Genomic DNA, 230,686 nt, shown 5'->3' on the forward strand with positions numbered 1-230,686 from the left:
AAATGGCAGAATTCAAAAAGTACTTGGTGTGCACACAGATATCACCTACCTCTCTCCTACCATCGATCATAAAATCTCCTTTATTGCCGAAACTAAACCCTCTTTTTATTCTTTGGACCCTAATGTGCCCAAATTTGAAAAAATCACTAATTCAAATTTTTTCACTACCCGTGAGTTAGAAATTATTCAATTACTTTCAGAGGGAAAATCCACAAAAGAAATCGCTGATTTTCTTTCCGTTTCCATCCATACTATTTCCACTCATAAAAAGAATATCCTCAAGAAATCGAAAGCTGCCAACACTACTCAACTGATTGCAGATTGTATTAGAAATGGCATCATCTAAAGCAAATTCAAGTGATGTAAAGATTAATTCTCATTTCTTTTTGTTGATTTCTGGGAATTAATGGTTATTCTTAAGCCTGGGAAAAAGAGGGCTATCCATAGAAAAGCTTTCCTCCATAGAGGATCATAAAAAATTAACCAATTAATTGAAGTATCAATATTTTTTAAGAGAAGACAATTCCCCCAGGAATATTATTATTCCTATGGAAAGTGAGGAAATAAGCAGACAAAAGGAGCTGTATTTTTCTTATTCATATAATTATGAATGGCTGGGGAAGGAAAAAAATTCTTTAGGAAAATACTATTTGAACTATGGGGAATTTATGGAGCTAACCGAAAATGAAATAATCATCTTTAAAGATAAAAAAATGCACTTTTTCCCTTTAAAACAAGTAAAACCTATTGAAATAAATTTCAGGTATTTTATCATTCCCCTCATAACCGGTGGCATCGTCACCCCACTATCCCTGGTTGCCTTTTTCAACCAGTTTTTACCCAGATGGCCGGGAATCGCTTTTATTTTTGTGGGCGCTATGCTTATTTACTACGGTCTGAAAGGCACGTATCAGGTGGCCATTAAAACCTGGAATGATCAATATGCTTTTTTTGTAGATGAGAAAAATAGTGAACTGGAGGCCTTCATCAAAAAAATTAATCACCTGATTTACAGGAAGTAAGCTATTAATTGAAGAAAAATAAAAGAAATGTTTTGCAAAAATAAGACAATGACTTACTTTTGTGGCTCGATTTAGCACAAAGCTGCTAGACAGACCCATGGTGTAATTGGCAACACGTCTGATTTTGGTTCAGAAGAGTTCAGGTTCGACCCCTGATGGGTCTGCAAAGTTCAAGTCTTAAGCCTCATAATTTTAATAAATTATGAGGCTTTTTTAATTCCCATTGATTACATTTGTCAAAGAGATTATTACTATCATACACCCTACCTTATTCTTACCTTTTCGCTGTGTAATTTTTAACTATCATTTACCAAAATCCCTAAAAATTGGGAGAGAGTGATACCCCTATCCTTTATAACTTGTCGAAAAATTTGGCTGTGTATTTTTTCCCAATCAATTAATCTGTTGTTCATATTTTCAAAATATAGAACGCTTACTTTTTTGGCTGATAAACAAACTAAATACAACACTTAATTTAAAGGCAAACAAAATTCTATCAACTAAGTTAAATTTAACTGTTACTTCCTAATTGACCTAAAAATGAAAACTATTTTATTATTCTGCCTGGTACTTGCAGAATTTTCAACCTTTGCTTCAGCTCCTAAAGCGAGCCTTAGTGGAAAAATTGAACTACCCGAATCCGTCCTTCCTAACCAGGATATCCATGTAAATTTATATGTTGGAATAAACCCTGCCCTTCCCAGAGACAAATGGGGGGAACCCATGCAACAATTAACTGTGAAAGCAGGGAAATTTAGTATTAATGCCCCTGTGGGAAACTATTTCCTCACTATTTCTTCTTTCAATTGCAATCCATATGAATTACCTATTGTAATAGGCAAAGATTATGAGAGTTTTTCGGTAGAACTTGCTCCGCTTAACATCCCGCCCGACATCAATACGGTGGAATTATACCTGATGAACAAGGGTGAGAATCGTCCAAAAAAATACGAAATGGTTCTTAAAGGCAGCAGATGGTTGCCCAAAGACAGCCTGCAGCTGGAAAAGGGACAGCAATATTTTTTCATTTTGAACAACAACAATATTCCTGTTTACCGGCCTGATAAACTTGTGAATTTTTCTATTGAGAAAAGTTGTTTTCAAAACTTTTATAATAATGGAGAAATTGAATTTGAACCTCATACTATTCCACAACCCTATGTGGCTTCCAAAGGACAATGGAAAGGAAATTCTTTAAATCCGGAATATAGTAAGGTTGTATCAGAGCTTAATCAGTGGAAAAAAGATTATCAGAAAATATTTGCCGGTTTCCTAAAGGGGGAAATCACAGAAAAAGATCCAGCTTACCTTGCTTTTATAGACGATTTTGAGTCAATCCAGGAAAAATACAGCCATCAATTCCCGCAGTTATTTATTGAAAAGAAATTATTTTTAATGGATAGCGCCTCAAGCATAAAAAAAGCGCTGGATTCAAAAGATCTGACTGAAAAAACCAAAATGATTCAGTCTGAAGAATTCACGACTTACTTAATGGAATATATGGCTCTAGTTGATCGCCTAAGTCCTGATTCTCCATTTTTGGAAGGAGGTTTTATCAACTCTCTAATATCATTTGAGCAAATCATTATGAACAATAGCCTGACAGATGCTCAAAAAAACACATTGGGACTTTCCTCAGATAAAATTGAAAATTTATTCCAAAAGTTTTTACAATCGGAAAGCCCTTATGCATTGGCGAATATTAAATACATTTTGGGCACATACTATAGTGAGAAAGGTGAATTAGAAAAAGGAGAAATTCTTTTAAATGCAATTAAATCGGATTGCCCCTATCACTATACCATAACCAAAGGCATTCTGGATCAGGAAATACTGGGAATGAAATCCAACTAAATTTTAGATTTCCCGGAATGGGTTTGATTATATCTCCTTAAAGGAAATATGATTAGACCCTTTTTTATTGCACAAAGTATATTGGCAAAATTATTATTTTAGGTAAATTGAGCACAAAATCAGATTCAACTTCATCAACTACCTAAAACCATGAAAAAAGCTTTCCTGTTTATTAAAAAAGAGTTTATGGAAATGCTTCCACCCACTATCTTTTTCCTGATCATTTTTCACATTACAGCTTTTATCCGTGCCCTTATGGCTGAGCAATATGGGATAACAATTACCTCTACTGCATATGCCACTATTGGAGCATTAATCGTTGGGAAAGCCATATTAATTGCAGATAAATTTCCCATCCTTCGGATTTTTAAGGATAAACTGGCGATTTATAATGTATTGTGGAAAGTATTTATCTACTTCTTCATCGTATTGTTGTTCCAGTTTGCGGAGGAAATGATTCCATTAATTTCCGAGCATGGTTCATTTAATGAGGCCTTTCATCACCTGGCTTCAGAAATAAAATGGCCAAGATTTTGGGCAACACATATCTTCCTCATGCTTTTCCTTATCATTTATGTAGTTTCAGTTGAAGTAATCAAGATTATTGGAAGAGAAAATTTTATTAAAATATTCTTTGGTTTGAAAGACAATAAACCGGAAAACACACAGAATTGATATTTTCAGAAATCAATTAAAAGTTGATTTTATTAAAAACATCAATTTAATTTTCGGGTATTTTCTAAAGCCTGATGTGTATAGCTTTCCCAAAGTCTCTTTTCCTGTTCTGGCACCACAAACCAACCACTTAAAGATCCCTTATTTTTAAATGGATTGAAAACATGTATGCCTTTACTTTCGGAAGTATCCGGATCAAAATCCTTTCCCAAGCGAAAGACCATATCCCCATTTTTAGAGAAAAAGGCAAAGACTTTATCCTTCACTTTAATGGCCTGGGAACTCATCATTTTTCCAGGCTGCACATCGGGGTATTTTGTTGAATAATCAGTAGTTATCTTTTCAAATAGTGCTTTTCCTTCCATTTTTCATAGTTTTTCAGGTTAGACGAATGAGAATCCAAAATCAGACAGGGTTTGATCATTAATTCCAAAAACAAAAACTTTTTTAGCTGATTCAGCTTAAATTATTGCATATCCAAACAAATCCTAACTTGTTTTAACAATTGTTTTCCCTAAATTAAGATTGGAAATCATTTTGTATTTTTATACTCAACTGAAACCAGCATGTTGCCAGACTGATAATCTGATAACATCAATTAATAAACTAACAGGTTTTAGCCCGTAGAGACGGGTTGAAAAAACCAAAATAGAAGATAAAATGCTAAACTATTACTTAACCCTTATTTTGGGTTTGCTAATGGCTTCACCGCTGTTCGCTCAAAATGAGATCATTACGAATTATGACTTCAACCAAAAAATCCCGGTTGAGCAATTGCGAGAGGATTTCGTATTTTACACTTCCTTGTTGGAAAAACACCATCCAGCCCTCTTTAAATATCAGACTGAAAAAGAATGGGAAGATTTTCTTCTGGCCTCATCTGCACAAATAAATTGTGCAATGACCGAGCATGAATTTTTCAGCATTATCAGTAAAGTGAATGCAAAAATCAGATGTGGTCATTCATATATCAAACCTTCCGCAACCCACCATTACTATAGAGATACTCAACTGAAATTATTTCCCATTGACATCAAATTGATTGATGGGGAAATTGTTATTGAAGAAAATTTCAGCGAATTTCCTTTTGAAACAGGTTCGAAAATCCTGGCGATTAATGGGGTAAAAGCCGATAAACTTATCGAAGAATTAAAAAAACACATTCCTGCGGACGGCTTTTCCGAAACTGGCAAACACCATGAACTGGATAACTGGTTTTGGTTGTATTATAGCTTTCAGTATGGTTATCCTCAAATTTTCTCCATTACCTATTCCAAACCAGCATCTGCAGAAACAGTTAAAATTTTTGTGCCAGGAGTTGCCAGAGAAGACTTTTTTAAAGAAGAAAACCAACCTCCTGTTTCCTTTCAGTTACTTAATAGTCCTCACAATGAAAATATTGGCTACTTAAAAATTAATAGTTTTGTCAATAAAGATCAGATAAAATTCAAAAAAGCACTAGAAGGGATTTTTAAGGATTTAAATAAAAAGCAAACTACTCGGCTTATCATTGATCTAAGAGGAAATCCCGGGGGAAGGGATATCTATGGAGCAGAATTATTTTCCTATCTCACTCAAAAACCTTTTCACTATTATGATGAACTTTTACTTAAAAAGCCTTCAAAAAAATACCTGAAATGGTACCATAAATTAAAGTTTAATATTTCGCCAAAGGATGACGAACTTTATAATTACACCAGTCACCAAAACTTAAGACTGATACAACCCAAAACAGCCAATTACTCAGGAATGGTTTATTTCCTGATTGATGGAGGAACATTTTCAGCAGCTACAGAAGTTTCTTCCATCGCCTACGCACAGGAAAGAGGTGTTTTCATTGGAGAAGCTACAGGAGGCGGACTGGTTGGGAATTCATCAGGATTTTCTGTTTTGGAAACTTTACCTAATTCAAAAATTGGGGTGTCCATTCCAGCCATATGGCACCAAATGGCCATTAGCCAATTACCGGATGACAATGCCGGCTTACCCCCCCATTACCTGGTTCAAACTACCATCTCTGATTTAATTGAAAAAAGAGATGCAGTTTTGGAATTCACCATCCAGCTAATTGATCACAATATCAATACTGTAAGTAAAAATGCAGGAAAGTTATTGGTGGAGTAGAAGTTGATAATTGTATTTCGAGCATTTCAAATGCTCTCCCCCGATTTCGATTAACATGCAATTGCTGCCGAGCTTTTCCTGTTTACTGGCTCAGGAGCAATTGTATTGCAACTGTAACAAATATGGTATTTGTAATGCCAGGATAATTTTATTTAAAATGAAATTATCCTGGTTTAAGTATAAGCAAAACGACTACTTAAACCTAACCAATAATTGAAAGCTTGTAACTTTCATTATTCCATTCCCAAAAAACTTTCATTTTTTTCCTCTAATAATGTGACCTTTTTATTGCGCTTCGTAATGGTGTTGTTTATCCCACAATTCTCTTAGAAATGGATGAAAAATATTGCCAAAAAATTTTGAAATCATTCAATGATCTTGGCATAAAAGCGCAAAAACAATTAAATTATGGATATATTAACTACAAAAAAAATGGTGTGGGAATATGTAAGTTATTTGCCACTTAGAATCCGGGCACTTACAATTAATTTCCTATGTAAACCATTAGTAGTTCACTTTAAAAACTGGTTTGGCTAGCGCCTTATATTTTATTAGATAATTGAAACAGCTAAAAAACGAAATCGGAAATTTGCTGGATGGAGCCACTGGAAGTGGTGCGGCAATTTCCCTGGAATCGCTTGAACTAAGCAAAATAGTTAAAGACCTTTCCCAACCTACCATTGAAAGGATTAATTCCTTTGAAGATATCATTAACATTGAAGTAGGAGATACTTCCCTTACCCGGGCCAGAAATGTAGAAAGGGAAACCGGCCTGCGTCAAATCTTCCTGAAATTTGAGGGTGGAAACCCCACCGGCACACAAAAAGACAGAATTGCTTTTGCGCAGTGCCTTGATGCTTTGCGAAGGGGCTATGATACAGTCACGCTGGCAACCTGCGGAAACTATGGGGCTTCTATGGCATTAGCGGCTTGGCTTGCTGGTTTAAAATGTGTGGTTTGTATTCCTGAAGCTTACCATACCGAGCGGATAAAAGATATGGAAAAGTTTGGAGTGACCATTTCCAGAACTCCCGGGGCCTATGAAGATGCCGTGCTGTTTTCCCAAAGATTAGCGGAAAAAGAAGAGTTTTACGATGCCAACCCCGGTGGAATAAACACTGCACTTCAATTGCAGGCTTATGGTGAACTGGCTTTTGAAATTTATGATATATTGCGTGATGCACCAAAGGTTGTAGCGGCTCCAGTTTCCAATGGGACACTTCTGGCAGGCATCTATCGTGGGTTTGTCAGTTTATATAAAAGAGGAAAAACTTCCAGAATTCCCAAAATGATAGGTGCATCCTCCACCAATAAAAACCCTATTATTCTTTCTTTCAAAAAAGGTTTGGACCACTGCATTGACCTTTCTCCTGAATCCATCAAGGAGACTAAAATTAACGAGCCTCTGATCAACTGGCATTCTTATGATGGGGAAGAAGCTTTGCATGCCATTAACCATTCAAAAGGCTGGGCAACCTGGGCCAGTGATAACAAACTGTCGCACTACAGCAAATTGCTGAAGGAAAAAGAAGGACTAAATGTGCTTCCGGCCTCTACGGCTGGTTTGGTGGGCTTGTTGGAAATGCATAAAACAATGCCTTTTGAAGGAGATCGGTTTGTGGCGATTCTGACCGGAAGGAAGTAATCCTTTCAACAAAAAAAAAGTCTTTCATTCAACAAAAAATTTAAAAAAATAAAATGGATAGAATAATTGATGGAAATGCCATTGTTTATTGCCAGGGTGCTTTCAATACACCTAATGGAAAAACTGCTCATGGTCTGGTGAGATTTACGGAAAGATATAATGTAGTGGCTGTGGTAGATTCTAATTATGCGGGAAAAGATGCAGGAGAAGTGTTAGATGGCAAAAAAGCGGATATTCCCATATTTGGTCATTTAAAGAAGGCGGTAGATTTCGCCAGAAAAAAAGGCAATCCGGCAAAATATCTGGTCATTGGCATTGCTCCTGATGGCGGAAAGTTATCAAAACCTGCCCGGGAAGATGTACTTCAGGCCTTAACTTTTGGGCTAAATGTAGATTGTGGCCTGCACGATTTTCTTACCGAAGACAAAGAAATCAGGAAAACAGCAGAGAAATATAAATGTACTGTAAGAGATATCAGAAAGCCTCCAAAGCGATCTGACCTACATTTCTTTTCAGGAGAAATTGAAAAAGTGGACTGCCTGAAACTTGCTACGCTGGGCACAGATTCAGCTGTGGGAAAAAGAACTACAGCCTGGCTGGTAGTCCATGGCTTAAGAAAAGCAGGCTTTAAGGCAGAACTTATTGGTACTGGGCAAACGGCCTGGATGCAGGGCGCAAAATATTCCCTTGTACTGGATTCACTGATTAATGATTTTGTATCGGGAGAAATTGAGCATGCAGTAGTTGAAGCCTGGAAAAATGAAAAACCTGATGTGATCGTAATCGAAGGTCAGGGCAGTTTAATGAATCCTGCCTATCCGGGTGGGTTTGAAATTTTAGCAGCAGGCCGACCTGACTATGTCTTGTTACAACATGCCCCGGCCAGATTGGAATACGATGGTTTTCCCGGTTATCCCTTGCACCCACTACCTCACCAAATTCAGGCAATTGAAGTGATTTCAGGTAAAAAGGTGATGGCAGTAACCGTAAACCATGAAGAAATGAAAGCAGAAGAAGTGCCTGCAGCCTGTGAAAAAATCACACGGGAAACGGGATTACCAGCCACAGATGTCCTACTGGATGGCCCAGAAAAATTATTAGAAAGCATTATCCCATTAATCAAAAAATGACCGAATCTAAAAAAGTAGATAAAAATTCTTTAGTCGTATTTAAACACCTGAAAGTTGGCCCCCTTTTAATAGAAAAAAAGCGTGTGAAAGCACCTTATGAAGTGCTAAAAAAGGATGGAAGCATTGAAACCAACGAATTAATTTATGCTTACGAAGAGGATGTTTTTGATCCCAAAAAATCGGAAAGTGTAAACCTGGCTTCTGTGATAGCTGCCCAGGTGGCAATTAACTATGGTTTATTTTGTGAAGAAATCATTTTCGATGGGATTTATGATGATTCTGACAAACGGTTCATTTCCGATATGATGGAAAACACCAGTCGGGAGATTTTTGTGAATAAAATTTTAATGCCGAATGAATTCCTGAAGGATGATTTTAGGAATATACAACCGGAAAAAAAGAACAGGTATACTGCGGCTAATCTGCTTTTTTTAGACTCCGACTACAAACACCTGAATCTGGACTGGAGTTTTCGGGAAAAAGATGAAAATGGATTCGCCATCCTGAGTAGTGGAGGAAAGGACAGCCTGCTTTCCTATGGTTTAATGAAAGAAATGGGTAAAAACGTCCATCCTGTTTTTGTGAATGAATCCGGCCGGCATTGGTTCACCGCTATTAATGCCTATCGGCACATGAAGGAAACTGAGTCCAATACCAGCAGGGTTTGGTGCAACAGTGACAGGATTTTCAACTGGATGCTACGCCAAATGCCTTTTATTAAGGAAGATTTTAATAAAATGAGGGCGGATATGTATCCTATCCGGCTGTGGACAGTTGCAGTATTTTTATTTGGGGTATTGCCCGTTTCCAAAAAAAGAGGCGTAAGAAATATTTTGATCGGGGATGAATACGATACCACTGTAAAATCAAATTATCAGGGTATTACTCATTACAATTCATTGTACGATCAGAGTAAGTATTTTGACAATGCCCTTACCCGGTATTTCATGAAAAAGGGCTGGAATATGTATCAGTATTCCATTCTGAGAAGTTTATCAGAATTATTAATTCTAAAAATTCTGGTAAAAAGGTATCCGGAGCTGCAAAAGCATCAGACTTCCTGCCATGCCACCCATGAAAAGGATGGAAAAATTTATCCCTGTGGAAATTGCGAAAAATGCCGAAGAATTGTGGGTATGCTCAAGTCTCTTGATGAGGATCCACAAAGGTGTGGATATACCCCGGAGCAAATTGAAAAATGCCTGAAAAGTCTGGAGCACAACAAGGTAAAACAAATTGGTCCTGATGCTGCCCAACTGTATCATTTGCTTTTAGAAAAAGGACTAATTGCCCAAAACGAACACACCAAAAAACTGGCTAAACAACATGAAGAAATTTTAAATCTGAGATTCGATAATGAAAGGTCATTAATTTCAGATTTACCTTCTGGTATCCGAGAAGAAATGTTTAAAATTTACCTGGAATATGCGGATGGATCGGTGGTTTTGCAAAACAGGAAATGGAACAAAATTGACCTTTTAAATAGTCCAATAATTAAACAACCTTATCCATTTGAATTGAAATTGGAACCAAATACCAACAATGGTCAGGCCAAAAAAGACAATGGCCACCTATGGGAAAAACTCACCTGGGAAGAACTGGATGAAAAGCTTAAAGTATCTGATACAGCCATTTTACCCTGTGGTGCTATAGAACAGCACGGTCCACACTTGCCTGTGGATATCGATTACTATGATGCAAATTACCTGGCCAGGAAAGTAGCAGAAGCCTGCAGTGAACCAAAACCTCTGGTAATTCCTCCAATCCCCTTTGGCGTCTCCTATCATCATGAAGACTTTAAAGGTACGATTAGTGTGAGTAATGATGCGCTTTCAAAATTTGTATATGATATTGGGATGAGCCTTGCCCAAAACGGTATTAAAAAACTGATCATTATCAATGGACATGGGGACAATGCCCCTACCCTGAATTATGCTGCACAAATGATCAACCGGGATGCCCATATCTTTGTATGTGTAGATACCGGGGAAACAAGTGATGAGGATTTGTATCATTTAATTGATACACCTAATGATATTCATGCCGGGGAAATAGAAACCAGTACCACATTGGCTTTGCGACCGGAAATGGTGAAAATGGACAAAGCCGTAAACGAAACCCTGAAATTTGGCAGCACATACCTTGATTTTACGTCCGAAAGAAGTGTTTCCTGGTATGTAAGAACCAAGAAAATTTCCGAATCGGGCATTATGGGGGATCCTACCAAAGCCACTGCTGAAAAAGGCAAAAAGATGTGGGACATTATGATTGCCCATTTGGTGAAATTTGTGGAGGAAATCAAAAGCAGCAAACTGGAAGATCTTTATCAGAAAAGGTATTGAAAACCGGACGGAAAGTTCAGGCTAACGGGAAGCTTTAGAGTACAAAGGATGGAAAAAGCTTCAGTATTCGCTTTTGCTTATAATTAAGCCAGAAAAAAATTTGAATGTAATTAATTCTGGTGAAAATGGACTAACTGCATAAATATTTGTAATTTGAATGAGGAGATATTTCGTTCAGGAATTCTCCTCATTCAAAAAATGTTTTCACAGAACAGTCCATAATTTTTATAGTCTGTTCTGATTTCCTCTAACCCTAACCAATATCGCCATGCAAGACAATCCTTTTGTAAGATACCGAAGATTTAACACTCAGGAAGAAGTATTGGATATTATTGATTTATTACAAAAAGAAAACATCCCATTTGAAGTTTCTGATGAATCCCCAGTATTTGACCTGACCTTTTCCCCCAACAATGAATTGGTAAAAGAATATCATCTGAAGCTAAAGGGAGAAGATTTTAGCAAGGTAGATAAATTATTAAATGAAGAAGCCAAGGAAGATATACATAATGTAAAACCAGATTATTATCTTTTCGAATTTACTGAACCTGAGTTGGTGGAAATTCTGATGAAACCTGACGAATGGAGTCCTTTCGATTTTCAACTTGCACGTGATATTCTCGAACATAAAGGCCGTACTTTTACAGATGAGGAGCTTAATCTGCTCAGGAAACAAAGGATAAAAAAACTGGCTCAACCTGAAAAAAATATTACTCCATGGATTGTTGCAGGGTATATTTTCGCCCTTCTTGGTGGAGCACTTGGTGTGTTTATTGGCTGGTATGTGGTCTCATTCAAAAAAGTGCTTCCCAATGGAAAGAAAGTAAATGCCTTTAGCGAAAAAGACAGAACTCATGGAAAAATCATCCTTTTCACCGGACTGATATTTTTCTTTGTGAGTATCTGGTTCAACTTTTACGATACCATTTTTATGTGGTGGAATCAGACGGAATGGTAAAGCTTTAATACATCATTTTTCCTGAGCAAGGTTTCGTCTGGATAGCAATTCCTAATGTGATAAAAAAAGGATGTCCTGGCAGGGACTACATTTTCGCGCTACTGGTTGGACGCAGCATTTAATCCAGTCTTAGCGGGGTCTGTTGCAAACGACCCCGCGTGCCAGAACCCAGATAATGTACCATAACGCAGGGTTCTCTCACGAGAAACCCTGCTAGGACAGAAGGATTCCAGCTAAAACCTTGCTCAGGATTTTTTCACAAACTCAATATCTTTTACCGTGCCTTCAGAAGCCACCAACAGCTTAATGATTTCATTATTTTGATTCCGAACAAATTCATAATTTGTCCTGTATCCATTTCCAAATTCATCTTTAGGACCAGGTACTAATGGAATTCCTTCATTTTTTGGATAGGAAAGCTGTAACTGATTGTCTTCTAAAGAAACCTGATAAGTCACTTCCAGCTCTGCTGAATAAAAACTTCCGCAAAATTCCTTCAGATTAATCTGACCTGGGTCAACCAGTGTTATCCTTTCAAAATAAAATGGAGTAGCCCCAAAATAGACTACTAAATCACAGGACTGATCTTCCGGATTGAATATGTATTTCACACTTTCTGCATCCAGCCTGTGAAGGGTATTTTTATTTTTAGAAACCAGTGAAATATAGCTTCTGCCCAAACTACTTTTGGATTTTAAGGTATCCCCCTGAAGGGAAATATTCATTTTCAGGCTACTATTAATTTCCTGATAATCCCCTTCAAATTTGGCCAATTCCTTTAAGGAGTGTATATATGGTTTTTCTACCTTTTGTGATGCTGCAAAATTCTCCAGAAATAAGTCCAGCACCTGGTAGGATAATGAACCAGGATCAATGGATTGCGAATTAGTTAGTATCACAATTGAAAGTTCCAACTCTGGAACAGACATCAATTGAGATCTGTATCCGGCCGTATAACCTCCATGATGAACGGTTTCCACGTTTTTGTATTCATCCACCATTACTCCCCGGGAATAACTGGACAATTCCCCGGATAGCAACTGATCCTGATGAAGAAGAAATTCCATTAAGTCTTTAGTATCGGGAGTAGGATTAATGAAATAGCTGCTCCAAATCAATAAATCATCCACACTCGACCAAAGACTTCCTGCGCCAAAACAAGTTTCAATTCTATTAATTTGGATAAAGCCAGCCTCTCCCTCTTTTTTATAACCAGTGGCTCTGTTTTTTACAATGGCTGTATTTGTTATTCGGAAATGAGTATTTTTCATACCCAGAGGTTTGAAAAGATGACTTTTTGCATATTCACCAAAGCTTTGATTTGTGATCCTTTCGATGATAATCGTCAAAAGATTATAAGGAGTATTCCCATACAAAACTTTTTCTCCCGGGATATTATTAAGTCCTTTTTGCCTGCAGGTCAATTCAAAAACAGATTGATTACTAAATTTTTGTTGAGTATAATCCACCCCGGCCAGTTCCAGAATGGAGGCATAATTTCTTAACCCACTGGTGTGATTGAGCATATGCCTTATTTTTATGGTATCTCCGTAAAAAGGCAGTTCCGGAAGGTATTTTCTCACATCGTCATCAAGGGAAATTTTGCCACTGTCCAATAAAGTCCAGATGCAGGCAGCCGTAAATTGTTTGGCAATAGAACCCACATCGAGCAGGCTTGAAGTGGCATTTTTTATTCCATAATCCAGATTGGCAGCGCCATACCCTTTTTTAAATATTAAATCGGAACCCTTAATTACGCCAACACTTAATCCGGGCTGATCGATTTGATCAAAAGATTGGAATATTGTTTCTATTTTCCCGGAAGTAGAAGTCTGGGCAAAGAGCGCTTTTTGAGTAAAAAACAAGCAAATAAGCAAGCTGAAGATTTTCATGTGTTATTGTAGAAAGTTTTTTGTGAAGGGAAAATTAAAATGACGATCAGAAATTGATTATTTATCTGAGTGCTTTTGGTGATTGGGGATAATTCCAGAATGGATTAGCTTTCCTTTTGGTAAAGGCTATAGAAAAAATAAGGTACGGCAACTAATGCGCCTCCTATAAATCCTACAATTAAAAAATAGGCTCCACCGGGTAGGTGCTGAAGTTTAAAGAAAGCTCCAATTATAAGAGAGGAAGAAAATAAAGCAGCTAAAGCAAAAGCCAGCTTTTTCTTAATGTTCATTTTTTGCCTTTTATAATTATATACCAAAGAAATGAGGTAGAATCCTATAAAAAATGGCCAGAAAATATTGCCTAATTCGCTGGCACCAGGCCAGTGCATAACATGAAACAGGAAATTTATCAAAAATATGGAAGCAGATAATGCACCTAAGATATACATAGCTTTTCTCATGATAAATAATTTATAGTTGACAAGATGAATGGTTTCATTTTCAATCTCTTTAATATTACTGGTAGAAACTGTTTTGGAAAATTCCATGAAAGCTTCGGGAAAACTCATTCCCTCATCCATTAATTCCTCAATTTCGCAACAAACATGGTCCAGCATTTCACCTTTTAAAGGATCGTACTTTATTTCCTTTTTAATGAGGTGCTGGTTCAGGTATTCAATGTTTTCCAGCGTCAGATTCCCCATAAATTCAGATTCGTTTTGGTAGATGGATTTAAAATAAGCTTCATGGCTTCCACAAAATTGTTGAACTCTTTCAGTTTCTCTTTCACGGTTTCATTTCCTTTCTGAGTAAGCTGGTAATACTTTCTGGCCCGGTTTTCCACCAAAACAGTTTCCGTAACCAGTTCCCCTTCTGCCTCCAGTTTATGGAGAATCGGATAAAGTGCCCCGAATTTGATTTCCAATTGACCATTCGACAATTCCTTTACCTTTTGGGTAATTTCATAGCCGTACATTTTTCCATTTTCCGAGAGCAACTTCAACACAATGGTCTTCATAGTTCCCCTCAATAAATCTTTAGATGGCATATTTTAAATTTACTATATATAAGATTCTATAATATAAATACAACTATAATATAAATATTTAAGAATGTAAAGTCTTTGAGTAAAAAAATTTAGAAATGATGTTGGGTTTTCACACCAAAAAGTAAAAAACTTATTTTTGATTTTAGGACTGAACTTTCACTCAAAACTCCTTTACTACAATATAGGGAAAGCATAACGAATAAGCTTATGTCCCTTTTTCCAATCGATGAAAAAGAGACGAAAAAATCTCACCTTCAAAAAGGTTTTCCGAGAAAGATATGAAGTTACCTGCAACATTTCCTCACTAAGGACAAGCATTAAGGTTAGCTTTGTCTGATACATTATTACCACACTAATTTTGAAGGTATTATACTGTTTTTTTTACGATTTGATAAAATAAAACCTATAATTTTAAGCAAGAGGTTAATTATTTCATACCAAAACCAACTCCCCAAAAAAACTTGCATTTCCCCCAACAAGTCCTTACTTTCCTCCTACCAATTATTTTTCATAACTACACTACAAAATGAAACACAACAACAAATTTTGGGTAAACCTCCTGGCAGGTTTTACCTTCCTCCTTTTATTTTCAACTTGCACTTCTTCTGAAAAGGAAAAGTCTTCTGAAATCAAATTTTCAGTTTCCTTTAATGAAAGCCAAAGTGCTAAACCCCTGGATGGCAGGATTTTGCTTTTACTGGCGAAAAATGATAAAGAAGAACCCCGCTTTCAGATTAATGATGGCTCAAAATCCCAGCTCATTTTTGGAATTGATGTGGATGGACTAAAACCCGGAGAAAAGGCGATAGTCAATGCTGAAGTTTTTGGCTATCCGATAAACAGTATAAAGGATATTCCCGCTGGTGACTATTTAGTTCAGGCAGTTTTCAATAAATACGAAACTTTCAACTTAAGTACTGGTCATTCGGTAAAACTTCCTCCAGATAAGGGTGAAGGGCAAAAGTGGAATATCAAACCGGGAAATTTATACAGTACACCACAAAAAATCAATTTCGATCCGGGGAAAAACCAATCTTTCGAAATTGAGTTAACCAATGAAATTCCACCAATTGAGCCACCCAAAGACACCAAATACATCAAGCATATTCAAATGAAAAGTGAAATGCTTAGCAAGTTTTGGGGGCGGGATATGTACCTGGGTGCACATGTTTTATTACCAGAAGGTTTTGACGAACATCCCGATGCCAGATATCCTTTGGCGATTATGCACGGGCATTTCCCAAGTGACTTTGGAGGTTTCCGATCCACCCCTCCTGACCCTGACCTGAAACCAGAATACAGTGCCCGATTTGGTTTGGAAGGCTATAATAAAATCGTACAACAGGAAGAATATAACTTTTATAAACAGTGGACCGGACCGGATTTTCCAAGGGTAATTGCCATTGAAATCCAGCACCCTACTCCTTATTATGATGATTCTTATGCAGTAAATTCTGCCAGTATGGGTCCTTATGGTGATGCCATCACCTACGAACTTATTCCCTATATTGAAGAAAAATTCAGAGGTTTGGGAGAAGGCTGGGCCAGATTTGTGTATGGTGGCTCAACCGGAGGCTGGGAAGCTCTTGCCGTACAGGTATTTTATCCTGATGAATACAATGGCTGTATTGCCGCCTGCCCGGACCCGATTGATTTCCAGGCCTATACGGTGGTCAATATTTATGAGGACAAAAATGCCTATTACATTGAAAGTGATTTTAAAAAGACAAAAAGACCGGGACATAGAGATTCTCTGGGGCATATTAATAGTACCATTGAAGATGCCAACCATAGGGAACTGGCATTAGCCACAAAGGGAAGGTCGGGTGATCAATGGGATATCTGGCAAGCGGTTTATTCTCCAATGGGTGAAGATGGCTACCCCAAACCCATCTGGGATAAACTGACTGGGGAAATCGATCATGAAGTAGCTGCCTATTGGAAAGAAAACTATGACCTCACTTACATCATGCAGAGAGATTGGGAAACATTAGGTCCAAAACTGAGGGGGAAATTAAATATCTATTGTGGTGATATGGATAATTATTACCTCAATAATGCGGTCTATATCACAGAAAAGTTTTTGGAAAATACCACAAATCCCTACTATGAAGGCGAAGTAGATTATGGAGACCGGGCTGAACATTGCTGGAATGGGGATCATAAAAATCCAAATGCTATTTCCAGATTGCGGTATCATCAGATGTTTATACCTAAGTTTGTGGAAAGAATTAAGAAAACAGCTCCGACTGGTGCTGATTTAAGCAGTTGGAAGTATTGAGAAAAACAAATGATATTTAAAGATCAGTTAAACAGAGAGGTGATGCTAGAGGGTTTTCCCAAAAGAATCATCTCTCTTGTTCCTTCTACCACCGAGACTTTGTTCGATTTAGGACTGGAAAATGAAGTCATAGGCATTACAAAATTTTGCAAGTACCCCAAAGATAAATTGAAAGGTTGTTTGAAAGTTGGGGGGACGAAAACCTTTCATTTTGACAGGGTAGAAAAACTTCAACCAGATTTGATCATTGCCAATAAAGAAGAAAACAGGAAGGAAGACATTGAAGCGCTTGAAAAGCAATTCCCCGTCTGGGTAAGTGATATTTGTAATATTGTCGATAGCCAGGAAATGATTCGCAGCATTGGGGGAATCACGAACAGACAGGAAAGGGCAACTAAAATCATTACGGATATTGACAGTGGTTTTGAGCGTATTACCCAAAAACTACAGCCTAAAAAAGTACTTTATTTTATCTGGCGAAATCCGTATATGGTAGCAGGTAAAGGGACTTTTATTGATTCCATTTTAACCAAAATTGGATTTGAAAACATAGCTCCTGAAAGCCGATATCCAAAACTGGATCAGGAAACAATTGAACAACTCAATAAAAAGGTGGATTTGATTTTACTTTCTTCAGAGCCATTTCCTTTTAAGGAAAAGTATCTTGCTGAATTTCAGGAAATATTCCCAGGCAAGGAAATCAGGTTAGTAGATGGGGAAATGTTTTGCTGGCCAGGCAGCAGATTGAAATATGCGTCTAAATATCTTTTGGAGACTTTTTTCACTTAGGACACATGCTCTTCGGGATTTGAAATCCCGAAGCACTATCGCAGGATTTTTAATCCGGCTTTAGTAAACGGATTCCAAATCCTATGAAAATCATTCGACTTTACAAAAGTCGAATAGCCCCATCTTTATAAAACTAAAAAAGCCAACAGAAATAAATCCTGTTGGCTTTTGTTTATCTAAAATTTCACCTGAATTACTCCAAATTTTCAATTACCAGATTATGGTTGGTATAGATACAAATATCTGCGGCAATATTTAAGCCTTCCCTCACCATTTCCTCTGCTGAAAGCTGTGGAGCATGTTTCTTCAAAGCTGTGGCTGCTGCCTGGGCATACATACTTCCAGAACCAATTGCAGCGATCTGGTTGTCCGGCTCCAATACATCTCCTGTTCCGGAAATAATCAAAACTTCTTCCTTGGTGGCTGCAATCATCATGGCTTCCAGTTTCCTCAAAAACCGGTCGGTTCTCCAGTCCTTGGCTAGTTCTATGGCAGCCCTTTTCATATTTCCACCATAAGAATTCAGTTTATCCTCAAACCTTTCTATAAGGGTGAAAGCATCCGCAGTAGATCCGGCAAAACCAACGGCTATTTTTCCGTTTTGCAGCTTCCTCACCTTTCGCACATTACTTTTTGCTACGGTATTTCCCATAGTGGCCTGTCCATCTGCTCCGATAGCCACTTTGCCATCATGTACAATGGCCAATACTGTTGTTGATCTTATTTTAGTCATATATTTTAATTATTTACCTTCTATTAAATTTCAAGTTACATTAGTTACCAGCAGCAGCTTTATCAATCACCAGCCCTACTTCCATAACTCCACTCACAATTTCGGGTTCCATGGTATGAGAAATTTTAAACTTGTAAGTCCCCTGTTCATCGAATTTCATTCCTTCTTCTACCGGCACTTCAATATCCGTCACATCACCCATGGCCGAGCCTTTTACGTCCCCATTTTGATCTCTAAGGCTTATAATATATTCTTTATCAGTGGATTCACCCGATGGTGTAACCATATTCAGGTTTACAGAAATATCCCCATATTGGATACCGGTATAATGCCTTAATCCTATTTGAACAGTATAGGGTATATCCTCACCAGGGGAATCGAAGGTATAACTCAATGCATTATCTCTTTCCCAATTGAGCTCGGCAATTCCCTCATAATTGTTTACCACTCTGTTTTCATTACAGGAAACCAGAAATAATACTAAAATAGCGAAGGTTAATTTTTTCATAAAATTTTTTGTTTTGCCAATGATAATTTCAATGCTACTTTTATTAAGTTAAGAATAGATTTGATATTAATCTAAAATGGCTATTATTATTTGAAGAATTGTTTAAAAGGTTAAAGCGTGAAAATTTTGATAATATTTCAACTGAATCCATTAATTCCCTTACCATTGGTGTAAATTCTATTCAAGAATTATGTAAATTGTTCTATAATAGACAATATGTCAGTCAATTTTTTGAATGATATTCTCAATTTGATTTAAAAAACCTAAAAAATATAAGCTAATGAAACCTAAAAAACAGGACAAAAAAGTAAGAATTCACTTTGAAGGCATTCATCCCAATTCATGGGAGCACCCTGCCGATAAAGTTGCGCTAAACTCTCTGCAGAAAGTACCTGGTCTGGACATTGCCATCAAAACTTTTTTTGGCAGTACCACCGAAAAATCCCTTAAACTTATTGCCCTGGGCTCTGCAGTAAGGGTATCCAAAAAACAATTCCCCCGATTGCACAAACTGTTTACAGAAGCCTGCGAAACACTGGATATGGAAAGAAGACCTGAACTTTTTGTATCTCAAAATCCATTTTTCAATGCCGGAGCCGTAGGGATGGACGATCCTTTCGTCATATTGAACTCGGGACTGATTGATATTATGGATGATCAGGAGATTCTTGGCGTAATGGGACATGAGTTAGGACATATCAAAAGTGGGCATGTATTGTATAAAACTCTGTTGATTTTGATGATCAGGTTGTCCACTTTTACGCTCAACATTCCACTGAGTGGACTCGCCATTGCCGGAATAATCGCAGCCCTTAAAGAATGGGATAGAAAAAGCGAACTTTCTGCGGACAGAGCAGCTTTATTAACCACTCAGGACCCGGATGTATCTATTCACATGCTCATGAAAATGGCAGGAGGCAAACAACTGGAAGAAATGGATTTGGGGGAATTTATCGCTCAGGCAGAAGAATACAACAATTCCAACTCCATGATGGAATCCGTTTATAAATTCCTGAATACACTTGGATTATCTCATCCCATGCCGGTAATCAGGCTTCTGGAATTAATGAACTGGGTTCGTTCAGGAGCTTATGACAATCTGCTTAGAGGATTTTACAGCAAGGAAGAAGGAGATTTTACCGATGATTTTAAGGAGGCTGCCAATTCCTACAAAACAGATATTAAAAGTACAATTGATCCAATAATTGACAGCACCACCAAAAAAGCCAGAGAAATTTTTGATGGCCTTTTCACCAGTGAGAAGGAGAATTAAGGGATATTAATTTTCAGTTTGGTAAGAAGTAAGGCAGGTGAAAACCTGCCTTTTTTCATTCAGCCTTATCCCTTATTTAATGATTTAGACAACCAGATTTTTACCAAAGTGCCCTCTTTTTTCCCAGGTTTTAATTCTATTCTACCCTGATGTTGTTCTATAATACTGTAACTAATGGACAAGCCTAGTCCGGTTCCCTTGCCTATTTCTTTAGTGGTAAAAAATGGTTCAAATACTTTATCTCTTATTTTCCTGTCAATGCCTTTTCCAGTATCTTCAATACTAAGCATAATTTCTTCTGACAAATTATGCGTAGAAATGACAATTTCTCCTTCCCCATTAATAGAATCAATGGCATTACTAATGATATTCATAAACACCTGATTCAGTTTTCCGGCATAACATTCAATTTTGGGGATTCTGCCATATTGCTTCACCACTTTAATCCTATGTTTCATTTGGCTTGACAACAAGATTAATGTGGAATCAATGCCTTCATGCACATCAAACTTCTTTATTTCAGTCTCATCAATTCTGGAAAATGTCCTCAATTCCTTCACAATGTCTGCTGTTCTTTTTCCTCCAATTTCAATTGCTGAAAGCACCTTTTCAGTAAGTGCCAAGGTATCCTCCAGTTTATATTTTTCTTTTAGCTGACCTATAATTTTTCGTTTTTCTTCAAAATTTTCCTGATCAATAGACTCATATTCTCTCAATACCACATAAAGATGGTTTAAAGATTTTTTTAAGCCTGCAATCCCGGAATTAATATAGTTTACCGGATTATTTATTTCATGGGCAATACCGGCTGTCAACACACCCAAAGAGGCCATTTTTTCGGAGTTTATTAATTTAGTTTGAGTTGATTTCAAATTCTCGAGCGTAGCATAAAGCTCCTCCTTTTGTTTGGTGATTAACCTTGTTCTTTCTTCAATAATTCTTTTTAGCCGTATTTCTTCCTTCTTCATTCTGTAAGAATTTATCCGAATGGAGGCGAGTAATAACAAAAGAAAGGCGACTAAATAACCTATCCAGGCCGTCCAGGTATTATACCAGGCTTTCTGCACACTAAAAGAATACACCAGAGGGTCACTCCAGTACTGTCCACTATTTTGTCGTGCCCTTATTTCCAGTTTAAAGTCTCCACTTGGGAGCCCGGGAACAAGAATAGTATTTTCATTTTGAGGTGCTGACCATTCGGGCTGAACATTGTTCAATCTGTACTGATACTCTACCTTTTCCCCCGGGTAGGTAAGAGAAATAAATTCGGAAGCCAGGATAGCATTGTTCTCAAAAGCAGGGGAATTGAGCATTTTGGCGACTTCATTATTCACTCTCACAGAAAGCATCTTAGGAGTAAGTGTTTTGGGAAAATCCCCTGTTGCTTTTTCCTTATAAACCATTCCCCTTACCGTCCCAATCCACAACCGGTTTTTCCAGTCTATCACCATTGCCCTGGAATTAACTGTTTTTGAAGGAAGACCATTTTTATTTTTTAGAGGCACAAGATTACCCGACTTATAATTTAATAACCCTAATTCAGGATTTACAAACCAGAATTCGTCATCGGATACTACTCCAATCGTGTGGCCTTCCATATTTTCATATCCTTTAAAATTAATATTTGAAAGTGTTTTGGTCTTTTTCTCAAATTTGAAAAGGCCATGATTGGTGGCAAGAAGAATAGCGTTATTATCTTTTTCGGCAAAATCATTGATCCAAATTTCTTCCTCTTTAGGAAAAGGGAAATGAATATTAAGATCATCAAATGACTTCTTTTGTGGATTCCATTTTAAAAAAGAACCTTCATTTCCGATGCCACAAAGATAAACTTCTCCATTTTCAAGGCATTTTACGATATTGACTATACTGGAGATTCCCTCCTTTTCTCCATAATGATAAACACTGTCCTCCGGAGTGATTTTGTAAACACCCTGGTGATTATGTTGGGTTACCCAAACATTTTCCTGGTGATCTACAGCCATGCTCACAATCAATTGATTAGCAGACCCGATTTTGGAAACCTGTATCGTTTTGATTTCCCCCGATTGAAAATTGTAACTCATTACTGCCCCTTCTGAAGTAGCTGCGTAAACCTTTTCAGAGGTATTACATAACCTCACCAAATGTCCGTAATCTGCCCTGATTAAAGATTTTTCCATCCACCTTCCTTCCTCCTGCTTCAGGCTAACCACTTCCTGAGTATTACTGGCATAGATTTCCTCTCTTTCCTCATTCTGATCAATATTAACGATTCCTTTTATTTTGGGAGGAACAAACGGGGAAATAAACATATTTTCCTTTAGCAGGGCTACTCCTTCATTGGTTGCTATCCAAATATCATTTTCTTCATTGATGAAAATATTATTTATGGTAGAATAAGGTAACTCAGTTATTTTTTTCAGTTTAGAGGGATTAATATCATTTACCATATATAATCCATCATTCCAGGTGCCAATAAAAACATTCCCGTTTTTATCTCTTTTCCCCGAAGAAACGTAAGGAAGCGTGAACAGTTTTTTGATTGAGTTTACTTCCTTGTGGTCATTTAGGGAAATTTCCAGTACACCTTCTTCATACCCGGCCCAAAACACATTCTCCCTTTTTTTAAAAAAGAAGGTAATTTCATTTCCGGGCAGCTTTTTATTTAACTGGACAAAATCCTCCTTTTCCCGATCAAAATAGAATAGATAACCAGTGTAGGAAGTTACCCAAAGGGTTTGGTCATCATTTTCAGCAAAGCAAAAACTTCTAACAAAACTTGGTGACTTATAGATATCCGAATATGCATACCGCTTTATTCCTTCCGGCATCAGCCTTACAATATTCTGGTTTTCAGCCACCCAGATACTCCCTTGTGAATCCTCATACAAACCTTTGGGATAACGGACTGTAGAGTCACTCAATACCGGGGCACCAACTGCGATTTTTGGAAAACTAGTAGAATGATTAGAGTTGAAAACCTCTACTATTCCCAAATCATAGTAAGTCAATAGTTTTTCATTGCTCAACTTTAATAAACCTTTGAAATATGGATTTGGGAAGCTATCGGTAAAACTTACAAAAGATTTTCCATCAAATCTGATCAGACCTCCGGAGCTTGCAATCCAGATAAACCCTTCCTTGTCCTGGTTTATATCTTTGATCAGTTCGTAGTGTAAACCTTCCTCAAGACCATAGGTAAAAACACTATATTGTTGAGCAAAAAGAGATACATGGACAATAGACACTATCCCTGTGAAAGAGAATAGTAAAAACCTCAACCCAAAAAAATTCGATAAAAACTTAGTTTTTTTTATCATATCTCATCGCTATCCATTTTCCAGAGTTGGATCGTAATTTCAAATCAGAAAGGTAAAAAAATCTGACTGGAATTATTTGGTATTTTTGCCTTTTGAAAAGTCCAAGAATATAGAAAAAGCTATCTAAAATTCAAAATTAGAATGAAGGTAAAAGCACCACCAGATTCCATGTGGAAATTTTCAAAAAAGAATATTTCAGGTTTACTTAAAAGAAATCCACAATTAAAAAATTCCTTTTCTTTACCCTTATTTCCCCTTTCATCACTTTTTTTATTTTTCCCTTCCCAGCATTAACAATTTTTCTTTTTGTTGGTCGGTAAAAATCCCTATCTTCCCAATTTTTAATTCCCGGCAAAAGAAATTCAAATTTTGAACTATTGGAATTTTTTTGTCGGCAGAATCGATATAAAACTTAATTTTAACTTTCTACTAACTGCTATTGATGATTTAATCGTAATTTTGCAAAAAGGATAAATTTAAAGACCTTGAAAAAAATACAATCTGAAATTCGTCAGCTATTAGGAGAGCTTCCACCTGAGGCCTTGGAAAAAGTATTAACCTACTTAAAGGAACTAAAAAAGGAATATGATCAGCCGGATGATTCTTTTTCTGAAAACCTGAAATTAATTTTTGAAGAAGATAAGGAACTCTTAAAAATGCTGGCCAAATGATGGAACTAAATGATATCATAAAAATCCACCAGTATTTGGTAAAGGAATTTGGTGGGGATAATGGAATAAGGGATAAGGAATTACTTTCTTCCGCTATTTTACGTCCATTCATGACATTTGGTGGGATGGAACTTTATAAAACACCAGAAGAAAGGGCTTCGGCTTATCTGGAAAGTATACTGGTGAATCATCCATTTGTGGATGGGAATAAGAGAACCGGATATACGCTAATGCGCCTCATGTTGCTCAACAGTGGGAAAGATATAAAAGCCACTAAAAAAGAAAAATATGAGATGATTATGAAGGTAGCTTCCGGTGAGTATGATTATGACCATATTTTAAACTGGTTGTTTAGGCATACTAAAAAACGCAAGTGATTTTTTGATGAAATACAATCGGCTTCATCTATTCGAATTTGAGGATTTCTCCTGGTATCCCCATGTGATCCGGGAAGGCCAGACGGATTACCTCAGGTTCATGATGAATCTGTTCAATGTTTTCAGAGCAGTGATTCCGCTGCTTCAGGAAGGTGTTGAAAAATCTGGAAAAGCTAATATCATAGACTTATGCTCAGGGGGAGGAGGCTCGATGATGCTCGTTCGAAAGCACTTTAAATCACACTCGGTTTTGGGTTTTAAAGCCATGCTTACCGACCTCTATCCCAACAAAAAAGCATTCGAATTCATAAAAAAGGAGAGCCAGGGAGATATAGATTATTATCCCAGTTCGGTGGATGCCAGAAATATCCCTGAATCATTTGATGGTTTTCTGACCATGTTTAATGGCTTCCATCATTTCCAACCCGATGAAGCCAAAGGTATATTGGAAAATGTAATGGAAAGGAAATTACCCCTGGGTATTTTCGAACCAATTGATAAATCCATCTGGCAAATGATAGCTAACACCTTTGCACTCACCATCCTGCTTTTCCTGGCTACACCATTTATTCGACCTTTTAAATGGAGCCGCATTATTTTCACTTATTTCATTCCATTAATTCCCATTTGCACTTTATGGGATGGCTGGGCTTCTGTCATCAGGCTTTACAGTCCAAAAAATATGGAAAAGATGCTTTCTGAATTAGACACCAACGGCTATGAATGGAAAGCAGGAAAGGCTTCCCATCCTTTTGGCAAAGTGATTTATCTGGTGGGCTGGCCCACGCTTTAATTATCATTAAAATCCGTGTTCTACCCCATATTTTACCAATCCCAAAGTGTTTCTTACTCCGGTTTTATGGATTAAATTTTTCCGGTGAGTTTCTACTGTACTTTGTGCAATAAACAACTTATCGGCAATTTCTCTTGCAGTGTATTCCTTTAAAATAAGTGATAAAACTTCCTTTTCTCTGGAAGTTAAAATCACCTCTTCTTTTATTTTGGGAGTGGGAATTTCACCATTGCCATTGGTTAGTCCATCAATAACTTCATCACAATAATAAGCTCTTCCTGCACTCACTTCATGCACAGCCTTTATCAGGATTTCCTTTTTAATATTTTTGATTAAATATCCTTTAGCCCCTGCATCTGTCACTAAATCCAGATGTTTTTTATCATTGTGCATGGTGAGCATGATGATCTCTGTATGCGGATATTTTTCTTTTACAAGTTTTGTAGCTGCAATACCATCCATTCCCGGCATGCTTATATCCATTAATATAACATCAGGTTGGTCAAATGAAATTTTTGCTAATAGGCTTTTACCATCATTAGCAGCCCCTATTACCTTAAATGACTCCTCTGTTTCTAATAATTTAATTAAACTTTCTACAAAAATTTGATGATCGTCAGCTATAAAAATTTTGATCATAATTGATTAATGATTTTGGTGAACCATAACATGAGTGGCAGCTTTGGGAAGTAATTTAAAATATTTCATTGGTTATCCAAAATAGGGAAATCCCAATTTTTAAATTATTTCACCTGGCAAATTTGTTAGTAATTATGACCTGGTATGTAATGATATTTGATGAATTAGAATAAAAAATAAGTACATTTACTTATTCACAACAAGTTCCAACAAATAAAAATATAATCCAAATAAAAAGGTAAATTTCAATTTATCCTATACAGGCTGAGGCCGGAAGGTCAATAATTACCGTTGTTCCTCTTCCTTTTGCAGAATCGATGTCAAGTGTTCCATTGAGACTAGTTACCCTTCTCTGAATATTATGCAATCCTAATCCTCCTTTTTTCTGTGCCTTTTCCACATCAAAGCCTAATCCATTATCTTCTACCATAATATTAAGCGAACCGTCAGGATATTGATTAATCTGAATGGTAACTTTGGTGGCTTTGGCATATTTGAGGATATTATTTACCAATTCCTGAATGGTTTTATACAAACTGATTTCTATTTTGGTACTCAGCCTGTTATCAAAGCCATAGGTTAGGAAATCGAATTCTATTCCTCTGGCCTCCCGGATAGTATCACGTAAATCCTCCAGCGCAGATTTCAACCCATATTTAGTTAATGAACCGGAAACCAGATTGTGGGAAACTGCCCTTACCTCCTCATAAGCTTCATCCAGTAACCTGTTGGTTTTCACATACTGATTCCGATTTTCGACCTGGATGTCCAGTATCTTATCCTCTAGTGCCTGGAAGTTTAATTTCACAGTTGCCAGTAATCCTCCCAGCCGGTCATGCAAATCTTCTGCTATTCGCTGTCTTTCTACCTGCTGCCCTTCCATCATGGCATCTTTGGATTTTATTTCCTGATCCTGTAATAATACATTAACGGTTTGTAAACTTAATTCCATTCTCTGGTGGTAATATCGAAATCCGAAAAATGCTCCTACAATTACCACAATTAGAATAATGATCATGCTGTTTAATTTTAATGCTTGCAAACTTGCTTGAGCTCCTAATAACTGAAGCTGCTGGTCTTTTTTGTCGACTTCATACTGAATTTTAAGATTGGCTATAGTTCGGTTTTTATCTTCGTTGATAAGTTCATTTCTCAGGCTGGTAAAAGCCCTTTGGTAAAATAAAGCAGAGTCCAAAATACCCATTGCTTCATGGGTTTTTGCAAGATTTTCGAATAAATCTGCTTTCTTTTCTTTTAATGGATATTTTTCTGCAATTGCCTTTGCCCGATAAAAAAACAGAAAGGCTTGCTTGTATTCTCCTTTTAATCGGGAAACTTCACCCAAATTGTTCAGAGGGCTAAAACCCTCCTCTTCATTGTTCGGATAATTATAAGAAACAAGGCTTTTTTCCAGGGATATTTTTGCCTGGTCGAACTTTCCCTGTTCCAATAAAACAAGACCAATGTTATTCTGAACCATTCCCAACATTTCTTTGTGCTCCAATGTCGTGAAAAATTCCTTACTCTCATTAAAATAATAAAGGGCACTGTCATATTTTTCTAAACTTATAAAAGTAATCCCCATGTTGTTAAGGGCTTTTGCCATCCCCAAAGTATCTTTAACTTCTTCCTTTATTTTACAGGCCTCCCTATAATTTTCTATGGCAGAATTGTATTCTTCCAAGGCTGTATTTAAACCACCCAGATTATTCAAAACCTTTGACTTTGTACTTAATAAATTGTGTTCATCACACAAAGTCATGGCCTTGTAAAAAGAAGATAAAGACTTTTCATAATTATTGTAATTTTTATACAATACCCCAAGCCTATTTAAGGAAGAAGCCTGTTTATTCCAATTGTGAAGCTGTGCATACAGCTCTTCTTCTAATTCATAATTCCTGACGGCATTTTCAAAATCTTTTTTACTTTCAAAAAGGGCACCCAAAATTCCACAACCATTCGCCTGTCCGAACAAATCCCCTTTTTCTATAGCAAGGTGTTTTCCGGAAGTAGCCAGAGAAATTGCACTATCCGGAAAATCATTTCTTATACTCCAGGCTTTGGAGTATAAGTCACCAATTCCGGGTTCTTCAACTTTTCCTAATACCAGAGATGGCAGAAAAAGAAAAAACAGGAAACTCCGAATTTTCATATGGAAATTAAAGCCTTTCAATTTTCAATAATTACAGAAGTAAAATTTTATTTGGTGGACAATTTTAGTTTACCAAAATGTTTCACTTATTCTTGCCCACCAATTACCTTTTTATCAAGAACCTTCAAAAGGAGGATCAGTATCATCTGCTCCATCTGCAGTTCCTCCTTTAGTGATGTCTCCCTCAGCATAAGCCATTGTAGCTACTCCAAGTAAAACTTCTTCATTGGGGGAATTTGTAAATGAGGCAAAATCTTTTTCTTTTCCGTTGATTTCTACTCTTACTTTAAAATCACTGTCTTCTCCCAAAGCACCTGGAAGTTCAAGAAAAACCGCTCTTACCTTTAAGTTGGAATTCCGCTGGCCTGGTGCTTTAAATACGGGAATTCTATAGATATCCAATTCGCTATCCTCATCTCTGGTGCCGGTTGCTTCTCCCATATCAAAGCCATTGGGAATCTTTACAACTACATTCAGTTTGAATCTTGTATTCGACAATTTAGCTAAAAAAACGTGGGGTTTGAAATTCATTTTTGATTTTAATTTTTTGGTTAAAATTTATTTTGCACTACTTATTTTTCATTTCAATTTTTTCCGGAGCAGAGTCTACTCTTTCGCCACAATCTTCAGATACTTTTTTTCCATCGCCTTTTTTTCTGTCATGATTATTTTCCTCATCCTCAGGCTGGTTTTCCCAAAATTTCTTATAGGCTTCAATATCTTTTAAATGATCAATTTTCTGGCATTTTTCCCCACTTACCCCAGTATTTGGAAGCGGATTGGAAATCATGTAATTGCCTAATTGAATGTAATCCACTGATCCTCTTACCAAAATTCCCACTACCTGATTGGTAGTTTCGTCAAAAACAGGAGAGCCTGAATTACCGCCATAAGCATCCAGGTTAGCCCGGAAATAAGTAGACTCATCTTTCAAAACTTCTGCATTTGGAGCATATTTAATGGGTAAGCCAGTGGGATGACCCAGTATGTAGAGGTTATTTCCTTCATTAAAATCACCAAATCTAAGGGGATGAATATCTTTCACCGCTTTTTCCAGTTTCACAACTGCCCAGTCTTTTTTGCTGGTAAATTTTAAATCTTCAATGTCTTCGCCTTTAAACACCTGGTTTTCATGAATTAAAGTTGCAGCCAAGAACTCATCCTTCATTTTAAATCCAGCTACAAAAAAATAATCTTCCAGATCCACTCTGGGCTCCCACATTTTGGGTTTTAAGACATGGCCGGCTGTTATAATGGTATTTGGAGCAATAAGAAAACCAGTGCTACAAGGAACTCGCTGTTGATCTCTAAAAGGTTCTGTAGGTGCTAAAGGAAATTTATACTGGTATTCAATTTTTCTGTTTAAGGTAGTGGTTCTAATTTGATAAAATTCAGATTCCTCTTTCCTTTCCAAATAGTTCTTATGAACAATGATTACCACTGCTTTTGAATTTTCTATCACTTTTTTCTCTCCTTCAGAAGCTTCCCCGGCTTCCAGTTTTCTTTCCAGATAGAAAATATCTTTTCGATCATCAGCCCCATAAATACCCTGAGGAGTAATCACCCGGTCTGGCAGTTCCACAAAATTTTTGGCTATATCTCTTCCCAGCAATTCATCGATACTAAAGCTTTTTTCGGGTTCGGCAAAATTGAATCTGTTTGCTCCGGGAAGGGTAATATTTAATCGTGCTCTTCTTTTTAGCTCATTGGCTATGGTAGCTTTTTCCAGATCCTCTGGTAAAATAAGTCGTACATGCAGCGCTTTTAAAACATCATCCATATGGCAGGCAAAAGCATACTCTACTTTTTTATTACCATCTTCATCACCACCTAAATGCAAACCCAATGCTGTTTTTGTAATCCGAAAAGAAGCTGGATCCGTTGGATCAACTTTATCCTTTAAGGGTTCTACCAAAAGCCAGACAGCACCTGAATCCCCCGACATACTGATTTCTTCACCTGAATCATCCAGTGGATCTATTTCAAAACCAGTTACAATTTTTTCTCCGATATTTTTACCGTAATTAATTTTGGAAACCACCTCAGTTCTGGAAACTTGCCCAAAGGTCATTTTACTGCTAAAGCCCACTTTCACCACCAAATCTCCAAGTGCTGCCCTTTTGGTTTTAGTAGGGAAAATATTCAGCCCGGGTATTTCCCTCAAAAATTGCTTATTCTTAATTTTGGCTACAGCACAATCTCCGAAAGGTCCTATATAACTTTGGAAAAGATCACCAAGGAAATTTTCCGCTTTCCGATTCGCTTTTTCAGCAATAAAAGAAGCCCCCTCCTTTACCATAAAGGTGGGAATGGTTTTCTTTTTTGAAAGGGTTCTATCCAGAACATGCCAGCAACTGAGTGCAAGAGGAGTTTTAGACACAGCATCGAATACAATAGCTCCAATAGTTCCCAGCTCTCCGTTTTTACCTATTATTCCTGTACCTGGAAAAATGGCATTATGCTCTTTGTCTTTATTGTCTAATTTGGTTTTTAGCTTTTTCTTCTTTTGAGGCTCGGTGGGTTTTAACTCCCTTACACCAGTTGCCATGGCAGCATTCCCAACTTTTAATTGAGCAGGAATTTTTATAGAGAGGGCCTTTTTATCTTTAGTTTTAAATTCTTTAAAATCACCAATATTTTTCGCTTTTTCCTCCTTTTTATCCACTGTGAAAATCAGACATTCTTCACCATTTTCTTTCCCAATTCCAACTGAAGAAATGTTTTGATACTCGAGAAATTTACCTGCACACTTTTGAAGCGTTTGCCTGATTTTTTTACGATTCATCTTTTTGGTAGTTAAATGTTTTTTGGAGAGTGTTAATCAAAAAATATTTGGTTTAAAGAAAAATAACTACTCTTAGGGTCAATTCTTTGAAAAGAACTTGCATTGCTACCACACTGGAACTTGTTATAAGTTTTGTTTTTCCCATAATCCCCGACCCGCCCGAGAATCTTCATCTACAGTGGAAAAAGGGAAAGTTTAAACAAAATCTTATATCCAAACCATGAAGTAAATGTCGTTCTTACATCTTTTTATTTCATCCCAAAATATGGGGATATTTCAACTTTATAAAAAAGAATAGTACAAATCACTGCCCGAAAGTTAGAATAAGATACTATCTAAGTCAAGGTTTTCAAAATAAAAAAACTACTATCAACACCTGGAAATGACAAAAATCATTGGAATTGTTTTTTTTCAGTCTCTTTCTAAAAAAGATTTTTTTTAGTTTGCTCCCCCCAATTTTATACCTACATTTGCATCGTATTGTGGTTGCTTTTCCAGCATGACTACCCGGAAAAGCTATAACAAGGGAAACCGGTGAAAATCCGGTGCAGTCCCCGCTGCTGTAACTCTGTTTGGTGAGATGTTATCACCAAAAAAAATTTCAGGCATTGCCCTGGTCACTGTTCAGAAAACCGAACGGGAAGACAGTCCTGAAATCAGAGAAGCCAGAAGACCTACCATTGTACGCTAATTTAATCATGCTTTCGGGAGAAAAGCATAATTGTTTATGAAAGAGATCTATAAAATTGTTATCAGGCTTAGGCCGGTTCACACCCATTTAAATGGATGTGTTGGAAGAGTATTCATTTTACTTTTAATTTTCTCATTTTCCAGTTGCAAAAATACTTCGGAAAATATTAACGGAAATGCAGTAAATAATACCACTGAAGATTTATATACCCAAAAAACAGAAATTAAAGAAGCGATTGGCTTTGGAGTTACTTACCATGGCAATTACAAACTTTTACACATATTTCAACACTATGAAGAAGAAAGTGATACGATCACTTATTTACTAAAACCAAAAGATTTACCCGTTCCTTCAGGAAAGGAAAACCTTCCTGTAATCAATACACCAATAAAAAAGCTTATTGCACTATCATCTAGTCATTTTGGCCTAATTGCTCAGTTTGACGCTTATCATACACTGGCAGCCATCTCTACTAAAGATTACGCCTGGGATGAAAAAATTCTTGCCGGAGTAGCTAGTGGGGAGATTCTGGAGGTAGGAGAAGGCGGAAGTTTGAATGTGGAAAAAGTGGTGGAACTCAACCCGGATGTGGTGATGGTAATTGGTTTTCCGGGATCGAAAAACAAGACTTACCAAACCCTTTCCGAATTTGGAATTCCGGTTTTGCTCAATGCCGAATGGCAGGAGCCTACACTTACCGCCAGAGCAGAATGGCTGAAAATTATGGCTGTTTTACTGGATCAGGAAGAAAAAGGCGAGAAGGATTTTGACCATATTGTAAAATCTTACCAGGAAATGGTAGAGCTGGCTAAAAATACTTCTGAAAAACTGACCACAATCAGCGGCCTTCCATTTAAAGGGACATGGCATGTGCCGGGCGGAAACAGCTATGTTGCCAAAGCCCTAAATGAAGCAGGAGCAAACTATTTCTGGAAAGAGGATACTTCCACCGGGGGAATCCCTATGGATTTTGAAATGGTTTACAACAAAGGATTAGAAGCAGATATCTGGATAAATCCCGGGGTATCCAGATCCAAGGAGGATTTACTGGCAAAAGACAGCCGGTTTGCCGATCTCAAACCATTCAAAACAGGACAGATTTACAATAATAATAAAAGACAAAAGGGGGCTATGGGAAATGATTATTATGCTTCCGGAATTGTAAAGCCTCATATTATCCTGGCGGATTTAATCAAGATATTTCAACCAGAACTACTACCTGACCACGAACTTTTTTATTTTAAAAAATTTGATTAAAATCAATTGACACAAAAGCCCTTTCATATTGATGAAATAAGCCGCCAAAAAATGGAAAAAAGAAATTGGCCTTCACTTGTTCCCCGCTTTTCCCTGCTAGGGGGAATAGGTCTGGCAGTCCTTTTCTTTTTTGTTATCGATTTGGTATTAGGTTCCGTAAGGATTCCCTTTTCGGAAGTCATCAATATTTTACTGGGAACAGGCTCAGAAAACAAGGCCTGGGAAAGCATTGTATTAAAAATCAGGCTACCAAAAGCCATTACCGCAATTTTGGCTGGAGCTGCCCTTTCTGTGGGAGGTCTGCAAATGCAAACACTATTTAGAAATCCATTGGCAGGACCTTCGGTTTTGGGGATTACTTCAGGAGCAAGTCTTGGGGTTGCCGCTGTAATGCTAACCTCAGGTAATGCAGCTACCTTGTATGCCATTAAGGAAATGGGAATTACGGGTAGCTGGCTAATTGTTGGGGCTTCAATTTTGGGTTCAGCAACTATTTTGCTGTTGATTTTGGGGATCTCCTTCAAGGTGAAAGATAATGTGGTATTGTTGATTGTCGGGCTAATGCTGGCCAATATTACCATTTCAATAGTGAGTATCTGGCAATATTTCAGTAATCCAGACCTGATCAGGGACTATATCATGTGGACTTTTGGCAGCCTGGGTGGGGTGACCAGTAACCAGGCTTTGGTATTAGCCATTGTGGTTCTCATTGGGTTGATCATGGCTTTTTTAGTTTCCAAACCACTAAATGCCTTATTGCTTGGGGAAAATTATGCCAGCTCTATGGGAATGAATGTCAATTTTACAAGAATTTTCATTATTGCCGGAACGAGTATTCTTGCCGGAGCAGTAACCGGGTTTTGTGGTCCGATCGGATTTGTGGGAATTGCAGTACCCCATTTGGCAAGGGCTATTTTAAATACATCAGATCATAAATTTTTAATTCCCTGTACCTGCCTTGCCGGAGCGGTGGTCTTACTGATTTGTGACATTATTGCCCAAATGCCAGGAAGTAATATGACATTGCCCATTAATGCCATAACAGCCCTAATTGGCTCTCCGGTTGTGATTTGGGTGATTTTGAAGAGTAGGAATTTAAGAAATAGTTTTTAAACACCAGTGTTTTTATTATTGAACATTTTAAGGCTTTCTTTCAAACATTAGTGGCAAAAAACAAGCTAAAGCTGGTTGAAGTTGAAAACTTCAACCTAATATTTAGACAATAGGGAAAAAGCCAGGTTTTGTAAACCGGGATAAACGATAAAGCATCAATTATCAACCAATAGCGAGTGACTTGAGTCACTCGCTATTAAGAAAAACAAATTTGACAAAATATCAGGACATATTGACCACTTCTGACCTTGCCATTGGCTATAAGGGAAAAGAACTTAAGGAAGTTTCCAAAAACCTTAATTTTAGCCTGAAAGCCGGGGAGTTAGTATGTTTGCTCGGACCAAATGGTGTGGGAAAATCTACACTGATGCGCACCATGGCTGGCGTTCAAAAACCATTGAAAGGCCTGGTTGAAATTGAAGGGAAATCCCTGAATCAGTATAAATCCAGAGATTTGGCAAAAGTACTTAGCATTGTACTGACAGAAAGAATTACCAATACCAATTTTTCGGTTTATGCGCTTGTGGCCATGGGCAGGTACCCGCATACCGGCTGGATGGGTGGCCTGACTACAACTGATGAACAAAAAGTTCAGTGGGCACTTTATTCCACCGGAATGGAAGATTTTGCCAACCGAAAAGTGCACGAACTAAGTGATGGGGAAAGGCAAAAAGTAATGATTGCCAGAGCTTTGGCACAGGACACTCCGATCATCTTGTTGGACGAACCTACTGCCCACCTGGATTTGCCCAACAGGGTGGAAATCGTGAGATTGCTCAGAAAACTTGCCAAAACTACAGGAAAAGCGATATTACTTTCTACCCATGAACTGGACCTTGCCCTTCAGGGAGCAGATAAAATTATGCTGATGCATCCTTGTTTCGATCTCACTTGTGGGGTGCCAGAAGATTTAGTGCTCAGTGGAGTGTTTGAGGATACTTTTAAAAGAGATGGGTTTGATTTCGATAAAATTACTGGTCGGTTTCTGATTCATCAGCCTGGAGAAAAGAAAATAACCTTAAAAGGCAATCCACTCTACGAACACTGGACCCGACAGGCATTGGAGAGGGAAAATTACAGTATAGTCGAAAAAGAAGGAGATTATCCCAATATTGAAATTTTTGACACAAAAAACAGAGCAATATGGCAGTATACAGCAAAAGAAAAAACACATGAATTCCATTCTATTGGGAAACTGATGGAATTCCTCAGAAAACACTGATTATCAATAACAAATTTTTAAACACCTAATTAAAGACAAACAAAACGGGATGGGTTCTCTGTCCCGAATTCATTACTTATACTTAACAGAATAAAAATGAAAATCTATTTTTTACAACTCAGCAAACCAGCATCATTTATTTTATTGTTGCTTTTTTCTCTTATCGGTTCAAACGGTTTTACACAAGGGAAACTAGTAAGCGGCCAGGTTACTTCCGACCAGGACAATATGCCGATAGTGGGGGTGAATGTGCTGATAAAAGGAACAAAAACAGGGACTACCACCGACCTGGATGGAAAATTTAACATCGAACTTCCAGAAAATAACAATGTACTACAGTTTAGTTTTGTAGGATTTAAAACCCATGAACTTACAGCAGAGCCCGGGGGAAATTATACCGTGAGTCTGAAATTAGTGGAGCAATACCTGCAGGGTGTGGTAGTCACTGCCAACAGGTCTGAAAGAGACATGAAAGATGTTCCACAGAAAATTGAAATCATTTCAGCTCAAACCATAGATAAAACTATTGCCACTGATATGACGGATCTGCTCAAAAAAACAGCAGGAATAGATGTGGTACAGTACCCCGGAATGTTATCAGGAATTGGTATAAGAGGTTTCAGGCCACAAATTAGTGGATTGAATCAAAAAACCTTGCTTTTGATTGACGGCAGGCCTGCAGCAGCTACTAATTTATCACTTTTGGACATGAACAATGTGGAAAGAGTGGAAGTACTAAAAGGCCCTGCATCAGCAGTTTATGGTGCGCAGGCAATGGGTGGTGTGGTAAATATCATTACTAAAAAGTCGGATGGGAAAATTGGTGGAGGAGCTTTTGCCGGTTATGGTAGTTTCAACACCCTGAATGCAGGCGGATTTGTAGGTGGAAATATCACGAAAAACCTGGACTTTGATGCCAGTCTAAATTATTGGAATCAACAGGATGATTTTAAACTTGGTGATGATAACCTGTTCAGAGATGCTTTTGGCTGGGATAAAGCCACTCAAAATTTCACTGGAAATGATTCAACCGCTACTGTTGACGATACCAGAGGAGATGGTATTACCAGGGAAAAAACAAGCTTCAGTAAAATTTCCGGAGCTTTAAGACTGGGTTATCAACTCAACGAAAATTGGAGGGTAGATATTAAAGGAGATATGCTGACTGCCAATGATGTAAATGGTCCGGGGGATATTGCCAGTGGAAACAATGCTCCAACACTGAAAGATGTGGGTAGAAAATCATTCGATGGCAAGGTAAGTGGTAGAATAAATGATTACAATACAGTGAGTTTTACAGGTTATTACGGAAAAGAGGATAATACGAATTATACCATTTACAATACGGATTGGACTACAGGGGAAGTAACCTTTATTGATCCTTACAAATCCAATGAAAGTGAAATTACCTGGAATGGATTTCAGGCAAAAAATGAAACCAATTTAGGTAATCATTCCATTGTAGTAGGATACGATTACAATAAATCAGAATACATCAGCAGGAATTATAACCAGGATGGTTCTGAATCAGCGCCATGGTCACCAAATTATGGTTTAGAGACTTCAGGAGTTTACGTTCAGTTACAATTAAACTTTCTTGAAAACAAATTGAACGCAGTTTTAGGAGGAAGATTTGAGTCTATAAGATATGATATTTACGCAACAGATTTAATTGAAAACAGGAGTAGAAAAGAAGTGAATAATATTTTCAACCCAAGTGTTGGCTTAAACTATAAAATCACTTCGAAAATAATAGCCAAAGCCAATTATGGACAAGGTTTCACTCCGGCTTCTGTATTCCATGTGGCAGGATATTCTGAAGCTCCGGATTGGTCTAAACCGGGCTGGGTCAATATCACTAAGGGAAATCCTGCATTGGAAAGTATGAAAAGCAATACTATTGATTTGGGCATAGGTTTTTACGATGCTGAAAACTCCGGGTTTAGTGGAGATGTTTCCTACTTCAACACCAAATTCAAAAACAATGCGATTGCTGTTTATTCCCAACCCTCCGATTTGGAATTAACTGCTTCAGGTGATACCATTGGTTCTATTACTTCCTATGTTAATGCAGAAGAAAGTAACATTCAGGGAATTGAATTGAATCTGGCCTATGATTTTGGAGCAAAAAGTGGCGGAAATTATTCCCTCAGAATATTTGCCAATCAGGTCTTTATTTTGGAATCGAAGGAAATTGCCGATTTATACGGAGTGGGGGAAATGGAAGTGAATATGCATAATGTAGCCAAAGCTACTTCCAACTTCGGAATTGAATATGACAACCTTAAAAAATTCTCTATTGGTTTAACTGGCCGATATGTGGGGAACAGATTCGATAGAGACTGGAGTTCTTACAGCGAGTTCATAGAAATGGAATACCCACCATTCTTGGTAATGGACTTCAGGGCACGATATAAAATAACCCCAAAACATATGGTTGATCTGTTGGTGAACAATATTACAGATGAAAATTATTACGAAAAAAGAGGTTTCAACCTGATGGGCAGAAACTTTTTGGTGAAATATAATTTTAGGTTTTAACTAATTGGGAATGGGAAACCTTAAAATAACCATTCCCAGTGTTTTCAGACAAATTACCATAAAAGCTACTTCATGATTGAGGTGGCTTTTTTTGTTGTGTAAAAAATCAATCCAACATTTCTCCATCAAAATTATTTTCCTTTAATCTCCCTAAAATGTCTTAATTTTAAATCACTTATTGGATTTAGAGAATATATCACCATGAATAAACAGGAAAAATCAGCATTACTAAAACAAAAAAACTTAGAAGCCGAGCAGGGCGGAGGGGAAAAACGGATTGCTTCTCAACATAAAAAAGGAAAATTAACGGCAAGGGAAAGAATTGCTTTATTAATAGATGAAGGCACTTTTGAGGAAATTGGGAAATTCGTAAAACACCGTTGTCGGGATTTTGGATTGGAGAATGAAACTTATCTCGGAGATGGTGTAATCACGGGATATGGCAATATCCATGGCCGACTAGTTTATGTTTTTTCCCAGGATTTCACAGTTTTTGGAGGATCTCTTTCCGAATCGCATGCGGAGAAGATTTGCAAAATCATGGATTTGGCCATGAAAAATGGAGCTCCGGTTATCGGACTGAATGATTCAGGCGGAGCAAGAATCCAGGAAGGAGTGGTTTCTCTTGGCGGCTATGCCGATATTTTTTATCGAAATACCCTGGCTTCAGGTGTAGTACCTCAAATATCTGCGGTAATGGGTCCATGTGCTGGTGGAGCAGTTTATTCCCCAGCCATCACCGATTTTATTATGATGGTGGAAGATACTTCCTATATGTTTGTGACTGGCCCAAATGTAGTGAAAACAGTAACACATGAAGAAGTAACCTCAGAAGAACTGGGAGGAGCAAGTACCCACAGCACCAAAAGTGGAGTAACTCAATTCTCTTGTGCCAATGAAGTAGAATGCATTAACAACATCAAAAAATTACTTAGTTTTATCCCCCAAAATTGTGAAGAGGACGCTCCGGTTTATCCATATCAATCAAGTGGGGATGAAAAAAGGGTAGTTTTAAATGATATCATTCCCGAAAATCCGAATCAGCCTTATGACATGCGGGAAGTGGTGGAAGGCATTGTAGATGATGGAGATTTCTTTGAAGTCCATAAAAACTATGCAGAAAATATTATAGTGGGATTTGCCAGAATTGGTGGTCGTAGTATAGGGATTGTAGGGAATCAGCCTGCCGTACTCGCAGGAGTTTTAGATATTAATTCCAGTAATAAAGCCGCCAGATTTGTTCGCTTTTGTGATGCTTTTAATGTGCCACTTCTGGTATTGGAAGATGTTCCGGGATTTTTACCCGGCACTGATCAGGAATGGAATGGCATTATTTCCAATGGGGCCAAGTTGCTCTATGCTTTTTGTGAAGCTACTGTTCCCAGAGTCACGGTGATTACAAGAAAAGCCTATGGCGGTGCTTATGATGTGATGAACTCCAAACATATTGGGGCAGATATGAACTTTGCCTGGCCTACTGCAGAAATTGCGGTAATGGGTGCAAAAGGTGCAGCGGAAATTATTTTCAGGAAGGAAATCGCAGCTTCCGATGATCCAGAGTCTAAATTACAGGAAAAAGTGGATGATTATACAGAAACCTTTGCCAATCCTTACCGGGCAGCCAACAGGGGTTTTATTGATGAAGTCATTGAGCCAGAAAATACCAGAACAAAGTTAATTCGGGCTTTTAAAATGCTGGAAAATAAGGTGGATAAATTGCCAAAGAAAAAGCATGGGAATATTCCCCTTTAAGAATTTATTTTAATAATTGGGAAGACAAAAAAGAAACACCACCCTTTTATCATCAGAATGCCAAACCACGCTAGAGGGGGCTAGGGAAAATTCAAATAGCACCTAGTACCTAGCTTAAGTAAACGCTTCGCTTGATACTTAAGCCTATTAAATTAAGGAAAGTTTGTAACTTTCCGCTAGACTAGCGATACAATCACCTTGTTCATCCATCCTCGTTGCAAACGAGGATGATAAATTTTGTTAGCCTGAGGGCTATGGGATTAAGGGAAGGTTTTCTTTATCCCTTTAAAATACTATATATAAGTCTCCAAGCAAAAAATATTCATTTCACCTATTTTTGCCCTGTTGTATAAAAATTAAACATGCGCTTATTAAATTTGCCAAATGCAACCACCATTCAAAATATATAATACTTTAACCCGAAAAAAAGAGGTTTTCAAACCCATCAATCCACCTTTAGTGGGTATGTATGTTTGTGGCCCTACAGTATATAATTATGTTCATCTTGGTAATGTGAGAACTTTTACCGGTTTTGACATACTCTATAGGTATTTACTTCACCTGGGCTATAAAGTCCGGTATGTGAGAAATATTACCGATGTGGGCCACCTTGTGGATGATGCTGATGACGGGGAGGATAAAATTGGGAAAAAGGCCAAACTTGATAATCTGGAACCCATGGAAGTGGTACAAAAGTACACCAACGATTTCCATGATGTGATGAACATTCTGAACAATAAAGCACCCAGTATTGAGCCTTCTGCAACCGGTCATATGATTGAACAAATCAAAATGATTGAAGATTTGCTTGAAAAAGGATTTGCCTACGAAACCAATGGCTCAGTATATTTTGATGTACGGAAATATAGTGAAAGCCATGAGTATGGTAAACTTTCAGGTAGAAATATTGATGAACTATTGTCCGGCCAGCGGGAATTGGATGGACAGGATGAAAAAAGAGAAAATATAGATTTTGCTTTGTGGAAAAAGGCAACCAAAGGTCATATTATGCGCTGGCCTTCTCCTTGGAGTGATGGTTTTCCCGGCTGGCATTTGGAATGCTCGGTAATGGGCCAAAAATATCTGGGGAAAACTTTTGATATTCATGGCGGTGGAATGGACCTGAAATTCCCTCATCACGAGTGTGAAGTTGCTCAGGGAACTGCTTGTAATGATGTTGAGCCAGTGAATTACTGGATGCATGCCAATATGCTGACAGTTAACGGACAGAAGATGAGTAAATCACTCAATAATTCTATCCTGCCAAATGAACTCTTTTCTGGGAACAACCCCTTGTTGGATCAGGCTTATAGCCCCATGACTTTGCGATTTGCCTTTATGCAAGCACATTACAGAAGCACGATGGATATTTCCAATGAAGCCCTGAAAGCTGCTTCTAAGGGTTATAGGAAAATGATTAATGGGTTAAGGCTGGTGAAAGGCTTAAGTTATTCCGAAGATAGTGCAATTGAAAAAGATGCAAAGCTGAATAAGCAAATTCTGTCGATTATCGATTCGGTTTACCGGGGAATGAATGATGATCTGAATACTGCTGTAGCCATTGCAGGATTGTTTAATCTGCTCAAAAAGATCAATGGCATTCACCTGGGGCAAATCAAAATTCCCGCTTTGGAAAAAGAAGTTTTCGATAAAATGGTGAATACTTATATAAGTTTTGTGGAAGACGTACTTGGGTTTATTGAGGAAAAACCGCAAAACCTGGAAAGTGCCATAGAAATTGTACTACAGGACTATAAAGAAGCGAAAGAAGCAAAAGATTACGATAAAGTTGACTTAATTCGTGGGCAACTGAAGGTAATGGGCATTAGTGTAAAAGACATGAAAGACCGGATTGAGTGGGCTTACGATGAGCAGTAGGCTTCTATTTTGAATTTCATTGAAAAAGGGTAGAAATAAATGATTGTTTTCTACCCTTTTTTTGAAAGCCAAATCAAGAAATTAAGCACCCGTGCTCCATACTGCGTACTCCATACCGGGTACTATTATTTCCGAGAAATAATAATCTCTCTATCAGTCTTTTATGGCAAAATAGCACACGATTAATTTTGAATTACTACTTAACTCAACTCCCAAACCGAATCCAGGAAGTATTTCCTTTCATCGTAAAACTGATGAGTCATTCCGAAGCCTGCTTTTTGGGCAATTTCCTTTAATTCTGAAACGGAATATTTTTGGGAAATTTCCGTATGGATAGCTTCGTAGGCTTCAAATTCAATTTTATCATTTAAATCCGCTATTTCTACTACCTGATCTTCAAGGCTAATCAAATAGCTTTTACAGGTTCCTGTCTGTGGATCGTACACCGGATAATGCATAAATTTGTTTAAATCGAAATTTGCTCCCAATTCCCGATTAATTCTTTCCAATAAATTCAGGTTGAACCTTTTGGTTATACCCGAGGCATCATTATAGGCATTCAGAATTATCTTTGGATCTTTTTTCAGGTCAGTTCCCAAAAACAGAAAGTCCTGTTTCCCAATTCTTAAACCGATTTCTTTTAAGAAATCTACTGCCTCCTCTTTTTTGAAATTCCCAATATTGGAACCCAGAAAGAAGATTACGTTCCTTACTGTTTCATCCCTGTCATCATCATGAAGATGATCTAATGCATGAAAGTAGTCATTCCTGATACTATGCACTTTGAGTTTAGGAAAACGGTTTTCCAGATCAGAAACCAGGTGTTTCAACACATTTTCGGAAATGTCAATGGGTACATATTCAAAGTTCGCATTTTTATTGAGAAAATGTTCGAGTAAAACTTTGGTTTTGAGTCCGTCCCCAGCACCAAATTCAATGATTCTGAATTTTTCTACATCCTTACTGAACAGGTTTAATAAATCTGCTTTATAATTGGTGAAAATATCGTATTCAGCATTGGTAAGGTAATATTCTTCCATATTCATGATTTCCTGAAAGATTTTATCACCTTTTTGATCATAAAAATATTTCGACTGCAAAAATTTTGGTTGAGCTGATAATCCTTTAAGGACATCCTTTGCAAAAGTGTTATCTATTTTTTCTTTGGTTAACATCCTGATTTTGATTTGGTTATATAGAAATAAGTTTTATATCCAACAATTCCCAATTCTTCTAAAACAAATCTTCGGATCTGAATAGTTTTCGCCAGGAACCTTCTGTAAATCCGACTTTAGAAAAGAGCCCCAGAGTCCCGAAAATTTAGCCGGAGCAAGCTTTTTTATCACATTGGGAATTACTGTTAAGCGTAATAATTTACTGATAAGCAGCCAGTCGGATTCCCGAAAATTGCCATTGTTTGTCAGTTTGGAAAAAATTCCTGTAGGAGGCCCTTATTTGAGTATATGGAGTGGCACAAGATCCTCCTTTCAAAACCATCTGATTGATCATAAACTTGCCATTGTATTCCCCAAGTGCTCCTTTATCCTGCTTATAATACGGATAGGGTAAATAGGAACTATTCGTCCATTCCCACACTTCTCCATAAAACTGAAAGTCATTTTTTGTTCTGGGAACCGGAGTATACTTTTCGCTTTCCAGCAAATTAGCATCCTGTGGTATTTCAGGAGAAAATAATTTACAGGCTGTTTCCCATTCAAATTCCGTAGGCAACCTCATTTCTTTCCATCTGGCAAATGCATCTGCCTCAAAAAAGTTCACATGGGTAACAGGTGCAGATAAATCCACTTTCTGAAACCCACCAAGTGTATAATTGTGCCAGCAGCCATCTACTTTAAACCAGTAAAGTGGAGCCTTCACTTTGTTTTCTTTCACCCACTCCCAGCCTTCCGATAGCCAGAATTGATATTTTTCATAGCCACCAGCCTCAATAAATTCCAGGTATTCCACATTGGTAATTAACCGGTCCATAATTTTATAGGCATGCAGAAAAGTTTTATGAAAACCGGTTTCATTGTCAAAATGGAAGCCATCACCCTTATAGCCGATTTCATAAAGCCCCTCCTCTATCTCCAAAAAATGTGCTCCCTCGGTATTTGGTACCAAACCCAATTCTATCTCCTGACCTTTATAAATGGGAAATAGCGGATTATTTCCCAAAATGTATTTAATGTCAGTTACCAGCAATTCCTGATGCTGCATTTCATGCTGGAGCCCAAGAATTACCCAATCATTAATTTTATCGGCAATTGCTTCATCTGATATCATTTCCTGCATTTGACTATCTACATATTTTCTGTATGCAATGATTTCGGAATATGATGGTCTGGTAAGGTTTCCCCTGTTAGTTCTAAGAATCCGTTCACCCTGCGATTCATAATAACTATTGAAAATATAATTCCAGCTTTTATTAAAGTGCTTATAGCCTTTTTTAAATCTTGAAAGGATAAAATTTTCAAAAAACCAGGTGGAATGACCCAGGTGCCATTTGGGCGGGCTCACATCAACTATGGGTTGTACCACAGTATCCTCCTCCTTTAAGGGTTGACACAAAGCCACAGTTTTGTTTCTGGTGGCACTATATGAAGCTGCCAGATGAGTAGTTTCAGTAATAATCACGGGAATGATGTTGGGATTTTAGGTTGAGTAAATAGTTTTAAGTTTAGCCATTAAACCTCAATACCCTGCTTTTGGTTCAAAGAAATTTTGTAGAGACCAGAATCCTGAAAGGGTAAAGCCACCCGCTCTTTCTCAGGAGTTTTCTTCCTCTATTTGTCTAGGAATTAATGTAAAGGAAAAAGCCAAATCATTAGAAAATAACAAAAAAGTTAATTTTTCGCATAAAACCTTACATGAAGTGTAGTAGTGATTTTCCCAATAAATATGAGACAATTCCCAATATGGGACAATCCGCAATATAACCAAAATACACAATATACTGATTTACAATCAATTAACTAACTTTACTCACTCTGGCTTGTATATTGAAACTATGAGGGAAAACGTAGTCAAACAAACAAACTATCACTCGTGTATGGAAACTTTAAATAACAAGATGAAAAATTTAACTGTAATTACATTCATCCTGGCTTTGATCTTTATCAACATTCAGGATTCAGCAGCCCAAATAGAAGATAATTTAACTGAAACTAAAAACCCAAACACTTTACTTTCGTCCGATCCAAATGAGGCTGGGGAAAATTTTGGCGCAACCATTTTCATGGAGCGATTTGACATCACAACTGAAACTATTGGAGGAGAAATTTTCTATGTAAGAAATGAAGAACCACTTTTCATTTTGAAAAGAAACACGGAGTATTCATTTGAGATTCTGGACGAAAACTCCCTGACTATTTCTTCCGCAAAAAGTGCGGTCAATATTAAGTATGAGGAAGATAACACTTTCAAAATTACTCACGAAAAAAGGAAAAACCAGAAAGTAAAAGTTTATCTGTAAATACTAACTTTTCAATCATACACAGAATTAAATTTTAACAAACATTACTTACTGACTACATCATAGAAGATAAATTAACTGAAAACTATAAAAAACGACTAACTCGACTGTAATTTACTACCTACATTTAAACGCGCTTCGTAGACCATTTTTTAGCTGGCTTCATCTGTAAACTAGATTGGATTTAAAATTTACAAGATGTTAAGCCAATTTTTTTTTCTCTTTCCTTACTTTCTCCAAAAGTAAATTTCAAATTTTCATTTTTTCAGTAGGGAATAGCATAAGTGGTTTGTATTAAATACAAATTAAGCACCAGTACTCCACACCGGGTACTATTATTTCCGAGAAATAGTAATCTTTCTATCAGTCTTTTATGGCAAAATAATACACCGTTAATTTTGAATTACTACTTAAAACCTTCAACAAACTACTGATAACCCATGAAATTTTTACCCTTTGTAATTGCCATATTTCTATTGTGGAGTTGCACCATTGAAGACCAACCGCCATTTGAAAATACCAATGATGGCAAGACTGCTTACGAACCTGTCCTGATGACTCGGACACAATTGGAAAAATCCATTAAAGTTATTGCTCCCATAGAGATTAACAGGCCGGGGAAAATTTACTTTAAAGATGGATTTATCTTTCTCAATGAAAAATATGAAGGTGTGCATATTATAGACAACAGAAACCCTAAGGAGCCAAAAAATGTAAAATTTATTAAAGTTCCGGGATGTCTGGATATGGCCATAAAAAACAACACACTTTATGTTGATAATGCTGTGGACCTAGTGGCAATTGATCTGTCAGGAGCAGATTTCTCAGAAGTAAGCCGACAAAAAAGAGTATTTCCAGAGCTCTTACCCCCGGATATGGTTGAAATGCCTCTCGCCTTTTCCCCGGAAAAAAGACCTGCTGAAACTTTTATAGTGAGCTGGAAAAAACTTGATTAGACCCAACCCCTTTTAAAAACTCATCCCATGAAAAATCTTTCCTATTTCATTCTTCTTTTATTAGCTTTTGCAGGCTGTGAATATTCTGATGGTGAAAGCTTTAACCCGGAAACCTCCACTACAGGAGTTGGAGGTTCTACTGCCAGGTTTGCCGTTTCGGGTGATGTACTCTACACTGTCGATCACAATTCCCTCATTGTTTTTGATATTTCTCAGGAGCAAAACCCCAGGATGCTTAAGCAAATCGGGCTTTCTGCAATTGTAGAAACTATTTTCCCCAAGGGAAACCTTCTTTTTATTGGTTCACAGAACGGAATGTTTATTTATGATGTAAAGAACCCTATTAATCCTATTATGTTATCCATGTATGTGCATACCGTGAGTTGTGACCCTGTAGTGGCGGATGACCGATATGCCTATGTAACCTTGCGATCTCAAACAGGATTTTGTGGAAGAGATATTAACGAATTACAAATTATTGATATCCAGAATCTATATAATCCAACCCTTCTTACTTCTTATGGAATGACTGCCCCAAAAGGACTAGGAATAAACGATACTACATTATTTGTTTGTGATGATGGATTAAAAATATTTAATGCTTCAGATGTTTTGAATTTAAAACAAACTAACCATTTTAATATAGAAGCGGATGATGTCATTCCTTTGGCCGACAGATTGCTAATTACGGGAGAAGATGGCCTTTATCAATATACTTACAAGAATGGTGAAATTAGCTTAATGAGTACCATTCCCATAGAAAGAATCTACAATTAAAATTGAATAACCATCAATAAACCACTATGAATTTCTTCTATCCACTAGTATTTTTCTGTGTCACCCTGATCATTTTTTTTACAGGAACTTCAGGACAATGTCAGGAAAATGATAGAAATTATTCCATATCATTTGTACCACAGTATTTACTTATTGAAGCCATTAGGATAGATGTTGAAAAAGAGATCAGGGAACAAAAAAACGCAGTGATGTTGGGTACATATATCTATAAAGGCACCACCGATAGATATGCAGATCAAAGAAATTTAAACAATTCTCAGGTCAATAGTTCCTACCAAAATGATGAAGTGAGTGGTTTGGGAATAGAATCTCTATACAAGTTTTTTATGGTGCCTAATCAAAATGCAAGTCCTTATTTGGCTGCTGGTCTGGGTTTCCATCATATAAAACTGAAATATTTGGACGGAGGCTGGACTCCTGTGGAGAGAGATGGTCTTGAATATCTTGAATTGGTTACCGAAAACCAGGAAGAGACCATTAACAGATTAGATATTATTGGCCTTATTGGCTACAAACAATCGTTCAAAAGTGGTTTTTTATTCGATTTTTTCATTGGGCCGGTCTTAAAAAACAGCCAGATCACAAATACTCAAAATTCTCCCAGGGTTCAGGATAACCCACTTTATCATTATGGTTTTGATGGGGTAACCTTACGTACTGGTTTTTCCCTTGGTATGAAATTTTAGTTTTTATCCTTTTATTTTGCAAATTCTACAATTTAGGCGTTGAAGTGGTTTAAACTTATTTTTTTTGCCGTTAATATCCATTTCATGAACCTCAATTTGTAGAAATGTTTACCAGCAAAATTTTCAAAAGGAAAAATTAAAAAATTCAATCATTATGAGAGGAAAAGTTTTAGGAGTTTTAATGTTTTTGTTCATCAGTTTTACTGGCTATGCCCAAAGCCCTATTGGTAAAGGAGGAAAACAAATTAACCTGGGTTTTGGTTTTTCCGGAATAGGCCTTCCAATTTATGGGGGAATGGATTTTGGCGTTCATGAAGATATCACCGTTGGATTCCTTATTGACTACAGGAATTACAATGAATCCTATCATAGCTTTAAGTACAAACACAATGTCTGGACTTTTTCGGGAAATGGGAATTATCATTTCAACACCATACTGGATATTCCAAGGGAATGGGATTTTTATGCAGGATTAACCATTGGTTTCCAATCCTGGTCATCACCAGATGGCTATTCCGGAAGTTATAATTCTGGTTTAGGACTAGGCGGACAAGTAGGTGGAAGATATTACTTTAATGAACAACTGGGAATCAATTTAGAAATAAACGGTGGAAGTGTAACGACCGGTGGAAAACTGGGTTTATCAATTCGGTTGTAAGCATTTCAAAACAATTTTTCACCAAATTTAAATCTATGTATTGATCCTATAAATTCGATACATAGATTTTTTATTTTGCTTTCATACATATTAAAATAGACCTGTCTTTGAAAAACACAAAAAACAATAATTCTGATTTAAAAGAAAACCTAGATTTTTATTTTGAAAATGGTTTTATGGTATTTACCTCACACTATTTAAAAAAAAGAGGATATTGCTGCAAGAATGGCTGTAGAAATTGTCCTTACGGGTATAAAAAGGACAATGATCGGTAGTTTTTTGCGTTCCCCTTACACTATAAAAACAGCCCTTAAATATTTTTTAATTAGCGGTTATTCAAGTGCCAAAGGGAAAAACCTGAAAACTTCCAAAAATGAAAATTTATCAACTCATTTTTTGCAAAACATTTATTGCTTTATTTTTATTATTATCATTCCACAGTCTGGCACAAAAACCTAAAGGACTTTCCCCAAAAAAAGCCATATCCCAGTACAAATTTAAATTATGGACAAGTGAAAATGGATTACCCACCAATGGAGCGCTTTCTATCATCCAGGCTAAAAATGGTTACTTGTGGATTGGGACCTTCAATGGATTAGTGAAATTTGATGGCATCAATATAAATGTGATTGACCATTCCAAAATCCCTCATTTCAAAAGTAATACTTTCACCAATTTCTATGAAGATGCTGATAGCAGTCTTTGGATTGGTTCCCAGGGAGGGATTGTAGTTTTCAAAAACAATAAATGGAAGGTGTATACAGTAGAAAACGGCCTGCCTAGCAGTAATGTTGATGCTATATTTAAAGATAAAAAGGGTACAGTTTGGGCCGGAACCGCTTCAGGGTTATGTTACCTCAAAGACTCCTCTTTCACTAATTCCGGATTACCGGAAGAACTAAAAGGGATTAATGTTTACGATATCCTTCAAGATGATCATGAAAATTTATGGCTGTCCACCAATGGAAAGGGTATTTTTTCCTATAACCTGGAAACAAAAACATTCAAAAACTATAATAGTGAAAATGGGCTTAGTGATAATTATGTAAGAACACTTACTCTTGATAAAAAGGGAAATTTGTGGATTCCAACTGGAAAAGGACTGGATTGTCTTTTGCCTGAGGGAGAAATAAAATCGTATTCTGAAAAGGATGGTTTAAATGACAATTCTGTTGCAAAAGTATTTGAAGACAGTCAGGGCGTTATCTGGATTGGAACCAGTAAAGGATTAGCCAGGCTCTACAAGGGAGAGATTTCCACCCTTGGAGAAAAAGAAGAATTAGCCGCTCATAATGTAACTGATATCCTTGAAGACAATGAAGGCAATATCTGGGTAACTACCTATAGGTCAGGGCTGTACCAGCTACACAATGGAAAGTTCACCAATTTTACAAGAGAGGAAGGACTAACAGGGAAGTTAGTTTATAGCATTGCCAAAAATGATGAGAACTCTTATTTAATTGCTACCAATAATGGCTTGAGTATTATCAATGGGAATCAGATTTCCGATTTAAAAACCAACAAACCCCTTCCCGATCAGGTTGTCAGAGATGTTTTTAAAGATAGTAAAGGGATCATTTGGGCCTCCACTACAAAAGGGCTTGCAAAGATTGAAAATGGGAACACCACTGTTTTTACTGAAAAGGACGGCCTACCCAGTGATTATATAAGATTGTGTTATGAAGATCACTATGGAAATATTTGGATTGGCACACCAAATGGCCTTGCCAAATACAGCAATGGCCGGTTTATCACTTTTACAAAAGAAGATGGCTTAAGCAATAATTTTATTTTATCAGTTTTCCAGGATTCCAAAGGAAGAATGTGGATCAGTACCCGGCAGGGTATAACAAGGCTAAGCGGTGGAAAATTTGAGCACTTTAATACAAAAGATGGTCTGGCAGGAGAAGTAAATTTCAGGTTTTTCGAAGACAAGGAAGGAGTAATATGGATAGGAGCTAATGGAGGGTTAACCCGCTATAAAGACGATACTTTTACAGTGCTCAATAAGCAGCACGGCTTATTTACTGATATCGCCTTTTCCATATTGGAAGACGATGATGGCTACTTTTGGATTACCTGCAATGATGGTATTTACAAAGTAAAAAGAGAGGAACTCAACCTGGTGGCTGAAGGGAAAATTGAAAAAGCAACCAGTATTTTATACAATAAGGATGATGGAATGAAGGTGAGTGAGTGTACAGCAAATGCCCGTCCTTTGAAAAGTAAAGATGGAAGGTTATGGTTTCCTACTTTTGATGGAATTACTGTTATTGATCCCTCAAATATCACCATCAATCCTATTCCTCCAAAGGTGGTCATTGAAGGGATAAACGTAAACGGCACAAAAATATCCGATATTCAGCATATCAATTTGTCTCCGGATAATCAAAGAATAAAAATTAACTTCACTGGTCTGAGTTATTCCAACCCTGAAAAAGTTTTCTTTAAATATAAGTTGGAAGGCTTTGAAAATAACTGGCAAATAGCCGGATCGAACAGGGAAGTGTTTTATACCAATTTACCTCCCGGGAATTTCACTTTCAAAGTAATAGCCAAAAACCATGATGGCATCTGGAATGAAAAAGGGACTAAAATAGTATTTTTTAAACCTACTCAATTTTATAAAACTACTGCCTTTTTTATCACAACCGGGCTTGTCGTTTTTACCCTGATTGTTCTAATTTTTAAATACCGGGTTCGAAATATAAGAAACCAAAATAATGAACTGGAGAAAATGGTTCAGAAACGAACCATGGAAATGGAAAAACAGCAAAAAGAAGCTATTGCACAGAAGGATAAATTGGAAGAAACTTACAGGAACTTTCAACAGTTAAGTGAAATTGGACAGTTAGTTACTTCTCACCTTAATGTGAAAGATATTGTAAATACGGTTTATGAGCAAATAGACCACATGATGAATGTGTCCATTTTTGCAGTGGCCTTATACAATGAGAAAACCAGAACCCTTGATTTTACCGGACGAGAACCGGGTTCCGATGAATTATTATTTGATTCTGATAGCATTGATCAAAAGGACATGCTTTCTGCCTATTGTTATAATCAGCAGGAAGAATTACTCATCACTGACATTAAGACTGATACCAGAGACTTTGTGGAACGGGCAAAAAATAACCGATACCAGGGCAAATGGAAATCGGCAATCTATTTACCCCTTAATTCCAAGGATATAAAACTAGGTGTAATTGCTTTGCAAAGTGAGGAACCATGCGTGTATCAGGATTACCATATTGATATTCTGCGTAACCTGGCTGTATATATTGGTATCGCCATTTCCAATGCGAATAATTACGCTAAAATTGAGGAATCGAATTCAGAAATTGCCAAACAACATGAAGTAATTTCCAATATCCATAATAAAGTTACGGCCAGTATTAATTATGCCCGAAGAATTCAGGAAGCGGCACTCCCCTCTTTAGAAAAAATGCGAACCGGGTTAAAAGATGTGTTTGTGTTATATAAGCCTAAAGATATTGTAAGCGGAGACTTTTACTGGTATTCTGAAGTAAAAGGAGATGATGGGAATAGCAAAATAGTGGTTGTTGCCGCTGATTGTACCGGGCATGGCGTGCCGGGTGCCATCATGTCAATTGCAGGGGAAAACTTTTTGAATCAGGTGGTGAACATCAGAGGAATTACTTCTCCAGATCTTATTCTTCAGGAACTTGACAAAAGTGTAAGAACAGCTTTCAGACAGGATACCTCTAATAATAAGGACGGGATGGATATTGCCTTGTGTGTGATTGACAAAAAGAAAAAGGAAATAGAATTTGCTGGTGCATATAATCCTTTGATTTTCATCGAAAATAATGAATTGAATATCATAAAAGGCAACAAAGTTTCAATTGGTGGACAGGCTGAAGGGGAAAAAGTATTTAAAAAGAATAAAGTAAAAATTGGAGAAACTGTAATGACAACAGAAGGAGAAACCACTGAAGTTTCGGAAGAGACCAAACCTTCTACTCCCATGACCTGCTATATTTTCTCAGATGGCTTTCCCGATCAATTTAGTCCAATCCATAAGCGGAAATTTTTATTAAAAAGATTTAAGGAAAAATTACTGGAAATTCATCATCGACCATTAGAGGAGCAAAAGTTAATTCTTGATTCCACTCTTGAAGACTGGAAAGGAGATGAAAAGCAAATTGACGATATTCTGGTAGTTGGATTTAGAATATTTTAAGCACCCGTGCTCCACACCGGGTGCTCCACACCGGGAACTATTATTTCCGAGAAACAATAATCTCTCTATCAGACTTTTATGGCAAAATAATACACAGTTAATTTTGAATTACCACTAAAACCTAAAAGTATCAAGATCATTCTGATAAAAAGGCTGTCTCACCCATAAATCATGAGACAGCCTTTTTAGGTTATTCCCCAATTTCCTTTAACAACTCCTCCACTGCTCTTTGTAATTGATTATCCTGATTTTTCGCTTTGGCATCAGGCTGATTTTCTAAAATAATATCAGGGTAAGCCGGAGTGTTTTCCATGTTTTTCCCAGATTCCAACACATACCAGCCTCTGTAAGGCAGCCTTACGAACGAACCATCCAACAAGCCTCTTCCTCCAGTAGAAATCACTGCCCCAAAAGTTGGTTTTCCCACTAGTTTTCCAAGGTCAAGGCTTTTGTAAGCATGGGAAAATATTTCAGCATTTGAATAACTATTTTCATTACAAAGGGCAATAGAAGGTTTTGTCCATGAAGCTAAAGGCAAACGTTCTCCAAAGGGGTAATAACTTTTAAATTTTTGATTTTCCTCTTCAAGATTTTCCGCTGCTCCCCTGGGAACAGTGTAGGCATGCTGTTTCACATTTAAAACAGACATCAAATAGTCTGTGGTCCAGCCTCCTCCATTGTAGCGCACATCAATCACAATCCCCTTTTTTCCTAATCCACTGGCAGTAAGTTCACGCTCAAATTCTTCAAAACTGGTCCAGTTCATTCCTCTAATATGAATATAGCCTAGTTGCCCTCCTGAATATTTTTCTGTTAGCTTCTTTCTCTCTTTCACCCATTCTTCATATAATAAAGTAGTGATATAGGAAGATGGTCTGATCACTACTTCACGGTTTTCACCCTGAGAATTTTGAACTTCTAATAAGACCTTTTCTCCACTTTTGTTTATTAATTTTTCAAATAGGTTGATACTGGCTGAGACGGGTTCATCATCCACTTTTAGAATAATATCTCCTTCATTTAATTTACTCAGCTCTCTGTCAGAAGCAGCATTTGGAATCACTCTTTTTACCCTGATTCCATTTTCCAAAGGTTCTGGTTCTATACCCAGATAGGCAATTCTTTCATTTTGAGTTTTGGCTCTGTCTGAACCGTAAAGTCCCATATGGCTTGCATTTAACTCCCCCAGCATAAAATTGAACATATCCTGGAAATCCCGCTCTGTGGAAGCATTAATGGCCCTGCTTTTATATTTTTCCTTTAAGGCTGCCCAATCTTGCCCATGGTAATTTGGATCATAAAATCCATCTCTTAAGGTTCGCCAGGCTTCTTCAAATATCTGATTTCTTTCAGCCGGATAGTTAATTTCCATTTTTGCAGCATAAGGTAATTTTTCCACCTTTCCTTTTTCAGGATCAATTTTTACCAATGATCCTTCCGATTTTATGGCAAATAAATTTTTTCCTTTTTTATCGAAAGAAATACCATATGGATTTTGCCCGCCTTTTGTCACAGGTTTTACTTCACTCCCATCCCATTTAGCCATATATAAATCCATATCAGCCTTGTAACTTTGCCTTCCGGAGCGGTTGGTCACAAAATAAAATGTTTCCCCGTCCTTTGAAACCGTTAAATCAGACTCATTTCCGGGAAGAGCTGTAACCTGGGTTATCCTTTCATGGATATCCTCAAAATCAATTTTTATTTCCGGAGATTCTTCTTCTTCTTCATCTTTCTGATCACTTTCTGTTTCCTCATCTTCCAGTTCTTCCCAATCGTACTTAGTTTTTTCCCAATCTTCTTTTTTCAGCCAGACAAACCAAACATCGGCATCTCCATTATTTCTGGTGGAAAGAAATCCTAATTTAGAACCATCTTCACTCCAAACAGCTCCATAATCACTCTTGGGATGAAGGCTTACATTAACAGGAGCTTTACTATTATCCGCAGGATGCAGGTAAATCTCTTCATTAAAGTTCAAATCTTCCAAAGCATAAGCCAGCCACTTACTATCAGGGCTCCAACTAATATCAACCGGAGTAGCCCAGCCATCCAATAAACTGGTTTCGTTGGCCAGGGTACCTTCAGAAGAAATTTCAGCTGCAACTAATACCCCTCTCCCTCTTCTGAAAACTACTTTTTTCCCATCCGGAGAAATGATTGGATTAAATTCATCTTCGGAAGTATTGGTGATTTTAAAAACACTTTTCCTCAAACTCTTAAATAGATTTTGTTCCTCTTTATCCCCGGATTTCACACCATACAAATCAAACTGCCCTCCCCTGTCGGAGGTAAAAATTAATAAGGAATCATTCACCCAGGCAATTCCCATCTCTCTACCGGGGTTGTTGGTTAACCTGACCGTTCTGCTTTTTTCAGTATCATTTTCAGTTAAAAAGACTTCCCCCCGTGCTACGAAAGCCAAATATTTACTATTTGGGGAAATAGCAAATTCAGAGGCCTCTCTCGAAAAGTTTTTATATTCTACAGGATCGAAGCGAAAATCCGGGGAAAGCTCAATATTTAATTTTTGTGGTTCTTCTCCGATTTTCAAATAATATAATGAAGTTCCCTGCTCCAATACCAGGCTTTTACCATCTGCACTTACATCAAAACTTCTAATTCCTTCATCCGAAAACTGAGTGATTTGTTCAGCATTTCCTTCAGGTTGGCCTTCCCTGTTAATTTTTTGTGAATGGATATTGTACCGGCCAGATTTGGCACTTAAAAAATAAAGTGTCTGATCATCGCCCCAATCTGCCTGAATATCCTGACCTTCAAAATCGGTGATCTGATTGTAGGTATCCTTTTCCTTATCATAAATCCAGACATCTCTATTGGCAGGCCCCTGATAAGTCTCTCTGGTGACCCGGCAGGAACCTCTAATAAAGGCCACAAACCTCCCGTTTGGAGAGGTGACAGGTGAAAAACCCAGCGCATCCATTGCTCTGGACGGAGTGCCTCCACTCACAGGAACCGTATTAAATTCAAAAGTCCGTTCTACCTGTACAAACGATCTTCTCGTATGGAAAAATAAGGTTTCATTGCCAATCCAGGAAGAAAGCACATCGTGCGTAGAATGAAAGGTAAGTCTTTGGGGCTGACTTCCTGCTGCTTCTATCACAAAAATATCATCATTGCCAAACCGGTCACTGCTAAAGGCAATTTTTTGATCATTTGGACTCCATTTTGGTTTCCATTCATAAGCCTGATGAATAGTTAATCGTCTTGGAATTAATTCCCCGTTTAAAGATACGGTCCATATATCTCCCTGAAAAGAAAAGGCCACCTTCGAACCATCGGAATTTAGGCTTGGATAACGAAGCAAAGGAGGACTCTCCTGCGCAATAGAAAATCCAATTACCCACAAATAGGTAATTGAAATGAAGAGTAGTTTTTTAATCATTGTTGTTTGATTTAAGTAATTGTATTTTAATAATAATTATATTCAGGAACCTATTTATTCCTTTGAATGTAAGAAGCTAACCAGAAACAACCGCAATAAGTTTTTCCATCCAAATAGATATGCAACTAGCTGATATTCAAACAATTTCATTTTGAATAATTTAAAGCTGGCATTTCATAAAAAAGTCTATATTACTTGGATGAGTAATGGAAGTCCTGCAATATAAAAAAAAATCGCCAATTTTTAAGTTTACCCCCTATTTTCCCACATTTTTTAAAAGTAAATAATAAAAATTCAATGATTTAGAGAAGTCTTCAATTGAAATTCTTTCATTAATATCATGAAAGCCGATTGGGTCTGTTACCGGCATAAACCGATAAATCTGATCGGTTAATTCCCGGTAATAACGACTATCAGTACCTCCAACAACCAGATAAGGGGTAACAATTGCCTCTGGAAATTGCTGTTTCACCGTTTGGGCAATAATATGATAACCAAAAGCTTCGGTTGGGGAAACTGGAGTTGGTTCACTTTTAAATCCTCCAATTTTAAGTTGTACCCTGTTATCCTGGAGAATTTCCCGGATGTGAGCAATTACATCTTCTGAAGTTTCTCCGGGCAAAACTCGGAAATTAATAGTAGCTTTTGCCTCAGAGGGAAGCACATTATCCTTGAACCCCGAGTTAATTATTGTTGGAGCGGTAGTCGTTCTTACCGAAGCATTTCCAGCTGGGCTTTTTTCATAAATGCTTAATACAACACCTTCAAACAGCCATAAATTCGCAAAAACTATCCGCTGGAGGAAAGGCATTTCAGGCCCAATATTCCCCAGTAATTCCCTTACGGGAGGTGTCAGTTTTTTCTCAAATTGATTATCCCTTAATTTCACAATGGCTCTGGATAACACTTCAATAGCGGTTTCAGATTGTGGCATACTAGAGTGTCCCCCAGGTAAATTAATAGAAAGTTCCACAGAAAGAAATCCTTTTTCCGCTGTCCCAATTAAGGCCACAGGAACATCAATTCCCGGAACTTTTTCTCCGGTAATTATCCCCCCTTCGTCCATCACAAACTCTGGTTGAATATTATTTTCTTTCAGATATTCTACGATTTTTATTGCACCTTCTTTTCCTCCAATTTCTTCATCGTGTCCAAAGGCAAAATAGATTGTTCTTTCTGGGGAATATCCTTCAGTCAGTAATTTTTCCACGGCTTCCAAATTGCCAATAATACTGATTTTATCATCAATGGCTCCTCTTCCCCAAATATGGCCATCAGCTATATCACCGCCAAAAGGTGGATGTTCCCATGTGGAATACATTTCCTTTTTCAGCTTCCCTACGCGCCTTTCAAACTCAATCTGATTTTGTGGCTTTTCAATTGGTACCACATCCATATGTCCCATCAGAATAGCAGGTTTTAATGCTTTATTTTGGCCCTCCCATTTGTAAAGCAAACTGTATTTATTAATAACCTTTTTTTCAAGAAGAGAATCTGCCAAAGGGTACGCTTCCGATAAAAACTGATGAAAAGCCAGGAATGGAATAGAATCAAAATCATTGGGATCTTCAAAAGAAATGGTTGGAAACTGGATAGCTCTTGAAAAGTTTTGAATAGATTTTTCCCCCACCTCAAAATGGCTTACCGGCTCAAAATCAGGCTGATTATTTTTATATGTAAGCGTATTGAAAAGTAAAACTCCCAAAAGTAGAATAAAACCTAAAAGGAATAATGTCAGTATTTTTTTTACCATTTTTGTGTCATTTAAAGGCTAAGTATATTCAAACTAAAAATAAATTAAGAAGATTATCAAAGTCGTGATGCATATTTTTGCGAATAATCTTTTTTCAAATGAACTTTCACTGATGTTACAGGCCTTAAATAAGTAACATAAGTTTTATTCTGGTAATCAGTTGGTTAACCCACTAATTTACCTCATGTGTTCCATGCAAGTGCACTAGATTTATGGCAAAGAAGAATGCAAAATTTGATTTAATTTCCTACGGCAGATATTCCAGGTGGGACAGGGAATCCAGCGAATTACCCAAAATTAAAGAACTTACTCACAAAATACCAGCTATTGAAGATGAGGAGTTTGGGTACATCATGGAAGTGAAAAGTGCCAAAGGCAAGCGGATCAGTTTTATGATTGAACATCCTTCATTTAAAGATGAATCAGGAAAGGTTGCTTCGCCTTTTATTGGAGAAATTTTCATCAAAACAAACCCTTTTCGGTTTTTTCTGGGAGATTGTATCTGGCAGCCTGTACATGATAAAGTTGGAAAATGGAAAATCACAACTAAATATGAGGGAAAAATAATTTTAGAAAAAACATTCGAAATTTTTCTTCCGGTTAGGTAATTTTTAAAGAATTTAAATAACTTTAAATAATAAAATGAATCCAACATACAAATTCAATTCATTTTCCCAGCTATTTTTGTAATTATCCAGATTTTTTATTAACTCAAACAACTCATTTCCAAACATTTACATTTATTATATTGTTCAATAAAGGTATAAATGTTTTGGGGAAATCAATTCAATCAGATAAACAGGTTGAAATATCAACAATCGTTTCATCAATTAACATTAATTTTTGAGACTCCCTTTTCCTTCAAATAAACCATGTTAAACTAAAATTATCTTCAATTAATAATTACTGTTACTACTAAATAGCAGACAACTATGGATTCTGTTGCTATCTCTTTAAGTCTGATATTCGTTTTTTCCTTATTTTTTACGTCCAATCCGGAAAAAACATTAGAAGAAAGCCCTTCTTCCAATTACACCTTAACCAAAACTGATGGTATTTATCGCCTTGAAGGCATGTTTTTCAACAGCGATACCAAAGAACCTGTAAGCGGAGTGGATGTAATTATTACGAATATCAATAATGATTTTACCAAAACAGTTTCTACAGATGCCAGCGGCAGATTTTCTGCCAAACTTATAGATGAATCTGTTTATGCCATAGTTGGAGTAAAGCCCAAATATTTTCATTCCCCTATTAAAAATGTTTCTACCATAGGCTGGGATTCAGAAATAAAAATCCACACCAATATTCCTATAAAAAGAATTGAAAAAGGGAGATCTTACCTTATAGAACAACTGGATTTTGAGATTAATGATGTAAATATTTCTAATGAAAAAGGTTTCCAGAAGCTTGATAATCTTTTTGAAATTTTAAGAAGAAATCCGGATATTATATTAGAAATTGGGGTTCATACAGATTCACGGGGTAATGATATGTATAATCTGGAATTGTCTCAGGAAAGGGCCAACATGATCGCCAACTACTTGGTTTCCAAGGGAATAAACAATAATCGACTAAAAGCAATTGGTTATGGAGAAACCCGTCCTGCCAACCATTGTACCAACAACGTAAAATGTTCCCATGCACAGCATGTTAAAAACAGAAGAACTGAATTCAGGGTGATAGAGTTTGAACAGTAAGTGCCTGGGGAGTAAAAATAACCTTTAAATTTGGGGAGCCGGAATGGCTCTTAAGTTTGAAAATGAGGTGAGGGTGCTCAACATTAAAAAAGTAGAGGTGTTTAAATTTTTTTCCCTGTTTTTTCCAATCTAACCTGTTAAAAAATTAAGTTTGTAGCTACAATTAAACTGACTATAGCCTGGAAATATCCGGGAAACTGCTACCCATAAGTATAAAAGTTCATCGAAACTGATTTTTTGGAATAATCTGCTTTTTAAAAGCAACTGTTTATTCCCGCGATTTTTAGCTATGAAAAAAATCTTGTTTGCTATATTTTCACCTTTTTCATTTTTATTACTGTGTTTTTTATTCTTTCAAGGGAATATACTTGCAGTTGATGACACTAAAAATAACCTTTCCCTTGCTTTCCACCCTTCTTCAGATACTCTAAAAAATCCCTATATCATCAGTGGTAAACTCCTTGATAAGGAGATAAAGAAAAAGTCAAAAGCCAGGTATCATAACTTTACCATTATTGCCTATAAAGTTACCAGAGACAAAAACAACCAGATTTCACATCTTAAAATTCAATTAAAAAAACACAAACAGCTCATTCAGGAAAATGGGGAATTCGAACTTGAATTATATGGGAATCATGAATATTTCATTACCTGCCTGAAAGAAGGATACAGTTCTATTCCCGTATTTATGCCCAAAAGAAATGTAGCTAAAGGGCAGCATATCAGTATTGAAATCCCAATTGAGAAAAGTGAAAACGTGGTGGTAAAAGGTAATGTAGTCACGGAGGCAAACGGATCTGCCATTAATGAAGCCCAGGTGACCATTGAAGAAATTGAAACAGGGATAAAAAGGGTAATCACCACTGAAAGTGATGGGGCATTTGCCTTTTCCATCCTTAAAAAGCAACCTTACCTGATTCACGCGTACAAAAAAGGTTTTTTTTATAATCCTTCGGATACGATAACCTCCTTTTCACCAGGAGAGTGGTCATTAAACAAGAATATTCAGTTGCAGGAAATTGTGGTTGGACAGGCGATAAGAGTAAAGGGTTTTTATTTCAACATCAATGATACTACCTTAACTGATTCCCAAAAAGAGGTGTTGGACAACCTGCTGAATATTATTATAGATAATCCCGGAATCCACTTTGAGCTTTCTTGCCATTCAGATTCCAGAGGCAATGATGACTATAATCTGGAGCTGACCCAAAACAGAGCAGAAGAGGCAGTACGTTATTTAGTGGAAAAAGGAGAAATAGAAGTTGAAAGGCTTACGGCAGTGGGATATGGGGAAAAATTTTTGGTCAATGGCTGTAAAAATGGCATCAGGTGTTCATCCAAAAAACATGAGGAAAACAGACGAATGGAGCTTAAGGTAATGAAAATTGTAGAATAATTACCTGTGCTAATTTTTTTGATTTCCTGAATTCTCGTATTCTCTCCTATTGGCACTCTTAACAGTCAATACCCCCATAATTTGAAAAATGGACACTAAAAAAAGGAGCTTAAATAAACTCCTTCTTTTAACCTAACAATTAATCAAGTTATAAGATTAATCAATCGCAAATTTGAAGTTATGCTCATTTCAATTTAAAGAGAAGCTAAAAGTTTTTTGAAAAAACACATTAAAATCCAATAACGATTAGGTCTAATCTAAAAAATGCTGTAAAAAAATAAGCAGAACATTAAACACCTGATACAAAGGTATCGCTGTCTCTACTTAAATTCAATACCCCTAATTGGGTATTTTTACTTCAAAACAGGCCCAGGACCAAATTACTTGAGCTTATTAAACTGACTAAGCTTAATTTCCGTGAGTTTTTGCTTGGTATTCAGGGCAAATTCATTCTTAAGAATCCAGTCGTAATATCCTGGTTCTTTCTCCAACACCTCCAGAACAGGTTTGTTTTTGTGTTTTCCAAAATTAAATACCGCTACTCCCTTATTGTTGTACACCATTCTGCCTGCCAAATCTATCATATTTGAAGCAGTAATTTTATGCAGTGCATTCACATCATTTTCCACTGGAACTGAGGTTTTTCCAGTTTTGGGATCCTTGTATTCCATGCCTTCATATTTTTTTACCTGGGCATCCAGTACTTCGTAAGTAGCAAGGGTATCGGCTTCTGCACTATGAGCGTCTTCCAGTTCTTTTCCACAATAAAATTTCACAGCTGCACTCAGCGTTCTGGGTTCCATCATATGAAATATTTTCTGAGCATCCACCAACTTTCGGTTATTCACATCAAACTCTACTCCTGCCCTTAAAAATTCTTCAACCAAAAGAGGAATATCAAACCTCAATATATTAAATCCAGCCAAATCACAACCTTCCAGAAACTTAGCCATTTCCTTTGCGATTTGCTTAAAAGTAGGAGCATCTTTCACATCTTCATCATATATACCGTGAATCATACTCGTTTCTGCCGGGATTGGCACTGTAGGATTTACTTTCTTGGTTTTAATGATTTGTTCCCCACTGGGCATCACCTTCACTATTGAAATCTCAACAATCCGATCCTTAATCACATTTATCCCAGTGGTTTCCAGATCAAAAAAGGCTAGTGGATTTCTTAACTTTAGATACATATTACTTTGTTTTTGGCAAAATCTCTATTTTTAATTAATAAGACTGACTATCAATACTTTATTTACATTTTCAATTCACTTATTGTGTATTAACCAGAAGTCAGAGGTTAGTTTTTTGCTAAAAGTCATTTTAAAAGTAATTCTAACACTCTGCATCTAATTTCTGCCTTCTAAATATTAAAAGAAAATTATTTTAACATTGTATTAAGTGGCAAAAAATAGAGAATTTTAAGTTTAGGGTAGATTAATGTTTTTTTTTGATTATTGACACCATAAAGATGTAAAGTTAAAATCATAATTTAAAATGACACAGCTACCCTGATTTTATTTTAAAGGTTCAGCAATTCCGATTACTCTTCTTCCTCTGCAAATAACCAGCTTCTCAAAACTTTAATTTGTTCTTCGGTAGGATTTTCCATTCCCTCAAAAATATGATACTCGGTTTTTTCGGTTACTTCCACAGGTTCCTGCAAAACTACCAGAACTTTTTCACCATTTTCATTGGTTTCTTCTTCATCTTCCTCCATGGGTTCTTTTAGCCTAAGTACTTCCACTGTTAAAGTATCTCCCGCTTTTGCTTCTGCCGGAAAGCCCATGAGTAATTCTCTGGCGGTTTCCAAAGTAAGCGTGTCTCCATTTATTTTTGTAATTATATCTCCTTGTTGATAGCCCATTTTCTTTCCAAAGTCATCCAGATTTTCAACCTCCTGCAGCACAAAATTACTATCCTTGTCAAGGGCAAGCCCACTGAGAATATTGCCCATTGAAATTTCGTTAATTTTAGCTTCCTCTTTATAAATAAATCCAACCTTGGCAAAATATTCTTTTAATGGCAATGGCTCGGAGCCTTCCACATATTTGGTAAAAAACGCTCTGATTTCCGGGAATCCGGTTATCTCTACAATTTTATCAAATAATTCATCATCTTTAAATGCTTTGGATTTGCCATAAACTTTTGATAAATCGAGCATCATATTACGCAGTCCGTATTTCCCTTCCGAAAGTTCTCTTAGCCGAATATCCAGACAAAGCCCGATTAAGGCGCCTTTTTCATATACATTCCCATACTGATCTTCATATTTTCCCAAAACCTGCTCACTCATTATCGTAAAAGGAACTGTATCATTAAAAGCTGAAGCCTGATTCAGTTTTGTTCTGATGGTTTCAATAAATTCCTCAGGAGGAAGCAGGCCATAACTCACCTGCACATGATTGGCAAAATATTCAGTTACTCCTTCATACATCCATAAATGTTTGGACATCTTGGGCTCAATAAAATCAAAATACTGAATTTCTTCGGAGTGAATATTTAAAGGTGTTACAATATGGAAAAATTCATGAGCCGCAATATCCCTGATACTCTGGGTGAGGTATTTGGGATCAATTTCTGGCAGAAAATACAGAGATGAATAGGAATGCTCAAGTGCACCCATCATTCCGGATTTTGAGGGTTTATCAGTAAGGTAAATGATAAACGCATACTTTTTAATCGGTAAAGTTCCTCCCAGATATTTCCGCTGTGCTTCAAGAATTTCTGCTATATTTTCCCCTACGTATTCTGAGGTCAACTTTTGATTTGGGGAATATACCGAAACCAAAACATCGGCTCCACCTACTTTCAGGATGGTGGTATCGGGGACATTATACATAATTGGTGAATCCGCCAGATCTACATAAGAATCTATGCTGTAAGTATCAAATCCGGGTTCTGATTTTTCCGCAATTAAGGCAGTAGAACCATAAAAATCTTCAGGTTTTTCAAAGGTCAGTTTATAGGGAATTAATTTCATATCATCGAAATACCCAAAAAAACCAAAAGTGTTGATCACAAAACTTTTCTTTTCTTCAATATTAGTCCCGGCCGGTTCGAAAATAAAATTACCCTTTTCAGTATCCCATGTATCTTCCACCCAGTAGGAAATTCTTTTCAGTTTATTACTTTTTTGAATTTCCCATCGGTTTTCATCCAGTTTGTTCACCACAAGTTCTTTTCCCTTTTTATCATAGGCCTTAAAATCAGTTATAAACCTTCCAAAATCGGAAATGCTATACGTACCAGGAACAATTTTGGGAATATTATAAACAATGGTTTTGGCCTTGATTTTTGGAACTAAAAGATTCACTCTCAACTGATCATCTTTCACTTCATTTAGGTCCACTGAAAAGAAATAAGCATTTTCTTTTTGGGCAATTCCTTTTGTAAAAAAGGCAGCCACAAAAAAGCAGCAAATGATAAAGGATTTTTTGGCAGAAAACAGTTCAGGTATAAAAGAAAAATTATTCATTAATTTTTAATAATTTGTATTTAAAAATAACTTGATTATTGTTTTTTGATCTGGTAATTATAAGTATTTGCCATTTTTTATTTCAGGAAATAATCATAATTATCCATGATCAATTCGTCTTAATTATCGATGTGAATTAAACTTTTTTCTTTTTCTGCAAATGACCACAGAAGCATCTGCCCGGTTTGGGGCCACCGTTCATAGAAAAGCCTTGAAATACCAGCATTTTATATCCTGAGCCCCAAAAACGGATTATTTTCGCTTTTAAACAAAAAGTTTAAACCACTTCATTGGGTAATATTATAGTTTAAGTCAAAAGTATTTTTTTATTCTAATAAACACACAATTACTTGATGAAAGGCGAGTAAGACATTTTTTTAGGTGATATTTGTATGCTTTAAATCTACGGTCTTTTTTGTTGATTTTCCAAACTATATTTTGCCGGATAAAATATATTTAAAGCTGAGCAGCAAATTTAAACTGACGATCGTGTAGGGAAATAACCCTTTTTTTGGTAAATTCTATTTGATTTACATAACCAGCCATTTATTCAAGGTAAAGCAGTATTTATTACTCCTATGTCTCAAATTACAAAAATTATTTTAATTTATACCTTATTCCTAATCAGCCAGCCAGGTATTAGCGATTCCGGATCAAATCCGGGCTTCAGATTTATTGAAAATAAGAACCAATGGGATGAGAATGTGAAGTACCGAGCCGACATTCCGGGAGGTTATCTTTTCCTGAAAACCAACTCCATCCACTACGCCTTTTATGATGCCCGGGCTGTAGCAAGAAGACATATTCATGAAACCTCAACTCCGGCTTCAAGAACTTCAGTTGCTCCACCCACTCCTCCAGATGATTACATCAGGGCACATGGATTTGAGGTAAAGTTTTTAGAAGCCAACCCCAGACCTGAGTTTATCACTTCGGGTCAAAATCCGGTAAATTTCAATTATTTCCTGGGGAAAAATCCTGAAAAATGGGCTTCCGGGGCAAAAGCTTTCAATGCAGTTACCTATCAGGAATTATATCCGGGAATTAATTTAAAATATTACCAAAATGAGCTGGATTTGAAGTATGAGTTCATTGTAGAAAAAGGCACAAACCCGAAGGTAATCAAAATGGATTATGATGGGGTAATTCAGGTAAAACTGATTAATGATCATTTATACATTCAGACTTCGGTAAATACACTCATTGAACAAAAACCCTATTCTTATCAGGTAATAGATGGGAAGAAGGTAGAAGTGCCTTCCCGCTTTAAGGTAAAAAACAACCGGGTAAGTTTTCAATTCCCCAAAGGCTACGACAAAAATTATGATTTAATTATCGATCCAATTCTGGTCTTTTCTACATTTTCCGGTGCCTTTTCCGACAATTGGGGAAATACTGCAACTTTCGATAATGACGGGAATCTATATTCGGGAGGGACTGTGTTCGGTCCGGAATTTCCCGTAACCGTTGGAGCTTTTCAAGTGAACTTTAATCAGGCTACAGACATTGGCATATTAAAATATGATTCCACCGGTTCAAATCTTATTTATGCCACTTTTTTGGGAGGAGGCTTTTCCGAAACGCCACATAGTTTGGTCGTCAATAATAAAGAAGAATTGGTAATATTTGGCTCCACCAGTTCCCCTGATTTCCCTTTCATTTCCACCTCTTATGATACCACATTTGCCGGAGGGGATTCTGTTACCAACCTTATCAGTGGGGTTGATTACATCAACGGAGCTGATATTTTCATTTCTATTTTAGACCCGACAGGCAGCAATTTGGTAGGTTCTACGTTTTTTGGAGGCTCTGACCACGATGGCATTAATGAAACAGAAAAAACCATTTTTACACGAAATTATGGAGATCAGTTCCGAGGAGAAGTAATTGTAGATGAATTGGATAATATTTACATTAGCTCTTCTACCCATTCTGCAGATTTTGACATTACGCCAAATGCTTTTCAGAAAACTTTAAAAGGTCCCCTGGATGGCATCATTGCCAAATTTAATCCAGATGTCAGTCAATTGATATGGAGCACCTATCTGGGCGGAGATAATTATGATATAGGCTATTCCATTAAAATAAACAGTTACAATGAAATAGTGGTAGCAGGAAGCACGAATAGTGAAAATTTCCCTACCACTTCAGGAGTATATCTGGAGGATTTTCAGGGTGGTTTTTCTGATGGTTTTATATCTATTATATCTCAGGGTGGCGATTCGCTAATTAGTTCCACCTATCTTGGTACGGATGATTATGATCAGGCTTTTTTAATGGATTTGGATCCCGCTGATAATGTGACAGTTTTTGGGCAAACCTCAGGAGATTATCCGGTTTCAGTAAATGTTTATTCCAACCCCGGTAGCGGGCAGTTTGTGCATAAATTGGGAGCAAGTTTAAAAACCAGTGTTTTTTCTACAGTGGTAGGCTCTGGTTCAGGTTCACCAGATATCACGCCTACAGCTTTTATGGTAAATGACTGCTCCAATATTTATCTGGCAGGCTGGGGAGGTGTTTTAAATAGTGCCGATCCCATTTACATTCGGGGAGGGACACAAAACCTACCCATTACTTTCGATGCCTTTCAAACCACCACAGATGATAAAGACTTTTACTTAATGATTCTTTCCTCCAATGCAGATGAATTACTTTATGCTACTTTTTTTGGAGGACCTGAAGGGGTAGGTGAGCATGTAGACGGAGGAACCAGCCGGTTTGACAGACGTGGAATTATTTATCATTCGGTTTGCTCCTGCAATAATCAAAGTGGTTTTCCTACCACCCCAAATGCTTATTCCACCACAAATAATTCCACTAATTGTAATAATGCTGCCTTTAAATTTGATTTGGCTATTCTTGAAGCAAGCTTCGATGCATCAGCTAAACAGGGTTGCGCACCTATGGAAGTTGTGCTGACGAATACCAGTAAAGGAGGAACCCGCTTTGAGTGGAAGATAGATGGGGTGGAAATCTCTGATTCAGACACTACAATTAACCATATTTTCAATACTCCTGGTAGTTATCCTGTGTCTTTACAGGCTTTCGATTTATCTACTTGTGCCATTTCGGATATCATCTATGATACCATTCAGGTTGATCCTCAAAATTTTTCTGTAGGCGATAGTACTTTTATTTGTGAAGGAGATCAGGTTCAACTTTCTGCTGGTGGTGGTGTGAGTTACCTTTGGTCACCTGCCGAGTTTATTGTGGACGATCCTACCCTTCCTAATCCTATCGCAATGCCAAATGCCACTACTAATTTCACTGTAAGAATTACCAATGAATATAATTGTGTGGCGGATAGCCAGCAAATGGTGGAGGTACAGCCCGAGGTCATTGCAGATTTTGAAGCAATTGTAATGAATGGTTGTGATTCCGTTCAGGAAGTTCAGGTGATCAACAAATCTCAAAATGCTACTTTATATGCCTGGTTCCCGGGAGATGACCGGTTAATTGAGGGGGAAAACCCGGGAATCATTCCTTTTCCGAAGCCAGGAACTTATGATATTGTGTTATTGGCTGTATCGAGAGGCTGCAGTGATTCCGATACAATAACCGTAACCGTTGGAGAATCGCCCGCAAAAGAATTTTACAGAAATGCAAAAGCAGGAGCGGATCAGGCTATTTGCTATGGTGATCAGGTGGAAATAAGTGCAAGTGGAGGAGTGAATTATCAATGGTCTCCAACAGTTGGACTCAATAATCCAAATATTGCCAATCCAATGGCCAACCCAATTGCTACCACTCAATATACGGTAAGAATTTTCAGTGAAGATGGCTGCTATGTAGATGATACAGTCATTGTGGATGTTAACCCTGAAATAATTGCAGATTTTGAATATAAAATGACTCAGGAATGTGGAAACCTCCCTGAAGTGGAATTAATTAATAATTCATCAGGAGCTACAACATTTATTTGGGAAATGGGAAATAATGAAACGCTTACGGATGAAAACCCTTCTATGTATGTTTACCCGGACACTGGTTCGTATGTAATTACCCTCAGGGCAATTTCCGGTTCTTGCGAAGTTAGTACCACCCAATCAATCAGAATTGAAAATGTTATTCCTCCAAATGTCATCACTCCTAATGGTGATGAAAAGAACGAAAATTTCGTTATCGAAAGTCAGTTGAGCGGATGGAAACTACAAATATTCAATAGATGGGGGGATAAGGTTTTCGAAACTGATGATTATCAGAATAATTGGAATGGAAGTGACCTGCCAGAATCTACTTATAATTATTTTTTAGTTTCCCCAATAGGCGCAGAATGCAAAGGCTGGATTACTTTAATGAGGGGGAATTAAAATTTTAAAATGCAGAAGCTGGAAATCAGAAGTTAGGATTACTAAATTTAATTCCAGCTTCTGGTCTCCAGCTTCAGGCTTCAATCCCAATCCTAATAAACCATTATTTCATCTTTAAATGGTAGGGTGACATTTCCCGCCTCATCCTTTAAAATAATATATACATTGTGTAATCCGGGACCGCTTGGAACACTCCAGGGTACTTCTTCATAAAAAGGCTCCCATGTACCACTCCCAAAGCTTGGGGAATTACTCACCTGAATAAATTTAGCATCAGGCATTCCATTCTTTTGTTTGGATTTTATCACCAAAGTAACTCCAGGGCCATCTTCCAATGCTGTTTCCCCGTGGTTAAGCTCAAAAGAATGAACCACAGGAGCCTCTGTATCCAGATCAATTGTGGCGGTAGAAAGAGTACTAATATTTCCTGCCTTATCTTTCACTTTCACAAAAACTGTTTTATCACCATCAAGTCCTTCTAGTTTCCAGTTTACAGTGGATTCAAAAGGCCTCCATTTTGCAGGTAATCCAAATAGTCCGTTATTACTGATGATCATCTCTGTAGCATCCTGGGCCTGAATATTCAATACTACCTTCTTTTTATTCGTGGTTAATGCTTCGCTATTGATACTGACTTTGCCCAAATCCGGAGCTTCCCGATCCAGGAAAATTGTAGCAGAAACCTGAGTCTCATTTCCGGCATCATCTGCCAGTTTTCCATAAACTATTTTGGTTCCATCCACATCATCCAAAATCCAGTTTTGCTTTAATTGTTTAAAGCTCTCCCAAACCGCTCCTTCGAAATCCCTATTATTACTCAACATCATTTTTGTAGCCCCCTCAGCATGGATTTTCAAGTCCACAAAACCGAACTGATTATTACAATATCCACCATTTTCTACTTCAATCATCGCATTAATTGGCGGTTCATTATCCAGATCAATCCAACTGGTATAAACCTTTGAAACATTACCTGTGGGATCTTTAAACTGCACTGTTACCTGTTTGGTCCTGGATTTACTGGATTCCAGTTGCCATTTTATAGAATCCTGATACTTAACCCACTGAGCCTCACTAATTTTCTCCTTATCATGGGCAATTTTTGTATGAGAAGCCTCCTTCGAATTAAAATAAAGGGTTACTTCACTTTTATTGGTGACAGACTCATTGTTATTGATGGTAAATAATTTATTTCCCGGTCCATCCCGATCCAATTGAAAAGTAGCACTGATCGCTTCTGATATATTTCCTTTTTCATCTTTAAACCTCGCATAAACTGATTTATCCGTCTCGATGGTTTTTAAGTGAAATGTAGTTTCTAAATCGGTATATTTCGTCCAGGTGCAACCGGAAAAATCCGCATATTCACTCAGTTGCATGTAAACAGCATCTTTGGCATCCACAGTAACCCCTATAGCATTGTGATGATGTTTTGAAAAATATTTATTTTTATTGACCTTAATATTTCCTACCACAGGGGGAATATTATCCACCACAATCTGATCCCGAAATACCTCCGATTCCGTCTGAGTTTTACTTTTAAATTTAATGAAAACCGACTTCTCCCCTTCCCCTTCCAGCAAATACCATCTTTTACTTTTTTGATAAGGCTCCCAAAACCCTCCGGAAAATTCAGGAGAATTACTGACCATCATTTCCATGGCATCGGCACAGAAAATATCCAAAAACACTTCTCCATTAGGATTCATGCAGTACTTGGCATGATTGTCAATCACAATTTTTCCCACAGTTGGTTTAATTTCCATCATTATTTTATCAGAAACCGCTTCGGAAATGTTTCCTGCCTGATCTTTAAATCTGGCGTAAAAGGTAAATTCCCCTCCCTTCTTTCCTAAATAAATATATAATGGTTTTGTACTGTATGGTATCCATTTGGCTCTTTCAAAATTTTCGTACTTACTGATTTGCATGGAAATCGCCTCTGTGGCTTTTAACTCTGCATAAGTATAAGGTTTTAGCGTAGTTTCTTTCCCTCTTTCCAACTGAAGACTAAAATTTTTGGGACCTTCAATATCCAGCATAATATCGTCAGTTATTACAGGAGACTCAACACCAGTAGCACTTCTCAACTTGGCATAGATCGTTTTTACTCCATCTCCTTCAGTCAGTATCCAATCCTTTTTTATCTGGTAAGGTTCCCATTGGGCATCTTTAAAATCCGGATAATTGCTAATAATCATTTCCACCGCACTTTTGGCATTGAAATAAAGCTTTACCTTTCTTTCTCTGTCTGTACAATACTCTGCATTATTGTCCACAAAAAAGGCAATCCTGATGGGGTTAATTTCAATTTTCACCCGATCGGAAATGGTTTCAGAAATATTCCCTGCCTGATCCATAAACCTGGCATAAACATCTTTAAAACCAGCAATTTTGGTAAACATATAATTAAATTTCCTTTCAGTATAGCCGTGCCACAAAACTCCCTTGAAAGTTGAATCCTCACTCACTTGCATCAGTACAGCATCCTCAGCTGTCACTTCTACATTGGTATAGAAATAAAATGTATTTTCCTTTCCTTCATTAATTTTTATGGTTTTGGCCACTGGTGGGGTCAAATCCAGTATAATATCATCATTTACAGCCTGAGATTCGGTTTTTGTAAAACTTCGGAATTTGGCATAAACCTTTTTATTTCCATCCTCCGGCAGCAGCTGCCATTCTTTTTCCCTTGCGAAAGGTTCCCACTGACCATCGGCAAAATCTGCATAATTACTGATCATCATCTCAGTGGCAGATTTGGAACTTAAAGTAAGATTAACCTTCCTTTCCTTATTTACGCAATATTGTTCATAATCATCAATCACCAGGTTGTTCATCACCGGAGTAACTTCCAGGGTAATACTTGATTGAATGGGCTCACTGATATTCCCTGCAAAATCCTTAAACCTGGCATAAATCACCTTTTCACCATATTCTTTTGGAATTTTAAAAAAGAAAGGGTTAGTGTGGTAATTCTTCCAAATTTCCCCTCGAAAATCCGGGTAGTTGCTCACCTGCATAAACTCCGCCCCCATGGCATTGACCTGCACATTAACATAAGCGACCACAGTCGATTCATCCCCATTATTTATTGTAAGGCTCGCATTAACAGGAGGATGGTTATCCAGTAAAATTTCATCCATCACCACCGCTGAAATATTTCCTGCTACATCTTTAAATTTTGCATAAATCTTCTTTTCCCCTTCACTATTTTCAAATTCCCATGATTTATAAGATTGATACGGTTCCCATTCTGCGTTACTGAAGGATGGATCATCAGAAACCATCATATGCCTGGCTTCCACTGCCCGGATTGTTATATCCATTTTCTCGGATACCGAATAGGTTTTATCCCCATTGATGGCAATTTTACAATTGAATGGAGGGGCTGTATCCACAATCACCTCATCTGAAACAGCTTTTGTTTCATTAGAAGCAATATCCCTGAACATAGCTGAAACTCTGTATCTACCATCTTTATAATTGCCTAAGTTCCAGTCTTCATAATAATCGTCCAGCAAATGCCATTTCAAGCCGTAAAATGCTCTGGCATTTGTAATCCGCATAAATTTGGCATCCTTTGTTTTGATTTCAATGTCCACAAGTGAATTGTGTTGATTGAGGTATTTGGCATTTGTAACCGAATCTACAATAATCCCGTCTGAAACAATTTGGAAATCGATAATTTCCGGTGGTTTGGTATCCAGCTTAATTTTATCCATCACCACCTCCGATTCGTTACCAGCCAAATCCTTAAACCTGGCATAAACCGTTCTCAAACCATCTCCTTCGGGAAAAGTGTATTTGTATTTTTCATCATAATTCACCCACCTTGCAGTCTCAAAATTTTCATTTTCACTTACCATCATCCAGCGAGCCCCATTCGCTTTCATTTCCACCTCAATATTATCCAAATAATTAAGGTAATTATCTCCCTGATGCAGGCTTATTTCGCAGTTGGTTGGTGGCTGAGTATCTAAAATAATACTACTTCTGAAAGTAATGGACTCATTGCCATTTTTATCTCTAAACTTTAAGTATACCTCCTTTTTACCATCAAGTGGAGATAGGTTCCACTGAAGATTGGGGCTATAAGCCACCCATGAAGCACCTGAAAAATTAAAATCATTGCTCACCATAACCTCCTGAGCAAGCATATTATTCAGGTGTAAAGTTACCTGTTCCCTATTTGTGGCCTTCTCACCATCATTAATCAGGAATCCGTTTTGAGCCAATAGTGGGAAAAATGGAAGTATAAAAAACAATAAGAAAAATCCTGAAATTTTCATCAACCAGCTTTTATCTATAGTTTAAATTCATGAAATAAGAGCGGACGTAATTGAAGTAAAAAATGCTAATGGAATCAATCCATTTGTCCATCATATCCCGGGTGTGGAATTCTTCAGTTCACCAACCATTATTCTTTTTTCAATTAATCGTCATTCAGTAACGGCTAACAAGCGATTTCATTCAGGAATTTTCCGTTTATTTTTATTCTTACAAAGGAAAAATCGGTTCACGAAGTAATTTCGGAAAGGCAATAAAAAAGCGTGAGTCAAAAAAATCAACTCACGCATCGTATAATGAAAATTCAGTACCTGATTTCTAACTTACTCTCCAAGCCTAAAGATTAATCCTCCGGAAAAATCTCCCTGTACCAAAGGCACAGCAGTGCTTACACCCAGACCACATCCACTTCCACCTGTTCCAATTCCACAATATCCTCCTACACCATTAAAATACATGGGTAATAATAGCCTTCCCTGCGCTCTGATTCCAATTTTTTCTGAGATAAAATATTTTATTCCTCCACCCAATGTAATTGAAAATCGCCAGACATCTTCAATATCATTATTCTTTGGGTTAAAATAGGTTGCCCCAAGGGAAAATAATCCAAATGGCCGGAAATCATCTTCCATTAATTCTTTCACAGCCCCAAGTTGAAAATATTGGACATTCAAATCGAACTGTCGAGGGTCAATGTTGCCTCTATAAGGAATGAAATTCCCTCTTGTCTCCATGTAGGAGTAGGAAAGTTCTGCTAAAACACCATAATCAGCCTCTACACTCAAGATTCCCCCATAGTTGGCCGCATCCTGAAGTTTAATGCTTCCTTCAACATAATTTGCCTTACCTCCAAACTGGTAACCATATGTTGGGGTAAGTTCAATTCTTTTTTGGGCAGAAGCTGCGTTAATCATCCAAAAGATTACTAGGAAAAATAATGTAGTTATTTTTGAGTAAAAGTGTTTCTTCTTCATTTTAGTTAAATTTATTTTTTAAATGGTACCTCTCCAAAATTTAAAACCTCCCAGGTTAATTTAAAATCATAAGTGGTCTTTTTCCAAAATTTTAAGGAGTACCTAATTAAAAACAAAAATATGGATATTCTGCACTTTATCGTTTTATTTTTTTGAATTCATAACCTTATCCCCTTTTTTTTAACAATTCCTTTTTCAATTTGGCATATCTATTTTAAATTATCTTAAATTTAAAATATCGATCAGTATCTGACCGAAAACACCAAATTTTAATTCCTGACTTTCTCCAGATTAATGAAAACAGATAATTCTAAAATCTTTTCATTCGGAAAAAAGGCACAAATAATTCATGAAAAATATTTTTGCTTCACTGAATATCCCCATTGACAAATTGATCCTGATAGGAATTGATCCCTCTTATTCAAAGGATAAAATCAGGAAAATACGGCTATCCAATCAGATTAATCTGGTCCTTGCGGTCATAATGTTTGCACTTTTTTGGGTGGATTACATTCAAACCGGCCGGTTTGATCTGGGTTCAGATATTTTTTTCTACGTAATAATACTTACCAGTTTTAATATTTTATTAAATGCTCTGAAAAAAAACTGGCTTAGCAGAATATCACTTATTTTCTTCACTCCTTACGTATTGCTTTTCATGGTTTTGCAGATAAGAGGGTCTGCTGAGGATTATTATATTTTCTATCCATACACCCCAATTCCATTTTTTATAATGCCTCATTTCCTTTTTAACATCAAAAAAGAAAAAGGAATTTTTGTGCTTCATTTTTTGTATTGCGCAGTAATGATTCTATTCTGCAGAGAAATATTAGAATTTTATTCTGTAGAAAAAGGAGATTTTGAGGTGAGTCATTTGGTAAATAAAATCATTTTATTTTATAGATTGAACCCATTTTTTACTGGGGCCTTTATCTATTTTTCAATATTTTACCTTACCAAGGAGAATACTACCTATGAAAATTCTTTGGAAGATGCCTATCAGAAATTAAAAAAACAAGGTGAAAAACTTCAGGAGTACAATAAAATAATAAGCACGCAAAACACTGAAATTTTATCACAAAATGAAGAACTTAAAGCCCAACAGGAAAACCTTTCTGAAAAAAATGAAGCTTTGGAAAAGGCTATGGAGAAACTTAAGCATGCCCAAAGCCATTTAGTTCAATCGGAAAAACTTTCTTCTTTGGGGCTTTTGACTGCGGGTATAGCACATGAAATTAATAATCCGATTAACTATATCAAAAATGGTATAATCGGTTTAAAAAAGGGCCTTGCCAAACTGACTATTATCATAAAGGAATACGATAAATTAAACGAGACCAATCAGACTCAGATCTTAGAAAAAGTCAACCTGCTCAAAAGCAATATTAAGTATGATGATTTACTTATTACCACTTTAAAAGTAGCCAGTAATATAGTTACCGGAGCCCAAAGAACCTCTGAAATAGTTAACAGCCTCAAATCCTTTTCCAGGGCCGGAGAAGATAATTGCTCCAGAGCCAATTTGCATGATGATATTGAATCTACCCTACTGTTGCTTTCTCACCAGCATAAAAACAGATTGAAAATCATAAAAAAATATGGAGATATTCCATTTGTAAACTGTAACCATGGGAAGATCAGCCAGGTTTTTATGAATGTATTGTCCAATGCCATGGACGCCTTAACAGATCAGGCCGATGGGGAAATAGTTATTGAAACTTCCAGCAATAAATCTGAAGTAATTATTGCAATTTCAGATAATGGTCCGGGAATCCCGGATGAGGTAAAAAGTAAAATTTTCGAACCATTTTATACCACCAAAGGAGATGGGAAGGGAACTGGTTTAGGTCTTTCTATTTCTTTAAACATAATCAAGGAACACGATGGAAAAATCGAATTGGAAAACCTTCAGGGAAGGTCTGGAACAAAATTTATAGTTCATCTTCCCATCACCCCCCCTGAAAATAACCTGAAAGAGCGAAATATTTAATATCCCCTTCCTGTGTCATCATTGAGCAGTCCCGGCTGAACAAGACTTTGTCTGATAATAAATTCAACTCTTCGGTTTTGTTTGTGTTCTTCTTCTGTACAATCCACATCATCCTTACACTTATTGATCAGTTCTTTCTCTCCAAAACCATTTACTTCAACCCGATGAGAGGCTACACCAAGTCTGATTAATTCATATTTCATAAAGCTTGCCCTGTTTTCCGAAAGCTCCTGGTTGGCAGAGGCCTTTCCCTGAGCATCGGTATGAATTCTCATCTCTATGGTATAGTCAGGGTTATTCACCAGAAACCTGGCAATATTCTCCAGTTCCTCTCCATTTTCCAAAGCAAGATCTCCTTTATTTGGGGGGTAAGTAGTGTTTTTCATGGTGATATATTGGTTAAGCACTACCCTTTCTAAATCAAAATCATTCCTGAATATTCCGGTCGTTTTTACTATGGCATTTATCTCTACCTGCTTGTTAAAATATCCCACTTTTTCCACCCAAATGGTATACCATTCATTAGGCTGGAGCAGGAACATGTAACTTCCGTCCATTCCGGTTTCCAAGGACCTAGTCAGCTTTGTTCTGTTATTTACCAAAATTACCTTGGCTCCATCTACAGGTAAATCGGCAATCCCTCTTATAAATCCCTTGGCCACCAGGTCATCTCCCTGAAGTCTTATTTCAAAATCTTTTGACATCACCTTCTCGAAGTCACCGAAAGTTGTCACCCTGTCCGAATCTCCAATCCTGAAGTTTTTCTTTACTGCAGACAAATTATAAGCCGCATCAATTTCCAACTTTACTCGAAACCGGCCGTGGTTATCCGTAACAGCACCAGTAATTTCATTGGTTCGGGTATTTGCCAGAATAACAGAAGCATCAGCCACTGTACTGTCATTTTCTGTTTTCACTACACCCTTTATAAAAATATTTTTAGTGACCCTGAAAATATCTGATTCTCCCTCAGAATCTCTATTTGAAGAAAAGTATCCAGTATATCCTCTTCGGTCAAATGAAAGTGCAAAATCGTTTTTATTCGTATTTATTGGAAAACCCAGGTTTTCTACTACTGCATCCTCATTATTAAGGTTATATTCAAAAATATCCTGACCACCAAGGCCACCATGCCCATTCGAGGTAAAAAATAATATATTATCTGAGCTTATGTAAGGATAAAGTTCGGATTCTGGGGAGTTGATTCTGGCACCTAAGTTTTCCGGCTCCGACCATTTGTTGTTACTTTCATCCCATTTACACTGGTAAATATCGGTCTCTCCAAAACCTCCAGGCATATTTGATACAAAGTAAAGGGTTTGTCCATCTTCGGAAATGGTAGGATGCATCACATGATAACTACCGTCCCTGCTGTTATAATCAAAACCTTTCACCCGAATCCATTGGTCACCGCCATTTACTGCTTTTTGGGTAAAATACAATCCGAAAGTATGCGCTGAAATCCCACTTTTTAATGCTCTTGTAAAAATTAAACTTTTTCCATTATCATAAAAAGTAAGGCCGCCTTTGTGATAGTTTGTGTTTAAATCATTTCCATAAAAAATCTCTGGATCGCTCATGGAACCATCAGGATTTAACCTACTGAAATACAACTCTTTAAAGTATAAACTATCGGGGTTGTAGATACCATCTTCCAGGTAAGGAGGTTTCCTTTCCGATGTAAAAACTATTCCATCTTTATAAAACTGGGGTGCAAAATCCTTTTTCCCGGAATTGATTTTTAATTCTTCTACCTCATATTTGCTGGAATCCTGGTAATGTTTGGCTATATTTTTTATCCCTTCTAATTTTTTCGTAACTCTTTGATCATTTGGCCGCTGGTAATGATAGAGCTCAAACCATTCCGCTGCTTCTGCGTATTTGCCATTACTTTCCAACACTAAACCAAAATGATATTTCACTTCAGGGTCCTGGGAATTTAAAAAGCCTTCATTATCCGAAAAATGCCTGTACCAAAATTCTGCTTCCTCGGGAATGCTTAATTGCCGGTAACACTCTGCAATTCTTAGTTTTATAGTGTTATTCTCCTTATCTTTTTCAAGTGCCTGCAGATACCATTCTTTAGCCGCATAAAAATTATTCTGTTCGTATAATTTATCCGCCTTCTTTCTGAAATTGTTTACAATTTGGCCAAATGAAGTGAATGTAATTAAAACACAAATTAGCAGGAATAGAAATTTATTGGGTTTAGTGGGATTCATATCACCTAATTAGTTAGTGAGGTTAATTAAATATAGCAATTTATTTAATGAGGTCTAGAATAAGTTTGGTGTTACAGGCAAATCTCCACTTCCTCCTAACCTGAACCTGTAATTTAACATGATTTCATGGCTTCCATTAGAAGCGTTACTCAGGTTATTATTAGTAATCAAATCATAGGCATAACCAAACTGCAACTGACTGGTAATCTGTAATTGAGTCATAAAGTTAAGAGAATTTTCGTGTCGGTAAGAAGCTCCAAACCAAAAAGTTTGGTTGATGATTAAAGAGGCATTTAGATCCACCTCCAATCCCTGGCCTTCCTTATACCTTAATAACATACCCGGCTTGAATTTTAAATCACTATTCAGGTCCAAAATATATCCGGTATTAAAAATATAATGTCTGATTTCCTCAATACTTGCCACTGCATTTTCTCCCACACCCTGATTAAATACTGCTAAATTGGGGATTGAAAAACCCAAAACAAGATTGCTGCTGCTATAGTACAAACCAGCTCCAAAACTTGGCATAAATGCCGAAATACTGGTATTGGAAAAGTTAGGATCATTAGGATTAAACAAATTGTAGTTGCCATTATCCCGCATGTTCATGGCTCCAGCCTGCAATCCCATTGATAGCACTCCATCCCTTAAGGGGATTCTGTAAGCATAGGCCAGGTTAATTCCCGTCTGGCTTTGAGGCCCCATGGTTTCTCTAAAAAGGGTTGCTCCCAATGCAATTCTTTTTCTGGCAATTGGCATATGTCCGGAAAGTGCCTGGGAAGTAGGCGCTCCTTCAAAACCTGCCCATTGTGATCGAAAAGTTCCGGTCACACTAATGGCTTCATGGCTACCTGCATAAGCAGGATTAATTACCAATCCATTAAACATATATTGAGACTGAAGTAATTGCTGTTGCGCATTAATTTCGCCAATTGCAAAGAAGAATACTAACAGGGCTAATATGTTTTTAAGTACCTTAGTAATCATTATTATCTTCTGGTTATTTTTTTGGTTCATTTATTTTTAGTTCATAGCTGGTAAGGAAAAGCAGATCAAAAAGCTGATTTACTTAATGACCACACTTCCCTTTTTAGGCTCCAGTTCATTGGAGCCAAAGTCAATTACATAATAATAGACTCCTGTTGGTAATTCTGTTTTCCCAAGGTGGGCACCAACATTAGATTCTCCTTTCCACACTTTATCCTCATTATTATAGCCCGGCATATCATAAACTAACATTCCTGAGGCGCTATAAATCTGAACTTTGTTGTCTGGGAAGTTTTCAATTCCCTCAATAAACCAAGAATCATTTTTATTATCCTGGTTTTTTGGAGAAATTCCATCATACACTACAATCTTGGAAGATGGAGCCACATTCATCCGAATAGTGATGGTATCACAAGCCTGATCTGGTTGTACATTATCACAAATGGTCACATTAAATTCATCAGTACCTGATAACGTAGTGGCATATGGCACATAATCTATACACAGACTATCTCCATTAGCAATTAGTGTCTCAGTATCAAGTACTCCATAGTTACCTTCGAATTCAGTTCCTGTCAGGTTAAATGACACAACATCCTTATCCAAATCGGTAGCATAAAGACAAAGGGTAATCGGATTATCTTTAGTAGTCTCATATTCCAATTCTTCCTCCTGCAATGGGTTTCCATCAGCATCGGTAATTATTGGCGCATTATTCACTACTCCAACTCCTACTTTAAAAGTAATTTCCTTCACATCCACACCAGGAAGACCGCCATCATCTTTTAGAGTGATGGTAATTACAATAGGAGTAGTGCTTCTTTTATCTTTTAAAGGTTTAAATTTCAATATGGCTTCTCCACTGCCCTGTTCGTAGGCTATATTACCTGGATCGGGAATAACATCCGTATTGGAGCTTGTGGCCGAAATTTCGATATTTTGATCCAGCTCCGGATCACCATCTGTTATCCCTGTCAGGAAGATAATCTGCTCTCCGGCATTCTTTCCAATGTCCTTATCAGGAACTGCTGTAATAGTAGGCGCATCATTCAATGGAATAATTTCAATAGGCACATAAATTGACTTGGAGTCAATCCCTCCATTCTCTACTCCACCATTATCCATAACCGTAATGGTAAGCGTGTCAAAACCATTGGCATCAGGATGAGGGGTAAAAATCAAATCTCCATTAATATCTCCCTCTCTATAAGCAATCCTCAATTCATCATAAAAGTCTGGTTTATTGGAAGTTACCCTCACCGATGAAATAGTTTGCACAAGATCCGGATCTCCATCTGTAATTCCTGAAATTGGAATAACCTGCTGACCTTTGCCCTCCTGCATTAAAATGCCTTCTACAGGGCTAATAGTAGGAATATCATTCACCGGAAGAATGTTCACCTTAAATGAGATAGTCGTTTGGTTATCACTCCCTATTTGATCATTCCCATCATCAAATACGGTTACGTTTATGATCACCTCCCCACTAATATCGGCCTCAGGGGTAAAGGTTAACAATGCTTCCGAAGAAACTGAATCATATGTTACCGTTGGAGCGGGTATTTTTTCCAAACGGTTACTTTCTGCCACAATCCACATTTTCTGATCTTCCTCAATATCTCCATCAGAAATTCCTGAAAGCGTAATACTTATTTCCTCAGCGTCTTCAAGAATGGTAGTATCAGCTACCTGATCAATTGTAGGAGCTCCATTCCTTTTAAATATTTGAATTTCAAAAACCTCCTGAGTTTCATTATCATTACCAGTGTCATCTGCTGGTCCATCGTCTTTTACAGTTACCGTCACTTCTGCAATACCATTTGCACCAGGAACCAGATCGTAAGTAATATCCCCGGTTTTGTCAGGTGAAGTGTAAAAAACTTTAAAATTAGTAACTAAATCAGGTCTGTTTGTTGAAACTGAAACGGTAATATTTTGATCTCCTTCATCTCCATCATTGATTCCTTTTAACCTGATGCTTTCCTGTTTGTCATTCTCAAAAGTGACAATATTATCAATATTATCAATCTCTGGTTTGTTATTTTTTCCCACAATAATGACATCAAAAGTTACCTCCCTGGTGTCAACTCCACCATTTTCCACTCCGCCATCATCTGTTACTTTCACTGTAATGGTAGTTGTTCCAGATTTATCGTCCTCAGGATCTATATTTAAGATACCCTGTTGGGCATTTTTAGTATAAATTATTTCAATTTCATCCTTTTTGATTAATGATTCATCCGAACTGCTTACTACAATGGTAGAAGCTGTAATGTTCTGATCATCTTCATTAGGACCTCTTGTAATATTGGAAAGTACTACACTGAAAGGATTTCCATTATCATTATCAATAGTAATATCATTCGGTTTGTTAATGGTGGGTGCATCATTTACCGGGAGGACATCAATTTTTAATTGAAATGTATTGCTGGTATTATTCGAACCACTTGTTCCATCCTTAACCCTTACTGGAACAGACAGTTCGCCAAAAAAATCTTTAGCAGGAACCACAGTAGTTCCATCCTTAACGGAATAATTGCTTCCATTGTCAACTATAACTGTAAACTCTGTTTCTCTGTCAGGATCAGATATGGTTAACAATGCAGGGATAATTTCTATCTCCTTATCTTCATCTACGTCATTAAAAGTACCTGAAGTTTGACCTGTAATTACGGGTGGATCATTTACATTTATTACATTAAAGAGCATAGTCGAAACTGTGCTTTCAACCCCAAGTTGATCTTTTACTTTAACCTTTACATTAATTTCTCCGAAATAATTTTCTACAGGCTGAATATCAAAGTAATCATCTCGAATTTCAGGCAGTGTATAATTTGTACCATCTTCTACCGAAACAAACTTGTGAGTATCTCCAGCATCATCAATTATATTAAAATTATTAATTGAAATTCTTTTTCTTTGCTCTTCATCTATAGAGTTATCGTAACCATCCTTGAAACCATCAATAATTGGAGCGGTATTTACATCCCTTACAGTTACTTCAAGTTCATACTCATTACTTGTTTTTGCAACCCCTTCGTCTGGAACATCCGTTAGGCTAACATTAATTTTTAAAAGTCCTGTAAAACCCTGGTTTGGAATAATTCTTTTATTATTTTCAGTAGATATTGAATAATTGTCTCCTGTTAAAACATTTAAGGAAACATTATCCCCATCAACATCCTCCCAATCTAATTGACTTAAATTAACTACGAATGTATTACCTTCATCAAATCCAAAATCATCAGTTTGACCATTAATTACAGGAGCATCATTTACAGGACTAACATTTATTATAATATCAATACTTTTGGTATCATCCCCTCCATTTAAAGTTCCACCATTATCTTCAACTATTACTCTCAATTCCCCTATCCCATTTCCATTGGCATTCTCCACTAAACCGTACTTTAAATCTGCTGTTTCAGCATCCACATCAAAATTTAAGATCTCTGCATTTTTTATCAAACTCCCATTTAAAACTTGAACAGATACTTTAGTCACATCCGATATATCATCTCCAGAAGTAATATTTGACAATTTAATAAAAGGAGGGTTTTGAGCATCTTCGCTTATATTTATAGGATCAACCGGATCAATTGTCGGGGCAAGATTTACAGTGGAGGCATTTACAGTCACAGAAATCTGATCCGAAAAAGTATTATTATCAGTTCCATTATCTTTTAAAGTTACTGTAATAATTGCTGTACCAGTTTTATCCGCTGCAGGCGTGAATGTTAAATCATATTTAGTTTTATTCGCAGCAAAACCCGGATCTAAAATTAGGTTTCCATTCGGAATTAAATCTGTATTTGAACTCGTCACTACTAAAGATGTAAACTCTTGTCCACCATCATTAGGCCCTACACTTAGACTGGTAATTTCTACCAACTGTTCATCTGCATTCTCAGTAATATTAAAAATTTTATTACTTAAATTAAAAGAAGGTGCACTGTTTACTGGTAGTATTGTTAAGGAGAATGATGGAAGTGAAATTTCTCCAGATCCTGATCCATCGTTTACACTAATAATTATGTCATTGTAAGTTTGCACCTCACTTAGAGTCGGAAAAGAATTATTATGACTCAATTCACCTGTTTGAGCATTAAAATTCATCCAGGACGGCTTATTTTGAATTGTAAATTGAAAATCCGCGGGCACATTATCCACATCAGTAACTGATGGAGTAAAAGAAAAAGATGTTGGTGATTTTCCTTGATCATTCAGTTCAAAAATTGTAGTAGGAGAAGGAATTCCTGAAATCACAGGAGGATCATTTACCTCTAGAATTTTTAAATCAAAAGACACATCGGTGGAGCCATCATTATCAGTTGCAGTCACTTTTATATTAATTGTGCCATATTTGTCTGGCTCTGTTTGAAAGGTTACTCTTCCGTACCCACCTCCAAAATATCGAGCATTTAAGTTACTTATTAGACCTTTATTTATATCTTCCTGATTGGGTATCACTGCTGAAAAAGTAGTTATTCCATCAGTCCCTCCATCTCCATTATCAATACCAGTAATATCAATAGTTACATTACCATCATCCTCAAAGAATTCTTGAGGTGTGGAAATAGAAATATTTGGTGGCGAAGTCTGGCTGAAAGCTGGTATTATCCCTAATAATAAAAACAGGGTTGTAATTACGTAATTTCTTGATTTCATATAATGTTTTTGGTTAAACAAATTCATTATTCCCTAAATGTCTTTTTGAAATACTATTATTCGGTTAATTGATCATGCCTTTCCTGAGTTAGTAGGTGATTATCAGGGTTTTACAGTTTGGACATTTGCTTTAATCGGCATTCAAGGCAGCTATTTGTGTCAAAATTAATCAAATTCCATGTAAGTTTTTCCTAATTTTATTTTCATTATGTCAACATATGTTAAAAGCTTATGGAATCCTTACAAAGTGGAATTACCCCCATGGCATAACAAATATTATTCCATTATGAGCTATACTTTTTGTTAAAAAACCTAATGTATTTCGGACTTGTTCTTTGTTTACAAAATATCATTCTAGATATCGCTAAAGCATATATTTTGCTTTTTTATTCATTTCAACCCCATTGCCAAAATTAATCACTGGGCCTTATAGGCATAATAATTATCATTTCGTCTCATTCCCAATTTGAATTACAGGTTGTTGAATTTTGGAAAATTGCCCACATGATGTAACTTTTCATTACTTTTTAAACAAAATCATTCAAACCACTTCCACATGCAAAAAACAATCTTCCTATTGTGCCTGCCTTTTCTATGGTCTTATTCCACCTTTCTGCAGGCACAAAACAGCAAATACCCAAAAATTCTTTCTATGAAGGAAAGAGCAACAGTTATTGATAACTTATTGGAAGACAGGATAAAAACCGTACTCCCTAATTTAATGAGAAGTAATGGTATAGATATGTGGCTGGTCATTTCCAGAGAGTATAATGAAGACCCTGTAATCGAAACTTTTCTACCGGCCACATGGCTTGCAGCAAGAAGAAGAACCATTTTGGTGATGTACGATCCAGGTAATAATCAGGACATTGAAACCCTGGCCATTGCCCGATACGATGTGGGAAAATCCTTCAAAAAAGCCTGGGATAAAGAAAAAGAACCTGACCAGTGGAAAGCACTTTTGGGTATTATTGAAGCAAGAAATCCTGAAAAAATTGGCATCAACAAATCGGAATTTTTTGGTTTAGCGGATGGCATTACAGCAACAGATTTGGAAGAATTAGAAAAAAACTTAGGGGAAAAATATGCTTCGAAATTGGTTTCAGCAGAGCAATTAGCCATAGGCTGGCTGGAAACCAGAACTCCAAAAGAAATGGCCATTTACCCGCAGATTTGCCGGATTGCCCATGAAATCATCGATGAGGCTTTCTCCGATAAAGTGATCCAACCCGGAGTGACTACCACTGAAGATGTAGTATGGTGGATGAGGGAAAAAATCAGGGAATTAAATCTGATTACCTGGTTTCACCCCACTGTAGATGTCCAAAGAGCTGACCCTGAATCTTTTGATCATTTGAGAACTTTCTCCAAAAGACCCGATGCCAATGTGATTTTACCCGGAGACCTGTTGCATGTTGATTTTGGCATCAAATACCTGAGGTTAAACACGGATACCCAACAACATGCCTATGTATTGAAACCCGGAGAAACCGAAGTACCAGCGTATTTGAAAGCTGCATTTGAAAAGGGAAATCAGTTACAGGATATTTTTACCAATAATTTCAAAGGGGGTGTATCTGGCAACGAAGTACTTAAAAAGTCCAGGCAGGAAGCCATTGCAAATGGGATTAAACCTTCCATTTATACTCACCCGCTGGGGTTTCATGGACATGCTGCAGGAACTACTTTAGGCATGTGGGATGCACAGGAAGGAGTACCTGTAAATGGTGATTATCCACTGCATTACAATACTGCTTATGCAATTGAACTCAATGCATCAGTATTTATTAAGGAGTGGAATAAGGAAATCAGAATTATGCTGGAGGAAGATGCTATTTTCACAGAAAATGGTGTCCAATATATTGATGGCAGGCAAAAATCAATTTTAACAATTCCCAGAATTCCTGCTACACATTGATCTGCATCTATAAATAAAAATCAAAAATTTTATAATTTGAATTGAAAATGAAAAAACAACTGTGTTTAATTCCATTGTTGGTCATTTTAACCCTGGCCGCCTGTAAAAATTCTTCTCCAAAACAGGTCACCCAAAAACCACCCAACATACTTTTTATTTTTACTGATGATCATGCTCTTCAGGCCATAAGTGCCTATGGATCGAATATAAATCAAACTCCAAATATAGACAGGCTGGCCAGTGAAGGCATGTTATTTAAACACTGTATGGTCACTAATTCAATTTGCGGACCAAGCAGGGCTGTAATCCAAACGGGAAAATTTAGTCACCTGAATGGCTTCAAAACCAATGAAGATAAGTTTGATAATACACAACAAACCTTTCCTAAACTAATGCAGGAAAATGGCTATCAGACGGCTATTTTCGGAAAATGGCATCTTAAAACAGAACCCAAGGGATATGATGCCTGGAAGGTTTTACCTGGACAGGGAAATTATTACAACCCCGATTTTAAAACACCAGAGGGAAATGAAAAAATTGAAGGTTATGTCACCGATATTGTAACTGATTTATCCATTGAATGGCTGGAAAAGCAGCGAGATCAGGATAAACCTTTTTTGCTCATGAGCCAGCACAAAGCGCCTCACAGGAGGTGGCTGCCAAATGATAAATACCTGACCAAATATGATGATAAAGAAATCCCCGAGCCTGCTACCCTATTTGACGATTATAATACCAGGGCCTCAGGAGCTGCAAAGCAGGAAATGGAGATTGATCGGCACATGGATTTAATTTTTGATAATAAGGTGTTGGAATTGATTGATTCTACCAACCTGGACCAATATCCGGAATATAAAAAAAATAGCTATGCCAGATTGAATAACACCCAAAAGGAAAAATGGCATGCGGCTTATGACCCTAAAAATCAGGAATTTCTGGAATCAGATTTAAAAGGTGAAGCTTTGGTGAAATGGAAATACCAAAGATATATTAAGGACTATTTAAGGTGTGTAGCTTCTGTTGATGAAAACATTGGCAGGTTGATGGATTACCTTGAAAAAAGTGGTCTGGCCGAAAATACCATTGTCATCTACAGCTCAGACCAGGGGTTTTATTTGGGAGAACATGGCTGGTTTGATAAAAGATGGATGTATGAAGAATCCCTTCACATGCCATTAATTGTAAAATGGCCAGGCATTGTTCAACCCGGAACCATAAATTCAGATTTAGTTTCAAACCTGGATTTTGCCGAAACATTGCTTGATATGGCACAAATAAAAATACCTGAGGATATGCAGGGAGAGAGTCTACGGCCAATTCTGGAGGGAAATACTCCTGAAAACTGGAGAAAGTCTGTTTATTATCACTATTACGAATACCCTGCTGTGCACATGGTTCCCAAACACTACGGTATCCGAAATGACAGGTACAAACTTATTTATTTTTACGAAACCGATGAATGGGAATTTTATGATTTAGAAACAGATCCACAGGAAATTAACAATACGTATGAGCTACTTTCGAATCAAGAACTTATCGGTGAAATGAAAGAAGAACTAAAAAAACTTCGGCAACAGTACCAGGACAATACCGGAAAGGCGGTTTAAAACAAAAAAGCCCGAAAGCATGATTACTTCCGGGCTTTAATTTTCTGGATTTTGGATAAATTAATTATCCAAAGTTATTTCTAATGCCAGACCTCTTAATTCGTGAACCAATACATTAAATGATTCTGGTACACTTGGTTTTGGCATGTTTTCACCTTTTACAATTGATTCGTAAGCCTTAGCTCTACCTACAACATCATCAGACTTGATAGTCAGGATTTCCTGAAGTACATTGGCTGCACCAAAAGCCTCCAGTGCCCAAACTTCCATCTCACCAAAACGCTGACCACCAAACTGAGCTTTACCACCAAGAGGTTGCTGGGTAATAAGCGAGTATGGTCCAATTGACCTGGCGTGCATTTTATCATCAACTAAGTGACCTAGTTTAAGCATATAAATCACACCAACTGAAACAGGCTGATCAAACTGCTGGCCAGTAAGTCCATCATTCAAATGAACCCTTCCGGCTTCTGGTAACCCAGCTTCATTCAACTCTGAATTTACTTCATCCTCAGTAGCACCATCAAAAATCGGAGTAGCATACTTTCTACCTAATTTCAATCCGGCCCAACCAAGAATTGTTTCGTAAATCTGACCGATGTTCATCCTTGAAGGTACACCAAGTGGGTTAAGTACAATGTCCATTGGAGTTCCATCAGCAAGGAAAGGCATATCTTCCTCCCTTACAATCTTGGCCACAACCCCTTTGTTACCGTGACGACCCGCCATTTTATCACCTACTTTAAGCTTTCTCTTTTTAGCAATATAAACTTTAGCAAGTCTTACGATACCCGCTGGCAATTCATCCCCAACTTCAAGAGTGAATCGGTCTCTTTTGAATTTACCGGTAAGGTCGTTTCTCTTATTGTTATAATTTTTCACCAACTCGGCCACATGGCTGTTGATTTCTTCATTATCAGTCCAGTTATCTAATAAAAGATCACCTAAAAGGTTAGCTTCCTCAGGAACTGCATAACTACTTTCATCTCTGTAAGGATTATCTTCCGGGAATAAGTTAGACTTGATATTCATATCAGAAAACTTAACTCCTTTACTCATAATCTCATTACCAAACTTATGTTTGATACCATTACAGGTTTGTCCCTCCAATAGTTTCACTAATTTGGATAATGCAAGATTTTGAACGGCTGATAAATCCCTGCTAAACTTACTTTTAAGGATTTCAACTTCTTTTTTAGACTTTTGTCTTAAATCCTTATCCTTTTTAGGTCTGGAGAACAATTTGGTATCAATAACCACACCTCTTAAAGAAGCAGAGGCCCTTAGAGATGCATCCTTCACATCACCAGCCTTATCACCGAAAATTGCTCTTAAAAGTTTTTCTTCTGGGGTAGGATCACTTTCTCCTTTAGGAGTAATTTTTCCTATTAGAATATCACCTTCTTTAATATCTGCTCCAACTCTTACAATACCGTTCTCATCAAGGTTTTTAACCGCCTCCTCACTTACGTTTGGAATCTCAGAAGTTAATTCTTCCTCACCTCTTTTAGTATCCCTTACTTCTAACTCAAATTCATCGATATGAAGTGAGGTAAATACATCATCTCTCACAACTTTTTCGGAAATAACAATAGCATCCTCAAAGTTGTATCCTTGCCATGGCATAAAGGCCACAAGCATATTTCTACCTAATGCAAGCTCTCCTCCATCTGTAGCATAGCCATCACACAATACCTGACCTTTTTTCACTTTATCCCCTCTTTTTACCAGAGGTCTTAAGTTAATACAGGTATCCTGGTTGGTTCTTCTGAATTTGGTCAAATCATGAGATACTACTTCTTCATCGAAGGTAACCAATTTTTGATCTTCATTAAGATCATATCTTATTTTTATGGTAGTAGCATCTACGAAATCAACTACACCATCTTCCTTAGCAATTACAAGTGACCTTGAATCCAAAGCAACCCTTCTTTCCAAACCAGTTCCCACAATTGGAGCCTGTGGTCTTAACAAAGGCACAGCCTGACGCTGCATGTTCGATCCCATCAGGGCCCTGTTCGCATCATCATGCTCAAGGAAAGGAATCATTGAAGCCGCAACAGATACAATCTGGTTTGGCGCAACGTCCATATAAGAAATCTTGTCTGGTTCCTCAATAGGGAAATCACCTTCAAATCTTGCCTTAATCCTATCGTTTACGAATTTTCCGGTATCTTCTAAAGGGGCATTGGCCTGAGCGATGTAATGATCATCTTCCTCCTCGGCACTTAGATATTCTACATTTTCGGTCATATCTACAGTACCTTCCTTCACTTTTCTGTATGGAGTTTCAATGAATCCCATGCTATTTACCTTGGCAAATACACAAAGAGAAGAAATAAGACCAATATTTGGCCCTTCAGGAGTTTCAATGGTACACAATCTACCGTAGTGTGTGTAGTGAACGTCCCTTACCTCAAAACCGGCTCTTTCTCTTGATAAACCACCTGGACCTAATGCTGATACTCTTCTTTTATGGGTAATTTCAGCCAATGGGTTGGTCTGATCCATAAACTGAGAAAGCTGGTTAGTTCCAAAGAAGGAATTAATCACAGAACTCAAAGTACGGGCATTAATTAAATCAACAGGTTTGAAATCTTCATTATCCCTTACGTTCATTCTCTCCTTGATTGTCCTGGCCATTCTGGCTAAACCAACACCAAATTGAGAGAATAACTGCTCACCTACAGTCCTAACCCTTCTGTTACTTAAGTGGTCAATATCATCCACTACAGTTTTAGAGTTAATCAGGGTGATCAGGTATTTTACAATACTAATAATATCAACTTTAGTCAATACTTTAGTATCAATATCAGTATCCGAAGATAATTTCTTATTAATTCTATATCTTCCTACTTCTCCTAAATCATATCTTTTATCACTGAAGAAAAGGTTTTGAATAACTTCCCTCGCTGTAGATTCATCAGGAGCCTCAGTATTTCTTAGTTGACGATAAATCTGCTCAACTGCTTCTTTTTCAGAGTTTGAATTATCTTTTTGAAGCGTATTGTAAATGATGGTGTAATCAGCGATATTGATATCAGCTCTGTGAAGTATGATATGTTTTACCCCTGATTCAAGAATGGTTTCAATTCCTTCCTCATCAATTACAGAATCCCTCTCTAAAACAACTTCATTCCTGTCAATAGAAACCACCTCTCCAGTATCCTCATCCACGAAATCCTCTGTCCAGGTTTTAAGCACCCTTGCAGCAAGCTTTCTACCCACAATTTTCTTGAGTTCCTTTTCGTTAGCCTCGACTTCTTCAGAAAGACCAAATAACTCCAGAATATTTTTATCTGATCCATAGCCTATAGCCCTTAAGAGTGTAGTAACCGGAAACTTCTTTTTCCGGTCGATGTAGGCATACATCACATTATTAACATCCGTAGCAAATTCTATCCAGGATCCTTTAAAAGGAATTACCCTGGCAGAATATAATTTTGTACCGTTAGTGTGCTTACTTTGAGCAAAGAAAACACCTGGTGATCTGTGCAACTGGGAAACAATTACTCTTTCTGCTCCATTAATCACAAAAGATCCCTTCTCGGTCATGTAAGGAATATTTCCAAGGAAAACTTCCTGCTCTATGGTTTCAAAATCTTCGTTATCCTCATCATTACAGGACAACCTCAATTTTGCCTTTAATGGAACCGAATAGGTAAGTCCTCGATCAATACTCTCACCTACTGAATATTTTGGTGGGTCAACTGTATAATCAATAAATTCTAAAACAAAATTATCCCTGGAATCCGAAATTGGGAAATTCTCAGCGAAAACCTTATACAATCCTTCATGAACCCTGCTTTCAGGGGGAGTATCCAACTGAAAAAAGTCTTTAAAAGACTTGAACTGGACATCCAGAAAATCAGGATACTCTAATACATTTTGAATTGATGCGAAATTTTTTCTACCGTATCTAATCGTTGCCAAGGCTATTTAAATTTATTATTTATAAGAACGTAATTCTTTACTTGGTTTTTTATAGTTTTGCATTCCCGTGAGGAGTCTACGGGAATAACGTGCAAAGGTAGTGTATATCAAATTAATATACAAAGCCAAATTTATTTTTATTCCCTATCCCAAATTCAAAGCCACCTAACCTCAAATTCGCCCTAAGAATCTACATCAGAACCAACCCACTAGTAATAAATTACTTCCAGGCCAGGCTTATTTTTCTTTAATTTTTCCACCTTTCCAGATGACAACTTAGTATTATAACATTCCAGTCTCTTTAAAGAAGGGAGGTCTTCAAGTGGTTTCAGGTTTTTAATTTGTGTGGCAGAACACTTAACTTCCTCCAGAGAAATCAAACCTTCAAGCGGATCTAACTTTTTGACAGGAGTATTTTCAAAGTTTAGATATTTTAAGTTAACCAAACCACTTATAGGATCCAGTTCATATATGGGATTTTTAGAACACTGTAAAATTTCAAGACTTTTTAATTCACTTATTGGAGAAAGATCACTGATAGAAGTATTGGTAAATTGTAATTCCTTCAAAGCAAATAAATCTTTTACCGGGTTTAAATTAATAATCCTGCTATTTGAAGGGATAATTAATTTTGACAGACCTACCACCTTGTGGAGTTGTTCCCTGGTGGGTTTATCCGAAACAGTAACCTGTTCTTTAAAGATTTTCTTCCACTCATTTTCCAATCCTCTCCACCAGCTTTCCAAAGCCTCTGTTTGGTATATTACCACCACGCCCGGATGAGATTTTGCAAATTCCTGAGCCTCTTTTTTGGAAACACTGGTCTTGTCTGCATAAATTAATTTCAGGTTTTTAAGACTGCTTATTGGACCAAGAGAGGCAATTTGGGAATTATCACACTTTAATTCTTCCAAACTATTAAGGTTACCAAAAGGAAGTGTGGTTACGGCTGTTCCTGTGATATCCAGTTTCTTTAAATTGCTCAGATTTTTGATAGGATCAAGACCTGTACCTACAATTTTGGTTTGAGCTACATTTAATTCCCGCAAATCCAGCAAATCTTTCAAGGGTGATAAATCACTCACCTGGGTATTCGAACAATTTAATTTCTTAAGGTTGATTAACTCGGCAAGTGGAGTGATATAAGTAACAGAAGCATTTCCCGAAATATCCAATTCGCTTAAATTGGCAATTGTCTGTAATTGTTCTTTAGAAGGATCAGGGCTTATTTCTACAAAAAGAGAAAAAATCTCCTGCCACTCAGGGGACATCGTTAACCACCAATTCTTCAGTCTTTCTGATTCATAAATAACCAAAGTGGCAGGTTTAGCAGCCATGAATCTATTCGCCTCCTCTCTTGTAATTAAAGTATGATCGCAATAGACCCTTTCCAGATTGGGCAGCCCTTTTAAAGGATTGAGCGTATTGATTTGGGTATTATCACAAAAAAGGGTATTCAGGCTTTTTATATTACTAAGTGGCGATAAATCGGTAATCTTAGTATTTTCTATATCCAGCCTTTTCAGGTTTTGTAACCCATTAATCGGGCTTAAATCGCTTATTTGCGAATAAGAACAATTTAATATTTCAAGGCTCTGCAAATTGGCCACTGCATACAAATCAGAAATTGGAGTATCATAAATCCTTAAATCTTTCAGGTTTGGCAGGGCAGAAATAGGAACCAGATTATTTATGGGTGAAGTAAAACAATACAACTTTTCCAGCTTGGCAAAATTCCTAAGTGGAGTAATATCTGTAATCAAAGTATTGTTACAATGAATTTCCCTGATATTTATAGAATATTTCAAAGGTTCCAGATTATTCACCATGGTATGAGAACAATTAAGCACTTCTAATTTTGTAAGGCTGCTTAGTGGCCCCAAGTCGTTAATCTTGGTGTTCGAAATATTTAATTTCTTCAGGTTGGTCAATTTACTAATTGGAGAAAGATCTGTCACAAATTCATTTTTGGATAAATCCAACTCATTTTTTTCCACAATCCTTTTTATTTGGGAAAATGAAAGTGTATCATCAATTACAGTTATTGCCCTTTTGAAAGTCATTTGCCAATCATAATCCAGGCCTGCCCACCAGGTAGTCAGTTCTTCCTCCAGACTCAGCCTTGTGGTGTAAATACTAGCAATTTTTAAATCCTTATTTACCCTGTCCAGGTTAATTTCAATATACCTGACCTTATTGGCATTTACCGTATCAGAATCAATGGTAATTCCCTGTAAATTCCTATTGGTAGTCACTTTGAAGTAAAGCTGACCATTATCATTAATAAAATGCTCTATTGACTCGATATTAAATTCAAACTTTACCTCATTGAAAAAGAAATCTATATCCTTTAAATAGGCCTGAACATCCTTGTTTGACACCACATCACGGTTTTCATCAAGATCGTCTTCTATTTGCACTTTATCATCACGAAATAACTTTATATAACTCTGGTTGATGATAATATCTTTTTCCTCGGCAGTGGCATCTGCCATTCCAAGGGTATTCATTGTAAATTCAAGAAATGCTACTAAATCCTCGGATTGCTGTTTGTATCCTGCCAGTTCTTCTGGTGGTATATCTGCAGTCTGGCCATTTACTAAACCGGAAGTGAAAAGGGAAAGAAAAATCAGTATAACACTATTTTTCATAAAATTAAACCTAGAAATATGCATAGCTTCAGTAAGAGGTTATTTGCAATTAAGTTTAAAAAAGTTTGCTAAATAATATAATATCTGGCTCATTGCCAGAGAATTAAATCTTTATCTAAATATTTTGGCTCTCATTCAATTTGTTTCAATGCTGGAATAATCTCCTAAAGATAACACCAGAATGCTTAAAGAAATACTTTTCGGAAATTAAGGTCCAAATTAAACGAAATCAAATCAGACTTGCGAATCTACCTATATTGTGCCAAAACTTTTTAAAAATGACATGATTGCCTGTAGAATTTAGGACAAAAACAATTTTCTGTTCAAAAAATATTTGAAGTGCAAAAAGACAAAATCTTGTCCTTTTCGCAAAAAAGATCAAGATTTCGCATATAGTGGGAGCAATTTAATTGTAATGTCTCAGATATATTTTGGAGATGGGGAAATTATTTTCTTCTTAGTACATAATCTTTAAACTCTTTCTTTTGGGCATTAGGAACCTGAGTTAAACTTGAAATCAACCACCCTGTATTATAACCTGATCTGTTAAATTCAGCGATTTCAAAATACCAGTCATCTACCTGGAAAAAGTGGAATTTTACATTATTAACGGTTTTAAATTTAAGATTTCCGTTTTTTATTTCATATAATAAAAGAGTGAGATGATCTGGCTGAAATTCCTTTTCGGTATAATCTTCCACTTTTCTTTCATCTTCAAAAGCCTTTCTTAAATTCATAAAATCAAGTTCATGGCTCATTGGATGAAGGAATCGCTTGTCCTCCTCTGAACTAGTAGAAAATTTCTTTGCAAATTCTTCAAAATAAGCATTGTAAAGCACCCATTTAGAGCCCATTCTTTCTTTTTCCAGTTTCAGAAATAGCACTATGGTCTTTTCAGCTCCCTTATACAAAAATTTTGTTTTGACTTCTGCATACCAGTCATCACCATGAAAATCTAAAAAAATGGGATTGGATGAATTATTTACCTGACTTAAAAACAAGGATTTAAGGTCGGGAGTAATACTTGTATTTTGAGCATCAAAAAGGATATTCAGGTATTTTTCCCTGTCTTTCAGGTTATGGTACCGGGAATCATTAGGATTATATTTTACTCCGTTTTTGTCCTCTTCATTATTAAACCTCCTAAAAAATTGATTTACCTGTTTGGTTTCGGCATATAAAGCCGATTCATCACCAAGGTAATTCATAATTTGTGCCTGGGAAACAAATGGTAAAAATAGCAGGAGAAAAAATATTTGGTTTTTCATAGATCTTCAAATTTTTCATCAGTAACGAACAAATAACTGGTACGTTGTAGTAAGAAAAGAGTTATCAATAGCTGTGAGGATAAATATCAATAAAATACAATTAAATAAAAGTATAATCAGATGAATGGATATAAATCCTTTCCAGATATTGAAACCAAGTGGTAGAAGTGTTACATTGAAATTAAAATAATTTGAGAATCAAAAAACAGCATAACTGTATATTCAAAAACCAATCGTAAATATTTATAAATCAATTATTTATAAATAATTTCAAGAATAAATTAGACTTATTTAATACACCTTAAAAAAGTACCTTTCCACAGTAAGCAGAAAGGTCACTTTCCTTATAAGTTGCATTTAGATCTATCACTGAGTAGTTTCACTTACACGAATATCTCCCAGCAACACATCCCAGAAACCAATTAACCGGCCTCCAATCTGGGTTTGTTTTCTTTCTACATATACGGTAATATCTTTCTTGGTTGTATCCTGATATTTCATACCGTCTTCAGTAATTCCCTGAAACCTTTGGTAAATGGTAATTACTCCCACATATCGACCATCAGGCTGTCTTTCTAAATCACTGATATACTGAATATTAAACCAGTCAATTTTCACCTTATCATAATTCAGAGCCATTAATCTCCTGAAATAAGTCCTCACACCGTAATACTTCACTTCATTGCTGGCAAGTGAAGAAACACCCATCTGGCTTCCTTCAGAAAAAAGCTCCATAGCTCTTTCGATTACCCTGTTTGCTTCAGAAAAAGGCGTTTCTTTATCCCCGATAATACTGATATATTTACTCAAATCCCGTACTTTTTCAAGGGCAAGAGAATCAATTGCAGCCTTTCTGTCAGGTGCCAGTTCAGGCTCAGAAGATTGGGCAAATAAACCACTTACTGCAAAAATTGTCATAAATGCAGCTAAACATATATTTTTAATATTGGCCATTTTTATTTCAGTTTTGTAAGTTCTAATTCTTTAATTTTTCCATTATCATCAAATACTATATTTTCTATAGCATCAGCAGGTTTTTTCTGATCTTTTAAGTATTCAAGATACTTCTGAATGGTAGTAGGCCGATCATAATCCGGCTGGTCACCGGCTTTGCTAATGATGATTAACACAGGTGCATCTGGCGAAGTAAACATATCCAAAGCCTGATTGATATTAGCATCCGCAGCCCCCTGACTTGGCGCATTTGAAATCTGGCCAAAGAAATTTCTCAATCGGTTTTCAGGAGCATTGGCTCTTGCCAGTTCTGCTTCCCTTCTTTTTCTTTCTTCTTCAAGTCTTAAAGCCTCAGCTTTTTGAGCAGCAATTTTTTCCTCTACCTGGGCAATCAGGCTTAATACCTCCGGATCGGTAAGATTTAATGCTTTAATTGCAGCCAGTTCTTTTTCTTTTTGCTCAATAGATTTTTCAGTATCGTTTAACAACGCTCTTAAATCGGCCTTTGCTTTGGCAATAACTTCTGCCTGAGGATCTACCACAGTGGCCGCAGGTTGTTTTTTACAACTGATTATCCCCAAATTGGCAATTGCTAAAAAGGCGAATAGTATGAATTTTCCTGAGTTTTTCATTCTGATAATTTTAAAAAAATAATGAATTTGTTTTAAGGTTTAAGATTATTAAAAATCTTACTGACTTTGGATAAAATTGAATTGACTAAATGCACAACATAAAAAAATCTCGTTCCGAAAAGGTTAAAAAATTGTCCCTCATGCTTTAATTTCAGCTAATTTAGAGAAAAAAAATTCCTATTTGAAAATTAAATAATAGTTCTTTTTTCAGAACCAGATATAATATTTTTTGAAATTTAAACAGCGTAATTGTACAGTAATTAAAAATTTCAAACACCAGGTCCTTTTAATATGGAATTTGATTTCCCAAAATCCGTGCAAATGTATAGTTAAAACTGGAAATAAATGAAAGGCTGGAGTTCTGAGGATTTCACCTGAAACAACACCAAAATGATCACTACAATAATAGTCGCTTTGGCATAATCCGGAATTCTATTAAAAGTGATTGATGCATAATTTTTCCAGCTTCCGGGCAACCAGTGCATAATAAACCCAAATAAAATGACACCATAAACATTTTTATAGGAAAAAACCATTTCACCAATCAACTCAGGATGAAAACTTGTAGCTATCTGACTGATCACTGTGTTTGCTGCTGCAAATGTATCTGCTCTGAAATATATCCAGCAAAAGGCTACAAAATGACAAGTGATAAACCCTGCAATTAGTCTTGAAATAAAAGATTCATTTTTACCTGGCTTAAATATTTCCATCCACATTTTGTGAAAGGCCAAAGCGATTCCATGCAAAGCCCCCCATACGATAAACCTCAAATGAGCTCCGTGCCAAAGCCCTCCTAATAGCATAGTAATCAATAGGTTAACATAGGTTCGAACTTGCCCTTTCCTATTTCCGCCAAGGGAAATATATAAATAATCCCTCAACCAGGTAGACAAAGAAATGTGCCATCTTCGCCAAAAGTCAGTGATATTGGTGGCCTTATATGGACTATTGAAATTCAGTGGCAACCGAAACCCCAGCAACAAAGCCACCCCGATGGCTATATCAGTATATCCGGAAAAATCACAATAAATCTGTATGGAATAACCATAAACCGCCATCAGGTTTTCAAAGCCTGAAAAGCTATCGGGATTGGCAAAAACCCTGTCCACATAATTTACAGATACATAATCTGAAACGAATATTTTCTTTACCAGTCCATTCAGGATTAAAAACACAGCCCTTCCAAACTCGTCTTTAGAGAGTTTATATTCTTTATAAATTTGGGGAACAAAATCGGAAGCTCTTACGATTGGCCCGGCCACTAGCTGTGGAAAAAAACTGACGTAAAAGGCAAAATCCACCAGGCTTTTTACAGGCTCTAATTTTTTTCTGTAAATATCTACCGAATAACTGATAGTCTGGAAAGTGTAGAAAGAAATCCCCACTGGGAGGAAAATTTTCCCAACATCCATCCCCAGTTTTAAAATGCTGTTCAGGGTTAATGCCAGGTAATTGGTGGTTTGTAAGTCCGTATCGAAAAGGTTGTTGAAATTATCTGTAAAGAAGTAAGTGTATTTAAAATACCCTAAAAGACTCAGGTTCACAATTACACTTAGTGTAACCAATATTTTCCTTTTCTTAGGATTTTCGGATTTGAAAAGGGCATTTCCTATATAATAATCTACCAGGGTAGAAAATAATAACAGGGTAAAATAATAGCCACTTGATAAATAATAGAAATAAAGGCTAAATAATGTAAGTAGCGTTATTCGGACATTTCTGTAGGGATAAATTAATTGGTACACTAGCATGAGCACTCCAAAAAATCCCCAAAAAATAGCCTGGGTAAATAACAGTGGCCTGTTTTCAGTATAAATAAAATAATCTAAAATTCCTTCCACTCAGGTCGTACAGGTAAAAAATAAAGTTTAAAAAATAATTCCTGATTGAATTACGCTAAGTGCCTGTTTAAATTTTGTTTTTTATGGCGAAAAATGTCAGCTTGGGAAATCCAGTTCCCTGGATTGCACATTGCAACCAAAAGGTTAAACTTTAAACAGTCACTAAATGTCTGGCCAAAATTGTGGAAAAAAAGAATAAGTTGAAACAAGTTGCAGAAATAAAATTCAGCCTCATGGTAGATTTAAAGTCTGCTTTCTTTGGGTTCTTATACACCTGCCAAAACCAATAGAGGAAATAAATCAGTACTGGAAAAAGGCCTGCAAAGAGTCCAATGGCATAAATTTCCTCAAACCAATTCACATAGAAAAAGGCAAATCCTCCCATAGCCAATGAAAAGAATACCATGGTAAAAATAAAAGTGCCCCTTATCCCCAGCATTCGACTAATGGTTAAATCCCCTCTTTTTCCATCTTCTTCATGCTGGTAAACCTGAGTCATGGGATAAGAACCCATTAGCATAGCCGTGCTGAGCAGGGCTGGCCACACCACCCCTTCATTTTGGAATATTTCCACCAGGCTTTCCTCTGTAAACATTTGATAAACAGAAAGAAAAATAAAACTTCCCTGAAAAATAGAAACTACCACCCAACTGACTACAGGAAACTTTTTCAACCTGATTTTATCATGACTATAGGCTTTGGAAACAAGCCCATAAATAAATAAAGCCAATGCAAATTGCCAACCTCCTGCAAGTGCAATCAAAATGGCCAATAAGTCAAATAACAGGGCGGTATAATAGAGTTCCTTGTCCACAGGAGGTGGTTTTTCCAGGCCCCCAATGCTTCCCTCATCTTTATCGAAATAAGAATTGTAGCCATTGCTCGCTGGGTATAAAAACAGATGAATTGCCAAAAAGGAAATGATTAAATCCCAAAAATTAAGTTCGGGGATTACACTTAAGGAAAAAAAGTAGACAGGAAACAAGAAATACGAAAAGGGGATTCGAAGGTGAAGCCAGGTGGACTTTTTGATCATAGAAGTTATAAAATTTTTCTGAAATGTCCGGGGTTTATGCTTTATACTTTCTTCCAAAAAAATGGGGTGAACAACATCAAAACAGTAAATAATTCCAATCTGCCCAACAACATTAAGAAGGCTAAAATCCATTTACTAACCATCGGGATATCGGCAAAGTTCGAAACAGGGCCAACGGTTCCCAAACCTGGGCCAATATTTCCTAAACTCGTAGCCACCGCACCGATTGAACTTTCAAAATCCATCCCTGTGGCAGCAATCACAAACGTGCCGATAGCAAATATGCTTAAATAGATAAATATAAAAGCCAGCACATGGTAAGTAATATTTTGCGCCACAGCCTTTCCATTAAACCGTACCGGAAGAATAGCAGAAGGATGAAGTTGTCTTTTGAGTTCGAGCAAACTGTTTTTGAGTAAAATCACATGCCTCACGATTTTCACCCCTCCAGAGGTAGAACCTGCCGAGCCTCCAATAAACATTAAAATCAGGATCATAAAAATGAGGAAGGGACTCCACTGTAGGTAATCTGCTGAGGCGTAACCAGTGGTTGTGATTACAGAAACCACCTGGAACAAAGCCTCTCTAATCACCTCTTCTGTTCCCTTATCGGTAGTAAAATAAAGTGTAATCGCAGCTAATGCCGAGAAAACTAGGGTGATCACTCCATAATACCTGAATTCTTCATTTTTCCAGATATTTCTAAGCTTTCCTTTAAACAAAAAGTAGTTTAAAGTAAAACTGGTTCCTGCCATAAACATGAAAAAAATCAACACATATTGGATGTAAGGAGAAAATTCTGCTGCGCTGGAATTTTTAGTAGAAAAGCCTCCAGTTGCCATGGTGGTAAGGCTATGGTTTATGGCATCATAAAAAGACATTCCTCCTAACATAAGCAGGACGGTTTCTAATATGGTAAGGGAGACATATACATACCACAATCGTTTAGCTGTAGCCTGAATTCTGGGTTTTAATTTATCCGGACTGATTCCCGGAGCCTCTGCTACAAAAAGCTGCATGCCACCAATCCCTAAAAGAGGCAAAATAGCCACAGTAAGCACAATAATTCCCATCCCACCTATCCATTGGGTAAGGCTCCTCCAAAATAAAATTCCTTTAGGAACAGACTCGATATCTGTTAAAATTGATGCACCTGTAGTAGAAAACCCGGAAATAGTTTCGAAAAAAGCATCAGTATAATTGGGAATGGCTCCGCTGAAAAGAAAAGGCAAAGCCCCAAATGCCGACATCACCACCCATCCAAGGGTAACAATTAGGTATCCATCCTTTTTCTTTAATTCTTTCTCTTTCGAATCTTTGTAGCGGAACCAGGTGGTAAAACCCACTGCATAGGTCAGTAAACCAGAAACCAATAAAGCTTTCCAGTCCCCTTCATTAAAATAAATGGAAAATGGAAGGCAAAGGATCATAAAAAGGCCATTGATAATGAGTAGCAACCCTACAATGCTGACAATTATTTTAAAATTAAATCTCATTAAAATCTACTCTTTTCGCTTAGCCCTGATTTTAAAATTTTATTTAAAGAATCCTTCTACTTTATGAATACATTCTGGCCTGGAAAGCACAACTACCCTGTCGTTTTCTTTAAAACAAAAGTCACCCATAGTGATGAACCCTTTGCCATCTCTTATCACTCCTCCTACAATAGCTGTTTTGGGAAACTGAAGATCTTTCAGTGGCTTTTTAGTAATTTTCGAATCCTTACCAACCACAAATTCCAGTATTTCAGCATCCACCCCGTGAATACTGGTAATAGCGATTACCTGCCCTTCCCTGATATACCGAAATATGAAACTTGCTGCAATAAGTTTCTTGTTGATCATAGTATCTACCCCGATATTCTGAGAAAGGTGGATATAATCCATATTTTCCACCAGCGCTATGGTTTTCGGAACACCGTGATTTTTAGCCACCAAACTGGAAATAATATTTGTTTCAGAATTTCCGGTAAGGGCAATAAAAGCATCCATATTTTCAATTCCCTCTTCTTCCAGCAGCTCTACTTCTCTTCCATCACCACTAATGACCATGGTTTTATCAAGCGTATCAGCCAGCTCAAAACTCTTTTCCTTCGATTTCTCAATCAACTTCACATTGTATTTTTCGCTTAAGCCTTTGGCTGTGTGAAAGCCGACTTTACTACCACCCAAAATCATTATATTCTTAATCTTGGATCGCTTTTTCCCTGTTAGTTTCAACACCCTTTCTATTCCATCCGGCAGGGCAATATAATACACGTGATCATTCACCATAAACCGGGTATCCCCTCTTGGAATTATGGTTTCCTGATTCCTGAGTATGGCAACAGTTATAAAATTAAATCCGGGATTGAGGTGAGCTGTTTCTTCCAGGGTTTTATTGTGCAATAAATCACCATCATCAATACTAATACCTATTAGCGATAGTTTTCCCCTTTCAAAATCGAAAATATCGGTTATGGCAGACTCCTGTAAAAGTCTTTTAATCTCTTTGGATGCCAGTGCCTCAGGTGAAATAATTTCATCCACCCCAAGGTATTGCATGTCCCATTTCTGATTATCAATTAAAAACTCTGTATTACTTACCCTGGCAATGGTTTTTTTGGCTCCCATCCGCTTGCCAATTAAAGCTGTAAGCAAATTGTTTTCCTCAAATGAGGTTACGCTAATCAACAAATCGGCTTCTTTCACATTGGCAGCAGTAAGCACAGAATGAGAAGTAGATTTTCCTCTCACAGTTACCACATCAAGATGATCTGAGGCATATTGTAATTTATCTTTATTGGTATCGATAAGAACGATATCGTGCTCTTCGTTGGCGAGTAATCTGGTGAGGTGGAAACCAACGTCTCCTGCCCCTGCAATAATTATTTTCATCTGTTTAAAATTTGTGATTCAGTCCATGATATGCCACAAATGTTTTTCATATTTATTTGATGATAATCCTGAATAATTCAGTCATGGACTGTTTCATCGATTTTTAATCCGAATGAAAGGCGTGTAACTGACTCAATAGTGATTTTTGCATGGCAAAGTAAACTAACAATGTTGAATATAGGGCTTTTTTAACAAGAAATTTTAAAATCCGTGGGTGGGAAAAGGTCTGGTATAATCCAATAGGATAAAAAGTAAATCATACCCTAAGCTTTATACACTACTTTTAAGTTAATTTTTTTTCTTAATTTCAGAAATAGATAAATTTTTAATCCCTCTTTCCAATGACAACCTTATTCCAAACTGAAAAAATTCAATCCATTCTTCCTAAAATTCAGGCATTTGTAAAGGAAGAAATTATTCCGCTTGAAAGTGGGATACTTTCTAAATCATTCCAGGAATCTGAACCTGTATTAAATAGCCTGAGAGAAAAAGTAAAATCAGCCGGGTTGTGGAATCCACATCTTCCCGAGAGCCTGGGAGGACTTGGTTTAAGCCTGGTAGAGTTTGCCCAAATTAGTGAAGTGTTGGCCACCACTCCTTTGGGTCACTATGTATTCAATTGTCAGGCCCCTGATATTGGCAATATGGAGGTTCTGCTTCATCATGGATCAGCATATCTAAAAGAGCAATTTTTAACACCTTTGATCAATGGGGAAATCAGAAGTTGTTTTTCTATGACTGAGCCGGAATTTGCCGGTTCTAACCCGGTACTTATGGCGACACAAGCCATAAAAGAAAGTGGAAATTATACCATTAACGGACATAAATGGTTCACCACAGCTGCAGACGGTGCTTCCTTTGCCATTGTGATGGCTGTAACCAATGCGAATGAACCGAATCCATACAAAAGGGCAAGCTTAATCATTGTCCCTACGGGAACAACTGGCTTCAACTTAATCAGAAATATTTCCATAATGGGAGAAGAGGGAAGCGGTTATTTAAGTCATGCTGAAATCCAATATGAAGATTGCAAAGTACCTTTGGAAAATCTGATTGGAGAAGAAGGACATGGATTTGCTTTGGCACAGGAAAGATTGGGCCCTGGAAGAATTCACCATTGCATGCGGTGGATAGGGATATGTGAAAGAGCCTTTGAAATGATGTGTAAGCGCGCAGTGGAAAGGGAACTTTCTCCCGGAGTTAAACTTGGTGAAAAACAATCCATTCAAAACTGGATTGCGGAAAGCAGGGCTGAAATAAATGCTGCCAGACTGATGGTTTTACATACAGCCCTTGAAATGGAAAAATCTGGCGCCAAAGCTGTGAGAAATGAAATTTCCACTATCAAGTTTTATGTAGCCGATATATTACAGAAAGTACTGGACAGGTCCATTCAAACCCATGGCGCATTGGGACTTACCGATGATTTAGTGCTTTCTTTTTGGTACCGACATGAAAGAGGGGCCAGAATTTACGATGGACCGGATGAAGTGCATAAATCTGTATTGGCGAGAAACATATTAAAAGCTTTCGGGCTACAAATTAAGCGGTAATAATTGGCGGTCTTTTGTTTTGGATTTCAAAAAGATCTCATCAAAAAAACTTAACCTTAAGTTACAAAACTTATATTTTAGTTGTAAAACTTAATTTTCAGTTTTATATTAGCCTTAAATAGAATTTATTACCGAATTGCCGTATCAGGGCTTTTTTAATTTATCCAACAGGAAATGACCGAATTTTTGTACTATTCCCTCAAATCAGCTATATGTCTGGTTTGCCTTTACCTACCCTATCAGTTTTACTTTAGGAAAACAACTTTTTTCCAGGGGAACAGAATTTATTTGCTTGGCGCCATTTTATTTTCCCTTGTTTTACCTATTCAAATCTTTCAGATACAAATAGGCTCTGATGCTGAAAAGCTACATAAGTTGGTCCACTCGATTGAAGATTTCCAACTGGAATCAGGCAAGAATTCTGAAAACAAAATCGTACCTCCTCAAAAGAATAAAGATCAACTAAATAAGATTGATGAAATTACCGAAATGCCATTTATTCAGGAAAGTGCCCCAGAAGAAAGACAAACAACTACTCTCTTCAAAAACAACTGGCTATCAATACTTTACTTTTCTGGATTTGGAATTTTTCTTATTTCATTGCTATTCAGATTATTGGGAATTTTCAGATTGATCAAAAAGAATGAAAAAGTAAATCAGAAGGGTTTTATTGAAGTAAAATTGAATGGCAATGAAAAACGGGTTTTCTCCTTTTTCAACTATGTATTCTTCAACCGAACATTATTTCCCACCGGAACTCAGGAAACCCTGATTAGACATGAACTGGTGCATATTCGGCAATGGCATAGTGTTGATTTATTGATTTTGGAAATTTTACAGGTCATCTTTTGGTTTAATCCCCTATTCCGCTTATTCAGAAAATCCCTGCAAAATGAACACGAGTATTTTGCTGATCAACAAAGCGTAATAAATCAAAGCAAAAGAAAATATACCCACACATTACTTGAATTAGCCAGTAAAAAAAGACCATTATTAGGGCAGGCATTTGCCTACATTCCGATCACCCAACGCATTCTCAAACTTTCACAAAAACCCTCTTTCTCCATGGAAAAATCAAAATACCTGGCTTCAATGCCAGTACTTGCTGTTTTATGCCTTTGTTTTTCTTGTTCGCTAAATGATTTGGACGATAATATTGATGTAGCTAATGGCGAAAATTTGCAAGTGAAATCAGTAAATGTCTCTATTGCTTTCAAACCATTTCAAGCATCCCATAACTTTGAAATTGGCACCATTTTATTTGAAGAAAGTGGAAAATTCAATGTGGAGGAGACATCCCTGAAAATATTCAACCCAATCATTGATAATAGTAAAACTCAAGATAAACAAATTGCCCCTCCAGTAACTAGATTTCTATCACTGATAAAAGGGAAGTGGTCACTTTTAAAACACAATAGAACCCTTGAAAATACCACAGGACTTTCCGGTGACTTTTATGCCAAAAGTATTCAGTGGCTGGTAAGTTATGAATGGTTGATAGATCAGGAAGTATTTTTATACTTAAATCAACCTGAGGTCTATGCTTTGGGAAAAAGGAAGGAACTTGTGGAAGAAAACGGGTTTGCCAACAGGCTTAATTATGTTCAGGCAAACGAAAATTATTTTAAAGTTGACAGGATTGAGGAAGGAGGGAAAAGTACGGTGGAAACAAAAATCATTTTAAACAAGCAAAAACAACCGGAAACCTGGACAAATACCAGATTCTTCCAATCGAACTCCACAATAAATACGGTTGAAAATCCCTCCACTACAAACCGAAAAATCAACAACTTTGAAATTGAATATAATGCTTATGGGCTTCCTTCTTCTATCACTCATATTCATACAGAAGAGTGGGAAGCAAATCTCGACTACGTAGCCCCGGTAACCCAATCGAAGACTTTGCTAAAAATGGATTATAATGCCAGTAATCAACTGGAAACACTGGAATACTTTGATAATAATGGAAGCTTACTCCAAAAGTATATGCTCAGTTATGATGACAAAGGATACTGCACTAAAAAATCTTATTTCGATAAAAATGGTGAGTTGGATTTTGCTCTTTTGTTTGACTACGAATTCATTCAAGCCATCGACTGACAGAAATTTTCACAAAAGGCATTCACCTGAAATCTAAAGCTCTCAAAGTAAAAATTTTATGTTTTCTCCAAGCAATTTGGGTTTCGTATACAAGAATCTCATATTTCTATTATTTTTGCGACTCATTATTAAAAACAGCACTTTTAAAATTGTAAAGTAGCGGTTTTTGGGAAATTAATAGTCCGTTGGACTTGAATTTAAATTCAAGAAAACTCCATAATAAATGGAGGCAAAAATAAAGCATAATGAAAATCTCAATAGATTGGTTAAAAACATATATTGAACTTACTGAATCGCCAGAAGAACTTGATAAATTACTGACCAGCAGTGGACTGGAAGTAGAAGGAGTTGAAGAATTTGAATCGGTGAAAGGCGGGTTGAAAGGGTTGGTAATTGGTGAAGTGATGGCTTGCGAAAAGCATCCCGGAGCCGATAAGTTAAGTATTACCAAGGTGGATATTGGTGGAGAAGAATTATCCCCTATTGTTTGCGGGGCGCCTAATGTAGCTGCAGGACAAAAAGTGGTGGTAGCCACAGTAGGAGCAACACTATATCCTGCAGGAAGTGATCCATTTGTCATAAAAAAAGCAAAAATAAGAGGGGAAGTTTCTTTGGGAATGATTTGCGCAGAGGACGAAATCGGGCTTGGAGAAAGTCATGATGGCATTATGGTTCTCGATACAGACTTGCCAAATGGAACGCCTGCTGCTGAATTCTTCCAGTTACAGTCGGACTATGTGCTGGAAATTGGGCTTACGCCAAACAGGGTGGATGGTGCTTCACACTATGGTGTGGCCAGAGATTTAAAAGTTCTACTTGATCGACCGCTTAAATCTGTAGGTAATGAAGCCTTGCCTGAAAGCAACAATGAACTTCCAATCGAAGTAGTGGTGGAAAATGAAGAAGCCTGCCCGAGATATGCGGGAGTAACCATCAATAATATTCAGGTAAAAGAATCTCCAGACTGGTTAAAAAACAGATTGAAAGCCATTGGTTTGGCACCTATCAATAATGTGGTAGATGCAACCAACTATATTTTACATGGTTTGGGGCAACCGCTTCATGCTTTTGATGCAGCAAAAATCAAAGGCAATAAGGTAATTGTAAAAACACTTCCGGAAGGCACCTCATTTACCACCTTGGATGAAGAGGAAAGGAAATTATCAGCCAATGACCTGATGATTTGCAATGCGGAAGAGCCCATGTGTATTGCCGGAGTTTTTGGAGGAGTGGAATCTGGGGTAACTGAAAGTACTACCAGTATCTTTTTGGAAAGTGCCTATTTCGATCCTGCTTACATCAGAAGAAGTTCTCAGTACCATACTTTAAAAACAGATGCTGCATTCCGGTTTGAAAGGGGTATTGATCCTAATGGAACCGTAAAGGCTTTGAAAGTAGCAGCCAACTTAATTATAGAACTGGCTGGTGGAAACATTTCTTCAGAAATTACTGATTTATATCCTAATCCCATCCAAAGCTTTGAAGTAGATATAAAATACAAAAATGTAGACAGGCTTATTGGAAAAGTATTAGACAGGGACTTAATACAGAAAATACTGACTGGTTTGGATATTGAAATTGTCTCCAAATCTGAGGTTGGATTAAAATTAGCAGTTCCTCCCTACAGGGTGGATGTGCAAAGAGAAGCCGATGTAATTGAAGAAATTCTAAGGATCTATGGCTATGATAATATTGAAGTTTCGGAAAATCTGAATGCTGATTATCTGGCGGAATTTCCACAGGTTGATCCTGATAAAATTAAAGGAGATATTTCCCAAATGCTTTCAGGAGCAGGATTTCAGGAAATGATGACCAACTCGCTTACAAAAGCAAGCTATGTAGAAGAATTGGTTAGCTATTCTTCAGAAAATGATGTAGTGATTTTAAATGCCCTGAGTGAAGATTTGGGTGTGATGCGTCAAACGCTTTTGTTTTCGGGACTGGAAGTTTTAGCCTATAACATCAACAGAAGACAGAAAGATCTAAAGTTGTATGAGTTTGGCAGATCTTATCACAAAAAAGAGGATAACTATACTGAAAATAGCTGGCTATCTATTTTCGTGACTGGAGCTGAAACTCAGGAAAGCTGGAGGGCTAAAACTAATCCTGTAAGTTTCCACTCGCTTTCAGCTATTGTGAATGCGCTTTTTGCCAAAATGAATTTCGATCAGCAATTAAGTACTGAGGTACTTGAAGAGGCCGGCTGGGATTATGGTTTGATTTACAAAATCAATCAAAAAGAAGTAGCCAAAGTTGGGAAAGTAAATGCAAAACTGGCTAAAAAATCAGGTATAGGTCAGGAAGTTTTTTATGCAGAAGTGGATTGGGATTATTTGCTTAAAAAATTCAATCCCAAAATTATTTACAGTGAAATCCCGAAATTTCCTGAAGTGAGAAGAGATTTATCTCTGGTAATGGACAAAAAACTCACTTTCAATGAGATCAAAAACTTTGCTTTAAGAGCAGAGCGAAATATCCTGAAAAGTATCAATGTGTTTGATATTTACGAAGGAGATAATTTGGGTGAAGGTAAAAAATCTTATTCGGTAAGTTTTATTTTACAAGATCCATCCAAAACACTTAATGACAAACAGATTGATAAAACCATGAACAAGTTAATCAATGGTTTTGAGAGAGAGTTTGGTATTTTGATTAGGAAATAAGCATAAAATTATAAATTTTTATCATCCTCGTTTGTAGGGTAGAATATTAAAAATTTAAAAAAGTTGCGAAAGCAAATTTTTGGGAGTTTTCGCAACTTTTTTAATTTTATTAATGACCTTTCACCCAAAATTTCAATACTAAATTATAAGCAAAGCATNATGAATTAGCTTTTGTCTATTTTTCCAGTCGATGAAAAATAGACGAAAAAATCTTGCCTTCAAAAAGGTCTTCCGAGCAAGTAAGGAAGGTATTTGCAATATTTTCCCACTTGGGACTTGAAAAAAATCTCCCGTATCTAGTAGTCTTTCCCACACTAATTTTGAAGGCGGTCTTGCTTATATACAGCATTATCATAAAATGAGTTTTTAGTAATTGATTAGCCAAAAATGTTTCATCCTTTATTGAAGTAGTTTAGTGTGGAAACCATACGTTTGATTAATTTTCAATATTCGAGGCTAGAAACGAGGATGAACGGAGAAAAGCGTTTTTAATGCTTTTTCATGACAAGCCATATAAAAATCCTGAGGGCTAGCCTTCAGGATTTTTTTTATGTTCTTCCGGATTTTGCTCTATTATTTCCCTCACTGTTTCCACTATTTCATCTATGGAAAGATTATCGGGAAACACAATGGGCGCTTTAAATTTCACTTCCAGTTTTACCCCCCTTTTTTTGTAAAAAAGTCCTTTTTTATCAAATGCCCGTCTGAATCCGTTAATCACCACCGGCACCACAATAGGGTTGAGTTGTTTGATCAAATGAGCCGTTCCTTTTCTTATTGGTGCATAAGGGCTTGTGGTTCCCTGTGGAAAACTGACTACCCAACCTTGTTTGAGAGCCATTTTTATTTTATCGAAAGCATTTTCATCCACATTTCGATTTACATTTTGCCCCTTCGCTCTCCACGATCTTTTTATGGTTACGGCTCCTGCATAGCTCAGAATCCGGGGAATCATTCCACCATCCTTCATCGTTTCTTCGGCAGCTACATAAAAATTATTAACTCTGGGCATGAGCAGATAAAGGGGAAAATTGATGGTGTTTTTAAAATGCCATTTTACACTACAAAAAATATGGTAGAAGGCAATGACATCGGCAAAATAAGTCTGGTGATTTGATAGAAAAATGACATTGGTATTTGGGAGATTTTCAATATGCTCTGTTCCCTCAATTTTCATAGAATTGGTCAGGGCAAACCTTGGGTAGGTCACTGCCCCCACCACACCAATCAAAAATCTTTTTAGAATAATATAATTACCAAAGGGATCTTTTTTTAGTAATGGGATGGTTGGTAATTTCTTTTTTCTCATTAGTACTCCTACTTATTTTTCGAGAATCATTCGCCAAAATAAATACTTTTGTGGTGCACAGCAGCTCCTGAAAATGATTTTTTCGTTTCCAGAGCTTTAAATTATCATTAATTTTTTTCTGGTGAGCACACCCGGACTCCCCTTTTTATCTCAAACGGTTATTTCTAAAATATTTCCATCTGGATCAACGATGCTGCTTTCGTAGAAACCATCTCCGGTAGTTCTTGGTCCATCCAGTTTTTTAAATCCGTCATTCACCATTTTTTCTGTCAGTTCATCCACTTTTTCCTTACTTCCTACAGAAAATGCCATATGAGTAAAACCCGAATAAAATTTTTCAGCATCTTTATCCTGTTCGTTCATTCCTACTCTTCTCATTAATTCCAAACTCGCTCCTTCTTTAAAGGTAATGAAATAGGACTCAAATCCTTTTTTAGTGTTCACATATTTTTCATTGGACCTTCCCTGGAAATATTTTTCATAGAAAGCTTTTAATTCTTCCAGTTGACTGGTCCAAATGGCCACATGGTTTATTGTCATTATATTTTGGTTATAGTATTAAATAAATAGACAGCTAAAATAGGATAAATTTCTAAGTAAGTACCAGTCCTTTTTTAATATCCACCAGGTTTGACAAATTAAAAGGTTATTATTTCTGTCCAACTACTTACTAACCTGCACTTTTAATTTCTTAATTTTGGGTTTTAGAAAAATATTCAGATAAAATATGATGCAGATTGATATCATCACCTGTCTTCCAAAATTATTAGAAAGTCCGTTTAATCAGTCTATTTTACATCGGGCAAAAACCAAAGAGTTGGTAAATGTAGATATTCACGATTTAAGGGATTATAGTATCAATAAACACAAACAGGTAGATGATTATGCCTATGGTGTAGGTGCTGGTATGGTATTAATGATCGAGCCAATAGCCAAATGTATTGAACAACTTCAGGCGAAAAGAACTTATGATGAAATTATTTATATGACTCCGGATGGAGAAACTTTTAACCAGCCCATGGCTAACCAGCTATCTTTAAAAAAGAATTTAATCATTATTTGCGGACATTATAAAGGCATTGATGAGAGAGTTCGAGAGCATATAGTAACAAAAGAAATTAGTATTGGTGATTTTGTACTTTCTGGTGGAGAATTGGCTGCTGCAGTTGTTTCAGATGCCATTATCCGATTATTACCCGGGGTCCTTTCCGATGAAACTTCGGCTCTTACCGATTCTTTTCAAGATGGTTTACTTGCCCCTCCGGTTTACACAAGGCCAGCGCAATACAATGATTGGAATGTGCCTGATATCCTGCTTTCCGGTAATGAAGCTAAAATTCAGGAATGGCGATTAAATAAATCGCTTGAAAGAACAAAAACCAGGCGCCCGGATATGTACGAGAAGTTCAAAAAAGATCAGATGGGTGAATAATTTCAGGTGGATCAAACCTGATTTTTATCATGGGATGATTTATACCTCACATTTAGTTTTGAGAAAAAATTGAAATTTTTTAAAACTGAATTATGGCACATCCAACAATACCAGATCACCTCCAACCCAGATTTGATGGAAAAAATGAAACTGAAAGAGGAAGACTTTTCAACAATAAATTATTAGAAAAACTCACCAGAACCTCTTTAGAAGTACCGGTGATTATGCACACAATTATTGCCACTACAGTCCTTTATCTGGGTTACAGCAAAATCGGACTCACAACATTACAATTAACAGGCCTATTTGCAGCAGGCGTTCTGATGTGGACTTTCACAGAATATTGGGTGCACCGGGGAGTATATCATTGTCAGACCAACTGGAATTGGCTAAAAAACGTTCAGCACATGGGTCATGGCATTCACCATCAATATCCAAGAGATGCCAAAAGGCTGGCTATGCCTCCTCTTCCGGCTATCATTTTAGTTTCCCTTATTTTCGGAATATTCTGGTTGATAATGGGAAATTATGCATTTGGCTTTTTCCCAGGCTTTCTCATTGGGTACATGTTGTATATTACTCTGCATTATGCCCAACACAGGTATAAAGCACCTAAATTTAAGCCTTTACAGACACTTTGGAAATTTCACGCTTTGCACCATTACAAATATCCGGACAAAGCTTTTGGAGTATCTACCCGACTTTGGGATTATATTTTTAGGACAATTCCCGAATAAATCAGAAATTTTCTGGTTTCAACTAAATACAATTTGCCTGAGTAAGGATTGTTGTTTTTATTTTAGAACTTTACAAAAAATAACTCACTAAATACTTTTTAACTGAAAAGTTGAAAGTATTCCATTTTGCCTAAATATTTTAATTACTAACATTTTATAAAAAATAAATGATCATAATCGCCTTTTTTATCTGGCATTGGTATGCCTCACTTTTTTGTCAGACTTTCTTTTTACATCGGTACGCTGCACATAAATCCTTTACCATGTCCAAAACCTGGGAAAAAGTATTTTATGTAATCACATGGATTTGTCAGGGTTCTTCTTATCTCAGTCCTTATGGCTATGGTGTGATGCACAGGCTTCACCATGCCTATCCAGACACCGAAAAAGACCCACATTCACCAAAATATTCGGATAATTTATTTTCCATGATGTGGGATACCAAAACCATTTATTCAGCAATTAAAAAAGACCAGTATCCGGTAGAAGAACAATACAAAAAAGGAGTTCCAAACTGGAAAGCCTTTGATAAATTCGCTTCTTCATGGTTCTCAAAAATAGGATGGGGAGTTTTCTATACTTTATTTTATATCCAATTTGCCACACATTGGTGGATGTTTTTGTTACTTCCCATTCACTATATTATGGGTCCTGTACATGGAGCGGTAATCAACTGGTTTGCCCATAAGTTTGGCTATGTCAACTTCAAAGTGAGTGACACTTCTAAAAATATACTGCCTTTTGATTTTCTTATGTTTGGTGAGGGTTATCACAATAACCACCACAAATACGGAGGCAGGGCTAACTTTGGGGTTAAATGGTTTGAAATTGATCCAGCCTATATTATTATTAAAATTTTAAATGGCTTTGGCATTATTAAAATTAAAAAAGCACAATCATGATAAATTTCGAATTAATTGAGGCTAATAAAGAAGCATTGAGGGAACAGTTTTTAAATGCAAAACCTTTTCCTCATCTGGGAATAAAAGATTTTTGCTATCAGGAAAAAATAGAGCAGCTCTTTGCCAAAATTCCGGAAATAGAAACCAAAAGTGCTGATTATATTTTTGCCAAAAACAAATTCGAAAAATCGAAATTCAGGGAAATGGGTGAGGAATTCGAGGAATTATATCAGGATTTAGTTTCTGAAAGATTCCAGAAATTGCTTTCCTATATCACCAATGAAGATGTATTTGTAGATCAGAAGTTTTACGGAGGGGGAATTCATCAGGGCAAAACAGGAAGCTTTCTGGATATGCATGCAGATTTCAATTATCACCCACTTGAGCCAAATTGGTTCAGAAACCTCAACCTGCTTTTGTATTTAAATAAAGATTGGAAGAAGGAATACGGTGGTGAACTGAAATTAGAAGACAAAAGGACTGGTGAAAAAACGGAAGTAGATGTTCCTTTTAACCAGATGACAATCATGCTGTGCAGAGGCTATACTCTTCATGGCTACGATCCTATCAATTTTCCGGAAGGCACTTTTAGAACTTCAATAGCGGCCTATGCCTATACCCTAGAAGAGGAAAGAAAAGAAGCTGCCAGAACCACTGAATGGCACATTGAAAAGGAAAAAGGGGGAACATTAAAATACCTGGTTTCCAAAATATGGGTACCGGCAGTTAAACTAAAAAGTAAGTTTTCAAAAAGTAAAACGGCTAAAAATTAACAAGCCGTTTGCTGAAAGTTTTGATAAACAAGTGAGTGGAAATTCATGATAATATTCGTTTTTCCACTCACTTATTTTTTTTATTATTGTACTCTCCCTTACCAAACGACTTCCATTTTTTCTTAATTCTAACACTTGCTATCATCCAAAGTATGTTATATAAAAATCTCCTCCTCTTTTCAATTTTTCTTTTTTCAGCACTTCAACTCAAAACCTCCAATAGTCAAACTCCGATAACTGAATCCAAAACTACTGTCAGTGACCTGAAGGTTTTCCTTGATGATTTGCAGAAAGACCCGGAGATGAAAGGTTCTCTCCTTTCATTTTATCTCACCTCTTCTACCACAAATGAACCACTAATGGATTATAATGCTGATTTGGGAATGGCAACTGCTTCCACCATGAAGGCCATTACCACAGCCACTGGTTATGAAGTGCTTGGTGCAGATTTTAAATTTGAAACCAATCTTGAATATGACGGGGTACTTACTGAGGATGGAACATTGAATGGAAATGTCTACATCCGGGGCGGAGGAGATCCCACTTTGGGTTCGGATAATATGCCCTCCTTAATGGACTTTTTTGCAAATAGAATTATTGAAAAAGGCATCCGTAAAATTAATGGGGCGGTAATTGGCGATGCCAGCATTTTTGAAACACAAATGACCCCTGATTCCTGGACCTGGGATGACATGGGTAATTATTATGGAGCCGGGGCTTCCGGCCTGTGCATTAATGAAAATCAGTACAGGTTATTTTTTAAAACAGGAGCAAATGAGGGAGATCCAACCACTATTATGGGAATGGAGCCAAAAATTCCCGGACTCAATTTTAAAAATGAGATAATTACAGGTAAAAAAGGCTCGGGGGATAACGCTTACATTTATGGTGGTGAATATTCCTATGAAAGAAACATTAGAGGGACCTTGCCTCCCAATTACAGTGATTTTATGATTAAAGGTTCTATTCCGGATCCTGCACTTTTCTGTGCAGATAGGTTAAAATTTGCCCTGGAAGCCAAAAATATTTCAGTTTCTCATGCTGCCACCACCTGCCGAATATCCGGTAAAACTGATAAAACCAGAATCAATATTTACACCCACCATTCGGCTCCCTACAACGAAATCATAAAAGAAACCAATTTTGAGAGTGTAAACCTTTTTGCAGAAGCCATTTTTAAAATGATTGGCTACAAATTAAAAGGAGAAGGAAGCAATGCCAAAGCAGAAGAAGCTATAAAGGAATACTGGGAAGCTAAAGGAATAGACATGACGGGAGTTTTTCTGGAAGACGGCAGTGGCCTGTCCAGGTTTAATTTGATCTCTGCCAGGCAGATGGCAGAAATTCTAAAACTAACCTATCAAAATGATGAAGCCAAGTACTATTATTACTCACTTCCTTTAGTAGGAAAATACGGTACAGTAAAATATATGGGAAAAGGAACTGCTGCAGATGGCAGAATCAGGTCCAAAAGTGGTTATATCCGAAGAGTTAGAGGTTATACAGGGTATGTCAATACTTTATCAGGAAAAAAGCTTATTTTCAGTGTTTTAATCAATAATTACTCAAAATCTTACAGAGATCTCACCAGAGATTTTGAAAAGTTAATGGATATGATGGCAAGGCTTTAAAACTTATTAAGAAAATTTTTCAAACAATTGCTTTAGTATACCTACCACTTCAATTGCATTTACCCAATACGATAAAATTTTTCACTATTTTAATTCCCCAAAACCTACATATTAATTCATCTGGCAGAAATTAAAAGGCATCCTAATTGATATTTCTCTAGCTTTACAATTGCCAAATAGCAAACTAAAACTAACAAGATGAAAAGGTTCATAACCGAATTTAAATTTAGTCTCAAGAGAGGCTATAATTTAATTTTGTTGCCCAGTTTCATCCCTAAACAAATGATACACAGATGAAAAAAATTATTTATACGGCTTTAACAATATTAATATCCAGCTCATTATCAGCACAAACTTCTCCAAACCTTCAGGCATCCAATCAGAGAATATCCGGAGAAGGTTTTTCCATCCACAGTTATTTAGATGAAAATTCAAATTTCTTAATTACCGCTTCTGAAACTTCCAGCAAAACTTTCACAATGGAGACAAAGGAAGAGGCTGGATTTTTAGTGGTAAAAATTCAGGAATGCAAATCCAACCTACAAATTTTACTTACCACTTCAAAGGGTGAAATTGTTTTAAAAAGAAATTTTAGTGAGCCTGAGTTTGCCTTTCATCACGATTTAAATACAGAAGCTTCTGAAATTTTCTTTATGCAGATTTTAGATGAAAAAGGAATAGAATTAAGCAGACTTCATATAGAAAAGGTAAGAAACCTGCATAAAAGTAAAAGCCAGGAATTCTTTTCTATTGACTAATGGAAAGAAGTATACCTCAAAAACAAAAAAGCTCTTCAAATCAACTGAAGAGCTTTTTTGTTTTCGTTAAGATTATTGTATTATTTCAAAACTTCCACTAAACCTCCCTTTTTTATGGATGAAGGCGTCTCCTCTCTTTCCTCAATTTCCTTAACTAATTGTGGAGATTTATTATTCAGCATATTTTGAATGACCCTGTGCATCCAAATAAGGCAAATTCCTGCTAAAAACAACATAAGGAGCCAGCAACTGGACCAGAGACCAGTGCCTTGTAACAAATATCCAAATATGATGGGACAGAAAAATCCACCCAGTCCTCCTAATACACCAACCATTCCACCCACTACACCCACTTCCTCTGGGAAATAATCGGGTATATGTTTATACACAGCAGCTTTTCCTATTCCCCAAATACAGCCTATTATAATAGCGAAAATGGAAAATATCCAAACATTAGCCTGAAAGTAAATATGGGTTTTTCCTTCTGCAATAAGCTGTTTTTTTGTTACTATATCACCTTCTTTCACAATTGAAGACTGCCAAACCTCCTTAATCGGGAAAATATGAAATTCATCGTCTGCATTTTCCATTGTGCCCTCTTTCTGTGTAAGTTCATATTTCTGATTATCTACCTTTATATAATCAGCAGTAATTTCAGTGACCATTCCAGCTTTTTTGGCAATAATACCTTTTCCTGCTGTATAAATATCCATTTTGGGAATGATAAGCGCAGTACTTACCACCACCGAAGTTCCTAATACCCAGTACATCACAGTTCTAGCTCCATATTTATCGGAAAGCCATCCTCCTAAAGCCCTGATCACTCCGGATGGTAAACTAAAACAAGAGGCCAGAATTCCTGCAGTGACTAAATCCATAGCATAAACATTGGTGTAATAAGGCACTAACCACCCTGCAAAAGCTACGAAGCAACCAAATACTAAAAAATAGTATAGCCCAAAACGCCAGACTCTTATATTTTTAAGCGGTTGCAACATACCTCCTATCGTTTTTGTGCTGCTAACAGGTTTTTTATTTTCAGTAAGGAAGTAGAAAAGTACCGCAAAAACGACCAAAACCCATGCATAAATTTGAGGCATTATCCTCCATCCTTCTAAAACTGTTTTACCATCAGTAAGGTAATCTAATAACTTAGGACCTACCATTGTAGTGATGGCCGCCCCCGCATTACCAGCTCCAAAAATTCCAAGGGCTGTGCCCTGTTTATTCTTTGGATACCAGATGGATGTGAAAGCAATCCCTACAGCAAAACTGGACCCTGTCATTCCAAAACCAAGTGAACAAAGGGCAAAACCCCAGAAATCATTGGCATAAGAAAGCAAAAACATTGGAAGTGCACTTAGTAACAGTAAGCAACTGAAAACAGGCCTCCCTCCGAATTTATCAGTTAGAATTCCTGCTGGTAATCTGAATATTGCACCTGTTAATACTGGAATTCCTATTAACCAGCCAATTTGAACAGCACTCCAAGTAAATACCTGATTATCTACAAGAAAGGTAACCAGGGTACCATTTAACATCCATGCTGCAAAACAGAGTGTAAAGGCAAAAGTATTGAGGATTAGTGTTTTGTTAGCACTTCGTAAATTATACGTATTCATTTTATTTTTAAGTAAAAATACGTACAAATATAAAATTAAAACGTAGATAATCTACGTAAAAAGAATAACTTTTTTAAAACATATAAGGAACTACCTAAAATTTAGACTTTAATTTTAAGTAATTTATAAGAATGGAGAAATGGTGAAATATTCCTGAAATTAGATTTGTTGTTTATTTTATGGCTTTTGTCATCCTGTCTTTTCCCTGCATATCCTGAAACACTTCAACATCTTTGAAACCGTTTTCAAGTAATAATTTTTTAGTCTCTGGACCAAATGCTTCATTTATTTCAAAATACAATTTCCCCCCGGACATAAGTTTTTCAGAGGCTAATTTTGTGATTCTTTCATAAAACAATAATGGTTGGTTATCAGGTACAAATAATGCCTTTTCAGGTTCGTGCTCAAGTACATTTTTCTCCATTTCCACTTTTTCCAATTGCCGTACATAAGGTGGGTTGCTCACAATCACATCAGGTTTAGGAAAAACTTTTAAAATTTCATCTTTAAGGATATCTCCATGTATGGTGGAAATTTTAACCATATTCAAATCGGCATTTGTTTGAGCTGTTTGAAGGGTGTCCTCATCAATATCTAAGGCATAAACATCAGACTGAGGCAGGTTTTTCGCTAGTGAGATAGCAATACAACCGGATCCCGTCCCAATATCCATTATTTTCAGGTTTTGTTTATGCTTATTTTCCCGAATAATCAAACTCACCAACTCTTCAGTTTCCGGGCGGGGAATTAGTACAGTGGGATTTACCTTAAATGTCAAATCAAAAAATTCGGTTTCCCCCAAAATATATTGTACAGGTTCATTAGCCCTTAATCTGTCCAGAATATGGCCTAACGCATGAACTTTATCCATATTGACAGGGTAATCGGCCAAAACTCTTGTTCGGTCTAATCCAAATTCCTTTTCTATGATAAAGAAAGCAATACTTTGTACCTCTCCTTGCTCAAAAATTTCTTCCAGGGCTTTAGAAAGCGCATTAAATAATGCCTTAGAATTGGAAATTTCGTCAAAAGATATTTTTCCCATGTTTTACAAAATTAACCTTGTTTGCATTTGTTTTCCATTGTGAGACTTGAAAGCTTAATAGAAAGGTGGTAATTTCTCTGCTATAAAGATAGAGATGTTTAATTGAAGGAATTTACTGAAAAACCACCATCTGCGGCAATACATTGTCCGGTGATAAACCCTGCCACATCCATACATAAAAAAGTGACCAGTGCAGCAATTTCTTTGGGTTCTCCTATTCTTCCTAAGGGAGTTCGCTCTAATACAGCATCCAGATAGCCCCGCTTTTTGAAAGCTGTTTGTGCCAAAGGAGTATTGATATACCATGGAGCAACCGCATTTACCCGAATGTTATCTTTTGCCCATTCCACTGCCAGGTTTTTGGAAAACTGGTTAATCGCAGCTTTGGTCATACCATAAATACTTCCGGTTTTAATGTGATTAATTCCAGCTACAGAGGAAATATTCACCACACTAGCTCCACCACTACTTTTCAACAAGGAGTGGCATTCTTTGGTCAATCTAAAACAAGAAGCAAGGTTGGTTTGCATTAAAAAATCATACTCCTCCTCTGAATAATCTAAGGTAGCTTTTCGGATATTTGTCCCTACATTGTTTACCAATATTTCCAATGATTGCCAATGTGAGGGAAGGGCTTTAATGATTTTCTCAGGAGCATCCTTCTGACTTACATCAATGGATATTCCATATAAATTGTTATGTTTTTTGATGAGTGATTCCAGATCTGTAAGAGTTCGGGAAACCATAAAAACCTCAGCACCTTTTTCTAAGAACATTTGGCAAATAGCCAAACCAATTCCCTTGGTTCCGCCTGTCACCAAAGCTTTCTTCCCTTTCAAATCCCAGTTATCATTCATCATTTCTTTATTCAGTAAAGAACAAATTTATATCTCAGGTTCTTCCATCTCAACAGAGCTTAACCCAAGATCATCCAAAACTATTAATCCTATCTCGCTTTTGTCAAATACCAACCTGATTTTCTTTAAAATTCTGATATCAAATTCGGGATTCAATCTCCTTATTCTGTTGATAGGCAGGTGAAAAGTTTGTAAAACCGGAATCTCCCTTTCTTTCAAATTAATACCCAAAAGGCTTTCAATTTTTAATTTGGGAACTATAAAGGACGGATAAAGATACCCCAACTGTCTCAATGTAAATCGGGTTTTTATACCAATACTGTCCTCAAGTTCAATCGTGAAGTTTAAAGGACTATTATCCTGAGATTCTTTTCCTGCTCTCAATGCGGTGGGTTTCAATTGAGCCAAACTCATTGAAATTGCTGAGTTTCCATTAAGATGGGCATTTGCAAGGATATTTTTGGGTACTTCAATTTGGTAATAGGCAAGGGAATCCTCCACTACGCTTTTTCCCAAATGCAGCCATGAACTGTTATTCCATCCCAGATATACCACATGGTTATCAACTTTTTTATGTTTTGAAACATGCACCTTGGTTTCCTTCCAGAGTTTAATGTTTTCGGCAATAATTTTTCCATCTGGAATCGTGGTTGAAGTTAGGTCCTGATCCTCTTCAAAATCAATCAATTTAAAAAAATCGGATTTAATAAACTTCTTAAAATAAGCGGTTTCTGGTAGCCATTTTAAACCAACTTTCTGATCATAAAAATAGGGCAAATATTTCCCATCCTTCAGCAGGGTGGCACCTAAAAAAGTAGTAACAAACAACTCGCTTACCCGAAGCTGTTCATCACTGCTTAAAAGCCCGTTTTTATTTAAAATCCATTTTTCAGGTGGTAATGAAGTAGCATAATCCCAGTTTTTATTGAACTGATCTCCATTGGCTCCATGAATTTGGATGATGGATTTTAAATAATCTAAAGTATCCAGGCTGGAAATTTTATGAAATTGCTCAATCCCGGAAAAACTTAAATCATTGTTGTCAAATGATCCCAGACAAGTCAGGTAATTGACATTCTTCAAATGGGCGATTTCATAAGATTCATGGTAAACAGGAGCCAGGGAAATAAGCGATTTGATATTGAAATTAAAGTCAAACTTAAGATCAGCATTTTCCGGGAAATAAGGTAATTTATTGAACTCAAAAGCCTTAACAATGGCATGTGCACCCTCTCTATGCCCAATTAAGGCTATATTTTCCAAATCCACCTTTTGAAAAAATACATTACCGGGAATATTATTCCATTTCCTAAATACCTTTAAGTGCTGCAGAATAAACCAGGATTTTGTTTTCAGTGCAACTCCTCTGTAATTTCCTCTCCAGGTATCATTTAAAAAATTGAGATCAATGGCTACTACAATATAACCCTTTGTTGCCAACAGTTCTCCTAGATATGAAAAACCCGATTCGGAAGCTTTCTCCATCTGGTTATTGCCATGTACAATTACCACCAATGGTGCCGCAGTTGAAAGGCCTTCAGGCATCCATACCATGCCATTTACCGGCATCTTTTTCACATCCAGATTCCATTGCCAGTCAATTATTTTTCTTCTAAGCCGGCTCCATTGAGGGTAAACCAAAGAAGCGTCCACAGCATCTGTTACTAACTTCAGGTTATCCAGGCCATACTGTGGACGATCATCATTGAGATCACTTCCATAGTAAAATCCATTAACTTTATATAATCCTTTTTCTAATGGGTTTTGTAAATCAAAATTTGTAGAAATTGGTTTCAGAGGCTCAACAGGCTGTTGTGCAAAAAAGGAAATACTATCCTGAGTTAAGAAATAAATACAAAAAATATTAAACAGAAAGGTAAAAAAAAGGTTAAATACCAATAAAAATTTTTGTAATCCTTTTACCAGCTTGTGACGCCCCGTTAACACCACCCAAATACAACCTGCAAAAAGAGACTGAACCCAGGCAAAAAATGCCAGAAACGGAAAAAACCAAAAATATTTTTGGTGAAAACCTAAAAGACTTAAAGCTAAAATAGTTCCTATACTACCACCCAGGGCAATGATAAAAAATTGAGGGAATGTATTGGAAAGACGTAAAAGTATATAGGAAACAATAGAGAATGATACCAGACAAATAATTCCAAATAAAATCCCAGAGGCAGATTCAATGAAATTTCCCAATCCGGTATTGAGATAGGATATTCCTAAAGCTGAAATCACTAAAGTGCAAATAATAATAACAATGGAAGCAATTCCCCAGGAGTCCCGGTCAAAAAGGATTTTCCTATTGTTATTATGAAACCTATCAAATTTTTGAGCCATATATAATATGCACCTCCTCTAGCTTAATAATTAATTTTCTGCTTTTCAAAAAACTATAATTTATAATTCAACAAATTACAATTACAGTATTTTAAAACTTTATTGTTTTCTATTTTGGAAGGAATGTAAAGGTGAATTATTGTGATAAGAATAATTATTCTTAATATTATCCGGTTAAATTTCATTTTTTATTGAAGTTCTTAAAGAAAATCATTTTTGCAGTTGTTTCCAATTTCTTTAAAACTTATAAATATTGAATGGTTTAATCCAGCTCAGTTATTAATTCTAAAAAAAATCCTACTTTTAATAAATATAGGACAATTATTGCTTTTTTTGTAACTTATACCGGTATAGAAAATCAAGTAATACGAAATATATTATTTATTCTTTTATTCCTATACCAATTATTGCTGCTTTAACACACCAATTAAATCCGAATTAAATTTGAGACCTAAAGACAATTATTGCCGCATAAATCCAGGCAATAATCAGGGCACTTCCTCCCAGAGGGGTAATCATTCCGAAGGTAGTAATATTTGTTATTGACAAAATATATAAGGACCCGGAAAAGATAACAGTTCCTACAATCATTAAAATGGCGGGAACTTCAAAACTCGAATTTTTGATAATAATACTTAAGATTCCTATTAGAATTAACCCAAGTGAATGATAAAAATGGTATTTTGCACCAGTTTCAAAAGTATTTATTCTGTTGTTTTTTTCCAGTAAACCAGATAAGGCATGAGAGCCAAAAGCGCCAATTAGTACAGCCAGGAAGCTAAGGAAAATACCACTTAATAGAATTGATTTTGAGTTCATTTAAGGACTATTTTTGAAATTACTATTTTTTAATCAGCTCAAAAGTAAAAATTATCTAGAAAACCAAAGAGGCTAAACTCATTTATCCAATGAAACTAACTAATCTATTTTTTGTATTTACTGCTCTTATGCTATATGCATTAAGTGGTAGTGCCCAATCAGCTATTGTTGTTTATAATAATCCAAATACAGGTAAAGGCGATTATATGTTCAGGTTTGGAATGCCTAGCAAAGAGGAAGCAGAAAACCAGGCTAAAGATCAAATTATAAGCCTTGGTTATGAGAAAGATTTTGTAGAAGTATATGCCTCCACCAATACCAAAGGATTCGGAATGATTTTAAGAAGCCGTTATAAAAGTGCTAATGGGTTAACCATTACCGCATATGGAGCCTCAGTAGGCTGTAGTTCAATTGAAGAGGCTGAGGAAAAAGCCTTAGAAAATTTAAAAGAGAAAAATCAAAATTGGGATGCAAACTATTATGATATAATCCAAAGTTTTTTTGATGAACCTGATGAATAGGCTTTAGAAATCCTCCCTTTTTCTCTTTTTTCTTACAAGCCCGGGCCTAAAAAATTTCCCAACTGTAAACTTTTATCCCTAGATTTATATTCTATTTATGAAAAGTTCTTTTTTTTGATGAACTTTTTAATAAAAATAGATGTAGATAAACTTACGCTTTTGTCTACATAATATTAATTAGATTTTTTTGACTTAATATGATATTCAGGGCTTTAAAGTATTTACTTTCCATTTCGGTTTTTTTATCAATAGCTTTTGCATTTACGCCAATTGACCGGCACTTCGAAATCGCCAAAAACCTTGAGATTTTTGCCTCACTTTACAGGGAAGTAAACGATTATTATGTGGAGGAAATAAGTCCCACCGACCTTGCTAATGCCGCCATCCATTCTATGTTGGCCTCACTGGATCCCTATACCAATTATATTCCCGAAGATCAGATAGAGGATTACAGAACCATGACTACCGGAGAATATGGAGGAATTGGAGCCGAGATCAAAAGAAAAAATGGGAAAGTGATTATTTCCATGCCCCTTGAAGGATATGCCGCTGACAAAGCAGGCCTTCAAATTGGTGATGAAATTATCGCCATTAATGGATTAGATATAAGTGAAAGACCTTTGTCCAACATTGAAAATATGCTGAGGGGGCAGGCGGATACCAAGGTAAAATTGACAATAAAAAGATTTAATTTAGATAATGAACTTCATTTTGAGCTACTACATGAAAAGGTGCGGCAAAAAAATGTGCCTTACTTTGGGATGATCAACGAGGATATTGGTTTTATTAAGCTAACAGATTTCACCCAAAAAGCCGGACTCGAGGTACAAAAAGCACTTGAGAATTTGATGGACCAGGGAGCTAAGAAGGTTATTTTGGATCTAAGAGGTAATCCTGGTGGATTATTAAATGAGGCGGTGAACATCACAAATGTATTTTTGCCAAAAGGGCTTGATATTGTGAGCATGCGGGGTAAAACTGACGATTGGAGCAAAAACTACAAATCCCTTAATGAACCTACAAGTACTGATATTCCAATGGCCGTCCTCATAGATAATAATAGTGCCTCCGCTTCAGAAATTGTATCCGGGGTAATTCAGGATTACGACAGAGGTGTAATTGTGGGGCAACGTTCCTTTGGGAAAGGGCTTGTGCAAACCACTACCGGTATTTCCTATAATTCACAACTGAAAGTAACAGTAGCCAAATATTTTATTCCAAGTGGAAGATGCATACAGGAAATTGATTATTCCCAAAGAAATGCTTTAGGATTGTCGGACCACAAAAAAGGAGTAAGAAGAAATGAATTTAAAACGAAGGCAGGAAGGGAAGTCTATGATGGGGCGGGAATTGATCCTGATGTGCTTACCCCAACTGAAATTGACGCACCCATTACTAAAAGTCTCAAGAAAAGGGATTTAATATTCCAATACGCCTCTATTTTCAGAAATAATCATGATACTATTCCCGGACCGAAAGATTTTAAGCTGTCCGATGCTCAGTACGATGAATTTATTGAATGGTTAAGTGACAAAGAATATGGCTACAATACCAGAGTAGAGAATTCCCTTGAAAGACTGACGGAAAGTGCCAAAAAAGAAAAGTATTTTGACGATATAAAATCACAGATCAGTTCACTCGAAGAAAAAATATCAACCAATAAAGCTGATGATCTGCAAAAATTTAAAAAGGAAATAAAAGCTGCATTAGAGCATGAAATAGCCATTCGTTTTTACCTTCAGACAGGAGAAATTGAATCGTCTTTTTATACTAATCCGGATATAATTTCTGCTATGGATATTTTAAATGACCAGGAAAAGTATGCTGCAATTTTGAGAGGATCGGAGTAGGATAAATCCCCTGGATTTCCATTTTCAAAAAACTTAAAATGAAGACCAATAAATAAAAATATTGGTGACAATCTAAAGGCTTCTTTGGACAAAAAATTACATATAAATACAAATTCATACATGGAATTACAGCCAATTTGGCCGAATTTCCTAAATGTGTAGCCCTAAAAATTGTAAATTAACAAGTATTAACTTACATTGGTGAAAATTTTTATCACCATAATACTATAAGAAGGACTGGGGAATGGCGTTAGGCTTGGACAACATTTAACAATAAGTAAATCCACTTAGGACCAATGACTAACTTTAACAATTGAAATACCATGAATCCGGTCAACAAAAACTAAACTATTTAGAAAAGAATTATGAAACGCTTTAAATGGATAATTTTTAACCTATTCATCTTATCATGTATTGGTTTTTCATCTTATAGATATTCATCCACAAAAAAAGTAAAGGTACAAGAGTTTATCACACAGTATAATTGGGGAATTAAGAATACCATTTGGAATGGGGTTGAGTCAGAAATAAATAACTCACAATTTCTCTTAAAACTCCATAACAATTTTACTTTCGAACAAACAGATATTTTAGGTAATATTTTCGAGGGCAATTGGAAATTTTACAAAAATAAGGACGAAAAAGATGTAATCATTTTAGATGAAGGAACACATCTTGAAGAAACTTATAAAATAATTAGTTACAATTTGAACAAGAAAGAATTAAGGTTGGAGAAAATAAACTCAAAAACTGGTAGCATTAATTTAGGATATGCACTTAAAGCTACAAATTGAGATTAATGAATACAGTCATTCAAATTATTAATTTTTTATCCTTATTTTTTGATAAATAAAGTTTGAAAAACTTCTCCAGGAGGCCCATAATTAAAAATTATGGGCTTTTTTTATGTTCATATCAAAACGAACAGGTATTTCTTCACTTAAACCTATTAACCAAAAACAAGAAGAAAGTGTCTTTCTAAAAAAGCACCTTCAAAAAGAAATTGAAGATAAATTTCAATGCTGGAAAAATAATTTCATCAGAACATCAATATATTAATGATGGTCAACCATCCTGATTAACCCTGGGATTAACCTCTTGGAAAATAGTCAGATGTCAGTGAAGTTATTTTGGTATTTTTTTTAACCAGAACAATTAATCCACATGAAATTCACAAAACCTACTGCTTTTTTTTCATTATTTGTTATTTCCGCTTTGGCATGGTCTCCCTTGCTTTTTGGACAGAATAATGAGATTGTTGAATCAAAAATTAATGCTATCGTTCAGGAATGGGATAGTAATGACTCTCCAGGAGGAATTATTGGAGTAATCAAAAATGGTGAAATGATTCATTCCAAATCATTTGGAATGGCTAACCTGGAATATGATATTCCCATTAGTTCCAATACTGTTTTCAGAATAGCTTCCCTGTCAAAACAATTTACCGCTGCCTGCATCCTCATTCTGGAAGAAAGAGGAAAATTGTCTTTAAATGATCCCATAACGCTTTACTTTCCTGATCTCCCTGAATATGCCAATGAAATTACAATCAGACATTTAATTCACCATACCAGTGGTATCCGGGATTTCTTCAAACTTGCAGAATTATCAGGGCTTCAGGTTAGTGACAACTTCTCTGATGAAGAAGTAATGGCCCTAATTGCCCGTCAAAATACCCTTAATTTTAAACCAGGAGAAGAAGAACTCTATAATAATTCTGGTTATTTTTTACTGGCTCAATTAGTGAAAATTACTTCGGGTAAGTCTATTCGGGAATTTGCCGAGAAAAATATTTTTCAGACCCTTCAAATGGGAAATACCCATTTTCATGATGATTATAAAATGATTGTGAAAAACAGGGCCTCAGGATATTCTTCAATTCCCAATGGAGGCTTTGAAATTAATATGTCTAATCTGAGTATAATTGGGGATGGAGGCCTTTTTACTACTCTGAACGATCTTGGCAAGTGGCAGAATAATTTTTTCAACAATAAGCTACCTGTAAAAGATTTTCAAAAAAGAATGTTTACCAGAGGTAAGCTTAATGATGGCACCATGCTCAATTACGCTTTTGGGTTAGAACATGATAATTATAATGGTTTACAAACTGTTAGTCATGGTGGTGCATTTGTCGGGTTTAGATCAGAAATTCTGATGTTTCCGGAGGAAAAAACCTCTATTATTTGCCTTACCAATTTAAGCGATATCAAACCTCACCTGATTACAAGAAAAGTGGCGGATGTTTTTCTAAAGGATAAGTATCCGACCTTAGGTAGTTCAACTTCTAAAAAAAATTACCCAGAAAACAAAAAGTCAATCGATCTGAACGAGAAAATTTTCAGCAAATACGAAGGAAAATATGAGCTTTCCAATGGTATTGTAGTCGATATTTCCGCCCAAAACGACCAATTTTTTGCCAATATCATAGGACAAACCAAATTTGAAATATTTGCCGAATCTCCTAATAAGTTTTTTGTAAAGGATACTGACCTCCAATTTTCTTTTTTACAGGGAAATAGTTCAGAATTGAATATAATTCTGGTTCATTTGTATGGTAAAATAATCTTTGGCCGAAAATTAAGGGTAGAAAATCAGCTTTCTGATGAAGTTCTGCATGAATATTCGGGAACTTATTATAATGAAGAATTGAACATTGCCTACCGACTTTTAATTGAAAACTCAAAGCTTTTCGTGCAGGTGGGAAATAAACCAAAGCAGGCAATTGGATTAATTAGCAAAGATAAAGCTGTTTTGGAGGACAGTATGGCAGAATTTCAAAGAAATAAGTTTGGACAAATCCAGGCCTTTCAACTCGAATCCGGCAGGGTGAAAAATTTAATGTTTGTGAAAAACGATTAAAGATTTCCGTTTATACATTTTATTAAAAGGCATTAAACTAAACGCATAGGGATCCCTTTTTTTCTCTTCCTCCGAAATCCTGAACATAAGCACTTTGGACTGCATCATTAGGTTCTTCAGAAGGCCAGGTTATTCCTTTTGGCAAATCAGGAATTGGAGAATCACTGGGAAAATATCCCCACTCCGATCCATGCTCTCCATCCTCCGTTTCCAATAAGTAGCAAATAAATTTTATAACAATAGAAAGGGCAACAATACAGATTACATAATATAAAATCACCATTATGCAGAATTAATATTAGAGTTTGGCAAACATATTCGAGGCTTTTTCATAAGTTGAAAAAACCAATTGACAGTTAAAAATAAGGTTGTACAAAAATGACTCTTATTTTAATATAAACCAAACTTAATGTTAAATTAATGTTAACAACTTTAATTCTCTAACGAGGTGTATACTTTTTAACAAAATAAGAAAAAAAGGATAAAATGAAGACAAAAAAACAGGGGATACCAATCCATAAATATTCGCTGATTAGTACTTTGATGCCAGTTTCGGTAAAAAAGGCTTTAACACCAATAGGAGAAACCTGAATAACCCTAAAAGGGAAAAAATATCTGCTATTGTCAAATGGAGCAAAAAACGCAACACCCAGCCCTCCGGTGGTAAAAGCATCTAGTACCCCATGGGATGCCATACAAATGAAGAAATAAAAAATTAATGTAATGCCCGCCTTACTCCTGAAATCAACCTTTTTATAAAAAATTCTTTGGATTAAAATTGCCATAATCAGGGCGAATACCAAAGAATGAGAAAAACCTCTGTGGCCCAAAAAATCTGAATAAGCAATTCCAAATTGAAACCCTAAGACATCTGCATCTGGAAACATGGCACATAAAACGCCTAAAATGTAGAACTTTGGCCTTCTGTAGATTTTTGGCATTACTTTACCTACTGCAGCAGCCACCAGTCCATGAGCAAAAATTGAAGCCATTTTATTGAGAAATTTTAAAATAAAGATAAAAAAAAGCCCGGTTTTACCGGGCTTTAACTATAAAAACAGATTGTTGATTAGATGCTAAGAATATTTACCATCCTGATCAATTCATGATTCAATGGCTTTTTCTTGTTAATACTGTCATGAAAGGAACAGTAATTTACTTTATCATTAATGATCCCTGCCATTACATTATGCTTGCCTTCTAAAAGTCCTTCAACTGCAGCCAACCCAAGCCTGCTTCCTAAAATTCTGTCTATAGCCGAAGGTGCTCCACCCCTTTGTACGTGACCAAGGGTTGTCATCCTGATATCCATATTTGGCAACATCTCTTTTGCTTTTACTGAAAGGTAATGCGCATCTCCCAATTCCTCTCCTTCGGCCACAACTACTATGGAAGAAAACTTAGAGCGGTCTCTTCCTGTACTTAGAGTCTGTATAACTCTTTCAATACTATCAGGGTTTTCAGGAACCATTACCAGTTCAGCACCTCCACCAATACCTGTCTGCACTGCAATATAACCTGAATCTCTTCCCATCACTTCCACAAAGAAAACCCGGTCGTGAGAATCTGCAGTATCCCTGATTTTATCGATTGCGTCAAGGGCTGTATTTACCGCTGTATCGAATCCAATCGTATAATCAGTGCCATACAGGTCATTATCAATCGTTCCCGGAACTCCAACAGTAGGTACTCCAAACTCCTTCAAAAAAATCTCTGCCCCCGTGAAAGTTCCATTCCCTCCTATGGCCACTATTCCTTCAATACCATTTTCTTTCAGGTTTTTATAGGCTTTTTCTCTTCCTCTTTTGGTTCGGAACTCCTCCGACCTGGCAGATTTTAAAATTGTTCCCCCTTTCTGTATTATATTGCTAACATCATGAGATTTTAATGGACGAATATCTCCATCTATCATGCCTTTGTATCCTCTTATAATACCACAAACTTCAACATGATTATAGATAGCTCCCCTCACTACAGCCCTAATGGCTGCATTCATTCCCGGTGCATCACCTCCTGATGTTAATACTGCTATTTTTTTCAAAATGTTAACCTTTAAATTTCCTAAAATTTCAAATCAAAATAAATTCATTCCAGTTTAAAATGAAAGCGATTAATTTGATTATATCCTTTTTTTGGTGCTAATCCTTTATTGGTCTCGGTATATATAAGAACTTGTAACTAGTCTTTATTAATTGATTATGCCTTCTTAAGTAATTCTTTAATTTTAAAGGCGTAACCCCATATTTAAATTAAAATATGTTTTCAGATGTTGTTTTGGTATTTTGTTTAAAAAAGCTCTAAACTTATTAAAACATTTGAGTAAGTAATGGTAAAATTATTTCAACCAATTTTGCCTTCATTAATATTGATCTTCTGAATCTCAACATTATTTTGTCCGGTTACTTTTTGGCAAATGGGGTAATTTTGCCATTTGCCGCAAATGTATAGAATAAATTAATAAGTATAAATTGAAGTGGTTTATAAATACAGCAATTCCCTTAAAAAATTCATAAAACCAGCTTTCTGGATAATTTTAATATCTAGTGCTTCGGTCCATATTTATACCTTAAATCTTTATCCCCTACCCTGGTTTGATGAAACTTACATGGCTTCTATCGCAAAAGAGTTTTATGAAACGGGAAAATTCACTAAAAGAGTGGCCTACCATGCTCACCAACAAAAAGAAGAATTTATTTATGGGCCATTCTATTTTTTAGTTTCCAGCTTTGTTTTCAAACTTTTTGGTTTCGGCATGACACAATTCCGATCCATTGCCTTATTGAGCGGAATTCTCGTTCAAATTTCGTCTTTCCTTATTTTAAGAAAATTTGTAAAACAAAACGTTACCCTGTTATTGATGAGTCTTGTTTTTATGCTCGATCCATTTTATTTCCGATGCATGCATGAAGGCAGAATGGATTTAACCGCCTCATTATTAATACTTTCAGGAATTATTGTATTTCATTTCGCCATCACGAAAAAATATGCTTCCTATTTTTTATTTTCCGGAACACTATGTTCACTAGGTATACTCACTACACCCAGACCAGGGTTTTTGCTTATTCCTTTATTTATATATCTTGGTTATTTCCTTTGGAAAGATTTTAAAAAGCATTGGTATTTCCCCATCATATGGATTGCCCCAATTGTCCTTTTTTACACCCTCTGGATCTTTTATGCTTTTGGCAGTTTTGAAAACTTTATCAGCTTTTATCAGGATAAATTGGGCTATGCAAGGCTGCCCGGAAGACCTTTCTATATTCCCAAACAGCAGTTTCCTTTAATCCTCAGTGCCCTTATTTTGGTAACAGCCAGTATCCTTAAATGTGGAAAATCCTATTTTAATTTTCTCTCAATTATATCCCTCAGCTCCATAATTTTATTTTACATAATAGTTTACGATCAGGGCCCTTATGCATCATTTATCATTCCCTTCTATTATTTATTAATTTTCTATTCTGGGGAAAGGTTGATGGAAAAAAAATCAAATCCTCAATCTGAAATCCATTCCCAGGCACTTTTGTAGGCATCAATTTTATCAATATAAGCCAGGAATGAATTGTAGAAATTATGATTGGATAAAGTACTGCTATCCCCAATCACCACAAGTTTTTTTCTTGCCCTGGTAAGTGCTACATTCAGCCGCCTAATATCATTTAAAAAACCTATCACATTTTTTTCATTACTTCTTACCAGGCTGATGTAAATAATATCCCTTTCCTGTCCCTGAAAACCATCAATAGAATTGATATCTACAAAATCGGAGAAAACTTTAAGGTCAATATCCTCATTAAATTTCTCCCTTATGTACTGAACCTGAGCTTTATACGGAGAAATCAAACCCACAGAAAAAGTTTCATCCATTATTTCCTGATAAGTACTATTAATATGCAGAAGCAAATTTCTCAGGTGTTTCAACATTAAATTTGCCTCCTCCGAATTAAACTTACTTTGCGATTCTTCCTTTGCTTCTTCGTCAAAGCCGCAACCTGCTGTATCAATAAATTCCACAGGTTGGCTAAGCAGATAATCTTCCTTATTTTCCACCAGCAAATGATTTTTCACGGTTTTATCTGCCAGCAATCCACCTGAATAAAACTGCTGACTGGAAAATTCCATGATCTGCTCATTCATTCTATACTGCGTTTGCAGCATTACATCTACTTTTTGCCTTTTTATACATTTTTCAAAAAGAGTAATTCCCAAACCTTCTTTCTCGGCTTCAAATGATTTTACAGTTGGAGGGAGTTGCTGGTGATCTCCCGCAAAAACCACCCTTTCACTTTTAATTATGGGAATCCAACAGGCGGGTTCAAGCGCCTGCCCTGCCTCATCAATAAAAACGGTGGAAAATGTTTTATGGCGGATAAACTTATTTACCGTACCCACAAGTGTTGCGGTAATTACCTGAGCTTCGTTCACCAGGCTATCTACAATAAACTTTTCCAGGTAAGTGGCTTCATCAAGCATTTTCCTGGATTCTGCAAATAATAGTTTCCGTTGTTCCCGCTCTGCTTTTCCAAATTTCCGTTTGTATTTAAAGCCCATCTTTCTCAATTCTTCAGCATTTTTCCTGAGCTTTTTAAGAAAACGATAGTCATCATGATTCGTAATCCGTGCTTCAAGACTGTATTGCATGAGATCTTCATTTACCCTGGCCGGATTTCCAATTCGCAGGACATTTACACCCTTTTCAGCAAGCTTTTCAGTAAGTAAATCCACAGCGGTATTACTGGGAGCAGTAACCAGCACCTGATTTTCTATTTTAAGAACTTCCTGAATGGCAGCCACAATTGTAGTGGTTTTCCCGGTTCCCGGAGGACCGTGAATGATCGCTACATCCTGCGCTTTCAAAATTTTGTTTACTGCCCTGTTTTGGGATTCATTGAGCAAGGGATTAGTCGCTTCATTTTCAATTTCATGAAACTCTGCAGGCTCTTTGCCTAACAAAATATTCCTCAGTTCAAACAAGCGCCCCTCTTTCGCACTGATCACTTTTTGCAGGGCATAATCCATTTCCTTGTAAGTGGCAGAATCGAAAAGTACATCCACCCCAATAGTTCCATATTCTATCCAATCAGGTACTTCATCTACATTCAGGTAGATGCGCATGGCATTTCGCCATACAGAAGCAATTACTCCGGGTAAATTATCGCCCTTTTCCTTATTATTCGAATTATTAAAAAGGGAAACCATTCCTCCTACCTGGAAATTATGATTTTCACCCAAATGTGTGGTTCTTTCAATAGAAACAAACAATTTTTCGCCCAGTCCAATACCAATATCTTTTACCTCCACAGGATACCAGGTCAACCCCTTTTTCTTCCGCTCTCCCAATGGGGTTTCCAGCATAGATTTCCGGTATTGGTTCAAATCCTCATCTCTCTCAAGTGATAATAATCCTTTTAATTTATTTAGTTCTTCCATCCTTATTTTATGTCTTTTTACCTGGCTGGCAGAAGTGAATTTCGTAGGGAAGTCTAACCCATCCCCTACAATTTTTCCTAATAAAGGAATATTCTTACTTCTTTCTTTTTGTATTCTTTATTAAAATTTTTATGCGTTCAAAAAGCCATTTTTTTTAAATAATTGAAGAAACGGCTATTGAAATATCTTTTTCTACTAAAAATCCCATCCTGGACCGGTAAATTCCAGGCAAAGGTAAATCTAATTGTATCCCATTCCCTAATTATCTTTATTAATGTGAAGATTAAAGCAAAAAATCACATTGCTGAATTATTTATAATCTGACAAGGGTTTAGTATGAATATAAGAGGTTAAGTTAATGATCGTTAAGGAGGGAAATATGAAAAGTTTTTTTAAGAACTGATCGTATTAATTTTTTATTTTTTTTATTAATCTTATAATCCTTTTATCTCTAAAAGGGAGTTTTTTAAGAACCAATCAACAAGTTCTGGCACTTTAATAACTAATTCAATTACCATTTGTTAATGCTAAATTTTGCTTAAAATTTTCGGGAAAATCCTTAACAAATGATTTTTTTGCTTTAATTTTTTAAAATTTTTCTAAGGGAAAGAAAAATTAATCACCAACATAAATTGCCTAAGGATATGGCTGTAAGGAGCTTTTTTATTACAATACTTTCAATTTTCTATTTTTCACCCCTGATGGCTCAGGTGGATATGGTTAGGGTTCACCAGGAATGGCAAACCAATAAAAATAAGTTTAGTGTACCACTTCACCAGCTACAGGCCTATTTACCCAAAGACGGAATTCCTCCGGTCTATCATCCGGATTTCTGGAATAAAAGACAAGCTACAGGTAAGTTTGATAAACATGAACCTATGGTAGTTGTGGTAGTGAAAAGTATTGAAAAAGCTTATCCTATCAGTGTGCTTACCTACCATAATATCATTAATGATAAGGTTGCCGATGTGCCCATCGCGGTTACTTACGATCCCGTATCCAATTCGGTAGTGGTTTACGATAGAAGAGTGGAGGTAAATGACAAAAAGCATTTATTGACTTTTGGCAACTCTGGAATGTTACGCAAAAGCAATCTGGTGATGTGGGACAATGAAACTGAATCCTGGTGGCAACAAGCCAGTGGAAAAGCTATAGTAGGCGAGTACAATGACAAAACGCTGGAGGTAGTCCCCTACATGATCATCAATTATGACGATTATTATTCGGCTTACCCTTACGGCCTGGTACTCTCCACCGATATTGATAAAAGTGTAGAATATGGCAAAAATCCATATTACAAATATGACGATATTCAGAGAGAAAGACCATTTCTTTATCCCGGAATGCCAAGTGAAAGGCTTCCTGCCATGAGAAAAGTGATCGCCATCACCGCCATGGGAGAAAATATAATTTACCCAATTGATATTGTGAAATCTTATGGAGTTTTAAATGACACCCCTAATGATATGTACATTGCACTTTTTTATAGTGAAGATGTACCCAGTGCCTTGGATGAAGAGTGGATAAAAGATTCTAAAAAGGTAGGTACTGTAGTGCCTTTCTCTGCTTTTTACAATTTTGAGCGGCTAACTTTCAAAAAAGTAGGAAAACATTTTATCGATCACCAGACAGAATCTACCTGGGATATTACGGGTAAGTGCATAAAAGGAAAGCATAAGGACGGACAACTCAAACTATTAAAATCCAAACACCAATTTGCTTTTACGGTACTGGACCAGGAACCTGAAATCAGGATTTTTGGTGAAGTTTATTAACCTGCTTGATTTGGTACTTGCTTTTTTAACTGCAATATGTTTTTTAAGATGAAGAAAATATTTTTAATCCTTTCTTTTATTGCCAGCGCTTTCCTGGCAAATGGTCAGAACCTGGTGGAAAATAATGGTTTTGAGGAGTTTTTGGAGGAGTCCAACGGGCAATCCTATATGTCGAATGTAAAGCATTGGTACAATGCCAATCAGTACGAAAATACAGCCTTGTTTGGTACGCCAGACCATATGTATTCGGCAAAAAGAGAAGATGGAGCCAGAAGAAATTTTAAATATTTCCAGCCTTACAAGGGGAAAGCTACAGCAGGCCTGATTACCTATATGCAGCGGGTGAGGGACTACCGGGAGTATATTTCCATTAAACTGACAGAATCCTTAAAAATTGGTAATACTTATGAAGTTTCCATGTATGTGACCAATGGCAACCACTCTGCATTTGGAAATATTGGCACAAATGGATTAGGTGTTTTACTCACTGATGTTCCTGTAAAACAAAAAGCCTATGAACCTATTTACGAGCAACCTCAGTATTTTTTTGAGGATGTTTTTTATAGTACCGACTGGCAAAAAGTTACTTTTACCATTAAGGCCGATAAATCCTACCGATACCTCACAATTGGCAACTTTCTAAAAGATTATAACCTTAAGAAAAGGTATTACAACTTTGATGTTGACCCGCAAAGTTACTTTTTCATAGATGAAGTTTCGGTAATTGAAACTGATGGAAAAGATCCTGAACCAGAAGAGGAACCAATTGTACAAACTGAAGAACCACCAGCAGAAGAGGAATCAATGCTGGAAGGCAGGGATGTTAATATTCAGAACAGGTTTGAAATAAGGGGAACTGAAGTGCTGATAAAAGTGTGGGATAAAAGAGAAGTAGATGGGGATATAATCTCTCTTCAGTTTAACGGAGAATGGATTTTGAAAGAATATTCTTTGAAAAAAGGTAAGAAGAAAATTAAAATAAAATATGACCCTAATGGGGATAATATTCTGGTTTTCTTTGCCCATTCATTGGGAAAAGAACCGCCAAATACTGCTGCCATCTCCCTGCAAAGCGGGAAACATAAAAGGGTAATGAGTATCCGCTCTGACCTTAAATATTGTGGAGCTATTCAGTTGGTAAAATAAATAAAAAAGCCTCTCCATAATGGGAGAGGCTTTTTTATTTATAATTTTCAAAAATGGTATCCAGAATTCGGATCAGGTTCTGATGGTCTTCTTCACCCAAACCATTCCAGCCTTGTTTTCTTACCTCCATAACTACAGGTAACACTTCATTTACTTTTGATTTACCTTCCTGCGTTAAAAGAATTTTGAATCTCCTCCTATCATTTTCATCCATTACTCTTTCAGTAAGTCCTTTTTTACACAGGAGGTCAATAATTCGGGTAACAGTTGGCGCATCTTTAAAAGTGGAATCCGCAATTTCATTCTGGCTCAGGCCATTTTTTTGCTGCAATTCATCCAAAATCACCCACTGATCTACCGTAATCCCGGCATCAATTTCATTCAGTTTTCTCTGAAGATTTTGCCTGATTTTCTTCATCGTCCGCTCGATAAAGAAGCCAAATTTTTTATATTCTTTCACTTTTAAGTTATTATTTTATTGGTACCCAACAACAATTAGTACACTAATTATTGCAAATAAGAAAAGGATTTAGGTCAAATCCTAAATCCTTTCAAAAATCATTTTCCTTAAACGGAAAATTACAATGTCCCCCTCAATTGCTGCTCTCTTTCTATGGCTTCGAAAAGTGCTTTAAAATTTCCTTTTCCAAAGGATTTTGCCCCTTTCCGCTGAATAATTTCAAAGAACAGTGTTGGTCTTGGTTCTAGGGGTTTTGTGAAAATTTGCAATAAATATCCCTCATCATCCCGGTCTACCAAAATTCCCAGCTTTTTAATAGCAGTTAATTCCTCATCAATTTTTCCAACCCTGTCCAGAACATCATCATAATAAGAATTGGGTACTTTCAAAAATTCCACTCCCCTTGCCTGCAATTCCGAAACGGTTTCAATGATATTATCCGTGGCAATAGCCAAATGCTGAACCCCTGCCCCGTTATAAAAATCCAGGTATTCTTCCACCTGAGATTTTTTCTTACCTTCAGCAGGTTCGTTTATCGGAAATTTTATCCGGCCATTTCCATTGCTCATTACCTTACTCATTAGTGCAGTATATTCTGTGGAAATATCCTTATCATCAAAAGAAACCAATTGGGCAAATCCCATGGTATTGGCATAAAAGTCCACCCACTTATTCATTTCATTCCAACCCACATTCCCCACAATATGGTCAATATATTTAAAGCCAATTTCTTTAGGTTTATAATCTGTTTCCCAGGCTTTAAACCCCGGGAGGAATGGTCCTTCATAATTTCCTCTCTCCACAAATATGTGCACTGTATCGCCATAGGTATGAATGCCGGATCGCACCACTTCACCAAACTCGTCCTTTTCTACTGTGGGAGGCATGTAAGCCTTTGCCCCTCTTTTTACGGTTTCATAGAATGACTTTTCAGCATCATCCACCCATAAGGCAATTACTTTTACCGCATCTCCTTTTTCATCTATTCGCTTGCCTATTTCCGAATCTTTGTTCAGGGGACTTGTCAGAACGAACCTGATTTTTCCCTGTTGCAACACATAAGACTGCGTATCGTGATTGCCAGTTTCCAGTCCGGAATAAGCCACTGACTGGAAACCAAAAGCAGTTTTATAATAATGAGCCGCCTGCATAGCATTTCCTACATAAAATTCAATATAATCTGTACCATTGATAGGCAAAAAATCTTCCGCTTCGGGAAAAATCTTTTCGATTGGAGGATGTATATTTTTAGTGGTTTTCATTTTTTGAATGTTTTTATAAATGTTGAAATTTGCGATTATTTAAGTTTCTTTATCCTAAGAAAATGACAGTTTCCTCAATTATCTATATAGAAATATAAACTGCTTTTTCCCTTCCTCTTTCCTCTCTAGAGGAGAATAAGGGGAGGTTTTTACTGTTTTTCCGAATTAATCCATCCAGGATTTAAAATAAGTTCCATCATCTATTTCTGCTGCAGCCTGGGTAATTTTAAACGGATGAAAGGGATCTACCATTAAAGCCAGTTCTTCTGTTTTGGTCTGCCCAATACTCCTTTCCATTGCCCCCGGATGCGGACCATGAGGTATCCCTCCCGGATGTAAGGTCAGTTGTCCTTTTTTTACATCGTTTCTACTCATAAAGTCACCATCTACATAATAAAGCACTTCATCTGAATCAATATTGCTGTGATTATAAGGAGCAGGAATCGCTTTGGGATGGTAATCATAGAGCCGTGGGCAAAAAGAGCATACCACAAAATTCCGTCCTTCAAATGTCTGGTGAACAGGTGGTGGTTGGTGAATTCTTCCGGTAATGGGTTCAAAATCGAAAATGGAAAAAGCATAGGGATAATTAAATCCATCCCACCCTACAAGATCAAAAGGATGTGCACCATATATAATCCGGTGAATTTGTCCCTGCTTTTTAACTTTAATCAGAAAATCCCCTTTCACATCATGAGTTTCCAGATTTTCCGGTAATCTTAAATCGCGCTCACAAAAGGGGGCATTTTCCAAAAGCTGTCCAAAATTATTGCGGTATCTTTTAGGAAAATAAATCGGACTAAAAGATTCCAGATAGAATAATCTGTTGTCTTTAGAATCGAACTGTATTTGGTAAATAGTTCCTCTTGGGATAATGAGATAATCTCCATATTGAAATGGGATATTACCAAAAATGGTTTTTAGAGTCCCAGAACCTTTATGTATGAAGATCAACTCATCTGCTTCACCATTTTTATAGAAATAATCTCCCATAGAATCCTTTGGGGCAGCCAAGCCAAGAAGCAAATCATTATTGACTAATAAGTCAGTTTTGCTCTCCAGGAAATCATCTATTTGTGGAATATTAAATCCTATAAACCGCTTCGCCATTAAATTCTTTTCAACTGCAATTTTGGGTGTTACATCAATTGGAGAAAGGTATTCTTTCACCATAGTTGGTCGATTGTGGTGATATAGTAATGAAGAAGTTCCTGAAAACCCCTCAGTACCAAAAAGTTGTTCCTGAAAAAGCCCTCCATTTGGTTTTTCAAAAACGGTGTGTCGTTTTGGGGGAATTTTCCCCTGTTTATGGTAAATAGGCATAATCGTGTTGGTTGGTTAAGGTTATGATTAGTATAACATTTTAAATAAACTTGTCATACTAACTATTGTTATACTACAAATTAAACAAAAAATTCGTTCCAATGAAATACATACTCAAAAAGTTTATACTAATGCAACAAAAAAAGCCCTGGTTTGATTACCAGGGCTTTCAAGAAATTTTATTTTTCTAACTGTAGTACTTAGGCTACTTCAGTCTCACAGAATTCATCGAAAACAGCAATTAGGTGCTGAGCAATCATTTCAGCCGATCTTCCTTCAATGTGATGTCTTTCTACGAAATGCACTAATTCACCATCCTTAAAAAGTGCAATTGAAGGCGAAGAAGGAGGATATGGCAATAAATATTCTCTTGCCTTCTGAGTGGCTTCCATATCCACACCGGCAAATACTGTTGCTAAAGTACCAGGCTTTTTCTTTGCATTGGCTACAGCCAGTCTGGCTCCGGGTCTTGCAGTTCCTGCCGCACATCCACAAACCGAATTGATGACCACAAGTGCAGTTCCCTTTTGATTTTCCAATAATTCAGTAACCGCCTCAGGAGTATTCAGATCTTTAAATCCGTCATTCACTAATTCCTCCTTCATCGGTCTTGTTAAGTGTTCTGGGTACATATTCTAATTATTTATTTTAGTAATTTTTAAATTAAATTTTACTTAATCTCCTCATTGAGCATATTTTACATAAATCCCAATTCCAGTTTTGCCGCTTCCGACATCATATCCTGTGTGTAGGGAGGGTCAAATGTCAACTCTACAGTTACATCATTCACTCCTTCAATGGTTTTTATTTTCTGCTCCACCTCACCTGGAATCTGCTCTGCAGACGGGCAGGCCGGAGAAGTTAAGGTCATGAGCACATAAATATTGTTTACGGGAAATACACTGACTTCATAAATTAAACCTAATTCATAAACATCAACCGGTATTTCCGGATCGTAGACCGTTTTTATCGCATTTATCGCTTTTTCCTTTAATTCCTGTTCAGTCATAATTGAGTTTAATTTAAGTACCAGTACTTTTTCAATATTAAGTGATCGTCTTTGTTCAGGAACCTATTTTTGCCTGATAGGCCAATGCATACATCTTTATTTGTTTAATCATGGCCGTTAGTCCATTGGACCTCTGAGAACCAATTACATTACGCATCCCTATTTTTTCCATAAAATACAGGTCACTATTCATAATTTCTTTGGGTCCTCTGCCTGAATAAATTCGGATTAATAAGCTTATTAGTCCTTTGGTAATTGCAGTATTACTATCAGCATTAAAAATGATTTTATCATTTTTTAGTTCCGTAATTAACCACACTTTTGACTGACAGCCTTTAATTATGTTTTCCTCCGTCTTGTGCTTTTCCTCCAGCTCGGGAAGTTTTTCTCCCAATTCCATTATATAAAAAATAGTACTTTCCCTATCATCTCCCAGGAGGGCAAATTCATCAATTATCTCCTGTTGTACCTCATCAATTGTCATTAGTCCAATTATTCTTTATTTTAAAATCAATGGTAAAAATAATACTCAAAAATTTAAAACCGTGCTACAATTTTATGAATACTTTCTACCATCTGATCTATTTCCTCCTTTGTATTGTAAACCGCAAATGAGGCTCTGGCTGTTCCATCTATTCCAAATCTGTTCATTAAAGGCTGCGCACAGTGGTGTCCTGTTCTGATGGCAATTCCCTTTGCATCCAGCATCATACCCAGATCGAAAGGATGAATTCCATCAATCAGGAATGAAATTACACTTACTTTCTTTTTGGCAGTACCAATAATTTTCAACCTTTTTATATCCTGAAATGCTGCTGTACAATATTCCAGCAACTCTTCTTCGTGTCTGGCAATATTGTCCTTGCCTATTTCATTTACATAATCCAGAGCCGTTTTCAGGGCAATAGTATCACCAATATTAGGTGTTCCTGCTTCAAATTTGAATGGTAAATCATTAAAAGTAGTTTTTTCAAAGGTAACTTCTTTTATCATTTCCCCTCCTCCCAAAAAAGGCGGCATTTCTTCCAAAATGGCTTTTTTACCGTAAAGCACTCCCATTCCGGTTGGTCCGTAAACTTTATGGGATGAAAACACATAAAAATCACAATCCATTTTTTGCACATCCACATTAAAGTGTGGAGAAGACTGCGCCCCATCAATCAGGACAGGAATATTGTGTCTATGTGCTTCTTCAATTATTTTCTCCACATCGTTGATGGTGCCCAGTACATTGGAAACATGTACAACTGAAATCAGCTTCGTTTTTGGGGAAATTAGTTTTTGAAATTCCTCAAATATGATTTCTCCATTATCATTAATAGGCATTACCTTAACTTTCGCGCCTTTTTCCTCACAGATCATTTGCCATGGAACAATATTAGAATGGTGCTCCATAGTGGAAATGATGACTTCATCTCCTTCTTTAATATTTTGTCTCCCGTAAGTATTTGCCACAAGGTTTATGGCTTCAGTGGTGCCTTTGGTTAAAATAACTTCTTCGGTACTTGAAGCATTAATAAATTCCTTTACCGCGGTCCTAGTATCTTCAAACTTGCCGGTAGCCTTGTCAGCAAGGGTATGGGCACCTCTGTGCACGTTGGAATTATATCCAATATAATACTCATTAAGCGCATCAATTACAACCTGAGGCTTTTGGGAAGTAGCAGCATTATCCAGGTAAATTAAGGGGAAACCATTTACTTCCTGATTAAGAATGGGGAAATCTTTTCGTATTTTCTCCAGATCTAGCATTTATATTCTTCTTAAAGGTGGTTCAAAATTATAGTCATTAAGGTAACATGTGAAAAACTATGTAGTCAACTAAAATTACCTTATTTATAATTAATTTAAATAAGAACCAAAATTAATGGGTTTAGTTCACAAATGTGATTAAAACTCAGTTTTTCTTAAGTGCATGTTAATAATTTTACCTGTTTGGCTATCATTCCATTAGTGGGACAAGCACGAATTTACTGAATCACAGGAGATGGTTAACATGCTGCTTACCAGGTTTAAAAGAGTTATGCTTATTACAATATATGGGAAATTAGGAAAACCCCTTTCCTATCCAGAAAGCTTACCTCAAAAGAAAATTACTATTGACCAAAAATTTCGGAAACCTTAAAATTTCGAATAGCGCCTAATCTTCCATTCTGGCAATACAAGTTTGAGAATTTTAGAAAAAATTACACTTTTAAAAATAATAAAATCCACAATTTCTGCAACATAATTGCATTATCAAAAAAAACAGCTTTAATTTGCAGTTTAAATTTCAGTAATTTTTTATTAATACAGAGGAAAAGTGATAAGAAGTTTGCTAAAAAAATATGCTGATCAGATAGGGATAACCGGTTCGGTTATTTGCCTCATTCATTGTTTGGCCGTTCCGGTTTTGGCCTTAATAGGAAGTGGACTTTCTGCAAGTGGAAGTCATTATCACTGGTTTGAAGGAGATGAATACTTTTTCGTTGCTATTTCATTTTCCGCAGTTTATTTTGCTTCCAGAAATGCACAGTCAAATTTAATAAAAATATCGCTTTGGTTTTTTTCTGTGCTATTTGCTTTATCAATTTCCCTTTCCCATCATTCTCACGAATACAACTGGCTGATTTATCTTTCTCATTTCAGTACTGTATGCCTCATCATTGCTCATTTTATTAATATTAAGGCCATTAGGAAACAAGCTTCCTGTGTGCGAACTTCCTGATTTTATATAAGGTTAATCAGTAATCAGTCGGAAATATTTATTGGTAAAAATTTGATTTTAAGGGAGCAGTGATATTTCTTTGCTAGAAATCTCTCACTATATTTTTCAATATAGCAATTGGTTTATAAAGAAGAGGGAAGAGACTAGGCTCTATGATCCTCTAGCAACCCTTCTGGTAGTCAGAAACGGTGCTAATTCCTAGCCTAAATTTTTAGGGAATATAAATTACAATTACTGATATGTTCAAATTTATTTCAACCTCTCTTACTGTACATCCCTTTTTAAAGCTAAATTATGGTTTTTTCATTACTTGCTGTTGTCGGTAATTTGGAATAACCTTGCTTATATTTTCCTAAGTATTGGTAAAAAAGTACTTATTATTACTGCTAATCCAAATTTTTAAACTTTAACCTTATTTACAATGTCAGAAAACTTAAGATTCGAAACATTACAACTTCATGCAGGACAGGAACCTGACCCTACCACTGGTGCCCGTGCTGTACCCGTTTACCAAACAACTTCATTCAATTTTAATGACTCAGATCACGGAGCTAATTTATTTGCATTAAAGGAATTCGGAAATATCTATACCCGAATCATGAACCCGACAACTGATGTATTTGAGAAGCGAATTGCTGCGCTGGAAGGTGGGGTGATGGGACTTGCCACTGCTTCAGGACAATCAGCGCAATTTTTAGCCATCAATAATATTGCTCAGGCCGGGGATAATATAGTTTCCACATCTTTTTTATACGGAGGGACTTTTAACCAATTTAAAGTTTCATTCAAAAGACTTGGTATAGATGTTCGCTTTGCCAATGGCGATCAGGCTGATGATTTTGCTAAATTAATTGATGACAATACAAAAGCCATTTATCTGGAAGCTATAGGCAATCCAAGATTTAATATCCCTGATTTCGATGCCATTGCCAAACTTGCCGATGACAATGGTATTCCGTTAATTGTAGATAATACTTTCGGTTGTGCAGGTTACCTTTTCCGTCCAATTGATCATGGAGCAGCTGTAGTAGTGGCTTCAGCTACCAAATGGATTGGTGGCCATGGAAATTCTATTGGTGGAATAATTGTAGATTCTGGAAAGTTCAATTGGGGAAATGGTAAATTCCCTCAGTTTACTGAGCCTTCTGAAGGTTATCATGGTTTAAATTTCTGGGAAGTTTTCGGCCCTGAAGGTCCATTCGGAAATATTGCCTTTGCCATTAGGGCCAGAGTAGAAGGACTAAGAGATTTCGGACCGGCTTTAAGTCCATTCAATTCTTTCCTATTATTACAGGGGCTGGAAACATTATCTTTGAGGGTTCAAAGACATGTAGAAAATTCGCTGGCTCTCGCAGAGTGGCTGGAAGCACATGAAGCGGTAGAAGGTGTAAGTTATCCCGGGTTGAAGAGCAGTCCACATCACGAACTGGCTAAAAAATATTTGAAAAACGGATTTGGAGGTGTACTTTCATTTACCATAAAAGGAGACAGGGAAGTTGCCAAAAAGTTTGTAGATAATTTGCAATTAATCAGCCATTTGGCTAATGTGGGTGATGCCAAAACACTGATTATTCACCCAGCGTCTACGACTCACCAACAGCTATCTGATGAGAATCAAAAAGCAGCAGGTGTTGACCCTAATTTATTAAGGGTTTCTGTGGGAATAGAGCATATTGATGATATAAAAGCAGATATCCAACAGGCCTTTAACATAGCCATTGGATAATTGACGATAAATTAAGGATTCAGTCTCTGCAATTTTTCATAAAAAGGGCAGAGACTGAATAAATTTCTAAAAAAATAAAGGTGCGTTTTAATAATATAAGGCTTTCTGAGCGACTGTTTTGCTCCTAAGTCTTTAATTTCAACCAACGAAAATGGATCAGGCTTTTTTTAAATACGATAAAGAATTTAAGCTGGAATCAGGAGAAAAACTGGAAGGATTTACCCTGGAATACAGCACATTCGGAAAATTAAATAAGACGAAATCGAATGTGGTTTGGGTGTGTCATGCCCTCACCGGTAGTTCCGAAGTGGATATATGGTGGAAAGGTTTATTTGGAGAAGGCTGCCTTTTCAATCCAGAAGAACATTTCGTAATTTGTTCCAACATTCTTGGTTCCTGTTATGGTTCCACCAATCCTTTATCTATCAATCCTGCCACCAACGCCCCTTATTTCCATTCCTTCCCCAAAATTACCATCAGAGATATCGTTTCGTCTCTCGATTTACTACGACAATATCTGGAAATTGAAAAAATTCATGTACTTACCGGAGGCTCTCTCGGTGGCCAGCAAGCAATGGAATGGTCATTAAAGTGTCCGGATATCATTGAAAACATGATTCTGATTTCCACCAATGCCAGGCATTCTCCATGGGGAATTGCTTTTAATGAGGCACAAAGAATGGCCATTGCGGCTGATCCTACCTGGAAAGAAGAGCGGGAAGATGCCGGAGTGGAGGGCTTAAAAGCCGCCAGGGCAGTTGCTATGTTATCCTACCGAAACTACGAGACTTACCAAACTACCCAGCTCGATGAGGATGATGAAAAAACAGGTGATTTTAAAGCTTCATCCTATCAGAGGTATCAGGGATTAAAACTTTCCCAACGCTTCAATGCTTATACTTACTGGATTCTTTCCGAAGCCATGGATTCCCATAATATTGGAAGGGGAAGAGGTGGAGTAATGAAAGCATTGAAACAAATAAAAGCATATACCCAGGTAATAGGGATCACCACTGATATTCTATTCCCTATTTCTGAACAAAGGCTTATTGCCAGAGGTATTCAGAATGTCACTTATGAAGAAATAAACTCAACTTACGGGCATGATGGTTTCCTGGTAGAAACCGACCAACTCGATAAGAGTATTCGTGCCTTTTTCAAACAAAAAAACAGAAAGCAATTATTATATGGGTAAGGAAATTAATATTGGATTATTTGGGTTTGGCTGTGTTGGAAAAGGGCTTTATGATGTATTAAACAACAGTAAAGGGATTTCCGCCAATATTAAAAAAATAGCTGTTAAAAACAGAGATAAAAAAAGATCTCTCCCTTCCGAATATTTCACATTCAATAAATACGATTTGCTCGATAATCCTTCAATCAACCTGATTGTAGAATTAATAGACGATGCAGAAGAAGCTTATAATATTGTGACCTATGCCTTAAAAAACGGGAAAAATGTGGTCACCGCCAATAAAAAGCTGATTGCAGAGCACATGGAAGAGTTGGTAAGTCTGCAAAATGAAACCGGTTGTTCCCTTCTTTATGAAGCTGCTGTTTGCGGAAGTATTCCCATCATCCGAACAATTGAGGAGTATTATGTAACAGAATTACTATATTCAGTGCAAGGAATTTTCAACGGTTCTTCCAATTACATTCTTTCTAAAACTTTTGCCGAAGGATGGCCTTATGACAAAGCACTAAAAGAAGCACAGGATCTCGGATTTGCCGAAACTGACCCCACACTGGATGTTGGCGGTTTCGATGCCAAATACAAACTGGTAATTCTTACTGCCCATAGTTTTGGCCTTTATGTAAGACCTGAAGACGTTTTCAATTATGGCATCCAAAATCTGAATATGTGTGATATTCAGTATGCCAAGGAAAAAGGCTATAAAATAAAATTGATTCCCAAGGTATACAGGGTTGGAGAAAATGAGGTGACTTTATATGTGATGCCCCAGTTTGTAACTAATGAAAGTAACCTCTACCGGGTAGATAATGAATACAATGGCGTGACGGTAGAAGCTGCTTTTTCTGACAAACAATTTTTTAGAGGCAAAGGAGCCGGAGGACATCCAACCGGTTCTGCAGTACTTAGCGATATTGCGGCTAATAGCTATAATTACAAATACGAATACCATAAAAACGATATCAATTCGGGCATAGAATACACCAGAAATATTGAATTGGAGATTTATTTCAGGTATATGAATCCGGAACAATTTGAGAAAAGTAAATTTATTTCCATTAAAGAAAAACACGAAAGTCAGGATTTCAATTATGTCATTGGAAAAGTACTTTTGTCTGACTTAATGGATGATGATTATTTCAGCCAGGAAGGAAGTTTTGTTATTCAGATTGGGGATTAGCTTTTATCATGAGTAATAAACCTGATACCATTCAAAGTAATGGACAAACATTTTTTGTTCATAAAGGGAATGCTGATGATTTCAATTATTTGTGTTTTTATGTTAACCAAAATCCCAGGAATTATAGTTGGGAAATTTTATTAAATGAAATTATTTTGGATTCTATGTCTTGTGAGTTGATAATTGACAAGGATTCCAGTTAGCCTAATCAGATTCATAATATCAAACCTTTTTGAAAGCACCGGCTCTTTTTCATAAATTAGGAAAATCAATTAATCTCCTATAAAAATGAAAAGGATACTTATAGCATTTGCATTTTTATCTTTAATCCCTTCACTTGGGAAAATTAGCGAACCTGAAATAATTGAAATAAGGGTTAAATACCAAAGCAGCTTTTCTCCACTTCCTGAAGATTATACTATAAATATGATGGAAAGGAAAGTTGTTTATACCAGTCCAATAATTCCATCACCAAATGGCAACCCTAAAGCCAAAACAAAAAAAATAAGGGGTAAGAAATGGAAAAAATTAATCGCCCTTATTGAAGCATTGGATATTAACTCAATGAATTCAACAAAAGGTCAGGAAATTGATAGAGGATGGTACTCTTTAAGTATATTTTATTCTAACGATGGAACAAAAGAGCTGAAAATGTGGACCGGATATACACCTGATGAATTATTGGAAATACATCAATTGATAAAATTCAAAAAGTAAAAGTTGTTGAGTAAATTTTATGGAAGTTTTCTCTTAAAAAATAGAAGGATATTTCTCCTTTAAATAAGCAAAATAAGCCCGGAAATCACTATTAAACTCTTCCTCAAACTGCTTTCTAAATTGATTTTTATTTCCGCTATAGCGCACAAATGCCATAAAAAAAGCATTGTTGGGAATGAATTCATCAAAGTATTTTTTATAGGCTTCATTCTTAAATGGAATTTCCCTAAAACCTGTGGTAATCTCATCAATCAAAGCTGATTTTTTTTGTTTCTTTAAGGCAATTGGCGTATCCTGATCAAATGATTTGTACAGGGAATCCAGCCGTTCTGTTCCTGACAAAATATGTTTTAGGAAAAGCTCATAATCCGGCTTGCGATTCGTGTAATAATCATATTCTGTGGAGTTTATACCATATTTATATTCCAGAAAATATTTTGCACCCTCCTCCCCTATAAAATTCGCCAAATTCTCATTGTATTGCAGATTATCCTTTATGAATAAGGTGCCATGTGTAAGCTCGTGGATAATTACTTCTGCAAGATATCCATCTGGTTTTTCCAACATATTAGAAAGTATGGGATCATTTAAAATTCCTAAAGTGGACCAGGCATTCACTTCTCTCATTCTGGTATCCCAGCCATTTTCAATCAGGTTTTCTTTTTCTTTTTCAGCCGCCTGCTTATCGAAAAAACCTTTGTATGAAAATGTACCCAACACCGGGAAATCCCATTCTTTGTTCTGAAAGGAAAATGGTTTACAGGCAGTGACTACCCACAAAATAGGTTCCCCTTTCTGGTCATAAAGGGAAGTATAGCTGTTGCTGGCATCCAAGCCCACAGAATCAAAGGAAAACTGACGAATTTCCTGAATGAGTTCAATTTTTTTTTTCAGGGAGTCTGGGTATTCCGGATTGGTGAGGTAATTTTCAATTGGCTCGGCCTCCATCACAATTTTAATTTGCCCAAACGCCTGTTTATAGCCATAAATCACCAAATCGTAATTCCAAATAAGAAAAGCCAACAAAAAAGTAAGTGTCAACTTTAAAAGGACTTTAAAAATATTGAAAGTTTTAGGCGATTTTAGTCCTTTTCCTGCATGAATGGCAGAATTTTCAGGATACCTTGGAATTTTATCTTCGTAAAATTTTTCTATTTTTTTTATATCTTCTTCTGCATTTTCGGAAGCATAAAAAGCCTCTTCATGAAAACCCACCCTCTTTCTGCCATAATCAATGTATCCTAAAATTAATGGGACATTTGCAGCTTTGGCTATATAATAAAATCCTGTTTTCCACTTCTCGGTATAGCTTCTGGTTCCTTCCGGAGTGATGGCAATACCAAATTTTTCATTCTCTCCAAACTTCTCAGCTACCTGATCTACCAGCCTGGTATTACGGCTTCGGTCTACCGGAGTTCCTCCCAGCCAGTAAAACAAAAACCCAATCTTTGATTCGAATAAGGACTTTTTTGCCAGATATTTCACCTTACTTGCATTGATAAAGGGTCGGGCGGCTACACCTATGGGAAAATCCCAGTTACTGGTATGTGGCGCTACAATAGCCACAAACTTTTTCACATCTTTTGGGATCTTACCGGTGGTTTTCCAACCGATTAACCATAGGAAATATCTATAGATAAGGTTTATAATAAACATATTTTGGCTTATTTCAAGAAGGTGTCCAATCAATACCCTGCTAAAGTAAAAAATTAGCTCAAATTCACTTTACCACAAGCCTATTCTTTTTAAAAGCAGGTTAAAAATTCCTTCGTCTATGGCTATAATATGGGCTGCATCTCATCCATTCCTCAGAAACTATGAGCAAAAGTTTAACATGTTTTACTCTTTTTTAACAGCCTTTTAACAGCCTTGTGTGCTTCATCCCTATACTTTTGGATGAAAGTTAAATTCCGATAATGTGTAGATTTAGATATTTACACAAAAAAGTTGATTCCAATGCCTGCCTGATTAATAAAATTGTTTTCATAAAAAATATAGGAAAGGTGAGACAACCATTTCAATTTTTCCAGCATTTAAAGATTTGAATACCATAGATAAAAACTACCATAAATTGAAGGACGAGCAAATTATAAATTGGTGTAAACAAGGGAAGGCCAGTGGGCAGCGGATTCTTTATGACCAATTTTCTACTAAAATGTTCCGCCTTTGTTTCAGGTATATTCGAAATGAGTTCGACACGGAAGATGTGTTGATAAAAGGCTTCATGAAAGTTTTTACCAATATCCACAAATTTGAATACAGAGGCGATGGCAGCCTTGAAGGATGGATAAAAAGGATCATGATCAATGAGTCCCTCATGTTTCTGCGAAAGAAAAATAACTTCAATTTAGTACAATCTACCGAGGCTCAATTCGTAGAAACGGACGAAAATTCATTGGCTAAACTAGCGGCAGAAGATATTTATGCATTAATATTAGAATTACCTACAGGATACAGAACAGTTTTTAACCTTTATGTGATTGAAGGTTATAGTCATAAAGAAATTGGTGAGATGTTGGATATTAGTGAAAACACATCCAAATCTCAACTCAGCAAATCCAGAGCTGCATTAAGAAATCTATTATTAAAAAACGGTATCAATAATGAGAGATGACGATTTAGATAAATTATTCCGTTCCGCCATGGATGATCTTGAGGGCATACCACCTCAGGTGAGCAACTGGGATGTTGACAAAACATTCGGCAAAATCCAGGAACAACTGAACCCCAAAAATACCCGGAAATTTCCCGGTATTTTTGACCTTGCTGCTGCTGTGGTCATCACTATAATCACTATAGGGTATGCCACAAACTATCTTGTTGAAGAGAAAATAATTGATGGAGATGAAATCGCTGCAATCATAGATTTTTCATCAGAGGAAGCGGTTGAAGAAATTAATTCTACTCTTGAAACAGAGAATCCAGATGAAAATAATTTTATATTATCCAAAATGGAAAACCAGGAAAAAGCTTTTCCTGAAATTGATTTAAAGTCTGTGGATTTCCAATATGCCTCTACATCTTTGGCAAATAATATTCCCCCAGTTGCCACAAGGAAAAACAGGGCAATATCTAAAAACAACAATGCTGGAGATCAGAAAAATTTCGATTTTGTTTTTAATTCTCCAATGGCTGGATTCTCAAAGAAAGGGAATACCCATGATGGACAAGAAACTCTTGGTTTTGGAATGGACAACACCCAAACCCCAAATCAAATTAGTCTGTCCTTCCCTATTGGATTTAGCTACATGGCAGATCATTTTGCTCCCACCATCTCAGGGAGAGTGGCTTTAAATAAACAAAGCAAAAAGAATGTAGATAAAATTTCTTCAATTGCAGCGACCATTTCTTCTTATCATTTCATGGATAAAAATGAGTCAGGAAAAATGTCTGTTGATTCAAGATTTTTTGTTGAAGCATCATTCGGTAAATTTTCTTCTGATCACGACAAAGTGATTTCCGGACATGAAATAGGGGGAGGTTACATGCTCGGAAAAGACAATGAGCAATTCAAGGGAAAAACTTTTAAAGTTAATTATTCAATTTCGGTGAAGAATAAAATTAAAGTTTCCCCTGAAGCCATCATTACCGACAACTTTAGCAAAGTTTATCCAGGCATAAAAGTTACGCTTATATAGCCTGTAAAATCAAGATATCATTACCGCAAAGCAGATCAGATTCATTTTTGATCTGCTTTTTTATTTTCTGTCAGTAGCATCCAGGTTTCCAAAAAGATGTAACATCAATGCTCTGGATAGGCGAAAATTAACTGGTACAAATAAAATGGTGGGTACAATTACCGCAATAAGTAGTTGAATTAGTGTAGGCTGGAAAAAAATTTGAGCAATAATAAAAATGGACACCATGATGGCCACATTGAAACCATAACTAAAATACATGGCACCATAGTAAAAACCAGGCTCCGGGTGGAAGGAATAGCTGCATTTTGGGCAGGTATCATGCAACTTATTAAATTTAGGCAAATTGCCCAGCAGGGAATATTGAAACATATCTCCTTGTCTGCAATTAGGACATTTACAAGTTATGATAGCCCCAAATTTCCCGATTGATTTTTCCTGTTTTGCTGAATATTCCATAAAGTATAATTGTAATTTTTTCTCCGACACAAATCTAGTTTATTAATAATAAAGAACTAACGAATGGTTTTTTAAGTTCGGGTAAATGTTATATTAGTAGTACTTTTTAAAAACCGTTAGGATTAACCAAAACAACAACACATTTTATGAATAAAGAAATAAAAAATGCCACAGAAGCTATTCATGATATTCAGGACGGCATGACTTTGATGCTGGGCGGATTTGGCCTTTGTGGAATTCCCGAAAATTGTATAGCTGCACTGGTGGCTAAAAGAATTAAAAACCTTACCTGTATTTCCAATAATGCCGGAGTGGATGATTTCGGGATTGGACTTATGCTCCAACAAAGGCAAGTAAAAAAAATGATTTCTTCCTATGTAGGAGAAAATGCAGAATTCGAAAGACAGCTTTTAAGTGGTGAACTTGAAGTAGAATTAATTCCTCAGGGGTCTCTTGCCGAACGGTGCAGGGCAGGAGGTGCTGGAATTCCTGCATTTTTTACCCCGGCAGGCTATGGTACTGAAGTAGCGGAAGGAAAAGAAACCAGAGATTTTGGAGGCAAAATGTATGTATTGGAAAATGCCCTTATGGCTGATTTTGCACTAGTAAAAGCCTGGAAGGGTGATTATGATGGAAACCTTATTTATAAAGGAACTGCCAGAAATTTCAATCCTCCAATGGCTATGGCCGGGAAAATAACAATTGCTGAGGTGGAAGAACTTGTTCCCTCTGGTGAATTGGATCCTAACTTTATTCACACTCCGGGAATTTTTGTGCAAAGAATTTTTCAGGGGAAAGGATACGAAAAAAGAATAGAAAAGAAGACAGTGAGTAAATAAGTTCTTTAGCCAATGGGCTAAAGAACTTGAAAACAATTATTCCTGGTCTAAAATATTGGCATAACTTTCTTTTTGGAAGCCCATACCAGCTGGCCCCTTATACTCAGCTGAACCAAATCCCAGGATAGGATAAAAAATAAATGAAAGGAAAATAAGGCCCAGGGTAAAACCTTCATCCTTTCCAAAACTTTTTGATAATAGGTTAATAGCCCAGATAGCTACTACCAGGTTGGCAATGGGAACAAACATAAGCAATAACCACCACCAGGGTTTCCCGATAATTTCGAGCAATACGATTATATTATAAATTGGAATAATACAGGCCCAGCCTGGCTTTCCTGCCTTTTCATAAATTTTCCATTGTGCAGCAATCATTACAACAATAAAAGCCAGGTAAATTACGGCAAATAAGCCAGATCCAAATGTTGAAAAGTCTTCCATGAGGTTTGAGTTAAGTTTTAAAAATGGTTACTAGTATTAAGACAATATCCTTAAATCGGAATTGTGGATTCAAAATATAGAAAATAACTGAAAATCAATATTTATTGGTCAACTAGTTATTTTTTCAATCCAAATTTTCAATATCTCTTATTTTTTGGGCTATATGCTCCATTACATCTGAAGGATATTCAAACCAGTCTACCTGTTTTCTGATTTTCAAATTATCATCAAAATAAAGCCAGATGGTAAAATTTCCACCATGTTTTAATTCCCACAGTTTATCATTGAAATAAAATGGGTTAAGGTAACCTCTTGCTACTGCCGCACTATCACTTACAGCAAGGTCTTCTACTACAAGATGCTGCTGGTCTTCAGATAATTTTTTAAATGATGGATTTGGCCAATCGTAAAATTCCTTAAATTCTTCCTTTCCTCTGATTTTAGTCTGGAGCAATACATCCTCAAAGTTTACCGTATCGCTATAAAAAGAAAGTAATTTTTCCCAATCCTTCCTTTCGGCAAATGTCTGGAAATATAATCTGGCAGTTTTTTCTACTTGTTGCTTTCTGGTAAGCTGGGGCTTTTCTTTTTTATTATCCTTTTCCTTCGAACCACACGAAAAAAAACCAAAAACCACCAAAACAAGTAAATAAGAAGCCAAATTATACCTCATAACCAACAGGATTAATCTTTCACTCAATTTAACTCCTGTTCTCTTTAAATCCCAGTTTTTTAATTTTTTCTATCCATTTTACTTTATATTTTTCTTTAGAGTGTTTCATATTTCCAATGGAGGTAATTTTAGTTTTGAAGCCTACAAAATCTAATGTCAACCCTTTCATTGATTTATGTCCGGGACTGCCATATACCAAATAATAATACCATACAGGTGCATCCATTGTGGTAATTATCCTGGCAGTTTTCCCTTTCATAAGCTTATCCCAAAAAGGCCCTTTTTTGTGGTATTTAAATAAATGACCGGGCAGAAATAACCGATCGATAAATCCTTTAAGAATGGCAGGAACCCCTCCCCACCATGTGGGGAATATCCATACTGTGTGGTGCGCCTTTTTAATTAGCTCAAGAGCTCTTTCCAGGTCAGGTTCAAGTACGGTACGCTTTTTATATCCGAATTTTAGTACAGGGTCAAAATTCAGGTCAATTACGTTTAATACATCCACCTTAAGCCCGTCATTTCTTGAAGCACCCTGAAGGTATGCATCTGTAAGAGCGGAGGAATAACTTTCCTTATCCGGATTGCCATTAATAATCAGTAAATTTTTCATAATTTAAGTTTTTACAAGTTTTAGTCCATATGGACTATGGCTAATATAATTACTTTTTGTATATTAGTCCAGTAGGACTATGTTTTTTTTATACTTAAAAAAACAACTAGATTTAACCGACAATTATCCTGGGGTATATTCAAATTCTGCAATCAAATTTTTAGGCATGAAAACCAAAGAAAAAATATTATCCACAGCCAAATCTCTTTTCAACGAAAAAGGGGTTGATGCTACTTCAGTAAGGCAAATAGCCCGAGAAATGGAAATTAGCCATGGTAACTTACGGTATCATTATCCAGAAAAAGAGGGAATAGTGCAGGCTTTGTTTAAACAATGTATGGAAGAATCCGAAAAGGCTGTAGGTGAACTACTTAGTGAAGATGTAGATTTAGAAAGTGTAATAAAGGCAAGTTGGATACAGGCCCAGAAATTTTGGGAATATCGATTTTTAATGAAAAACCTTTCAAGGATTGTAGAAGAATTTCCCTCAGTAAAAACAGCTTTACATGAAATGTACGGCCAGAGGAAAAAAGATTTTTTTAAAATTTTCCAGATGCTCACCCTGAATGACTGGATGAAACCAGAACCATTTGCCGGCTACTATGTGAAAATTATCGAAAACTTTTTACTCATTGTGGATTATGGCATTCCATTCATTGAGGTGAATTACCAGACTTCTTCAGAGGAGGTAAAAATCAAAAAGTATTTTCAGGCCTGGTTTACACCCATTATTCCTTTAATTACTGAAAAGGGAAAAGAAGTTTTGGAGCAACATAAAATTATAGAATAACAACAGTTATCTCAAATCCCTTATGAGGTTGGAATAGGCATCAATGTGATCCTTAGGAATATTATATTGGGAAAGCACAAGGCTAATTGTTTCCATTTTCGATTCCATCTCATCAGCAATGACTACATCGGCTCCATGGGTTCTCAATTCTTCCATTTCCTTTATCTGCTTGGTTCTGGAGATAATGGATAAATCCGGGTTCAATCGCCTTAAATGGTAAGTAATTTCCGGAGTTTTAGTAGTAGCGATTGTGGTAATTACAGCAACCTTTGCCTTAGAAAGGTTGGCATGATGAAGCACCTCTTCGTTGTCTGCATCGCCATATACTATGGGTATTCCTGCAGCTGCAGCTTCTGCCACCGTCCTTGGATTTAACTCAATCACCACAAATTTTATCTGACTTGCCATGGCACAATGCGCCAGGCTTTGCCCCGCCAAACCATAACCGATAATGATAATATGATCTTCTAAATTTTCTGAAATATTAAATCCTGAACCTTTCTCAGGTGTTTTAGAAAATTTCCTCTTTAATCTCTTAGGAATAGGTAAATGCTCCACCATAAAGTTGGATATTTGCTTGTCAAAGGTCATCAGAAATGGTGTGATGGACATGGTGAGCACCGCAATAGCCAAAAAATATTGATGAATTTCAATAGGAAGTAAACCGATCTCATTTCCTGTTTTCATCAACACAAAAGAAAATTCCCCAACCTGACACACATTAATTGCGGTCATAAATACTACATGTAAAGAAACCCTTAATGCTGCAGCAGCTAAGCCCCCGGTAATTGCTTTAATTACCATGGTCATGATAGTGAACATGGCCACATAAAAGAAATTTTCAACCAGAAAAGTAACATCCAGCATCATCCCTACAGACACAAAGAAAATACTGGTAAAGATTTCTTTAAATGGTAAAATAATTCCTGCAGCTTCATATCCATACCTAGATTCAGAGATGATAAGACCAGCAAGAAAGGCACCCAATGCCAGAGAAAGACCTGAATAAGAGGTTAACCAGGCAATGGCAAAACATATTACGAAAATGGATATAATGAATAAATCTTTACTCTTGGTTTTGGTAATTTGGAATAAAAGTTTGGGAACAATGTATTTAGAACTTACAAATAGGAATAAAATCACTCCGGCCACTTTAAGGGCAAGAATTCCCAAATCCATAAACAAATCTTCTGACATGCCCATAAGCAATGGAGCTGTCAGAATCATGGGAACTACCGCAATATCCTGAAATATTAAAATTGCCAACACCAATTTCCCATATTCCTTTTTGATATCCCCGTTGTTTTGAAGGACTTTAAGTACAATGGCTGAACTACTCACTGAAAACAGAAATCCAATGAAAATGGCAATTGGCCAATAATCATAACTAACATAATAAGATAAAGAAGCAAATGCTCCAATAGTCAGTAACAATTGCAGGGCTCCTCCCACAAAAACAGCCTTTTTAATCCGCATTAAACTGGATAGGGAAAATTCAAGGCCAATCGTAAATAGTAGGAGAACAATACCAATTTCGGCCAATGCCTCTACTTCTGTTTCTGTATTAATGAGGTGAAGGGTATGAGGTCCACAAATTATCCCACTAATCAAAAAGCCAATAATAGTTGGCAGTTTTAATCGATGAAGAATTAGGATTACAAATACAGAAATCCCAAGGATTATTGTCAGATCAGTAAGAATTGGAATTTCCATTAAAAATATACCCATGTGCAGCAGACCAAAAAAATCTCGAACTTCTAAAAATTATTTTTACTGAATTTTACACGCTAAACCATTGGTTAAATTGTGGAATAATCCATTAAAAGCACCAATCATTGATTATTCTAACTTTTGATATTGAGGAGGATAGAGAAAAATGTAAGTCGATTAAACCTGTAAACCTGTTCAAAGGTTTTGGTTTATAAAATCAAGAATAGATTGAAAAAGTCTTTCCTTTTCGGGTTCATGATGAATTTCGTGAAAACAGCCCTCCCAAAGTTGAAATGTTACTTTTGATCCAGCATTTTTAGCATAAATTTCACTTGCATTCGCTGAGGTAATTTTATCTGCAGTACCATGACACAAATACAGGGGATATTTTTGTTGAGAGGCATTTTCTATTGCCCTTTCCCCTGCTTCCTGAATTTCAAGGAAGGCTCTGACCGTAATTTTACCATGGACCAAAGGGTCATTTTTATATGCCTCCACGACCTTTTCATCACGGGAGATATAACCTAATTCCATAGTAGATTCCTGCGTAAATTTGGGAAATATGTAATTGACAAGTTTTCCCAGAATCACCTGAATTCTTGGGGGTTGAAAAGCCAGCCTTAGCCAGGGTGAAGTAACAATAACCCCTCTAAGAGGTTTTGAATATTGCAAATTATAATTCAAAACGACATTTCCTCCCATACTATGCCCATATAAGAAAACTGGTGTTTTGGGAAATTTATGAATGATCAGATCCAGAATTTGATCCAAATCTTCCAGTAATTGTTTATGAGAAGGCGTGTGTCCTCTTTTACCCTCAGATAATCCATGCCCCCGCTGATCGTATGTAAAAACACCAATGTCGTTTTTTGTGAAAAATTCGGCCAAATGCTGGTATCTTCCCTGATGTTCCCCAAAACCATGAACCAGACAGATAATGGCTTTTAGATGATTTTCAGGGAACAATAATTTGTAATTCAGGTTAGTATTGTCTCTGGCAGAAATTTGGTCGGTCTGAATTTTCATGAATAATTAGGTTATAAAAACAACTACAAGATAAAAATTACTTCTGCATTAATTCCCCAAAAAGCTAAAATAATTCCTGTTCACTCCATTTTGTAGTATTCCACCAAACAATCTGCTGATATTTGTTTCAAGTTTAGAAAATGAGCAGTTGGATAGGTGAGACGTAAGATGTTTGATCAATTATTTAAACTAACAAGGAGGGGAGCTTAAATTCCCGAGGGAAATAGTCGCTTGTGAGTAGTGGAATATGAAGCTCCTTCTCCAAACTAATGTGAAGAAAGATTGAGGAGGATAAACAGACCCGTCAATTTGGCGGGTTTGTTTTTGTACAATCCTTAATCCAATACCACTCCCCAGTAAATAAACCTCAGGTTCCCATCTCCTTTTACACTTAATTCATGATTAGTTTTTATCGGGATTCGAATAAATGTCTCTGGAGAAACTTCATATTCTTTTCCTCCAATTTCATAAATCCCCCTTCCTTCTAAAAAGAAAAAAAACTCTTCCATATCAGGATGCTGATGGCTTTCAACAATTTCCCCGGGCTTCAATTTGCCAAAAGCTACCTGTGCCACACCTGATTTGCATTCTTCATTATTGATCAGAATACGCTTTTCTCCTTTTCCATGACTGGTAACCAGAGGAACCAAATCACTTAAAACTCTCCTGATTATTTCTTTTTCCTTCATATTTTAAAAAATTATTATCTCTGCTGATAGACATCATATTTTAAGTTAAAAAAATTATTCAAATTAGTTTATGCGAATTCTATACCTCAAACCTATCCAAAAATGGCTACTAAACGAATTTTCTTCCTCCATCAGGAACACAGTAACTGGTTGAATCAGCTAAGTTTTTGTTTTGACGAAATTAAATGTTTTCAGGATGAACTTGCTTATGTAGCATCTTCCTTGAAACAAGAAAAGGAACAAAAAATGGCCAAAAAATATCGTCAGAAATTTATGGACATGCTTTACGATATTGACGAGTTCCGATATATCATCCATTTACATGAAAATTATCTGGCAGAGCAGGCGCAAAAGGGACAACACCTTGCTTTCGATCATTGTGAGGAATGTGATCGTATTGGAGATTTTGAGAAGAAATTCGAAAGGATAAAGAAAGACGTAAGAGCTTTTATGGCTAATAACCTGCCCAAATCCAAAGTTGAAATCCATTGAGAAAATAAAAACTCAACCCTGGACCCATCAGGGTCGGACAATTTTTTTCAACCAGCTTTTTTATCACCTGAATTAAATACCTTGTATCTTTTAAGTAATAATTCCTCCAAAAATGCCGGTGGTTCATCTGCGTTATTTTCCTCGGCTTCCTTTTTATATTTCGAACTGATGCACTTAAGATAATCAAGCACCTGTGGATGGGCCTCTTCGGGCAAATCCATTATTTTTTCTATTATTTCATCAACAATTTTCATTTCTATGTCAATTTAAATTCAATTGGTAGCACAATATCCGAACACTAATTGGCTAATTTTCAATTGTATCAGGATACCACTGCAAGGTTAGAAAATTAATTATTTAAGTACCTCCTTAAAATTGTGGATATTACTTTTCCCTTATTAATAAAGTATGACCAGGAAGGTAATTGTTAGGCCAGGGCAATTCTTTGAATTCAGGGTACACTTTGTTTAAATTCTTAAATTACTAAAAATATCTTAGTATTCCTATCAGAAAAAGTTAATTTTGAACGTTGCTAGAATTGCCTTCCAAAAACAACCTTCATGGACTAACTCAATTTATTTCTGTTATTATTTTAAGTGTTTATCAGAATAAATTTGTCGATTTTTTTATCTTTTTCAAATTCAAAATTCATTAGAATTTAAATGAATATTTTACTTTTTGACGACCAGAAAATAAGAACTCAACTTTTGCCTTTTACTTTTCTGCGGCCAATTGCTGAAATCAGAACAGGCATTTTAAAAATTTCTGAAAAATGGAAAATGTCCACTAATGGTTCCGTGTCATATCTTACTGAGCCCTACCTTTCAGGAAAATTCTCACCCGACTTTGCCAGTCAAAACACCTATATCAATGGAAGTATTTGCCCTACTTTCGCATTAATTGAACAGATCAAAAATATTCAAAATAATGAGGCCATTTTTTCGGGAGACCTCCTTGTAGCTACCAAATCCGATATTAATTTTTCCAATTTTAATGAACTGCAGCTTTATGCCAAAGACCAGTGCAAACAACTTTCCATTTCCCGGGAAACTTTTACGCTGATAGACTGGCCATGGAATATCTTTAAGGCCAACCGGGAAGAGATAAAAAATGACTTCTCTCTAATCACAAAAGGACGAAAAAGCCAGCCAATAACCGATAAACATACCATTGTATATGGAGAAGATCAGATTTTTTTAGAAGAAGGGGCTCAGGTGAAAGCCGCCATTTTAAATGCTGAGGATGGCCCCATTTATATTGGAAAAAATGCCAAAATACAGGAAGGGGCAATTGTAAAAGGCGCTTTAGCACTTTGTGAAGGGGCTCAGGTAAATATGGGAGCTAAAATCAGAGGGGACAATACTTTTGGTCCTTACTCTAAGGTAGGAGGTGAGATAAACAATTCAGTCATCTTTGGATACAGTAATAAAGGCCATGATGGATATCTGGGTAATTCGGTAGTTGGGGAATGGTGTAACTTTGGTGCAGACACCAATAATTCAAACCTGAAAAATAATTATTCGGAAGTTAAATTATGGAATTATGAGGAGGAAAAACTTGTAGGAACAGGCCAGCAGTTTTGTGGTTTAATGATGGGAGATCATTCCAAATGTGGGATCAATACCATGTTCAATACCGGGACTGTAGTTGGCATTGGAGCAATCATTTTTGGTAGTGGATTTCCCAATAAATTTATTCCATCCTTCACTTGGGGAGGCGTTAATAGTTTTGATACTTATCAACTCTCTAAAATGTTGGAACTGGCTACTCATGTAATGGAAAGAAAGGGGATTGATTGTACAGAACAGGATAGAAAAATACTTCAAAATATATTTGAAACTACTGCCAAATTCAGAAGTCAATTTTAAGTATTTTGCTTATACTTGTGTATAGGAGGCTTTTTGGTTGAATAAAAACAAAATTATACCAAAACCCCCGGACATGAAAATTGTTCTTTAATCACCACTTCAAATCAACTTTATTATCCAATGGTAAATCGCTTTATCTTATTATTTTCACTACTGATTCTAACTTATCCAATTTTTGCCCAATCCGGAAGTGAAGAAGGCTTCACTTATGATGGAAAATATAAAAAAGGACTAAGGCATGGACAAGGAGTGGGTGTATGGTCGGATGGAAGCCGGTACGAAGGCATGTGGAAATATGGTGCAATGAATGGCAAAGGGACATACACCTCAAAGGGGAATAAATATGAGGGCATGTGGAAAAATGGTAAAAAAGAAGGGACCGGAGTGCTAACCTATGCAGATGGCTCAGTTTATACCGGAGAATTCAGAGATGACCAAAGAAGTGGCACTGGAAAGATGAAATTTGCCGATGGAAGTTCACATGAAGGCCAATGGAAAAATGATATGGCCAACGGTAGCGGAAAACATATCTGGACTTCCGGCACACAATATATCGGGAATTGGAAAGATAACCAGATGCATGGAAAAGGCATTTTGATTTATTTTGATGGAAAAGTAGATCAGGGAGAATTTAAGAATAATGAGTATGTGCCCTGCGATTGCCCAATTTTAAAAACTGTTGTGGAGGAATTCAATGATTCAGAAGCAGTATTTGTGGGTAAGGTGCTGGAGGTTTACGCCAATGAGAATGGTGATTATGAAGAGATTATCATGGAAATTGAAAAATACTGGAAGGGAGAATTTGGGTTTGGGAGAAGAGTGATTCTAACTGCAGGATATTCTTCATGTGATAATGTTTTTTATGATGATGAATCTTACCTTGTTTACGCCAAATCAGGAACAAGAGGAATATACCAGACAACCAAATGTTCCCGAACTAATTTAGCAGAAGTTTCCGCATGGGAAATTGAAAAACTTAATGAAGTTGTCCCATGCAAATCGGACGCCCCAATGAGCAGAGCAGCTCTTCCCTCTAATGAAGCAGACTTTGTTTGTGGTTGCGATGGGGAAACTTACCGAAATCCTTATCAGGCAAAAAAGAGTGGAATACAATCCTGGAAAAAAGGCAAATGTGAAGAAAATAATTAGACTAGCAGTGCCTTCCAGTTCCAATCGTCCCACATGCCATATTAAAATATGTTAAAACAGGCGGTAAATCTAACTGTATATTTTTTCCTTCGTACCATTGTAAGAGCAAGTTTAAATTTTAACTGTTTCGCTGCAAACACCCATTTATGAAATTTCGCTTGAAAACCTAAAATTTAAACACACTCTAAAACAAATTCATTGCAAAAACACTTTTAATCGCCCCTGGATGACTCACATCTACTAAAGCAATTTTTATTTATTTTCTGAACTGAAAAGTTGTATTCGTCATACAAGAATAGGTTTGGGCATTTCCACCTGATTTTTCGTAAATTAAATAGCGTGGTTAAACTGAAAAATAACCTTATTAATTGTTATAACTGATTGATATTGAAATGGAGTAGCTCAATATTAATTAAGTACTGACATTTATTCTGGTTAATTTCATCTACATAAATTGGAATTGCTTCTTTTAATCAGTTAATTTTAATAAATCAAAAAAACCAAAAAATCTAATGCAGAGATATAATATTCTATGGGCTGATGATGAAATAGACTTATTGAAGCCATACATCATGTTTTTAACCAATAAAGGCTATGACATTACGGGGGTAAACAGTGGTTCTGATGCCCTGGAAAAATGTGAGGAAGAAAATTTTGATGTGATTTTTCTCGATGAAAATATGCCTGGCATGAGCGGGATAGAAACTTTGGCACAAATCAAACAACTCAAGCCAAACATTCCCATTATTATGATCACCAAGAGTGAGGAGGAGAATATCATGGAAGAAGCCATTGGTGCCAAAATAGATGATTATTTGATCAAACCGATTAACCCCAATCAGGTTTTACTTGCAGTAAAGAAAATTCTCGATAAAAAGAGAATTGTAAGTGAAAAAACAAACCATAGTTACCAGCAGGATTTCCAGAAAATAAGCATGGCTTTTTTCGATGATATGGACCATAATGACTGGGTTGATATTTATAAAAAGCTCGTTTATTGGGATTTGGAAATTAATGAGACGGAGAATAAAAGCATGATGGAAGTGCTTGATATGCAGAAAACGGAGGCTAACGTCAATTTCTTTAAATTTATAAAAGATAATTACGAAAGATGGCTGAATAATCCCGATGATCAGGACAGGCCAATGCTTTCTCATGAAATGGTACGGGAAAAAGTACTACCTGAGCTGCAGGTGGATGATGATCCGGTATTTTTTATCATTGTGGATAATTTACGGTACGATCAATGGAAAATGATAGAACCGATCATTGCCGATTACTACACGGTGGAAGAGGAAATTCCTTATTTCTCCATTCTCCCCACAACTACGGCTTATGCCAGAAATGCTATTTTTTCTGGAATGATGCCTTCAGAAATGGCCAAAAGGCATTCGGATATCTGGTTGAATGACGATGAGGAAGGAGGAAAAAACAACCATGAAGATGAATTTTTAGAAAGGCAATTAAAACGTTATGGACAAAATTTAAAAATGTCCTACAATAAAATTATCCATGTAAACCAAGGAAAACATGTGATAGAAAACATTCACAACCTGTTGAATAATAAGCTAAATGTGCTGGTCTACAACTTTGTGGATATGCTTTCACATGCCAGAACGGATACAGTGATGATCAGAGAGCTAGCTCCGGATGAACCGGCCTACAGATCACTGACTTATTCCTGGTTTAGCCATTCCCCTTTATTAGATACTTTAAAGATTTTAGCAGAAAAGAAAATAAAAGTAATTTTATCTACAGATCATGGTACGGTGCGGTCCAAAAGACCATACAAAATTATTGGAGATAGAAATACCAACACCAATCTGCGATATAAACAAGGGAAAAACCTGAGTTTTGATAAGAAAAACGTTTTGGTAGCCCAGGACCCTGAAAGATTCTTCCTGCCCAAAGTGAATGTTTCTTCTTCTTATGTTTTTGCTTCAGAAGATTACTTTTTCGCATATCCTAATAATTATAACCATTACGTCAAATATTATAAAGATACATTTCAGCATGGTGGAATCTCACTTGAAGAAATGATTATACCTTTTATTAAGCTAAAGGCTAAGTAGTTTGGTTGTATTTCGATATCTTTGGGATATAGAAGTTGTTTGAAGTTATCACTTCATGCTGCAAATGGCTTGTTTTGCCTTACATTTCGTTACTTTCCAGTAAAATAGCACTTCTATTTATCGGGAAAAGAACCTCATTTAAAACAAAGCATTTTTATTTCAGCATCAAATTAAAACTTTAGACAACTTCATAGAAAAACAAAAGTAAGTATTAGAAAAACTTCAATTGACAATCTATTTTCTGGAATTATGTGGCTGTTAGCAGGATAAACCTCAATTAAAAGAGCCCTGATACTTATTTTGGCATTATATTAGGTTTTGGTTGTTCAATCAAACCAAAAAACATATGAGAACCAACAACTACGCATTAACAGCATTATTTTTTTTACTTATTTCCTCAGGGGGATATGCCCAGGTAGAAGTAATGGCCAATGCACAGTTGGCAATAAAGGCTGGTAATGCGGAAGGGCTTGTAAAACATTTCAACGATTCAGTAGAACTTAATTTTATTGATGAGAAAAAGAATTACAGTAAAACACAAGCCGAATTTGTATTGAGGGATTTTTTTAGTAAGTATCCTGCAGTAGATTTTCAGTATGATCATAAAACTACTTCAAGAGGAGGCCTTAGATTTACCATAGGAACTTATACCCATAAGCAGGGAAAATTCAGGGTCCATATGTTAATTAAGCAAAGCAATGGAAAATACATAATCGATCTTCTTGATTTTACAGAAGAATAAAAATAATCTTAATAAGCAATTTCAAAGACACTGAGATATTCAGTGTCTTTTTTTTATTTTTGCGCGGTGAAATACAATTATCTTTCAGATTTGGCCATCAACAAGTTTATAAACGATGCACTTGTTGAAGATATAGGTGATGGAGATCATTCTACACTGGCTGCTGTGCCCGAAAATGCACAAAAAAAAGCCCAATTGATTATAAAAGGAGAAGGTTTGCTAGCAGGTGTATCTCTGGCACAAAAAATATTCAGAACAGTAGATCCCGATCTTTCTATTGAAATAAAGAAAGAAGATGGAGAAACTGTAAAATTTGGAGATATTGGGTTTGTTATTTCAGGAAAAGCCAGGTCAATATTAACCTCTGAAAGACTGGTACTCAATTGTATGCAAAGGATGAGCGGAATAGCCACGCTTACAGCACGGTTGAATTCCCTTATTCACCATACAAAGGCACAATTACTGGATACCAGGAAAACAACTCCAAATTGCAGGCTTATCGAAAAATGGGCTGTTAAAATTGGAGGGGGGACTAACCATCGCTTTGGGTTGTTTGATATGATTATGCTAAAGGATAACCATGTTGATTTTGCAGGAAGTATTACCAAAGCGGTTCAATCTACACAGACTTACCTAAAAGACAAGAATAAGGAATTGAAAATTGAGGTAGAGGTAAGGAACCTTGAAGAAGTGAAAGAAGTATTAAACGTTGGTGGTGTAGATGTAATCATGCTGGATAATATGTCGAATGAAGAAATGAAGGAGGCTGTTCGAATGATCGGAAATACCTGCAAAACTGAAGCATCTGGAGGCATAACCGAACAGACCATTAAGGCAATAGCTGAAACCGGAGTTGATTTTATTTCAGTTGGGGCACTTACCCATTCGGTAAAAAGCATGGATATCAGCTTAAAAGCATTGGATGCATAACTAAGACGTCATTAGTATTTTATGCGAAGTATAGGAAAAAATTAATGTATTCAAATGTGCCACAACTAATTGATAATGAGATAAAATTGCTCAACAGTTAAGATAGTAATGGTACTTATTCAATAAATTTTCTAATTAATTTAAACTTTAAAATTGGAGTTGGATGATTGTTAAAACTAAAAAGTATAAATTAGAAACGAAGACCTACATTTGGCTGGCCTTCAAAAATATACTTGTTGATTTGTGGTGGGTTTGGTTAATCCCGGCAGCAATTCTGATCGGATCATTTTTTATTGAAGGAGCATTAGGATGGGGAATTGGCATTAGCATTACCCTGATTGTATTATATATTCTTTTCTGGCTGATTCAATTTACCGGAATCACCCAAATGGAGCAAAATAAAATCTTATTTGAAAAACTTTCCTACGAAATTGATAGCCGTCAGATATTGATTAAACTCAATAGCAAACAAGGCATGCCGGTTACCTGGGATAAAATACAAAAGGTAAAGCAAGGCAAAGATGAATATTTATTCATTTTATCAAAGGCGCAATTTATTCATTTACCTTATAAAATTTTTAAGTCAGATAATGAGGTAAAATTTATTGAAACCATTCTTAAAAGGAAAAATTTCCTTTAAAATTAGGGCGGAATGATTGCCGATCTCCGAGTTTTGTCTAAATTTAAAAGCAGGTCGGTAATTATATTCCTGCAAGTAGTTATGTGATTCCGTGTTATTAATCAATGGACTATCAGTTAGTAATCATTATTTTATCACTTGTTTTTTCAAGTTTCTTTTCGGCTGTAGAAATAGCGTTTGTTTCGGCTAACAGACTGCATATTGAATTGCAAAAGAAGAAAGGAACACTTGCAGGAAAAATTTTATCAAAATTTGTAGATCAACCCTCCTACTTTATTTCTACAACTTTGCTTGGAAATACTGTAGCCCTGGTAATTTACGGTTACTTTTTCGCCAAATTTCTGGAACCTAGCATTGAACAAACTCTAGTGCACTATATTCCGGAAATTGCCAGTTCTACCAAACTTACACTCACGCTTTTAATCCAGACTTTTCTTTCTACTGCACTTGTGCTCGCCACTGCGGAATTTATACCCAAAAGCCTTTCTCTGGTTGATCCTGATAAGCTTTTGAGTGTAGCCGCAGTTCCAATGAATATTATTTATATACTGCTACACCCTATAGTTTTGGTAGTGGTTTTTTTGTCAAAACTGGTTATTACCAAAGCATTAGGCCTGGAATATAAAGAAGACAAACCTGCTTTCGGGCTCACAGATTTAAATAATTTTATAAGTAATATTGGGAGCAGTAGTGATGATTCCCTCGATGAAAGCAAAAACCCGGAAGTTGATAGAGAAATTTTCAATAATGCGCTGGAATTCAAGAAAATAAAGGTGAGAGACTGCCTTGTGCCCAGAAAAGAAATTGTGGCCATAGAAGATGATTCCCCCGTAGAAGAATTATCAAAAGTTTTTACAGAATCTGGACATTCCAAAATCTTGATTTACCAAAAATCGATAGACAATATCATAGGTTATTGCCATCACCTCGATCTTTTTAAAAAACCAACTACTATTAAAAGCATTATTAATGAAATAATTATTGCTCCGGAAACCAGGCTCGCCAACGAACTCATGGTAGAATTTATTAATGAGAGAAAGAGTATTGCCCTGGTGGTAGATGAATTTGGCGGAACTTCTGGTATTGTTACGATGGAGGATATCATTGAAGAGATTTTTGGAGAAATTGAAGATGAGTTTGATAAAGAAAGCCTGATGGTGAAGGAGTTGGATAAAAACAATTACATGCTTAGTGCCCGCAATGAAGTAGATCATCTGAATCAGGATTATGGTTTTAATATTCCTGATGGTGATTATGAAACTTTAGGAGGTTTTATTCTGCAGGTAAATGAAAATATTCCCAAGATAGGGGATGAAATATTCACCGAAAACTTTAAATTTATAGTAAAGTCGATGGAAGACGCCCGAATAGATATGGTTCACATGACTATTCTCGAAAATGAAAATAATACAGATTAATTCTTTCCCATATGATGCCTGATCATTATCAAATTCCTCAAAAAGTCAGAAAGAACGGATATGATTATCAACTTATAATGAAGGATGATTTTAAGGCTATTTACCAACAAAACCTGGAAGGAAAACAAATTGGGTATGAAATAATTTTATTAGAAAAAAACGGTGCTAAAAGTAAATCACCAAAATCTTTTCCCTCGAATGAAGATTTTGGAAAAACAGCCTGGGCCATAAAAAGCGAAGAAAGGGCTCGTCAATTTTACCAGTCTTTATTGCCTGCCAATACCAACCAACTGGAAATTCAATTCTGATTGCTTATTTTTAATATTGGAATCCCATCAGCCAAAATTAGTTTACAAAATAATATCTTTGTAGCACTAATTTTTTGCCTTTCATCCAACTCAAAATTCTAAATGACCCTTCGTAAAATCCTGATCATTCAAACAGCCTTTATCGGAGATGTAATCCTGGCTACAGCTTTAATAGAAAAACTAAATCAGCATTTACCGGAAGCCAAAATTGACTTTCTGCTTCGAAAGGGTAATGAAGGATTGCTGCATGGGCACCCAAAACTCAATAAGGTTTTAATTTGGAATAAAAAAGAAGGAAAAATTAAGAATTTGTTTAAAACCTTAAATAAAATCAGGGCATCCAATTACGATTTGGTGGTTAATATCCAGAGATTTACATCATCGGGAATTTTCACCGCATTTTCTCAGGCCACACAAACCATCGGTTTCCACAAAAATCCGCTATCTTTTTTATTTACTGATAAAATCAAACACGATTTTCAGGAAGGAATACATGAAATTGACCGCAATCTTTCCCTCATTTCAGGAATTACAGACACCAAAAGAGCTCTTCCCAAACTCTATCCTTCACGTGAAGATTATCAGCAAATTAAGAACCTTCAAACTGAACCATACATTTGTCTGGCACCTAATTCAGTCTGGTTTACCAAGCAGTATCCCATGGAAAAATGGATAGAATTCATTCAAAAATTCCAATATCAGGGAAAACTTTACTTGTTGGGTGCACCGGGTGATAAATCCAACTGTGAAGAAATTATTGCAAAATCCGGGAAAGAGAATATTGAAAACCTAGCAGGAAAGCTTTCACTACTGCAATCAGCAGCCTTGATGGAATCGGCAGAAATGAACTATGTAAATGATTCCGCTCCCATGCACTTAGCCTCCGCAATGAATGCTAAAACCTGTGCAATTTTTTGTTCTACAGTTCCTGCCTTTGGTTATGGCCCATTGTCGGAAAAATCCACCATCATTCAGGTAGATGAAATGCTAAACTGCAGGCCATGTGGACTTCACGGGCACAGGCAATGTCCAAAAGGTCATTTTAAATGCGGAAAGGATATTAAAACTGAGAAACTGATTGAGGTTTATGCTAATTTCAATAATTAAAACCTGGTACCCACTGCCACATTCTCCCTGAACTCCAGCTGATTACCATTAGCTTCTACCAGTATAATCTGAATTATGTAATTTCCCATGTTGACTTTTTCTCCCAGATCATTGGTACCATCCCAAATAAACTGCCCATCAACAGAAATTAACTGATTATTTACAATATTTTTTACAGATTTACCAAATGCATCATAAATTTTAATAGTAGCTAAAGAGCCGGAAGCAATACAGTTGTAGTGCAGCACAGTATAATCATCTATTCCATCCAGATCAGGCACAATAACTTTTGGGAAAACTTCAAAACATTCTTCACTTACAGCAAATTGGTGGTCATTGTATTGGGAATTTTTATAACCAGGAGTGGCAAATCCGCTAGGTTCAGCTGCTGACATCCAATTCTCATTGCTCTGAGTAGGTTGAGCATAATCTATTCTTTCCAAAGACACCCCATTTTTATCATCCAACATGGTATTATGAAAATCCTCATGGTATGAAAATTCATCCATAATATTTCCAGACTCATTTTTTAGGATGACACTTCCTTCCTCATCATTAAATGATGGCAATTTCAATTCAAAAAAAGTGGCATATTCCCCATTAGAATGCTGCGATTTCAATTGATCAATATCACTGGAAAAGGTAAGAAAGGTATAAGGGGCTAAAATTAATGGCTTCTCTGAAATAATTTCTTCAGTTTTCGCATTTCCAAGCCTCCAGTTTTTCAAGTCAATATGCTTACCTGAAGGATTATAAATCTCCACAAAATCAATTCCTCCAACAGGAGGGTTAAAAAGAATTTCACTGATTAAAACATCCGCAGAATCTGATTTTTCGGGTAAAACTAAATCTAAAGTTTGCCATTCAATATTGGTATTTCCAGAGCAATCCTGTAAATCTTTTATACTAATTTTATATTGAACTTTTTCCTCTAAGGGGTTTTCAAGTTCAAGTCTCAATTCATTTTGGTAATGATAATCAAAAACCTGTTTTTTGACCCCGGTTTCAGGGGCAATTTTTATGACAGCATTCACTGCTGAAAGGCTATCCAGTTTGCCATCAAAAATCAATTGAATACTCAAGTCATCATTGGCAAATCCTTTTTGAAGTTTAGGAGGGAAATCATCTCTAATTTGGGCTTCTTTCCATGAATTTTCCTTACCGGGAGTTCCCCCAACTTCACTTTTAGAAGCCTCCCAATTTTCTTTTGCCAAACATGGCTGCTTTACATTTTTCATTTCCAGGGCAAAACCTCCATCTTCCTTTTCCGGATCATAATACCATTCATCCTCATAAGTTATTTCAAAAAGCAATTCTCCCTTCTTATTCCGCAAAATGATTTGATCTCCGGTATTTTTAAGGGAAACCCAATTGGTTAGGCCTATAGTTCGACCAAATTTATCAAACCATTGCTCACCTGAGGTAGAGGTTAGTATCACATATTCATTAGGAAGCAATAGTGAAGTGTTTATTTTTAACTCATCCTCCCCTACCTTCAGCCTCAAATCACCCAGATCAAAGGTTTTATCGGTGGGGTTATATAATTCCAGGTATTCATACTCAGGCAGACCCGCAGTTGGACTGGGGTCTGCAAAAATTTCGGTAACGATTATTTCATGATAGGCAGGAAGCTCCGGCACAATCAGATTGATGGAAATATCTTTACTTAAATTACCACATTGATCAGACAGATTCTGAATGCTCATTTCATATCTTTTCCCTTTTTCCAAATGCGAAAAAAATACCATTTCCACAGATTTTCTATCCGCAGATATATTTAAGCCAAAATCTATTTCATCGGGACACAAATAATTTTCTTTCTTTAATAAAGCACTTGTATCCATTCTTTCAGAGAAAACAATTTGTAAAGTACTGTCACTCAATACTTCCCAATGATCCAGTTGTGGAGCAACCGTATCTGGATTAGAAGTAATTCCAGAATTAATACGGCCAGGTGTACCACCCAAACTATTATCCGATGCTTTCCAATTACCATTTTCATTGCAAAAGTTAAATGGATCAATTATTTCAAGACTCCAGCCGCCATCAGATTTTTCATCGTTTCCATACCAGTCAACCTGATAATTCACTTCATTTATTAACTCATTTTCACCAGTTAGTAGCTTTAAAATTTCCCCACTATTATTTAAGGACGGGAAAGACGGCAATGCAAGTGTTTTCCCAAAACTTGTAAATTGGCTGGAATGGTTGCTCCCACAAAGAATCAAATACTCATTTGGACAAATAATAAAATTGGGGAAACTTGTTTCCCCGGTGCCATCAGCCAACTTCATCCCCGCCAGGTTAAAAGTATCCTTAGAGACATTCCAAATTTCGATATATTCAGTTTCAGGAAGGCCAATAGAAGGTGAAGGATCAGCCATCAATTCGGTAATTAAAAGCTGATTCAATTTGGGATTGGGATAGATTTTAAAAGTAATACTGGTATCTAAAATAGAGTTACCTGCCAAATCTTCTACCTGCTCAATTTCAAGGAAATATGGTTTTTTGATCTCAAAATCACTTTCAAAATAAAAAGAAACTAAAGTGTCATTATTGAATTCAAAATCAATCGGATGACCAACTTCTTCATTTACCATGTAATGGTTCAAAGCAGAGGCCGAAATCTTGTCTACCGGCTCTGAAAAAATAATTGTAATTTCATTTTTAATTGCTTTTATAGAAGCAACTTTGGGTGGCTTCAGGTCATAAATAAATTCAATATTTGTTTCCGGAGCCATTTCACCATTCTTTTTCAAAATTGGTGGTACGCACAATTTCAGGTTGGTATCAGCTGGAAATTCATCCTGAAAAACCAAGCTTAAAAAATCATGATTTTCCTGATCCAAAACAACTGAAAGAGGAACCATGCCATAATCTATAATCTTAAAATCAGCATTATTAAACTGAAAATCAGGATGTAGTTCTTCTTCAAAATAAAGATTGACTAGATTAGCTTCTGCCACTTTTACCTCCTTCACAATTGGATTGAAAACAAACGCTGCCTTAGTTAAAGGTGAAGTATTTCCGGAAAGATCACTGATATTTTCAAGCTTTAGGGTATAGCTGGAATCTGCTTCAAATGAAGCCAAAAACTCCACCATCAAAACACTGGAATCAGCATTATGATAAGATAATTTCTTTGAAGGTCCAATCACTGGGTTAGTTACTACAGAAAGGTTATGATTACCGATTTTTTCGGAAAACCTCATCAATAAAGTTTTATCCGAGACCACAACCAATTCCGCCAGAGAAGGTAAATCTGTGTTTAGGAAAATGGAATCTGGTTTGGGTAAAATATTGCCAAAACCATCCTCTAAATGTTCTGTAACAAGTAAAATAGAGTCCTGCTCAGGGAATTCATTTTCAAAAAATAGATGGGCAACACTGGTATTATAGGGAGAAATAAAAATAGAATCAGGATTTCCAACACCAGCATCTATGTAGTAATGCTCTGGTTGATTTGCGCTACTAATCAAAAGTGGTTCTGAGAAAAATAGCTTCAGGTGCTGCTTTGAAAAGATGCAAATCTCCTCTATGAAGGGAGGCTTTTGATCGAAGATAAATTTTCTGGTTTTAGTGGAGATCACATTTCCAGCCAGATCGCTTACGTTTCTGATTGTAATCTCATGCTCTTTTTCCTGTTCAATCGGTTTTTCATAAAATAAATGGACCACAGAAAAATCTGTAGAATCTCTCATGGCCACAGCAGGAAAACCTATGTTTCCTTTAATCTCATAATTATTGAGAATTGCTGCAGACTCAAGAGTTAAAGCTTCTGTAAAATGAAGTTTGATATGATTTTCATCGATTGGAATGATACTTCCAGAGGTATTAATAGAAGGCTTTTTCGTATCATAAATAAAACTCCGGGAGACCATATTTTCTATCTGATTTCCATAAATATCCTCAAGTTTGGAAACCCCGATTTCCACCGGTTTATTTTCATCAAATTTTTGATTGAAATACAACAAAACCTCCTTCGGGTTATCCTGATTTATTATAGACAGGACAGGGTTTATCCCTGAATCAATGAGCTTGAAATTGGTGGTTTGATTTACCTGAGTTTCACCCAGTGGCTCTGAAAATGATAATTTCATTGATTTTCCAGAAAGGACTGACACATACTCTAAATCAGGGGCAAGATTGTCAGAAAAAACAAAAGTAAATTCCTGTCCATTTTGAACGTTTCCTTCGAGGTCAACAATTTGATTGGCTTGTAAAGTATAAGCATTACCAACCTCAAGGTCCTTTTGAAAGGTCAGTTTTATTATTTTATCATCAAGAGTATCTGCCTGAAAATGAACAGCCTGATTTTCTGTTTCTACAATTTTAAAAACAGCTCCAAGACTGGCTGAATCAAACGCTATTGTTTCATCAAATCTTACAGCAATTTGATTCTTTTCAATTCCAGTTATTTCCAGAATTTCAGGAGGGGATAAATCTGGTTGCGAATAGGTAAAAGTTAAAAATTGAGGATTATCTGCAGGAATTTCATTTCCTGTGGTATCCCTAATTCCCTTTAATAAAATAGTGTTTAATTGGTCGGGAATGAATTCTTCTGAAAATTCAAGTCTGATTTTTTGAGGAAAGTCCGGATCAAATGATACTAAACCGGGAGATATAGAATCATTTAGAGTATAATTATCAAATTCGAAAACTGATGCGGAATCCAATACTATATCACCAAAAAACTCTAGCTCACTCGGACCAATTATCGCAAGACTATCGAAATAGGGATGGTAATTTAAGGATAAATCATCCATAAAAAATTTATCTTCTCTTGCCCCTGAAGAATAATTAATTTGTAATCCTGTAGAATGAACGGAGGCTAAATTTGGAAAATTTATCAGACCAAAGAAATGATCATTTACCCAATATTTCCATGCTCCATCAGGATTCCTGAGTACTTCAAAACCTAAATATTCCTGTGCCTTAAATTTGATTACAGGATTTTCGAATGGTAATTCAGTTTTTCCTGCTTCAGACTCGAATACTAATTTACAAGTCAGCGAATCTTCATTTGGCACCAGTTTAAATTCCAGGAAATAACCATATGGCGTATCCGACAAATTTTCCTTGTCACTCATTAAATAATACCTGCAATAATTTTTGGATACCAGGGAGGAGGAAAGACTTGTGAAATCTAATTTTATTTTTCCTTTCCAATTGATGGTATAAGAACCCAGGTCTGGAGTGATAGCGGTAGAAATATAGGCTTTTCTTGTTCCACTCCCATCATCAAATACGGCCTGCAATTCATTGTTTACAATCAAAAATTCCCCTGTCATACCAGAGGAAAATCCCTGATTCCAATTAATACCACCTGATTCGAGAGAAGTTCTGTTAAAATCTTCTGAAAATTGACCGAAACAATTAAAGACAAAAAGTAGCTGTAAAATCAAAAAAATTTTACCCTTTAAAAAAATCATGTATTGCTTGTTATTAGGGTGATTAAGATTCCGATTTAACCCTTTTTTGCGATACAGATTATAGACTAAAAAGCAATTAGCATCAAAATTAATGTAAGTATATCCTCAATAATCAAAATTAAATATATAAATAAACGGTTTTAATGAAACCCAACACTTATTTATCTTTATTTGATGAAATGAATTCTTAAAAAAGTATTATTCGAACAATAAGAATTAAGCCTTCAGACGCAAAAAATTCCCTCCACAAAAGGGTAAGGAATTTCTTAAAAAACAATTTTATTCTGGATATTAGACTAAAAACAAATAGATGTTTTTAATCCTCCATAAATCAAAGACAATACTAATTGTTAAATTTTAGATAATTGATGTACCTGCGATATACCCGGTAGTCCAGGCCGCCTGAAAATTAAATCCTCCAGTCACACCATCAATATTTAGCACTTCTCCGGCAAAAAATATCCCGGGACATTTTCTACTTTCCATGGTATTGAAATCTACATCTCCCAGACTTACTCCGCCACAGGTTACAAACTCTTCCTTAAATGTGGTTTTTCCATTCACTTCATAGACATCATTGGTAAGCAAATTAATCAACCTGTTGATATCCTTTTTAGAGAGTTCTCCACAAATTTTTTGAGTGGGAATTTGGGCTTTTTCCAACAAAAACTCCCAAAGTCGGGCTGGTAATTTTAAGAGGTTGGTATTTCCCATTTGTTTTTTAGGAGATTGCGATTTTAAGTCAGTCAGAACATCCTGTAATTGCTCATCATTATATTCCGGCACCCAGGAAACCTGCACTGAAAACTGATATTGCTTTTCCTGCAATAGCCTTGCTCCCCATGCGGAAAGCTTTAGTACAGCCGGGCCACTCATACCCCAATGTGTGATCAAAAGTGGCCCTTCCTGATTTAATTTTGTTCCCATAATTTTTACCCTGGACTTATTCACAGATAAACCCATTAATTTGGTAATAGGGTTTTTAGGCATATTAAATGTAAAAAGTGAGGGAACGGGTTCTACAATTTCATGTCCCAAATCTTTTAACCAGTTAAACCCTGATAGTTTTGGACTTCCTCCAGTGGCAATGATGATTTTATCATAAAAAATATCATTCTTTTCATGAGTAGAAACTTTAAATCCTTTCTTTTCTCTGGAATCCGGAACAATCTGGCTGACAGCACAATTGGTTAAAATATTGACATTATGCTGCCTTGCCTGCCCTACAAGGCAGTTGATAATCGTTTGAGAGTTATCGGTAACAGGAAACATTCTTCCATCTGGTTCTGTTTTGGTTTTCACTCCACGGCTTTCAAACCATTCGATTGTATCAGAAGTCATAAAAGAATTGAAAGCCTTTTTCAATTGCTTTGCCCCTCTTGGATAATTTTTAACCAGGCGGGAAATTTCAAAACAAGAGTGTGTTAAATTACACCTCCCTCCTCCCGAAACTTTTACTTTCGAAAGTAATTTTGAGGACTTCTCAAATAAATCTACCTGATAATTCGGGTATTTGGTAGCACAATTAATGGCTGCAAAAAATCCGGCAGCACCTCCCCCAATAACTAAAACTTTCAATATATAAATGGATTAATTTTCCAATCGAAAATAAAATTGGATGTTATATTCAAAAGAAAATGAGTAGAAAAAAGTAAATTATTTGCCTGTCAAAATTTCAGACCAAACAATTTTTTTCACTAAAAACCGATCGCGGTTTCCTATAAAAATCAAAATTAGTCCATTTAAAGCTTTTTCAATCCAATAATAACTAATATGTACGCTCCCTTTCCTATTTTTGTCGATAATTGCAGAGAATCACAAACAATTATTTTAGTTTACAACAACAAACAATTATGAGAAAAATTTGGTTTTTACCACTTTCTGTGGTTATTCTCTTCTCAAATGGGTTATTTGCGCAAGGAGGGAAACACACAGATAAGTTCGAACAATTGGATTATGAATTAGCCGACCCAAATGAGTACAGAGCGGCATCCGGATCTCCTGGTCATAAATACTGGCAAAATCAGGCTGACTATAAAATCTCTATAGAATTGAATGATGCCGATCAATCCATAAAGGGATCCGAAACCATCACTTATACCAACAATTCCCCTGATGTATTAAATTACCTGTGGTTGCAGCTTGATCAGAATATGCGAGGGAAGGAATCGCATACTTACAGCACTGCCACAAGCTCTATTAAGCACGAAACGCATGCTTATTTCTTAAATAAAATGCTCGATCCAGATTTTGATGGTGGTTTTAAGATTGGCAAAGTTACTGATGAAAAAGGCAAAGATTTACCCTACACCATCAACCAAACCATGATGTCTGTGGATATGCCCAAAGATTTAAATCCGGGAGAATCTTTCACTTTCAAAGTAGAATGGTCTTACAATATCAATGACAGAATGGCTATTGGCGGGCGATCTGGTTATGAATATTTTGAAGAAGATGACAATTACCTTTATACCATCGCACAATTCTATCCAAGAATGTGTGTGTACAGTGATTATGGAGGATGGCAAAATAAGCAATTTTTAGGATCTGGTGAGTTTACACTACCCTTTGGTTCATTTGATGTTTCTATTACCGTACCTTCTGACCATGTAGTAGCAGCCACAGGAAAGCTATCAAATACTGATGAGGTACTTACTAAAGAGCAAATCAAAAGATTTAAGAAAGCTGAAAAATCGGACGAACCGGTAATTATCGTATCTCAAAGTGAGGCTGAAAAAGCAGAAAAATCGCGAGCCACAGATACTAAAACCTGGATTTTTAAAGCAGACAGTGTAAGAGATTTTGCTTTTGCAAGTTCCAGAAAATTCATTTGGGATGCCATGGGCGTTGACCTTAATGGCAGAACAGTAATGGCAATGTCATATTATCCAAAAGAAGGAAATCCACTTTGGGAAGAATACTCTACCAGAGTAGTAGCTCATACTTTAAAGACCTATTCAAAATACACTTTTGACTATCCTTATCACAAAGCAATTTCTGTTCATGCTGCACAAATTGGTATGGAGTACCCCATGATTTGCTTCAACTTTGGAAGACCTGATAAAGACGGGACTGTTCCTGACAGGGTGAAATACGGAATGATCATGGTGGTGATTCATGAAGTTGGCCATAATTTCTTTCCCATGATTGTAAACTCTGATGAAAGACAGTGGACCTGGATGGACGAAGGATTGGATAGTTTCTTACAATATTTAACCGAAGTCGAATGGGCAGCCAATAATCCTAAAGAGAAAGATTACCCATTCAGAGGAGGACCTCCTAAAAATATTGTGCCTTATATGTCAATGGATAAAGAATTAATCAGCCCGATTATGACTAACTCTGAACAGGTACAAAACCTTGGACCTAATGCGTACTCCAAGCCAGCCACCGCATTGAATATATTGAGGGAAACGGTAATGGGCAAAGAATTATTCGACAAAGCCTTTAAAGAATATAGCCAAAGATGGATGTTCAAACATCCTACCCCTTCTGATTTTTTCAGAACCATGGAAGATGCTTCTGGGGTAGATTTAGACTGGTTTTGGAGAGGCTGGTTTTATGGTGTTGACCATGTAGATATTTCCTTGTCACAAATCAGGAAATTCCAAATGAGCACCGATGAAGCGCCAAAAGATGCTCCTGAAGCACCAGCAGCCGTTACTCCGGAAGATGATTTCAATAAGTTTTATGTATCGGGAATTTCGGATGCACAAAAAGCCAGAGTTGAAGAAAAACCATATTTCTATGAACTAACTCTTGAAAATATTGGCGGATTGGTAATGCCTGTAATTTTAGAGTTTACTTACAAGGATGGCTCTAAAGAAATCAAAAGAATTCCTGCGGAAATCTGGAGAAAAAATGCAGAAAAAGTGGTGAAAGTTTTCCCTACAGATAAAGAAGTTGCCAGTATCAAACTCGATCCTTTTGAAGAAACAGCCGATACTGATGTGACCAATAATGCATGGCCAAGCAAAGAATTACCTTCTAAATTTGAATTATACAAAGAGAAAGGAAATTCGGCTGGCGGGGATGAATAGAAATTGATTTCTATAATTTCAAAAGATAATCAAAACCTCTGATAGTTAAAACTGTCAGAGGTTTTTACTTTTTAACACTTAAATATTTAGTATAATTTTTTTAAATTGCCACCCTACTCATTACCTGACTTCAACAATACTTTTAAATCCTTTATTTACCACTCATAAACTAATCAACAGCTTTTTTGCCAAATCTTCATAATTTGGTATTGAAAGCAGGAGGATTTATACTCACAACAAATTATTAAAAACAACAACAAATTAAATGATGAAAAAAATCTTACCAATTCTGCTGGTATGCTTAATACCGGTTATTCCTGTATTTTCCCAGGGAGGAAAACATACTGACAAGTTTGAACAACTTGATTATGAATTAGCAGATCCCAATGAATACAGGGCAGCTTCCGGGGCTCCTGGAAATGCTTATTGGCAAAATGAGGCCAATTACAAAATGAAAATTGACCTGAATGATGAAACTCAGGTAATCACAGGATCAGAAACCATTACCTATATTAATAATTCCCCGGATGTTTTAAAATACCTTTGGCTACAACTAGACCAAAATATGAGGGCAAAAGATTCTCATACTTACAGTACAAAAACCAACTCTGTAACCCATGAAATGTCCACAACTTTTAGCCGGAGGGGAGCTTCCTTAAACAGTATTTTAGAACCAGAATTTGAAGGAGGATTTAACATTGAAGCTGTTACTTCAGAGGATGGAAAACTTCTCCCTTTCGTGATCAATAAAACCATGATGTCGGTGGATATGCCTTCAGAATTAAAGCCTGGTGGTTCTTTCTCCTTCAATGTAAGCTGGTCTTACAACATCAACGACCGGGAAAAAGTAGGCGGAAGGTCAGGCTATGAGTATTTTCCCAAAGATGATAATTATTTGTACACGATTGCACAATTTTTCCCAAGAATGTGTGTATACAGCGATTATGGAGGATGGCAAAATAAGCAGTTTTTAGGTTCAGGAGAATTTACCCTTCCTTTCGGAGATTACGAAGTGGAAATCACAGTGCCTGCAGACCACGTTATGGCAGCCACTGGAAAGTTGAAAAATCCTGAAAAAGTTTTAACTGCGGACCAGATTGTTTTATTTGAAAAGGCAAAAACGGCTAAAGAACCTGTCATCATTGTTACAGAAAAAGAGGCTAAGAAAAAGGAAAAATCAAAATCAAAAGAAAAGGCCACCTGGGTATTTCACGCAGAAAATGTAAGAGATTTTGCCTTCGCCACTTCCCGTAAGTTTATATGGGATGCAATGGGCGTAGAAGTAGGAGGCAAAACCATTATGGCAATGTCTTATTACCCCAAAGAAGGTAATCCGCTTTGGGAAGAATATTCTACCAGAGTTGTGGCCCAAACTTTAATCAGTTATTCAAAATACACCATAGATTATCCATATCATAAAGCCATTTCAGTGCATACTGACAGAATTGGAATGGAATATCCAATGATTTGTTTTAATGGTGGAAGGCCATATGAAGACGGTTCTTATGATGATAGAATTAAATACGCCATGATTGGGGTAATTATCCATGAGGTAGGTCATAATTATTTTCCCATGATCATTAATTCCGATGAAAGGCAATGGACCTGGATGGATGAAGGGTTAAATACTTTCACTCAATATTTAGCACAAAAAGACTGGGCGGCTTTAAACCCTAAAGAAGCAGACTATCCTTACAGAAGAGGGCCCGCAAATAAAATTGTACCTTATATGAGTATGGACAAGGGACTTCTGAGTCCGATTATGACAAACTCTGAGCAAATTCAAAACTTTGGATCAAATGCTTATGCCAAGCCTGCCACTGCCCTCAATATTTTAAGGGAAACTGTAATGGGTCCTGAATTATTTGATAAGGCTTTTAAAGAGTATTCCGAAAGATGGGCATTCAAACATCCTACTCCATCGGACTTCTTCAGGTCGATGGAAGATGCCTCTGGAACTGATTTAGACTGGTTTTGGAGGGGGTGGTTTTATACGGTTGACCATGTAGATATTTCCCTGTCACAAATCAGGAAATTTAAAATGAGTGAAGAAGAAGCTCCAGCCAAAGAGAAAGAAGCACCAGCTGCCATCACTCCTGAGGATGAATTCAATACTTTTTACACAGGAGGAGTTTCTGAAGCTACTAAAGCCAGGGTAGAGAAAACACCTTATTTCTACGAACTTACGCTGGAAAACATTGGAGGATTGGTAATGCCGGTTATTTTGGAATTTACTTACAAGGATGGGTCAAAGGAAGTAAAAAGAATTCCCGCAGAAATCTGGAGGAAAAATGCAGAGAAAATCACCAAAGTTTTCCCAACGGAAAAAGAAGTGGTAAATATTGAGCTGGACCCATTTGAGGAAACGGCTGATACGGATGTAACCAACAACTCCTGGCCGAAAAAGGAGCTCCCTTCCAAATTTGAATTGTACAAAGAAAAGGGAAAAAGTACTCAGGGAAACAGGTAATATATAAATTACACAAAGTAATTTCTAATTTTACTTAAAAGTATGATGATGTCTCAGCAGGGTCTGCGTTTTCGCGACCCTGTTTTTTTTTAAATAAGTTGAATCCCCAAATTCTAAACTCAATCCTGAAAAAGACCCGCCAGGCAAAGTGAGGGGAATAAGCAATTTTAGAATTTCTATTTTTAAAAAGTCTTTGGCTTAATCGCCAAAGACTTTTTTGTTTTTGCCTTCTCAGTAGGAAATTTGCGAATTCTTGTGTAGAATCAATGCCATTCCAAAGAAACTAAAAATTTGAAAAAATTCCTTGAATCTCATAATCCCTGTATTTCCCATATTTTATTGGGGATTTTACTTATGGGATTATTCTTCCTTAGAGTGAATAAGCTTTGGGAAACAGGGGTTTTTGATTACGATTCAGCCAAAAATTCAATTATCCTAACAGAATTAAACTCGGGAAATTTTGCTAACCTTTTCCATCATGCAAGCCCGGGGTTTTATTTAATCTACCTTCCCATCCATTCCCTATTCAATAATTTTCTATTTTTGGAATATTTCACAGCACTTTTAAACCTGTTGGCTATTTGGTTATTAGTGCTTCATTTTAGCAGATTATTCCACTTTAACAGTAACATGTTTTTGTGGTTATTAGCCTTTGTTGGAAGTGCAGTTTACCAGATAGTTTCTTCAAGGTATTTGGCAATGGAAGCTCTAAGTCTACTGCTTTTTGTCCTGATTTTTATCCACTATCACAAAAGTCTGGTTCGTCCAGAAAACAACAGATATATTATTTTCGCTCAAATAATTTTATCCCTTGGTGTGGGTGTAAACTATAAATTCATTCTGGTAATTCTAGTTTTTTGGGGTTATGAAATTCTTTTCGCCAAAAGAAAATGGAACTTAAAAATGCTTTTCACCTCGGCATTTATCTTTGTGGCTCCCTTCGTCTTTTATACTTTTCTGGGATGGCTTCTGGGCATTGGCTGGGACAATTATGGCAAACACTTTTTTGTTCAGGCTTTTATAAAAGATATGAATCCCAATGAGGAAGTTTCTAAGTTTAACCTTGATCTACTTTATTATGTCAAATACTTTTTATACTTCGAAAATCCTCTTTCCTGGATTGGAATTATTGTTTTCCTTTTTGCTTATCAAAAAAAGTCTTGGGCAATTCCCCTTTTAAAACTTTCCCTTTTTGTAGTATTGGCCTTTTTTCTGGGTATGTCCCTTTTGCAAAAAGCCCCAAGGGCATTGTTGTTTATCTTTCCATTAATATACATTATTGGCTTTTTGGGAATATTCGCTTTACCAATAAAAAAATGGATAAAATATGGGTTAATTACGCTGGGAATTGCACTTAATATTTTCCTCACCAATGAAAATGTGTGGAAATATTCAAATTCTTCTTATCCTGAATTAGCTTCAGTTTTAAAACTAAAATCACCAAAGAAAATCATATCAACAGCGGGTTTGGGAGTGTCTCCTTTTCTTTCCCCAACAACCCAACTTCAGATAGCCTTAACCAGAGAAGAGGTCAAACAGTATAAAGCCAGTGGTGGAAAATATTTACTTTTCGATTCCTATTCCCAAATTATTAATAGCCAGGAATTTGAGGAAATAAAATACAACTCCACCCAAATACTTTTCGAAAAAGAGGAAAACAGTCTGGCTTCTCCCTATCTTTTTCTGGAACATTCGGAATACACAGGACTTAATTTTGAGGAAACTTTATTATTGAGAAAAAAAGCGATAGAAAATGGTCTTAAAATCAGATTGATTACCTTTGATTAATTACTTGCTTTTTTAATTCAATTATAACTCAAATATGGTAATTGCCTACACTGATGGTGCTTCTTCAGGAAATCCTGGCCCTGGAGGATATGGTACAGTTTTAATCTCCAAGAAGCATAACTTAAGAAAGGAGTTTTCCGGTGGTTTTAGAAGAACCACTAACAATCGCATGGAATTGCTGGCAACTATTGTGGCATTGGAAGCATTAAAAGTAGAAGGCACGGAAATCCTGATCTACTCAGATTCTAAATATGTGGTGGATTCTGTAGAAAAAGGATGGCTCTGGAATTGGGAAAAAAAGGGGTTTTCGGGCAAAAAAAATGTTGACTTATGGCAAAAATTCATTAAATTATACCGAAAACATAAGGTAAAATTTAAGTGGGTAAAAGGTCATGCTGGTATACCTGAAAACGAAAGATGTGACGAATTGGCAGTAGCCGCAGGCAAAGAAAGCAATTTGCAGATTGATGAAGGATTTGAGCGGGAAATGGGAGGTTAACCCAATTGGAGGAAAATAAAGTTTATAATAAGGAGACAGAAAGGTGAAGCATTTCAGTGGATTAACAGGCCTGTTTCATCATCAAGTTAATATTACTTATTTAATGCCTGTGGCAATTTCAAGCAGTATTTAAGAAAATACTCATTTCAACCAAATTTTACTACCTGAATAAAATTTCCTAATCTGTTGTATCAGGAAACCCACATCTTAAAAAGGTCTACACAAAACCATAAATCCTTAAAATCGGGGGAGTGGTGTATCTCAAAGAAGAAAAAAATCCTTCCAAAATTACTAAATTGAAATTTTTGGGATTTTTGTCGATTTTAGTCAAGTAGTATTGTAAGTTTAAATGTAGATTGAACTACTAATTCTTCATACAATCTATTCAGTTTGAGCGAAATAATTTGAAAACTTAAATTCATACGATTATCATATAATAGACAAACAGGGCGTTACTTAATTATTTGCGCAGGTATAGAATAAAATGAAATTTTTGTTGCTTACATATTGCCTAATTTTTTCAGCTTTTGCAAATGCCCAGCAGTCTGCATTTAAGATTTATGAAAATGCTTCCCAGCTGACCACGACAAGGTATAATATCCAGTCTGAGCAAATTACCCTGAACATGGCTTTTGGCCATTCCCAAACGATTAATAGTGAAATAATTGAGAAAATTAAGTCCACGAATATCAAAAGAGTAGATTTAGTTTATTCTGACTATCCCAAAAATACTTCTTTCAAAAATCTGAATATTGAGCGATTAAATTCTCTTCAGCACATTGCTCCGGGATTATTTAATTCAGATAGTGTGAAGTGGTCCATTATAAAACAGACCGATTGTAAAACCAAATCACAGGCAGAATCTCTATTTCATGGGTTTGTATTCTCAGTCAATGAACCCAAGCAGATATTGGAAGTAGATTATCAAAGAAATATTTCGAAAGTAAAAGAAGCATTTCTGGCACTTCCTCCTGAAGACAGGAAGTTTTTGTCCATGGGCAACGATACCCTGGCTTACGACATTTTAGAAAGAAACCTCTATAACTGGAAAAATGTTACTATTGTAAGTGACTGGACTGCCAGTATGTATCCATTTACCACTCAAATTTTGAGATGGCATATCTCCAGAAGTGGAGATAGTAATATTTCAAATTTTGTTTTTTTTAATGATGGAGATAATAAACCTAATGCCGAAAAAAAGGCAGGGGAAACAGGTGGAATTTATGCCATTAAAGCGGATACCTTGTCTCAGGTAATCGAACTGATGAAAATGGTAAAGGAAAATGGTGATGGCGGAGATTTAGCTGAAAATGATATTGAGGCTCTACTTTTTGCCATGAAAAATTATCCTGAATCGGATGAATATGTATTAGTTGCTGATAACCGTAGTGCTATTCGTGACACGGAACTGGTTAAGCAAATTAATAAACCCATCAGGATTATTTTAGGTAGAATATTAATGGATGATATTGCCTATATAAAAGGACAATATATCCGACTCGCAGTGGAAACGGGAGGATCAATCCACACCAGATTTAACGACTACATCACTAAAAATGAACTTTTGCAACTAAAAGACGATGTGCTTAATGCGCGTAGAGCCTTAAAAGCCAGAAGAAAAGCTCATTAGTAAGTATTTCTCATTACTACCTGTTTTATTTGGACAAACCTGAAAAGTTTTTAAAATTTCTTTTTTGTAAATTAGCATAAGCAACAATACAGGCAAAATATCAATACCAAAGTATTTGCTTAATTAAGACTGGTTACTCCAGGCTTCATTGTAAATGGATAGAAATTCCACAAATCAGGAAGATTAAATCAATTTAATAATATCTCAAAATTAGAATTAATCACCTGCTCAAAAATTCTTTCAATACCGAATTTCATGCTTAAGAAATAAGGAAAGAATTTTACCATAATCGAACTATAATCTTAATTATTTATGAGAAAAGTTCTGCATATTGTAATTTTTCTTTTAACAGTTTATACCACCACCTTGGCTCAGGATTTACCTAATTATGAGTTGGTTTCCGGGGTTTCTCTGGAATTAGCCAAACACAGAGCGAATACTATTAGTAATGTAAAATATACACTTCATTTTAAAATTACCGATACACTTTCCAGTCCCATTTCCGGTTCATTAAACCTGGAATTTGAACTCGCTGACTCCTCAAAATCCCTGGTACTGGATTTTAATGTAAATCCTGAGAATTTGATCTCTATCCATCAGGGGAATACGGAAATTCAGTCGAAAGTGAACAATGGGCATATCCTTATTATGCCTGGAATACTTAAAAAAGGTAAAAATTCTCTCTCTATCAAATTTATCGCGGGAGAAAATGCCCTGAACCGGAGTGAGGAATATTTATACACACTTTTTGTTCCCGATCGAGCCTCCACTGCATTTCCCTGTTTCGATCAGCCGGATATCAAAGGCCAGTATAAATTGACACTCGAAATTCCAAAAGAATGGGTGGCTGTGGCCAACGGCAGGATGATCAATAAAAAATTTTCCGGGGATAATCATATTTATGAATTTAATGAGACACCACCTCTCAGCACTTATTTATTTGCTTTTGTAGCGGGAAAATTCAAAAAGATTTCCACCTATAAAGATGGCAGAAAAATGACCATGTACCACAGAGAATCAGACTCTGTAAAGGTAGAAAGAAATACTTTTGAAATTTTCGATTTACATGCTTCCTCCCTCAGATGGCTTGAAGAATATACCCAAATTCCAATGCCATTCGAGAAGTTTGAATTCGTGCTCATTCCTTCTTTTCAGTATGGAGGTATGGAACATGTTGGCTCCATTTTGTACAGGTCATCCAGCCTGATGCTCAACCAGTCAGCTACACAAAATCAAATGCTTAACAGAGCCAGTTTGATTGCCCATGAAACTGCACATATGTGGTTTGGGAACCTGGTGACAATGAAATGGTTTAATGATGTCTGGCTTAAAGAAGTGTTTGCTAACTTCATGGGTGCAAAAATTGTGAATCCAAATTTTCCGGAAATCAATCACAACCTTCGTTTTTTACTGGCTCATCACCCAATCGCCTATTCGGAGGACAGAACTAAGGGCGCTCATCCCATTCAGCAAAAGCTTGATAATCTAAAAGATGCCGGAACATTATATGGCAGGATTATCTACCAAAAATCACCTATCGTAATGCAGCAGCTCGAAAAGCTGATGGGAGAAAAAGAATTCAGAGAGGGATTGCAGGAATATTTAAAAAATTACTCCTTTTCAAATGCCGTTTGGGATGATTTGATCACAATTCTGGATAAAAAGACAGATAAGGACTTAAAAGCATGGAGTGAGGTTTGGGTAAAAGAATCGGGTATGCCTGCCATTAGTGTAAGTCTGGTCACTGATGGAAACCAAATAAAATCATTAAAATTAAAGCAACGAAAATCTCCTGTAAAAGGGAATATCTGGCAACAAAAAACAGAAGTTGTACTGGTAAAAGGAGATAGTATAAAAAGAATCCAACTGGAAATTACGGAGAAAATCAATGATGTAGAAGAAGCCGTAGGATGGTATAAACCAGACTTTATTCTAAGCAATGGTGACGGACTGGGTTATGGATTTTTTACGCTTGGTAAATTTAGCAGGGAATTTTTATTAAAAAATATTTCCTCTATCAAGGACCCCATGCTGAGGGGAGTTGGGTGGATTTCTTTATATGAAGAAATGCTTAACGGTCATGTGCCTCCTGATAAGTTAATGGCTACCATTATCGATGCACTTCCCCAGGAAAATGAAGCTTTGAACTCACAAAATATATTAGGTTATCTTAATTCAATTTACTGGAAATTTTACAAGCCCAAACAAAGAAAAGAAATAGCAGTCCAATTGGAAAACACGCTGTGGAAAATAATGAACTCCGCTCCGGGAGCAAGTGCCAAATCTGCCTATTTTAGGGCCTACAAGGCAATAGCCCTATCAGAAGAAGCAATTACCAGATTGAAAATGATTTGGGAAAGAGATTTATATATTGATGGGTTAATTCTATCAGAACGTGATTATATCTCCATTGCATGCGAGCTTGCGTTGAGGTCTATGCCAAATGCAGAAGAGTTGCTGATCAAACAAATTAATGACACACAGGATCCTAATTTAAAAGAAAGGCTCAGTTATGCCATGCCTGCCCTTTCCGATAATCAACATGTGAGAGATGATTTTTTTGAAAGTTTAAGATATCCGGAAAACCGGCATTATGAGCCCTGGGTGGTAGAAAGCCTAAGCTATTTACATCATCCATTGAGAGCCAAATCTTCTGAAAAATATATTCGTCCCAGTTTGGAATTACTGGAAGAAATCCAAAGAACCGGAGATATTTTCTTTCCAAAACAGTGGCTTATTGGTACATTTAGCGGGCATCAATCAAAATCTGCAGCCAATACTGTGAAAAAATTTTTGAAGGAAAACCCGGAGTATCCCTACCGACTGAAGAATAAAGTCCTTCAGGCTGCTGACATGTTATTCAGGGCTGCGGATATTGTACACATGTAAACCAAATATAATCTTTTAACCCGTCCAAATGAGCCAACAAAAAAACCACAAACTTCAACAATTAATAGGGGAAATAAAGGCATGTACGGTTTGTAAAGACCACCTTCCACTAGGACCAAATCCAGTTTTAGAGGCTACTTCAAAATCGAAAATTCTTGTGATTGGACAAGCTCCGGGTACCAGGGTTCACCATACCGGAATTCCATGGAATGATCCCAGTGGCGACCGGTTAAGATCCTGGATGAACCTGGACAAATCCACCTTTTATGATACCGAGAAAATTGCCATTATCCCGATGGGTTTTTGTTATCCGGGAAAGGGAAAATCTGGTGATTTGCCACCCAGAAAAGAATGTGCTCCATTATGGCATAAACCTCTATTTGATTTACTCCCTGACATTAAATTAACCCTTTTAATTGGCAGGTATGCCCAACAATATTATCTGGGTAAGAAAAGTAAAAAGACTTTATTGGAAACGGTTCGATCTTATGAAGAATATTTGCCAGAGTTTCTTCCATTGGTTCACCCATCTCCCAGGAATACATATTGGCTGAGGAAGAATCCCTGGTTTGAAGACAAAATTGTTCCACAACTCCAACTAAAAGTTCATCAACTTCTGCAATAAAAAAGGGAAATACTTTTAACAAGCATTTCCCTCTTAACTGATAAAGTTTATTCAATTAGGCACTCACAGCTTCATTTTTTTTCTTTTTTACTCCAAAATGAAGGAAGCTAAATGCAATTATTAAAATTACAGGTAAGATAGCCATATATCTTAAAGTACTTGCTCCTGAACTCTCAGTATCCATGAAGTATCCCATTAAAGGCAATACAATTGAAACGGAAAACATTCCTAAACCTCCCATTACTGAAAGACCTAGCGCCCCACTTTCGGGAATATATTCTGCCACATAACCTAACATAGTAGGCCAGAAATAACACACACCAATGGCAAATACTGCAGCAGCTACGAAAATGGTGCTTCCCTGAGCATAGCTTAACCAAACTAAACCCAGGCAGGAGAAAACCGCTGAAAACAAAAGCATTCCGGAAGGACTTAATTTATGTACAACAGGACCTGCAAAAGCTCTTCCTACAGCCATAATCCCTGTAGTCAAAGCCAATACGAGCATTCCGGAAACTCCGGTTTCGTGAAGCAAACTATCAATTCTTTGCTGAGTAGCTAATTCGGTTGAAGCGGTAAGCAACATACAGAATCCCATAAATAAAAATAGGGGACTCACTACAGCTTTCCACATTCCAGATGTACTTACTCCCATTTTTACCCTCTCTGTTTGAGGAACTTCCTGACCCAAAAACAAAACAGCATAGGCAATTAGAGGAATTACAAGGGCACCTACAAGAAGTTGCCAATTGAGCTCCATAATATCCATCATTAAATAGGATAACAAACTTCCTATCACAATTCCACCTGGAAACCATACGTGAAACCTGTTCAACATAGTAGTTTTTTCTTCAGGATACATAGTGGCAACTAAAGGATTACATGCAGCCTCTACCATTCCATTTCCAATACCAATGGCAAGTGTTCCTAAAAATAAGGTCCAGAAATTAGTGGCAAAAATAGTTACTATAATTCCGATCAGGTGACCAATAAAAGCCAGCCAAACGATCTTTTTTATTCCAAAAATATCCACTAATGGGCCACCAATCATCATAGCTATTGTAAACCCAAAAAATGCAGGTCCAAATGCTAATCCTATATCCTGTGCAGATAGTGAAAAATCTGTTGAAAAAACTAGTTCAAGTCTTGCCCTAATGGCAAATGTCATGGCTGTTACTACTAGCGCCATGCAACTGGCTAAAAACAGCCTTCCTCGGTTTACGTTCATTTCCATAATGTAATATCTAAATAAGGTTGAGAATAGTTTATGCTTCTTTTTAAGCTAAATATAAGTTTAAAACTTTTCCAAAAATAATGATATAAGTAAATTTAACAATTAAAAGAGAAAATTGTAATATTTAGAGTGTACTTAATTCCAGTCTGTAAATCTCCCATCCCATTTAAGATTGGGTTTAAATTACCATAGGTAAAATCAGCATTTTTAAAAATTTACCATAAATTAGTGAGAAATTATAAACGAACATCAATAATCTAATCAAAAATTAAATATGGAAAGAAAACTGAGAATGGGAATGGTTGGAGGAGGCCAGGGGGCTTTTATCGGTGGCGTACACCGGATGGCTGCCGGACTTGATGGCCAGATAGAATTAGTTTGTGGTGCTTTTAGCAGTAACCCGGAAAGATCCAAAGCCTCAGGAAAAGAACTTTACCTACCAGAAGACCGGGTTTATGGTAGCTATGAAGAAATGATCTTAAAGGAAAAGGAATTACCTGAAGGCGAAAGAATGGATTTCGTTTCAGTAGTTACCCCAAACCACATGCATGCCCCTCCTACCTTATTTGCACTAAAAAATGGTTTTTCGGTGGTATGCGATAAGCCCTTAGCATTCACTTTAGCTGAGGCAAAAGAAATTCAACAAGCACTGGAAGAATCAGGACAAATACTGGCAGTTACCTATAATTACACGGGCTACCCAATGGTAAAACAAGCACGAGACCTTGTGAAATCGGGTAAAATTGGTGCAGTGAGAAAAGTAATTGTAGAATATCCTCAAGGATGGCTTTCTACTCTGGTGGAAGCATCGGGCCAAAAACAAGCCTCCTGGAGAACAGACCCATCAAAATCAGGGATAGCCGGGGGGACTGGTGATATTGGAACTCATGCCGAACATTTAGCAGAATACATCACCGGCCTGAAAGTGACCGAAGTGTGCGCTGATCTTACCATTTTTGTAGAAGGAAGAAAGCTCGATGATGATGCCAATATCTTACTTCATTTCGATAATGGCGCAAAAGGGATTTTACACTGTAGCCAGATATCTGTGGGTGAAGAAAATAACCTGAATATCAGAGTTTATGGAGAAACAGGTGGATTAATTTGGCATCAGCAAGAGCCAAATACGCTTATTTTCCAAACTAACGATGAGAAAAGAATTTTAAGAACAGGAGTTGGGGATTTGTCAGCAAGTGCTCAGAATCATACAAGAATACCTGCAGGGCATCCCGAGGCATATCTTGAAGCGTTCGCTAATATTTACAGAAACTTTGCGGCTACATTGAAAAGTAAATTAAAAGGAGAAAATCCTGATCCTACTTTTACAGATTTTCCTTCAATAGAAGATGGCCTGAGAGGAATGGCATTTATTGAAACTATAATCGAAGCCAGTAAAAGTGATCAAAAGTGGTATCCATTTAAGTCATAAAAATTTTCAAATTAAATAAATTAAAAAAACATTATAATTCTAACCGAAAATGAAAACAATTAAGGGACCGGGAATATTTTTAGCGCAGTTTATGGGAGATGAAGCTCCTTTCGATTCTTTGGATAATATTTGTAAATGGGCTGCAGGACTTGGTTTTAAAGGAGTGCAAATTCCTTCGTGGGATGGCAGAGCTATTGACCTGCAAAAGGCAGCAGAAAGCAAAACTTATGCAGACGAAATAAAAGGGATCGTAAATTCCCATGGATTGGAAATAACTGAATTATCCAGCCATTTACAGGGGCAATTGCTAGCAGTTCATCCGGCTTATGATGAAATGTTTGACGGATTTGCACCAAAAGAAGTCCATGGCAACCCAACCGCAAGAACTGAGTGGGCCAAACAACAATTACATTACGCAGCAAAAGCTAGTCAGAACTTAGGACTTAGTGCTCATGTAACTTTTTCTGGAGCATTATTATGGCATACCATGTACCCATGGCCACAGCGACCAGCTGGACTGGTAGAAACCGGTTTTAAGGAACTTGCCAACAGATGGCTGCCTATATTAAATGCATTTGATGAAGTTGGTGTGGATCTTTGCTATGAAATCCATCCGGGAGAAGATTTACATGATGGAATCACTTTTGAAAGATTTTTAGAGGCAACAGGTAATCATACCAGAGCGAATTTGCTTTACGATCCAAGCCATTATGTTTTACAGTGTCTGGATTATCTTGAGCATATTGATATTTACCATGAAAGAATTAAAATGTTTCACGTAAAAGATGCTGAATTTAATCCAAATGGAAGGTCTGGTGTTTACGGTGGTTATCAGGGATGGGTGGAAAGACCCGGCAGATTCAGGTCACTGGGAGATGGACAAGTAGATTTTAAGGGAATTTTCAGTAAGCTGGCCCAATATAATTTCGATGGATGGGCTGTAATGGAATGGGAATGTGCGCTTAAACACCCTGAAGATGGAGCAAAAGAAGGGGCTAAATTCATCGCAGAAAATATAATAAGAGTAACCGAAAAAACTTTTGATGATTTTGCAGGCACTGGTGCTGATGAAGAGATGAATAAAAGAATTCTAGGTTTAAGTTAAATATTTAGAATCACTTACAATCGAGAAAAAGCCCTGGTTATTTATTTTACCAGGGCTTTTTCTTTATATCATTACTAATAAGGAAGGTTACAAAAATTTTAATAAAAAAGCTTTTTTACTTTAATCTTGTTAAAAAAACAGGGTATGTACCAACCAATTTTCAAAAAAACTCGTCTTTTAAAATATATGGTCTTGATTGAATAAGTTAAGTAATGTTAAAAACCAACTACTTTCTAATTCCAAGGCAACCATTTGAGGACAAATCGCATATAGATTAATAAAAGGGTTTACCTTTACAAAAAATTACCATTAAATAAAAAAACGGCAAATTAATCATGAAAAGAACTTTTACTCAAAATTTGATTTATAAGGCAAAATACCTCTTTGCTTTTTTACTTACTTTCTCAATTTCGGCCATTTACATACAGGCCGCTTCATTTGATGGAAATAATCCTGTGAGAAAATCCGAATCTTCATTTAACAATGCTGGAGAACTTGAGGTAAAACTTTTTCCAAACCCTTATAAAGAAGGACCCATTAATTTGGAAATTGAAAGTGGCTCACTAAAATCTCTTGATATTACTTTATATAATACCATTGGGAAAGTACTATATAATAAGCAAATTAATCCAACAAGTTCATTTACAGAACTAACCTTTACTCCAGAAGTTAAATTAACTCCAGGACTTTATTTTATGTCTGTTTCATCTAGCAATTTTAAAATTGCTAAAAAACTCATTGTGAACGAGTAAGTAAAATTTAATTTGCCGTAAAGAATTTAATGAAAATTAAGGAAATCATCTGGTTTCCTTTTTTTTATGTTCATTTATTACAACTATTCCTACTAAATATTTTTTTACCTTAAGTAATTATTTGAAGTAAACTTTGGGTTAACCAAAAAGGTTAACTGCATGAAAATCAAATGATAACAAGCAAAACCAATTGCTTCAATTGGATTAGATTAAAAACCTTCAAAACTGAATTAAAATTACATTGATACTATTATTGCTGTCATTGAACAGAATGTTAATAAAATAAAGTAGAACTTTACAATAACCCTTAATTATAAAATATTTCAACTCGGAAGGGATTTTTTTATCTATTCAATAAATTAATTTGACATGAAATCACCACGAATTAAAGAGCCATTCACCAGAATTTATTCTCACGAGCTAGAAGCTATCTTAAGAATTTATCACAATTAAAATCCAGTTTAATAATTTTATTAAAATAATAATTGAATCTTAAACCTTTCACCATGTGGAAGGTTTTTTTTATTTGTAGTATTTTTTAATTAAACCAAATTCATATTTTTTGAGAGGGTAAACAGATATTCTTAAGTTTAAACCAGAAATAATCTTAATTTTGTAAAAAGAATTGTCCTCATTACAAAAACTCTTTTTCCAAAACCCTTATTCAAGGGAGTAGATGGGTTTGTGCAAAACAGGTTCTTGAATTATTTTTTTATTTTCAAAAACCGCTTTCATTTCAACAATTTTATATCTATAATATGTAATGAAGGATTTTTTAGAATACAACTTACCTGTATCATCTGTTTAGCTATTTATTAAACATAAAATTCATTAAATAACAGTACTAAACTAAAAATTTTAATGTCAAAAAAAGTATTGATCGTCTCAAACCGATTACCAGTCACAATCCAACATATTGAAAACAAATTACATTTTCACCCTAGTGCAGGTGGATTAGCAACCGGGCTGGGCTCCATTTACAAAAAAGGAAATAACCTTTGGATCGGATGGCCTGGCTTTCACGATTACGCAGAAAGTGATAAAGAGAATATTACTTCTCAACTCGCCAATGACAATATGGCTCCCGTTTTCCTGAGTAAGAAAGATATAAGGGATTACTATGAAGGATTCAGCAACAAAACCATTTGGCCGCTTTTCCACTATTTCACAGAATATGCGACCTATGATAAAGGCCTTTGGGATGCTTATGTAAGGGTAAATAAGAAGTTTTGTGATGCCATTTTGCATCATGCTAATGACGGGGATGTCATCTGGATTCATGATTATCAATTACTGCTTTTACCTAGTATGGTGAGGGAAAAACTACCTAATGCCACAATCGGTTTTTTCCAACATATTCCTTTCCCGTCCTTTGAAATATTCAGGCTAATGCCCTGGAGGGAGCAAATCCTCGAAGGAATGTTAGGTTCAGATCTTATTGGGTTTCACACCTATGATGATATGCGTCACTTTTTAAGTTCGGTTAACCGGATATTGGGCCATGGCAATACAATGGGACAAATCAGAATTAATAACCGATTGATTGGTGTTGACGCCTTCCCAATGGGCATTGATTATGATAAATATGCCAAGGCTACTCATGCTCCTGAAACAATTGATAAACTTAAAAGGTATTTTAAAATTCTCTCCAACCAGAAAGTTGTGCTATCAATCGACCGGCTCGATTATTCTAAAGGGATAAAACAGCGGCTGCAGGCTTTTGATATTTTCCTGGAGAAATATCCTGAATACATTGGGAAAGTTTCCTTAATCCTTATTGTAGTTCCTTCAAGGGTGAAGGTAGAACAATACAACCAATTGAAAAATGAAATTGACACCCTGGTTGGAGCACTTAATGGAAAATATAGCAGAATTGACTGGAATCCAATCCATTATTTTTATCGGTCTTTTTCTTTCCATTCTTTATCAGCATTATACAGTAGTGCGGAAGTGGCATTAATCACCCCATTAAGAGATGGAATGAACCTTGTTTGTAAAGAATACATTGCCAGCAAATTGGATAAGAAAGGGGTTCTGATTTTGAGTGAAATGGCTGGTTCTGCTAAAGAAATGTCAGAAGCGATCCTGATTAACCCAAATGATATCGACCAAATTGTGAATGCTATGCATCAGGCTCTTGAAATGCCTGAAGCTGAGCAAATTGCAAGAAATGAGGAGATGCAGGAAAAACTCAAACGATATAACATCCACAGATGGGTAGAAGTATTTTTCGAACAGCTTGATTTTATCAAACGCAAGCAGAAAGACCTTAATATGAAAATGGTCACAGGAAAAACCGCTGACCTGATAATTGAAAAATATAAAAAATCTAAGGAAAGAATTCTTTTCCTTGATTACGATGGTACCCTGAAAGGATTTTCATCTAATCCAAAAGCCGTTTCACCGGATAAAGAATTATTAAGTATTCTTGAAAACTTAACTGCAAATCCTAAAAATAAAGTCATCATTATAAGTGGAAGGGATAAAGGTACATTAGGGGAATGGCTTGGCCACCTGAATCTGGACCTTATTGCTGAACATGGAGTCTGGCTGAAGGAGTCTGGTAAAAAATGGATTATGATTGACAATATTGACCAAACCTGGAAAAAAGAAATCAGGCATATCCTTGAACTATATGTGGATAGAACGCCAGGATCATTTATAGAAGATAAGGATTATTCTCTTGTATGGCATTACCGAAAAGCCGACACAGATTTTGGCGAACTCAGGGCCAGAGAGTTGCTTTCAAACCTCAACTACCTGATTGCCAATATGGATTTGCAGACCATGGAGGGGAATAAAGTAATTGAAATAAAAAACAGGGCCATAAATAAGGGAAAGGCAGCCAGGAAATGGCTTAATAATACTGAAAATGATTTTATTATTGCGATAGGTGATGACGTTACAGATGAAGATACCTTCAAAGCAATGCCTGAAAATGCCTTCACCATTAAAGTTGGTTTGACGGCCTCTGTAGCAAGGTTAAATATCAAATCATCAGACGAGGTAAGAAATTTATTAAAAGGATTTATGGAATAAGTTCTAATAAAAGCCTGGTTGAATCTATTTTTATTTAGAATTGTTTTTGTGCTAGGCAACCACCCAATGGGTGGATATCTATGATGTTTTTCTGTAACTTTAATTTCTTATAGTTTCCGGTTTTGTTCAGGCAAAAAGGCAAAAGGTTGTCTGTCAGTTACCAAATGAAAATCTTCAGCGTGCTATTAGTAAATTAATTTTCAAATTAGTCTGAAAATTAAGCTTGTAATTTGTAATAAATTCTAATAATCTATACTTATATAAAAAAACCCTGTGGGGTATTGAAAACCAATTTAAAGTACATAATGAAAAATCTATATTTCGCAATTGGATTAATATTTTTTATAACCTCATGTTCCAGCTCGGGTGATTTTCATAAATCCCCAATTGATGAATTAATCAAAAAGATGGATAGTGAGAAAAACTTTACCATTATTTTGTATGATATGGACGTTGAAGGAGCCTTTTTATCGGATACCTATAAACACCAATACAAAATAATTAAGGAAAAAGCAGATAGTACACAAACTCCCTATGAGGAAATAACAGATTGGTATATTGTAGATGAAAATACATTTGCCAGATATGAGAATGATATGGGAATGGAAGTAGCTTCAAAAAATGATGGGGTCGTAACCAAACAAACGGCTCCTCCAGGATATTCCAGATATGTTGGAAATGAAAAGTACGGACACTGGCAAACTAACAGTAGTGGACAATCTTTTTGGAGTTTTTATGGACAATATGCCTTTATGAGTTCAATGATGGGATTAATGGCTGGTCCGGTTTACAGAACATCTTACTATGACTACAGAGATAATTACAGGGGAGTGAGACCTTATTATGGAGGAGTAACTTCTGCCGGCACTACCAGGTATGGAACTCTTTCTGATGTTTCCCGAAAACAAAATCCTAATTTCCACAGAAGAGCAAATACAAACAGCGCACTCAAAAGCCGTGTAAATAATAGTATTGCTAGAAGCTCAGGAGGAAGAACTTCTAACTCTAAAACTTCCCGATCAGATTCTAGGTATTCTTCAAGTTCCTCCTCAAGATCAAGATCTTTCTCCAGTGGGGGGAAATAAAAAAAATAAATATTTATAAAATAAAAAACCGTTAGCCAAATAGCTAACGGTTTTTTTAATGCGTTCAGAATTTTAAATATATTTCTTAATCTTGATATTCTCTACTTCTAAATCCTTCTCTTGAAGCTACCAATGCATCGTATTCCTCTTTCGATCCAACTTTAATATCCTGGTATTCTCTCAGACCGGTACCTGCTGGAATCAAATGACCTACAATTACATTTTCCTTCAATCCATTCAGTTTATCTCTCTTACCTCTAATAGCAGCTTCACTTAGTACTTTTGTTGTTTCCTGGAAGGAAGCAGCAGAAATAAAGCTATTTGTTGCCAAAGAAGCCTGGGTAATACCCTGAAGGTTTGGTTTAGAAACAGCAGCTTGTGCATCTCTTACTTTCACAAGCTTCATATCTTTCCTTTTCAGACTTGAATTTTCATCTCTCAATCTTCTAGCAGAAACGATCATTCCTGGTTTCATAATAGTAGATTCCCCGGCATCAACAACTACCTTTTTGTCAAGGATCGCATCATTTGATTCCCTGAATACAAATTTATCAACATTTTGTCCAGGTAAGAACATCGTATCTCCACTATCCACAATTTGAACTTTCTGCATCATCTGACTCACAATCACTTCGATATGCTTGTCATTAATGCCCACACCCTGAAGACGATAAACATCCTGAATCTCATTAACCAGGTATTCTTGTACTGCAGTCGGCCCTTTAATCGCTAAGATATCAGAAGGTGTAATAGCTCCATCAGACAATGGCATTCCGGCCTTCACATAATCATTTTCCTGAACAAGAATATGCTTAGAAAGATTAACTAAATACCTTTTCTTTACACCATCCTTAGATTCTACAAAAATCTCTCTGTTACCCCTCTTAATACCACCATAAGAAATTACACCATCAATTTCTGTAACTACAGCAGGGTTAGATGGGTTTCTTGCTTCGAACAATTCAGTTACCCTTGGAAGACCTCCGGTAATATCTCTGTTTTTACCAATTGCTCTTGGAATTTTCACAAGAATCTGCCCTGAAGTTACTTTTTGCTGATCGTCCACTGCAAGGTGAGCATCTACTGGAATATTACTACTCACAACCTCTCCGGTATCAGAATGAATGATAATTGTTGGGTTTTTGGTTTTATCCTTTGTTTCAACAATTACTTTCTCTCTGTGACCAGTCTGTTCGTCAAACTCTTCTCTATAAGTAATCCCCTCTTCAATTGACTCGAATTCGATTTTACCATCAAATTGAGAAAGAATAACCGCGTTATATGGATCCCAATAGCAAACTACATCTCCTTTTTCTACTTTGTCACCTTCCTTCACTCTTAGGAAAGCACCATAAGGAACGTGATTACTAATAAGAACCCTTCCGTTTTTATCAACAATTTTTACTTCACTGGTTCTTGACATTACCACTTCTAACTCCTCTCCTTCACTATTCTTGGTAAGTACAGATTTCATTTCTTCAAACTCAATCTTACCAGCAAATTTTGCCCTTACAGAAGCATCAACCGCAATGTTTGATGCAGTACCACCAACGTGGAATGTTCTTAAGGTTAGCTGAGTACCAGGTTCACCAATAGACTGAGCGGCAATTACACCAACAGCTTCTCCTTTTTGCACCAGTCTTCCTGAAGCCAGGTTTCTACCATAACACAAGGCACAAACACCACGCTTGGTTTCACAAGTTAATACAGATCTGATTTCAACAGCCTCAATTGAAGTTTCATCATCAATTCTTGAAGCAATTTCCTCAGTAATTTCCTGACCTGAAGCAATGATTAATTCATCAGTCAATGGATCATAAACATCATGTACACTTACTCTACCTACAATTCTTTCTTTTAGTGGCTCAATGATATCATCATTATCTTTTAAAGCTTCTACAGAAAGTCCTCTTAATGTTCCACAATCGTACTCAGTTACTACAACATCCTGAGCAACATCCACTAATCTTCTTGTCAGATAACCAGCATCCGCAGTTTTAAGAGCAGTATCTGCAAGACCCTTCCTTGCACCGTGAGTAGAAATAAAGTACTCCAATACATCAAGGCCTTCTTTAAAGTTTGATAGAATTGGGTTTTCAATAATTTCCCCAACTGATCCCTGAAGACTCTTCTGAGGCTTGGCCATTAATCCCCTCATTCCCCCAAGCTGTCTGATTTGCTCTCTGGAACCCCTTGCTCCGGAGTGCATCATCATATAAATAGAGTTAAATCCTTGCTGGTCGCTTTCCATTCTGTCCATTAGAGTGGAAGTCAACTTAGAATTTATCCTTGTCCAAATATCAATTACCTGATTGTATCTCTCATTATCAGTGATAAGACCCATCAAATAGTTTTGCCAAACTACTTCAACTTCCTGCTTAGCCTCCTCAATCATGGAATCTTTCATATCTGGAATGATAATATCATTCAAACCAAATGATAAACCACCAGAGTAGGCCATCTTAAACCCTAGTTCTTTAATATCATCAAGGAATTTAGCCGTTCTGGCCATTCCAACAATCTTAAAGATTTTGGCGATAATTTTTTGAAGCGCCTTTTTAGAAAGCAGTTCATTTACATATCCTACTTCTTCAGGAACATACTCATTAAATAGAACCCTACCTGCAACAGTTTCAACAATCTGTGTAGATAATTCACCATTTTTCTCATCCCTAACCCTAGTCCTGATCTTAATATTAGCATGTTTGGCTACCCTGCCCTCATTCATCGCAATAATTACTTCCTGCGAATTGGCAAAGGTCATCCCCTCTCCTTTAATCTCAAGTTCCTTGGTAGACTTTCTTCCTTTGGTTAGATAATAAAGCCCAAGAACCATATCCTGTGATGGTACTGTAATTGGAGAACCGTTTGCAGGATTCAAAATATTATGAGAAGCAAGCATTAATAAAGAAGCTTCTAGAACTGCCTCGTGCCCAAGCGGTACGTGAACAGCCATCTGGTCACCGTCAAAGTCAGCATTAAATGCAGTACAAACAAGCGGGTGAAGCTGAATCGCTTTTCCTTCAATAAGTTTAGGCTGGAATGCCTGGATACCCAATCGGTGAAGCGTAGGAGCCCTGTTAAGCATTACAGGATGTCCTTTTAAAACATTTTCTAAGATATCCCAAACAACAGGATCCTTTCTATCTACAATTTTCTTTGCAGATTTAACTGTTTTAACGATTCCCCTTTCGATCAGTTTTCTAATAATAAACGGCTTGAATAATTCAGCTGCCATATCTTTTGGAAGCCCGCACTCATGCATTTTAAGCTCCGGACCAACCACAATTACAGATCTACCTGAATAATCAACCCTTTTACCCAATAAGTTTTGACGGAATCTACCTTGCTTACCTTTAAGCATGTCACTTAAAGATTTCAATGGTCTGTTTCCATCTGCTCTTACAGCATTTACTTTTCTTGAGTTGTCAAAAAGTGAATCTACAGCTTCCTGTAGCATCCTTTTCTCATTTCTAAGGATTACTTCAGGTGCTTTTATATCAATAAGTCTTTTTAATCGATTATTTCTAATGATTACCCTTCTGTACAAATCATTAAGGTCAGAAGTTGCAAATCGACCTCCATCCAAAGGGACCAATGGTCGTAATTCTGGTGGAATTACCGGTACCATTTTAATGATCATCCATTCGGGTCTGTTTTCAATTCTGCTTCTTGCATCTCTCAATGCTTCAACTACTTTCAGCCTTTTTAAAGCTTCTGCTTTTCTTTGCTGAGAAGTATCATTAGCAGCATTATCTCTCAATTCATATGAAAGAGAATCAAGATCAATTCTGGAAAGAAGCATTTCCAATGCCTCAGCACCCATTTTGGCAATAAACTTATTAGGATCATCATCATCAAGTTGTTGATTTTCCCTTGGAAGTTTATCCAAAATATCAAGATATTCGTCTTCAGTAAGGTAATCAAGATAGTTAATACCGTCTTCTGCTTTTACCCCGGCCTGAACAACTACATATCGCTCATAATAGATGATCTGATCTAATTTCTTAGAAGGAAGGCCTAACAAGTAACCAATTTTATTTGGCAACGATCGGAAATACCAGATGTGAGCAACAGGCACAACAAGCTGAATATGACCCATTCTTTCCCTTCTTACCTTTTTCTCGGTAACTTCTACTCCACATCGGTCACAAATAATTCCTTTGTACCTGATTCTTTTATATTTTCCACAATGACATTCCCAGTCTTTTACTGGTCCAAAGATCCGCTCACAAAACAAACCACCCATTTCAGGCTTATATGTTCTGTAGTTAATTGTCTCTGGCTGAGTTACTTCCCCGTGGGAGCTCTCAAGAATGGATTCCGGTGATGCTAAACTGATTGTGACTCTTGTAAAGTCGTTTGAGATTTTTTTATTTTTTCTGAACGCCATTTGAAAAAGAGTATACTTTTTTTGAACTTGCAAATATAGATAATTATATTTTATTTGCTAAAATTACTTGTAAAAATTCTACAATTTTCGTAAATAGGCATTTGCTTTATATTTTTTTAACATTTTCCTCCCATTAATCTCTTGTCATTTTATCTATATTTCCTCTTTTAATAAAAAAATTGGACTTAAAATTTATTAAACCAGACTAAAGCTAAATAATAGTATCGATTGAAGTTGAATATTAGAAATACAACCTGAAGTCATCCATCACACAAAAATCAAAAACCAACACAACCAACTGATTTACAACAATATAAATAAACTCAAATACCAATAATGGATAAATCCAACTTTAAGTTTATAGAATACACCGTAAAAGAAAGAATTATATATATTACCCTAAACAGGCCTGAAAAAAGAAATGCGCTCAACCCTCAATTGGTAAATGAACTAAAATCAGCATTTTCCCATGCCAAAAATGAAAACCAGGGTAAAGTTGTCATCTTGAAAGCTAATGGAAAGGTTTTTTGCTCAGGGGCTGATCTTGCTTATATCCAAAAATTACAAAATAATTCATATGAGGAAAATCTGGAAGATTCACACAACCTCATGGAGTTATTTCAACAAATATATACTTTACCAAAAGTAGTAATTGCCCAGGTTCATGGGCATGCCATTGCAGGAGGTTGTGGTTTAGCAACAGTTTGCGATTTTGTGTTTGCGGTTCCTGAGGCAAAGTTCGGGTATACTGAAGTTAAAATCGGATTCATTCCTGCCATAGTCAGTTTCTTTTTGCTTAGAAAATTGGGAGAGGGAATTACCAAAGAGTTATTATTAACCGGAGATTTAATACTGGCCCCCAAAGCCAAACAATATCATCTAATAAATGATATTGTGGAAAATCCAGATTTGGAAAAATATGTAGCAGAATTTGCAAAAAGGCTTATTGAAACCAATTCGGAACAATCAATGGCACTGACAAAATTACTTATAAACGATATTCAGGTGCTTGATACACAAAAGGCAATGGAATTAGCTGCATCTCAAAATGCATCTTCAAGATCAACTACAGACTGTAAAAAAGGAATTTCAGCTTTTTTAAATAAGGAACCATTGAAATGGTAACCCCTATTTTTTTTCTGCTCCGTTTTTTCCTAAAATGTAGTCATCCAGATTCACTTCAATAATATCGGGGATGATTATAGCCTGTGGATACTCTTTTTTAATTTGAACAAGCGCACCATTGGCTTCCAACTTGGTGAAATAATCTCCAACCTTTACTTTATAATTTGGTACGTCAAAAATCTGGTAGGTCTTTTCGTATAAAATTAAATCTTTTTCAATTTCCTCAGCTCTATCCCTGCTACCACCAGAATAAACCAAAATTCTAAATCCCTTTGTCCCGTGGTCTGTTAAATCCTCAAGATTTTTTTGGGCAATCAGAATGGATTGTTGATCGAGCTGATAATTGATACTTGTTTTTGGTTGAGGAACCACATTGGTAATTATTCCTGAATCCTGCCCATTTTCTTCAACAGAATCAACGCCTGCAATTCCTGAAGGCTCAGATTCAATTTTCACTTTATATAATGAAATATCATCTTTAAAAGGTCCTGAAGTATTGGCTACCTGGCTTCCTTTACAGCCAATTAAAAATAATCCGGCTAAAAAAAATAAATAAGTGTATTTACTCATGTTTCAGAATTTATCTCTCAAGATGATAAAGGTATTTTTTCTATTTTGTTAAATTATAGTTGAAATGTCAGGGTTAAATTTGCAACAAAAATTTCAATTTACCCTACTGTACATCCATAAAGTTCCCATTCAACACACGGGTTTCTATCCATTTCCTTCCCTGGCTTATTTCTTTGTTAATGTATTTTTCAATCATTAAACTGGCTACGGGAGCTGCCCAAGACCCACCAAATCCGGCATTTTCCACATAAACTGCAATGGCAATTTTGGGGTTTACTCTGGGAGAAAAAGCCATAAATACGGAGTGATCCTCCCCATGAGGGTTTTGCGCGGTTCCGGTTTTGCCACAAACTGTTAATCCCGGAATTTTGGACATACTTGCCGTATAAATATTCCCCATCGCCCGTGACACATAATCGAAATACTCTTTTTCAATGTTGATTTTTTGTTTTTCAAAAGTTAAAACACTGTCACCTATAGCCTTAACCAGATGAGGAGGGATGTACCAACCCTGATTGGCTATACAAGCTGCCTGATTGGCCAACTGAAGTGGTGTTAATAAAACTTCCCCTTGCCCAATTCCTATGGAATATACATTGGATAACCTCCAGTTTTTGATATAATAGTTTTTGTCATAGTATTCAGGTGAAGGGATAATTCCCCTTGATTCAAAGGGTAAATCCACTCCTAATTTTTTCCCCAGGCCAAACTGCAACATTTGATCTTTCCAGGCTTCCAACCCAATTCTGGTGTCTTCCCTTTCATCATTGCTCCTTCCCTGATTGATTATTTTCCTTAGTGCCTTAAAATAAAAAGGGTTACAGGAATGCTGTATAGAGCCATAAACATTTAAGGGGGACGGGTGTCCATGACAACCTACTAAACTTTTATCGCAGGAGAAATAGGTTGTACTGGAATCCAATGCATGATCATGAAGGCCTACCAATGCCATTACGGTTTTGAAGGTTGACCCCGGTGGATAGGTAGCCTGTATTGCCCTGTTAAATAAGGGCTTATTGGGATCTCTGGCAAGATCAACAAAATTCTGACTACTTTTCTTTCCTTCTCCTGTTAGCAGATTTGGATCATAATCGGGGGCAGAAATTATGGTAAGTATTTCTCCGGTTGCCGGGTCTACCGCAATTACAGCTCCTTTTTTATTCACCATCAGCTTTTCCCCATACTGCTGCAATTCCAAATCAATGCCCGTAATCAGGTTACTTCCAATTTGGGGTAAAGTATCAAACTCTCCATCATGAAATTTTCCCTTTTTTACTCCCTTCACATTACGTACTACATAACTTACTCCTCGCTTTCCCCTCAATTGTTTCTCGTAATACCGCTCCAGTCCACTTTTCCCTACCAAATCTCCTTGTCTGTAGCCTTTCCCTTCTTCACTTTCCAAAAACTTTTTATCCACCTCTTTCACATAACCTACAGAATTTGCCAAGCTTCTTCCCGGATAATCCCTTATTGTTCTTTCTGAGGTATAAATTCCGGGATAATCAGCTAACCTGTCCTGAATCCTTGCGAAATCTTCAGTGGATAATTGTTTAAGAAAAATGGAAGGCTGAACCTGAGAGTATTTTTTGGCCTGAAGTAATTTTTCGCGAGCGAATTCTAAATCAATATTAAAAAACTCGCAGAAGGCAGTGGTATCTTTTATCTTAAGTTCTTTGGGAATAACCATTAAATCGAAGACAGGCCGGTTTCTTACAATAATTTCCCCATTCCTGTCCAGTATCATCCCCCGGGATGGATATTCAGTTATTTTATCAATGATGTTGTTTTCTGCTTTACGCTGATAATTCACATCAAATACCTGAATCTGCAGTAGTTTGACTAAATAAACCACCGCAAAAAAAACGAAAAAACTACCTATAAAAATTTTTCTTTCTTCCACTTATAAAAAAATTAAGATGCCTAAGGAGCACTTATTTTAAAAAATCAGATTTATCAGATTAACATGGTTATAGAAATAACCATTCCACAATAATTAAATTATCTGAATTCTTAAAATTCCCTAGAAGAAAGTTTTTCCTTTTGGGTAATTTAGATTAATCTTCAAATTCTGATTGTACCTCAGATTCTGCCTCACTTTTAGCCAATCTTTCCTCTGCTTCTTGTTCTTCCTTCTTCATATTCCTGTGAACTGAGGCTGAAACAAGTATACTTCCCTGATAAAGAAAAAATATGGGCAATGCCACAAAAACCTGAGTAATTGGATCTGGAGGTGTAATGATGGCTCCAACTACCAAAATAACTACAAATGCATGCTTGCGGTATTCCTTCATTAAGGCCGGAGTAACTACTCCTATTTTAGAAAGGAAATAGACTACCATTGGCAACTGAAACATTAACCCACAGGCCAATACCATCATGGCAATGGTTGACACATAGGAAGTAAGGTCAATTTCATTCATTATGGTTTCATCCACCTGGTAACTTGTAAGGAAGTTAATGGCAAGTGGAGATAGGATGAAATAACCAAAAAACACTCCTGTAAGGAACAATAAGGTTACAAAAAATACAGCTCCGCTGGTCACTTTTTGTTCATGAGTATACAAGCCTGGTTTCACAAACCTCCAGAGCTCCCAAAAGGCATAGGGAAATGCACAAACCAAACCTACAACAACAGAAGCCAGAATATGCATGGTAAACTGGCCGGTCATAACCCTGTTTTGTACCTCAAAAGAAAGTTTTTCAATACATAAGGCATCTGACCCAACAAGGTCGGAGAGTTTACAAAGGAGCCGGTAGGTAATGAAATTTTCATTTTTTGGTCCAAAAATAATGACCCCGAATACAATAGGCTTGGCGATAAATGCTATGATAGAAAAGACCAATACAGAGCCCACAGCACGCATCAAGTGCCACCTTAGCTCTTCAAGATGATCCAAAAAGGACATTTCCTCATCCCCTTGTGGTTCCTCCTCTACATGTACCTGGTCTAAGCCTCCTATATTAGAAGGCTCCCATTTTTCCGGCAAATCATTATTCTCAGACATTCTTGGCAATTTTTTTATTAACCTTTAAATAAAGGATATTCTGACATCCAGTTATTTACTTCTTCTTTTACTTCCTTTATTTTTTGATCATTTTCTGTGTTCATTAAAACAGTATCGATCAAATCAACTATTTTGGACATATCACTCTCTATCAGTCCTCTGGTGGAAATAGCTGCTGTACCCACCCTCATACCTGAGGTCACAAATGGCGATTTATCATCGAAAGGAACCATATTTTTATTAATGGTAATATCTGCTTTTATCAGCGTATTTTCCGCAATTTTTCCGGTTAAACCTTTTGATCTCAAGTCGATAAGCATCAGGTGATTATCAGTTCCTCCGGAAATTAAGTCATAACCTTTCGATAAAAATGCACTTGCCATAGCCTGCGAATTTTTTTGTACTTGTTTTACATAGGTTAAGTACTCATCGGACAAGGCTTCCTGAAATGCTACTGCTTTGGCAGCAATTACATGCTCTAACGGACCACCCTGAGTACCTGGAAAAACACCTGAATCTAAAAGAGAGGACATTTTTCTTGTAACGCCTTTTGGTGTTTTTAGTCCAAATGGGTTATCAAAATCCTCCCCCATCATAATTACACCACCTCTTGGACCTCTCAGGGTTTTGTGTGTAGTAGTAGTCACGATATGGCAATGCTTTAAAGGATCATCCAACAAACCTTTGGCGATCAATCCTGATGGATGGGAAATATCTGCTAATACTAAAGCTCCAATTTCATCTGCTACTTCTCTTAAAGCTTTATAATTCCATTCTCTTGAATAAGCTGAAGCACCACAAATAATTAATTTAGGTTTTTCGGCTCTGGCTTTAGCCACCACTTTATCCCAATCAATAGTCCCGGTTTCTTTTTCCACACCATAAAACAAGGGTTGGTAAAGTTTTCCGGAAAAGTTTACAGGAGATCCATGAGTTAAATGACCACCATGAGAAAGATCAAATCCAAGAATTTTATCACCAGGATTCAAAACAGCCAGCATTACAGCTGCATTAGCCTGCGCTCCTGAGTGCGGCTGAACATTAGCCCAAGCGGCTCCAAAAAGCTTTTTTAATCGCTCAATTGCCAGGTTTTCTGCCACATCCACAACTTCACAGCCCCCATAATATCGCTTCCCGGGAAGTCCTTCTGCATATTTATTGGTCAATACACTGCCCATGGCTTCCATTACCTGGTTAGAAACAAAGTTCTCCGATGCTATCAATTCAATCCCCGACTTTTGTCTTTTCTCTTCCTTGGCAATAATTTCAAAAATCTGGCTATCCCTTTCCATTGATGATGATTTAAAAATGATAAAATTAATTCAGTTTAAGTACCCGTACTATTTTATTTTGAGGCCTTTTATCTCATAGTCAAATAGTTGCAACACTTATTTAAGATATTTAATTCTGTTCAACCTCTTAACAAGAAGGCAAATTTACTTCAAGCAATTTTATATAACAACAGGTGACTTATGAAGTAATTTTTTTAATGCTTTTTACAGGCAGAAAAATTCTGACAATAATCCAATATATCAGGTATTTTTAAAGCTATAAATATTGGAAAAATCAATAAAATGATGTTTTTAAACTTCCAATTGAAAAATTATCGATGGGTTGGCAAAAAAGAAAAATATGCCCTTTGAAACGAAATTCAATGCACTCAAAAATATTTTTAAACAAATGAAAAGGGAAATTATCTCTACCAATATTGAGTAATAATTTTTTTTAACTAAATTTAGAAGCCTATTCAATATCATTACTTATTGAAGTGAAATCCCAATTTTTATGATGGGAAAAAGCTGGTAATTATTCATAATCCTTTTACAATAAAATTATTCAATTTTAATTACCCTTTGCTTAATTCACTAATCAGCAATCTGCAATACATGAGAAGGATAGTAGAAAACACAGGAACTAACAATGGAAATAGAGAAGTTACTTTTTGAGGTTATTGATTTCATTTCAAAATCCACCAAGGAGAATAAAGAATCGGTATTGAGCGAAGACGAATTTTCAAAACTTACCATAAATCAGTATTATTACCTTGATTTGATAGACCGTTTAGGTAAACCTACCTTTACTGAACTTGCTGAAGCATTGCAGATTACCAAGCCTTCTGTTTCGGCAATTGTGAATAAACTGGTGGATAAAGGTTATATCATCAAAGTTCAGTCTGAAGATGATCAGAGGAGTTATAATTTGCATGTAACGGATAAAGGTAAAACAATTATTGAAGCTGAAAATAAAATTTATCGCGCCTTTGCCCTGCACATACGGACAACTCTTAATGAAGAGGAATTAACAAGTTTTTCCAATATCCTTGAGAAAATTCTCAAAAATCTTCCCCGCTAAACTTATTGCCAAACCATTTTTCAAAGTTTCAGATAAATCTTTTATCGCTGTATTAAGGTTTTACCTTGTCTGATTAGCAATATAGTTTCCTAGCTTATCAGATAAACAGTGATTAAAAAAATTTAAACTTTACCCCTATGGCAAAGCGTTTACCAATTATGAATTCCTCAGAACTAGAATCATTATTGTACCAAAAGCTTTACGATTTTTTTTTACAGCATGGATTTGAGATGATGGCCGGTAAAAAACAATTCAGAAAAACCTATGCCGATGGTTTTCAAAATGTGATTTTTTCCATTAGCCAATATGATGAAGAGTTTTTTATTGATATGAATATCGGCATTCGCTTTTCACTGGTGGAAGATATTGCCCAACAATTTCTGGATAACCATAAAGAGTATCATCAGGACTCCAACACCTTAATTATTTCCATAGGAAAATTTACCAGGAATAAATATTTCCGGTATAAAATTATGGACCTTGAAGATTTAAATTTTACGGTTGAGGAAATTCAGCTCTTTTTACACAATGAGGGTTTTGGCTTCCTCAATAAAACAAGTAATCTGGAAACGCTGGATACCATTCTTAATAAATTCCCCAAAAAACCATGTAAATATTTATACAATCAGAATCACCGGTGTTTTAAAGGAATTATAGTGGCCAAACTAAGGAATAACCCAAAGTTTCTGGAATTAGTAAAAATTTACAAGGAACAACTCAAAATCTCTGGAGTTTCCAAACCTATGTTCCAAAAATTCGAAAGACTAGCTGGTTTCCTGGCAACCTATTCAGTGAATTAGAAATTTTTCCTCAATCGCCAATCCATAGGATAGTAATTATTGAATCTATTGGGCAGTGCTTTAATCCAGCCAAGTACCTGATTTTGGTATTTCATTAAAACCCAACCTTTTGAGTTCCCTAATTCAAGGTCAAAATCCTGTCTTTTCAAATAATCAATTGCCTGATCATAATTAAGCTCAATTGCCGGAATTCCCTTATTTAAAACATTACTGATAGCCAAATGGTGAGAAGGTTGGAATTTGCCATTTTTAAATTTCCCAATATCAACTCCGATAAGTTTTAAAGAAAGAAAATGGGCTAATAACCTGAAGTCGTGAATATTGGACTTTGGGAAAATGGAAACCTGATCATCATTTAGAATGAAATCATAATATTCCGAATCCTTTATCCATTTCTTGAAAGTGGATAAATATTTTTTTGGCATAAACTCCACCTTTCTGGATTTCTTAGGTGTTTTTATTTTTTGATTGGAGATGATTTCCCCTTCTTTTTGGAGGCAGGTAATAAAAAAACCTTCTCCTTTCACCTTATGAGGATAAAACCGATAACCATAAAAATTTTCGCCCCCAACTTCCTCAGTTACTTCTTCTATTCCCCACTCTTCCTTTAATGGTATTCGGATTGATTTAAAATTTCCGGTTTCCGCCAGCCATTTTAGATTTTCTTCATTTTCAGCAGTGGCATAAGTACAGGTACTATAAATCAGGTGCCCACCTGGTTTGATTGTCCTCTCAATGCTTTCCAGAATCTGCTTCTGACGGATGGCACATGATCTTACCAATTGATCCGACCACATTCTCACAGCTTTTTTATCCTTTCTGAACATCCCCTCCCCTGAACAGGGAGCATCCACCACGGCAACATCAAAAAAAGATTTCAGAGGTTCGAAGTCCTTCGGGCTATTGTTACTGACAATACAATTCGAATTTCCCCATCGCTGAATATTTTCAATAAGAGGATTAACCCTTTTGGTTACAATTTCATTGGAAACCAGCATTCCTTTTTCACCAATAAAAGAGCTAATTAAGGTACTTTTCCCACCAGGGGCTGCGCATAAGTCCAGTATTTTCGGAGCCTCATCCAGTCGGGTGGCCTGTCTCAACACCGTATCCAAAAACATGGAAGAAGCTTCCTGCACATAATAGCTTCCATTGAAAATAAGCGGGTCTTTATAAAAATCCGGTCTTTCCTCCAGATAAAATCCATTCGCACACCAGGGAACTTCCTGGCAGTCCTCAAACTGTTTTATTTTTTTATTCGGATTAAGTCTTAAAGAAACCGGTGAATCACCCTCCAGAATTTGAAACAATTCCTGGGAATCTTCAAGTTGTGTTTGAATTCTATTTTTAAAATCTTCAGGTAACAAATTTCTTTTTTTAATAAGGGATAATTTAAACTATTCGTTGAGGGTAATTTAACAATGGCTCCCCTACTATTTTTTATTTTTTTCTTCCTCCAGCATTTTTTGCATTTTTCCCAGGCTATCAACCACTTGCTTGTATATATCCCTCATTTCCGAAATATTTTCCATATAAAAATCATGGCTTTGTTTGAAGGTAAGACTATCAATTCCAAACTCATCAAAAATCTCATCTTCATAAAGTCTGTAAATAGCCACTTGTTCTCTTTTAGGTTTTCCTTTTACATCATTGGTTTTTGCTTCCGACAAATGAATATTAATCAAAACCTTCACCATTTCCTCTTCTGAAAGTATGCCATCAGGAATATCTCTTTTTTTGGGACCGTAACAAGAAACCATTAAAAATATAAGACTAACAAGAAAAAATAATCTGCTGAACATATTTGAAGGAATTATCAATTAATTTGAAGTTGTATAAAGCTACATTTTCCACCTAAAATTAAAATATTTAAAAAATTAAAATTTAACCACACAACTTCATCTAAAGAATTCAATAGCTTAGAACTACAAAGGTGCTAAACCTAACTCAAGAGTTTGGGAAATTTTGAAGAAATATGCGAAAGTGGTGAAGTTAAAAACTGTTAAATAGGATTATTTGGTTTCTTATCAGTAATTTGGCTTTTATTTTTGATTAGACTACCCTCATCCCGTATTTTTTTTATTATCCTTTTGCCAATATTCCATTAATATATGAGTGATTTAAAGCAAATTATCAAAAAACTTCAGCATTACGAAATTAGAATCAGGAAGGCTATTAATTCTCAGATGCAGGGAGATTTCCACTCTGTTTTTAAGGGTTCGGGGTTAATTTTTGATGATGTAAGAACATATCAGTATGGAGATGATGTGCGCCATATCGACTGGCATGCTTCTGCAAAAGGACATGGTACTTTTATAAAAACTTTTAAAGAAGAAAAGGAACAAAATATCTTCTTTATTCTCGATGTGAGTGCCTCCCAGGAAATAGGAAAGGAAAATAATCAAAAAATTGATGTAAGTAAAGAAATTTGTGGTGTGCTTACGCTATCGGCCGTCAAAGAGGATAGTTCTACCGGATTGCTTTGTTTTAGTGACAAAAAGGAAAAATACATTAAACCAGACAAGGGAATAAAGCATGGGTACGAAATGATTAATACACTTTTTAATCTTAAACCATCTTCCCTAAAAACCGACATCAATAAGGCCATGTCTCTTGCCTTATCTTTCACCAAAAGAAAAAGCATGATGGTGATTATTTCGGATTTCTTAGATGAAAATTATGAAAGGAACCTAAAAGCTATTGCCAGAAAGCACGACCTGATCGTAATCCATATTGCCGATGACCGGGAAACACAATTGCCCAACCTTGGTATTATTCCCCTTTATGAAAAGGAATCAAAACAAACTGTTTGGGTAAATACTTCCTCCAAACATTTTAGAAAAAATATCGATCAATATTATCAGGGAGGCAGGGAAGAACTTCAAAATATTTGCAAACGAAACAACGCTAATTATCTTTACATCAATACCAAAGAAGATTATGTTCCAAAGCTTATCAAGCTTTTTAAAATCAGAAATAAATACAGAAAATAATTTAATCATTAAGACCACTTATATTTGAAATTTTACCGATTTCACTTATTAACCACTGTTACCTCAATTACATTAAATAAGTCCCTGGACTTTGAGTTGCCCATATCAATTACTTAGATGATTATAAAATTTTTATATATTCTTCTCTTCAATTTTTTAATACTATTTCAGGCCATTGCCCAGGACGGACAACCCCATGCCAGATTCTTAAAAGATAGTGTGAAAATTGGGGAACCGGTAAAATATGTGATCGGTTTTAGGCACGATCCCAATTTGGAAATTATCTTCCCGGATTCAACTTATAATTTTGCTCCCTTTGAATTTGTAAGTAAATCATTTTTTCCCACTTCCACCGATGAAAATGGCAGTTATGATAGCGTAATCTATGAACTTTCCACCTTCGAGCTTGATAGAATTCAGTATCTTTCAGTTCCCATAGAAGGGATGAATCAGGGAGAAAAAGTAGACTATCGACCAGGACTGGACAGTGTAGTGCTGGTAGAAGTAATTACCGTTTTGCCAGATTCAATTGAGGAAGTAGTAAAGCCAAATACCACAATGGCTATAATCGATAAGGAATTTGATCATTTCCAATTTTGGATGGGTGTGGGTGCTGGATTGGCAATTATCGTGGTTATCTTTTTAGCTTTTGGCAAACAATTCAAAAAATCCTTTTTATTGGGAAAATTACGCAATCAACACAACAGGTTTATTTCCACCTTTGAGAAATATTTGAAAAGTGCCAAAGAAAAAACCGAACTGGAAAAGGCATTGGTAACCTGGAAAAATTACTCAGGAAAATTAGTAAAACTTCCTTTGGCCAGTTTCACATCGAAAGAGATTTTTGCCAGTTTGGAAAATGAGGATTTGTTTAAAGCTCTCAAAAATTTAGACCGGGCAATTTATGCAGGAAAAACGGAAAATGAGACCGAGCACAACCTGGTTGTTTTAAGAGACTTTGCCATAAAAATTTATAACAAGAAAGTAGAGGAAATAAAAAATGGATAGTTTTGGAATTGGAGACGTATGGAGCCTGCAATGGTTTATGCCAGATACCCTTATGGCATTTGACTGGGCGAATAAAATATTCCTTTATCTTATTGCCGTCATTCCCCTAATCTTTGTTTTAAGATGGTTTGTGATTTATCAAATTCGTCAAAAACTTGATATTGCCTTGCCTAAAAACAAAGCACGGAAAAGCACATCGGCAATCCTCAGATTTGTTCCTCCTCTTCTTCTGGCAGGATCTGCACTCTTTTTATTAGTCTCTCTGGCAAGACCACAACGGTCTAATGAAAAGGTTGAGCAGTACTCCGAAGGTATCGATATTATGCTGGTTCTGGACATTTCTGAATCCATGCAAATAGAAGATTTTATTCCCAATCGACTTGATGCCGCTAAAAAAGTAGCTAACAGTTTTATTTCTGGCAGATTTCAGGACAGAATTGGGTTGGTTATTTTTTCGGGAGAAGCCATATCCTACTCACCACTTACTACAGATTATGAATTACTCAATTCTCTGATTGATGATATTGACTTTAAAATGATTGAAAAAGGCGGAACTGCTATCGGTCTTGCTATAGGCGTAACTATAAATAGAATGAAGTCTTCTACCTCAAAATCAAAAGTCATGATATTGCTCAGTGACGGAGAAAATACTGCCGGAAGTATTGACCCGATTACTGCAGCCAACCTGGCAAAAGATCAGGGAATTAAGATGTATACCATTGGGGTGGGAAAAGAGGGGAAAGTTCCTTTTGGAACTGATATGTTCGGAAGAAGGCAATACATAGAGCAAAGCCTCGATGAAACTGTTCTGAAACAAATTGCCGAAATTGGTGAAGGTAGATATTTCAGGGCCACCAATAATAAAGCACTCGATGAGATTTTTAAAATAATTGATGAATATGAAAAGGCAGAAATAAAGGAAACCCGTTTTCAGGACACCAAAGATTACTATTTTATCTACTTATTGCTCTCGATTATTCTGTTTCTTTTATTTCTAGGAACTAAAAGTACCTTTATGGTGAATGCCATGGAAGATTAGCATTTTGGAACCAGAAAGAACGAAAATACGTAAAATAAAGGCTTAGTTATTTTGAAAATACTGCTGTAAATTCTTTCAACTAAACCAAATACTCATGAAACCAACTAATAAATATATATTATTATTCAATCTTTTTTTTGTTATCAACTTTGCCTGTGCTCAGGTAAATGAAGAAGATTGGCAGGAATTAAGTACTCAGGATGGGGTTGAATTTGTTTGGATGAAAACTTCTTCCAAAATCAGTGGAAATCTTAATGTGGTGATTCGGGTGAAGAATACCAATCCCTATAAAGTATTTGTTGCCTTTGAGCCTGCATTTATTTGTGCAGGTAATCAGGAAGAAAATCAGCCTAAAGAAGAAATTTATCTGGAATCGAATGCGGAACCTTCCCTTCATTCTTTTAGGGTTTGTACTTTGGAAAATGAACCTGAAGTAAAATTAAAAAACCTGGTTATTAAGCAGGAAAATTAGAATTTGAAAAGATTCTGGTTCAACAAAAAAGCCATAAGAAAATGATCTTATGGCTTTTTTGTTGATTAAAACTGTAGTTTAATCCTCCACTACCACACATTTATTTTCTTCCACATCTTTTTCTACAGTCTTGAATTTAACCTTTTCTTTGATGGTACCATCAGGATATTTCACCGTTACCTTGTCATTCCTGCCAAAAGTTTTTGTGGTATGTCTTGGCTTAGTAATTTCCACTTCACGTTGTGGAGCATTTGCCTGCTGACCGTTTCCTCCACCCGATAGCAATGATCTGGATTCAGCTTTACTTTCCCTAAGTCGTTGGGCCCTTTGCCTGGCTTGCTGAGCACTCTGAACCTCCGATGGATTGGAAATTGGAATATCTGCTTTAGAAAGAAATGAAATGGTATCGGTATTCATACTTCCTATGAAATCCTTAAACAGTTCAAAAGCTTCAAACTTGTAAATTACCAGAGGATCCTTTTGTTCGAATCTCGCATTCTGCACCTGTTCCTTCAATTCGTCCATCTCCCTCAAATGTTCCTTCCATCCCTGATCAATAATTCCAAGTGAAATACTCTGTTCCATTGATTTAATCAAAGATTTGCAATTGCTGCCCTTGGCCTTTTCAAGGTTTGTGACCACATTTATTTGTTTTGCTCCATCTGTAAATGGAACTACAATATCTTCTACAGTTCCACCTCTTTCCTCAAAAGTTCCTGCAATTACAGGGTAAGTCTTTTTCTTTATGTCTTCACATTTTTGAACATATTTATGATAAGCCTGGTCATAAAGTTTATCAGTTAAAGCGGTAACATCTCCTTTATTAAATTCATCTTCGCTTATTTCAGGAGTTATTCCAAAAGAATGAAGTGCATTAAGTTCAAATCCCTCGTAATCCCCTACAGTACTCTCAATCACACTTTTAGCAGAATCATAGAAGAACCTCATGATATCCAGCTCAAGTCTTTCTCCCTGAAGGGCATTTTTTCTTCTTTTGTAAATCACTTCCCTTTGGAAATTCATCACATCATCATATTCCAATAGTCTTTTCCTTATGGAGAAGTTATTTTCCTCTACTTTCCTTTGCGCTCTTTCTATAGACTTGGTGATCATGGAATGCTGAATCACTTCACCTTCTTCCAAGCCTAGTCTGTCCATTACTCTGGCAATTCTGTCTGAGCCAAATAACCTCATTAGGTTATCTTCCAAACTGACAAAAAACTGACTTGATCCCGGGTCACCCTGTCTACCAGATCTACCTCTCAGCTGCCTGTCTACCCTTCGGGATTCATGCCTTTCCGTACCTACAATTGCCAAACCTCCTGCTTTCTTAGAATCAGGATGAAGTTTAATATCGGTACCCCTACCTGCCATGTTGGTGGCAATGGTGACAGTTCCGGGCAAACCAGCACTGGCTACTACTTCTGCCTCTCTGGCATGCTGCTTGGCATTTAATACCTGATGGGGTATCTTACGGATACTTAATAATCTGCTTAAAATTTCAGAATTTTCTACAGAAGTTGTACCTACCAATACAGGTCTTCCAGCTTCCACCAACTCCTGAATTTCTTCTGTAACAGCATTGAATTTATCCCTCAATGTCTTATAAACCTTATCCTCCCTGTCTGCCCTTTGAATAGGCCTGTTCGTTGGAATAACTACTACATCAAGCTTATAAATTTCCCAAAATTCGCCTGCTTCAGTTTCTGCTGTACCTGTCATACCGGCAAGCTTATGGTACATTCTGAAATAATTTTGTAGGGTAACTGTAGCGTAAGTCTGGGTGGCATCTTCCACTTTTACATTTTCCTTAGCTTCCAGTGCCTGGTGAAGTCCATCAGAATATCTTCTTCCTTCCATCACCCTACCAGTTTGCTCATCTACAATTTTCACCTTGGAGTCTACAATTATATAGTCAACATCTTTTTCGAAAAGTGTATAAGCCTTTAGTAGCTGGTTAATGGTGTGAATTCTCTGGGTTTTGGCCGTATAATCAGAAATCAGTTCATCTTTTAACCTGATTTTTTCTTTTTCTTCTACGTCCATTTTATCAATCTCATCCAGCCCAACCCCAATATCCGGCAACACAAAGAATGATTTGTCTTCCCCTTCGTGAGTAATTAACTCTAAACCTTTTTCGGTAAGGTCAATCACATTGTTTTTCTCATCAATGGTAAAGTATAATGGCTCATCGGCTTTTGGCATTAACTTCGCATTCTCCTGCAAATAGAAATTTTCCGTCTTTTGCATTTTTTGCTTAATGCCCATTTCACTCAAATACTTAATCAATGGTTTGTATCTTGGCAAACCTCTGTGAGCCCTTAAAAGCGCCAAACCTCCGTCTTCATCATTTCCTTCGGCAATAAGCTTTTTAGCCGTTTTCAGGTATTCAGAAGTTAATTTTTTTTGTGCCTCAACAATTTTCTGAATCCTTGGTTTTAGGTCGTTATATTCCTGTTCATCACCCTTGGGTACTGGCCCGGAAATAATCAGTGGAGTTCTGGCATCATCAATCAACACAGAGTCAACCTCATCCACCATTGTAAAATGATGCCTTTTTTGTACCTGTTCGTCCAGGCTTCTGGCCATGTTATCCCGGAGATAATCAAAACCAAATTCATTATTAGTTCCGTAAGTGATATCAGCCTGATACGCCTGCTTTCTGGCATCAGAATGCGGTTGATATTTATCTATACAATCCACCTTCAGGCCATGAAATTCCATTAAAGGAGCCATCCATTCTGAGTCCCTTTTCGCCAGATAATCGTTCACAGTTACTATATGTACGCCTCTTCTGGCCAAGGCATTTAGATAGGCAGGTAAGGTTGCAACAAGCGTTTTTCCCTCACCAGTAGCCATCTCTGCAATTTTCCCCTGGTGGAGAACAATACCTCCAATCAACTGAACATCGAAGTGGATCATATTCCAGGTGATTTCCGTTCCGGCAGCATCCCACTTATTCACCCATTTGGCTTTCCCTCCAGAAATCGTAACATTGTTTTTTACAGCGGCAATAGCTTCATCTTTTTCTGTTGCAGAAACCTCAAGAAATCCATTTTCTGTATATCTCCTGGCCGTCTCTTTTACTACAGCAAATGCCTGAGGTAGCACATCCATCAACACTTTTTCCAGCTCTTTGTTCCGGTCTTCCTCCAGTTTATCAATTTCCTGAAAAACAGTTTCTTTTTCTTCTATATCCAGATCAGGATTATCCTCAATCTTTTTATGCAGGGCCTCGATTTTTGTATCAATGTCTTTTAAATATTCATCAATAATTCCCTGTAATCTGGGAGTTTCGGCCCTTAGTTCATCATCAGATAATTGTGCAAGTTTTGTAAACTCACTGTTTATTACATCTACCAAAGGACCTATTTCTTTTAGATCTTTATCCGATTTGGTACCAAATAATTTTGTAAAAACTTTAGTAACCAGGTTTATCATATTATTTTATAAATTTTAATACAGAATTGAGCATTACCAAAGCCATTATTTCTGGGCTTCTGGAAATGCTACAAATTTACAAATAGAATTTCAGAATCGCTTCCTCTAAAGCCATGCTATTTTAAAAATCACTGCCAAATCGGCACAAACGCTAAAAATATCTTAATTCATTTTGATATTTCCTTTAATTTCCCACTTAAGTCCCCACCCTTTCAATCTTAATTTCCTTAGCCCTAATTATTAAAAAAGTACCACATTTTATTTGATAAATCAGTAATATTAGCTTACTTTCCCCAAAAAATACAAAGAAGCTCAAATTGTAACATGGCTGATTTTATCAATATTAACCCAGATAACCCGCAAGAAAAAAAAATACTCAATGTGGTTGATGTATTGCGGGCTGGAGGCCTGGTGATTTACCCTACAGATACTATTTATGCTATTGGTTGTGATATTTATAATACAAAGGCAATCAGCCGTCTTTGCAGGTTAAAAGGAGTAAAACCTGACAAATTGGACTTCTCCTTTATTTGTTATGATTTAAGTGAGATTAGTAATTATGCAAAAAGAATTAGCAATCCGGTATTTAAACTAATGAAAAAAACACTTCCCGGACCTTATACCTTTATCCTGGAATCCAGCTCCAACGTTCCCAAAATTTTTGGAATTAAGAAAAAACAGGTAGGGATACGGGTTCCTGATAATAATATACCCAGAAATATTGTAAAAGAGCTCGGTAACCCCATCCTCACTACTTCAATACGGGATGAAGATGAGATCGTGGAATACTTTACTGATCCTGAATTAATATTAGAAAAATACAATAATCTGGTGGAAGCAGTGGTGGATGGAGGTTATGGCAACAATGTTCCATCAACCATTCTTGATTGTACAAATGATCATATTGAAATTATAAGGCAAGGCTTGGGTGAAATTGATGATTTTTTATAACTTTTTTTAAAAAAAAATTCCCGATGCCTATAATTATCGTTAATTTCGAAACTCTTAAAAATTCTACTAAATTTATTTAGGATAGCCTGTTATTTAAATAAAATAATATTTTTTTGTACTATTCTAATATTTTCCAATTCCTTTAATTTCATTAACTTTTTAAAGTTTAACCGGCTAATCCATAGCCTTAGAATTGCAGTTTAAAATTCAAAAAACTTACATTAAAGTAAAATTTCATCTTATACAATAAATTAATGACCAAAAAGCTTTGAGGCTAATAATAAAAATCCACTGGTTTTGATGCTTAAACTCAAACTACTTCTAATTAAAAAAATCTAAATCCATTTATTCATTTAATTTAAATCCATTATGAATATTGCTGTAGTCGGTACAGGTTATGTAGGTCTCGTTACAGGGACTTGTTTAGCAGAAACAGGTAATAATGTTATCTGTGTGGACATCAATGAAAAGAAGGTTAAAAAGATGCAGGAAGGAGAAGTTCCTATCTATGAACCAAATCTGGATGTCATGTTCGAAAGAAACATAAAAGCCGGCAGATTAACATTTACAACAGAACTGAAAGAAGCTGTAGATGAGGCTTCCATTATCTTTTTAGCATTGCCTACTCCTCCAGGGGAAGACGGATCTGCAGATCTTTCTTATGTATTAAATGTAGCTGAAGAACTGGGTAAAATAATTACCGAATATAAGGTAATTGTAGACAAAAGTACTGTACCAGTTGGAACTGCAGAAAAGGTTCAGGCCAAAGTGGCTGAAAATGCCAAAGTCGATTTTGATGTAGTTTCCAACCCTGAATTTCTACGAGAAGGTTTTGCGGTAAGTGATTTCATGAAACCTGACAGAATTGTAATTGGAGCAAGTTCAGAAGCAGCAAAAGCATTAATGGGAGCTTTGTATAAGCCTTATGTAAGGCAGGGGAATCCAATTATTTTTATGGATGAAAAATCTGCAGAACTTACCAAATATGCTGCGAATTCATTCCTGGCAACAAAAATCACTTTTATGAATGAAGTAGCCAATTTTTGTGAAAAAGTGGGTGCTGATGTAGACAAAGTGAGAATTGGAATTGGTACTGATACCAGAATTGGAAAAAGGTTCTTATTCCCGGGAATTGGTTATGGAGGAAGTTGTTTTCCAAAAGACGTACAGGCTTTGGTAAAATCAGGAAGAGAACAGGATTTTGATTTCCATATTTTAAATTCAGTAATGGAAATCAATGAAAAACAAAAAACAGTTATCGTTCCTAAAATTAAAGCCTACTTTAATAATGATTTAAAAGGGAAAAAACTGGCACTTTGGGGATTGGCATTTAAACCTGACACAGACGATATCAGAGAAGCTCCTGCTTTATATATTATAAACGAACTTGTTGCTGCAGGAGCTGAAATTGTGGCTTATGATCCGGAAGCGATGGAAAATGTTCAGGAACTTTTAGGTGACAAAATTAAATATGCAAAAGGTCACTATGAAGCAGTGGAAGGCGTAGATGCTCTGATTGTAGCTACAGAATGGTCCCTATTCAGAGTACCTGACTTTGGTAAACTGGCTAACTCTATGAATGCCAAGGTAATTTTTGATGGAAGAAACCTTTATGATCTATCCGAAATGAAAGAACTTGGTTTCTACTATGCCAGTATAGGTAGAGATTTGATAAAACCTTGATAATTATATGACAGCCGGTTACAATCGTGCACCGGCTTTTTAAATAGAAAAATTCAAAACAATTAAAAAACCTTAACACATGAAGAGGGTACTAATCACAGGAGCAGCCGGTTTTTTAGGTTCGCACCTTTGCGATAAATTTATTGATAATGGTTATCACGTAATAGGAATGGACAATCTTATTACAGGTAACCTTGATAATATTGAACATTTATTTAAATTGAAACAATTTGAGTTTTATCATCATGATGTTTCAAAGTTTGTACATGTTCCCGGAGAATTAGATTACATTGTTCATTTCGCCTCTCCGGCAAGTCCAATTGACTATCTGAAAATTCCAATTCAGACCCTGAAAGTTGGGTCTTTAGGCACGCATAACCTTTTAGGTTTGGCTAGAGCGAAAAGTGCAAGAATAATAGTAGCTTCCACTTCAGAGGTTTATGGAGATCCGGATGTTCATCCTCAAAAGGAAGAATATTGGGGAAATGTAAACTCTGTAGGTCCTAGAGGAGTTTACGATGAAGCCAAAAGATTTCAGGAAGCCATTACGATGGCCTACCATACCTACCATGGCCTTGAAACAAGAATGGTAAGAATTTTCAACACTTATGGTCCAAGAATGAGGCTGGATGATGGAAGAGCACTTCCTGCATTCATGAGCCAGGCATTAATGGGTGAGGATTTAACCGTTTTTGGTGATGGAAGTCAAACCAGATCTTTCTGTTATGTTGATGATCTTGTTGAGGGAATTTACAGACTACTTTTAAGTGATTATGCTTTACCGGTAAATATTGGAAACCCTAGTGAAATTACCATTAAAGAATTTGCAGAGGAGATTATCAAGCTAACAGGTACTGATAACAAGGTAGTTTATAAAGATTTACCTAAGGACGATCCTAAGCAAAGATGCCCCGATATTACAAAAGCCAAAGAAATTTTAGGATGGGAACCTAAAGTGGATAGAAGTGAAGGATTGAAAAGGACATATGAGTACTTCAAAAACAAATTAGGCAAATAGATCATTTAATAAAATTTGAAAAAGACTTGGTTTCATAATAATAATTTTCCAGTCAAATTATTTATTTCTGAACAATTCAAAAGCAGAAACCCAAAGTAGTTGCTTTTTATTTTGTATCATCCAAGTTCCTTTAAATATCAATTATTATTATATTAAGTGTTATATTTGTTTTGCACAAGTTTTTATTTTCTAATATGACAAGTGAAGAGAAAAAGGCATATTTACTTCTTAAATCTGTAATTTTCCATTACCATGGACTGGATGAGGATGAACAAAAAATTCTTGATGAAACAGCTGATAATCTAAGTGCCCATAAGGAATTAGAGTGGGCGAATGAATTTATTTCAGAAGATTATTATACAGCCTTCGACAGAGCCAGAGACTATTTAAAGGACATTATGAATGGGCTGGCTAAAGAAGAAAGACTTTCTTACCTCAGTATGGTGTGGGATGCCAATAATAAAAAAGGTTACATTAGTGAAATGGAAGCTACTGCTATGTTAAAATTGGCCAAAGATTGGCAAATTGAACGGGATCTAATTGAAATGATTAAACGTTAATTTGCTACTGTTATAAATTAAAAAAAGGGGAATCAAAAATTTTTGATTCCCCTTTTTTGCGGACTTCCCAAAACTATTTCCATGCATTTTTCAAAAACCTGATCCAGTTTTTATACATAATATTTTCGATGTCCTCTTCTTTATAGCCTCTTTCTTTCAATAATCCCGGCACTTTCTGAAGATCTGTGATGGTCTCTAGATCATGGGGACATTGTTCCTTTCCAAATCCTCCATCCAGATCAGTCCCAATTCCGGAATGAAGAGAATTTCCTGCAATCTGACAAACCCTGTCGATATTATCAATCAGCTGAATCAATGAAACATGCTCATCTACTGGATTGGATTTTCCTCTTACCCAGCCGGGCACCATCATCCATGCATCCAATGCCCCGCCTATTACTGCTCCACGGTTAATTAATTCTTTAATTTGCTCGTCAGCAAATTGCCTGTTATGTGGTACCAGTGCACGACAATTGGAATGGCTTGCCCAAACATGGCCCTGAAAATTATTCATGGCTTCCCAAAAACTTTCATCACACAAATGTGTTGCATCCAAAATTATATTGAGATTTTCCATCTCTTTTAATAACTCCCGCCCTTTTTTACCAAGACCACCTTCCGAATCCGTCCCAAAAGCATAAACACCAGGTCCATAATGAGCCGGGCCTAATGCCCTCAATCCCTGCGAATAAGATTTTTCCAGATGCTTCATGGAAACAATGGAATCAGCCCCTTCCAGGCTTAAAACATACCCAATTGGGTGATCTCCATCAGGATTTTCTAACCACAAATTTAACTGATTTTCTAACTGATCAATATTTGTAATTTGGGTCATTTCCCCCAAATCTTCCATTACTTTATACCAGGCAAGTTGTCCCTGAGTTTGTGCCCATGCCTGTTCCTGGGATTGCCAACCAGGAAGTAGACTCCCAGGTTTTACATATCGGGCAATTTGGGTAGCAACACAAATACCAATTTTTCCCCTTCGCATTTCCGGAAGGCAAACCGTATTTTTTCCCCGATCCGGTTTATCCTCTAGTCCTTTCTCCAATTTTCTTATTTCAGCGACAGATTTTCTTATATCCCTATTCCATTCAAGGGCATTCATACTTAAATCCAGATGAGCATCAAATACAAACATCGATATAGTTTTAATAAGTTATTTTTTTATTTCGTGCAGTAATTTTCCAACTATCTGTCACTTCTTTATTGTTTACAACTAATGCCTCTTCATAAAGGCAGCAGGTTGGGCAAATGTGCTGAGGAATTCCATATAATACCTCTCCGATCTTCCATTTGGAAGCCTCTTTCGTTTCAATCACCATATGCTCTTCACTATGATTTACAATTTTGTAATGAGCTATTTGGGGGAAATTTACTCTTGGTTGTGGTTGTTCCGATGCAATTGATTTATAACCCAAATCAAGACAAATCAAATTTTCATCTGGTTTGCTTATCACCCTTGTAAGTAAAAGTGCAGCATGATTAAAATGTAAATCTGGAAGTGATTTTTCATAACCCCAATCCCACAAAACGGAAGTTCCAGGAGCAACTTCCCAACTCTTATTTTTACTGTGGATGGTAAATGTGGGGGTACCACCAGCTACAATTTTAGGAGATCCAAAGCCAAGGTTTTTCAGTTTTTCAATTAATTGAATCACTTCTTTGAAGGCATTCCTGCATGCAGCTTTTCTTTCCTCAAAATCTGAATGATGAATATGACCATCGTAAATATGTAAACCCACCGGAAAAACTCCAGGTAATTCTTCCATCAATTTCCATAGTTCAGAAACACCTTTATTTGGCTGAATACCAGTTCTTTGCATTCCACAATCAATATCCACATAAACCTGAATACTTTTTTCTTTACCTGAAAATACTTCAGAAAGATTTTGGATTGTATCAGGGTTATCCACAATTGTAGAAAAGGCTGTTTTAGGAAAATTAGAAACCAATTGAAGTAACCTTTGCATATTAATTTCTGATGGCTGAATTGCCAGCAGAATATCGGAACCACCAGATTCGGCTACCATTTCAGCTTCAGCAATTGTGGCACATTTGAATTTTTCAATTCCATGTGATAGATGAAGTTTAATAATTTCAGAGGTTTTATGAGTTTTTACATGTGGCCTGAGTTGGTTAACATTTCCATCCACCAGAGAAATCATCTGCTGGATATTCTCATTAATTAAATGCGGATAAAAAAGTAAAGCAGGAGTATTTATGAATTCTGGATTTTTAACCAGAAAATAATCATTTACTAACATTAAAAAAGGGATATAGTTATAGTTTGTGGCAACTAAACATAGATTTTAAATTGACATTTCAGGAATTTGGCCATTCACAATTAAATTCCCCTCAGTTGCTTTTCTAATTTCTTCAATACTAACTCCGGGAGCTCTTTCTACTAATTTAAATCCCTCCTCTACAACCTCCAAAACAGCTAAATTAGACACAATTTTTTTTACGCATTTAACTCCTGTGATAGGTAGAGAGCATTTTTTTAATAATTTAGATTCACCGGCCTTGTTGGTATGCATCATTGCCACAATAATATTTTTTGCAGAAGCTACCAAATCCATGGCACCACCCATTCCCTTTACCATTTTACCAGGAATTTTCCAGTTGGCAATATCCCCATTTTCAGCAACCTCCATTGCACCCAAAACGGTCAGATCAACATGGCCACCCCTTATCATGGCAAAACTAACTGAGGAATCAAAAATAGAAGAGCCAGCCAATGTAGTAACTGTTTCTTTTCCAGCATTGATTAAATCAGGATCAACATCTCTTTCCTTCGGGTACGGGCCCATTCCTAACAGGCCGTTTTCAGATTGCAAAGTAACATTTACCCCTTCAGGGATATAATTTGCTACGAGAGTGGGAATTCCTATTCCCAAATTCACGTAATACCCATCCTGTAATTCCTGGGCAATTCTTTTGGCAATACCAAATTTATCAAGTGACATATTATGCGTAGTATTATTGGTTAAAAAAAATAGTAGTGGTTACTTTTATATTGTTGAATTCAATATATAGGTCAATTTGATCAGTTCCTAATCGAAAGGTGATTAGGTTTATTAGAAAAATCAAATAATTTGACCTATTCCAAAAGTTAATACAAAAATAAGGGTGGTAAGAGCCATTTGTTTTAAATACGGATCAAGATCACCTGGTTTTTCATATTTTGAAACCGCATTTCCGTTTTTCAATAGCAGTGGTAGTGCTAATAAAAATAAAAGCTGCCACCCGGACTGAAAGTTTAAAAGAACATAAGTAAGTGATAATACCATTCCTGATACTAAAAGCAACCAGTGATAAATTCTAGCTTTTTTTCTCCCGATTCTCACAGGGATAGACATTTTCCCTGCAATTTTATCAGAAGGAATATCCCTTATATTATTTACATTTAAAACAGCAGTGGCAAATAACCCGCAACTGGTTGCTGGCAGTAAATTTAACCAATCCCAGGTATTGGTATGTAAATAAAATGTTCCTAAAACCCCCAACCAGCCGAAAAAAATCATTACTGAGATATCTCCCAAACCGGCATAGCCATATGGACTTGGTCCTGCGGTGTAGGTTATTGCTGCCCCAATAGCCAGAATTCCGAGTATCAGAAAAATCAAAATGTATATGAAATTTTCATTTCCAAAAGATACCCAGATTAAACTTAATCCAGAAATTAAGGATAGCGTGGCAAACAGGATCATCGCATTTTTCATTGCCTTGGCTGAGATTTTCCCAGACTGAACAGCCCGTGAAGGTCCTTCTCGCTCATCGCTATCCGCTCCATGTTTTGAATCACCATAATCATTGGCCAGATTAGAAAGAATCTGTAAAAAAATTGTAGTGAGTCCACTTAGTAAAAAAACTTCCCATCGGAACATCTTCTGGGAAGCGGCCAAAAAGCTTCCCATCCCAATACAGGCAAGAGACAGTGGTAAGGTCCTCAATCGGAAAGCTTCTATCCAGTATTTTATCATTATTTAAAGATTAATCTTAATTTTTAAAATATTTTATAAATACATTGCAATAAAATTATTTAAGAATATTGGGTAATCTGTATATTTATAAAAAAATCGCATGGAAAACCGTTTGGCGATTCTCTTGCTGTAAAAATATATAAGCTATTATATTTTTTAAAAAGGACCTGAATTCTAGTTCAATTATCCTTTTGAAAATAAAACAATACCAGAGCCATTTTAATTTTAAGGCTAATTTATACCTATAAAGATGTTGCTGATTACTCCACCAAATAGTCTTATCTGAAATCACTTTTTTTACAAATATCAACTTTAAAACAATAGCAAGTTGACAAAACCACAAATCCTTTTTGTTAATTGTCGCATTGCATACTTGATTGTCGATTTTTTCAAAATTAATTAACTATGACCAAAAAAAAACTTGTTGTACTCTCCGGGGCAGGTATTAGCGCTGAAAGTGGAATACCAACCTTTAGAGCCTCTGACGGATTATGGGAAGGGCATGATGTAATGCAGGTGGCCACCTTTGAGGGTTGGCGAAGAGACAAAAACCTGGTATTAAACTTTTATAATGAAAGAAGGAAAGCTGCCCTAAATGCAAAACCGAATGAAGGACATATTATATTGGCTGAACTTCAGACTTATTTTGATGTAACCATTGTAACTCAAAATGTAGACAATCTCCATGAAAGAGCAGGATCGAAAAAGGTGATTCACTTGCATGGTGAACTTTTTAAATCTAGAAGTACGTTAGATGATACCCTGGTATACGATATTGAAGGTAGTGAATTGAAATTGGGTGATAAGTGTGAAAAAGGCTCACAATTACGTCCCCACATTGTTTGGTTTGGTGAATCTGTTCCAATGATGGATATCGCTATTGAAGAGGCATTAAGTGCAGAAATTTTCATTGTGGTTGGAACTTCCCTTTTGGTCTATCCTGCAGCAGGGTTGGTAGATTACACAAAGGATTCTGCGCACAAATATATAGTTGATCCTAAAATGCCAGAGCTTGGCAGGCGGTATCAAAATTTACATTGTATTGAGGAAATAGGAAGTGTCGGGTTAAAAATGGTAGCAGAAGAAATTACTTCAGAATACGCATAATTAAAAAGGGTTAGTGACATGATACCACCAACCCTTTCCATCTATCTTAATTTTAATTTAAATCTTAAAATTCCGCATTTTGTGGAGTTCTCGGAAATGGAATAACATCTCTTATATTTCCCATTCCGGTTACAAAAAGCATCATCCTTTCAAAACCTAAACCGAAACCACTATGAGGAGCTGTACCAAATTTTCTTAATTCCAAATACCACCACAACTCAGATTCAGGAACATCCATTTCTTCCATTCTGGTTTTTAACTTTTCCAGGTTTTCTTCTCTTTGGCTTCCTCCGATTATTTCACCAATCCCTGGAAATAGGATATCCATTGCCCCAACAGTTTTGCCATCCGGATTTTGTTTCATATAAAATGCTTTTATATCCTTTGGGTAGTTGGTGAGAATAACTGGCTTTTTATAATGTTTTTCTACCAAATACCTTTCATGTTCAGATTGCAAATCTATTCCCCATTCCACAGGAAATTTGAATTTCTTTTTCTTGTGTGGCTTAGAGTTTAGTAATACCTGGATGGCTTCTGTATATTCTAATCGCTCAAATTCATTCTCCACTACAAACTTCATTCTTTCAATCAACCCTAATTCGTTTCGCTCATTTTGAGGTTTATTCTTCTCCTCATCGGCAGCCCTCTTATCCAAAAACTCAAGGTCATCCATACAATTGTCCAGAATATAACTGATAATTGATTTCACAAACTCTTCAGCCAAATCCATATTATCATTTAGATCATAGAAAGCCATTTCAGGCTCAATCATCCAAAATTCAGCAAGATGGCGGGAAGTATTGGAATTTTCAGCTCTGAAAGTCGGTCCAAAAGTGTAAACTTCCCCAAGAGACATTGCCCCTACCTCAGCCTCTAACTGGCCTGAAACGGTCAGGTTTGTTTCTTTCCCGAAAAAATCCTCCTTATAATTCACAGAACCATCTTCATTTAGTGGAGGGGTTTTTGGATCCAGGGTACTCACCCTAAACATCTCTCCTGCCCCTTCAGCATCCGATCCGGTAACGATGGGAGTGTGCATATAAAAGAAGCCCTTATCATTAAAAAACTTATGTATTGCAAAGGCAAGATTATGCCTTATCCTCATGATAGCACTGATCGTATTTGTTCGGGGTCTTAAATGGGCTATTTCCCTTAAAAACTCAAGTGAATGCTTTTTAGGTTGCAGTGGATAAACCTCAGGATCCGCCAAACCAAGAATTTCTATATGCTCAGCAATAAGTTCTACAGATTGCCCTTTTCCCTGTGATTTTACCAATACACCATTCACAGAAATACAAGCTCCGGTATTGATATCCTTAATAGTTGCTTCCGGAAGTTTTTCCATATCCACTACAATCTGGATATTTTTTATAGTGGAACCATCATTCAAAGCGATGAAGGTCACATTTTTCCCTTCTCTCTTAGTTCTTACCCAACCTTTAGCATTTACCTGATTATCCACCAGGTCACTCTGAAGCAAGTATTTGATCTTCGATCTTTTCACAGTTTCGATTAATTTTAGAAGATTAACCAGCCAATAAAAATGACTTAAATTATTAAAATTAGAGCTTAGAATAAACAAACCCCCGAATAAACTCCGAGGGTCAATTTTGTTACAAAAAAAAGGGTTTTTCTGGTATAATCAAACCTTTGTCAGGTTTGAGTTTCGAATGTATTCCGGATGCTAAAACATTATGATTGTTTTTTAGGCAAAAACTCAGCAAAAGGACATTTTTTAGAGGGAAATCAAAAAGTTAACCTGGAAAACTAGTTTTTTGCACCATTCAAGAGTTCATACCCAACATTATTTTCATCCAACAACTCCTTTATATCTTTCCAGGGAATTCTGATTTCGTTTTCGCAAACATTTTTGTTTTGATTTTTTTCACTGTCATCAATAATGATCACCAAATCAGTGCTTTCAATACAGAAATTGTTTAAAACTGAGGGCGATTCAAATTTACATCCATATTTCGAATTGATATAGGTGATCAATTCTTTGCTGTAATCAACCTCTGGCCTGAATAAATCACTGATATAGATAAAACGATTCCTGGAAACATCATAATTAATGGTTTTACTCAGGTCTATTGGATTTTTCAGTCCTGAATAAAAAGTCCTTTTTTCAAATTTCACACTTAATACCCCATGGTATTGCCTGCAAATATTATAATCCAGATTCAGGTAGCTATAACCGAAATTTGAAGCATTTCCCTTTTTTTGAAGCTTCCCTTGAAAATCAGTTATTGCTGCGCTCATTATTTTCTGAACAGCAAGATTTAATTCATAGTGTTTTTCGTGATTTTCGTCTAAAATTTCGGGATAGGAAATATTGAGCTGATAAGATAATTGAGGATAGTTTTTATTAAACCCTCTTTTGATAATGGAAATGTCCTTTTCTGAGATGGCAGGTGAGCCACCAGAAAAAGGGTTGATCAATACCACTGCAAAGTATAGAAGTGAAATTAACTTCATATAGCAAAATTAAAAAGCACTATCTGCTAAAACAGACAAATTAAAGTAAACATAATTTTAAGATAGCAGGACTTTTTGTAAGGAAATTTGGCAGATTTCTATCCTGGAGATAGAACAAATGTTGGTGCTAATGGGATTATTAGTGGCTTAATGTAACAAATCTACTGTTTTTTATTAATAAAACGTAATATTTTTTTTATTACGTATAAAATTTACCCATTAAAAATTATATCATTAATAATCTCCAAATAGCACAAATGAATAAA

Annotated in this window: 171 protein-coding genes, 1 tRNA gene and 2 riboswitches (2 of these 174 only partly in view); of the genes, 96 read left to right on the top strand and 76 right to left on the bottom strand. The window is 36.4% G+C overall.

Annotated elements, in window-relative coordinates; genetic code table 11:
• From A3EM_RS47075 to A3EM_RS0116770, 5 genes are all read left to right on the top strand, one after another.
• Window positions 1-346, top strand: partial view of a LuxR C-terminal-related transcriptional regulator gene (locus A3EM_RS47075; protein WP_020529386.1) — the final stretch only. The gene continues 437 nt to the left of window position 1, outside the view; the window shows 346 of its 783 coding nt (coding positions 438-783); the start codon falls outside the window, past its left edge; the stop codon is at window positions 344-346.
• A 145-nt stretch (window positions 347-491) separates the two neighbouring features.
• Window positions 492-1,022, top strand: coding sequence for a hypothetical protein (locus tag A3EM_RS0116755; protein WP_020529387.1), 531 nt, complete (start codon window positions 492-494; stop codon window positions 1,020-1,022).
• 91 nt (window positions 1,023-1,113) lie between these two features.
• Window positions 1,114-1,186: transfer RNA gene (locus tag A3EM_RS0116760), tRNA-Gln, on the top strand.
• Window positions 1,187-1,562: 376 nt separating this feature from the next.
• Window positions 1,563-2,876, top strand: coding sequence for a hypothetical protein (locus A3EM_RS0116765; protein WP_020529388.1), 1,314 nt, complete (start codon window positions 1,563-1,565; stop codon window positions 2,874-2,876).
• Window positions 2,877-3,026: 150 nt separating this feature from the next.
• Window positions 3,027-3,551: a hypothetical protein gene (locus tag A3EM_RS0116770; protein ID WP_020529389.1), complete on the top strand. Its 525-nt coding sequence runs from the start codon at window positions 3,027-3,029 to the stop codon at window positions 3,549-3,551.
• Between the two features lie 41 nt (window positions 3,552-3,592).
• Here A3EM_RS0116770 and A3EM_RS0116775 read toward each other — a convergent pair whose 3' ends face one another.
• Window positions 3,593-3,916, bottom strand: coding sequence for a hypothetical protein (locus A3EM_RS0116775; RefSeq protein WP_020529390.1), 324 nt, complete (start codon window positions 3,914-3,916; stop codon window positions 3,593-3,595).
• 295 nt (window positions 3,917-4,211) lie between these two features.
• Here A3EM_RS0116775 and A3EM_RS0116780 point away from each other — a divergent pair, with 295 nt between their 5' ends.
• The 5 genes from A3EM_RS0116780 (at window position 4,212) to A3EM_RS42680 (ending at window position 11,750) form a co-directional block, all read left to right on the top strand.
• Window positions 4,212-5,675: a S41 family peptidase gene (locus A3EM_RS0116780; protein ID WP_083925250.1), complete on the top strand. Its 1,464-nt coding sequence runs from the start codon at window positions 4,212-4,214 to the stop codon at window positions 5,673-5,675.
• A 559-nt stretch (window positions 5,676-6,234) separates the two neighbouring features.
• On the top strand, window positions 6,235-7,320 hold the full coding sequence (locus tag A3EM_RS0116790; RefSeq protein WP_020529393.1) for a pyridoxal-phosphate dependent enzyme: 1,086 nt from the start codon (window positions 6,235-6,237) through the stop codon (window positions 7,318-7,320).
• A gap of 53 nt (window positions 7,321-7,373) precedes the next feature.
• A complete protein-coding gene (locus A3EM_RS0116795) occupies window positions 7,374-8,450 on the top strand; it encodes an N-acetyltransferase DgcN family protein (protein ID WP_020529394.1) in 1,077 nt (358 codons plus the stop codon).
• On the top strand, window positions 8,447-10,792 hold the full coding sequence (locus A3EM_RS0116800; RefSeq protein ID WP_020529395.1) for a creatininase family protein: 2,346 nt from the start codon (window positions 8,447-8,449) through the stop codon (window positions 10,790-10,792). Before A3EM_RS0116795 ends, A3EM_RS0116800 begins: the two co-directional genes overlap by 4 nt.
• A gap of 268 nt (window positions 10,793-11,060) precedes the next feature.
• The gene (locus tag A3EM_RS42680; RefSeq protein WP_020529396.1) at window positions 11,061-11,750 is read left to right on the top strand and encodes a hypothetical protein; all 690 of its coding nucleotides are present in this window, start codon (window positions 11,061-11,063) and stop codon (window positions 11,748-11,750) included.
• Window positions 11,751-11,995: 245 nt separating this feature from the next.
• On the opposite strand, the gene A3EM_RS0116810 is transcribed toward A3EM_RS42680, so the two are convergent.
• From A3EM_RS0116810 to A3EM_RS0116820, 3 genes are all read right to left on the bottom strand, one after another.
• Window positions 11,996-13,642, bottom strand: a complete 1,647-nt coding sequence (locus tag A3EM_RS0116810) for a serine hydrolase domain-containing protein (RefSeq protein ID WP_020529397.1) — start codon at window positions 13,640-13,642, stop codon at window positions 11,996-11,998.
• 104 nt (window positions 13,643-13,746) lie between these two features.
• Entirely contained in the window at window positions 13,747-14,346 is a 600-nt protein-coding gene (locus A3EM_RS0116815) for a GldL-related protein (RefSeq protein ID WP_020529398.1), read from the bottom strand.
• Window positions 14,334-14,690, bottom strand: a complete 357-nt coding sequence (locus tag A3EM_RS0116820; RefSeq protein ID WP_020529399.1) for a PadR family transcriptional regulator — start codon at window positions 14,688-14,690, stop codon at window positions 14,334-14,336. Before A3EM_RS0116820 ends, A3EM_RS0116815 begins: the two co-directional genes overlap by 13 nt.
• Before the next feature lie 526 nt (window positions 14,691-15,216).
• On the opposite strand from A3EM_RS0116820, the gene A3EM_RS0116825 reads away from it, so the two are divergent.
• Window positions 15,217-16,971: an alpha/beta hydrolase-fold protein gene (locus A3EM_RS0116825; RefSeq protein WP_020529400.1), complete on the top strand. Its 1,755-nt coding sequence runs from the start codon at window positions 15,217-15,219 to the stop codon at window positions 16,969-16,971.
• Window positions 16,972-16,980: 9 nt separating this feature from the next.
• A complete protein-coding gene (locus tag A3EM_RS0116830) occupies window positions 16,981-17,760 on the top strand; it encodes an ABC transporter substrate-binding protein (RefSeq protein ID WP_020529401.1) in 780 nt (259 codons plus the stop codon).
• 193 nt (window positions 17,761-17,953) lie between these two features.
• Here the strand turns inward: A3EM_RS0116830 and hslV are convergent, their stop codons facing one another.
• A complete protein-coding gene (hslV, locus tag A3EM_RS0116840) occupies window positions 17,954-18,493 on the bottom strand; it encodes an ATP-dependent protease subunit HslV (RefSeq protein ID WP_020529403.1) in 540 nt (179 codons plus the stop codon).
• Between the two features lie 40 nt (window positions 18,494-18,533).
• Window positions 18,534-19,001 (bottom strand): gliding motility lipoprotein GldH, encoded by a 468-nt coding sequence (locus A3EM_RS0116845; RefSeq protein ID WP_020529404.1) that lies wholly within the window; start codon window positions 18,999-19,001, stop codon window positions 18,534-18,536.
• Window positions 19,002-19,281: 280 nt separating this feature from the next.
• Here A3EM_RS0116845 and A3EM_RS0116850 point away from each other — a divergent pair, with 280 nt between their 5' ends.
• Complete coding sequence (locus A3EM_RS0116850) at window positions 19,282-20,274, top strand: M48 family metallopeptidase (protein ID WP_020529405.1); 993 nt, start codon at window positions 19,282-19,284, stop codon at window positions 20,272-20,274.
• Window positions 20,275-20,339: 65 nt separating this feature from the next.
• Here the strand turns inward: A3EM_RS0116850 and A3EM_RS48335 are convergent, their stop codons facing one another.
• Complete coding sequence (locus A3EM_RS48335; protein WP_052323364.1) at window positions 20,340-23,576, bottom strand: sensor histidine kinase; 3,237 nt, start codon at window positions 23,574-23,576, stop codon at window positions 20,340-20,342.
• 485 nt (window positions 23,577-24,061) lie between these two features.
• On the opposite strand from A3EM_RS48335, the gene A3EM_RS0116865 reads away from it, so the two are divergent.
• Genes A3EM_RS0116865 through A3EM_RS0116875 form a run of 3 tightly spaced genes read left to right on the top strand, consistent with a single transcriptional unit; the run spans window position 24,062 to window position 25,417 of the window.
• Window positions 24,062-24,247 carry a hypothetical protein gene (locus A3EM_RS0116865; protein ID WP_020529408.1) on the top strand — a complete coding sequence of 62 codons (186 nt, stop codon included), beginning with the start codon at window positions 24,062-24,064 and terminating at the stop codon, window positions 24,245-24,247.
• Window positions 24,244-24,624: a type II toxin-antitoxin system death-on-curing family toxin gene (locus tag A3EM_RS0116870; RefSeq protein ID WP_020529409.1), complete on the top strand. Its 381-nt coding sequence runs from the start codon at window positions 24,244-24,246 to the stop codon at window positions 24,622-24,624. The genes A3EM_RS0116865 and A3EM_RS0116870 overlap by 4 nt, the downstream gene beginning before the upstream one ends.
• Window positions 24,625-24,631: 7 nt before the next feature.
• Window positions 24,632-25,417, top strand: coding sequence for a class I SAM-dependent methyltransferase (locus A3EM_RS0116875; RefSeq protein WP_020529410.1), 786 nt, complete (start codon window positions 24,632-24,634; stop codon window positions 25,415-25,417).
• Window positions 25,418-25,423: 6 nt separating this feature from the next.
• On the opposite strand, the gene A3EM_RS0116880 is transcribed toward A3EM_RS0116875, so the two are convergent.
• The 4 genes from A3EM_RS0116880 to A3EM_RS45905 all read right to left on the bottom strand — a co-directional run bounded on the left by A3EM_RS0116880 (window position 25,424) and on the right by A3EM_RS45905 (window position 30,993).
• Window positions 25,424-26,056 (bottom strand): response regulator, encoded by a 633-nt coding sequence (locus tag A3EM_RS0116880; RefSeq protein ID WP_020529411.1) that lies wholly within the window; start codon window positions 26,054-26,056, stop codon window positions 25,424-25,426.
• Between the two features lie 250 nt (window positions 26,057-26,306).
• Entirely contained in the window at window positions 26,307-28,208 is a 1,902-nt protein-coding gene (locus A3EM_RS0116885) for a tetratricopeptide repeat-containing sensor histidine kinase (RefSeq protein WP_044238655.1), read from the bottom strand.
• A gap of 114 nt (window positions 28,209-28,322) precedes the next feature.
• Window positions 28,323-28,739 carry a hypothetical protein gene (locus A3EM_RS0116890; RefSeq protein WP_020529413.1) on the bottom strand — a complete coding sequence of 139 codons (417 nt, stop codon included), beginning with the start codon at window positions 28,737-28,739 and terminating at the stop codon, window positions 28,323-28,325.
• 37 nt (window positions 28,740-28,776) lie between these two features.
• A complete protein-coding gene (locus A3EM_RS45905; RefSeq protein ID WP_020529414.1) occupies window positions 28,777-30,993 on the bottom strand; it encodes a trypsin-like serine peptidase in 2,217 nt (738 codons plus the stop codon).
• 466 nt (window positions 30,994-31,459) lie between these two features.
• Window positions 31,460-31,689: riboswitch (cobalamin riboswitch) on the top strand.
• 31 nt (window positions 31,690-31,720) lie between these two features.
• On the opposite strand from A3EM_RS45905, the gene A3EM_RS0116905 reads away from it, so the two are divergent.
• From A3EM_RS0116905 to cysS, 6 genes are all read left to right on the top strand, one after another.
• Window positions 31,721-32,941 carry an ABC transporter substrate-binding protein gene (locus tag A3EM_RS0116905; RefSeq protein ID WP_020529416.1) on the top strand — a complete coding sequence of 407 codons (1,221 nt, stop codon included), beginning with the start codon at window positions 31,721-31,723 and terminating at the stop codon, window positions 32,939-32,941.
• 51 nt (window positions 32,942-32,992) lie between these two features.
• The gene (locus A3EM_RS0116910; RefSeq protein WP_044238822.1) at window positions 32,993-34,054 is read left to right on the top strand and encodes a FecCD family ABC transporter permease; all 1,062 of its coding nucleotides are present in this window, start codon (window positions 32,993-32,995) and stop codon (window positions 34,052-34,054) included.
• Window positions 34,055-34,265: 211 nt separating this feature from the next.
• Window positions 34,266-35,276: an ABC transporter ATP-binding protein gene (locus tag A3EM_RS42695; protein WP_157637930.1), complete on the top strand. Its 1,011-nt coding sequence runs from the start codon at window positions 34,266-34,268 to the stop codon at window positions 35,274-35,276.
• A gap of 96 nt (window positions 35,277-35,372) precedes the next feature.
• Complete coding sequence (locus A3EM_RS42700) at window positions 35,373-37,817, top strand: TonB-dependent receptor (RefSeq protein WP_020529419.1); 2,445 nt, start codon at window positions 35,373-35,375, stop codon at window positions 37,815-37,817.
• 201 nt (window positions 37,818-38,018) lie between these two features.
• Window positions 38,019-39,569: an acyl-CoA carboxylase subunit beta gene (locus A3EM_RS0116930; protein ID WP_020529421.1), complete on the top strand. Its 1,551-nt coding sequence runs from the start codon at window positions 38,019-38,021 to the stop codon at window positions 39,567-39,569.
• Window positions 39,570-39,953: 384 nt separating this feature from the next.
• On the top strand, window positions 39,954-41,447 hold the full coding sequence (gene cysS, locus A3EM_RS0116935; RefSeq protein ID WP_020529422.1) for a cysteine--tRNA ligase: 1,494 nt from the start codon (window positions 39,954-39,956) through the stop codon (window positions 41,445-41,447).
• 200 nt (window positions 41,448-41,647) lie between these two features.
• On the opposite strand, the gene egtD is transcribed toward cysS, so the two are convergent.
• A complete protein-coding gene (gene egtD, locus A3EM_RS0116940; protein ID WP_020529423.1) occupies window positions 41,648-42,622 on the bottom strand; it encodes an L-histidine N(alpha)-methyltransferase in 975 nt (324 codons plus the stop codon).
• 199 nt (window positions 42,623-42,821) lie between these two features.
• On the bottom strand, window positions 42,822-44,084 hold the full coding sequence (gene egtB / locus A3EM_RS0116945; RefSeq protein ID WP_020529424.1) for an ergothioneine biosynthesis protein EgtB: 1,263 nt from the start codon (window positions 44,082-44,084) through the stop codon (window positions 42,822-42,824).
• Between the two features lie 436 nt (window positions 44,085-44,520).
• On the opposite strand from egtB, the gene A3EM_RS0116950 reads away from it, so the two are divergent.
• The 7 genes from A3EM_RS0116950 to A3EM_RS0116980 all read left to right on the top strand — a co-directional run bounded on the left by A3EM_RS0116950 (window position 44,521) and on the right by A3EM_RS0116980 (window position 52,224).
• The gene (locus tag A3EM_RS0116950; RefSeq protein WP_020529425.1) at window positions 44,521-44,922 is read left to right on the top strand and encodes a hypothetical protein; all 402 of its coding nucleotides are present in this window, start codon (window positions 44,521-44,523) and stop codon (window positions 44,920-44,922) included.
• Between the two features lie 440 nt (window positions 44,923-45,362).
• A complete protein-coding gene (locus A3EM_RS45910) occupies window positions 45,363-45,878 on the top strand; it encodes an LVIVD repeat-containing protein (protein WP_020529426.1) in 516 nt (171 codons plus the stop codon).
• Between the two features lie 27 nt (window positions 45,879-45,905).
• Window positions 45,906-46,655 (top strand): LVIVD repeat-containing protein, encoded by a 750-nt coding sequence (locus tag A3EM_RS45915; RefSeq protein WP_020529427.1) that lies wholly within the window; start codon window positions 45,906-45,908, stop codon window positions 46,653-46,655.
• Between the two features lie 26 nt (window positions 46,656-46,681).
• The gene (locus A3EM_RS0116965) at window positions 46,682-47,362 is read left to right on the top strand and encodes a hypothetical protein (protein ID WP_020529428.1); all 681 of its coding nucleotides are present in this window, start codon (window positions 46,682-46,684) and stop codon (window positions 47,360-47,362) included.
• A gap of 154 nt (window positions 47,363-47,516) precedes the next feature.
• A complete protein-coding gene (locus A3EM_RS0116970; RefSeq protein ID WP_020529429.1) occupies window positions 47,517-48,020 on the top strand; it encodes a hypothetical protein in 504 nt (167 codons plus the stop codon).
• Between the two features lie 107 nt (window positions 48,021-48,127).
• Window positions 48,128-48,295 (top strand): C1orf53 family protein, encoded by a 168-nt coding sequence (locus A3EM_RS48340; protein ID WP_020529430.1) that lies wholly within the window; start codon window positions 48,128-48,130, stop codon window positions 48,293-48,295.
• A gap of 98 nt (window positions 48,296-48,393) precedes the next feature.
• Window positions 48,394-52,224: a two-component regulator propeller domain-containing protein gene (locus A3EM_RS0116980; RefSeq protein WP_020529431.1), complete on the top strand. Its 3,831-nt coding sequence runs from the start codon at window positions 48,394-48,396 to the stop codon at window positions 52,222-52,224.
• Window positions 52,225-52,414: 190 nt separating this feature from the next.
• Here A3EM_RS0116980 and A3EM_RS0116985 read toward each other — a convergent pair whose 3' ends face one another.
• Window positions 52,415-55,630 (bottom strand): S41 family peptidase, encoded by a 3,216-nt coding sequence (locus tag A3EM_RS0116985; protein ID WP_020529432.1) that lies wholly within the window; start codon window positions 55,628-55,630, stop codon window positions 52,415-52,417.
• A gap of 256 nt (window positions 55,631-55,886) precedes the next feature.
• Window positions 55,887-57,383 carry a M20 family peptidase gene (locus A3EM_RS0116990; RefSeq protein ID WP_020529433.1) on the bottom strand — a complete coding sequence of 499 codons (1,497 nt, stop codon included), beginning with the start codon at window positions 57,381-57,383 and terminating at the stop codon, window positions 55,887-55,889.
• 212 nt (window positions 57,384-57,595) lie between these two features.
• On the opposite strand from A3EM_RS0116990, the gene A3EM_RS0116995 reads away from it, so the two are divergent.
• From A3EM_RS0116995 to A3EM_RS0117015, 3 genes are all read left to right on the top strand, one after another.
• Window positions 57,596-57,991: a DUF3859 domain-containing protein gene (locus tag A3EM_RS0116995; RefSeq protein WP_020529434.1), complete on the top strand. Its 396-nt coding sequence runs from the start codon at window positions 57,596-57,598 to the stop codon at window positions 57,989-57,991.
• 324 nt (window positions 57,992-58,315) lie between these two features.
• Entirely contained in the window at window positions 58,316-59,083 is a 768-nt protein-coding gene (locus A3EM_RS0117005) for an OmpA family protein (protein ID WP_020529436.1), read from the top strand.
• A 289-nt stretch (window positions 59,084-59,372) separates the two neighbouring features.
• Window positions 59,373-60,479, top strand: a complete 1,107-nt coding sequence (locus A3EM_RS0117015; protein WP_020529438.1) for an OmpA family protein — start codon at window positions 59,373-59,375, stop codon at window positions 60,477-60,479.
• Window positions 60,480-60,859: 380 nt separating this feature from the next.
• On the opposite strand, the gene A3EM_RS0117020 is transcribed toward A3EM_RS0117015, so the two are convergent.
• Together A3EM_RS0117020 and A3EM_RS0117025 are read right to left on the bottom strand one after the other, a co-directional pair.
• Window positions 60,860-61,672, bottom strand: coding sequence for a 3'-5' exonuclease (locus A3EM_RS0117020; RefSeq protein WP_020529439.1), 813 nt, complete (start codon window positions 61,670-61,672; stop codon window positions 60,860-60,862).
• A 350-nt stretch (window positions 61,673-62,022) separates the two neighbouring features.
• Window positions 62,023-63,957 (bottom strand): M61 family metallopeptidase, encoded by a 1,935-nt coding sequence (locus A3EM_RS0117025; RefSeq protein WP_020529440.1) that lies wholly within the window; start codon window positions 63,955-63,957, stop codon window positions 62,023-62,025.
• A 578-nt stretch (window positions 63,958-64,535) separates the two neighbouring features.
• On the opposite strand from A3EM_RS0117025, the gene A3EM_RS42710 reads away from it, so the two are divergent.
• On the top strand, window positions 64,536-68,267 hold the full coding sequence (locus A3EM_RS42710; RefSeq protein ID WP_020529441.1) for a DUF7948 domain-containing protein: 3,732 nt from the start codon (window positions 64,536-64,538) through the stop codon (window positions 68,265-68,267).
• A gap of 92 nt (window positions 68,268-68,359) precedes the next feature.
• Here A3EM_RS42710 and A3EM_RS0117040 read toward each other — a convergent pair whose 3' ends face one another.
• Window positions 68,360-72,559 (bottom strand): Ig-like domain-containing protein, encoded by a 4,200-nt coding sequence (locus A3EM_RS0117040; RefSeq protein WP_020529443.1) that lies wholly within the window; start codon window positions 72,557-72,559, stop codon window positions 68,360-68,362.
• 321 nt (window positions 72,560-72,880) lie between these two features.
• Complete coding sequence (locus A3EM_RS0117045) at window positions 72,881-73,471, bottom strand: outer membrane protein (RefSeq protein ID WP_020529444.1); 591 nt, start codon at window positions 73,469-73,471, stop codon at window positions 72,881-72,883.
• 409 nt (window positions 73,472-73,880) lie between these two features.
• Here A3EM_RS0117045 and A3EM_RS45920 point away from each other — a divergent pair, with 409 nt between their 5' ends.
• A complete protein-coding gene (locus tag A3EM_RS45920) occupies window positions 73,881-75,521 on the top strand; it encodes a sensor histidine kinase (protein ID WP_020529445.1) in 1,641 nt (546 codons plus the stop codon).
• On the opposite strand, the gene A3EM_RS0117055 is transcribed toward A3EM_RS45920, so the two are convergent.
• The 3 genes from A3EM_RS0117055 to A3EM_RS0117065 form a co-directional block, all read right to left on the bottom strand.
• Window positions 75,518-77,743, bottom strand: coding sequence for an OmpA family protein (locus A3EM_RS0117055; RefSeq protein WP_020529446.1), 2,226 nt, complete (start codon window positions 77,741-77,743; stop codon window positions 75,518-75,520). The genes A3EM_RS45920 and A3EM_RS0117055 overlap by 4 nt on opposite strands.
• A gap of 54 nt (window positions 77,744-77,797) precedes the next feature.
• Window positions 77,798-78,733, bottom strand: a complete 936-nt coding sequence (locus A3EM_RS0117060; protein ID WP_157637931.1) for a PorP/SprF family type IX secretion system membrane protein — start codon at window positions 78,731-78,733, stop codon at window positions 77,798-77,800.
• A gap of 78 nt (window positions 78,734-78,811) precedes the next feature.
• Window positions 78,812-83,401, bottom strand: a complete 4,590-nt coding sequence (locus tag A3EM_RS0117065; RefSeq protein ID WP_044238661.1) for a tandem-95 repeat protein — start codon at window positions 83,399-83,401, stop codon at window positions 78,812-78,814.
• A gap of 556 nt (window positions 83,402-83,957) precedes the next feature.
• Between A3EM_RS0117065 and A3EM_RS0117070 the strand changes: the two genes are divergently transcribed.
• Both A3EM_RS0117070 and A3EM_RS0117075 read left to right on the top strand, forming a co-directional pair.
• Window positions 83,958-85,319 (top strand): M24 family metallopeptidase, encoded by a 1,362-nt coding sequence (locus A3EM_RS0117070; RefSeq protein WP_020529449.1) that lies wholly within the window; start codon window positions 83,958-83,960, stop codon window positions 85,317-85,319.
• A gap of 47 nt (window positions 85,320-85,366) precedes the next feature.
• Complete coding sequence (locus tag A3EM_RS0117075) at window positions 85,367-86,926, top strand: sulfatase family protein (protein WP_020529450.1); 1,560 nt, start codon at window positions 85,367-85,369, stop codon at window positions 86,924-86,926.
• 60 nt (window positions 86,927-86,986) lie between these two features.
• Here A3EM_RS0117075 and rpoB read toward each other — a convergent pair whose 3' ends face one another.
• From rpoB to trkA, 9 genes are all read right to left on the bottom strand, one after another.
• Window positions 86,987-90,859, bottom strand: a complete 3,873-nt coding sequence (rpoB, locus tag A3EM_RS0117080; RefSeq protein ID WP_020529451.1) for a DNA-directed RNA polymerase subunit beta — start codon at window positions 90,857-90,859, stop codon at window positions 86,987-86,989.
• A 209-nt stretch (window positions 90,860-91,068) separates the two neighbouring features.
• Window positions 91,069-93,510, bottom strand: coding sequence for a leucine-rich repeat domain-containing protein (locus A3EM_RS0117085; RefSeq protein ID WP_044238664.1), 2,442 nt, complete (start codon window positions 93,508-93,510; stop codon window positions 91,069-91,071).
• A 446-nt stretch (window positions 93,511-93,956) separates the two neighbouring features.
• The gene (locus A3EM_RS0117090) at window positions 93,957-94,778 is read right to left on the bottom strand and encodes a hypothetical protein (protein ID WP_020529453.1); all 822 of its coding nucleotides are present in this window, start codon (window positions 94,776-94,778) and stop codon (window positions 93,957-93,959) included.
• A 366-nt stretch (window positions 94,779-95,144) separates the two neighbouring features.
• Window positions 95,145-95,696 carry a hypothetical protein gene (locus A3EM_RS0117095; RefSeq protein ID WP_085948281.1) on the bottom strand — a complete coding sequence of 184 codons (552 nt, stop codon included), beginning with the start codon at window positions 95,694-95,696 and terminating at the stop codon, window positions 95,145-95,147.
• 38 nt (window positions 95,697-95,734) lie between these two features.
• Window positions 95,735-96,364, bottom strand: a complete 630-nt coding sequence (locus A3EM_RS45925; protein WP_020529455.1) for a hypothetical protein — start codon at window positions 96,362-96,364, stop codon at window positions 95,735-95,737.
• A gap of 329 nt (window positions 96,365-96,693) precedes the next feature.
• A complete protein-coding gene (locus tag A3EM_RS0117105; RefSeq protein WP_020529456.1) occupies window positions 96,694-98,208 on the bottom strand; it encodes an MBOAT family O-acyltransferase in 1,515 nt (504 codons plus the stop codon).
• Window positions 98,209-98,359: 151 nt separating this feature from the next.
• On the bottom strand, window positions 98,360-99,244 hold the full coding sequence (locus A3EM_RS0117110; RefSeq protein WP_026210363.1) for a UbiA family prenyltransferase: 885 nt from the start codon (window positions 99,242-99,244) through the stop codon (window positions 98,360-98,362).
• A 41-nt stretch (window positions 99,245-99,285) separates the two neighbouring features.
• Window positions 99,286-100,740: a TrkH family potassium uptake protein gene (locus tag A3EM_RS0117115; protein ID WP_020529458.1), complete on the bottom strand. Its 1,455-nt coding sequence runs from the start codon at window positions 100,738-100,740 to the stop codon at window positions 99,286-99,288.
• 39 nt (window positions 100,741-100,779) lie between these two features.
• Window positions 100,780-102,120 (bottom strand): Trk system potassium transporter TrkA, encoded by a 1,341-nt coding sequence (gene trkA, locus A3EM_RS0117120; protein ID WP_020529459.1) that lies wholly within the window; start codon window positions 102,118-102,120, stop codon window positions 100,780-100,782.
• A gap of 341 nt (window positions 102,121-102,461) precedes the next feature.
• Here trkA and A3EM_RS0117125 point away from each other — a divergent pair, with 341 nt between their 5' ends.
• The 3 genes from A3EM_RS0117125 (at window position 102,462) to pheT (ending at window position 108,436) form a co-directional block, all read left to right on the top strand.
• On the top strand, window positions 102,462-103,673 hold the full coding sequence (locus A3EM_RS0117125; protein ID WP_020529460.1) for an acyl-CoA dehydrogenase family protein: 1,212 nt from the start codon (window positions 102,462-102,464) through the stop codon (window positions 103,671-103,673).
• Window positions 103,674-103,847: 174 nt separating this feature from the next.
• Window positions 103,848-105,773 (top strand): M56 family metallopeptidase, encoded by a 1,926-nt coding sequence (locus tag A3EM_RS0117130; RefSeq protein ID WP_020529461.1) that lies wholly within the window; start codon window positions 103,848-103,850, stop codon window positions 105,771-105,773.
• Between the two features lie 245 nt (window positions 105,774-106,018).
• Window positions 106,019-108,436, top strand: coding sequence for a phenylalanine--tRNA ligase subunit beta (gene pheT / locus A3EM_RS0117135; protein WP_020529462.1), 2,418 nt, complete (start codon window positions 106,019-106,021; stop codon window positions 108,434-108,436).
• Between the two features lie 529 nt (window positions 108,437-108,965).
• Here the strand turns inward: pheT and A3EM_RS0117145 are convergent.
• Window positions 108,966-109,745: a lysophospholipid acyltransferase family protein gene (locus A3EM_RS0117145; protein WP_020529463.1), complete on the bottom strand. Its 780-nt coding sequence runs from the start codon at window positions 109,743-109,745 to the stop codon at window positions 108,966-108,968.
• Window positions 109,746-109,895: 150 nt separating this feature from the next.
• Window positions 109,896-110,285: a VOC family protein gene (locus tag A3EM_RS0117150; RefSeq protein WP_020529464.1), complete on the bottom strand. Its 390-nt coding sequence runs from the start codon at window positions 110,283-110,285 to the stop codon at window positions 109,896-109,898.
• Between the two features lie 190 nt (window positions 110,286-110,475).
• Between A3EM_RS0117150 and trmD the strand changes: the two genes are divergently transcribed.
• The 6 genes from trmD to A3EM_RS0117180 all read left to right on the top strand — a co-directional run bounded on the left by trmD (window position 110,476) and on the right by A3EM_RS0117180 (window position 115,978).
• Window positions 110,476-111,177 carry a tRNA (guanosine(37)-N1)-methyltransferase TrmD gene (gene trmD / locus A3EM_RS0117155; RefSeq protein WP_020529465.1) on the top strand — a complete coding sequence of 234 codons (702 nt, stop codon included), beginning with the start codon at window positions 110,476-110,478 and terminating at the stop codon, window positions 111,175-111,177.
• Window positions 111,178-111,269: 92 nt separating this feature from the next.
• Complete coding sequence (locus tag A3EM_RS0117160) at window positions 111,270-111,914, top strand: sterol desaturase family protein (protein WP_020529466.1); 645 nt, start codon at window positions 111,270-111,272, stop codon at window positions 111,912-111,914.
• A gap of 167 nt (window positions 111,915-112,081) precedes the next feature.
• Complete coding sequence (locus A3EM_RS0117165) at window positions 112,082-112,816, top strand: acyl-CoA desaturase (protein WP_026210366.1); 735 nt, start codon at window positions 112,082-112,084, stop codon at window positions 112,814-112,816.
• The gene (locus A3EM_RS0117170) at window positions 112,813-113,589 is read left to right on the top strand and encodes a 2OG-Fe(II) oxygenase (protein WP_020529468.1); all 777 of its coding nucleotides are present in this window, start codon (window positions 112,813-112,815) and stop codon (window positions 113,587-113,589) included. The genes A3EM_RS0117165 and A3EM_RS0117170 overlap by 4 nt, the downstream gene beginning before the upstream one ends.
• A gap of 152 nt (window positions 113,590-113,741) precedes the next feature.
• Complete coding sequence (gene dacB, locus A3EM_RS42720) at window positions 113,742-115,220, top strand: D-alanyl-D-alanine carboxypeptidase/D-alanyl-D-alanine endopeptidase (protein ID WP_020529469.1); 1,479 nt, start codon at window positions 113,742-113,744, stop codon at window positions 115,218-115,220.
• Window positions 115,221-115,513: 293 nt separating this feature from the next.
• Window positions 115,514-115,978, top strand: coding sequence for a hypothetical protein (locus A3EM_RS0117180; protein WP_020529470.1), 465 nt, complete (start codon window positions 115,514-115,516; stop codon window positions 115,976-115,978).
• Window positions 115,979-116,058: 80 nt separating this feature from the next.
• Here A3EM_RS0117180 and A3EM_RS0117185 read toward each other — a convergent pair whose 3' ends face one another.
• The 5 genes from A3EM_RS0117185 to A3EM_RS0117205 form a co-directional block, all read right to left on the bottom strand.
• Window positions 116,059-117,600 carry an MFS transporter gene (locus A3EM_RS0117185; protein ID WP_044238669.1) on the bottom strand — a complete coding sequence of 514 codons (1,542 nt, stop codon included), beginning with the start codon at window positions 117,598-117,600 and terminating at the stop codon, window positions 116,059-116,061.
• Between the two features lie 172 nt (window positions 117,601-117,772).
• A complete protein-coding gene (prmC, locus tag A3EM_RS42725) occupies window positions 117,773-118,645 on the bottom strand; it encodes a peptide chain release factor N(5)-glutamine methyltransferase (protein ID WP_020529472.1) in 873 nt (290 codons plus the stop codon).
• Window positions 118,646-118,743: 98 nt separating this feature from the next.
• Window positions 118,744-119,505: an SDR family oxidoreductase gene (locus tag A3EM_RS0117195; protein ID WP_342663060.1), complete on the bottom strand. Its 762-nt coding sequence runs from the start codon at window positions 119,503-119,505 to the stop codon at window positions 118,744-118,746.
• Window positions 119,506-119,529: 24 nt separating this feature from the next.
• Window positions 119,530-121,845, bottom strand: a complete 2,316-nt coding sequence (locus tag A3EM_RS0117200) for an alpha/beta hydrolase (protein ID WP_020529474.1) — start codon at window positions 121,843-121,845, stop codon at window positions 119,530-119,532.
• 438 nt (window positions 121,846-122,283) lie between these two features.
• Complete coding sequence (locus tag A3EM_RS0117205; RefSeq protein ID WP_020529475.1) at window positions 122,284-122,664, bottom strand: DUF423 domain-containing protein; 381 nt, start codon at window positions 122,662-122,664, stop codon at window positions 122,284-122,286.
• A gap of 89 nt (window positions 122,665-122,753) precedes the next feature.
• Here A3EM_RS0117205 and A3EM_RS0117210 point away from each other — a divergent pair, with 89 nt between their 5' ends.
• The 4 genes from A3EM_RS0117210 to A3EM_RS0117230 all read left to right on the top strand — a co-directional run bounded on the left by A3EM_RS0117210 (window position 122,754) and on the right by A3EM_RS0117230 (window position 127,894).
• A complete protein-coding gene (locus A3EM_RS0117210) occupies window positions 122,754-123,185 on the top strand; it encodes a hypothetical protein (RefSeq protein ID WP_157637932.1) in 432 nt (143 codons plus the stop codon).
• Window positions 123,186-123,382: 197 nt separating this feature from the next.
• Window positions 123,383-125,035, top strand: a complete 1,653-nt coding sequence (locus A3EM_RS0117215; RefSeq protein ID WP_020529477.1) for a S41 family peptidase — start codon at window positions 123,383-123,385, stop codon at window positions 125,033-125,035.
• Window positions 125,036-125,400: 365 nt separating this feature from the next.
• Window positions 125,401-125,829, top strand: a complete 429-nt coding sequence (locus A3EM_RS0117220; protein ID WP_020529478.1) for a hypothetical protein — start codon at window positions 125,401-125,403, stop codon at window positions 125,827-125,829.
• Window positions 125,830-126,199: 370 nt separating this feature from the next.
• Window positions 126,200-127,894 (top strand): serine hydrolase, encoded by a 1,695-nt coding sequence (locus A3EM_RS0117230; protein WP_020529480.1) that lies wholly within the window; start codon window positions 126,200-126,202, stop codon window positions 127,892-127,894.
• A 37-nt stretch (window positions 127,895-127,931) separates the two neighbouring features.
• Here A3EM_RS0117230 and A3EM_RS0117235 read toward each other — a convergent pair whose 3' ends face one another.
• From A3EM_RS0117235 to pfkA, 3 genes are all read right to left on the bottom strand, one after another.
• Complete coding sequence (locus tag A3EM_RS0117235) at window positions 127,932-128,177, bottom strand: hypothetical protein (RefSeq protein WP_020529481.1); 246 nt, start codon at window positions 128,175-128,177, stop codon at window positions 127,932-127,934.
• Between the two features lie 157 nt (window positions 128,178-128,334).
• The gene (locus A3EM_RS0117240) at window positions 128,335-128,886 is read right to left on the bottom strand and encodes a metal-dependent hydrolase (RefSeq protein ID WP_020529482.1); all 552 of its coding nucleotides are present in this window, start codon (window positions 128,884-128,886) and stop codon (window positions 128,335-128,337) included.
• Window positions 128,887-128,963: 77 nt separating this feature from the next.
• Window positions 128,964-129,935, bottom strand: coding sequence for a 6-phosphofructokinase (gene pfkA, locus A3EM_RS0117245; protein WP_020529483.1), 972 nt, complete (start codon window positions 129,933-129,935; stop codon window positions 128,964-128,966).
• 564 nt (window positions 129,936-130,499) lie between these two features.
• Between pfkA and A3EM_RS0117250 the strand changes: the two genes are divergently transcribed.
• The gene (locus A3EM_RS0117250) at window positions 130,500-131,420 is read left to right on the top strand and encodes an ArnT family glycosyltransferase (RefSeq protein WP_169513374.1); all 921 of its coding nucleotides are present in this window, start codon (window positions 130,500-130,502) and stop codon (window positions 131,418-131,420) included.
• Here A3EM_RS0117250 and A3EM_RS0117255 read toward each other — a convergent pair.
• Window positions 131,387-133,321: an AAA domain-containing protein gene (locus A3EM_RS0117255; protein WP_020529485.1), complete on the bottom strand. Its 1,935-nt coding sequence runs from the start codon at window positions 133,319-133,321 to the stop codon at window positions 131,387-131,389. The two genes, A3EM_RS0117250 and A3EM_RS0117255, sit on opposite strands and share 34 nt — an antisense overlap.
• Window positions 133,322-133,965: 644 nt before the next feature.
• Here A3EM_RS0117255 and A3EM_RS0117260 point away from each other — a divergent pair.
• Window positions 133,966-135,096 (top strand): DUF3179 domain-containing (seleno)protein, encoded by a 1,131-nt coding sequence (locus A3EM_RS0117260; protein ID WP_157637933.1) that lies wholly within the window; start codon window positions 133,966-133,968, stop codon window positions 135,094-135,096.
• 48 nt (window positions 135,097-135,144) lie between these two features.
• Entirely contained in the window at window positions 135,145-136,242 is a 1,098-nt protein-coding gene (locus A3EM_RS0117265) for a hypothetical protein (protein WP_020529487.1), read from the top strand.
• Window positions 136,243-136,276: 34 nt separating this feature from the next.
• Here A3EM_RS0117265 and A3EM_RS0117270 read toward each other — a convergent pair whose 3' ends face one another.
• The 7 genes from A3EM_RS0117270 to A3EM_RS0117300 all read right to left on the bottom strand — a co-directional run bounded on the left by A3EM_RS0117270 (window position 136,277) and on the right by A3EM_RS0117300 (window position 142,048).
• The gene (locus A3EM_RS0117270; RefSeq protein WP_026210368.1) at window positions 136,277-136,702 is read right to left on the bottom strand and encodes a MarR family winged helix-turn-helix transcriptional regulator; all 426 of its coding nucleotides are present in this window, start codon (window positions 136,700-136,702) and stop codon (window positions 136,277-136,279) included.
• Between the two features lie 119 nt (window positions 136,703-136,821).
• A complete protein-coding gene (gene hppD / locus A3EM_RS0117275; RefSeq protein ID WP_020529489.1) occupies window positions 136,822-137,964 on the bottom strand; it encodes a 4-hydroxyphenylpyruvate dioxygenase in 1,143 nt (380 codons plus the stop codon).
• A gap of 165 nt (window positions 137,965-138,129) precedes the next feature.
• The gene (locus A3EM_RS0117280) at window positions 138,130-139,287 is read right to left on the bottom strand and encodes a homogentisate 1,2-dioxygenase (protein ID WP_020529490.1); all 1,158 of its coding nucleotides are present in this window, start codon (window positions 139,285-139,287) and stop codon (window positions 138,130-138,132) included.
• A 200-nt stretch (window positions 139,288-139,487) separates the two neighbouring features.
• Entirely contained in the window at window positions 139,488-139,919 is a 432-nt protein-coding gene (locus A3EM_RS0117285; RefSeq protein ID WP_020529491.1) for a BrxA/BrxB family bacilliredoxin, read from the bottom strand.
• A gap of 65 nt (window positions 139,920-139,984) precedes the next feature.
• Window positions 139,985-140,296, bottom strand: coding sequence for an SUF system Fe-S cluster assembly protein (locus A3EM_RS0117290; protein ID WP_020529492.1), 312 nt, complete (start codon window positions 140,294-140,296; stop codon window positions 139,985-139,987).
• A gap of 55 nt (window positions 140,297-140,351) precedes the next feature.
• Window positions 140,352-140,780 (bottom strand): SufE family protein, encoded by a 429-nt coding sequence (locus A3EM_RS0117295; protein WP_020529493.1) that lies wholly within the window; start codon window positions 140,778-140,780, stop codon window positions 140,352-140,354.
• Between the two features lie 53 nt (window positions 140,781-140,833).
• Window positions 140,834-142,048 (bottom strand): cysteine desulfurase, encoded by a 1,215-nt coding sequence (locus tag A3EM_RS0117300; RefSeq protein WP_020529494.1) that lies wholly within the window; start codon window positions 142,046-142,048, stop codon window positions 140,834-140,836.
• 550 nt (window positions 142,049-142,598) lie between these two features.
• On the opposite strand from A3EM_RS0117300, the gene A3EM_RS42730 reads away from it, so the two are divergent.
• The 6 genes from A3EM_RS42730 (at window position 142,599) to A3EM_RS0117335 (ending at window position 147,818) form a co-directional block, all read left to right on the top strand.
• Complete coding sequence (locus A3EM_RS42730; RefSeq protein WP_044238674.1) at window positions 142,599-143,003, top strand: MerC domain-containing protein; 405 nt, start codon at window positions 142,599-142,601, stop codon at window positions 143,001-143,003.
• A 119-nt stretch (window positions 143,004-143,122) separates the two neighbouring features.
• Window positions 143,123-143,230: riboswitch (SAM riboswitch) on the top strand.
• A 194-nt stretch (window positions 143,231-143,424) separates the two neighbouring features.
• A complete protein-coding gene (locus tag A3EM_RS0117315) occupies window positions 143,425-144,729 on the top strand; it encodes an O-acetylhomoserine aminocarboxypropyltransferase/cysteine synthase family protein (RefSeq protein WP_020529497.1) in 1,305 nt (434 codons plus the stop codon).
• 151 nt (window positions 144,730-144,880) lie between these two features.
• The gene (gene metX / locus A3EM_RS0117320) at window positions 144,881-145,924 is read left to right on the top strand and encodes a homoserine O-acetyltransferase MetX (RefSeq protein ID WP_020529498.1); all 1,044 of its coding nucleotides are present in this window, start codon (window positions 144,881-144,883) and stop codon (window positions 145,922-145,924) included.
• A complete protein-coding gene (locus tag A3EM_RS0117325; RefSeq protein ID WP_020529499.1) occupies window positions 145,917-147,101 on the top strand; it encodes a homoserine dehydrogenase in 1,185 nt (394 codons plus the stop codon). Before metX ends, A3EM_RS0117325 begins: the two co-directional genes overlap by 8 nt.
• A gap of 8 nt (window positions 147,102-147,109) precedes the next feature.
• Window positions 147,110-147,304 (top strand): hypothetical protein, encoded by a 195-nt coding sequence (locus A3EM_RS0117330; protein ID WP_020529500.1) that lies wholly within the window; start codon window positions 147,110-147,112, stop codon window positions 147,302-147,304.
• Window positions 147,305-147,389: 85 nt separating this feature from the next.
• Window positions 147,390-147,818: a hypothetical protein gene (locus A3EM_RS0117335; RefSeq protein ID WP_020529501.1), complete on the top strand. Its 429-nt coding sequence runs from the start codon at window positions 147,390-147,392 to the stop codon at window positions 147,816-147,818.
• Window positions 147,819-147,851: 33 nt separating this feature from the next.
• On the opposite strand, the gene A3EM_RS47080 is transcribed toward A3EM_RS0117335, so the two are convergent.
• Entirely contained in the window at window positions 147,852-149,474 is a 1,623-nt protein-coding gene (locus A3EM_RS47080; protein ID WP_157637934.1) for an aminopeptidase, read from the bottom strand.
• A gap of 385 nt (window positions 149,475-149,859) precedes the next feature.
• On the opposite strand from A3EM_RS47080, the gene A3EM_RS0117350 reads away from it, so the two are divergent.
• The gene (locus A3EM_RS0117350) at window positions 149,860-150,432 is read left to right on the top strand and encodes an RNA polymerase sigma factor (protein WP_020529504.1); all 573 of its coding nucleotides are present in this window, start codon (window positions 149,860-149,862) and stop codon (window positions 150,430-150,432) included.
• Complete coding sequence (locus tag A3EM_RS0117355) at window positions 150,422-151,456, top strand: hypothetical protein (protein WP_020529505.1); 1,035 nt, start codon at window positions 150,422-150,424, stop codon at window positions 151,454-151,456. Before A3EM_RS0117350 ends, A3EM_RS0117355 begins: the two co-directional genes overlap by 11 nt.
• A gap of 60 nt (window positions 151,457-151,516) precedes the next feature.
• Here A3EM_RS0117355 and A3EM_RS42735 read toward each other — a convergent pair whose 3' ends face one another.
• Complete coding sequence (locus A3EM_RS42735) at window positions 151,517-151,915, bottom strand: DUF983 domain-containing protein (RefSeq protein WP_020529506.1); 399 nt, start codon at window positions 151,913-151,915, stop codon at window positions 151,517-151,519.
• 146 nt (window positions 151,916-152,061) lie between these two features.
• Between A3EM_RS42735 and A3EM_RS0117365 the strand changes: the two genes are divergently transcribed.
• Entirely contained in the window at window positions 152,062-152,754 is a 693-nt protein-coding gene (locus A3EM_RS0117365; RefSeq protein WP_020529507.1) for a CoA transferase subunit A, read from the top strand.
• Between the two features lie 36 nt (window positions 152,755-152,790).
• Here A3EM_RS0117365 and A3EM_RS0117370 read toward each other — a convergent pair whose 3' ends face one another.
• The 3 genes from A3EM_RS0117370 to A3EM_RS0117380 form a co-directional block, all read right to left on the bottom strand.
• The gene (locus A3EM_RS0117370; protein ID WP_020529508.1) at window positions 152,791-153,195 is read right to left on the bottom strand and encodes a DUF5684 domain-containing protein; all 405 of its coding nucleotides are present in this window, start codon (window positions 153,193-153,195) and stop codon (window positions 152,791-152,793) included.
• 124 nt (window positions 153,196-153,319) lie between these two features.
• Window positions 153,320-153,895, bottom strand: a complete 576-nt coding sequence (locus tag A3EM_RS0117375; protein ID WP_020529509.1) for a nuclear transport factor 2 family protein — start codon at window positions 153,893-153,895, stop codon at window positions 153,320-153,322.
• A gap of 1 nt (window position 153,896) precedes the next feature.
• Window positions 153,897-154,481, bottom strand: coding sequence for an NAD(P)H-dependent oxidoreductase (locus A3EM_RS0117380; RefSeq protein ID WP_020529510.1), 585 nt, complete (start codon window positions 154,479-154,481; stop codon window positions 153,897-153,899).
• A 166-nt stretch (window positions 154,482-154,647) separates the two neighbouring features.
• Between A3EM_RS0117380 and A3EM_RS45930 the strand changes: the two genes are divergently transcribed.
• A complete protein-coding gene (locus A3EM_RS45930) occupies window positions 154,648-155,271 on the top strand; it encodes a TetR/AcrR family transcriptional regulator (RefSeq protein ID WP_169513375.1) in 624 nt (207 codons plus the stop codon).
• Window positions 155,272-155,277: 6 nt separating this feature from the next.
• On the opposite strand, the gene A3EM_RS42745 is transcribed toward A3EM_RS45930, so the two are convergent.
• The 3 genes from A3EM_RS42745 to A3EM_RS42755 all read right to left on the bottom strand — a co-directional run bounded on the left by A3EM_RS42745 (window position 155,278) and on the right by A3EM_RS42755 (window position 158,696).
• On the bottom strand, window positions 155,278-156,999 hold the full coding sequence (locus tag A3EM_RS42745; protein ID WP_020529512.1) for a cation:proton antiporter: 1,722 nt from the start codon (window positions 156,997-156,999) through the stop codon (window positions 155,278-155,280).
• Window positions 157,000-157,176: 177 nt separating this feature from the next.
• Window positions 157,177-158,007: an alpha/beta hydrolase gene (locus A3EM_RS42750; RefSeq protein ID WP_020529513.1), complete on the bottom strand. Its 831-nt coding sequence runs from the start codon at window positions 158,005-158,007 to the stop codon at window positions 157,177-157,179.
• Window positions 158,008-158,342: 335 nt separating this feature from the next.
• Window positions 158,343-158,696 carry a cupin domain-containing protein gene (locus tag A3EM_RS42755; protein WP_020529514.1) on the bottom strand — a complete coding sequence of 118 codons (354 nt, stop codon included), beginning with the start codon at window positions 158,694-158,696 and terminating at the stop codon, window positions 158,343-158,345.
• Between the two features lie 102 nt (window positions 158,697-158,798).
• Here A3EM_RS42755 and A3EM_RS0117405 point away from each other — a divergent pair, with 102 nt between their 5' ends.
• The gene (locus A3EM_RS0117405; protein ID WP_020529515.1) at window positions 158,799-159,188 is read left to right on the top strand and encodes a hypothetical protein; all 390 of its coding nucleotides are present in this window, start codon (window positions 158,799-158,801) and stop codon (window positions 159,186-159,188) included.
• Window positions 159,189-159,235: 47 nt separating this feature from the next.
• Here the strand turns inward: A3EM_RS0117405 and A3EM_RS0117410 are convergent, their stop codons facing one another.
• Window positions 159,236-159,442 carry a hypothetical protein gene (locus tag A3EM_RS0117410; RefSeq protein ID WP_020529516.1) on the bottom strand — a complete coding sequence of 69 codons (207 nt, stop codon included), beginning with the start codon at window positions 159,440-159,442 and terminating at the stop codon, window positions 159,236-159,238.
• 408 nt (window positions 159,443-159,850) lie between these two features.
• On the opposite strand from A3EM_RS0117410, the gene A3EM_RS0117415 reads away from it, so the two are divergent.
• From A3EM_RS0117415 to A3EM_RS0117455, 9 genes are all read left to right on the top strand, one after another.
• Window positions 159,851-161,056, top strand: coding sequence for a GlmU family protein (locus tag A3EM_RS0117415; RefSeq protein WP_020529517.1), 1,206 nt, complete (start codon window positions 159,851-159,853; stop codon window positions 161,054-161,056).
• Window positions 161,057-161,176: 120 nt separating this feature from the next.
• Window positions 161,177-162,205, top strand: coding sequence for an MORN repeat-containing protein (locus tag A3EM_RS45935; RefSeq protein WP_020529518.1), 1,029 nt, complete (start codon window positions 161,177-161,179; stop codon window positions 162,203-162,205).
• A gap of 512 nt (window positions 162,206-162,717) precedes the next feature.
• Window positions 162,718-164,277, top strand: a complete 1,560-nt coding sequence (gene porX, locus A3EM_RS0117425; RefSeq protein WP_020529519.1) for a T9SS response regulator signal transducer PorX — start codon at window positions 162,718-162,720, stop codon at window positions 164,275-164,277.
• 346 nt (window positions 164,278-164,623) lie between these two features.
• Window positions 164,624-165,019, top strand: a complete 396-nt coding sequence (locus A3EM_RS42765) for a DUF4783 domain-containing protein (protein ID WP_044238863.1) — start codon at window positions 164,624-164,626, stop codon at window positions 165,017-165,019.
• A gap of 66 nt (window positions 165,020-165,085) precedes the next feature.
• Complete coding sequence (nadC, locus tag A3EM_RS0117435) at window positions 165,086-165,949, top strand: carboxylating nicotinate-nucleotide diphosphorylase (protein ID WP_020529521.1); 864 nt, start codon at window positions 165,086-165,088, stop codon at window positions 165,947-165,949.
• Window positions 165,950-166,112: 163 nt separating this feature from the next.
• Window positions 166,113-166,589 (top strand): YcxB family protein, encoded by a 477-nt coding sequence (locus tag A3EM_RS0117440; protein WP_020529522.1) that lies wholly within the window; start codon window positions 166,113-166,115, stop codon window positions 166,587-166,589.
• Window positions 166,590-166,693: 104 nt separating this feature from the next.
• The gene (locus A3EM_RS0117445; protein WP_020529523.1) at window positions 166,694-168,007 is read left to right on the top strand and encodes a hemolysin family protein; all 1,314 of its coding nucleotides are present in this window, start codon (window positions 166,694-166,696) and stop codon (window positions 168,005-168,007) included.
• A gap of 11 nt (window positions 168,008-168,018) precedes the next feature.
• On the top strand, window positions 168,019-168,315 hold the full coding sequence (locus A3EM_RS0117450) for a hypothetical protein (protein WP_157637936.1): 297 nt from the start codon (window positions 168,019-168,021) through the stop codon (window positions 168,313-168,315).
• 102 nt (window positions 168,316-168,417) lie between these two features.
• Entirely contained in the window at window positions 168,418-169,422 is a 1,005-nt protein-coding gene (locus A3EM_RS0117455; RefSeq protein ID WP_020529525.1) for a glycosyltransferase family 9 protein, read from the top strand.
• Here A3EM_RS0117455 and A3EM_RS0117460 read toward each other — a convergent pair.
• Entirely contained in the window at window positions 169,419-174,827 is a 5,409-nt protein-coding gene (locus A3EM_RS0117460; protein ID WP_169513376.1) for a lamin tail domain-containing protein, read from the bottom strand. The two genes, A3EM_RS0117455 and A3EM_RS0117460, sit on opposite strands and share 4 nt — an antisense overlap.
• A gap of 384 nt (window positions 174,828-175,211) precedes the next feature.
• Window positions 175,212-176,432, bottom strand: a complete 1,221-nt coding sequence (locus tag A3EM_RS0117465) for a BaiN/RdsA family NAD(P)/FAD-dependent oxidoreductase (protein ID WP_020529527.1) — start codon at window positions 176,430-176,432, stop codon at window positions 175,212-175,214.
• A gap of 275 nt (window positions 176,433-176,707) precedes the next feature.
• On the opposite strand from A3EM_RS0117465, the gene A3EM_RS0117470 reads away from it, so the two are divergent.
• The 7 genes from A3EM_RS0117470 to A3EM_RS0117510 all read left to right on the top strand — a co-directional run bounded on the left by A3EM_RS0117470 (window position 176,708) and on the right by A3EM_RS0117510 (window position 188,795).
• Window positions 176,708-178,894 (top strand): M1 family metallopeptidase, encoded by a 2,187-nt coding sequence (locus tag A3EM_RS0117470; protein ID WP_020529528.1) that lies wholly within the window; start codon window positions 176,708-176,710, stop codon window positions 178,892-178,894.
• Between the two features lie 265 nt (window positions 178,895-179,159).
• Window positions 179,160-181,364: a M1 family aminopeptidase gene (locus A3EM_RS0117475; protein WP_020529529.1), complete on the top strand. Its 2,205-nt coding sequence runs from the start codon at window positions 179,160-179,162 to the stop codon at window positions 181,362-181,364.
• A gap of 291 nt (window positions 181,365-181,655) precedes the next feature.
• The gene (locus A3EM_RS0117480) at window positions 181,656-183,152 is read left to right on the top strand and encodes a hypothetical protein (protein WP_044238681.1); all 1,497 of its coding nucleotides are present in this window, start codon (window positions 181,656-181,658) and stop codon (window positions 183,150-183,152) included.
• A gap of 34 nt (window positions 183,153-183,186) precedes the next feature.
• On the top strand, window positions 183,187-183,651 hold the full coding sequence (gene rnhA, locus A3EM_RS0117485; RefSeq protein ID WP_020529531.1) for a ribonuclease HI: 465 nt from the start codon (window positions 183,187-183,189) through the stop codon (window positions 183,649-183,651).
• Window positions 183,652-184,135: 484 nt separating this feature from the next.
• On the top strand, window positions 184,136-185,281 hold the full coding sequence (locus tag A3EM_RS0117495) for a hypothetical protein (protein WP_020529533.1): 1,146 nt from the start codon (window positions 184,136-184,138) through the stop codon (window positions 185,279-185,281).
• 312 nt (window positions 185,282-185,593) lie between these two features.
• Window positions 185,594-188,170 (top strand): M1 family metallopeptidase, encoded by a 2,577-nt coding sequence (locus tag A3EM_RS0117505; protein ID WP_020529535.1) that lies wholly within the window; start codon window positions 185,594-185,596, stop codon window positions 188,168-188,170.
• A 28-nt stretch (window positions 188,171-188,198) separates the two neighbouring features.
• A complete protein-coding gene (locus tag A3EM_RS0117510; RefSeq protein ID WP_020529536.1) occupies window positions 188,199-188,795 on the top strand; it encodes a uracil-DNA glycosylase family protein in 597 nt (198 codons plus the stop codon).
• Window positions 188,796-188,850: 55 nt separating this feature from the next.
• Here the strand turns inward: A3EM_RS0117510 and A3EM_RS0117515 are convergent, their stop codons facing one another.
• Window positions 188,851-190,029, bottom strand: a complete 1,179-nt coding sequence (locus A3EM_RS0117515; protein ID WP_020529537.1) for an MFS transporter — start codon at window positions 190,027-190,029, stop codon at window positions 188,851-188,853.
• Window positions 190,030-190,303: 274 nt separating this feature from the next.
• Between A3EM_RS0117515 and A3EM_RS0117520 the strand changes: the two genes are divergently transcribed.
• From A3EM_RS0117520 to A3EM_RS0117540, 5 genes are all read left to right on the top strand, one after another.
• Window positions 190,304-191,458 carry a Gfo/Idh/MocA family protein gene (locus A3EM_RS0117520; protein ID WP_020529538.1) on the top strand — a complete coding sequence of 385 codons (1,155 nt, stop codon included), beginning with the start codon at window positions 190,304-190,306 and terminating at the stop codon, window positions 191,456-191,458.
• 49 nt (window positions 191,459-191,507) lie between these two features.
• Entirely contained in the window at window positions 191,508-192,563 is a 1,056-nt protein-coding gene (locus tag A3EM_RS0117525; RefSeq protein WP_020529539.1) for a sugar phosphate isomerase/epimerase family protein, read from the top strand.
• Window positions 192,564-192,898: 335 nt separating this feature from the next.
• Window positions 192,899-193,315 carry a T9SS type A sorting domain-containing protein gene (locus A3EM_RS0117530; RefSeq protein WP_020529540.1) on the top strand — a complete coding sequence of 139 codons (417 nt, stop codon included), beginning with the start codon at window positions 192,899-192,901 and terminating at the stop codon, window positions 193,313-193,315.
• Window positions 193,316-194,176: 861 nt separating this feature from the next.
• Window positions 194,177-196,354 (top strand): bifunctional alpha,alpha-trehalose-phosphate synthase (UDP-forming)/trehalose-phosphatase, encoded by a 2,178-nt coding sequence (locus tag A3EM_RS0117535; RefSeq protein WP_020529541.1) that lies wholly within the window; start codon window positions 194,177-194,179, stop codon window positions 196,352-196,354.
• Window positions 196,355-196,659: 305 nt separating this feature from the next.
• Window positions 196,660-197,439, top strand: coding sequence for a DUF1190 domain-containing protein (locus A3EM_RS0117540; RefSeq protein WP_020529542.1), 780 nt, complete (start codon window positions 196,660-196,662; stop codon window positions 197,437-197,439).
• Between the two features lie 85 nt (window positions 197,440-197,524).
• Here the strand turns inward: A3EM_RS0117540 and rpoC are convergent, their stop codons facing one another.
• Window positions 197,525-201,832 (bottom strand): DNA-directed RNA polymerase subunit beta', encoded by a 4,308-nt coding sequence (rpoC, locus tag A3EM_RS0117545; RefSeq protein WP_026210372.1) that lies wholly within the window; start codon window positions 201,830-201,832, stop codon window positions 197,525-197,527.
• Window positions 201,833-202,168: 336 nt separating this feature from the next.
• Between rpoC and A3EM_RS0117550 the strand changes: the two genes are divergently transcribed.
• Complete coding sequence (locus A3EM_RS0117550; protein WP_020529544.1) at window positions 202,169-202,957, top strand: enoyl-CoA hydratase/isomerase family protein; 789 nt, start codon at window positions 202,169-202,171, stop codon at window positions 202,955-202,957.
• 3 nt (window positions 202,958-202,960) lie between these two features.
• On the opposite strand, the gene A3EM_RS45940 is transcribed toward A3EM_RS0117550, so the two are convergent.
• The 4 genes from A3EM_RS45940 to A3EM_RS0117570 all read right to left on the bottom strand — a co-directional run bounded on the left by A3EM_RS45940 (window position 202,961) and on the right by A3EM_RS0117570 (window position 207,827).
• Complete coding sequence (locus A3EM_RS45940; protein WP_020529545.1) at window positions 202,961-203,527, bottom strand: SPOR domain-containing protein; 567 nt, start codon at window positions 203,525-203,527, stop codon at window positions 202,961-202,963.
• A 103-nt stretch (window positions 203,528-203,630) separates the two neighbouring features.
• Window positions 203,631-205,430 carry a penicillin-binding transpeptidase domain-containing protein gene (locus tag A3EM_RS0117560; protein ID WP_020529546.1) on the bottom strand — a complete coding sequence of 600 codons (1,800 nt, stop codon included), beginning with the start codon at window positions 205,428-205,430 and terminating at the stop codon, window positions 203,631-203,633.
• 154 nt (window positions 205,431-205,584) lie between these two features.
• On the bottom strand, window positions 205,585-206,535 hold the full coding sequence (gene tatC / locus A3EM_RS0117565) for a twin-arginine translocase subunit TatC (protein WP_020529547.1): 951 nt from the start codon (window positions 206,533-206,535) through the stop codon (window positions 205,585-205,587).
• Between the two features lie 17 nt (window positions 206,536-206,552).
• Window positions 206,553-207,827: a serine hydroxymethyltransferase gene (locus tag A3EM_RS0117570; RefSeq protein WP_020529548.1), complete on the bottom strand. Its 1,275-nt coding sequence runs from the start codon at window positions 207,825-207,827 to the stop codon at window positions 206,553-206,555.
• Window positions 207,828-208,455: 628 nt separating this feature from the next.
• On the opposite strand from A3EM_RS0117570, the gene A3EM_RS0117575 reads away from it, so the two are divergent.
• Entirely contained in the window at window positions 208,456-208,887 is a 432-nt protein-coding gene (locus A3EM_RS0117575; RefSeq protein WP_020529549.1) for a MarR family winged helix-turn-helix transcriptional regulator, read from the top strand.
• A gap of 137 nt (window positions 208,888-209,024) precedes the next feature.
• Entirely contained in the window at window positions 209,025-209,687 is a 663-nt protein-coding gene (locus tag A3EM_RS0117580; protein ID WP_157637937.1) for a hypothetical protein, read from the top strand.
• Here A3EM_RS0117580 and A3EM_RS0117585 read toward each other — a convergent pair.
• Window positions 209,684-211,054 (bottom strand): methyltransferase RsmF C-terminal domain-like protein, encoded by a 1,371-nt coding sequence (locus A3EM_RS0117585; protein ID WP_020529551.1) that lies wholly within the window; start codon window positions 211,052-211,054, stop codon window positions 209,684-209,686. The two genes, A3EM_RS0117580 and A3EM_RS0117585, sit on opposite strands and share 4 nt — an antisense overlap.
• Before the next feature lie 66 nt (window positions 211,055-211,120).
• On the bottom strand, window positions 211,121-211,489 hold the full coding sequence (locus A3EM_RS42775; protein WP_044238685.1) for a DUF4296 domain-containing protein: 369 nt from the start codon (window positions 211,487-211,489) through the stop codon (window positions 211,121-211,123).
• A 309-nt stretch (window positions 211,490-211,798) separates the two neighbouring features.
• Here A3EM_RS42775 and A3EM_RS0117595 point away from each other — a divergent pair, with 309 nt between their 5' ends.
• The 4 genes from A3EM_RS0117595 (at window position 211,799) to A3EM_RS0117610 (ending at window position 215,199) form a co-directional block, all read left to right on the top strand.
• The gene (locus A3EM_RS0117595; RefSeq protein ID WP_020529553.1) at window positions 211,799-212,680 is read left to right on the top strand and encodes a DUF58 domain-containing protein; all 882 of its coding nucleotides are present in this window, start codon (window positions 211,799-211,801) and stop codon (window positions 212,678-212,680) included.
• A gap of 117 nt (window positions 212,681-212,797) precedes the next feature.
• Window positions 212,798-213,688 (top strand): hypothetical protein, encoded by an 891-nt coding sequence (locus A3EM_RS0117600; protein ID WP_020529554.1) that lies wholly within the window; start codon window positions 212,798-212,800, stop codon window positions 213,686-213,688.
• Window positions 213,681-214,727: a vWA domain-containing protein gene (locus tag A3EM_RS0117605; RefSeq protein ID WP_020529555.1), complete on the top strand. Its 1,047-nt coding sequence runs from the start codon at window positions 213,681-213,683 to the stop codon at window positions 214,725-214,727. Before A3EM_RS0117600 ends, A3EM_RS0117605 begins: the two co-directional genes overlap by 8 nt.
• Before the next feature lie 94 nt (window positions 214,728-214,821).
• Window positions 214,822-215,199 carry a hypothetical protein gene (locus A3EM_RS0117610; RefSeq protein WP_020529556.1) on the top strand — a complete coding sequence of 126 codons (378 nt, stop codon included), beginning with the start codon at window positions 214,822-214,824 and terminating at the stop codon, window positions 215,197-215,199.
• 78 nt (window positions 215,200-215,277) lie between these two features.
• On the opposite strand, the gene secA is transcribed toward A3EM_RS0117610, so the two are convergent.
• A complete protein-coding gene (gene secA / locus A3EM_RS0117615) occupies window positions 215,278-218,640 on the bottom strand; it encodes a preprotein translocase subunit SecA (protein WP_020529557.1) in 3,363 nt (1,120 codons plus the stop codon).
• Between the two features lie 324 nt (window positions 218,641-218,964).
• Between secA and A3EM_RS0117620 the strand changes: the two genes are divergently transcribed.
• From A3EM_RS0117620 to A3EM_RS0117635, 4 genes are all read left to right on the top strand, one after another.
• Complete coding sequence (locus A3EM_RS0117620) at window positions 218,965-219,591, top strand: L-threonylcarbamoyladenylate synthase (protein WP_020529558.1); 627 nt, start codon at window positions 218,965-218,967, stop codon at window positions 219,589-219,591.
• Window positions 219,592-219,960: 369 nt separating this feature from the next.
• Complete coding sequence (locus A3EM_RS0117625; RefSeq protein WP_020529559.1) at window positions 219,961-221,274, top strand: UDP-glucose dehydrogenase family protein; 1,314 nt, start codon at window positions 219,961-219,963, stop codon at window positions 221,272-221,274.
• A gap of 79 nt (window positions 221,275-221,353) precedes the next feature.
• The gene (locus A3EM_RS0117630) at window positions 221,354-222,292 is read left to right on the top strand and encodes a UDP-glucuronic acid decarboxylase family protein (protein WP_020529560.1); all 939 of its coding nucleotides are present in this window, start codon (window positions 221,354-221,356) and stop codon (window positions 222,290-222,292) included.
• Window positions 222,293-222,486: 194 nt separating this feature from the next.
• A complete protein-coding gene (locus tag A3EM_RS0117635; protein WP_020529561.1) occupies window positions 222,487-222,852 on the top strand; it encodes a hypothetical protein in 366 nt (121 codons plus the stop codon).
• A gap of 73 nt (window positions 222,853-222,925) precedes the next feature.
• On the opposite strand, the gene A3EM_RS0117640 is transcribed toward A3EM_RS0117635, so the two are convergent.
• The 4 genes from A3EM_RS0117640 to A3EM_RS0117655 all read right to left on the bottom strand — a co-directional run bounded on the left by A3EM_RS0117640 (window position 222,926) and on the right by A3EM_RS0117655 (window position 226,838).
• Window positions 222,926-223,993, bottom strand: coding sequence for a dipeptidase (locus A3EM_RS0117640; RefSeq protein WP_020529562.1), 1,068 nt, complete (start codon window positions 223,991-223,993; stop codon window positions 222,926-222,928).
• Window positions 223,994-224,003: 10 nt separating this feature from the next.
• Window positions 224,004-225,119 carry a D-TA family PLP-dependent enzyme gene (locus A3EM_RS0117645; RefSeq protein ID WP_020529563.1) on the bottom strand — a complete coding sequence of 372 codons (1,116 nt, stop codon included), beginning with the start codon at window positions 225,117-225,119 and terminating at the stop codon, window positions 224,004-224,006.
• Between the two features lie 45 nt (window positions 225,120-225,164).
• Window positions 225,165-225,821: a CoA transferase subunit B gene (locus A3EM_RS0117650; protein WP_020529564.1), complete on the bottom strand. Its 657-nt coding sequence runs from the start codon at window positions 225,819-225,821 to the stop codon at window positions 225,165-225,167.
• A 120-nt stretch (window positions 225,822-225,941) separates the two neighbouring features.
• Complete coding sequence (locus A3EM_RS0117655) at window positions 225,942-226,838, bottom strand: 1,4-dihydroxy-2-naphthoate polyprenyltransferase (protein ID WP_020529565.1); 897 nt, start codon at window positions 226,836-226,838, stop codon at window positions 225,942-225,944.
• A 405-nt stretch (window positions 226,839-227,243) separates the two neighbouring features.
• On the opposite strand from A3EM_RS0117655, the gene A3EM_RS0117660 reads away from it, so the two are divergent.
• Window positions 227,244-227,945: an SIR2 family NAD-dependent protein deacylase gene (locus A3EM_RS0117660; RefSeq protein WP_020529566.1), complete on the top strand. Its 702-nt coding sequence runs from the start codon at window positions 227,244-227,246 to the stop codon at window positions 227,943-227,945.
• Window positions 227,946-228,009: 64 nt separating this feature from the next.
• On the opposite strand, the gene asnS is transcribed toward A3EM_RS0117660, so the two are convergent.
• The 3 genes from asnS to A3EM_RS0117680 all read right to left on the bottom strand — a co-directional run.
• The gene (gene asnS / locus A3EM_RS0117665; RefSeq protein WP_425402065.1) at window positions 228,010-229,449 is read right to left on the bottom strand and encodes an asparagine--tRNA ligase; all 1,440 of its coding nucleotides are present in this window, start codon (window positions 229,447-229,449) and stop codon (window positions 228,010-228,012) included.
• Between the two features lie 263 nt (window positions 229,450-229,712).
• Window positions 229,713-230,420 carry a hypothetical protein gene (locus tag A3EM_RS0117675; RefSeq protein WP_020529569.1) on the bottom strand — a complete coding sequence of 236 codons (708 nt, stop codon included), beginning with the start codon at window positions 230,418-230,420 and terminating at the stop codon, window positions 229,713-229,715.
• A gap of 226 nt (window positions 230,421-230,646) precedes the next feature.
• Window positions 230,647-230,686, bottom strand: partial view of a complex I subunit 1/NuoH family protein gene (locus A3EM_RS0117680; RefSeq protein ID WP_020529570.1) — the final stretch only. The gene runs 1,079 nt beyond the window's last position; 40 of the gene's 1,119 nt are visible here — the last part of the coding sequence; its start codon lies beyond the right edge, outside the window — the gene reads right to left on this strand; it ends in the stop codon at window positions 230,647-230,649.

It is taken from the genome of Flexithrix dorotheae DSM 6795 (assembly GCF_000379765.1).
Classification (GTDB): domain Bacteria; phylum Bacteroidota; class Bacteroidia; order Cytophagales; family Flammeovirgaceae; genus Flexithrix; species Flexithrix dorotheae.

Excerpts from the sequence above, each read along its gene's own strand:
- A3EM_RS0117625 (WP_020529559.1), top strand. The coding sequence starts at position 219,961 with ATGAATATTGCTGTAGTCGGTACAGGTTATGTAGGTCTCGTTACAGGG.
- A3EM_RS42745 (WP_020529512.1), bottom strand. The coding sequence starts at position 156,999 with ATGGGTATATTTTTAATGGAAATTCCAATTCTTACTGATCTGACAATA.
- A3EM_RS0117575 (WP_020529549.1), top strand. The coding sequence starts at position 208,456 with ATGGAAATAGAGAAGTTACTTTTTGAGGTTATTGATTTCATTTCAAAA.
- A3EM_RS0117210 (WP_157637932.1), top strand. The coding sequence starts at position 122,754 with ATGAAACTAACTAATCTATTTTTTGTATTTACTGCTCTTATGCTATAT.
- A3EM_RS0117195 (WP_342663060.1), bottom strand. The coding sequence starts at position 119,505 with ATGATGAATGATAACTGGGATTTGAAAGGGAAGAAAGCTTTGGTGACA.
- A3EM_RS0117550 (WP_020529544.1), top strand. The coding sequence starts at position 202,169 with ATGGATAAATCCAACTTTAAGTTTATAGAATACACCGTAAAAGAAAGA.
- A3EM_RS0117380 (WP_020529510.1), bottom strand. The coding sequence starts at position 154,481 with ATGAAAAATTTACTGATTATTAATGGCAATCCGGATAAGGAAAGTTAT.
- A3EM_RS0117445 (WP_020529523.1), top strand. The coding sequence starts at position 166,694 with ATGGACTATCAGTTAGTAATCATTATTTTATCACTTGTTTTTTCAAGT.
- A3EM_RS0117110 (WP_026210363.1), bottom strand. The coding sequence starts at position 99,244 with ATGATCAAAAAGTCCACCTGGCTTCACCTTCGAATCCCCTTTTCGTAT.
- A3EM_RS45915 (WP_020529427.1), top strand. The coding sequence starts at position 45,906 with ATGAAAAATCTTTCCTATTTCATTCTTCTTTTATTAGCTTTTGCAGGC.
- A3EM_RS0117640 (WP_020529562.1), bottom strand. The coding sequence starts at position 223,993 with ATGTTTGTATTTGATGCTCATCTGGATTTAAGTATGAATGCCCTTGAA.
- A3EM_RS0116830 (WP_020529401.1), top strand. The coding sequence starts at position 16,981 with ATGATATTTAAAGATCAGTTAAACAGAGAGGTGATGCTAGAGGGTTTT.
- hslV (WP_020529403.1), bottom strand. The coding sequence starts at position 18,493 with ATGACTAAAATAAGATCAACAACAGTATTGGCCATTGTACATGATGGC.
- A3EM_RS0117595 (WP_020529553.1), top strand. The coding sequence starts at position 211,799 with ATGAGTGATTTAAAGCAAATTATCAAAAAACTTCAGCATTACGAAATT.
- A3EM_RS45920 (WP_020529445.1), top strand. The coding sequence starts at position 73,881 with ATGAAAAATATTTTTGCTTCACTGAATATCCCCATTGACAAATTGATC.
- tatC (WP_020529547.1), bottom strand. The coding sequence starts at position 206,535 with ATGTCTGAGAATAATGATTTGCCGGAAAAATGGGAGCCTTCTAATATA.
- A3EM_RS0117570 (WP_020529548.1), bottom strand. The coding sequence starts at position 207,827 with ATGGAAAGGGATAGCCAGATTTTTGAAATTATTGCCAAGGAAGAGAAA.
- A3EM_RS0117015 (WP_020529438.1), top strand. The coding sequence starts at position 59,373 with ATGAAAAAAATCTTGTTTGCTATATTTTCACCTTTTTCATTTTTATTA.
- A3EM_RS0116845 (WP_020529404.1), bottom strand. The coding sequence starts at position 19,001 with ATGAAAAAATTAACCTTCGCTATTTTAGTATTATTTCTGGTTTCCTGT.
- A3EM_RS0116980 (WP_020529431.1), top strand. The coding sequence starts at position 48,394 with ATGAAAATTTATCAACTCATTTTTTGCAAAACATTTATTGCTTTATTT.
- A3EM_RS45910 (WP_020529426.1), top strand. The coding sequence starts at position 45,363 with ATGAAATTTTTACCCTTTGTAATTGCCATATTTCTATTGTGGAGTTGC.
- A3EM_RS0117620 (WP_020529558.1), top strand. The coding sequence starts at position 218,965 with ATGGCTGATTTTATCAATATTAACCCAGATAACCCGCAAGAAAAAAAA.
- A3EM_RS0117295 (WP_020529493.1), bottom strand. The coding sequence starts at position 140,780 with ATGACAATTGATGAGGTACAACAGGAGATAATTGATGAATTTGCCCTC.
- A3EM_RS42680 (WP_020529396.1), top strand. The coding sequence starts at position 11,061 with ATGCAAGACAATCCTTTTGTAAGATACCGAAGATTTAACACTCAGGAA.
- A3EM_RS0117365 (WP_020529507.1), top strand. The coding sequence starts at position 152,062 with ATGAATAAAGAAATAAAAAATGCCACAGAAGCTATTCATGATATTCAG.
- A3EM_RS0117130 (WP_020529461.1), top strand. The coding sequence starts at position 103,848 with ATGACCGAATTTTTGTACTATTCCCTCAAATCAGCTATATGTCTGGTT.
- A3EM_RS0117655 (WP_020529565.1), bottom strand. The coding sequence starts at position 226,838 with ATGATAAAATACTGGATAGAAGCTTTCCGATTGAGGACCTTACCACTG.
- A3EM_RS0116930 (WP_020529421.1), top strand. The coding sequence starts at position 38,019 with ATGAATAAACAGGAAAAATCAGCATTACTAAAACAAAAAAACTTAGAA.
- A3EM_RS0117165 (WP_026210366.1), top strand. The coding sequence starts at position 112,082 with ATGATCATAATCGCCTTTTTTATCTGGCATTGGTATGCCTCACTTTTT.
- A3EM_RS0117630 (WP_020529560.1), top strand. The coding sequence starts at position 221,354 with ATGAAGAGGGTACTAATCACAGGAGCAGCCGGTTTTTTAGGTTCGCAC.
- A3EM_RS0117605 (WP_020529555.1), top strand. The coding sequence starts at position 213,681 with ATGGATAGTTTTGGAATTGGAGACGTATGGAGCCTGCAATGGTTTATG.
- A3EM_RS0116910 (WP_044238822.1), top strand. The coding sequence starts at position 32,993 with ATGGAAAAAAGAAATTGGCCTTCACTTGTTCCCCGCTTTTCCCTGCTA.
- A3EM_RS0117600 (WP_020529554.1), top strand. The coding sequence starts at position 212,798 with ATGATTATAAAATTTTTATATATTCTTCTCTTCAATTTTTTAATACTA.
- A3EM_RS42750 (WP_020529513.1), bottom strand. The coding sequence starts at position 158,007 with ATGAAAATTCAGACCGACCAAATTTCTGCCAGAGACAATACTAACCTG.
- A3EM_RS0117045 (WP_020529444.1), bottom strand. The coding sequence starts at position 73,471 with ATGATTAACGCAGCTTCTGCCCAAAAAAGAATTGAACTTACCCCAACA.
- A3EM_RS0117450 (WP_157637936.1), top strand. The coding sequence starts at position 168,019 with ATGATGCCTGATCATTATCAAATTCCTCAAAAAGTCAGAAAGAACGGA.
- hppD (WP_020529489.1), bottom strand. The coding sequence starts at position 137,964 with ATGAAAACCACTAAAAATATACATCCTCCAATCGAAAAGATTTTTCCC.
- A3EM_RS0117675 (WP_020529569.1), bottom strand. The coding sequence starts at position 230,420 with ATGAAGTTAATTTCACTTCTATACTTTGCAGTGGTATTGATCAACCCT.
- A3EM_RS0117070 (WP_020529449.1), top strand. The coding sequence starts at position 83,958 with ATGCAAAAAACAATCTTCCTATTGTGCCTGCCTTTTCTATGGTCTTAT.
- A3EM_RS0117645 (WP_020529563.1), bottom strand. The coding sequence starts at position 225,119 with ATGTTAGTAAATGATTATTTTCTGGTTAAAAATCCAGAATTCATAAAT.
- A3EM_RS0116965 (WP_020529428.1), top strand. The coding sequence starts at position 46,682 with ATGAATTTCTTCTATCCACTAGTATTTTTCTGTGTCACCCTGATCATT.
- A3EM_RS42735 (WP_020529506.1), bottom strand. The coding sequence starts at position 151,915 with ATGGAATATTCAGCAAAACAGGAAAAATCAATCGGGAAATTTGGGGCT.
- A3EM_RS48335 (WP_052323364.1), bottom strand. The coding sequence starts at position 23,576 with ATGATAAAAAAAACTAAGTTTTTATCGAATTTTTTTGGGTTGAGGTTT.
- A3EM_RS0117610 (WP_020529556.1), top strand. The coding sequence starts at position 214,822 with ATGAAACCAACTAATAAATATATATTATTATTCAATCTTTTTTTTGTT.
- A3EM_RS0117405 (WP_020529515.1), top strand. The coding sequence starts at position 158,799 with ATGGCTACTAAACGAATTTTCTTCCTCCATCAGGAACACAGTAACTGG.
- A3EM_RS0117125 (WP_020529460.1), top strand. The coding sequence starts at position 102,462 with ATGACAACCTTATTCCAAACTGAAAAAATTCAATCCATTCTTCCTAAA.
- porX (WP_020529519.1), top strand. The coding sequence starts at position 162,718 with ATGCAGAGATATAATATTCTATGGGCTGATGATGAAATAGACTTATTG.
- A3EM_RS0117370 (WP_020529508.1), bottom strand. The coding sequence starts at position 153,195 with ATGGAAGACTTTTCAACATTTGGATCTGGCTTATTTGCCGTAATTTAC.
- A3EM_RS0117205 (WP_020529475.1), bottom strand. The coding sequence starts at position 122,664 with ATGAACTCAAAATCAATTCTATTAAGTGGTATTTTCCTTAGCTTCCTG.
- A3EM_RS0117440 (WP_020529522.1), top strand. The coding sequence starts at position 166,113 with ATGATTGTTAAAACTAAAAAGTATAAATTAGAAACGAAGACCTACATT.
- A3EM_RS0116825 (WP_020529400.1), top strand. The coding sequence starts at position 15,217 with ATGAAACACAACAACAAATTTTGGGTAAACCTCCTGGCAGGTTTTACC.
- A3EM_RS0117300 (WP_020529494.1), bottom strand. The coding sequence starts at position 142,048 with ATGCTAGATCTGGAGAAAATACGAAAAGATTTCCCCATTCTTAATCAG.
- pheT (WP_020529462.1), top strand. The coding sequence starts at position 106,019 with ATGAAAATCTCAATAGATTGGTTAAAAACATATATTGAACTTACTGAA.
- A3EM_RS0117255 (WP_020529485.1), bottom strand. The coding sequence starts at position 133,321 with ATGGAAGAACTAAATAAATTAAAAGGATTATTATCACTTGAGAGAGAT.
- rpoC (WP_026210372.1), bottom strand. The coding sequence starts at position 201,832 with ATGGCGTTCAGAAAAAATAAAAAAATCTCAAACGACTTTACAAGAGTC.
- A3EM_RS0117180 (WP_020529470.1), top strand. The coding sequence starts at position 115,514 with ATGAAAAAAATTATTTATACGGCTTTAACAATATTAATATCCAGCTCA.
- A3EM_RS0116815 (WP_020529398.1), bottom strand. The coding sequence starts at position 14,346 with ATGGGGAATCTGACGCTGGAAAACATTGAATACCTGAACCAGCACCTC.
- A3EM_RS0116765 (WP_020529388.1), top strand. The coding sequence starts at position 1,563 with ATGAAAACTATTTTATTATTCTGCCTGGTACTTGCAGAATTTTCAACC.
- A3EM_RS0117150 (WP_020529464.1), bottom strand. The coding sequence starts at position 110,285 with ATGACAATAAACCATGTGGCCATTTGGACCAGTCAACTGGAAGAATTA.
- A3EM_RS0117115 (WP_020529458.1), bottom strand. The coding sequence starts at position 100,740 with ATGAGATTTAATTTTAAAATAATTGTCAGCATTGTAGGGTTGCTACTC.
- A3EM_RS0116985 (WP_020529432.1), bottom strand. The coding sequence starts at position 55,630 with ATGATTAAAAAACTACTCTTCATTTCAATTACCTATTTGTGGGTAATT.
- A3EM_RS0117510 (WP_020529536.1), top strand. The coding sequence starts at position 188,199 with ATGAGCCAACAAAAAAACCACAAACTTCAACAATTAATAGGGGAAATA.
- A3EM_RS0117160 (WP_020529466.1), top strand. The coding sequence starts at position 111,270 with ATGGCACATCCAACAATACCAGATCACCTCCAACCCAGATTTGATGGA.
- cysS (WP_020529422.1), top strand. The coding sequence starts at position 39,954 with ATGCAACCACCATTCAAAATATATAATACTTTAACCCGAAAAAAAGAG.
- A3EM_RS0116995 (WP_020529434.1), top strand. The coding sequence starts at position 57,596 with ATGGCAAAGAAGAATGCAAAATTTGATTTAATTTCCTACGGCAGATAT.
- A3EM_RS45935 (WP_020529518.1), top strand. The coding sequence starts at position 161,177 with ATGGTAAATCGCTTTATCTTATTATTTTCACTACTGATTCTAACTTAT.
- egtD (WP_020529423.1), bottom strand. The coding sequence starts at position 42,622 with ATGTTAACCAAAGAAAAAATAGATAACACTTTTGCAAAGGATGTCCTT.
- A3EM_RS0117265 (WP_020529487.1), top strand. The coding sequence starts at position 135,145 with ATGAAGAAAATATTTTTAATCCTTTCTTTTATTGCCAGCGCTTTCCTG.
- A3EM_RS0117020 (WP_020529439.1), bottom strand. The coding sequence starts at position 61,672 with ATGTATCTAAAGTTAAGAAATCCACTAGCCTTTTTTGATCTGGAAACC.
- A3EM_RS0117145 (WP_020529463.1), bottom strand. The coding sequence starts at position 109,745 with ATGAGAAAAAAGAAATTACCAACCATCCCATTACTAAAAAAAGATCCC.
- A3EM_RS0117250 (WP_169513374.1), top strand. The coding sequence starts at position 130,500 with ATGGCTTCTATCGCAAAAGAGTTTTATGAAACGGGAAAATTCACTAAA.
- A3EM_RS0117005 (WP_020529436.1), top strand. The coding sequence starts at position 58,316 with ATGGATTCTGTTGCTATCTCTTTAAGTCTGATATTCGTTTTTTCCTTA.
- A3EM_RS0116875 (WP_020529410.1), top strand. The coding sequence starts at position 24,632 with ATGAAATACAATCGGCTTCATCTATTCGAATTTGAGGATTTCTCCTGG.
- A3EM_RS0117230 (WP_020529480.1), top strand. The coding sequence starts at position 126,200 with ATGAAATTCACAAAACCTACTGCTTTTTTTTCATTATTTGTTATTTCC.
- A3EM_RS42775 (WP_044238685.1), bottom strand. The coding sequence starts at position 211,489 with ATGTTCAGCAGATTATTTTTTCTTGTTAGTCTTATATTTTTAATGGTT.
- A3EM_RS0117075 (WP_020529450.1), top strand. The coding sequence starts at position 85,367 with ATGAAAAAACAACTGTGTTTAATTCCATTGTTGGTCATTTTAACCCTG.
- A3EM_RS42710 (WP_020529441.1), top strand. The coding sequence starts at position 64,536 with ATGTCTCAAATTACAAAAATTATTTTAATTTATACCTTATTCCTAATC.
- A3EM_RS0116890 (WP_020529413.1), bottom strand. The coding sequence starts at position 28,739 with ATGAATTTCAAACCCCACGTTTTTTTAGCTAAATTGTCGAATACAAGA.
- A3EM_RS0116990 (WP_020529433.1), bottom strand. The coding sequence starts at position 57,383 with ATGGTAAAAAAAATACTGACATTATTCCTTTTAGGTTTTATTCTACTT.
- secA (WP_020529557.1), bottom strand. The coding sequence starts at position 218,640 with ATGATAAACCTGGTTACTAAAGTTTTTACAAAATTATTTGGTACCAAA.
- A3EM_RS0117535 (WP_020529541.1), top strand. The coding sequence starts at position 194,177 with ATGTCAAAAAAAGTATTGATCGTCTCAAACCGATTACCAGTCACAATC.
- A3EM_RS0116905 (WP_020529416.1), top strand. The coding sequence starts at position 31,721 with ATGAAAGAGATCTATAAAATTGTTATCAGGCTTAGGCCGGTTCACACC.
- A3EM_RS0117170 (WP_020529468.1), top strand. The coding sequence starts at position 112,813 with ATGATAAATTTCGAATTAATTGAGGCTAATAAAGAAGCATTGAGGGAA.
- A3EM_RS0116970 (WP_020529429.1), top strand. The coding sequence starts at position 47,517 with ATGAGAGGAAAAGTTTTAGGAGTTTTAATGTTTTTGTTCATCAGTTTT.
- A3EM_RS0117185 (WP_044238669.1), bottom strand. The coding sequence starts at position 117,600 with ATGAATACGTATAATTTACGAAGTGCTAACAAAACACTAATCCTCAAT.
- A3EM_RS0117415 (WP_020529517.1), top strand. The coding sequence starts at position 159,851 with ATGAATATTTTACTTTTTGACGACCAGAAAATAAGAACTCAACTTTTG.
- A3EM_RS0117580 (WP_157637937.1), top strand. The coding sequence starts at position 209,025 with ATGGCAAAGCGTTTACCAATTATGAATTCCTCAGAACTAGAATCATTA.
- A3EM_RS0116770 (WP_020529389.1), top strand. The coding sequence starts at position 3,027 with ATGAAAAAAGCTTTCCTGTTTATTAAAAAAGAGTTTATGGAAATGCTT.
- A3EM_RS0117040 (WP_020529443.1), bottom strand. The coding sequence starts at position 72,559 with ATGAAAATTTCAGGATTTTTCTTATTGTTTTTTATACTTCCATTTTTC.
- A3EM_RS0116810 (WP_020529397.1), bottom strand. The coding sequence starts at position 13,642 with ATGAAAATCTTCAGCTTGCTTATTTGCTTGTTTTTTACTCAAAAAGCG.
- A3EM_RS0117355 (WP_020529505.1), top strand. The coding sequence starts at position 150,422 with ATGAGAGATGACGATTTAGATAAATTATTCCGTTCCGCCATGGATGAT.
- A3EM_RS0116820 (WP_020529399.1), bottom strand. The coding sequence starts at position 14,690 with ATGCCATCTAAAGATTTATTGAGGGGAACTATGAAGACCATTGTGTTG.
- A3EM_RS45925 (WP_020529455.1), bottom strand. The coding sequence starts at position 96,364 with ATGAAAAACTCAGGAAAATTCATACTATTCGCCTTTTTAGCAATTGCC.
- A3EM_RS0117200 (WP_020529474.1), bottom strand. The coding sequence starts at position 121,845 with ATGGCTCAAAAATTTGATAGGTTTCATAATAACAATAGGAAAATCCTT.
- A3EM_RS0117220 (WP_020529478.1), top strand. The coding sequence starts at position 125,401 with ATGAAACGCTTTAAATGGATAATTTTTAACCTATTCATCTTATCATGT.
- A3EM_RS42765 (WP_044238863.1), top strand. The coding sequence starts at position 164,624 with ATGAGAACCAACAACTACGCATTAACAGCATTATTTTTTTTACTTATT.
- A3EM_RS0117455 (WP_020529525.1), top strand. The coding sequence starts at position 168,418 with ATGACCCTTCGTAAAATCCTGATCATTCAAACAGCCTTTATCGGAGAT.
- dacB (WP_020529469.1), top strand. The coding sequence starts at position 113,742 with ATGTTATATAAAAATCTCCTCCTCTTTTCAATTTTTCTTTTTTCAGCA.
- A3EM_RS0116885 (WP_044238655.1), bottom strand. The coding sequence starts at position 28,208 with ATGAAAATTCGGAGTTTCCTGTTTTTTCTTTTTCTGCCATCTCTGGTA.
- A3EM_RS0116870 (WP_020529409.1), top strand. The coding sequence starts at position 24,244 with ATGATGGAACTAAATGATATCATAAAAATCCACCAGTATTTGGTAAAG.
- A3EM_RS0116950 (WP_020529425.1), top strand. The coding sequence starts at position 44,521 with ATGAAAAATTTAACTGTAATTACATTCATCCTGGCTTTGATCTTTATC.
- A3EM_RS0116800 (WP_020529395.1), top strand. The coding sequence starts at position 8,447 with ATGACCGAATCTAAAAAAGTAGATAAAAATTCTTTAGTCGTATTTAAA.
- A3EM_RS0117495 (WP_020529533.1), top strand. The coding sequence starts at position 184,136 with ATGAAATTTTTGTTGCTTACATATTGCCTAATTTTTTCAGCTTTTGCA.
- A3EM_RS0117315 (WP_020529497.1), top strand. The coding sequence starts at position 143,425 with ATGTCAGAAAACTTAAGATTCGAAACATTACAACTTCATGCAGGACAG.
- A3EM_RS0117650 (WP_020529564.1), bottom strand. The coding sequence starts at position 225,821 with ATGTCACTTGATAAATTTGGTATTGCCAAAAGAATTGCCCAGGAATTA.
- A3EM_RS0117060 (WP_157637931.1), bottom strand. The coding sequence starts at position 78,733 with ATGATTACTAAGGTACTTAAAAACATATTAGCCCTGTTAGTATTCTTC.
- A3EM_RS0117475 (WP_020529529.1), top strand. The coding sequence starts at position 179,160 with ATGATGAAAAAAATCTTACCAATTCTGCTGGTATGCTTAATACCGGTT.
- A3EM_RS0117235 (WP_020529481.1), bottom strand. The coding sequence starts at position 128,177 with ATGGTGATTTTATATTATGTAATCTGTATTGTTGCCCTTTCTATTGTT.
- A3EM_RS0117280 (WP_020529490.1), bottom strand. The coding sequence starts at position 139,287 with ATGCCTATTTACCATAAACAGGGGAAAATTCCCCCAAAACGACACACC.
- A3EM_RS0117065 (WP_044238661.1), bottom strand. The coding sequence starts at position 83,401 with ATGAAATCAAGAAATTACGTAATTACAACCCTGTTTTTATTATTAGGG.
- A3EM_RS0117515 (WP_020529537.1), bottom strand. The coding sequence starts at position 190,029 with ATGGAAATGAACGTAAACCGAGGAAGGCTGTTTTTAGCCAGTTGCATG.
- A3EM_RS0117505 (WP_020529535.1), top strand. The coding sequence starts at position 185,594 with ATGAGAAAAGTTCTGCATATTGTAATTTTTCTTTTAACAGTTTATACC.
- A3EM_RS45930 (WP_169513375.1), top strand. The coding sequence starts at position 154,648 with ATGAAAACCAAAGAAAAAATATTATCCACAGCCAAATCTCTTTTCAAC.
- A3EM_RS0116880 (WP_020529411.1), bottom strand. The coding sequence starts at position 26,056 with ATGATCAAAATTTTTATAGCTGACGATCATCAAATTTTTGTAGAAAGT.
- A3EM_RS0117660 (WP_020529566.1), top strand. The coding sequence starts at position 227,244 with ATGACCAAAAAAAAACTTGTTGTACTCTCCGGGGCAGGTATTAGCGCT.
- A3EM_RS0117330 (WP_020529500.1), top strand. The coding sequence starts at position 147,110 with ATGAGTAATAAACCTGATACCATTCAAAGTAATGGACAAACATTTTTT.
- A3EM_RS0117055 (WP_020529446.1), bottom strand. The coding sequence starts at position 77,743 with ATGAATCCCACTAAACCCAATAAATTTCTATTCCTGCTAATTTGTGTT.
- A3EM_RS0116775 (WP_020529390.1), bottom strand. The coding sequence starts at position 3,916 with ATGGAAGGAAAAGCACTATTTGAAAAGATAACTACTGATTATTCAACA.
- A3EM_RS0117540 (WP_020529542.1), top strand. The coding sequence starts at position 196,660 with ATGAAAAATCTATATTTCGCAATTGGATTAATATTTTTTATAACCTCA.
- A3EM_RS0117285 (WP_020529491.1), bottom strand. The coding sequence starts at position 139,919 with ATGTACCCAGAACACTTAACAAGACCGATGAAGGAGGAATTAGTGAAT.
- A3EM_RS0117470 (WP_020529528.1), top strand. The coding sequence starts at position 176,708 with ATGAGAAAAATTTGGTTTTTACCACTTTCTGTGGTTATTCTCTTCTCA.
- A3EM_RS0117525 (WP_020529539.1), top strand. The coding sequence starts at position 191,508 with ATGAAAACAATTAAGGGACCGGGAATATTTTTAGCGCAGTTTATGGGA.
- trkA (WP_020529459.1), bottom strand. The coding sequence starts at position 102,120 with ATGAAAATAATTATTGCAGGGGCAGGAGACGTTGGTTTCCACCTCACC.
- A3EM_RS45905 (WP_020529414.1), bottom strand. The coding sequence starts at position 30,993 with ATGAATCGTAAAAAAATCAGGCAAACGCTTCAAAAGTGTGCAGGTAAA.
- A3EM_RS0116780 (WP_083925250.1), top strand. The coding sequence starts at position 4,212 with ATGCTAAACTATTACTTAACCCTTATTTTGGGTTTGCTAATGGCTTCA.
- A3EM_RS47080 (WP_157637934.1), bottom strand. The coding sequence starts at position 149,474 with ATGTTTATTATAAACCTTATCTATAGATATTTCCTATGGTTAATCGGT.
- metX (WP_020529498.1), top strand. The coding sequence starts at position 144,881 with ATGGATCAGGCTTTTTTTAAATACGATAAAGAATTTAAGCTGGAATCA.
- A3EM_RS0117635 (WP_020529561.1), top strand. The coding sequence starts at position 222,487 with ATGACAAGTGAAGAGAAAAAGGCATATTTACTTCTTAAATCTGTAATT.
- A3EM_RS45940 (WP_020529545.1), bottom strand. The coding sequence starts at position 203,527 with ATGAGTAAATACACTTATTTATTTTTTTTAGCCGGATTATTTTTAATT.
- A3EM_RS0116795 (WP_020529394.1), top strand. The coding sequence starts at position 7,374 with ATGGATAGAATAATTGATGGAAATGCCATTGTTTATTGCCAGGGTGCT.
- A3EM_RS42700 (WP_020529419.1), top strand. The coding sequence starts at position 35,373 with ATGAAAATCTATTTTTTACAACTCAGCAAACCAGCATCATTTATTTTA.
- A3EM_RS0117215 (WP_020529477.1), top strand. The coding sequence starts at position 123,383 with ATGATATTCAGGGCTTTAAAGTATTTACTTTCCATTTCGGTTTTTTTA.
- A3EM_RS0117325 (WP_020529499.1), top strand. The coding sequence starts at position 145,917 with ATGGGTAAGGAAATTAATATTGGATTATTTGGGTTTGGCTGTGTTGGA.
- A3EM_RS0117410 (WP_020529516.1), bottom strand. The coding sequence starts at position 159,442 with ATGAAAATTGTTGATGAAATAATAGAAAAAATAATGGATTTGCCCGAA.
- A3EM_RS0117520 (WP_020529538.1), top strand. The coding sequence starts at position 190,304 with ATGGAAAGAAAACTGAGAATGGGAATGGTTGGAGGAGGCCAGGGGGCT.
- prmC (WP_020529472.1), bottom strand. The coding sequence starts at position 118,645 with ATGGGAAAAATATCTTTTGACGAAATTTCCAATTCTAAGGCATTATTT.
- A3EM_RS0117335 (WP_020529501.1), top strand. The coding sequence starts at position 147,390 with ATGAAAAGGATACTTATAGCATTTGCATTTTTATCTTTAATCCCTTCA.
- A3EM_RS0117090 (WP_020529453.1), bottom strand. The coding sequence starts at position 94,778 with ATGAAAAACCAAATATTTTTTCTCCTGCTATTTTTACCATTTGTTTCC.
- A3EM_RS42755 (WP_020529514.1), bottom strand. The coding sequence starts at position 158,696 with ATGAAGGAAAAAGAAATAATCAGGAGAGTTTTAAGTGATTTGGTTCCT.
- rnhA (WP_020529531.1), top strand. The coding sequence starts at position 183,187 with ATGGTAATTGCCTACACTGATGGTGCTTCTTCAGGAAATCCTGGCCCT.
- A3EM_RS0117095 (WP_085948281.1), bottom strand. The coding sequence starts at position 95,696 with ATGACAATTTTTGCAGTAAGTGGTTTATTTGCCCAATCTTCTGAGCCT.
- A3EM_RS0117240 (WP_020529482.1), bottom strand. The coding sequence starts at position 128,886 with ATGGCTTCAATTTTTGCTCATGGACTGGTGGCTGCTGCAGTAGGTAAA.
- A3EM_RS0117085 (WP_044238664.1), bottom strand. The coding sequence starts at position 93,510 with ATGAAAAATAGTGTTATACTGATTTTTCTTTCCCTTTTCACTTCCGGT.
- A3EM_RS0117530 (WP_020529540.1), top strand. The coding sequence starts at position 192,899 with ATGAAAAGAACTTTTACTCAAAATTTGATTTATAAGGCAAAATACCTC.
- A3EM_RS0116850 (WP_020529405.1), top strand. The coding sequence starts at position 19,282 with ATGAAACCTAAAAAACAGGACAAAAAAGTAAGAATTCACTTTGAAGGC.
- A3EM_RS0117025 (WP_020529440.1), bottom strand. The coding sequence starts at position 63,957 with ATGAATAATTTTTCTTTTATACCTGAACTGTTTTCTGCCAAAAAATCC.
- A3EM_RS0117260 (WP_157637933.1), top strand. The coding sequence starts at position 133,966 with ATGGCTGTAAGGAGCTTTTTTATTACAATACTTTCAATTTTCTATTTT.
- trmD (WP_020529465.1), top strand. The coding sequence starts at position 110,476 with ATGCAGATTGATATCATCACCTGTCTTCCAAAATTATTAGAAAGTCCG.
- A3EM_RS0117290 (WP_020529492.1), bottom strand. The coding sequence starts at position 140,296 with ATGACTGAACAGGAATTAAAGGAAAAAGCGATAAATGCGATAAAAACG.